This window comes from Deinococcus psychrotolerans (genome assembly GCF_003860465.1).
GTDB lineage: Bacteria > Deinococcota > Deinococci > Deinococcales > Deinococcaceae > Deinococcus > Deinococcus psychrotolerans.
This window is the reverse complement of sequence record NZ_CP034183.1, coordinates 2,577,950-2,784,072: the sequence shown is the minus strand read 5'-3', so window position 1 is coordinate 2,784,072 and position 206,123 is coordinate 2,577,950. Positions and strand designations below refer to the sequence as shown.

General features: G+C 61.5%; 189 protein-coding genes and 4 tRNA genes (1 of these 193 cut by a window edge). 85 read left to right on the top strand and 108 right to left on the bottom strand.

Features of this window, described 5'->3' with window-relative positions; genetic code table 11:
* Window positions 1-266 precede the first annotated feature (266 nt).
* The 3 genes from hisF (at window position 267) to EHF33_RS13705 (ending at window position 2,902) form a co-directional block, all read left to right on the top strand.
* Entirely contained in the window at window positions 267-1,082 is an 816-nt protein-coding gene (gene hisF, locus EHF33_RS13715; RefSeq protein WP_124872622.1) for an imidazole glycerol phosphate synthase subunit HisF, read from the top strand.
* Window positions 1,079-1,789, top strand: a complete 711-nt coding sequence (hisIE, locus tag EHF33_RS13710; RefSeq protein ID WP_124872620.1) for a bifunctional phosphoribosyl-AMP cyclohydrolase/phosphoribosyl-ATP diphosphatase HisIE — start codon at window positions 1,079-1,081, stop codon at window positions 1,787-1,789. The genes hisF and hisIE overlap by 4 nt, the downstream gene beginning before the upstream one ends.
* Window positions 1,790-1,939: 150 nt before the next feature.
* On the top strand, window positions 1,940-2,902 hold the full coding sequence (locus EHF33_RS13705) for a ribose-phosphate diphosphokinase (protein ID WP_124872618.1): 963 nt from the start codon (window positions 1,940-1,942) through the stop codon (window positions 2,900-2,902).
* Window positions 2,903-3,042: 140 nt separating this feature from the next.
* Here the strand turns inward: EHF33_RS13705 and EHF33_RS13700 are convergent, their stop codons facing one another.
* The 4 genes from EHF33_RS13700 to EHF33_RS13685 form a co-directional block, all read right to left on the bottom strand.
* A complete protein-coding gene (locus EHF33_RS13700) occupies window positions 3,043-3,570 on the bottom strand; it encodes a DUF4388 domain-containing protein (RefSeq protein ID WP_124872616.1) in 528 nt (175 codons plus the stop codon).
* Window positions 3,571-3,628: 58 nt separating this feature from the next.
* On the bottom strand, window positions 3,629-4,015 hold the full coding sequence (locus EHF33_RS13695) for a barstar family protein (protein ID WP_124872614.1): 387 nt from the start codon (window positions 4,013-4,015) through the stop codon (window positions 3,629-3,631).
* Complete coding sequence (locus tag EHF33_RS13690; protein ID WP_241191184.1) at window positions 4,012-4,509, bottom strand: ribonuclease; 498 nt, start codon at window positions 4,507-4,509, stop codon at window positions 4,012-4,014. The genes EHF33_RS13695 and EHF33_RS13690 overlap by 4 nt, the downstream gene beginning before the upstream one ends.
* A gap of 398 nt (window positions 4,510-4,907) precedes the next feature.
* A complete protein-coding gene (locus EHF33_RS13685; protein WP_124872612.1) occupies window positions 4,908-5,735 on the bottom strand; it encodes an undecaprenyl-diphosphate phosphatase in 828 nt (275 codons plus the stop codon).
* A 67-nt stretch (window positions 5,736-5,802) separates the two neighbouring features.
* On the opposite strand from EHF33_RS13685, the gene nth reads away from it, so the two are divergent.
* Together nth and EHF33_RS13675 are read left to right on the top strand one after the other, a co-directional pair.
* Window positions 5,803-6,495: an endonuclease III gene (nth, locus tag EHF33_RS13680; protein ID WP_124872610.1), complete on the top strand. Its 693-nt coding sequence runs from the start codon at window positions 5,803-5,805 to the stop codon at window positions 6,493-6,495.
* A gap of 56 nt (window positions 6,496-6,551) precedes the next feature.
* Window positions 6,552-7,265: a zinc ribbon domain-containing protein gene (locus EHF33_RS13675; RefSeq protein WP_124872608.1), complete on the top strand. Its 714-nt coding sequence runs from the start codon at window positions 6,552-6,554 to the stop codon at window positions 7,263-7,265.
* A 111-nt stretch (window positions 7,266-7,376) separates the two neighbouring features.
* Here EHF33_RS13675 and EHF33_RS13670 read toward each other — a convergent pair whose 3' ends face one another.
* From EHF33_RS13670 to EHF33_RS13650, 5 genes are all read right to left on the bottom strand, one after another.
* Window positions 7,377-7,727: a DUF1304 domain-containing protein gene (locus tag EHF33_RS13670; protein ID WP_124872606.1), complete on the bottom strand. Its 351-nt coding sequence runs from the start codon at window positions 7,725-7,727 to the stop codon at window positions 7,377-7,379.
* 50 nt (window positions 7,728-7,777) lie between these two features.
* Window positions 7,778-10,450 carry a DNA polymerase I gene (gene polA, locus EHF33_RS13665; RefSeq protein ID WP_124872604.1) on the bottom strand — a complete coding sequence of 891 codons (2,673 nt, stop codon included), beginning with the start codon at window positions 10,448-10,450 and terminating at the stop codon, window positions 7,778-7,780.
* A 122-nt stretch (window positions 10,451-10,572) separates the two neighbouring features.
* Window positions 10,573-12,309: a HAMP domain-containing protein gene (locus tag EHF33_RS13660; protein WP_124872602.1), complete on the bottom strand. Its 1,737-nt coding sequence runs from the start codon at window positions 12,307-12,309 to the stop codon at window positions 10,573-10,575.
* A gap of 157 nt (window positions 12,310-12,466) precedes the next feature.
* A complete protein-coding gene (locus EHF33_RS13655; RefSeq protein ID WP_124872600.1) occupies window positions 12,467-12,859 on the bottom strand; it encodes a DUF8082 domain-containing protein in 393 nt (130 codons plus the stop codon).
* Window positions 12,856-13,704 (bottom strand): hypothetical protein, encoded by an 849-nt coding sequence (locus EHF33_RS13650; RefSeq protein ID WP_124872598.1) that lies wholly within the window; start codon window positions 13,702-13,704, stop codon window positions 12,856-12,858. Before EHF33_RS13650 ends, EHF33_RS13655 begins: the two co-directional genes overlap by 4 nt.
* Window positions 13,705-13,876: 172 nt before the next feature.
* Here EHF33_RS13650 and EHF33_RS13645 point away from each other — a divergent pair, with 172 nt between their 5' ends.
* On the top strand, window positions 13,877-14,260 hold the full coding sequence (locus tag EHF33_RS13645; protein WP_124872596.1) for a hypothetical protein: 384 nt from the start codon (window positions 13,877-13,879) through the stop codon (window positions 14,258-14,260).
* 306 nt (window positions 14,261-14,566) lie between these two features.
* Here EHF33_RS13645 and EHF33_RS13640 read toward each other — a convergent pair whose 3' ends face one another.
* The 9 genes from EHF33_RS13640 to EHF33_RS13600 all read right to left on the bottom strand — a co-directional run bounded on the left by EHF33_RS13640 (window position 14,567) and on the right by EHF33_RS13600 (window position 25,450).
* Window positions 14,567-15,103 carry a GAD-like domain-containing protein gene (locus tag EHF33_RS13640; RefSeq protein WP_124872594.1) on the bottom strand — a complete coding sequence of 179 codons (537 nt, stop codon included), beginning with the start codon at window positions 15,101-15,103 and terminating at the stop codon, window positions 14,567-14,569.
* The gene (locus EHF33_RS13635; protein WP_124872592.1) at window positions 15,100-16,281 is read right to left on the bottom strand and encodes a polymorphic toxin type 15 domain-containing protein; all 1,182 of its coding nucleotides are present in this window, start codon (window positions 16,279-16,281) and stop codon (window positions 15,100-15,102) included. The genes EHF33_RS13640 and EHF33_RS13635 overlap by 4 nt, the downstream gene beginning before the upstream one ends.
* 704 nt (window positions 16,282-16,985) lie before the next feature.
* The gene (locus EHF33_RS13630) at window positions 16,986-17,309 is read right to left on the bottom strand and encodes a hypothetical protein (RefSeq protein ID WP_124872590.1); all 324 of its coding nucleotides are present in this window, start codon (window positions 17,307-17,309) and stop codon (window positions 16,986-16,988) included.
* A gap of 8 nt (window positions 17,310-17,317) precedes the next feature.
* Window positions 17,318-17,704, bottom strand: coding sequence for a hypothetical protein (locus tag EHF33_RS13625; RefSeq protein WP_164473484.1), 387 nt, complete (start codon window positions 17,702-17,704; stop codon window positions 17,318-17,320).
* A gap of 66 nt (window positions 17,705-17,770) precedes the next feature.
* Entirely contained in the window at window positions 17,771-18,385 is a 615-nt protein-coding gene (locus EHF33_RS13620) for a hypothetical protein (protein WP_124872586.1), read from the bottom strand.
* Between the two features lie 169 nt (window positions 18,386-18,554).
* A complete protein-coding gene (locus EHF33_RS13615; RefSeq protein WP_124872584.1) occupies window positions 18,555-19,172 on the bottom strand; it encodes a hypothetical protein in 618 nt (205 codons plus the stop codon).
* Window positions 19,162-22,998 (bottom strand): eCIS core domain-containing protein, encoded by a 3,837-nt coding sequence (locus tag EHF33_RS13610; protein ID WP_124872582.1) that lies wholly within the window; start codon window positions 22,996-22,998, stop codon window positions 19,162-19,164. The genes EHF33_RS13615 and EHF33_RS13610 overlap by 11 nt, the downstream gene beginning before the upstream one ends.
* Window positions 22,999-23,153: 155 nt before the next feature.
* The gene (locus EHF33_RS13605; RefSeq protein ID WP_241191183.1) at window positions 23,154-23,714 is read right to left on the bottom strand and encodes a phosphoribosyltransferase family protein; all 561 of its coding nucleotides are present in this window, start codon (window positions 23,712-23,714) and stop codon (window positions 23,154-23,156) included.
* 62 nt (window positions 23,715-23,776) lie between these two features.
* Entirely contained in the window at window positions 23,777-25,450 is a 1,674-nt protein-coding gene (locus EHF33_RS13600; RefSeq protein ID WP_124872580.1) for a glycerol-3-phosphate acyltransferase, read from the bottom strand.
* A gap of 87 nt (window positions 25,451-25,537) precedes the next feature.
* On the opposite strand from EHF33_RS13600, the gene EHF33_RS13595 reads away from it, so the two are divergent.
* Window positions 25,538-26,161 carry a hypothetical protein gene (locus tag EHF33_RS13595; RefSeq protein ID WP_124872578.1) on the top strand — a complete coding sequence of 208 codons (624 nt, stop codon included), beginning with the start codon at window positions 25,538-25,540 and terminating at the stop codon, window positions 26,159-26,161.
* 26 nt (window positions 26,162-26,187) lie between these two features.
* Here the strand turns inward: EHF33_RS13595 and EHF33_RS13590 are convergent, their stop codons facing one another.
* On the bottom strand, window positions 26,188-28,167 hold the full coding sequence (locus EHF33_RS13590) for a S9 family peptidase (protein ID WP_124872576.1): 1,980 nt from the start codon (window positions 28,165-28,167) through the stop codon (window positions 26,188-26,190).
* A gap of 274 nt (window positions 28,168-28,441) precedes the next feature.
* On the opposite strand from EHF33_RS13590, the gene typA reads away from it, so the two are divergent.
* Window positions 28,442-30,223, top strand: a complete 1,782-nt coding sequence (gene typA / locus EHF33_RS13585; protein WP_124872574.1) for a translational GTPase TypA — start codon at window positions 28,442-28,444, stop codon at window positions 30,221-30,223.
* A 184-nt stretch (window positions 30,224-30,407) separates the two neighbouring features.
* On the opposite strand, the gene EHF33_RS13580 is transcribed toward typA, so the two are convergent.
* Window positions 30,408-31,172 carry a hypothetical protein gene (locus EHF33_RS13580; protein ID WP_124872572.1) on the bottom strand — a complete coding sequence of 255 codons (765 nt, stop codon included), beginning with the start codon at window positions 31,170-31,172 and terminating at the stop codon, window positions 30,408-30,410.
* Window positions 31,173-31,405: 233 nt separating this feature from the next.
* Between EHF33_RS13580 and EHF33_RS13575 the strand changes: the two genes are divergently transcribed.
* From EHF33_RS13575 to EHF33_RS13565, 3 genes are all read left to right on the top strand, one after another.
* The gene (locus EHF33_RS13575) at window positions 31,406-32,878 is read left to right on the top strand and encodes an alpha/beta fold hydrolase (protein ID WP_164473483.1); all 1,473 of its coding nucleotides are present in this window, start codon (window positions 31,406-31,408) and stop codon (window positions 32,876-32,878) included.
* Between the two features lie 9 nt (window positions 32,879-32,887).
* A complete protein-coding gene (locus EHF33_RS13570; RefSeq protein ID WP_124872568.1) occupies window positions 32,888-33,193 on the top strand; it encodes a hypothetical protein in 306 nt (101 codons plus the stop codon).
* Between the two features lie 82 nt (window positions 33,194-33,275).
* Entirely contained in the window at window positions 33,276-34,082 is an 807-nt protein-coding gene (locus tag EHF33_RS13565; RefSeq protein ID WP_124872566.1) for a polyphosphate kinase 2 family protein, read from the top strand.
* Window positions 34,083-34,115: 33 nt separating this feature from the next.
* Here the strand turns inward: EHF33_RS13565 and EHF33_RS13560 are convergent, their stop codons facing one another.
* The gene (locus EHF33_RS13560) at window positions 34,116-35,204 is read right to left on the bottom strand and encodes a phosphatidylglycerol lysyltransferase domain-containing protein (protein ID WP_124872564.1); all 1,089 of its coding nucleotides are present in this window, start codon (window positions 35,202-35,204) and stop codon (window positions 34,116-34,118) included.
* A gap of 156 nt (window positions 35,205-35,360) precedes the next feature.
* On the opposite strand from EHF33_RS13560, the gene nagA reads away from it, so the two are divergent.
* Complete coding sequence (gene nagA / locus EHF33_RS13555; protein WP_420889947.1) at window positions 35,361-36,563, top strand: N-acetylglucosamine-6-phosphate deacetylase; 1,203 nt, start codon at window positions 35,361-35,363, stop codon at window positions 36,561-36,563.
* Window positions 36,564-36,620: 57 nt separating this feature from the next.
* Window positions 36,621-37,661: an SIS domain-containing protein gene (locus tag EHF33_RS13550; RefSeq protein WP_124872562.1), complete on the top strand. Its 1,041-nt coding sequence runs from the start codon at window positions 36,621-36,623 to the stop codon at window positions 37,659-37,661.
* Between the two features lie 145 nt (window positions 37,662-37,806).
* On the opposite strand, the gene EHF33_RS13545 is transcribed toward EHF33_RS13550, so the two are convergent.
* Window positions 37,807-37,882: transfer RNA gene (locus EHF33_RS13545), tRNA-Ala, on the bottom strand.
* A 416-nt stretch (window positions 37,883-38,298) separates the two neighbouring features.
* Here EHF33_RS13545 and EHF33_RS13540 point away from each other — a divergent pair.
* The 3 genes from EHF33_RS13540 to guaB all read left to right on the top strand — a co-directional run bounded on the left by EHF33_RS13540 (window position 38,299) and on the right by guaB (window position 41,104).
* Window positions 38,299-39,042 (top strand): TetR/AcrR family transcriptional regulator, encoded by a 744-nt coding sequence (locus EHF33_RS13540; RefSeq protein WP_164473482.1) that lies wholly within the window; start codon window positions 38,299-38,301, stop codon window positions 39,040-39,042.
* A 37-nt stretch (window positions 39,043-39,079) separates the two neighbouring features.
* On the top strand, window positions 39,080-39,505 hold the full coding sequence (locus tag EHF33_RS13535; protein WP_206431586.1) for a hypothetical protein: 426 nt from the start codon (window positions 39,080-39,082) through the stop codon (window positions 39,503-39,505).
* A 135-nt stretch (window positions 39,506-39,640) separates the two neighbouring features.
* Window positions 39,641-41,104, top strand: coding sequence for an IMP dehydrogenase (gene guaB / locus EHF33_RS13530; RefSeq protein WP_124872558.1), 1,464 nt, complete (start codon window positions 39,641-39,643; stop codon window positions 41,102-41,104).
* A 60-nt stretch (window positions 41,105-41,164) separates the two neighbouring features.
* Here the strand turns inward: guaB and EHF33_RS13525 are convergent, their stop codons facing one another.
* Window positions 41,165-42,085: a LysM peptidoglycan-binding domain-containing protein gene (locus EHF33_RS13525; RefSeq protein WP_124872556.1), complete on the bottom strand. Its 921-nt coding sequence runs from the start codon at window positions 42,083-42,085 to the stop codon at window positions 41,165-41,167.
* 160 nt (window positions 42,086-42,245) lie between these two features.
* On the opposite strand from EHF33_RS13525, the gene trhA reads away from it, so the two are divergent.
* A complete protein-coding gene (gene trhA / locus EHF33_RS13520; protein WP_124872554.1) occupies window positions 42,246-42,902 on the top strand; it encodes a PAQR family membrane homeostasis protein TrhA in 657 nt (218 codons plus the stop codon).
* Window positions 42,903-42,962: 60 nt separating this feature from the next.
* On the opposite strand, the gene EHF33_RS13515 is transcribed toward trhA, so the two are convergent.
* Window positions 42,963-43,577 carry a site-2 protease family protein gene (locus tag EHF33_RS13515; protein ID WP_124872552.1) on the bottom strand — a complete coding sequence of 205 codons (615 nt, stop codon included), beginning with the start codon at window positions 43,575-43,577 and terminating at the stop codon, window positions 42,963-42,965.
* A gap of 265 nt (window positions 43,578-43,842) precedes the next feature.
* Between EHF33_RS13515 and EHF33_RS13510 the strand changes: the two genes are divergently transcribed.
* The 3 genes from EHF33_RS13510 to gnd all read left to right on the top strand — a co-directional run bounded on the left by EHF33_RS13510 (window position 43,843) and on the right by gnd (window position 48,003).
* On the top strand, window positions 43,843-44,364 hold the full coding sequence (locus EHF33_RS13510) for a MarR family winged helix-turn-helix transcriptional regulator (RefSeq protein WP_124872550.1): 522 nt from the start codon (window positions 43,843-43,845) through the stop codon (window positions 44,362-44,364).
* Window positions 44,361-46,283, top strand: a complete 1,923-nt coding sequence (locus EHF33_RS13505; protein ID WP_124872548.1) for an MDR family MFS transporter — start codon at window positions 44,361-44,363, stop codon at window positions 46,281-46,283. The genes EHF33_RS13510 and EHF33_RS13505 overlap by 4 nt, the downstream gene beginning before the upstream one ends.
* 166 nt (window positions 46,284-46,449) lie before the next feature.
* Window positions 46,450-48,003: a decarboxylating NADP(+)-dependent phosphogluconate dehydrogenase gene (gene gnd, locus EHF33_RS13500; RefSeq protein ID WP_124872546.1), complete on the top strand. Its 1,554-nt coding sequence runs from the start codon at window positions 46,450-46,452 to the stop codon at window positions 48,001-48,003.
* A 559-nt stretch (window positions 48,004-48,562) separates the two neighbouring features.
* On the opposite strand, the gene EHF33_RS13495 is transcribed toward gnd, so the two are convergent.
* From EHF33_RS13495 to EHF33_RS13475, 5 genes are all read right to left on the bottom strand, one after another.
* Window positions 48,563-49,756, bottom strand: a complete 1,194-nt coding sequence (locus EHF33_RS13495) for an acyl-CoA dehydrogenase family protein (RefSeq protein ID WP_124872544.1) — start codon at window positions 49,754-49,756, stop codon at window positions 48,563-48,565.
* A gap of 68 nt (window positions 49,757-49,824) precedes the next feature.
* Window positions 49,825-51,756, bottom strand: coding sequence for an acetate--CoA ligase (locus EHF33_RS13490; RefSeq protein WP_124872542.1), 1,932 nt, complete (start codon window positions 51,754-51,756; stop codon window positions 49,825-49,827).
* A gap of 61 nt (window positions 51,757-51,817) precedes the next feature.
* Window positions 51,818-53,476 carry an acyl-CoA carboxylase subunit beta gene (locus tag EHF33_RS13485; RefSeq protein ID WP_124872540.1) on the bottom strand — a complete coding sequence of 553 codons (1,659 nt, stop codon included), beginning with the start codon at window positions 53,474-53,476 and terminating at the stop codon, window positions 51,818-51,820.
* Window positions 53,473-53,982: a MaoC family dehydratase gene (locus EHF33_RS13480; protein ID WP_124872538.1), complete on the bottom strand. Its 510-nt coding sequence runs from the start codon at window positions 53,980-53,982 to the stop codon at window positions 53,473-53,475. The genes EHF33_RS13485 and EHF33_RS13480 overlap by 4 nt, the downstream gene beginning before the upstream one ends.
* On the bottom strand, window positions 53,979-54,899 hold the full coding sequence (locus EHF33_RS13475; protein WP_124872536.1) for an HpcH/HpaI aldolase/citrate lyase family protein: 921 nt from the start codon (window positions 54,897-54,899) through the stop codon (window positions 53,979-53,981). Before EHF33_RS13475 ends, EHF33_RS13480 begins: the two co-directional genes overlap by 4 nt.
* Before the next feature lie 115 nt (window positions 54,900-55,014).
* Here EHF33_RS13475 and EHF33_RS13470 point away from each other — a divergent pair, with 115 nt between their 5' ends.
* A complete protein-coding gene (locus tag EHF33_RS13470; protein ID WP_124872534.1) occupies window positions 55,015-55,665 on the top strand; it encodes a TetR/AcrR family transcriptional regulator in 651 nt (216 codons plus the stop codon).
* An 86-nt stretch (window positions 55,666-55,751) separates the two neighbouring features.
* Here the strand turns inward: EHF33_RS13470 and EHF33_RS13465 are convergent, their stop codons facing one another.
* The 4 genes from EHF33_RS13465 to EHF33_RS13450 all read right to left on the bottom strand — a co-directional run bounded on the left by EHF33_RS13465 (window position 55,752) and on the right by EHF33_RS13450 (window position 58,083).
* Window positions 55,752-56,210 carry a divergent PAP2 family protein gene (locus EHF33_RS13465; protein WP_124872532.1) on the bottom strand — a complete coding sequence of 153 codons (459 nt, stop codon included), beginning with the start codon at window positions 56,208-56,210 and terminating at the stop codon, window positions 55,752-55,754.
* 87 nt (window positions 56,211-56,297) lie between these two features.
* Window positions 56,298-57,185 carry a bifunctional 5,10-methylenetetrahydrofolate dehydrogenase/5,10-methenyltetrahydrofolate cyclohydrolase gene (locus EHF33_RS13460; protein WP_124872530.1) on the bottom strand — a complete coding sequence of 296 codons (888 nt, stop codon included), beginning with the start codon at window positions 57,183-57,185 and terminating at the stop codon, window positions 56,298-56,300.
* A gap of 5 nt (window positions 57,186-57,190) precedes the next feature.
* Complete coding sequence (gene nusB, locus EHF33_RS13455) at window positions 57,191-57,676, bottom strand: transcription antitermination factor NusB (protein ID WP_124872528.1); 486 nt, start codon at window positions 57,674-57,676, stop codon at window positions 57,191-57,193.
* Window positions 57,673-58,083: an Asp23/Gls24 family envelope stress response protein gene (locus EHF33_RS13450; protein ID WP_124872526.1), complete on the bottom strand. Its 411-nt coding sequence runs from the start codon at window positions 58,081-58,083 to the stop codon at window positions 57,673-57,675. The genes nusB and EHF33_RS13450 overlap by 4 nt, the downstream gene beginning before the upstream one ends.
* Before the next feature lie 30 nt (window positions 58,084-58,113).
* Here EHF33_RS13450 and EHF33_RS13445 point away from each other — a divergent pair, with 30 nt between their 5' ends.
* The gene (locus EHF33_RS13445) at window positions 58,114-58,446 is read left to right on the top strand and encodes a type II toxin-antitoxin system PemK/MazF family toxin (RefSeq protein ID WP_124872524.1); all 333 of its coding nucleotides are present in this window, start codon (window positions 58,114-58,116) and stop codon (window positions 58,444-58,446) included.
* Between the two features lie 9 nt (window positions 58,447-58,455).
* On the opposite strand, the gene ligA is transcribed toward EHF33_RS13445, so the two are convergent.
* A complete protein-coding gene (gene ligA / locus EHF33_RS13440) occupies window positions 58,456-60,447 on the bottom strand; it encodes an NAD-dependent DNA ligase LigA (RefSeq protein WP_241191330.1) in 1,992 nt (663 codons plus the stop codon).
* A gap of 293 nt (window positions 60,448-60,740) precedes the next feature.
* Here ligA and EHF33_RS13435 point away from each other — a divergent pair, with 293 nt between their 5' ends.
* From EHF33_RS13435 to EHF33_RS13425, 3 genes are all read left to right on the top strand, one after another.
* A complete protein-coding gene (locus EHF33_RS13435; protein WP_124872520.1) occupies window positions 60,741-61,865 on the top strand; it encodes a BMP family lipoprotein in 1,125 nt (374 codons plus the stop codon).
* Window positions 61,866-62,125: 260 nt separating this feature from the next.
* A complete protein-coding gene (locus EHF33_RS13430; protein WP_124872518.1) occupies window positions 62,126-63,727 on the top strand; it encodes a S49 family peptidase in 1,602 nt (533 codons plus the stop codon).
* 98 nt (window positions 63,728-63,825) lie between these two features.
* Window positions 63,826-64,380 carry a MarR family winged helix-turn-helix transcriptional regulator gene (locus EHF33_RS13425; protein ID WP_124872516.1) on the top strand — a complete coding sequence of 185 codons (555 nt, stop codon included), beginning with the start codon at window positions 63,826-63,828 and terminating at the stop codon, window positions 64,378-64,380.
* A 183-nt stretch (window positions 64,381-64,563) separates the two neighbouring features.
* On the opposite strand, the gene EHF33_RS13420 is transcribed toward EHF33_RS13425, so the two are convergent.
* Together EHF33_RS13420 and EHF33_RS13415 are read right to left on the bottom strand one after the other, a co-directional pair.
* Window positions 64,564-66,000: a CCA tRNA nucleotidyltransferase gene (locus EHF33_RS13420; protein WP_241191182.1), complete on the bottom strand. Its 1,437-nt coding sequence runs from the start codon at window positions 65,998-66,000 to the stop codon at window positions 64,564-64,566.
* A 47-nt stretch (window positions 66,001-66,047) separates the two neighbouring features.
* Window positions 66,048-67,430 (bottom strand): S1C family serine protease, encoded by a 1,383-nt coding sequence (locus EHF33_RS13415; RefSeq protein WP_124872514.1) that lies wholly within the window; start codon window positions 67,428-67,430, stop codon window positions 66,048-66,050.
* Window positions 67,431-67,637: 207 nt separating this feature from the next.
* Here EHF33_RS13415 and EHF33_RS13410 point away from each other — a divergent pair, with 207 nt between their 5' ends.
* Window positions 67,638-68,735: a butyrate kinase gene (locus EHF33_RS13410; protein ID WP_124872512.1), complete on the top strand. Its 1,098-nt coding sequence runs from the start codon at window positions 67,638-67,640 to the stop codon at window positions 68,733-68,735.
* Window positions 68,735-69,124 carry a hypothetical protein gene (locus EHF33_RS13405; RefSeq protein ID WP_124872510.1) on the top strand — a complete coding sequence of 130 codons (390 nt, stop codon included), beginning with the start codon at window positions 68,735-68,737 and terminating at the stop codon, window positions 69,122-69,124. Before EHF33_RS13410 ends, EHF33_RS13405 begins: the two co-directional genes overlap by 1 nt.
* A gap of 36 nt (window positions 69,125-69,160) precedes the next feature.
* On the opposite strand, the gene EHF33_RS13400 is transcribed toward EHF33_RS13405, so the two are convergent.
* Complete coding sequence (locus tag EHF33_RS13400; RefSeq protein WP_124872508.1) at window positions 69,161-69,997, bottom strand: hypothetical protein; 837 nt, start codon at window positions 69,995-69,997, stop codon at window positions 69,161-69,163.
* Window positions 69,998-70,107: 110 nt separating this feature from the next.
* Between EHF33_RS13400 and EHF33_RS13395 the strand changes: the two genes are divergently transcribed.
* The gene (locus EHF33_RS13395; protein ID WP_124872506.1) at window positions 70,108-71,082 is read left to right on the top strand and encodes a pseudouridine synthase; all 975 of its coding nucleotides are present in this window, start codon (window positions 70,108-70,110) and stop codon (window positions 71,080-71,082) included.
* Here the strand turns inward: EHF33_RS13395 and EHF33_RS13390 are convergent.
* Window positions 71,040-71,879, bottom strand: coding sequence for a menaquinone biosynthetic enzyme MqnA/MqnD family protein (locus tag EHF33_RS13390; RefSeq protein ID WP_124872504.1), 840 nt, complete (start codon window positions 71,877-71,879; stop codon window positions 71,040-71,042). The two genes, EHF33_RS13395 and EHF33_RS13390, sit on opposite strands and share 43 nt — an antisense overlap.
* Before the next feature lie 2 nt (window positions 71,880-71,881).
* On the bottom strand, window positions 71,882-73,060 hold the full coding sequence (locus tag EHF33_RS13385; RefSeq protein ID WP_124872502.1) for a CofH family radical SAM protein: 1,179 nt from the start codon (window positions 73,058-73,060) through the stop codon (window positions 71,882-71,884).
* 188 nt (window positions 73,061-73,248) lie between these two features.
* On the opposite strand from EHF33_RS13385, the gene EHF33_RS13380 reads away from it, so the two are divergent.
* Complete coding sequence (locus EHF33_RS13380) at window positions 73,249-73,839, top strand: hypothetical protein (protein ID WP_124872500.1); 591 nt, start codon at window positions 73,249-73,251, stop codon at window positions 73,837-73,839.
* 102 nt (window positions 73,840-73,941) lie between these two features.
* On the opposite strand, the gene EHF33_RS13375 is transcribed toward EHF33_RS13380, so the two are convergent.
* Window positions 73,942-74,502 (bottom strand): hypothetical protein, encoded by a 561-nt coding sequence (locus EHF33_RS13375; RefSeq protein ID WP_124872498.1) that lies wholly within the window; start codon window positions 74,500-74,502, stop codon window positions 73,942-73,944.
* Between the two features lie 242 nt (window positions 74,503-74,744).
* Here EHF33_RS13375 and EHF33_RS13370 point away from each other — a divergent pair, with 242 nt between their 5' ends.
* Complete coding sequence (locus EHF33_RS13370) at window positions 74,745-76,163, top strand: sensor histidine kinase (RefSeq protein ID WP_124872495.1); 1,419 nt, start codon at window positions 74,745-74,747, stop codon at window positions 76,161-76,163.
* 31 nt (window positions 76,164-76,194) lie between these two features.
* On the opposite strand, the gene EHF33_RS13365 is transcribed toward EHF33_RS13370, so the two are convergent.
* Together EHF33_RS13365 and EHF33_RS13360 are read right to left on the bottom strand one after the other, a co-directional pair.
* The gene (locus tag EHF33_RS13365; protein WP_124872492.1) at window positions 76,195-79,179 is read right to left on the bottom strand and encodes a CheR family methyltransferase; all 2,985 of its coding nucleotides are present in this window, start codon (window positions 79,177-79,179) and stop codon (window positions 76,195-76,197) included.
* Window positions 79,180-79,353: 174 nt separating this feature from the next.
* Complete coding sequence (locus tag EHF33_RS13360) at window positions 79,354-79,983, bottom strand: hypothetical protein (RefSeq protein WP_124872489.1); 630 nt, start codon at window positions 79,981-79,983, stop codon at window positions 79,354-79,356.
* Between the two features lie 73 nt (window positions 79,984-80,056).
* Between EHF33_RS13360 and fumC the strand changes: the two genes are divergently transcribed.
* Window positions 80,057-81,460, top strand: a complete 1,404-nt coding sequence (gene fumC / locus EHF33_RS13355; RefSeq protein WP_124872486.1) for a class II fumarate hydratase — start codon at window positions 80,057-80,059, stop codon at window positions 81,458-81,460.
* Between the two features lie 144 nt (window positions 81,461-81,604).
* Entirely contained in the window at window positions 81,605-81,934 is a 330-nt protein-coding gene (locus tag EHF33_RS13350; RefSeq protein ID WP_124872482.1) for a hypothetical protein, read from the top strand.
* Between the two features lie 4 nt (window positions 81,935-81,938).
* Here EHF33_RS13350 and trmD read toward each other — a convergent pair whose 3' ends face one another.
* The 4 genes from trmD to rpsP form a co-directional block, all read right to left on the bottom strand.
* Window positions 81,939-82,763, bottom strand: a complete 825-nt coding sequence (gene trmD / locus EHF33_RS13345; RefSeq protein WP_241191181.1) for a tRNA (guanosine(37)-N1)-methyltransferase TrmD — start codon at window positions 82,761-82,763, stop codon at window positions 81,939-81,941.
* Window positions 82,756-83,322, bottom strand: a complete 567-nt coding sequence (rimM, locus tag EHF33_RS13340; protein WP_124872476.1) for a ribosome maturation factor RimM — start codon at window positions 83,320-83,322, stop codon at window positions 82,756-82,758. The genes trmD and rimM overlap by 8 nt, the downstream gene beginning before the upstream one ends.
* Window positions 83,319-83,564, bottom strand: coding sequence for a KH domain-containing protein (locus EHF33_RS13335; protein WP_164473481.1), 246 nt, complete (start codon window positions 83,562-83,564; stop codon window positions 83,319-83,321). Before EHF33_RS13335 ends, rimM begins: the two co-directional genes overlap by 4 nt.
* 104 nt (window positions 83,565-83,668) lie before the next feature.
* The gene (rpsP, locus tag EHF33_RS13330) at window positions 83,669-83,914 is read right to left on the bottom strand and encodes a 30S ribosomal protein S16 (protein ID WP_124872470.1); all 246 of its coding nucleotides are present in this window, start codon (window positions 83,912-83,914) and stop codon (window positions 83,669-83,671) included.
* A gap of 182 nt (window positions 83,915-84,096) precedes the next feature.
* On the opposite strand from rpsP, the gene EHF33_RS13325 reads away from it, so the two are divergent.
* Window positions 84,097-84,945: a sulfurtransferase gene (locus EHF33_RS13325; RefSeq protein WP_124872467.1), complete on the top strand. Its 849-nt coding sequence runs from the start codon at window positions 84,097-84,099 to the stop codon at window positions 84,943-84,945.
* On the opposite strand, the gene EHF33_RS13320 is transcribed toward EHF33_RS13325, so the two are convergent.
* Window positions 84,942-85,379 (bottom strand): acyl-CoA thioesterase, encoded by a 438-nt coding sequence (locus tag EHF33_RS13320; RefSeq protein ID WP_124872464.1) that lies wholly within the window; start codon window positions 85,377-85,379, stop codon window positions 84,942-84,944. The two genes, EHF33_RS13325 and EHF33_RS13320, sit on opposite strands and share 4 nt — an antisense overlap.
* A gap of 121 nt (window positions 85,380-85,500) precedes the next feature.
* On the opposite strand from EHF33_RS13320, the gene EHF33_RS13315 reads away from it, so the two are divergent.
* The 7 genes from EHF33_RS13315 to EHF33_RS13285 all read left to right on the top strand — a co-directional run bounded on the left by EHF33_RS13315 (window position 85,501) and on the right by EHF33_RS13285 (window position 93,063).
* Window positions 85,501-86,445: a peptidoglycan-binding domain-containing protein gene (locus tag EHF33_RS13315; protein ID WP_241191180.1), complete on the top strand. Its 945-nt coding sequence runs from the start codon at window positions 85,501-85,503 to the stop codon at window positions 86,443-86,445.
* A gap of 38 nt (window positions 86,446-86,483) precedes the next feature.
* The gene (locus EHF33_RS13310; protein ID WP_124872460.1) at window positions 86,484-87,224 is read left to right on the top strand and encodes an FAD-dependent oxidoreductase; all 741 of its coding nucleotides are present in this window, start codon (window positions 86,484-86,486) and stop codon (window positions 87,222-87,224) included.
* Window positions 87,221-88,231: a tRNA (guanine(46)-N(7))-methyltransferase TrmB gene (trmB, locus tag EHF33_RS13305; RefSeq protein ID WP_124872457.1), complete on the top strand. Its 1,011-nt coding sequence runs from the start codon at window positions 87,221-87,223 to the stop codon at window positions 88,229-88,231. The genes EHF33_RS13310 and trmB overlap by 4 nt, the downstream gene beginning before the upstream one ends.
* A gap of 103 nt (window positions 88,232-88,334) precedes the next feature.
* Window positions 88,335-88,745, top strand: coding sequence for a hypothetical protein (locus tag EHF33_RS13300; protein WP_124872455.1), 411 nt, complete (start codon window positions 88,335-88,337; stop codon window positions 88,743-88,745).
* Between the two features lie 58 nt (window positions 88,746-88,803).
* Window positions 88,804-91,155, top strand: a complete 2,352-nt coding sequence (gene dnaX / locus EHF33_RS13295; RefSeq protein ID WP_124872452.1) for a DNA polymerase III subunit gamma/tau — start codon at window positions 88,804-88,806, stop codon at window positions 91,153-91,155.
* Window positions 91,156-91,275: 120 nt separating this feature from the next.
* Window positions 91,276-92,610 (top strand): glutamate-1-semialdehyde 2,1-aminomutase, encoded by a 1,335-nt coding sequence (gene hemL, locus EHF33_RS13290; protein ID WP_124872449.1) that lies wholly within the window; start codon window positions 91,276-91,278, stop codon window positions 92,608-92,610.
* Between the two features lie 24 nt (window positions 92,611-92,634).
* Window positions 92,635-93,063 carry a CoA-binding protein gene (locus EHF33_RS13285; RefSeq protein ID WP_124872446.1) on the top strand — a complete coding sequence of 143 codons (429 nt, stop codon included), beginning with the start codon at window positions 92,635-92,637 and terminating at the stop codon, window positions 93,061-93,063.
* Between the two features lie 27 nt (window positions 93,064-93,090).
* Here EHF33_RS13285 and EHF33_RS13280 read toward each other — a convergent pair whose 3' ends face one another.
* On the bottom strand, window positions 93,091-93,765 hold the full coding sequence (locus tag EHF33_RS13280; RefSeq protein ID WP_124872443.1) for an NUDIX hydrolase: 675 nt from the start codon (window positions 93,763-93,765) through the stop codon (window positions 93,091-93,093).
* 83 nt (window positions 93,766-93,848) lie between these two features.
* On the bottom strand, window positions 93,849-96,524 hold the full coding sequence (locus tag EHF33_RS13275; protein ID WP_124872441.1) for an amylo-alpha-1,6-glucosidase: 2,676 nt from the start codon (window positions 96,522-96,524) through the stop codon (window positions 93,849-93,851).
* A gap of 360 nt (window positions 96,525-96,884) precedes the next feature.
* On the opposite strand from EHF33_RS13275, the gene infC reads away from it, so the two are divergent.
* Together infC and EHF33_RS13265 are read left to right on the top strand one after the other, a co-directional pair.
* A complete protein-coding gene (gene infC / locus EHF33_RS13270; RefSeq protein ID WP_124872439.1) occupies window positions 96,885-97,556 on the top strand; it encodes a translation initiation factor IF-3 in 672 nt (223 codons plus the stop codon).
* Between the two features lie 167 nt (window positions 97,557-97,723).
* Window positions 97,724-97,984 (top strand): glutaredoxin family protein, encoded by a 261-nt coding sequence (locus tag EHF33_RS13265; protein WP_124872436.1) that lies wholly within the window; start codon window positions 97,724-97,726, stop codon window positions 97,982-97,984.
* A 125-nt stretch (window positions 97,985-98,109) separates the two neighbouring features.
* On the opposite strand, the gene EHF33_RS13260 is transcribed toward EHF33_RS13265, so the two are convergent.
* Window positions 98,110-98,616: a pyridoxamine 5'-phosphate oxidase family protein gene (locus EHF33_RS13260; protein ID WP_124872433.1), complete on the bottom strand. Its 507-nt coding sequence runs from the start codon at window positions 98,614-98,616 to the stop codon at window positions 98,110-98,112.
* Window positions 98,617-98,723: 107 nt separating this feature from the next.
* Window positions 98,724-100,019 (bottom strand): MFS transporter, encoded by a 1,296-nt coding sequence (locus tag EHF33_RS13255; RefSeq protein ID WP_124872429.1) that lies wholly within the window; start codon window positions 100,017-100,019, stop codon window positions 98,724-98,726.
* 95 nt (window positions 100,020-100,114) lie between these two features.
* Between EHF33_RS13255 and EHF33_RS13250 the strand changes: the two genes are divergently transcribed.
* A complete protein-coding gene (locus EHF33_RS13250) occupies window positions 100,115-100,669 on the top strand; it encodes a P-loop NTPase family protein (protein WP_124872426.1) in 555 nt (184 codons plus the stop codon).
* A gap of 21 nt (window positions 100,670-100,690) precedes the next feature.
* Entirely contained in the window at window positions 100,691-101,281 is a 591-nt protein-coding gene (locus EHF33_RS13245; protein WP_124872424.1) for a GNAT family N-acetyltransferase, read from the top strand.
* Between the two features lie 67 nt (window positions 101,282-101,348).
* On the opposite strand, the gene secA is transcribed toward EHF33_RS13245, so the two are convergent.
* From secA to EHF33_RS13190, 11 genes are all read right to left on the bottom strand, one after another.
* Window positions 101,349-103,952, bottom strand: coding sequence for a preprotein translocase subunit SecA (secA, locus tag EHF33_RS13240; RefSeq protein WP_124872421.1), 2,604 nt, complete (start codon window positions 103,950-103,952; stop codon window positions 101,349-101,351).
* A 121-nt stretch (window positions 103,953-104,073) separates the two neighbouring features.
* Window positions 104,074-105,102 carry a tRNA (adenosine(37)-N6)-threonylcarbamoyltransferase complex transferase subunit TsaD gene (tsaD, locus tag EHF33_RS13235; protein ID WP_241191179.1) on the bottom strand — a complete coding sequence of 343 codons (1,029 nt, stop codon included), beginning with the start codon at window positions 105,100-105,102 and terminating at the stop codon, window positions 104,074-104,076.
* A 112-nt stretch (window positions 105,103-105,214) separates the two neighbouring features.
* The gene (locus EHF33_RS13230) at window positions 105,215-106,354 is read right to left on the bottom strand and encodes an NAD(P)/FAD-dependent oxidoreductase (protein WP_124872418.1); all 1,140 of its coding nucleotides are present in this window, start codon (window positions 106,352-106,354) and stop codon (window positions 105,215-105,217) included.
* A gap of 258 nt (window positions 106,355-106,612) precedes the next feature.
* Window positions 106,613-107,059, bottom strand: a complete 447-nt coding sequence (locus EHF33_RS13225) for an organic hydroperoxide resistance protein (RefSeq protein ID WP_241191178.1) — start codon at window positions 107,057-107,059, stop codon at window positions 106,613-106,615.
* Between the two features lie 103 nt (window positions 107,060-107,162).
* Window positions 107,163-108,455 (bottom strand): flotillin family protein, encoded by a 1,293-nt coding sequence (locus EHF33_RS13220; protein ID WP_124872415.1) that lies wholly within the window; start codon window positions 108,453-108,455, stop codon window positions 107,163-107,165.
* Window positions 108,456-108,565: 110 nt separating this feature from the next.
* Entirely contained in the window at window positions 108,566-109,114 is a 549-nt protein-coding gene (locus EHF33_RS13215) for an NfeD family protein (RefSeq protein WP_124872411.1), read from the bottom strand.
* 104 nt (window positions 109,115-109,218) lie between these two features.
* A complete protein-coding gene (gene pdxH / locus EHF33_RS13210; protein WP_124872408.1) occupies window positions 109,219-109,881 on the bottom strand; it encodes a pyridoxamine 5'-phosphate oxidase in 663 nt (220 codons plus the stop codon).
* Between the two features lie 9 nt (window positions 109,882-109,890).
* Window positions 109,891-110,736 carry a DNA-formamidopyrimidine glycosylase gene (locus EHF33_RS13205; RefSeq protein ID WP_124872405.1) on the bottom strand — a complete coding sequence of 282 codons (846 nt, stop codon included), beginning with the start codon at window positions 110,734-110,736 and terminating at the stop codon, window positions 109,891-109,893.
* A gap of 37 nt (window positions 110,737-110,773) precedes the next feature.
* The gene (locus EHF33_RS13200; protein ID WP_241191177.1) at window positions 110,774-111,880 is read right to left on the bottom strand and encodes an aldo/keto reductase; all 1,107 of its coding nucleotides are present in this window, start codon (window positions 111,878-111,880) and stop codon (window positions 110,774-110,776) included.
* A gap of 106 nt (window positions 111,881-111,986) precedes the next feature.
* Window positions 111,987-112,880 carry an aldo/keto reductase family oxidoreductase gene (locus tag EHF33_RS13195; RefSeq protein ID WP_124872401.1) on the bottom strand — a complete coding sequence of 298 codons (894 nt, stop codon included), beginning with the start codon at window positions 112,878-112,880 and terminating at the stop codon, window positions 111,987-111,989.
* A 72-nt stretch (window positions 112,881-112,952) separates the two neighbouring features.
* Window positions 112,953-113,753 (bottom strand): SDR family NAD(P)-dependent oxidoreductase, encoded by an 801-nt coding sequence (locus EHF33_RS13190; protein ID WP_124872398.1) that lies wholly within the window; start codon window positions 113,751-113,753, stop codon window positions 112,953-112,955.
* A gap of 122 nt (window positions 113,754-113,875) precedes the next feature.
* Here EHF33_RS13190 and EHF33_RS13185 point away from each other — a divergent pair, with 122 nt between their 5' ends.
* Window positions 113,876-114,313: a winged helix-turn-helix transcriptional regulator gene (locus tag EHF33_RS13185; protein ID WP_124872395.1), complete on the top strand. Its 438-nt coding sequence runs from the start codon at window positions 113,876-113,878 to the stop codon at window positions 114,311-114,313.
* A gap of 12 nt (window positions 114,314-114,325) precedes the next feature.
* Here the strand turns inward: EHF33_RS13185 and EHF33_RS13180 are convergent, their stop codons facing one another.
* The 4 genes from EHF33_RS13180 to EHF33_RS13165 form a co-directional block, all read right to left on the bottom strand.
* On the bottom strand, window positions 114,326-115,495 hold the full coding sequence (locus tag EHF33_RS13180) for a MalY/PatB family protein (protein ID WP_124872392.1): 1,170 nt from the start codon (window positions 115,493-115,495) through the stop codon (window positions 114,326-114,328).
* 61 nt (window positions 115,496-115,556) lie between these two features.
* Window positions 115,557-116,306, bottom strand: a complete 750-nt coding sequence (locus EHF33_RS13175) for an RluA family pseudouridine synthase (protein WP_124872389.1) — start codon at window positions 116,304-116,306, stop codon at window positions 115,557-115,559.
* A gap of 4 nt (window positions 116,307-116,310) precedes the next feature.
* Entirely contained in the window at window positions 116,311-117,285 is a 975-nt protein-coding gene (trxB, locus tag EHF33_RS13170; RefSeq protein WP_124872386.1) for a thioredoxin-disulfide reductase, read from the bottom strand.
* 225 nt (window positions 117,286-117,510) lie between these two features.
* Window positions 117,511-117,584, bottom strand: a tRNA-Gln gene (locus tag EHF33_RS13165).
* 331 nt (window positions 117,585-117,915) lie between these two features.
* Between EHF33_RS13165 and EHF33_RS13160 the strand changes: the two genes are divergently transcribed.
* The 5 genes from EHF33_RS13160 to EHF33_RS13135 all read left to right on the top strand — a co-directional run bounded on the left by EHF33_RS13160 (window position 117,916) and on the right by EHF33_RS13135 (window position 121,862).
* A complete protein-coding gene (locus tag EHF33_RS13160) occupies window positions 117,916-119,733 on the top strand; it encodes a 30S ribosomal protein S1 (protein WP_124873186.1) in 1,818 nt (605 codons plus the stop codon).
* Between the two features lie 86 nt (window positions 119,734-119,819).
* Window positions 119,820-120,197: a DoxX family protein gene (locus tag EHF33_RS13155; RefSeq protein WP_124872383.1), complete on the top strand. Its 378-nt coding sequence runs from the start codon at window positions 119,820-119,822 to the stop codon at window positions 120,195-120,197.
* 344 nt (window positions 120,198-120,541) lie between these two features.
* Window positions 120,542-120,826, top strand: coding sequence for a 30S ribosome-binding factor RbfA (rbfA, locus tag EHF33_RS13145; RefSeq protein ID WP_124872380.1), 285 nt, complete (start codon window positions 120,542-120,544; stop codon window positions 120,824-120,826).
* 54 nt (window positions 120,827-120,880) lie between these two features.
* Window positions 120,881-121,279 (top strand): acyl-CoA thioesterase, encoded by a 399-nt coding sequence (locus tag EHF33_RS13140; protein WP_124872377.1) that lies wholly within the window; start codon window positions 120,881-120,883, stop codon window positions 121,277-121,279.
* 19 nt (window positions 121,280-121,298) lie between these two features.
* Window positions 121,299-121,862 (top strand): endonuclease dU, encoded by a 564-nt coding sequence (locus EHF33_RS13135; protein WP_124872374.1) that lies wholly within the window; start codon window positions 121,299-121,301, stop codon window positions 121,860-121,862.
* Window positions 121,863-122,030: 168 nt separating this feature from the next.
* Here EHF33_RS13135 and EHF33_RS13130 read toward each other — a convergent pair whose 3' ends face one another.
* The 8 genes from EHF33_RS13130 to EHF33_RS13095 form a co-directional block, all read right to left on the bottom strand.
* Window positions 122,031-122,402, bottom strand: coding sequence for a GNAT family N-acetyltransferase (locus EHF33_RS13130; RefSeq protein ID WP_241191175.1), 372 nt, complete (start codon window positions 122,400-122,402; stop codon window positions 122,031-122,033).
* Between the two features lie 50 nt (window positions 122,403-122,452).
* Window positions 122,453-123,154: a S4 domain-containing protein gene (locus tag EHF33_RS13125; protein ID WP_124872368.1), complete on the bottom strand. Its 702-nt coding sequence runs from the start codon at window positions 123,152-123,154 to the stop codon at window positions 122,453-122,455.
* A 132-nt stretch (window positions 123,155-123,286) separates the two neighbouring features.
* Entirely contained in the window at window positions 123,287-125,092 is a 1,806-nt protein-coding gene (locus EHF33_RS13120; RefSeq protein ID WP_241191174.1) for a YidC/Oxa1 family membrane protein insertase, read from the bottom strand.
* Between the two features lie 12 nt (window positions 125,093-125,104).
* Window positions 125,105-125,440, bottom strand: coding sequence for a membrane protein insertion efficiency factor YidD (gene yidD / locus EHF33_RS13115; RefSeq protein ID WP_164473480.1), 336 nt, complete (start codon window positions 125,438-125,440; stop codon window positions 125,105-125,107).
* Window positions 125,437-125,892, bottom strand: a complete 456-nt coding sequence (gene rnpA / locus EHF33_RS13110; protein WP_164473479.1) for a ribonuclease P protein component — start codon at window positions 125,890-125,892, stop codon at window positions 125,437-125,439. Before rnpA ends, yidD begins: the two co-directional genes overlap by 4 nt.
* Before the next feature lie 28 nt (window positions 125,893-125,920).
* Window positions 125,921-126,067: a 50S ribosomal protein L34 gene (gene rpmH / locus EHF33_RS13105; protein WP_124872364.1), complete on the bottom strand. Its 147-nt coding sequence runs from the start codon at window positions 126,065-126,067 to the stop codon at window positions 125,921-125,923.
* Between the two features lie 182 nt (window positions 126,068-126,249).
* A complete protein-coding gene (gene yedA / locus EHF33_RS13100; RefSeq protein ID WP_124872362.1) occupies window positions 126,250-127,158 on the bottom strand; it encodes a drug/metabolite exporter YedA in 909 nt (302 codons plus the stop codon).
* A 28-nt stretch (window positions 127,159-127,186) separates the two neighbouring features.
* Entirely contained in the window at window positions 127,187-128,395 is a 1,209-nt protein-coding gene (locus EHF33_RS13095; RefSeq protein WP_124872359.1) for an MFS transporter, read from the bottom strand.
* A 181-nt stretch (window positions 128,396-128,576) separates the two neighbouring features.
* Here EHF33_RS13095 and lpdA point away from each other — a divergent pair, with 181 nt between their 5' ends.
* On the top strand, window positions 128,577-129,980 hold the full coding sequence (lpdA, locus tag EHF33_RS13090) for a dihydrolipoyl dehydrogenase (protein ID WP_124872356.1): 1,404 nt from the start codon (window positions 128,577-128,579) through the stop codon (window positions 129,978-129,980).
* A 63-nt stretch (window positions 129,981-130,043) separates the two neighbouring features.
* On the opposite strand, the gene EHF33_RS13085 is transcribed toward lpdA, so the two are convergent.
* The 3 genes from EHF33_RS13085 to ftsH all read right to left on the bottom strand — a co-directional run bounded on the left by EHF33_RS13085 (window position 130,044) and on the right by ftsH (window position 133,756).
* Window positions 130,044-131,240 (bottom strand): MFS transporter, encoded by a 1,197-nt coding sequence (locus EHF33_RS13085; RefSeq protein WP_241191173.1) that lies wholly within the window; start codon window positions 131,238-131,240, stop codon window positions 130,044-130,046.
* Complete coding sequence (locus EHF33_RS13080) at window positions 131,204-131,800, bottom strand: hypothetical protein (protein WP_124872353.1); 597 nt, start codon at window positions 131,798-131,800, stop codon at window positions 131,204-131,206. The genes EHF33_RS13085 and EHF33_RS13080 overlap by 37 nt, the downstream gene beginning before the upstream one ends.
* Before the next feature lie 93 nt (window positions 131,801-131,893).
* On the bottom strand, window positions 131,894-133,756 hold the full coding sequence (gene ftsH, locus EHF33_RS13075) for an ATP-dependent zinc metalloprotease FtsH (RefSeq protein ID WP_124872351.1): 1,863 nt from the start codon (window positions 133,754-133,756) through the stop codon (window positions 131,894-131,896).
* Window positions 133,757-134,003: 247 nt separating this feature from the next.
* Between ftsH and dnaK the strand changes: the two genes are divergently transcribed.
* From dnaK to EHF33_RS13060, 3 genes are all read left to right on the top strand, one after another.
* A complete protein-coding gene (gene dnaK, locus EHF33_RS13070) occupies window positions 134,004-135,914 on the top strand; it encodes a molecular chaperone DnaK (RefSeq protein ID WP_124872348.1) in 1,911 nt (636 codons plus the stop codon).
* A gap of 104 nt (window positions 135,915-136,018) precedes the next feature.
* On the top strand, window positions 136,019-136,669 hold the full coding sequence (locus tag EHF33_RS13065; RefSeq protein ID WP_124872345.1) for a nucleotide exchange factor GrpE: 651 nt from the start codon (window positions 136,019-136,021) through the stop codon (window positions 136,667-136,669).
* A 79-nt stretch (window positions 136,670-136,748) separates the two neighbouring features.
* Entirely contained in the window at window positions 136,749-137,681 is a 933-nt protein-coding gene (locus EHF33_RS13060) for a DnaJ C-terminal domain-containing protein (protein ID WP_124872343.1), read from the top strand.
* Window positions 137,682-137,705: 24 nt separating this feature from the next.
* Here EHF33_RS13060 and EHF33_RS13055 read toward each other — a convergent pair whose 3' ends face one another.
* The 3 genes from EHF33_RS13055 to EHF33_RS13045 form a co-directional block, all read right to left on the bottom strand.
* On the bottom strand, window positions 137,706-138,134 hold the full coding sequence (locus EHF33_RS13055; RefSeq protein ID WP_124872340.1) for a hypothetical protein: 429 nt from the start codon (window positions 138,132-138,134) through the stop codon (window positions 137,706-137,708).
* A 303-nt stretch (window positions 138,135-138,437) separates the two neighbouring features.
* Entirely contained in the window at window positions 138,438-139,703 is a 1,266-nt protein-coding gene (locus EHF33_RS13050; RefSeq protein WP_124872338.1) for a M24 family metallopeptidase, read from the bottom strand.
* A 66-nt stretch (window positions 139,704-139,769) separates the two neighbouring features.
* A complete protein-coding gene (locus EHF33_RS13045) occupies window positions 139,770-140,267 on the bottom strand; it encodes a hypothetical protein (protein WP_124872335.1) in 498 nt (165 codons plus the stop codon).
* Window positions 140,268-140,410: 143 nt separating this feature from the next.
* On the opposite strand from EHF33_RS13045, the gene EHF33_RS13040 reads away from it, so the two are divergent.
* The 3 genes from EHF33_RS13040 (at window position 140,411) to tig (ending at window position 142,252) form a co-directional block, all read left to right on the top strand.
* Window positions 140,411-140,487 (top strand) — tRNA-His (locus EHF33_RS13040).
* A gap of 128 nt (window positions 140,488-140,615) precedes the next feature.
* A tRNA-Leu gene (locus EHF33_RS13035) sits at window positions 140,616-140,700 on the top strand.
* 136 nt (window positions 140,701-140,836) lie between these two features.
* Window positions 140,837-142,252 (top strand): trigger factor, encoded by a 1,416-nt coding sequence (gene tig, locus EHF33_RS13030; protein ID WP_124872333.1) that lies wholly within the window; start codon window positions 140,837-140,839, stop codon window positions 142,250-142,252.
* 78 nt (window positions 142,253-142,330) lie between these two features.
* Here tig and purK read toward each other — a convergent pair whose 3' ends face one another.
* Window positions 142,331-143,398: a 5-(carboxyamino)imidazole ribonucleotide synthase gene (gene purK, locus EHF33_RS13025; RefSeq protein WP_241191329.1), complete on the bottom strand. Its 1,068-nt coding sequence runs from the start codon at window positions 143,396-143,398 to the stop codon at window positions 142,331-142,333.
* Window positions 143,399-143,466: 68 nt separating this feature from the next.
* The gene (gene purE / locus EHF33_RS13020) at window positions 143,467-144,015 is read right to left on the bottom strand and encodes a 5-(carboxyamino)imidazole ribonucleotide mutase (protein WP_124872327.1); all 549 of its coding nucleotides are present in this window, start codon (window positions 144,013-144,015) and stop codon (window positions 143,467-143,469) included.
* A 39-nt stretch (window positions 144,016-144,054) separates the two neighbouring features.
* Between purE and EHF33_RS13015 the strand changes: the two genes are divergently transcribed.
* The 3 genes from EHF33_RS13015 to EHF33_RS13005 all read left to right on the top strand — a co-directional run bounded on the left by EHF33_RS13015 (window position 144,055) and on the right by EHF33_RS13005 (window position 147,825).
* Window positions 144,055-145,233, top strand: a complete 1,179-nt coding sequence (locus EHF33_RS13015; protein WP_124872325.1) for a glutamate ligase domain-containing protein — start codon at window positions 144,055-144,057, stop codon at window positions 145,231-145,233.
* Between the two features lie 204 nt (window positions 145,234-145,437).
* Window positions 145,438-146,115: a response regulator transcription factor gene (locus tag EHF33_RS13010; protein WP_109827840.1), complete on the top strand. Its 678-nt coding sequence runs from the start codon at window positions 145,438-145,440 to the stop codon at window positions 146,113-146,115.
* A gap of 99 nt (window positions 146,116-146,214) precedes the next feature.
* On the top strand, window positions 146,215-147,825 hold the full coding sequence (locus EHF33_RS13005) for a sensor histidine kinase (protein ID WP_124872322.1): 1,611 nt from the start codon (window positions 146,215-146,217) through the stop codon (window positions 147,823-147,825).
* Window positions 147,826-147,897: 72 nt separating this feature from the next.
* On the opposite strand, the gene EHF33_RS13000 is transcribed toward EHF33_RS13005, so the two are convergent.
* From EHF33_RS13000 to EHF33_RS12990, 3 genes are all read right to left on the bottom strand, one after another.
* The gene (locus EHF33_RS13000) at window positions 147,898-150,384 is read right to left on the bottom strand and encodes a S8 family serine peptidase (RefSeq protein ID WP_241191328.1); all 2,487 of its coding nucleotides are present in this window, start codon (window positions 150,382-150,384) and stop codon (window positions 147,898-147,900) included.
* 180 nt (window positions 150,385-150,564) lie between these two features.
* Window positions 150,565-150,762 (bottom strand): hypothetical protein, encoded by a 198-nt coding sequence (locus tag EHF33_RS12995; protein WP_124872316.1) that lies wholly within the window; start codon window positions 150,760-150,762, stop codon window positions 150,565-150,567.
* Window positions 150,763-151,137: 375 nt separating this feature from the next.
* A complete protein-coding gene (locus EHF33_RS12990; protein ID WP_124872314.1) occupies window positions 151,138-151,959 on the bottom strand; it encodes an APH(3') family aminoglycoside O-phosphotransferase in 822 nt (273 codons plus the stop codon).
* Window positions 151,960-152,050: 91 nt separating this feature from the next.
* Between EHF33_RS12990 and EHF33_RS12985 the strand changes: the two genes are divergently transcribed.
* From EHF33_RS12985 to EHF33_RS12960, 6 genes are all read left to right on the top strand, one after another.
* A complete protein-coding gene (locus EHF33_RS12985; protein ID WP_124872311.1) occupies window positions 152,051-152,629 on the top strand; it encodes an RNA polymerase sigma factor in 579 nt (192 codons plus the stop codon).
* Window positions 152,626-152,994 carry a hypothetical protein gene (locus tag EHF33_RS12980; RefSeq protein ID WP_124872308.1) on the top strand — a complete coding sequence of 123 codons (369 nt, stop codon included), beginning with the start codon at window positions 152,626-152,628 and terminating at the stop codon, window positions 152,992-152,994. Before EHF33_RS12985 ends, EHF33_RS12980 begins: the two co-directional genes overlap by 4 nt.
* On the top strand, window positions 152,991-153,776 hold the full coding sequence (locus tag EHF33_RS12975; RefSeq protein WP_124872306.1) for a transcriptional regulator: 786 nt from the start codon (window positions 152,991-152,993) through the stop codon (window positions 153,774-153,776). Before EHF33_RS12980 ends, EHF33_RS12975 begins: the two co-directional genes overlap by 4 nt.
* 88 nt (window positions 153,777-153,864) lie before the next feature.
* Window positions 153,865-155,139, top strand: coding sequence for a DUF1800 domain-containing protein (locus tag EHF33_RS12970; RefSeq protein WP_124872304.1), 1,275 nt, complete (start codon window positions 153,865-153,867; stop codon window positions 155,137-155,139).
* 106 nt (window positions 155,140-155,245) lie between these two features.
* Entirely contained in the window at window positions 155,246-156,415 is a 1,170-nt protein-coding gene (locus EHF33_RS12965; RefSeq protein ID WP_124872301.1) for a DUF1501 domain-containing protein, read from the top strand.
* 25 nt (window positions 156,416-156,440) lie between these two features.
* Window positions 156,441-156,893, top strand: a complete 453-nt coding sequence (locus EHF33_RS12960; RefSeq protein WP_241191172.1) for a thrombospondin type 3 repeat-containing protein — start codon at window positions 156,441-156,443, stop codon at window positions 156,891-156,893.
* A gap of 5 nt (window positions 156,894-156,898) precedes the next feature.
* Here the strand turns inward: EHF33_RS12960 and EHF33_RS12955 are convergent, their stop codons facing one another.
* The 4 genes from EHF33_RS12955 to EHF33_RS12940 all read right to left on the bottom strand — a co-directional run bounded on the left by EHF33_RS12955 (window position 156,899) and on the right by EHF33_RS12940 (window position 160,144).
* Window positions 156,899-157,798: a GNAT family N-acetyltransferase gene (locus EHF33_RS12955; RefSeq protein WP_124872298.1), complete on the bottom strand. Its 900-nt coding sequence runs from the start codon at window positions 157,796-157,798 to the stop codon at window positions 156,899-156,901.
* Window positions 157,799-158,131: 333 nt separating this feature from the next.
* On the bottom strand, window positions 158,132-159,103 hold the full coding sequence (locus tag EHF33_RS12950) for an oxidoreductase (RefSeq protein ID WP_124872295.1): 972 nt from the start codon (window positions 159,101-159,103) through the stop codon (window positions 158,132-158,134).
* Between the two features lie 54 nt (window positions 159,104-159,157).
* Entirely contained in the window at window positions 159,158-159,502 is a 345-nt protein-coding gene (locus EHF33_RS12945; protein ID WP_124872293.1) for a cupin domain-containing protein, read from the bottom strand.
* Between the two features lie 69 nt (window positions 159,503-159,571).
* Window positions 159,572-160,144 (bottom strand): type 1 glutamine amidotransferase domain-containing protein, encoded by a 573-nt coding sequence (locus EHF33_RS12940; RefSeq protein WP_124872290.1) that lies wholly within the window; start codon window positions 160,142-160,144, stop codon window positions 159,572-159,574.
* A 135-nt stretch (window positions 160,145-160,279) separates the two neighbouring features.
* Here EHF33_RS12940 and EHF33_RS12935 point away from each other — a divergent pair, with 135 nt between their 5' ends.
* The 3 genes from EHF33_RS12935 to EHF33_RS12925 all read left to right on the top strand — a co-directional run bounded on the left by EHF33_RS12935 (window position 160,280) and on the right by EHF33_RS12925 (window position 162,074).
* Window positions 160,280-160,501 carry a hypothetical protein gene (locus EHF33_RS12935; protein ID WP_124872287.1) on the top strand — a complete coding sequence of 74 codons (222 nt, stop codon included), beginning with the start codon at window positions 160,280-160,282 and terminating at the stop codon, window positions 160,499-160,501.
* 97 nt (window positions 160,502-160,598) lie between these two features.
* Window positions 160,599-161,714 (top strand): Gfo/Idh/MocA family protein, encoded by a 1,116-nt coding sequence (locus EHF33_RS12930; protein ID WP_124872284.1) that lies wholly within the window; start codon window positions 160,599-160,601, stop codon window positions 161,712-161,714.
* 144 nt (window positions 161,715-161,858) lie between these two features.
* Window positions 161,859-162,074, top strand: coding sequence for a hypothetical protein (locus EHF33_RS12925; RefSeq protein WP_124872281.1), 216 nt, complete (start codon window positions 161,859-161,861; stop codon window positions 162,072-162,074).
* Window positions 162,075-162,112: 38 nt separating this feature from the next.
* Here EHF33_RS12925 and EHF33_RS12920 read toward each other — a convergent pair whose 3' ends face one another.
* The 3 genes from EHF33_RS12920 to EHF33_RS12910 form a co-directional block, all read right to left on the bottom strand.
* The gene (locus tag EHF33_RS12920) at window positions 162,113-162,472 is read right to left on the bottom strand and encodes a DUF2089 domain-containing protein (protein WP_124872278.1); all 360 of its coding nucleotides are present in this window, start codon (window positions 162,470-162,472) and stop codon (window positions 162,113-162,115) included.
* A gap of 74 nt (window positions 162,473-162,546) precedes the next feature.
* Complete coding sequence (locus EHF33_RS12915; RefSeq protein WP_124872276.1) at window positions 162,547-163,170, bottom strand: hypothetical protein; 624 nt, start codon at window positions 163,168-163,170, stop codon at window positions 162,547-162,549.
* Window positions 163,163-164,269 carry a DUF4097 family beta strand repeat-containing protein gene (locus EHF33_RS12910; RefSeq protein WP_124872273.1) on the bottom strand — a complete coding sequence of 369 codons (1,107 nt, stop codon included), beginning with the start codon at window positions 164,267-164,269 and terminating at the stop codon, window positions 163,163-163,165. Before EHF33_RS12910 ends, EHF33_RS12915 begins: the two co-directional genes overlap by 8 nt.
* Before the next feature lie 216 nt (window positions 164,270-164,485).
* On the opposite strand from EHF33_RS12910, the gene EHF33_RS12905 reads away from it, so the two are divergent.
* A complete protein-coding gene (locus EHF33_RS12905) occupies window positions 164,486-165,883 on the top strand; it encodes an RNB domain-containing ribonuclease (RefSeq protein ID WP_124872270.1) in 1,398 nt (465 codons plus the stop codon).
* Between the two features lie 3 nt (window positions 165,884-165,886).
* On the opposite strand, the gene EHF33_RS12900 is transcribed toward EHF33_RS12905, so the two are convergent.
* From EHF33_RS12900 to EHF33_RS12875, 6 genes are all read right to left on the bottom strand, one after another.
* Complete coding sequence (locus EHF33_RS12900; protein ID WP_241191327.1) at window positions 165,887-166,633, bottom strand: chlorite dismutase family protein; 747 nt, start codon at window positions 166,631-166,633, stop codon at window positions 165,887-165,889.
* An 83-nt stretch (window positions 166,634-166,716) separates the two neighbouring features.
* Window positions 166,717-167,757, bottom strand: a complete 1,041-nt coding sequence (locus EHF33_RS12895) for an aldo/keto reductase (protein WP_124872265.1) — start codon at window positions 167,755-167,757, stop codon at window positions 166,717-166,719.
* 310 nt (window positions 167,758-168,067) lie between these two features.
* Window positions 168,068-169,348 (bottom strand): MFS transporter, encoded by a 1,281-nt coding sequence (locus EHF33_RS12890; protein ID WP_124873175.1) that lies wholly within the window; start codon window positions 169,346-169,348, stop codon window positions 168,068-168,070.
* A 119-nt stretch (window positions 169,349-169,467) separates the two neighbouring features.
* Window positions 169,468-170,367, bottom strand: coding sequence for an AEC family transporter (locus tag EHF33_RS12885; RefSeq protein ID WP_124872262.1), 900 nt, complete (start codon window positions 170,365-170,367; stop codon window positions 169,468-169,470).
* An 84-nt stretch (window positions 170,368-170,451) separates the two neighbouring features.
* Complete coding sequence (locus EHF33_RS12880; RefSeq protein ID WP_124872259.1) at window positions 170,452-172,089, bottom strand: long-chain-fatty-acid--CoA ligase; 1,638 nt, start codon at window positions 172,087-172,089, stop codon at window positions 170,452-170,454.
* Entirely contained in the window at window positions 172,086-172,550 is a 465-nt protein-coding gene (locus tag EHF33_RS12875; protein ID WP_124872256.1) for a hypothetical protein, read from the bottom strand. The genes EHF33_RS12880 and EHF33_RS12875 overlap by 4 nt, the downstream gene beginning before the upstream one ends.
* A gap of 324 nt (window positions 172,551-172,874) precedes the next feature.
* On the opposite strand from EHF33_RS12875, the gene EHF33_RS12870 reads away from it, so the two are divergent.
* The 3 genes from EHF33_RS12870 (at window position 172,875) to EHF33_RS12860 (ending at window position 176,649) form a co-directional block, all read left to right on the top strand.
* On the top strand, window positions 172,875-174,020 hold the full coding sequence (locus tag EHF33_RS12870) for an acyl-CoA dehydrogenase family protein (protein WP_124872253.1): 1,146 nt from the start codon (window positions 172,875-172,877) through the stop codon (window positions 174,018-174,020).
* 27 nt (window positions 174,021-174,047) lie between these two features.
* Window positions 174,048-174,575 (top strand): DUF2721 domain-containing protein, encoded by a 528-nt coding sequence (locus tag EHF33_RS12865; RefSeq protein WP_124872251.1) that lies wholly within the window; start codon window positions 174,048-174,050, stop codon window positions 174,573-174,575.
* 163 nt (window positions 174,576-174,738) lie between these two features.
* Window positions 174,739-176,649 (top strand): S8 family peptidase, encoded by a 1,911-nt coding sequence (locus EHF33_RS12860; protein WP_124872248.1) that lies wholly within the window; start codon window positions 174,739-174,741, stop codon window positions 176,647-176,649.
* Window positions 176,650-176,802: 153 nt separating this feature from the next.
* Here EHF33_RS12860 and rpoC read toward each other — a convergent pair whose 3' ends face one another.
* The 4 genes from rpoC to glmS form a co-directional block, all read right to left on the bottom strand.
* Window positions 176,803-181,437, bottom strand: coding sequence for a DNA-directed RNA polymerase subunit beta' (gene rpoC, locus EHF33_RS12855; protein WP_124872246.1), 4,635 nt, complete (start codon window positions 181,435-181,437; stop codon window positions 176,803-176,805).
* 138 nt (window positions 181,438-181,575) lie between these two features.
* On the bottom strand, window positions 181,576-185,019 hold the full coding sequence (gene rpoB / locus EHF33_RS12850) for a DNA-directed RNA polymerase subunit beta (RefSeq protein ID WP_124872243.1): 3,444 nt from the start codon (window positions 185,017-185,019) through the stop codon (window positions 181,576-181,578).
* Between the two features lie 302 nt (window positions 185,020-185,321).
* Window positions 185,322-186,326, bottom strand: coding sequence for a transaldolase (gene tal / locus EHF33_RS12845; protein ID WP_124872241.1), 1,005 nt, complete (start codon window positions 186,324-186,326; stop codon window positions 185,322-185,324).
* 124 nt (window positions 186,327-186,450) lie between these two features.
* On the bottom strand, window positions 186,451-188,292 hold the full coding sequence (gene glmS, locus EHF33_RS12840; RefSeq protein ID WP_124872238.1) for a glutamine--fructose-6-phosphate transaminase (isomerizing): 1,842 nt from the start codon (window positions 188,290-188,292) through the stop codon (window positions 186,451-186,453).
* 512 nt (window positions 188,293-188,804) lie between these two features.
* Here glmS and EHF33_RS21820 point away from each other — a divergent pair.
* Window positions 188,805-189,203: an FmdB family zinc ribbon protein gene (locus EHF33_RS21820; protein ID WP_124872236.1), complete on the top strand. Its 399-nt coding sequence runs from the start codon at window positions 188,805-188,807 to the stop codon at window positions 189,201-189,203.
* The gene (locus EHF33_RS12830) at window positions 189,200-190,297 is read left to right on the top strand and encodes a S1C family serine protease (protein ID WP_124872234.1); all 1,098 of its coding nucleotides are present in this window, start codon (window positions 189,200-189,202) and stop codon (window positions 190,295-190,297) included. The genes EHF33_RS21820 and EHF33_RS12830 overlap by 4 nt, the downstream gene beginning before the upstream one ends.
* Window positions 190,298-190,318: 21 nt before the next feature.
* Here the strand turns inward: EHF33_RS12830 and EHF33_RS12825 are convergent, their stop codons facing one another.
* Both EHF33_RS12825 and EHF33_RS12820 read right to left on the bottom strand, forming a co-directional pair.
* The gene (locus EHF33_RS12825; RefSeq protein WP_124872231.1) at window positions 190,319-191,911 is read right to left on the bottom strand and encodes a GMC family oxidoreductase; all 1,593 of its coding nucleotides are present in this window, start codon (window positions 191,909-191,911) and stop codon (window positions 190,319-190,321) included.
* An 11-nt stretch (window positions 191,912-191,922) separates the two neighbouring features.
* Complete coding sequence (locus EHF33_RS12820) at window positions 191,923-192,258, bottom strand: DUF6176 family protein (RefSeq protein ID WP_124872229.1); 336 nt, start codon at window positions 192,256-192,258, stop codon at window positions 191,923-191,925.
* Window positions 192,259-192,341: 83 nt separating this feature from the next.
* On the opposite strand from EHF33_RS12820, the gene EHF33_RS12815 reads away from it, so the two are divergent.
* Genes EHF33_RS12815 through EHF33_RS12800 form a run of 4 tightly spaced genes read left to right on the top strand, consistent with a single transcriptional unit; the run spans window position 192,342 to window position 195,534 of the window.
* Window positions 192,342-193,361 carry a Gfo/Idh/MocA family protein gene (locus EHF33_RS12815; RefSeq protein ID WP_124872226.1) on the top strand — a complete coding sequence of 340 codons (1,020 nt, stop codon included), beginning with the start codon at window positions 192,342-192,344 and terminating at the stop codon, window positions 193,359-193,361.
* On the top strand, window positions 193,358-194,203 hold the full coding sequence (locus tag EHF33_RS12810) for a hypothetical protein (RefSeq protein ID WP_124872224.1): 846 nt from the start codon (window positions 193,358-193,360) through the stop codon (window positions 194,201-194,203). Before EHF33_RS12815 ends, EHF33_RS12810 begins: the two co-directional genes overlap by 4 nt.
* Window positions 194,200-195,195 carry a TIGR01777 family oxidoreductase gene (locus EHF33_RS12805; protein ID WP_124872222.1) on the top strand — a complete coding sequence of 332 codons (996 nt, stop codon included), beginning with the start codon at window positions 194,200-194,202 and terminating at the stop codon, window positions 195,193-195,195. Before EHF33_RS12810 ends, EHF33_RS12805 begins: the two co-directional genes overlap by 4 nt.
* A 9-nt stretch (window positions 195,196-195,204) precedes the next feature.
* Window positions 195,205-195,534 (top strand): non-heme iron oxygenase ferredoxin subunit, encoded by a 330-nt coding sequence (locus EHF33_RS12800; RefSeq protein WP_124872219.1) that lies wholly within the window; start codon window positions 195,205-195,207, stop codon window positions 195,532-195,534.
* A gap of 80 nt (window positions 195,535-195,614) precedes the next feature.
* Here EHF33_RS12800 and EHF33_RS12795 read toward each other — a convergent pair whose 3' ends face one another.
* From EHF33_RS12795 to EHF33_RS12785, 3 genes are all read right to left on the bottom strand, one after another.
* Complete coding sequence (locus tag EHF33_RS12795) at window positions 195,615-195,890, bottom strand: hypothetical protein (protein WP_124872217.1); 276 nt, start codon at window positions 195,888-195,890, stop codon at window positions 195,615-195,617.
* A 19-nt stretch (window positions 195,891-195,909) separates the two neighbouring features.
* A complete protein-coding gene (locus tag EHF33_RS12790; protein ID WP_124872214.1) occupies window positions 195,910-196,461 on the bottom strand; it encodes a hypothetical protein in 552 nt (183 codons plus the stop codon).
* A gap of 105 nt (window positions 196,462-196,566) precedes the next feature.
* Window positions 196,567-198,612 carry a thioredoxin domain-containing protein gene (locus tag EHF33_RS12785; protein ID WP_124872212.1) on the bottom strand — a complete coding sequence of 682 codons (2,046 nt, stop codon included), beginning with the start codon at window positions 198,610-198,612 and terminating at the stop codon, window positions 196,567-196,569.
* 167 nt (window positions 198,613-198,779) lie between these two features.
* Between EHF33_RS12785 and EHF33_RS12780 the strand changes: the two genes are divergently transcribed.
* The 3 genes from EHF33_RS12780 (at window position 198,780) to EHF33_RS12770 (ending at window position 201,804) form a co-directional block, all read left to right on the top strand.
* Window positions 198,780-199,676 carry a transglutaminase-like domain-containing protein gene (locus EHF33_RS12780; protein WP_124872209.1) on the top strand — a complete coding sequence of 299 codons (897 nt, stop codon included), beginning with the start codon at window positions 198,780-198,782 and terminating at the stop codon, window positions 199,674-199,676.
* A gap of 108 nt (window positions 199,677-199,784) precedes the next feature.
* Window positions 199,785-200,891 (top strand): acyltransferase, encoded by a 1,107-nt coding sequence (locus EHF33_RS12775; RefSeq protein WP_124872206.1) that lies wholly within the window; start codon window positions 199,785-199,787, stop codon window positions 200,889-200,891.
* Window positions 200,892-200,961: 70 nt separating this feature from the next.
* On the top strand, window positions 200,962-201,804 hold the full coding sequence (locus EHF33_RS12770; protein ID WP_124872203.1) for an alpha/beta hydrolase: 843 nt from the start codon (window positions 200,962-200,964) through the stop codon (window positions 201,802-201,804).
* 28 nt (window positions 201,805-201,832) lie between these two features.
* On the opposite strand, the gene EHF33_RS12765 is transcribed toward EHF33_RS12770, so the two are convergent.
* Window positions 201,833-203,677, bottom strand: coding sequence for an arginine--tRNA ligase (locus EHF33_RS12765; protein WP_124872200.1), 1,845 nt, complete (start codon window positions 203,675-203,677; stop codon window positions 201,833-201,835).
* 170 nt (window positions 203,678-203,847) lie between these two features.
* Here EHF33_RS12765 and EHF33_RS12760 point away from each other — a divergent pair, with 170 nt between their 5' ends.
* The 3 genes in view from EHF33_RS12760 to EHF33_RS12750 are tightly spaced (at most 57 nt apart) and all read left to right on the top strand, a layout consistent with a single transcriptional unit that may run on beyond the window.
* Window positions 203,848-204,768 carry a DUF4032 domain-containing protein gene (locus EHF33_RS12760; protein WP_124872197.1) on the top strand — a complete coding sequence of 307 codons (921 nt, stop codon included), beginning with the start codon at window positions 203,848-203,850 and terminating at the stop codon, window positions 204,766-204,768.
* A 57-nt stretch (window positions 204,769-204,825) separates the two neighbouring features.
* A complete protein-coding gene (locus EHF33_RS12755; protein ID WP_124872194.1) occupies window positions 204,826-205,494 on the top strand; it encodes a response regulator transcription factor in 669 nt (222 codons plus the stop codon).
* Between the two features lie 46 nt (window positions 205,495-205,540).
* Window positions 205,541-206,123: the beginning of a sensor histidine kinase gene (locus EHF33_RS12750; RefSeq protein ID WP_124872191.1), read on the top strand. Its footprint extends 815 nt past the window's final position; 583 of the gene's 1,398 nt are visible here — the first part of the coding sequence; it begins with the start codon at window positions 205,541-205,543; its stop codon lies beyond the right edge, outside the window.

The window sequence follows — 206,123 nt, the reverse complement described above, 5'->3', positions numbered from 1 at the left end:
CTTGCCCCCTCAGATGGTGCTCAGCGAATACCCCAAACTGCCCCGGTCTTTATCTCCCCTTAAGTTTAGCTGGTCTTTAACTTTGAAAAGGGACATTTGTTTGGGTGTGGAGGGTCGAGGGGCTTCCACGACCGGTAGAAATGGTTAGAAGGAGCGCTGCAACGCTGCTGACCACTTGTATAGATTGCTCGGCCCCAGCAAGGCGGCCGACCCAAAAATGGACAGCCGCCACCCTGCTCGGCCGCGCCGCGCTCTAGACTCGGTTCATGCTTGCCAAACGCATCATTCCCTGCTTGGACGTTCAAAATGGCCGGGTGGTTAAGAACGTCCGCTTTTTTGAAGATCACCGCGACGCGGGCGACCCGCTAGTGCTGGCCCAACGCTACGAAGCCCAGCAAGCCGACGAACTGGTGTTTTACGACATCACCGCTTCTCACGAAGGCCGCAAACTGATGCTGGACGTGGCGGCCCGCGTCGCCGAGCAAGTCATGATGCCGCTGACGGTGGGCGGCGGCGTCAGCGACCTCGCCGATTTCCGGGCGCTACTGCTGGCCGGGGCCGACAAGATCAGCGTCAACAGTTCCGCCGTGCGTACACCGCAGCTGATACGGGCGGCCAGCGACCACCACGGCTCGCAGTGCGTGATGCTCAGCATCGACGCCAAACGCCGACCCGGCGGGCATCCCAGCGGCGAGGGCTGGAATGTCTACGTGGGCGGCGGGCGGGTGGACACTGGCCTGGATTTGCTGCGCTGGGCCGAAGAAGGCCAGCACCTCGGCGCGGGCGAAATTTGCCTGAACATTATGGACGCCGACGGCACGCGTGCCGGCTTTGATCTGGCGGCAACCCGCGCCGTGGCGCAGGCACTGGATATTCCAGTAATCGCTTCCGGCGGCGCGGGCAAGCTCGAAGACTTTGCCGAGGTACTCAGCGGCAGCGCAACCGGCGGACAAGCCGACGCTGCGCTGGCCGCCAGCGTCTTTCACTTCGGTGACCTCAGCGTGCCGCAGGTCAAGGCTTACTTGCACGCTCAGGGCGTCGCGGTGCGCCCCGAATGGCACGACAATGGGGTCTTGGAATGAGCGGTTCAATTAAGGTGAACTTAGACGACATCCACTTCGGCCCAGACGGTCTGGTGCCGGTGGTGGTGCAAGACACCCAAACCGGCGCGGTGCTGATGCAGGCTTACGCCGACCGGGCCGCCATCGAACACGCCCTGACGACCCGTCGAGGCACTTACTTTTCGCGCTCACGGAGCCAGCAGTGGATCAAGGGCTTGACCAGCGGGCATGTCCAGCACATCGAGAGCATTCACCTCGACTGCGACGGCGACAGCGTGCTGTACCGCGTGCAGCAAAGCGGCCCGGCTTGTCATACCGGCGAGTACAGCTGCTTTTACCGCCCGCTGTTGCCGCAAACAGATCAGACACTCGATTCAGAGGTGGTCAATCCAGAGGCGCTCACTCAGCAGTCGCTGGGCGACACTCTGGAGCGGGTCTACACCACCATCACCGAGCGGCTGCGAACCCTGCCCGAACAAAGTTATGTGGCGCGGCTGCACGCTGGGGGGCTTGACCGGGTGCTCAAAAAAATCAGCGAGGAAGCCGGAGAAGTGCTGCTGGCCGCCAAAAACGGCGACAAAGCCGAGCTGGCCACCGAAACCGCCGATCTGCTGTTTCACACTTTCTTTGCGCTGGCCGAAGTCGGCGTGACGCCCGGCGATGTGGCCCGCGTACTGGAGGAACGTGAAGGCAAAAGCGGTCTAAAGGGGCCAAAAGAAATCGGCTGAGCCGGGTGGCCGAGTAGGGCACGGGTGTTCCTGAGGGGGTAACGCGTCACGCCACTGCCAGCATTTCGCTATGCTGGCTACGTTTCCCTGCACTACGCGGCGTGCTCTTTTGGCGGCCGCTCATTCCCGCTTTCCCGGAGGTCTTTTCCTATGCCTGTTAATCGCGGCCCCCTGATGGTGTTTTCTGGACAAAGCAACCGCCCCCTCGCGCAGTCCATCTGCGACAATCTGGGCATTCCGCTCGGGCACAGCAAAACCGAGCAATTTACCAACGAAAACATCATCGTGCATTTTGAAGACTCCCTGCGCGAAGGTGACGTGTTCATCGTTCAGAGTTTTAGTCATCCGGTCAGCGACTCTATTTTGGAACTTTTTTTGATGATCGACGCCGCAAAGAGTGCCTCGGCGGGGCGCGTGACCGCTGTGATTCCTTATTACAGCTACGCCCGCAGCGACAAAAAAGACGCGCCGCGCATCAGTATTGCCGGGCGCTTGATGGCCGACCTTATTCAGGAAGCGGGCGCTGACCGGGTACTGACCATGTCGCTGCACTCGGCGCAGGTTCACGGCTTTTTCAAAGTGCCGGTCGATCACCTGTCTGCCGACGTGGTGATCAGCCAGTACCTCAAATCCCGCGTGCCCAACGCCAACGAGGGCGTGGTGCTGGCACCCGACGCGGGCAGCATCAAACGGGCCTCGGCAATTGCCCGCCGCCTCGACTCGGGTCTGGCCTTCATCGACAAGCAGCGCGTCTCAGACACCAACGTCGACCCCCGCGCCCTGATCGGTGACGTGACCGGCAAAACAGTCTTTATCGTCGACGACGAAATTAGCACTGCCGGTTCGCTGGTCGAAGCCGTCAACTTTTCTAAAAACATGGGCGCGAAAGAAGTCTATGTAGCCGTCTCGCACGGCGTCTACACCGGCCCCGCCATTGAGCGGATCGCGGCCCTCGACGCGGTGGAAGTGGCCAGCACCAACACCGTGCTGGTGTCCGAAGAGAAAATGCGAAACGCGGGCGGCAAGTTGGCCATTTTGGACGTGGCTCCGCTGTTTGCCAACGCCATCAGCAACATTCACACCGGAGAGAGCGTCAGCACCTTATTTGAGTAACACCTGAAAAAGGCGCGTGGGAGCGGTTGAAGGCGAACCGCTCCGCGTGCTAAGCACAAAAGACAAAGAACAAGGTTCACGTCTCCCCTGTTCTCTCAGTGCTTTGCCCACGTCCGGCGATCTCGTTCCCACAACCCAACCTAAAGCTGCGCTCCCGAATCCACCAAGCCCGACTGGATAAAGGGGCGCAGCACTTCTAAAGTGGCGCGGGGAGAGAGGTCGCTTTGGGCCACCAAGTCGCCCAGCGGCACCCGGCCCACCAAGTTGAGGGTGCGGAATTGGGCGCGGGTCACCGGTTGCTGATCCGTCCAGCGCGAGGTAAAGGTCAGCGGCCTGTCCCAGTGCGGAAAGAGGCGCAGCAACTCTTGCCAAGCGTCGCTGCTGACACTGAGCTGGCGCAGCAAAGCGGTGCGGCGGGTTTCGACGGTCTGCTTGGGCGCGGTTTGGCCCGGTTCAAAGGTGAAATCGCCGCCGCCCACCGAGGACAGCAGATCAAGGGCGTCGTCGCCCTCACGCAGCAGCGCCGAGGCGTGCACCACTTCGCCGCCTTGCAACCACAAATCGCCGCCGCGCAGATGAGAGACGTGAAGTTTGCCGCTCGCTCCACTGTTGGTCAACATCTGTAACACGTTCAGAAGAGGAAATTCAGAAAGACTGCCCCGCAACATGCCGGCAGTCTAGCGTGTCTGGACACACCGTGTGCTGGGGCCGCACGCCCTGAGCGCTTTACCCTTCGCTTTCCGGCACGTCCGAGAGCAGCCACAGCGCTCTTCCCTGCGCCGCCAGCGCCGTTTGGGCGTCCAGCAGCACGGTTGTGAGCTGCGCGGCAAGTTTGGGGTGTTGACGCTCAAAATCGGGATAACTACACAGCACCAGCGCCAAGCGATCGGGGACTTGTTCAGGGTCGCTCAGCACGTCGTAGAGGGCGTCCCAGTTGCGGCCAAAATTGGGAGTCAGGGTCAAGTCGTTGGTAAAAGCCAGCATCAAGTCGTCTTTGTCCGAGACTTTGCCGAGGTTCACTTCGCGCAGCCGGACTTGTGCGCCCGCCGCCACCATACGCGGCTCGGCGGGCGCGGGCTGGATTCCTTCGGGCGGCAACTCGAAAATACTCATGGGGCAATCCTCTTGAAACTGGCGTAGTGATCGGCAGTGTAATAGCATTCGGCAGCCAAGCTTCGCAGTGGGCCGCAGACGATCCGCCGCGCTCCCCGGTCAGCCGACTGGGGCGTGGGCACAGTGTATTCGTGGTAATAGCCGCTGGACTGCTTGGGCAAAATGCGCTCACGGTTAGAAAAAACCACGCCGTCTTTTTGGTACGGCCAGTGTTGCGGAGGCACAGGCCCACCCTGCCCGATCAAGCTGAGGGTGCGCTGACCTTCCGGCGGCAGTGCCGAGCGGGCCATCAAGAGAAGTCCGCTTTGGGGATCGCGCCCTGAGCGGGTCGGCTGGACTTGAGTTGCGCCAGACTGAGATGGAGTCCTTGTCGTGGTTTGGGTCGTGTCAGACGTTGTAGTGACCTTACCAGCCGGTGAACAGGCCCCCAACATCAGCGTCAGGGCCACAGCGCCCGAAGCGGCCCACGACACAAACCGAAATCTGCCAAACATGCCGACTAGAATAGCGCCCCCGCCCCCCGCCTGCTGTGTGGCCGTCCGATTCGGCCAGCAAACGCAATCCAGCCGTGCTCAAACTCTGCTGAGCGCATAGACGTAAGGCTGTTCTGGGTTAAGGTGCAGCGGCGAGTTCAGCGCGGCAGTGACTAACGTTTAGCCGTCCCAAGTCATGAAGCCGCCGAAATCTCGTATCAGCTGGGGCGGCCAAGTGGTGCAGCGCCGCCCGCACGGCAAATGGCCTACTCCCCCAAACGCTGTTCTATACAGCAATGGCCCGCGCTGTCACTCGACTTTTCGAGTAGCAGGGGGCCATCTTGGTTGTTGGTAAGGGTCAGAGGCGGTGGGGCCGGCAAGAAAAAGCCTCTGGCTTAAGCTGGCGCGTTACGCCCCGCTCAAGCTCTGTTCAAATTGTTGATGACGCCCGAGTAGATCAGCACCAAAATAATGACGCCGATGATGATGCGGTAAACGGCAAACCCTTTGAAATCGTGGGTGCTGACAAAGCGCAGCAGCCAGCCGATCACGAAATACGCCACGATAAAGCTGACCACAAAACCGATGCCCACGTTGGTCAGGCCCGCCGCGCCGAGGTCGTCCTTGTGCTTGACGAAATCCAGCAAGGTCGCGCCGCCCAGCACTGGAATACCGAGGTAGAAGCTGAACTTGGTGGCGGTGGGGCGGTCTAAACCGGTCAGCATCCCGCCGAGAATGCTGCTGGCCGAGCGCGAAAAGCCCGGCCACAGCAGCGCCAAGCACTGCACCACGCCCACGGTGATGGCCTGCGGCAAGCTGATGCTCTCCAGCTTGTGGGTGGTGGCGGGGCGCGGGCGCATTTCGATGAAATACATCAGCACGCCGCCAACGATCAGCGCCCACGCCACGACGGTCGGGGTAAACAGCAGCGCCTTGATTTTGCTACCGAAGAGTGCGCCCAAAATCACGGCGGGAATGCAGGCCACCACGATCCCCAGCCACAAGCGCTGTACGCCCGCGTCTTTGTTGATGGTGCTGGCCTGCCGCACCAGGTCGCGCCAGTAATACACCACCACCGCCAAAATCGCTCCGCCCTGAATCACCACTTCAAAGGTGTCGAGCACATTTTTTTGCCAGGGCACGCGCAGGAGGTCGCCCGCCACGATCAGGTGGCCGGTGGAAGAAACGGGAAGGAATTCGGTGAGACCTTCGACGATGCCGAGAATGACGCTATAAAGCCAGTCCATATCGCCGGTCAGCTTAGTGCATTTAAGTAATGGGTAAGTAAAGCGTGAAGTTGGCTAAGCTAAGGGCGTGTCTCCCGCTGCCAAAACGCCCGCCAAAGCTTCTCGTCCGCGCCCGCCCACCGCCCTCAAACGCCGCGCCGAGGGTGTCCTCAGTGGCCTGCAGGCTGCCTACCCCGACGCCCGCACCGAACTTGAGTACCAAAGCCCGTTTGAACTCCTCATCGCCACCGTGCTCTCAGCGCAGGCCACCGACAAAAGCGTGAACGCCGCCACGCCCGCCCTCTTTGCCGCTTACCCCGACGCGCAGGCCATGAGCGCCGCATCCGTGGAAGCGGTGGAAGCCCTGATTAAAAGCATTGGCCTCTACCGCAACAAAGCCAAAAATCTGGTGGCCCTCTCTGGCCTCCTTTTGGAGCGGCACGGCGGAGAGGTACCCAACGATTTCGCGGCGGTGGTGGCTTTGCCAGGCGCGGGACGCAAAACTGCCAATGTGGTGCTGAGCAACGCCTACGGGATGGCGGCCATCGCGGTAGATACCCACGTGGGGCGGCTCGCGCGGCGACTGGGCCTGAGCGAACAGATGAACCCCGACAAAGTGGAGCTCGACCTTCAGGCACTCTTCCCGCAAGATTCGTGGATCTTTTTACATCACGCCCTGATTTTGCACGGGCGGCGCGTCTGCCTGGCCCGCAGACCCCTTTGCTCGTCCTGCACGCTGCTGAGCTTGTGTCCACGGCTGGGCGTGGAGAGCAGCGGCTGAGCACTGCGCCGCTGACCAAGCCCCCAAGCGGCTCACATGGGGTTAGACTGAAGGCGATGAGCGAAAGCGGACAACTGGAACAGCTTTACCGTGTGCAGGGCCTTGACCTCGAACTCGACCGCCTGCGCCTTGAGGAAGGCAGTATTTCAGACGACTTGCGGGCCGCACGCCTGGAGCAAGCCAAGATCAACAACCAACTCGAAGACACTGAAATCGAGCTGGAAAAAGTAGACCGTCAGGCCAGACAACTTGAGCTTGATCTGGCCAGCAGCCGCGAACAGGTGGCCCGCAACAGAGCCGAGCAAGACCGCAACGCCACCAACGCCAAATTGCAGTCACAGTTTGAAAGCGTCATTTTGCAGCTTTCGGAGCGGGTCTCGGACTACGAGGAAGCCTTAGAGCCTGTGCAGATTCAGCAAACCAGTTTGCGCGAAAAAGCCAGCGGCCTGCGCGGCGAACTCAGGGCCATGCGCCCCAACCTGAGCAGCTTGGAAGAAACCGACGACGCCCGCGTCGAAGACTTACGCGCTCAGGGCGAGGGCATGCGGGCCGAGCGGGCCGAGATCGTGGGCCGCACCGAGCCGCGCCTCGTCAAGGAATACGAGCTGATTCGCAAAGGTAAAAAAGGCATCGGCATCGTGTCGTACACGGCAGGCCGCTGCCAAGGCTGCAACGTGCAACTGCCGGTCAACATCCAGCAGCGGGCCGCTGGCGGCAAACTGCCTCCGGTGAAATGCCCCTCGTGTGGGCGGATTTTGTACAAGGGCTGAGGGGAGAATTGGGCTGACCCATTCGCCAGCACACTTTGATGGTGCTGGCTCTGTCCCGCTTGGGGTTGCCAGCACCGCCCCCCGCTTCGGCGGGTCTTTTTTGGTATGACTTTACGTCAGCCAGACGGCCAGCAACGCCAAGCCTGCCGGAAGCGCCTGCATTAAAGCAATGCGCGGGCTGACCGTAGCGGCTCCGTACAGCCCCGCCACGATGACGCAGATCAGGAAAAACGTCATCACGTCTTGACGTTGACCGATCAAACCCCAGATCAAACCCACAGCCAGAAAGCCGTTGTAGAGACCTTGATTGCCCGCCATCGTCACGGTCTGTTCGGCCAGCTCGGCACTGACTCCAAAGGTTCGCCGGGTGCGCTCGGTGCGCCACAAAAACATTTCCAGTACCAAGATGTAGAGGTGTTCCACAGCCACCAGTGCGACCAAAATCAGGGCAATGAGATGCATCTGCTGATCTTGACATATCCTGCCCAGTCAGCGGCCTAGCTCACGCTCAGTTACTTGGTATCGAACCAATCCGGCCCGCGCCCGACTTCCACATTCAGCGGCACGCTCAGCTTGGCGGCATTCATCATGGTGCTTCTGATCAGTTCGGCGATCTCGTCGGCCTTGTCAATCGGCGCTTCGACCAGCAATTCGTCATGAACTTGCAGCAGCATTCGCGCCCCCAAGTCCATCAGCAGCGGGTCGAGTTCGATCATGGCGATTTTGATGATGTCGGCGGCGGTGCCCTGAATCGGCATGTTGTAGGCCAGCCGCTCACCCGCCTCACGCACGTTGCGGTTGCCGCTCAGCAGTTCCGGCACGTAGCGACGCCGCCCGTACAGGGTTTCCACATAGCCCTTCTCGCGGCCATCGGCCAGGGTGCGGTCAATGTAGCCACGAATACCCGGATACGTTTCAAAATAGCGCTCGATAAAGCCGCTGGCATCGGCATACGGAATATTCATATCTCGGCTGAGGCGGTGAGCGCTCATGCCGTAGAGCACCCCGAAGTTCACCGTTTTGGCGGCGCGGCGCTGATCGGCACTGACATTGTTTTCGTCCACGCCCAGCACCTGCGAGGCGGTGCGGCGGTGAATGTCGGCCCCGGTGTTGAAGGCTTCTTGCATCAGCAAATCGCCGGACATGTGCGCCAGGAGGCGCAGCTCGATCTGCGAGTAATCGGCGCTGAGCAAGGTAAAGCCCTGATCGGCAATGAAGCCCTTGCGGATTTCGCGCCCCACCGCCGAGCGAATCGGGATGTTTTGGAGGTTGGGATTGAGGCTGCTGAGCCTGCCGGTGGCCGCGATGGTCTGGGCGAAGGTGGTGTGGAGCCGCTCGGTGCGCGGATTGACCAGGTTCGGCAGCGGGTCGAGGTAAGTGCCGCGCAGCTTGGAGAGTTCGCGGTATTCGAGGAGCGCCGGAATAATCGGGTGTTCGTCGATCAGCGGCTCAAGGGCAGCCACAGCGGTGGAGCGCTTGCCGGTCAGCTTGGTTTTGCGGCCCGTGCTGAGCTGAAGCTCGTCGTACAGCACCGCTTCGAGCTGGTCGCGGCTGCTGACCGAAAAGACCCGTCCCGCGTGCTGGTGAATCTCGGCCTCAAGGGTCTGAATGCGTGCGCCCATCGACTCGCTGAGCCCGCGCAGGTACGCGCTATCGAGCTTGACGCCGCGCACTTCCATCCGGGCCAGCACCCGTGCCAGCGGCTTTTCGATGTCGTGATACAGCTTGAGGCGGGCCTCGTCGAGCTGCGGCAACAGCAAGTCCCAGAGTTGGCTGCTCAGAGCCGCCCGGCTGGCCGCGTCGCTGGGCCACGGCGCATGCAGGTAGCGCTGGGCTACGGCAGGCATGGCGGTGTTGTTGGGGTCGAGCAGGTAAGCCAGCAGCAGCGGATCGTCGCCGGGTTCGACTTTAAGGCCGCGCACTTGCAGGTGGGTGGCCAGCGCCTTGGCCCCCGCCGCATTGACCTCGCGCTGGCCTACGAACTGCGATTCGTCCACATGGCCGAGCGGTTCGGGTTTGGGTTTGACTTTGGCTTTCGATTTGGTCTTCTTCCCGCTGGCCGCTTCCTCAAAAAGCGCTTCTTCGGGCGGCGAAGTGGCTTCAGGTGCTTCCTCTTCGACCGGCTCGAACTCCAGCGGCGCGGTGCGGGTGATTTCGCCGTCGGCGGTGGCGGCTCCCAGCAACTCCGCTGTCAGGTCATCTTCGCGTGAGAGCACGTAGCCCCACATCACGCCCGCCACCGGGGTGCGCCACTCGCCGTTCGGCACCTCGCGGGCCAGACTTTCGGGTTCGGGTTCTGGCTCGGCGGCGACTCCGCTGGGCCCGCGCAGCGCTCCGAGGTCTTTGCGGACACTGCCCAGATCGAGTTCGCTCAGCAGCGCGTCCAGGGCCGCCGGATCACCTGCGCCTACGTGAGTCGCCATTTCGATCTCAAGCGGCAAATCCGTGACCATACACGACAGATCGCGGCTTTTGTAGACGTTCTCTAGGCTCGATAAAATCTTTTCGCGGGTGCCTTTGGGCTCTAAGCTGCCGTCCTGGGCACGGGCGATCACCTCATCGAGGCTGCCGTGTTCTTGCAGCAGCTTGGCCGCTGTCTTGGGGCCGATGCCTTTTGCGCCGGGAATATTGTCGCTGGCGTCGCCGGTCAGCGAGCGGTAGTCCACCCACTGCTCGACGCTGACGCCGTATTTTTCCAGCACATCCTTGGGGCCAAACAACTTGAAATCACTGGTCAGCACTTTGACACGCTCGGTCAGCAACTGGTAGCTGTCGCGGTCAGAGGTGACGATCACCGCGTTCATGCCGTGGGCCTCGGCTTTTTTGGCCAATGTGCCGATTACGTCGTCGGCCTCGTAGCCGCCAACCTCCAAGCGCGGCAAGCCGATGGCGTCCACGATGGCCCGAATCCGGTTGATCTGGGCGGGCAAATCGGCAGGAATTTCGGCGCGGCCCGCTTTGTAATCTTCGTATTGCTCGTGGCGAAACGTCTTGACCGGCGGATCGAAGACCACGATGACCTGGTTGCTCTTTTGCCGCATCAAGCGGGTGATCTGGCGCATAAAGCCCAAAATGGCGTGGGTCGGCTCGCCGCTTTTACTGGTCAGCGGCGGCAATGCAAAGTAAGAGCGAAAGGCGAGGGCGTGCCCGTCGATCAGCACGGCGGTGTCGGGCGGGGGCGTCATGAAGTCATTCTAGCGCACCCAGGTAAGGTATTTGCGTACTTGCTGGGCTTATTTTGCTGCAAATACAGACAAAACGGGAAGCAAGCCGAGTTGAGGCCTGCTTCCCGTTTTTGAGTATTGGTTTACACCTTACGGCGCTTGCGGAGACGCTCCATCGCCGCGTCAAGACTCAGGCGCATCCGTTCGAGGGCCTGCGCGAGGTCGCCCACCTCATCGTTGGCCTCGGCCTTCACCGACTGGCTAAGGTCGCCGAGGCTGATGGCGTCTGCCGCTTTCACGAGGCGCTCAATCGGCTCGACGATGCGGCGTGCGGCGCGGGCAGCCAGAGCCGCGCCGATCAGCATAGCAGCTAAGCCCGCCAGCAGCAGCGCCAGCAAGGTGTTGCGGAGTTGAGCGTTGGCCGAGTCGATCGGCACGCCGACGGCGATGCGGTAAAGCAAGGTGTTGGTGCCGGTGATCTTGGCAGTGGCTGATTTGGTTTCACGGGTGCCGTCTGGGCGGGCATACACCCCGATGCGCTCGACTTGAAAGTTGCGGTTGACGATGCTTTGGTTCTCGGAACTGGCAATGGCCCGCTTGAGGGCGGCGGCGGGTTCGGAGTCCTGAGCGCCCACGCTGACGAGCTGCTGAAGCTGGTCGTTGTACAGCTGAGCGGGAGTTTGACTTTGCACAAACACGCCGCTGCTGGGATTGGACTTGACCCAGGTGCCGACCCGTTCGCCCAACACTGCGTCTAAGCCCGGCGCTTGGCTGCGAAAAAAGGTAGTGCCGTCGGGCAGTTCCACTTGTACGAAGCCCACCGATTCACGGTTGAGCAAGGTGCCGAGCTGCTGGTTGACGGTGTTTTGATCGGTGGTGTTGAGCACCGAACCCACGGCGGCGGCGATGGTCGCGGCGCTGTTGGAGATCAGTGAGCGCTGGGAAGCGTTGAGCACCAAGCCCAGCGTGGTCAGCGTCAGCAGGGTATAGACCGCCAGCGGCGTCACCGAAGCGATCGTCAAGCGGCGCGAGAGCGGCTGGCGGCGGCCCACCTGACGCTCCGGCTCCGGCGTCAAAATCAGTTCAGGCACGGTTTGGGCCGTTTTGGGGGCCGTCACCACGTCGGTCATGGTCAGCGATCCGGCAAAATCCGACCAACTGTCGGCGTCGCTGGACACGCCGCCCTGCGCTCCTGCGGCAGCCGCTGGGCGGCCCGGTCGTTGTAAACCTTCCGGTGCGAACAGGTCGTCGTCTGATGGAGCGGACGTTTTGGTCAGTTGGGGAGCGCTGGGGGTGGGCGGCAAGCTGCCGACATCCGGCAAAAACAAGCCATCATCTGTGCTGCCGCCCATCAGACCACTGGAGGTTGGGGCGGCCATAGGCACGCCACCTTGCCCGTCAGCCTTAAGCACGGGGGCTGAGAGTTCATTCCAAAAATCGTCGCCTGCGGGTGCAGGGGGAGAAACAGCCGGCGGGCTGACCGGGCTGCTCGGCGCACTGGCCATTATCACCGGCGCGGCTAAAGTGGCCACGCTTTGCTCACGCGCCACCACCTGTCCGAACTCTGTGGCGTGAAGATCGCCCCTGCGGTTTTCCAGCGGCATCACCACGGGAGCGCTGCGGGTTGGAGCAGTCGGCAGCGCCGCTTCATCGGTGTCGGACACTTGTTCGAGGCGCACTTTGGCCCCGACTTCCTGAAAAATACCCAGCAGCACGCTGGCCCGCTCTTTGCCGGTCGGCTTCATCAGGCGTCCGCCCCGGCGTGAAGCGAGCTTGCGGGCTTGGTCGGCAGAAAGGTGAAAACGCTCGGAAAGGAGCTGTTGGAGCTGCGGCAAGGCGTCTTCCGGCACAGCCTGCTCGATAACGACGGTGTACTTCATAAGGCTTCTCCTGAAACGGGTGAAACAGTGAAAAATAAAACGCGGGCAACTGAACGGTTGGCAAGCGAAACGCTGCGGCCCTGCGGCGCTGGCAGCTGCTGATGCAGGGTCAAATGCGGGAGAAAAGCCAAATCACCCGAAACGGACGGCTGGCAGCTCATACGATGCCCCGCGTCCGCAGTTGACTGCCAAACATCTGGCGCTGCGTATCTTCCAATTCTGCGCCGATGGCCCTGAGCAGCGCCGAAAGTCGCGCTGGTTCAGGCAATTCATCGAGGGCGTCTTCGATGATGATCTGGCCGATTGGCCCCACACAGGCCATCAGTGCGGCGCTGACCTGCTCGATCAGCTCCTCACTGAGCGCCTGCTCTTGGCGCTGGGCGCGGCCCGCGTACTGCTCGGCGAGAGCCAATGCTTCTTGCACTTTGCTGTCGCTGGGAAGGCCGCCCTGACCCGAGGTCAGCCCCAACGCCAAAGCGTCGAGAACGCGCCATAAGCTGTAAGGCAGTGGCGTTTGATCGGTCACGCCGCTGGGCCAATTCAAAGTCATATCAAGTCTCCAGCGCCGGACACGCTCCACATCGGCGAGGCCTGCAACTCGGCTACGGCCAGATTCCGCAGCCGCAGCCGCAGCCGCCGCAGGGTGGCGTCAAATACAGCCAAGAGAGCGTCACGCAGTTCAGTGGCGCTGAGATCCGGCACCGCCTGCACCGACAATTTTTCAAGCCAGACTTCGCGGGCAAACGGATCGAGGCAGGGGTGGTCGTCGGCGAGGTCGGCAGCCGAGCTGCGCCAAATCTCGGCGATATTCCCGGCCTGCGCCGAGGCCAGCAGCAAGACCTTCGACCAGAATTCCATCAACGCTTGGCCGCCAAGTGGCTGCGGAGCGCTGAGCTGCTGCACTTGGCCGCTGACCGGCAAGCTGCCCGCCACCGGCCTGCCCGATTGCCAAAAGCTGATGACCTCGCCGCCTTCACCGCCCAGAAGGGCTCCCGAAAAGTTGCTGCTCACCAATTGGCCTTGGGCCTGCGGCCAAGCCGCGCTGAGGGCTTCAGGCTGGGCGCTGCGGCATTGCCAAGCCAGACCTGCTACCGCCGGATCCACCAAAGTCACTTGCACGGTGGCGCGTGGGAAAGCCGACATCAACTCATTGACGCCGAGGTCTCGGGTGTCGTCAAAACCGCCGAGTGCCGCGCCAGCGTTCCACAGCAGCCGTCCGCGCCGACCCTGCTGCTCAGCTTCCAGCACTGCACTGAGCATGGGCCGGGCCTCAAGGTCACTGCGCACTTCACTCCAAGGGTAGTGGTCAGTTGACAGGCGGTAGAGGGCGGGACGACTGGGCAGGGGCAACCAAAAGCGGTCGCTTCGGATAGGAGTCAGTTCAGCCGTAATCATCTTGCCTTCATCAAACAAGTTGACATCTTACACGTCACTTACTTCTGTATAATCTTTGGCTTTTTTCGTTCACAAAGTCGAAAATTTCACACTTTAATTGTTGACTCTTGTAGCCGTCTGCCGAGCTCCGCCGGCCTGAGTCCTCACGCGCAGCCGCTATGCTGAGCACGACATGGCCCGATTTTTTTTGGTTGTTGCTTGCCTCCTCAGCGCTGGGCTCCTTGGCAGTTGCCGGTACAACTTTATTCCGGTGATTCCAGCGCCGCTGCCGGTGGTGCTGCCGCTGCGCATCACCAAAGCCACCCTCGAACGCCGGGGCGAGAATCTGGTGGTCAGAGCCAGGGTAGACGGCCCCGTCCAAGGCGATTATCTCAGCGTGGTGTGGTTTGCCGGAGACAAGGAACTGGGCCGCGATAGCCGCTATCTTGACGCGGCGGGCCACAGCGCTGAGTTTGCGCTCAAGGCACCAGCCCAAGCCGATTACAAAGCGCTGCTGCTCTACGGCGGTACGCTCCTGCGGCAACTGGATCTGCGCGAAGTGGACAGTTTGAAGTGATGAGAGGTCAAGCCAGCATAACGCTGTATGGCAATTGAACTTGACCAGTGCTGCCGCACCATTGATGTTTCCCGCCGCGATTGTCCCCACGCTGTTAAAGGCGTCCGTAATCACACTGGCAATCTGCGCTCCGCGTTCAATCACAAATTGCACGCTTTGAAATGCCCCGATAATGGCGTTCAAAAAACCGCCGGGGTTCAGGCCAAAAATGTAAATCAACACACAAAGCCCAATACCTGCTTCGCAGTCAACGCCCAAAAAAACTACTCTGTTTAGCGGGTGTTGCGGTTCTTTTGGGCGCAAACGCTACATCTGGCTCAACAGTTCAAAATAAACTCTGATGTCTCCCACGTAAATGTCAGAAGTCTCTTCATCCCCTCCCAGTGGGATAGCGGGTGAAAAGCAATAGCATTGGTCTTTTTCAATTCTTTTACCAGAATCCCACATTTCCTTATGTCTTTTATAGAACAATTCATCATCAGTCGAAGATGCTCTAGAAATTGTTAACAGGGTCGTCTCAAAATCAACAGTGATTTTACAAGCCTCAGCATCAGATGCTGAGAATCTATAACATGAACCAGTCTGATCTAAAACATATATTTCATCGAAGGAGTTGCGTGCAAAAGGAATATATTCTGGAAGGTCAAATATTTCCAAAACCCATTGAAATTCCTGCGGATTGACCAACCAAATAAAACCATCAGACCTTCTACCAAATCCAACCTCTTGCCAGAAATTGAATATTTCATGCGGGAAAATATTCGCAAACTCTACTGGACATTCCTCGGTGTCTCGCAAAGAACCGAATCTGTCTTTAAATACTTCTATTGCCTCTTGGCTCATAGACTTAATCTCACATTCATTTTCACCCTAGTTTGGTCAACAGTTGGATTTGTGCTTATAAAATTCGCAACACCACTATCGATACTTCCAATTCTTGACGGCCAACTTCCACCTATAGAGCCATTAATTTCCTTTTTACCTAAAGCTACAATTTCATTTGCCATACTTCCAGCAACTTGGTCAGGAGCATGAAGTGCCCTCTGGTTGGTTAACCATTGCCGTGCCAATGTTGATGCTTCTGATTCAGCTTGTAAAATAGGTTTTGAAGGCTCGGCTTTTCTAATTCTCTGAGTAAAAGTGGCGATTAGGAGGTCTAATCTAGCTTGACGCGCACGGCACTGTGCTGTCGCTCCACCACGCCCACCCGCAATGAACGCTGATCTAGCGGAGAGCCATTGAGCTATTGTTTTTCTGTTGATACCCATTTGCTGTTCAAATAATTGCAATCTATATTCTTGTACGTCTTTTGGATAGCTAGCAGCACTAAATAACACTGTTATCAAGGGCATCTGAGTCGGCTTATCTCTAGCTTCTTGAATATTTTTTCTAATAACACCAACATATCTTGCAATCTGATTACTGGATTCTGTTGCTTCACTAGTAATCATTAATCTGACATTTCGGTCTGAAGAATTGATAGATTTTCTCATGACTAATATTCCAACGGCAACGGCTTTCCCGGCGTCCGAGAAATGAGGTCTCAGATCATTGAAGACATTAAGCGCAACTGCTTCCTTTTTGAATCTTGAAAGTTGAGAAATGGCCTTATCTGGCGTTGAGGCAATATAAATTTCTGGAATAGAGTTTTTGACAACCGTCCAAACACTGTGACTTTCCTTTCCAGCTTGGAAGCCAACTCTCCCATATGTACCATCTACATTTTGTTTTTTATCGTCGGGATTCTTATCATCTTTAGTCGTCTTCCCATCCTTCCCGCCGCCCAACTTCGCCAGCAGTCCCTTGACTTTGCCCACCATCTTGTCAACCAGTCCGTCCAAGCGGCTGCGAACTTTGGTGATGATGCTCTTGATCTTACCGCCCAGATTGCCAATGCCCACCAATTTCGCCACGAAACTCAGCGCCAGCGGAATAGCGCCCGCTAGACTCCGCTCGACCAAGCCCGCCGCGCCGCTAATATTCCCCGCCGCAATTGCGCCCACACTGTTAAAAGCGTTCATAATCAGCGAGTTTTGCACTTCGCCTTTGATATCCAGTTGTCATACAACACGCCTTAAATGTAAGGCACAACACAAATCTATTGCCTGCTTCGCAGTCAGCCCCAAAAGAACCACTCTGATTGGCGGGTGTCGTGGTTCTTTTAGGCGCAAACGCTAGCTTGCCAAGTTTACGAACTCCTTAATAGAGTTTGGGCTTAATTCTTCAAAATCTTCTTCCAAACCCAATTTCACTGAACACTTCGCATCATTAAATTTGCCTAATAATTCCTTTATGTCTGCCACATTCGCCAATTCTGGTAGTTTATTTATCAACCTGACTAAACTAGATAAATCGTTTGAGGAGAATGACAACCTTAGAACAAAATCTGCGAATAAGCTTTCAGATAGAATTTCAGCATATTGCTGAATCAAGCTTAGCGTGGTTATATTGCTGCCAATTTTCTCCACTTGGGCGTCTGTGTAATAGTTCTCATCGTTTCTTTATGCAATTCTATGATACTCCAACCCATTTTCTCAAGGATAAAAATAAATCCATTCCTCATCTCCAGCTTTTCAGACAATATTGAAGATGTATTCATATTTTTTTTCTCCCATTGCACTATCTATAACGAAATCGGCTGTCTCGGATTCATCTTTAAAAGGTTTCCAAATATTTTCACCTGTTAGTTGATTCAAATTGAATAATAGTACAAACAATGTTATTTCTATTCGTAGTTTTCGGCGCTTTCCAGAATATTAAATAAAGTATCAGAGCTTATTCTATGCTGTCTCACATATTGCAAATTTGTATCTTCTTCCATATCTTCGACTTCGAAGAATCCGATCTTATCTCCAAATTTTTGGTTCATTAGTTTTATTTTTTCTGCTATCTCTTTATAGTCATCCATAAAAAGGATATATTCAGCCATAGGATTATCATCAGAGATAGACTTTTTAATCGTAGATATTGACTTTCCCGTGAATTTCTGGATATATAAATAGTCATCAGCCGTTAAATCTCTTTCTGCGAAAATAAGTATTTTAGACATAATGGCTCCTAAAAATCATCGGGGTAAGCAGGGTTGTTGGGTTGGCCAAAAGTATCATTTTGAAAATTGCCGCCATGCCATTTATTGAAGTGCTCGTCCCAAGTTGCTGGATGAATATTTTCGCTAACATCCGCAATATGTGGATGATCTATGGCGTTATAGCGATGGTGCCCTTCAATAGGTTTACCTTCGTGTTTTGGAGTCTTACCACTCAAAATATCAGACTTCTGTTCTTCAGTCCAATTTCTGGAAGGCGCACCTTTACGTAAAGCAATGCGTTCAGAAGCCCAAAATCGATCTACTCCTCTTTTTCTCCTATTGCTAAAACGCCTATCCCATTCAAGATGCTGCCACTCCTCTTTAGTGAGTGTTTTATTGTTCAATTTTTCTTTCAATATCTTTTTCTTTGCTGGTGATAATTGAGAATATGGAGTTCCGTACGCATTTATATCTGCCGAACCTTACTTAATCTCTTCTCTCTGATTATCGCTCAATTTTCTTGATGGCCCTATATTCTCTGGATTTATTTTACCAAAAATATGATATTCTCCATCAGACTCTTTGACGAGATTCAAAATATTGAGTTTATATTTAATTTTTATGCCAACCAAACTGCTTTTCACAGATTTTGGAGATGCGTTAGGTCTTTTCATCAACAAATCGGCTTCAGCAATAGCAGAATCTACATCCTTACTTTTCTGGCTCAAACTTCTGACATCGTTTTCTGAATTATTTGCTTCGGCTTTGCCATCCTTCCCAACACCCAACTTCGCCAGCAGTCCCTTGACTTTGCCCACCATCTTGTCCACCAAACCGTCCAAGCGGCCACGCACTTTGGTGATGATGTTCTTGATCTTCCCGCCCAGATTCCCGATCCCCACCAATTTCGCCACGAAACTCAACGCCAGCGGAATAGCGCCCGCCAAACTCCGCTCGACCAATCCCGCCGCGCCGCTGATATTCCCTGCCGCGATGGCCCCCACGCTGTTAAAGGCGTCCATAATCACACTGGCAATCTGCGCTCCGCGTTCAATTACGAATTGCACGCTTTGAAAGGCTCCGATAATGGCGTTCAAGAACGTGTCGCACAGTCGTCACGAACGTTGTAACACAATCCATTCAATTGTAAATTAAAACGCGAAAGCATCCCCCTTCGGGTGGCCCTTGCTCAACGACTCTCTGGCAGCGGGGTCGCCGTTGAGCAGCGGGCAAAACGAGGTAGAGATCAATTGACAGCAGTGACGTTTATTGATGAAGAACTGCTTGACCCGCCTCTAACATGGACTGAGCCAATTCAATAACCTCTGATGAAGCGTCTTGGGTGAAGACTTCAAGTACTGAATTAAAGTGTTGTGGCTCAGAGATATAACCAATCGAAATAATGGCCGCTTGTTTTTGAGCGCTGGTGGCCTTGGAATACCTAGCAAGCTTAAGGAGGAAAGCATGAATCTCAGTGCGAAGTGCAGGATCGTAACCTTTCCCCAAAGCATGTAGCTGTTCCTCTGAGAGCGAAGAGAGATCATCAGATTTTTTGATAATTTCGGAGAGGTGGTAAACCGGAAGTTCGGCCATTATTTCGTCATAAATGGCTTGCGCGGCTGCAGCGGTCTCATTGTCAGCATCAGCAAGTAAACGAATTAATACAAATGGCTCGGGCGTTATCTGATCGAGAATGAAATCAATCAATATTTCTCTGTTTGCCGGCTTATACACAATTTCCTTTCTAACAGCAGCTATCTCCTCACATGTGAAGGCTCCAGCAATCGACCAATAATCTTTCCAAGCAAAAGCAAAGAAATCGTCCACACTTATACCCTCGAATGATACCCTCTTGTAAATAACGCTGTATTCTTCAAAGGCCATAAAACTTCCTCATTTCGCGTTCGACAAGCCGCTGAACCTGACTAAGCGTGGAGACGACGAAGCCTTGCTTCGTTGAGATGGTTTTCACGTACTCTTGAGTCACTTGAGCCTCTAAAGCAGCAATTTTTGCAGCGACTGAACCGGGATCAGGAAGCTGAAGTTTCTTATCTTGGCGTTCAAGTTCACGTTTTGCTGCTTCTGCTCCTTTAGGATGCATTGGCAAGCTCTCCAAGGCTTGTTGCCACGTTTTTTCACCACTTGCAACTTGGCTAATAAGCATAGGAGCATTGACAATATTTTCACCACTTCTCTTCGACTCACTAGAAAAGAGCATTTGTTTTAGACTTTTGAGAGTTGTAACCTCTGTCGACTTTAAGCCAATAGGGGCTTCACCACGGATCATATTCAATATAAAACCAGCTATCACTCTATCAGAAAACCCCGTCCTAGATACAATACCTTGAATCCGGGTAACAAGGGCATTTTTGCCATTCAGATAGTCCCCACCGCCTTTCACGTGTTCATTATTAGGATTGAATTGTGGCTGAGCGGCAGAAACGATCTCCGGGTTGTCAGAATGGACGTAATAGTTATTTTTGCCACGTCCCGGTTTGCCTTGTGCATTGAGCGGTGGCATTCTACCCGGCACTGGATATTGCTCTGTTGATTTGCCGAACGAACGCCAGTAACTGATTTGAGACAGCAGTGCTAAACCACTTTTCAGTTGAACCGGTGACTGTTTGGAACCCAGATAATCCCCTTTCTTCCGCAGCAAAAAGTCTTGGCGACGCATGGCTTGAGCTTGCTGCTGAACTTTGGGTTCTGCCAATAGATTTTGTGCCACCAACTTCGTAAGTCTCCGTAACGTTGACGCATCATTGGCATCAAAGAGATACGCTGAACCGACTTTGGCCTGTGGATTGACTTTGGCGAACAGAGCTGCTTGACCGGCAGAATGATCAAACGCCAAATCCGAGAGGTCAAATTCTTTTTTCCATTGTGCCAAATTCTGTTTGACCTCTACTCGGGTGGGTGAACGCTTCACCAACGCTTGAAAGCGTCCCTGTAAGGCTTTAGCAGCCACATTGAGCTTTTGGGTCTTCTCTTGATCAGAGAGTGTTTGATTACGCTTGGTCACATCTTGGGGTGACGTTTTTGTTGATTTCGCGTCTGTTTTCCCCTTTCCGCCACCCAACTTCGCCAGCAATCCCTTGACTTTACCAACCATCTTGTCGACCAGTCCGTCCAAGCGGCTGCGAACTTTGGTGATGATGTTCTTGATCTTCCCACCCAGATTGCCAATGCCCACCAATTTCGCCACGAAGCTCAAGGCCAGCGGGATAGCGCCCGACAAGCTTCGTTCCACCAGTCCCGCTGCGCCACTGATATTCCCTGCCGCGATTGCGCCCACACTGTTAAAAGCGTCCATAATCACGCTGGCAATCTGCGCTCCGCGTTCAATCACAAATTGCACGCTTTGAAATGCCCCGATGATGGCGTTCAAAAACCCGCCGCCCGGCACCAGCATCGTCACCACTTTGCGGATTCCGGCCAGAATCAGCGAGTTCTGCACTTCGCTCTTGATCCCTGCCAAGACCTCGCTGCCCACACTGCCCTGCGAGGCTTTCATGCTGGGGTCTTTTTGCAAACCGCCCTTCAAGGTTTGCAACATCTGCACGCTGCCTTCGCCGAGCTTGACTTTCTGTTCGCCCACCGCTTTGACCAGGCGGCCACGGAAATTTTGGTAAGTCAGGCCCGCGATAGTCAGGGCCGTCATGAAGATGCCCGGCAAATCGAATTTGGGCGGCAAGGTCACGCCGGTGGCTCCAGTCAGCCAACCGGCCACACCGTTTTGGAAATGCTGCGGCGCGTGTTGACCAAAGTTCCCGAAGCCCTGCTTGAGAGCGCTCAGGAGGTTGCCCGCAAACTTGCCGGGGTTTTTCAGGACTTGCACCACCACGTCACCGCTGCGCCGCAGGCCCGCCATGATCTTGGCTCCGACAGGACCAAGTCCAGCGCTGATGGCCGTCAGCACAATGTCGGCGATGCGCGTGCCGCAGCCGGAGATGATGCTTTTGAGGGTACTGACCCGGCTCATCACCGCCGATTTGGCTTTGCCCAGATCAGCAGACTTGATGGCGCCGCCGATGTCGCCCAGCAGCGAACCGATCTGCAACTTGCCGAGTTCACCTTGAAACCAGGCCCACGCTTTGCCGATGGCTCCACTTTCCTTGACGGCCCGAATCATGTCTTTGAGCGGCCCCGGCACGAATCCCGCCAGCGCGTCCAGAATGGCGTTGGGATTCTGGGCCATGGCCTGACCCGTCACCAAATCCTTGCCAAAAGTCATGCACAGTTCGCGGTAGCCGGGGATAATCGTCAGCCCTTTGGCCAGCAGTTCCTTACCTTTGGCCGCGAGCGCTGCCGCGCCGTCTTCGACCGCATTGACGACCTTGCCACCAGTGGCGTCCCAGGCACCCTTGGCTTTGTCGGTCAGCCAATTGCGCTGCAAAGTGAGATCACCCTGGCGCTGCAAGCTGGTAAACGGATTGTGGAGCGCCGCTTGAACCGTACCCGCTTGTACCCGCTGCACAGCCGCCGCCTGGCTGTAGACACCCGGCGCGTGCGGACTTGGCATCAGGGCTTTATGCTGCGGCAGCGCCTTGTTCTGAGGTAAGGCTTTGTGTTCCAGCCCAGCCGCGAACTGACTGCCAAATTGGCGGGCCTCGCTCTCCAATCCCGCGTCGGGGTCAATGCCTTTGCCGACTTGCCCACTAACCTGCTGCTTGACGTGCGTAACTTCGTGGGCGATGAGTTCCAGGCCGCTCTGAGTATTGGGACTGAATTTCCCACTTTGAAAGTAGATGTCGCGGCCCGTGGTAAAAGCGGTGGCCTGCACACTCTTTGCTAACGTATCCGCTTCGCTGTCGTCGTGAATCCGCACACCGGAAAAGTCGTGGTTGAGGCCAGCTTCGAGCTGCCGCTGCACCGTTTCCGGCAAGGGCGTTCCGCCGCCTCTGCGGGCCTGGATCCGCTGCATCACCGGTTGCTCGGCTTGGGCACCAAGGTCGGCGAGTTGGCGCTGCAAAGCGTGGAGCTGCAAGGCACTTTGATCTTGCTCGTCCTGAGTGGCGAGGCGCTGCAAGGCTTCATCCACCGCCCGCTGCACCGTGGGCCGCTCCGAGACGGGAAGCTGACTCATCACCATGCGGGAAATGCCGCTGGTCTGCGTTTGGCGCTGCAACGTCGCCAGTTGCAGGCCGTACTCGGCGTAACGCTGCACAGCGGGGCCACGGTCATTTTTAAAGCCCACCGCCAATTGTTGCCCGACGGTTCTTAGTGTCCCAACATGCTGATCCCGTTCGGACAAGCTCATCCAGCGGGTTTGGGCCGGCTTAGCTGGGTCGGCCATCCGCTGCACTTCGAGTTGCGCGGCCTGCACCCACTGCGCCGGAGTGCTGGGCTTTTGCGTCAGGGGCTGCGGGCCAGCTCGCTGCTCGGCCCGGCGCTGCACAGCGGCACTGAAAGCCGCATCCTGAGCGTCCGGTGCTGGCGCTCCCCCCAGCGCAGCGAGTTGCCCTGTCAGGGCTCGGCGCTGCACGCTGAGCTGCTCATCGGCCTGTCGCTGCACACTCAGGGCGCTGAAAACAGTCTGGCTGTGCTGGCGCTGCACACGGACGGGCCGCAGGGTCTGCTCGGCCAACTGACGGCCCCACTGTGCTTGCCGCTGTAAAGCCGGCGAAAAAACCGCTGGCGGCAGCGCAGGCAACGGCGTAGACCTTTGAAGTGAGGCGCTGGACAGCGGTTTTCTCTGAGCTTCAAACATGCCATTCCTCCGGGGAAAGCGGCTCTGTGCGTAAACTCAGTGCCAGCGGCGAAGTCAGCGACTCGGCAGCGCCCGCACTGAGCGAAGTTCTGCTCAGTCTACAAGAAAACCCTGCGCCAAGGCCCGCTTTTAAATGCGGCGCGAGTCCCGAGTACTTAAGTAAACAGCGGTAAATGCCCCAGCGCCGTGACTTCTTCTCGTTCTTGGCCTTCGGTAAACACCGCCACCACCGCCGCCACTTCGCCGCCGACTTCCTCAATGATCTGACGCAGGCTGGTTAGAGTGCCGCCGCTGGACACCACATCATCCACGATGGCGACTTTTTGACCTTTGATTTTAGCGACATCGAAGCCGTCGAGGACGAGCAGTTGCGGCTTGCCGGTGGTAATGCTGATCACGTCGCGGGCGACCGGCTCGACCATATAAGGCTTGACGGTTTTGCGGATCACCACGTAAGGCAAGCCCGATTCGCGGCTGATAACGTGCGCCAAGCTCAGCGCCTTGACCTCCGGCGTAACCAGCACGTCAATGTTGGCCGGGAGCAGGGCCGCGAGCGCCTTGCCTGCCGCCTCAGTGACTTCGGTATCGCCCAGCATGTTAAAGAGCGCCACGCTGACGCCGGGAGCCACCTCCACGATGGGAAGGTCACGCTTGACGCCGCCGACATCAACCGAATAGATGGGGTGCTGCTCCGCTTGCTGCGTTGAGTTGTTCACGTTTGGAGATTGTAGCAGGCCAGTTGCCGCTTAAGTTTGAAACAGGTTTTCATTCACGGCGCTCAGTCCACCACTTCAAAGCCCAACTTGGCGGCCTGCTCTACGAAAAAATTGATGTTCTCGCTCAGCGTCTGCGGCCCTAGGCTCTTGCGGTGATGCTCGCCCGTGGCGGTGAGAATCAACGTCTCGGCGAGGCAGGCCGGCACTGCGCCTTCGCCGAAATGCAAATCCACGCTGCTGGTCATCCCGCCGGGGGGCCGCACCACGCCGCCGGGAATAACCCGCACGCCCGGCAAAGCTGCCACCGAGTCGTCCACGTCGGCGGGGCGGCCCTCGTCAAAAATCCAGGTGCCGGGCTTGACGTGCTGCGCGAAGATCACTGGATTGGGATCGCTAGTGGCGGTGAAGATCAGATCAGCTTCCAGCAGGGCGCTGTACTCGGTGGTAATCACGATTTCGGTGCTCTTGTTGGCCCGCCTGAGGGTGACGGCGCTGCGCTCCAAGCGCCCGAGGTCGCGGCCCACCATAATGACTTTGCGAACTTGCGGTGCAATGGTGCGGGCGATGCCGAACGCCACCACGCCGTTTGCGCCCACCACCGCCGCCACCGCCTGCGAGAGGTCGCGGCCCTCACTCGCGAAGTGCGTCAAGATGCCGGGAATCGCCGCTTTGATGGTGCCGGAGGTGTAGGCCCCGCCGTTGGTCACAGTGATCTCCGGCACCGCCGCCTGCACGTCAAGACCTTTGTTGCCGACCACGCTCCAGAATGCGCCGAGGCCAAACACCTCCGCGCCGAGTTCGCGGGCCAATTTCGCGCCCTCGATGGCCCGCCGGGTGGCCAGCTCAGGATCGTCGCGGAACACGTCGGGCAAGAGAGGGCTGCTGAGCAAGTACGCCCGAATCCGCTTACCGTCGGTGGTTTTGATGCCGTGCAATTCTCCCACTTTCATAGGGCGCAGGCTGTTGGCCACGCTCCGCACGCTGGCTTCACTCAGCACGCCGCGCTCCATCAGCGGGCGCATCCAAGCAAAGCGGCGGGTTTGCCAGAAATCTTCGAGGGTCAGCGGGTGAATCATAAAAGCGGCCACCACTTCGTCGTCGCGTTTGCCCGCCATCGGCACGTCGTCGCCGAGATGCGGCTCAGTGCCGTCGAGAACGCGGCCTAGATTTTCCTTGAAGCGCCACGCCGAGGCGAGCAGCAACGCCGCCGCGCCGAGCTTGGCCGGAACGTCCAGCGGTGAGAAGGCCACCAAAGCAGCGAACACCACCAAGCCCAAAATCGTCGCCAAGCTGACGTAGCCGCTCAGACCCAGCACGGCGGCGTAAACAACCAGCGGTGTGACGGTCAGCCACAAGCTGAGGTGGCCCGCTACGCTGAGCGCAGCAAACACGCCCAGCAGCACCAAGTTGCCCCGTCCACGCGGCGGCGTCGGGCCGTAGAGCACCTTCAGCGGGTTGAGATGGCCCAAATACGCCGCGAGGCCCGCCAGCACACACAGTTCCGGCTGCCCCAGCGCCGAGGCGGCCAGCACCGCCACGAAGCCCTTGAGGGCGTCCAGCGCCGCGCTGCCGATGGCCGGGCCGAGGCCGACGCGCCGCACCACATTCTCCACACCCAAGTTGTAGGCACTGTACAAGCGGCTGTCATGGCCCCTGCGGCCCAGCAGCCAGTGGCCCAGCGGCAAGCTGCCGATCAAAAAAGCCAGTGCCAGCAGCAGGAACGATAAAAACATCATGCGGGCATTCTAGGGGAGGAGGCGAGCCGCAGCGCTTGATGACGCTCACCTCATTTGGCCTGAGCAGCAGCGTGGCAAGATGCGGCCATGCTTAACTCTCACGCCCCTTCCCTTGCTCAGCAGCTGAATGAACAACTCCGGGAAGCCGCCGTGCAGCGCGGAATCTTGCCCACAGACGCGCCCACCCCGACGCCCGAAGTCGCCTTCGCTTTGGTGCGCGACATGCCTTATGCCCGCGCCAGCACCCACGAACCTGCGGGCATCATCGGGGAGTGGCGCGGCACCTGCAGCACCAAGCACGAGTTGCTGGCGGCGCTGCTGGCCGAACACGGTTTAGAGAGCGCCATCATCGCCTGCACCCAGGAAATCAAACTGCCGGACGACGCCGATCCCGACCTGCGTGCTCTATCGGGCGGCCAGAGCGTGGTGGACATTCACAATTATTTGGTGGTGAATACCCCGCAGGGCCAGATGAAGGTGGACGCCACCTGGCCGCTGCGGGCCGCTGAAGTGGGCTTGCCGGTCAATGCCGCTTGGCAGTGGGGCGAGGACATGACGTTGGCCTGCATCCCGCTGGAAAGCTGGACCGTGCCGGACAGCGAAACGGTGAGCGGCTTCAAAGACCGTTTGCTGGCCGAGCGCTACAGCCCCGAAGAGTTGGAGCGCCGCGACCACTTTATTCGCAAAGTCGGAGAGCTGTTTTTGCGCTGAGCGGCGAGTGCAAAAGGCAGCCCGCTTTACATGCCCAGATGCCGATCCAGCCAAGCCAAATACTCTTCCAAACGCACAGCCCTTCGGTCTGGGCGGCCGGAACGGCTCAGTTCGTGGTTTTCTTCGGGAAAGCGCACGAAGCGGGTTTCGACGCCCTGAAGCCGCAGAGCCGTGAACCACTGCTCGGCCTGCTCAATGGGGCAGCGGTGATCGAGAACACTGTGAATGATCAGGGTGGGGGTTTTGACCTCCTCCACGTATTTCAGCGGACTCATGGCCCACAGCTTGTCGGTATCGGCGCTGCGGTGAAAATTGCCGCCCAGCTCGTCGTCCCAGAAGCGCATGCCGATGTCGGAGGTGCCGCCGAACGAAATCAAATTGCAAATGCAGCGGTCGGTGACGGCGGCCTGAAAACGCGGGGTGTGCGAGGTCAGCCAGTTGGTCATGAAGCCGCCGTAGCTGCCGCCCATCACGGCGGTGCGGCTGCTGTCGAGCGGCAACTCGGCGAGGCAGCGATCAAAGAAGTTCAGCACGTCCTCGGCGTCTATGCTGCCCCAGCGCCCGAAAATGTCGGAAGTCCACGCCTGACCGTAGCCCACCGAGCCGCGCGGGTTGCTGTAGCACACGGCGTATCCACGGGCAGCCATCAATTGAAACTCGTGCATGAAGCCGTGACCGTAAGCGGTGTGCGGCCCGCCGTGAATGTTGAGCAGCGCCGGGGCGCTCTGCGTTCCAGCAGGCATCAGCACCCAGCCTTCACCCTCACCCAATTCGTTTGTGAAGGCAATGCGCTTCGGGATGCTGAGGGCAAAGTCCGGCGCGGGGCAGTGGCTGACCTGCACACCGTTGAGCATCACCTGAGTCACTTCGGTGGCACTTTCCGAAATCCAGACTGCGCCGCCCGCGTTGGCCGTAAAACCGACCACCACCCGCTCAGGGTCAAAGGTGTGCGGCTGAGGAGCCGAGTCACTCAGTGACACTTCGAACAGCCCGGACGCGCCGCCCTGAGTCGCCAAAAACAGCAGCCGCTCGCCGCTCAACCAGCGCGGCTTGTCAGGAAAAGCCCCCACATGCAAATCGCCCGCCACGATATTGCCCGCTGGAAAGTCGTGGTGATCCAGGCGCTGGGCGCTATAAGGCTCTGACCCGCTCTCCCCTGCCGGCTCAAACACATACACATGCGAGTCGCTGTCGTTGCGCTCGGTGTGCAGGCGGGCGTGGGCCGCGAAGCGCAGGCCGTCGGGGTGGGGCGACAGGTTCGAGATCAGCGAGGCCCAGTCGGTCAGGCGGCGCGGCTGTCCCTCCAGCGGCAGGTCGTAGGCTTCTTGCTGCCACATCGCGCCCGACACCTCGTCCTCGCTGCTGACAAACAGCACGCCCCGCGAGTCGGGCCACCAAGCGAACTCGCTGATGGCCTGCTGAGGCGCGAGCCAGCGCGTGATATTGCCGCTCTCTACGTCAAGTTGCCACAGCGCCGCCGCAACGTCCGGCAAAAAGTCGGATCCATTGGCGCGGTACTTGAGCCGGGTAATCACGCGGGCCTCGCCGCGCTCGTCACGCTTGTCAGCTTCACCTTCTGGGGCCAAAAAGGCCAGCTTGCGCCCGTCTGGACTCCACTGGGCCGCCGAAACGCCCTGCGGAAACTGGGCCTTGCCGGTCAGCGCCCGCGCCTCGCCGCCGCCGAGCGGCAATAAATAGAGCTGATTTTTGCCGTCCCGGTCAGACAAAAAGGCCAAACTCTGACCTTCTGGCGACCAACGCGGGGCCGTATCGCGCCCTTTGCCAGTGGTCAGGGTGCGGCTGCTCTCCGCGCTCGCCAGCACGATCTGGCTAAAGTAACGGGGTTTGGGATCATCCAATTTGGCTGGGGCACCGCTCGCCTGTTCTAATTGATTTTCGTCTTCCACCCGGCTCAGCACGTAAGCGGCCATCTGGCCGTCCGGCGAAAGCTGCGGGTCAGAGGGAAACTGCAAGCCGAACAAACTCTGCGGAGTTGGAAGCGTCATAGGGTCTAGGGTATACCGCCGCTGCGTTCTGGCCACGTCCAGCAAACAGAAATGAAGTGAAGCTCAAGAGTTGAGCAACCCGCTCACGGTGCGGTGTCCCCCGAACCGTGACTTTGCCCTGACTCAGCCGCGCCAAAATCTGTTAGTATTCACGGTTGGGTGCCCGCCCCGGCGAGTAAGTGGCCGGAGCGCGGGCGTTTTTGTGGCCTTCTTCCTTACACCGGCTTTTCTGAGACCGGCGAGCGAAGGAGGGCCGCCGTTAAGGAGAAGGAACATGGAATACCGCAATATCGCGATTATCGCGCACGTCGATCACGGCAAGACCACCCTTGTGGACGGCCTGCTCAAGCAAACACTCAAGCTCAAGCACGGCGAAGAAATTGCCGAGCGGGCGATGGACAGCAACGACCTTGAAAAAGAGCGCGGCATCACCATTCTGGCCAAGAACACCGCCGTCGAGTACAAAGGCGTCAAGATCAACATCGTGGACACCCCCGGCCACGCCGATTTCGGCGGTGAGGTCGAGCGCGTCCTCGGCATGGTCGACGGCGCACTGGTGCTGGTCGACGCCGCCGAAGGCCCGATGCCCCAGACCCGCTTCGTGCTCCGCAAGGCCATTGAGCTGGGCCTGAAGATCGTGGTGGTCATCAACAAGATCGACCGCCAGGACGCCCGCATCGAAGAAGTCGTCAACCTGACGTTTGACTTGATGGCCGAACTCGGCGCGAGCGACGATCAGCTCGACTTCCCGATTTTGTACGCCGTGGCCCGTGACGGCAAAGCCTATAAAGACCTCGACGCTCCCCAGGAAGACATGCACGAGCTGTTCGAGATGGTGCTGGAGTACATTCCACCACCACCCGTCGAGCTCAACGAGCCGTTTCAGATGCTGGTCACCAACCTCGATTACTCCGAGTACCTGGGCCGCATCGTGCTGGGCCGGGTACAGCGCGGACAGGTCAGGAAGGGTGAGTACGTGCAGTTGATGCACAAAGACGGCACCATGACCAAGTGCAAAATCATCCAGCCGTTTACCCACTTCGGCCTCAACCGCATCGAGGCTGATGTGGTGGGCGCAGGCGACATCGTGGCGCTCTCCGGCCTGGAGGACGCCCAGATCGGTGAAACGGTGGCCGATCTGGCCGATCCCGTGGCCCTGCCGATCATCACCGTGGACGAACCCACCGTCAGCATGACCTTCCAGCCCAACAACGGCCCGTTTGCTGGGCGCGAGGGCAAGTACGTCACCTCTCGCCACCTGAATGACCGCCTGAAAAAGGAAGTCATGACCAACGTGTCGCTCAAGGTCGAGGAACTGCGCCCCGACGAGTTCGTGGTCAGCGGACGCGGCGAGCTGCACCTCTCGATTTTGCTGGAAACCATGCGCCGCGAGGGCTATGAGCTTCAGGTCGGTGCGCCGCAGGTGATTACCCGGATGGTCGACGGTGAGAAGTCCGAGCCGATTGAGCATCTGGTCGTGGACGTGCCTGAGCATCACTCCAGCACCGTCATCGGCGCGATCACCAGCCGCAAGGGTCAGCTGGTCAATATGGAGCCGCAAGGAACGCGCACCCGCGTGGAATTCAAGATTCCCAGCCGCGCTCTGTTCGGCTTCCGTACCCAATTCCTGAGCATGACGCAGGGCGAGGGCATCATGAGCCACATCTTCGATGGCTACGCGCCGTGGGCCGGTGAACTCAAGACCCGCCAGAACGGTTCACTGGTGGCCATGGAAGCGGGCAACGCCTTTGCCTACTCGATCTGGAAACTGCAAGACCGTGGCAACTTCTTTATCGTGCCGGCCACCGAGGTCTATATCGGCATGATCGTCGGTGAAAACGCCCGTGAGAAAGACATGGACGTCAACGTCACCAAGAACAAGAAGCTGACCAACGTGCGCTCCAGCGGCGCGGACGACGCGCTCAGCCTGACGCCCATCAAGAAGCTGACGCTCGAAGACGCCCTCGAGTACATCGGCGACGACGAACTGGTGGAAATCACGCCCAAGAGCATCCGACTGCGCAAGAAGATTCTCGAACCCAATATGCGGAAGTAAACGAAACAATCAGAAGTGCCCCCAGCCGAATATGGCTGGGGGCACTTCTTGTTAGACCAACCGTCTTTCATTCATCAAGAACCGTGCCACCGATCAGTTCAACTTCCAAAAAAACCGCTTTACGTGCGGTGTCATCGAAACAGGTCAGGTGCGATCTCTCTACCGCTCACCCCGTTTTAAGTGCTCATTTCTTGCACGTCAGATCCACTCGGAAGCTGGGGTCAGGCACAGTAAAGCCGACATTCTTCAAATCCGAGTCTATCTTTTTCAGGTTTTCCAACAAGAACTTTTGCGGCGGTTTGGCCAGCACGTCGGCGTCCGCCATTTTGGCTTCCGGGTACATGCGGAAGGTATAGAGAAAGCCTGCACCTTGAGGCAACTTGGCGTAGGTTTTATCTTGCCAGCCCTCGCGTGTATCTTTGGCCCAGCTGTCGCCATCCGAGAAGGCCAGATTCATGGCTCCGTTATAAACAATGCCAGTATCAGCCAGCCTAATCGTCTGAGCAGTACCGTTTCTGATCTCCACCGCAATACCCCAGCCGCTTCCATAGTTGTACCCAGCCTCGTCCTTAATAGGCATGACTTTGGTGACGCGCATCCGCCACACACCATTGAAGAGCCATTCATTGATGCAGCCCGACACACTGGCTTTCTGGTTGACGCCCCCCGAACCGTTGTTGGCGGCTGGCGTGCTGGTGCTGGGCGCAGTGGCCACCGCTTTGCCACCCGTCAAACTGGTGACGCCGCTGCCACTGCTGACCTGAACGCCGAGGCTGGGCAGAGCGCTCAGCGGCACGTAAACCTTGCCGCCTACCACCACAGTCTTTTCGTTCGACACCTTGCCGTTGAGAATCAGCGTCTGGGCCGAGGCCGCCGGCAAGGTGAGCAAAGCACTCAGGAGCAGGCGGCGGACAACACGACTCCGACTGGGCAGCGCAAGATTCGTCATGTTGGTGAGTGTAGAACTTTGGATGTCAAAAGTTTGTTAAATATTTTTTATCCGCTGCCAGAACTGCCCCTTACTCTGCCAACTGCCCGCCGAGCGGTAATGACTTGGCAGCTTCTTGAGACGGGGCCACTCAGCGTAGACGCATGGTCAACAAACTCTCCTTGGAATGGCTATAAATGAGCACTCCAGAATCCATGACACCTGCCCAACTTCCCGCTTGCTACAGTCCGAGCATGATTGTTCGCCTGATCACGACGAATTTGGCGCTGGCCCTGATCTCTTCAGCCTTGGCAGGCGGTGCGGGTGCGCCTCCCGGTAAGCCCACCTTCCGGGAAGTGCCGTGCAGCGCGGCGTTGCCTGCCGACCGCTGCGGGTATGTCAAGGTGCCGCTCGACCACGCTCAGCCACGCGGAAAACAGATCGAGCTGTTCGTGGCGGTGAGCCGGGCCAACGTGAGTGGGACAACGCTCAAAGCTGTTCCCGATCCACTGTTTTATCTGGAAGGTGGCCCGGGTGGTTCGAGCAGCGATTCGGTACCTGCCCTCGGTGCCGCTTTCAAAAACCGTGATGTGGTGGGCATCGACCAGCGCGGCGTGGGCCGCAGCCGCCCCACGCTGAATTGCCCGCAGCTCGACGCCCTGAGTAAGCGAGATGACCTCAAATCGGCTCAGGTTTCGCCGCTGTCTCTGGCCGGAGCGGTGAGCTGCGGCCAGAAACTCCGCGCTGATGGGGTAGCCCTTGAAAACTTCAACACCGCTCAAGCGGCTTTAGATATTGACTGGGTGCGGCGGGCACTGGGTTACGATCAGATCAATGTCTACGGCTTGTCCTACGGAACCCGGCTGGCCCAGGAACTGCTGCGCCGCGCCCCGGGCCATCTGCGGGCCGTCATCTTAGATAGCGTGATTCCGCCGACCCTTGACCTGATCGCCCAGACGCCGCTGGCGGTTCAAACCGCCTTCGAACGGGTGCTGAATGCGTGTGCGCTGGACGCGGACTGCAACACCAAATATCCCAACCTTGAAGCCACCTACCGCGCCGCTCTCAAGCAGCTTGACGCCAAGCCGCTGATGATCAAGATGAAAGGCGGCGGCGAGTTGGAAAGCTTTGCTCTGCAAGGTCTGATACTGAGTTCGATGTATTTTCCGCAGGGCCTCAGCGAAATCCCCAGTCTGATCGTGGCAGCCAAGAACGGCGACGCCGGAACCATCAAGGCATCGTTGGCCGTCAAACTTGCAGAGGACAGGGCCAAAAACGGCAGCTTAACGCGGGGAGCCTTTTACAGTAATGTATGCCGCGACGAGGTGGCTTACAGCTCGCCCGCCCAGTTGCGTGCAGGCCTCAATGCCGCGCCGGAATTTGCCAAAGCGCTGAGCCTGGCACCTGGACTCGCCAGCCCAGACCTCTTCACCATCTGCCAGAAGTGGAAGCTGACCGTGCCCGCCGCGTTGGAAAACGAAGCGGTCACTTCCAATGTGCCGATTTTGCTGCTGGCCGGCGAGTTCGACCCGGTGACGCCGCCCGAGTGGTTGCCCGCCGCTTCAGCCAAGTTCACGCGGTCATATTCGGTAGTGATCAGCGGCGCGGCGCACGGTTCCGGCCTGACCACAGCGTGCGGCTACGGCATCGTCACCCAGTTTCTGCAAAACCCTCAGCAAGCGCCCAACACTGCCTGCGCGGAGCTGAATAAAATTATCTTCCGCTAAACTTTTCCCATGACCAAAACGGGGGCCAAAGTCACCTTGCTCGTTCAGGGGGTGCTGATCGAAGGCGAACTGCTGGGCGGCGAGGAAGCGTTGCGGGTGGTGGAAGCTCTGCCGCAGCTCGGCGAAGTGATCGTGCTGAAAAATGTCAAGCTCATCAGCGGCGGCCTCAGCCGGAGCCTGGAGGTGATGTGCATTCCGCGTGCCAACATCGGCGGCTGCGGCATTCATGGGCGCGGCGGCGACACGCTGAGCACCCTGCGCGAGCTGGAAGAACTCGACGCCATGCGCCAACTCGGTTGGTCGGTCAGGGAGTAGCGTCAGTCAGAAGGCAGGGGAGCGCCTTCGCTTTTTCTTGCGGCTTGGTGCCATGCACCGCGTTCTTGGCCTAGCATCTGGCATGGATATTTCACGCTACCGGGTAGACGGCAAAAAACTCAAGCTCAGCGACTTGCCGACCGACGAAACCAAGAAACTGGACCGGGGCAAAATCGAGCAGGAAACAGCCGACATCGGCGCACAGCTCACCGGCCTGCAAGACCGCTTGTATGCCGAGAGCCAGCAAAGCCTCTTGGTGGTGCTGCAAGCGCGGGACGCAGGCGGCAAAGACGGCACCGTCAAGCATGTGTTTGAGCCGGTCAATCCGCAGGGCATCATCGTCACCAGTTTCAAGGTACCCAACGAAGAAGACCTCAAGCACGACTTTTTGTGGCGCATTCACCCGCACACGCCTTCCGCCGGCATGATCGCCGTGTTCAACCGCTCGCACTACGAAGACGTGTTGGTGACGCGGGTTCACAAGCTCATCGACGATAAAACCGCCCAGCAGCGCTTCGAGCATATCCGGCATTTTGAAGAACTGCTCATCAGCCGGGGCACCCGCATCCTCAAGCTGTACCTGCACATCAGCCCCGAAGAGCAGCGTCAGCGGCTACAGGCCCGTTTGGACGATCCCAGCAAGAACTGGAAATTTAACCCCGGCGACCTCAAAGAGCGGGCGCTGTGGGACGACTACACCGCCGCCTACGAGGACGCCCTGAGCGCCACGAGTACGGACGACGCGCCGTGGTACGTCATTCCCGCCGACCAGAAATGGTACCGCAACCGGGTCATCTCGCAACTGCTGCTCGAAACGCTCGAAGATATGAATCCGCAGTACCCGAAGTCGGAATTTGACTTGACGAATGTGGCGGTGGGCAAGCTCTAGAGCAGTCATTTATGAACGCGGGGCTAGGGCCGCTTATCCCAGAGTTCTCAGCCCGCCCGGCAAAGTGGCCCGCAGCAAGCCGAGCGCCGCGCTGGGCAGGGCTGATTTGCTGGGCAACAGCAGATATTCATTTTCCCAGAAGCTGGGCCGGAACTGGTTTTTGAATTGGCGCAGGCCGTCGAAGTTATACCAGCGCGACAGCAGCGGGCGGGCGGCGTAGAGCAGCGCTTCCAAGGTGGCGGAGGAAGCGGCCTGCGGTTCCGGGCGGCGCGGTAAGCACAGCGGCACAGCTCCCAGCGTGGCGAGGGACGCGCCACTTTCTGTGAGGTGAGCCAGCGCGTAAGCCGCCAGGGCCGCCGCCGCGCCGCTGGGCGTATTGGGGTGACGAATGAAGTCTTCCAGATACCAGCCGCCCCGCGCCGGCAGCGGACTGGCCGACAAGAAGACCACCGCTTGACCGCCAGCGTCCCGCGCCAGAAAGTAACGCTTGCCCGCCGACCACCCGAACGGATCGAGTTCAAACACCCAGCTCAGCAGTGTTCCGGCACGCCGGCTGGTTTGCCAACTGCCCATCAGAGCGGCGCACTCAGCGCGGAAAGCCGGCGTCGGTTCAGTTCCTTCTAAGGGAGCGATCTCCAACTGAATGCCCAGCCGCCGCGCCGCGTTGAGGTTGTCGCGCAGCATTTTGCCGCTGTTGCCCGCCGGCGACCAGCTTTGCAACTCCAGGTAAGGCGTGGCCCCAAGGCAGACCGCCGTGAACCCCAGCGGCGCAGCCACCGCCGCCAGCCGCGCCGTGACCGGCAGCAAAATCGCCACCTTGCCCAATCGCCGCGCCTGCCCCACGAATGCCCTCAGCAACTCCGCTTGCTCTGTGGGCGCACACAGCGGATCACCTGTACCGATCCAAACCCGCCCTGCGGCGTGATACGGCAAGCCGCCCGCAATTCCTGACTGCTCAAAGATTTCGGCGCTCAGCGCTCCCAGCGAGGAGGGGTTGTACCCAAACTGCTGATGCCATTGCCAGCGCACTTCGGCGTTGGGCGCGGTGTAGGCAGGACGCTTCTGAAGCGTCGGAGCGGGCGGAAGCACTTGAGACTGGGGTTGACGAAAGCGGGTCAGCATCAGCGAGCAGGTTAAGGTCGGCAGATAGGAGGAACTTCAAAGCGCCAACCCTCCAGCTCTTGCAGGATCTAAAATTTCTCTTCACTTCTGCCGATTTGACAAAAATAATTTTCAAGTCGTAGGCTAAGGCTCGCTCACTGTCTCTCTCCTCTCTCTTTGCCTTGCCTGCTGGAGGTCACCCATGAACCGCCCAACTCTCCCCTTCCCTCACCGTCCGGCCCCCAACGCATGACTCGGCTCAGCGGCTTGTTGGTGCAGCCCGGCGGCGTCCAGGCAGGGCGCGTCACCTTTGGCCGGCAGATTGAAACGCTTGAATTGAAAGGGAGCGAGCAGGTTCAGCCGCGCTACATCTTGGCGGGCTTTATCGACACCCACGTTCACGGCGGCGGCGGCGGCGACACCATGGACGGCACGGAAGGGATCAGCACGCTGGCCCGCTTTCACGCTCAGCACGGCACTACTTCGCTGCTGGCGACCACCATGACCAACCCGCTGCCCAAGGTGCTGGCCGCGCTCGAAGCAGTGCGCCAGACGATGGAACTCGGCATCCCCGGTGGCGCTGATCTCCTGGGGGCTCACCTCGAAGGCCCGTTCATCAGCCCCAATAAGCTGGGAGCGCAGCCACCGCAAACCCTACTGCCCACCCCCGATCTGGTGGCGCAGGTGCTGGCGAGCGGCGTCATCCGGGCTGTGACCCTTGCGCCAGAGTTGCCGGGCGCGGCAGAGGCGGCACTGGCTTTCGCGGCGGCGGGCGTGCGGGTAGGTGTGGGTCACACCACCGCCGACGCCGAAACGGTCATGGCTTTTCTGAGCGCGGTGCAGGCAGCAGGTGGGCGAACCGCCGCCACCCATTTATTTAACGCGATGGGCGGCATCGAAGGGCGCGTGCCGGGGCCAGCCGGAGCTTTAATCACCGATTCGCAGACTTGGCTGGAAATCATTCTGGACGGGGTTCACGTGCATCCCACCAGTTTTTTGCTGGCCCATGCTGCCGCCACCGAGCGGGTCATGCTGATCACCGACGCCATGCGGGCCGCCGGACTCGGTGACGGAGAAAGTGAACTCGGCGGGCAAACAGTCATCGTCAAAGATGGCAAAGCGGTGCTCAAAGACGGGCGCAGCATCGCGGGCAGCGTCTTGACCCTGGATGTGGCCCTCAAAAACGCGCTGGCAACGGGCCTGAGCTTGCCGCAGGTCAGCCGGATGCTCAGCGCCGCCCCCGCCGATTCACTCGGCCTGACCGACCGTGGCCGCTTGGCAGTGGGTCTGCGGGCCGATCTGGTGGTCATGAATGAGCGGTTTGAAGTAGAAGCAGTGTATGTAGGCGGCGAGCAGATAGCGTTGGCCCCCGCAAGCTAAACCCCTCCTTCCACACACGTCACAACCTGCACGCCAAGCGCCCTCAAAGGAGCCGTCATGTCACTCCAAACTGCACCCGACCCCCTGATGCTGCAAGAAGCCCGCCAAGCGCCGCAAGTCATTGAGCGCCAGCAACGCCAAAATGCTGAGGCGGTTCAGCACCTCGCCGCCGCCCTGCGCGAGCGCCGCCCGCCCTACGCCGTGACAGTGGCGCGGGGCAGTTCAGACCACGCCTGCACCGTGCTGAAATACGCCTTAGAAACGCAGCTCTCCTTGCCGGTGGCCTCGCTGGGGCCGAGCGTTCACACCTTATACGGCACCAAGCTGGACTTGCGCGGGGCGCTCCTGATTGCCGTTTCGCAGTCGGGGGCCAGCCCAGACGTGGTGGAGAATGTCAAAATGGCCCGCGCAGGCGGCGCGATGACGGTGGCGCTGGTCAATGTAGAGAGCAGCGAACTGGCCCACGAAGCGGAGTTTGTGTTGCCACTTTGCTGCGGCGAAGAAAAAGCAGTGGCCGCCACCAAGAGTTACCTCGCCAGCCTGACCGCTTTTTTGCCAGTCATCGCCGAATTGCACCCCGACCAGAGCCTCAAGAATACCCTGTCCCGCTTGCCCGAAGCGCTGACCCAAACCCTGAACCTCGAAGCAGAAGCCAGCGACCTCGCCGAGCGCTACCGTTTTGCCGACAATTTGCTGGTGCTGGCACGCGGCCTGCATTTTGGGGTGGCGCAAGAAGCGGCGCTCAAGCTCAAAGAAACCTGCGGCATTCACGCCGAGGCCTACAGCGCCGCCGAATTCAGCCACGGCCCCAAGAGACTCTTGGCCGAGGGGCTGCCGCTGCTCGGCTTTTCCTCCGCCGACGCGGCTCAGAGCGCCACTTTGGAGGCCTACGCCAGCTTGGTGGCCAGCGGAGCCGATCTGCGAACCATTGGGCCGTCTGCGGGCAGCGATCTCAGCACGCCGCAAACCGGCCACGCCCTGACCGATCCGGTGGCGAGTGCGCTGGCTTTTTACCTCTTCGCCGGACATCTGGCGCTGCACAAAGGCCTCAATCCCGACGCACCGCCGCTGCTGAGCAAGGTGACGAAGACGCGGTAAGCAGACAACAGCAACAGACCCTCTCTAAATTCAAAACAAGCGCCGACTGTCTGAGAGAGAGTCGGCGCTTATTTTGGTGAGCACCCAGCATGGGCTTATGCTTGGTTTGCTCCCCCTTCGGGGCGTGAGCTTAAGTTACTCTTGGTGGTGGAGCCAAGCAGGATCGAACTGCTGACCTCGTCATTGCGAACGACGCGCTCTCCCAGCTGAGCTATGGCCCCACGGCTGCCCAGTGTTGCTCAAGGCGAAAAAGAGCCTAGCACGGCCCTGGCAAGGGCGCAAGAGCGGGATGTCCGCTCAGGCTCTAGACCGTATGAGCCGTCAGTGGATATTGAGGGGTTGCCGCGCCGCTTAGAATCATGAAAAGCGAGATTTTCCGATAGCACCCAGCAAGTTTCAGCCAATAGGAGTTGACAATAGTGCAGTATCAGATTACTATTTGAACATGTTCAAAAGCAGTGATTCCACTCTAGATTCCGCCGCGCGAAGGTGGGACAGGGCTGGTTGCACGCCTGCACTGGGAGGATATATTGCAAATAGCCCGTCCATCCGCTCCTCAGTTTTCTTCCATTCACTCAGCCTGTGTGGCCTCTTGGCCCCGAATCCCTCCGGGAATTTTCATGACTATAATTTGAACATGTTCAAAGATCAAGCCCAGCTCCTTCCTCTATCCGAAGAAACCAAGGCCGAGCGCACACGGCGCAAGGTTTTTGAGACCGCGATGACCCTGTTTCGGGAGCGCGGCTTTGATGAAACCACCATGCGCGACATCAGCCGGGAAGCGGGCATGGCCCTGGGAACGGCCTACTACCACTTTCCCAGCAAGGAAGCGATCATCTCGGCGTACTACGAGTCCACTCAGAGCCGTCACCACGCCCACGTCACCGAGCATCTGCCGGGGCTCAGCACTTTGCAAGAGCGGCTGAAAATGGTCTTTTACAGCAAGCTCACAGACGTGCAGGGCGACCGCCGGATGCTGGGAGCCATCTTCCGCTACAACGGCGACCCCAAGCACCCGCTGAGCGTGCTGGGCGACGAGACGCGCGAGTTGCAGCGGCAATCGGTCGCCACCATCGCGCTGGCGCTGCGGGGCGAACGCCTGCCGCGTGAGGTCGCCGGACTGCTGCCGCTGGCGCTGTGGGCCTTGCAGATGGGCCTGCTCCTGTACCTTCTCTACGACAGCAGCGAGGGACAGCGCCGCACCTTCCGCTTGGTTGACCAGAGCCTGGCCCTGACCACGCAGCTGCTGGGCGTCGTTCGTAATCCACTTCTTCAGCCGCTGATCACGCCCATCCTCCGCCAGGTCAATCAGATGCTGGACGAAGCGCAGATCAGTTTGAAAGACCGTCCCTCCACTTCCCAACCGCTTTCCGAATCCTAGACACCCACTCGAAAACCAAAGCCCTAAGGAGTTCACCATGTTAGAAATCAGCAGCTATATCGCGTACCTGAGCATCAGTCTGGCCGTCACCGTCTGGGTGGGGCGCACGCTCTTCGGCAATGGGCGCATCTTCTTGCTGGACGCTTTTTCAGGCAACACTCAGATGGCCGATAGCGTCAACCAGCTTCTGCGGGTGGGGTTTTACCTGCTCAACTTCGGCTTTATCGCGCTGTTCCTGAACACCGGAAGTGTCCCCGCAACGGTGGGCGAGTTGGTCAAGCAGCTCAGCTGGCAGCTCGGGGTGGTGCTCTTAGTGCTCGGCGCGATTCACCTGTTCAATATGAAAAACATCGCGGGGATGCGGAGCCGCACCCTCCAGAAGCAGGCCCCGAAGTCCGAAGCTGGCGCAGTCGCCGCCGTTCCCTCCAACTGGCCCGGAGCACCCATTCAGTCTCAGCGCTGAACTAACGCTGAACTCTGGCGGAGGCGGCCTTCTTCCAGCGGTGGAGCAGGCCACTTTTGCTGCTTACCGCTCCAAGCTTCAGGGCGGCCCCTTCCATACAGGCTGAGATTTACCCCGAGGGTGTAAGCTTTTTCGATGGAAGACCGCTTCAATTACAAGTTTGGCCGCGAGGGCATCACCTTCGACGACGTTCTGCTGCTGCCCCGGCATTCGCTGGTGCTGCCCCGCGACGTGAGTGTGCAGACCCAGCTCACCCGCCGCATTCGCCTCAACATTCCCTTTTTGTCGGCGGCGATGGATACCGTCACCGAAACGGCAATGGCCATAGCGATGGCGCGCGAGGGCGGGATCGGCGTGATTCACAAAAATATGCCGATTGACGCGCAGGCCGAGATGGTTCGTAAAGTCAAGCGCAGCGAAAGCGGCATGATCGTCGACCCGATCACTTTACCGCCCACTGCGAGTGTCCGCGAGGCCGACCGGATGATGGGCGAATACAAGATCAGCGGCGTGCCGATCACCGACGCCGAAGGCAAGCTGCTGGGCATCATCACCAACCGCGACATGCGCTTTATCGACAATCTCGATCAGGAAATCGGCAACGTCATGACCCGCGAGAATCTGGTGACGGTGGCGGTGGGCACCGACCTCGAGGAAGCCCGCGAGCTGTTCAAGCGCAACCGCATCGAGAAGTTGCTGGTCACTGAGGGCGAGTATCTGCGCGGCCTGATTACCATCAAGGACATTGAGAAGACCGTCAAGTATCCTGTGGCAGCCAAAGATGATTTGGGCCGCCTGCGGGTCGCCGCCGCCATCGGGGTCAGCGCCGACCTGATGGACCGGGCCGCTGCGCTGGTGCAGGCCGGAGCCGACGTGCTGGTGCTCGACAGCGCCCACGGCCACTCACAAGGCATTCTCAGCGCCTTAGAGCAAATCAAAACCCGCTTTGACGTGGACGTAATCGCGGGCAATATTGCCACCAAAGAAGGCACCAAAGCCTTGATCAACGCCGGAGCGGACGCGGTGAAGGCTGGAATCGGGCCAGGGTCAATCTGCACCACCCGCATCGTCACGGGCGTGGGCGTACCGCAGATCACCGCCATTTTTGAAGCTGCCGAGGCGGCCCGCGAAGCAGGCATTCCGGTGATAGCCGACGGCGGCATCAAGCAGACCGGCGACGCGGCCAAAGCCATTGCCGCCGGGGCCAGCGCGGTGATGATGGGCAGTATGCTCGCCGGAACCGACGAAGCACCCGGCGAGGTGGTTCTGCGCGACGGCAGGCGCTACAAGAGCTACCGGGGCATGGGATCGCTGGGCGCGATGGATCAGGGCAGTTCGGATCGGTACTTTCAAGAAAAAGGCAGCAAGAAGTTCGTCCCCGAAGGCATCGAGGGGATCGTGGCCTACCGGGGCACGGCGGGCGAGGTGGTTTACCAGTTTGTCGGGGGCCTGAGAAGCAGCATGGGCTACTGCGGCGCGCCCGATCTGGAGAGTCTACGCCGGGACGCCCAGTTCGTGCGGATCAGCTCGGCTAGCTTGATCGAGAGCCACCCGCACGGCGTCACCATCACGCAAGAAGCGCCTAATTACAGCCAGTAATTACATCTGAAAGAAGGCGGGGCCGAGCGTGATTGATACTCGGCCCCGCCTTCTTTAGCTTCACAAAAAGGTCTTGACCTGCGCTTCGTAGCCCGCCGGATACACCGGGAACATCTGGCGGCCCTGGGTGTTCCAGAGGGCGTCGAAGTCGCGGTAGCTGAGATACGATACCGGCCCCACCATGCTGTCACTGACCCACATCACTCCGGCTTGATCGTCGTAGCCGCGCACCACCCGGAAGTGATTGATGTGACCGGGGCGGTCATACCACTGCAACACGATCACCGGAATGCCCAGCGCCAGCAGTTTCTTGACTTGCCGGAGGCTGCCGCCGCGAATGGTGCGGGTTCTCAGGCCGAATTTGGCGAGTTCCGGGGCAATCGCGCTGACCTGCATGTATTCGCCGCCCTGCCGAGTGGTCTGCTGAACGACGGCTTGACTGAGCCGCACTTTATAAAAGCCCAGCACCGCTGAGAGAGCGCTGGGGCCGCAGTTGTTGTAGGTCTGGAAGTCAAAGGCCAGCCCTCTCAGGTAAGTTCTGAGCGGCAAGGCGTCCCCAAACGAAGCAACATTGATGACCGGCGACCAGCCGACGAAACTGGCAACGGTGGCCGCCGGTTCATTTTTCCAGATGAGGGGGCCGCCGACAGGGCCAGAGACCTGCACTTTGGGCAAACCCGGCGGCAGGGCAGGCCGGGCCGGAATAGCGCTGGGTTTGATGGCTCCTTGGAGCGGCTGCGCTTTTTTCTGCGCCGCGCCGCCAGCAGGGAGCCGCAACTGCTGACCGACTTTGAGCGTGGAGCTGCTCAGGCCGTTGAGCTTGAGCAGAGTCGCTGCATCGACGCCTGCACGGCGGGAAAGTTGATAGAGGGTGTCGCCCGGCTGAACGGTATAACTGGCCGCTGAAGAACTGAGCGCCGAAGCAAAATCTCCCGCCAAGCACACGGCCAGAAGGGTGGTTGACAGAAGAGTGAGTTTCATCGCTATGGCATCATAAAAGCTTAATCTGCTTTTCGGATGAGGACGCAAAGCGCCCGAGCCGCTCAGGGACGGTATTTGAGAACTTTGTCACTTGAGTCGGGCCACTGAACCCACTACTGACAATTTGTCAATTGATGCCAAAAAAGAGTAGACTCACGGTATGAAAACAGCTTTCGCCGCCCTCTACTCCTCGCTGCGCGAACCGTGGAACAGCTTGACGCACTGGGCAGGCGCGGCCTTGGCCCTCGTGGCGCTGGCGGGCATGCTGGGATACGCCGCCGCCCACCAGCTCAGCCTCTGGCCGTTTGTGGTGTACGGCCTGAGCATGGTGTTTTTGTACACGGCCTCGGCGTCTTATCACTCATTCCGGGTCGGTGAACGCGCCCTGCTGCGCCTCAGAAAACTCGATCACAGCGCCATTTTTTTGCTGATCGCCGGAAGTTATACCCCGGTGGCTTACTTTGGCCTGAGCGGCATCTGGCAGAGCTTGGTGCTGTGGATCATCTGGGGCATAGCGCTGGCAGGCATTTTGCTCAAACTGCTGACCATGCGCCTGCCGAGGTGGATCAGCACCCTGCTGTACATTGTCATGGGCTGGACGGCCTTGGTTTTTTTGCCGCAGCTCGCCCGCAACCTCAGCGGCGCGGCTCTATTTTGGTTGGCGGCGGGCGGAGTGCTCTACAGCGTCGGCGCGGTCATCTACGGCACCAAGCGCTGGAACCCGCGCCCCGGTGTCTTCGGCTTTCATGAAATCTGGCACCTGTTCGTGCTGGGCGGCACCGGAGCGCATGTGGCGATGATGTTTACACTGCGCTGAACAAAGAGAAAGAGGGCAGACCCATTGTGCGGTCTGCCCTCTTCACTGCAACTTGAAACGCTAGACCCCTGCCAACCCAAACAGCCAGCCCTGCACCGTGCCGATGATGTTGCTCAGCGGCCCACGCGCCAGCAAAATAAAGCCCATCACGATCAGGAAAGCGTAGGGCAGCCTCTCGAACTCCATCAAGCTGCGGCCCAACGTATTGGGAAAAATGCCCGCCAAAATGCGCGAGCCGTCGAGCAGCGGAATGGGAATCAAGTTAAAGACCGCCAGCACGACGTTGATGCTGGCCACGATGCCCAAAATGGTGTCGCCCAGATTGGTTTCAGGCAAGACCTTGAGCAGCACAACGCACAACAGAGCGATCAGGATGTTGCTGATCGGCCCCGCCGCCGCTACCGCCACCATGCCCCAGCGTCCCAGGTTGTTGAAATTCACCGGCACCGGACGGGCAAAGCCGAAGCCCGCCACCAGCAGCAAAATGACGCCGAACGGATCGAGGTGCGCCAGCGGATTGAGCGTGACGCGGCCCATCCGCCGGGGTGTCGGGTCACCCAAGCGATCAGCCGTGTAAGCGTGGGCAAATTCGTGAGCCGTGAGCGATAACGTCAGCGCCAAAGCGATAATGACAAAAGCAGTAGGATTGGTGGTCAGAAACGAAAGAAGGCCCATACCGGCATTCTAGCGGCCCGCTGGGTGAGCATTGACCCGGTGGTGAGCCTTGAACAAATCAGCGCCGACGCCTCAAACTGCTGGCGGCTCAGCCCACTCGATGTAAGTGCTGGCTTTGGTTCAGATAATGCCGGAACACATAAGCCAAAATGCTTATAGGCTTATACCTTTCGGCTAGCCGCATCATGTAAGATAGGTGACTTTTTCTCTCGCCTAATAGTTTCATGATCTTAAGCGTGAATGTTTTTAGTGTGACGGCTACACCATGACCACCAATCTCGACCCGCCACGCTGCGCCGCCGACGCCGACTCGGACGACCCGACCGAACGGCTGCTGCGCTGTATGCAGAGGCTTCACCGCCTCGTCGCCGACCGCTTGATGGGACATTTGCAAGGCGAGCTGCAAGAAGAAGATGTCAGCCTCACCCAGATGACGGCCCTTTACAAAGTTCGGGCGTTCATGCCGCTGAGCGTTACCGCACTGGCCGAACACCTCCGTGTGAGCTTGCCCGCCACCAGCCAACTGATTCAGGAATTGGTGCGGCGCGGCTTGATGGAACGCAGTGAGAATCCCGACAACCGGCGTGAAAAGTTGCTGGCGCTGAGCAGCAAAGGCCAGCAATTTCTGAGCATGAAAGAACGCAGCTTAATGGGCACTTACAGCGAAGTTTTCGGACAAGTCGATTCGGTTGTTTTGATTCGCGCCGAGCAGGCCATCACCGCCCTCATTCAAGAAGCCCAAACCCTCCAAGCCCTCTCGCGCCCCGCCCTTCAGGAGAACCGATGACCCAGCCCGCTCCACCTACCCAAACGACCCGCTTAGAAGATCGCATCAATTACGCCGAAGTGCTGCCGCAGAGCACCAAAATCCTGATTTTGATCGGCACTTTGCTGGGGCTGTTTTTGGCAGCGCTCGACCAGACCATCGTCTCGACTTCACTGCCGCGCATCATCGCCGATCTCAACGGCCTCAACCTCTACTCGTGGGTCACGACGGCTTATCTGCTGGCCAGCACCGCAATGGTGCCGATCTACGGCAAACTCTCGGACATCTACGGACGCAAACCGGTTCTCTTGTTCGGTATCGTGGTCTTTTTGATCGGCTCGGCGCTGTGCGGCATGGCCGGTGAGCCCTGGTTCGGCAACCTCTTTGGCGGCGGCATGATGCAGCTGATCGTCTTCCGGGGGCTGCAAGGCTTCGGAGCGGCGGCACTGACCTCAGTGGCCTTTTCCATTATCGCCGACATTTTCGCGCCCGCCGAGCGTGCCAAGTATCAGGGCCTGTTTGGAGCCGTATTCGGTATCTCCAGCGTGATTGGCCCCCTCCTCGGCGGCTTCCTGACCGACAACATCTCCTGGCGCTGGGTCTTTTACGTCAACTTGCCCGTCGGTCTGATTGCCATTGCCTTTATTACCAGCAAAATGCCGATTCTGGCCAGTGGTCTTAAACCCAAAATCGATTACGTGGGCGCACTCTTGGTGCTAACTTTCTCAGTGCCGCTGCTGCTGGCGCTGACCTTCGGCGCGGAAGCCAATTACGGCTGGACCAATTCCACCGTGTTGGCGCTGTTCGCTGCTTCGGTCGTTTCACTGATCTTGTTCTTGTTCGTCGAGTCGCGCCATGAAAGCCCAATTCTACCGCTCTCGCTGTTCAAGAACCCGACGTTTGCTTGGGGCGTCACCGCCCGCTTCTTTCTGGGCGCGGCTTTCCTCGGCGCGATCTTGTTTCTGAGTCTCTACCTCGTCAACGTGCAGGGCGTGAGCGCGACCAAAGCCGGCACCGCCACCATTCCGCTGACCATGGGCCTGATCTTCGGCTCCATCGTCAGCGGCCAGATCGCCGCCCGGCTCGGCATCTACAAGCCGCTGATCTTGGTGGGCCTGGCCCTGATGGTCGGCGGCTTTTACCTGCTCTCCACCCTCACCGCCGACACGCCTTACTGGACCGTCATCGTGTTCATGGTGGTGCTGGGACTGGGCATCGGGCCGGCTTTGCCGCTGTACAACTTGGCGATTCAGAGTTCGGTGCAGCGCTGGGAAATCGGCGTGGCGACCTCCAGCGGCCAGTTCTTTCAGCAGATGGGCAGCACCATCGGCACTGCCGTTTTCGGCGCGGTACTGACCAGCACCTTAGCAACCCAGCTCCCGGCTCAACTCCGCGTCGCAGCGACGAACCAGAAACCGGCGATTGCCGCGCAACTCGAAACCGCCGCCGCGAGCGCCTCCAAAGCCAGCGCGTCTCAGGGAGGCGGCAGCGCCCCGACGCTGGACTCTATCAACGCCAAGATCAACGACGGCTTTGCCAAGACCTTCGGCAGCGTGCAGACCGCCGTGCAGAGCGGCAACCTGAGCGCCATTACCCAGAATCAACTGCTGCCCGAGGGCCTCAGAACCGGCTTGGCCCAGATTCCCCCGGCGGCCCTCCAAACTGAGCAAGGTAAGGCGCAGGCGCTGGCGCGAATCAAGGCGCAGCTCGATACCATTCAGGCCAGCACCCTGGCCGACGCCAAGACGACCTACAACCTGTCCAGCCGGGCTTTCAAGGTGGGCTTTGCCAACACCGTCAGCCGCATCTACCTGATCGCGATTTTCGTGGCGCTGCTGGCCTTCTTGACCACCCTGCCGATGCCCAACCTGCGGCTGCCCCGCAAAGGCGAGGGCCCGGGCGGAGAACAGCGTGGCGGACTGGCCTCGATGGAAGGCTAACCGACTTCACTTTCACGCTTGAGCAAAGGAGGCGGGCCGCTGGGCTGCGCCTCCTTTGTTGTAACCGGCTTCCCGCTTGAGCGCCTCATCCGCGCTGAGCCTATATTAAAAACAGCAAATCTGACCCGCCGCTCACCTTCCTTCCACCCTCAAAGGAGCTGCACCCATGACCAAACCAGATGACAACACCCCTACGCCTGTAGCCAGCGCCCACGCCGTTCGCTCCGAAGCAGTGAGCGGTAACCAACTTATTTATGCGCCCGTCGCGGAGGCCACAGCCGATATCGGCGTGATTGGGCTGGCAGTCATGGGCGAGAATCTCATTCTCAACATGGCCTCCAAAGGCTTTACGGTGGCGGCTTTTAACCGCACCACCAGCAAGGTGGACGACTTCGTGGTGGGCCGCGCCAAGGGCCTGAGCATTCTGGGCGCAGACGACCTCCCGACCTTCATCAGCTTGCTCAAAAAGCCGCGCAAAGTGATGCTGATGATCAAAGCTGGCCCCGCCGTGGACACTTTTATTGACATGATCACGCCCCTACTCGACGAAGGCGACATCATCATCGACGGCGGCAACACCCATTTTCCCGACACGGTGCGGCGCGAGAAAGCGCTGGCCGAAAAGAACATTTTGTTTGTTGGCGCGGGCGTGTCGGGCGGCGAGGAAGGGGCGCTGACCGGCCCCAGCATCATGCCGGGTGGCAACGCCAAGGCTTGGCCGGAGGTGGGGCCGATCTTCCAAAAAATTGCCGCGCAGGTCGGCGGCCAGCCCTGCTGCGATTGGGTGGGCGAAGGCGGCGCGGGGCACTTTGTCAAGATGGTACACAACGGCATCGAATACGCCGACATGCAGATGATTTCTGAAGCGTACAGCTTGCTCAGCGGCGCACTGGGCTTGTCGGCCCCCGAAATCGGCCAGATTTTTGACGAGTGGAACAAGGGTGAACTCGACAGTTACCTGATTGAAATTACCGCCGAAATTTTGCGGAAAGTGGATGACGAAACTGGTAAGCCGATGGTGGACGTGATTCTGGACACCGCCGGACAAAAAGGGACGGGCAAATGGACTTCGGTCACCGCGCTCGACGTGGGCGCACCGGCCAACACCATCGCCGAGGCAGTGTTCGCCCGCATCCTGAGTGCGCTTAAAGACCAGCGGGTGGCCGCCAGCAAAGTGCTGCGCGGCCCCGACGCGGTGGACGCCCCCGACAAAGACATCTTCGTGGAGCAAGTCCGGCAAGCCCTCTACGCTTCCAAAATCTGCTCGTATGCACAGGGCTTTCAGATGATGGAGTTGGCGGCTGCCGAGTACGGCTGGAAGCTGAACTTCGGCAGCGTCGCGCAGATGTGGCGCGGCGGCTGCATCATCCGCGCCGCCTTTTTGGACAAGATCAAAGCCGCCTTCGACCAAAACGGCGAACTGCCCAACTTGCTGCTCGACAGCTATTTCACCGACGCGGTGGGAAGTGCTCAGGGAGCGTGGCGGCAAGTGGTGGCGGCCGCCGCCCTGCGCGGAGTATGGGCCCCGGCCTTTTCCAGCGCTCTGGCTTACTATGACGGCTACCGCAGCGAGCGCCTCAGCGCCAACATTTTGCAGGCCCAGCGCGATTACTTTGGGGCGCACACCTATGAGCGGGTGGACAAGCCGCGCGGCGAGTTCTTCCACACCAATTGGACGGGGCGTGGCGGGAGTACGTCGAGCAGTACATATAACGCTTGAGTTGGAAGGCGTTTTGGGCTTTGGCTTTTGGGCTAATGCGTCGTCTTCCCCACCCCCCAGCCCCCGCCCCAGTGGGGCGAGGGAGCTAGTCGCTGCGCTCGGCACTGTGTCTGCGCAGCGTTTCTATTGCCTCCTTCCTCCGGCGTTCTCCACGGCTGAGCCTTCGGTAGCGTTCTGGCCGCTGCGTTTAAGACTGGGCCAGTTTGAGAAATGGGAAGGCGAAGGTTGGCTTCAAAAGAGGAGTGAGTTGGGTCTTTAGCCTTTGGCCCAGGAGGGGTAGGTGAGCAAAGCGAATGCTTTTGACCGCCCACCTCCATCTCCGCAACACCACCACAATCCACAAACAAGGCCCGCCGTCCGAAAGGAAAGCGGGCCTTATCTGCTTGTAGAGCCAACCGAGTGCCTACTAAGTCGCCAACTACCCGTGATGACGCATCAGAGAAACACGGCCAAAGCCGCCTCCAACAGCTCCCCCTGGCCCCTCCAAGGGGCTAGGGGGTTGGGGGGTGTGGGTGGGCCGTCTGCCAAGACAAAAAGCCCTTGCCCCCACCCAACCCACTTAAGCCGTGACCATCTCCGCCGCGAACTTGGCCGTCACTGCCCGGCTGATAATCATGCGCTGCACCTCGCTGGTGCCCTCGCCGATGGTGGTCAGGCGGTTGTCGCGCCAGAAACGCTCGACCGGGTACTCCTTGATGTATCCGTAGCCGCCCAGCATCTGAATGGCGCTGTCACAGGCGGCCAGTCCCTTTTCGGTGGCAAACAGCTTGGCCCGCGACGCCGCGACCGTAAAATCGCGTCCGGCGTCTTTGAGATCGGCGGCTTTGCGAATCAGGAGTCTCGCCGCTTCCAGCTCGGTGTCCATGTCGGCCAGGCGGAAGCTCAGCGCTTGATTGAGCGCAATCGGCTTGCCGAACTGCTCGCGCTCCATGCCGTACTTGGTGGCAAACTCAAGCGCGGCGCGGCCCAGTCCCAGCCCCATCGAGCCGATGCCGATGCGTCCGCCGTCCAGCACCTTCATCACGTCTTTGAACGCTTGACCGCGTGCGCCCAGCAGGGCGTCGGCGGACAGGTGAATATTCTCGAAAACCAGTTGGGCGGTGTCGCTGCTGCGCAGGCCCAGCTTGTCTTCCTTGCGGCCCACACTAAAGCCCTCCACTTCATCCCGGTTAAAGACAAATGCGCTGATGCCGTCGTTTTTGCCTTTGCCGGCTCTGGGCGCGTCGGTGCGGGCCAAGACCACGTAGGTTCCGGCCACGCTGCCCTGCGTGATGAAGTTTTTGGAGCCGTTGAGAATCCAGCTTCCGTCCGGCTGCTCCACGGCGCGGGTGGCGAGGCCGCCGCTGTCCGAGCCGCTGCCAGGTTCGGTCAGGCCCCACGCGCCCAGCTTGTTGGCGGCGGCGAGGTCAGGCAAAAACTTCTGCTTTTGCGCTTCGGTGCCGCCGATCAGGATGTGGCCCTGGCACAGCGAGTTGTGCGAGGCGACGGTCAAGCACAGCGAGCCGTCGTAAACCGCGATTTCTTCGATGATCATCGCGAAGGTGGGGGTGTCCAGCTCTGAGCCGCCGTACTCTGCGGGCGTCTGAGCGCCCATGATGCCCATTTCGCCCAGACTTTTGACGATCTGCATCGGAAATTCGCCGGTCTGGTCGCGCTCTGCCGAGCCGGGAGCCACTTCTTTTTTGAGGAAGGCGGTGAGGGCGCTGAGAATGGTGCGCTGGTCGTCGGTCAAATCGTAGGGAAGGGTCGTCATTTTGGTTCTCCTTGTGGGGATGAGGTCATGGGGTGTGGGCGGAGCGGGGGCGAGGGCCAGCCAACTGTTCACATTCGGATATGCCCAAGCACCACCTCCAGCGCGTCGGGGTTTTCCAAGCTGCTCAGGTCACCGCGCACTTCGCCGTGTTCCAAGAGGTCACGCAGCAAGCGGCGCATGATCTTGCCGCTGCGGGTGCGGGGCAGGGTCGGCACCACGTAGACGGCGGCGGGGCGGGCGTATTTGCCCACGCCGACCACAATGGCTTCGGCCAGTTCTTCGCTGAGCTGTCTGCTCTCTCCCGCTCCCGCACGCGGCACCACGAAGGCCACTGGCACCGCGCCGCGCAGTTCGTCGGACTGCGCCACCACTGCCGCCTCGCTGACCGCTGGGTGGGTGATCAGGGCAGCCTCCAATTCCATAGTGCCGATGCGGTGGCCCGACACGTTCATCACGTCGTCTACCCGGCCCGTCACCCAGAGTTGGCCGTCTTCATCGAGCATGGCGGCGTCGGCGCTGGCGTAGCGGCCCGGAAACTCGCTGAAGTAGGTCTCATGGTAGCGCTCCGGGCTGCCCCAGACCGTACGGGCGAGGCAGGGAAACGGCTCGGTCAGCGTCAGGACACCGAGTTGACCGGCGGCCACCGGCTGGCCGTCTTCACCCACGACCTCGGCGCGGTAGCCGGGCAGCGCTTCGCCGCACGACCCGGCTTTGGTATCGGTCGCGCCGACGATGGCCGAGGCCCAGGCGGTGCCAGTTTCGGTTTGGCCGTAGGTGTTGTTGACAAAAGCCCCGAAGGTGTCCACTGTCCAGTGCCAAGTTTCAGGGTCGAGCGGCTCGCCCACCAACGAGATGAGTTCCACTTTGCTCAGGTCACGGCCCGCCAAAGCACTTTGTCCGGCGCGGCGCAGCATCCTCAGAGCGGTGGGGGCGGTAAAAATCTTGTTGACGCCGTACTTCTCCACCAACTCATACGGGCGACTGGGGCTGGGCGTGTCGATGCTGCCCTCGTAGAGCACCTGCGTGACGCCGTGGGCCATGCCGCCGACCAGCGCGAAGATCGGTACTACCAGCCAGCCCACGTCCGCCGTACACCAGTAGCTGTCCTCGGGGCGCAGGTTGAGCGACCATTTGACGTTGGCGTAGGTGCCGACCAGGAAGCCCAGGCCCGAATGCACCAGCCCCTTGGGTTTGCTGGTCGTGCCGGAGGTATAGATGATGAAGCCGGGGTCATTGGCCTCCAGCATCACAGGCGCGGCCAGGCGGCGGGTGCGGGTCATCAGGGTGGCCCAGTCATGTTCAGCACAGCCGTGTTCATCGGATTGCCTATCGGTGTCTAAGTTCAGCCGGTTGATGACGACCACGTGCTTGATACTGTCAATCCCGCGCCTCGCTTCGTCCAGCACAGGCTTGAGAGCGACCACTTTGCCGCGCCGCAGCGTGCCGTCGGCCACGACAACGACTTTGGGACGGGCGTCTTCCAATCGGTCACGCACCGCTGCCGCCGAGAAGCCCGCGAAAATCACCGAGTAGATCGCGCCGATGCGGTAGCAGGCGTGAATGGCGATGAAGGCCTCGGGGATGTTGGAGAGCAGCAGCGACACCCTATCGCCTTTTTGCACACCCATGTCTTCCAGCACGGCGGCAAAGCGGGCGGTTTCGGTGGTGAGTTGCTGATACGTCCAGGTTTCAGTCAGGCCGTCCTCGCGCTCGTAGTGCAGGGCCACTTTGTCGGGCGTTTTCTCGGCGTGGCGGTCCAAGCAGTTGACGCTGACATTGCCCTTCGCGCCCACGAAGTAGCGGAAGTCGCCCAGCTCACCGTCTAGGATTTTCGTCCAGCCCTCGTCCCATTCCAGTTCGCCCGCCATTTCAGCCCAGTATTCGGTGGGCGGCAAGGCTTTCAGGCGCTCGGCTTCCTGCACTGACACGGGAGCCTGACGCCGCAGAGCGTCGCTGGGAGGAATCAGAGGCTGGTCGAGCAGGGGGGGCTGGGTGCTCATAAGGCTCCTTGACAACCGTACTTGTGCTGAGTGGCCCGTGGGAAAAACAAGTCCGCCATGCTCACACCTGAAACACCCCCACCTTGAATTCCTCCGACTTGGCCTGCCCCGCGCAGACTTCCAGGGCGCGGATCAGGCGCTCGCGGGTGTCGCCGGGTTTGATGATCTCGTCGACCCACAACCGCGAGGCGGCGTAGCGCGGGTCGAGTTCGGTGTCGTACTTGCCCTTAACCTCGTTGTAGAGCCGCAAAAGCTCCTCGTCGTCGGGTTCGTGGCCGCCGCGTTTGAGGGCGGCCAGTTGAATATCCAGCAGAGTTTTGGCCGCCGCGTTGCCGCTCATGACCGCGTATTTGGCGCTGGGCCAGGCGAACAGGAAACGCGGGCCGAAGGCTTTGCCGTTCATGGCGTAGTTGCCTGCTCCGAAGCTGCCGCCGGTGATCAGCGTGAGCTTGGGCACCACCGAGTTGGACACGGCGTTGACCAGCTTGGCTCCGCGCCGGATGATGCCTTCTTGCTCCGAGTCGCGGCCCACCATGAAGCCGGTCACGTCCGACACGAAGATGAGGGGCGTTCCAGCTTGGTTGGCATCCAGAATAAAGCGGGCAGCCTTGTCGGCGCTGTCGCCGTAGATGACGCCGCCGACTTCGATGCGGGTTCGCAGACCCGGTTCACCGCCCGCCTTGAGCTTTTTCTTGATGACAGTGCGCTGGTTGGCCACATACGCCACCGGAAAGCCGCCCAGCCGCGCAAAGCCGCACACCAGCGTCTCGCCGTACTCAGCCTTGAATTCCTGAAAACTGCTCTCGCCTTCCGGCGTCATATCGCTGATGGCCGCGATGAGGTCGCGCACGTCGTAGGGCTTGGCGGAGTCGAAAGCCACCAAGTCGGTCAGATCCGAGTTGGACGGCGGCAAGACTTCCCTTCTGCGCTTGGCCCAGCCCGCCACGTCGCCCTCAGCGTAGAGGTCAGCCAGCGAACGCAGACGCTTGATGGCCGCGTCGTCGTCGGGCTCACGGTAGTCCACCGTTCCGGCAATCTGGGCATGCATGGCCGCGCCGCCGAGGTCTTCCGAGTCCACGGTTTGCCCAATCGCCGCTTTGACCAGCGCCGGGCCAGCCAGATACAGGCCGCTGCCCTCGGTCATGATCAGCGTGTCGCACATCACCGGCAAGTAAGCTCCGCCCGCCACGCAGTTGCCCATGATGGCGGCGAGCTGCGGGATTCCGGCGGCGCTCATCCGGGCATTCAGGTAAAAGACCCGCCCGAAGTCGTCTTGGTCGGGAAAAATCTCGTCCTGCATCGGCAAGTACACGCCCGCCGAGTCGACGAGGTACATCACCGGCAAGTGGTTTTCAAAGGCGATGGTCTGCGCCCGAATGACTTTCTTGGCGGTGATCGGAAAGAACGCACCCGCCTTGACGGTGGCGTCGTTGGCGATCATCATCCAGGGCCGCCCGTGAACCGTGCCGATGCCCGTCACCGTGCCGCCGCTGGGGCAGCCCCCCACGTCGGTGTACATTTCCCAACCGGCGAAGGTCATCAGCTCGTCAAACGGCGTCCCTTCGTCTACCAGGCGGCTGATGCGCTCACGGGCGGTCAAGCGGTTTTTATCGTGCTGGCGCTGCTGGGCCTTGGGGCCGCCGCCGAGTCGGACTTGGGCGGCGTCGGTGTCGAGGCGGGTCAGGGCGTCGGCCCATAAGCTGGTGGTGGTCTGGGTCATGAGGGTTCCTTGTGTACGGGTTGTTTTTGCGCTGGTTGTTTTTGCATCAGGGCGCTGCGCTTACACTGCGCCACCAGTTCGCCGCGCTGATTAAAGGCGCGGTGCTCGAAGGTGACGATTCCGGCTTCCGGGCGTGAGCCAGATTCCCGGCGGGCCACCACTTCACTCTCGGCACGCAGGGTGTCGCCGTGCTTGACCGGCTTGGGAAAGCTGATCTCCGAAAAGCCCAGATTGGCAACCAGCGTACCCAGCGTCAGTTCGTAGACGCTCAGGCCGACGAGCAAACTCAGCGTCAGCATGGAATTGACCAATCTCTCCCCGAACTCAGTCTGGGCCGCGTACTCGGCATCGAGGTGCAGCGGCTGGGGGTTCATGGTCATGGTCGTGAACAGCACGTTATCGGCCTCGGTGAGGGTGCGGGTCACGTAGTGCCGAATCACCGCGCCGACCGGCAGTTCTTCAAAGTATTTACCGGGCGGGCGGGCAGTGCCGGATGACTGGCTCACGCTTCCACCTCCGCGCTCGCCAGAACCGCCCGCGCCCGCACCAGCATCGGCGCGTCAACCATCTGGCCCTCGAAGGCGATCACACCGCGCCCCTGCTGCTGGCCCTGCTCGTAAGCGGCCAGCAGCGCCCAAGCCCGCTTGATTTCTTCCGGTGAAGGGCTAAACACCTGATGCGAGAGTGCGACCTGAGCCGGGTGGATGCACAGCTTGCCGCCGTAGCCGAGCGAGCGCCCCACCCTGGCATCTTCCAGAAAAGCGGCGTCGTCGCGCAGTTTGGTCACCACGATGTCGTAAGCCGCCACGCCAAAGAGCCGCGCCAGCATCGCCACCCGTGAGCGTGGGTACAGCACTTCCAAACCCGCTGCGGTTCGCACGCCGCCCAAATCGGCCACGTAATCTTCAGCGCCGAAATAAGCCGAGGTGACTGCCCCTTTGACTGCGCCTTTGCTTGGGCCTTTGCTTGGGCCTTTACCTGGGCCTTGCAGCAGCTCGCCCGCGTTTTCCACTCCGGCCACTGTTTCCAGTCCGGCCATGATCTGAAGGTGGGCCAGGCCACGCGCCCCGAACTGCTCGACCGCTTCTGCCAGGTCGGCGGCGCGTTCGAGTTTGGGAAGCACCACACCCGCCAGCGTGGGCGTCAAGGCGTCCAAGTCGTCGGCGAAATAAGGCGACTGGACGGCATTCAGGCGCAGGTATACCGCCTGTTCAGGGTGGTGGGCGGCCAACCAGACTTGGGCTTCCCTGGCCACCTGTCTGGCCTGTTGCTTGGCCTCTGCGCTGTCCGGCACGGCGTCTTCCAAGTCCAAGATGGCCAAATCAGGACGTGAGCGCGGCAGTTTTTTAAGGACTTCGAGCTGGTTGGCGGGAGCAAACAGAGCGCTTCGGTAACGCGGTAAACGGACAGTGGGCGAACTCATGAATGCTCCTCAAACACGCGGCCAACCTTTAAATCCTGTAAAGTTCAACCGCTCGGTTGGATTTTTAATAGCCCGAGCTTAACACGGCGCGGTGCGCGGGCGCTAGGGTCAGGTGATGAGTGTGCGGCAAAGGCGATCAGAGAGTCTGAAAGTGCAGCAAAAGGTGCAGGCCCGCCGGCGGGAAATCTACGCCGCCGCCGCCGAACTGTTCAGCACGCATGGCTACCGCGCCGCCTCGATGCGTGAACTCGCCGCCGCGCTGGGCATGAGCAAGGCCAGTTTGTATCACTATGTCCAGAGTAAAGAAGAACTCCTGACGCTGCTTTATACCGAGGTTATCGCCGAAAACACCGCCATCATGCAGGCGGTGATCGACCTCGGCCTCAGCGCCGCCGAAACATTGCGCGAAGTCTTGGTGCAGCGCGTGCTCTACACCATTACCCGTCAACGTTTGCTGCGGGTCTTTTACGAGGAAGAACTGGAATTGCCGCCCACCGTCAGCGGCCCGATGCGCCAGGAGAGACAGCACTACGAGCACACTCTACTCAGCGTGGTGCAGCGCGGGCTGGACGAGGGCGTGCTGACCTCGCCGGTTTCGGCGCAGATGACCGCCAATATTTTGCTGGGGGCCGTCAACTGGACTTACCGCTGGTACAAAGCGGGAGGGCCGCTGCGTGCGCGTGAATTTGCGGAGGGCGTGGCGGATACGGCCATGGGCGGAATAGTGTCCCCATCCGCGCTCACAGCCGATCTCGTCAGGGGTTAGAGGGGATGTTCACGGTGGAGCTGATTCGAGGGCTCCACTTGCTCGTGCGGTTCATACATCAAGTAGGCCTACTCAGTAGCCGCAACTCATAGCCAACGAAACGCCAGAAACGCCGCCACCACGCCGATGATGCCGCCCACCAGCACTTCCAGATAGGTGTGGCCCAGCAGCACCTTCAGCGGCTTGGGCGCAAAGCCTTCGCGCACCACTGCCCGCAGCTCGGCCACCAGCTCGTTGATCAGGCGGGCTTGCTGGCCGCTGCTGTGGCGCACCCCGGTGGCGTCGTACATCACGATCAGGGCAAAGGTGGTCACCACCGCGAAGAGCGGGCTGCCCAGTCCTTCTGTAAGGGCCACACCGGTGGTCAAGGCCGACACCATGGCGCTGTGGCTGCTGGGCATTCCGCCAGTTTCCAAAGCTTTTTCGGGCCGCCAGCGCCGCTCGAAAAGCAAAATCAGCAATACCTTGACGATTTGCGCTCCGGTGCTCGAAAACACGGCCGTCCACAGCCAGCGGTTGCTCAGCAGCTCAGCAATCGAATTCATGGGGCAGCTCTACAAGAAGGCGTCACAGTTGGCACTGAGTTTAGCGGTGAAAACTGAGAAAGCCTACTCGCCTACTTGGCCCGCGCTTCATGCTAAAAGCTCGACCTCAACCAACTCGCTCGGCTGCTCCCCGGCTTGCAGGCGCTCGGCGGCCAAAACAGTATTCATGATCAGGTGGGCCACCGTCATCGGGCCGACGCCGCCGGGTACAGGCGTCAGCGCGGCGGCGATCTCAGCGACCTCGGGGTGAACGTCTCCGGCGAGTTTGGCTTTGCCGCTCTTGGTCTGCCCCACCCGGTTGACCCCCACATCAATGACGACTGCGCCGGGGCGGATCATCTCGGCGGTGATCAGGTGTGGTCTACCGGCGGCCGCCACCACCATGTCGGCTTCGCGGGTCAGGGCCGCCAGATCGGGGGTGCGCGAGTGGGCGATGGTCACGGTGGCGTCGCGGGCCAGCAGCAGGGCCGCCAGCGGTTTACCCACGATGTTGCTGCGCCCCACGATCACCACCCGCTGCCCGGCTACCGGCAGGCCGTAGTAATCGAGCAAGCGCACCACCCCGGCGGGGGTGCAGGGCGGCAAGGCGGCTGCGCCTGTCCAGAGCCGCCCCACATTGACCGGGTGAAAGCCGTCCACGTCTTTTTCGGGGCTGATGGCGTTCAGGACACGCTCACTGTCAATAAAAGCGGGCAGCGGCAACTGAACGAGTAAGCCGCTGACGGCGGGATCGGCATTCAGCCGCTCGATCAGCGAGAGGAGCTCGGCTTGGCTGGTGGCACTCGGCAGGGCGTGAACGGTGCTGCCCAGCCCGACTTCCAGCGCCTTTTTTTCCTTGAGGCTGACATAACTCACGCTGGCAGGGTCTTCGCCCAGCCGGATGACGTGCAGTTCCGGGCGGCGCGGCAAAGCGGCGGCCCGCGTCCGGGCTTCGTCCAGCAGCGCTTGGGCGGCAGGCGGGCCAGCCAAAATCATGGCGCTCAATGTTGTGCTTCGCCGCTTGGCTGGGCTTCCATGCTGCGCGACATGCCGCCCAGAACGCCGTTGACAAAGCGGCCCGAATCGTCACCGCCGAACTTGCGGGCAATCCGCACGGCGCTTTCGATGATCGGCGGGTGGGCTTCAGCCGTATGCTGCATTTCAAACACCGCCAGCCGCAGCACGTTGAGGTCGGTCTGGGCCATCTGCTCGAAACTCCAACCGCGAATGGTGCGCTGGAGCAAGTCGTTGATCTCGGCGGCGCTGGCTTGGTAGCCGAAGGTCAGCTCGTGGGCAAAGGAAAGCGCTTCGGGGTTGAGATGCACGTAGGTGTCGTCGCCCGAAAGCATCGCACCTTCGCTGCGGGTAAAGACTTGTTGAAGGTCTAGGCCACCCTGTCCGGCTTCGAACAGCACCCGGAAGGCAAATTCACGGGCGGCGCGGCGGGTGCCCACCGGCTGAGCAGCGGCGCGTTCGCGGCGGGTCACGCGTTGCCCGCTGAAGGAGCAGCCGCGCTCGGCACCGGCAAACTCAGATTTTGCACGGTGACATTGACCGCTTTGACTTTGAGGCCCGTCATCAGTTCGATATTTTCTTGCAGAGCATTTTGGGCTTGCTGCGCCAGTTTGTGCAAGTTCTTGCCGTACTCGATATTGACGCCGACCTCTAGGCTCACGCTCTGGCCGTCGCGGGTGATTTTAAGCGCTCTGGGACGGCGCGAAGACGGCATTTCCCCTGCGCCGAGGCTGCCCAGCGAACCACTGAGTGACTCGCTCAACGCCTCGCCCAATTTGCCGGGGCGCGGCGTGGCGACGGCGATGCTCAGGCCCTCGATGCGCTCCAGGGTCGAGGTGGCGATGTCGGTCAGGACGTTTTTGCTGATTTCAAGTTCCATACTTCTCCCAGTCGTACGCGGGGCGGCGAATTGTTATGCGGCGCGGAAGCGCTCACGGCTTCCAAGTTGCTGATTAGTTTAGCTCAAGGAAATAAACCTGACAGAGACTTCAGCACGCTGAGGAACCGCTCATGGCTGGCAACGCTGCTGGCCGTGTCGGTCACGACCAATCTGGCGCTGGCCGACCTGCCAGGCAACGTGGCCATCCCCGCGCTCGCGGCGGGGCTGTCCCAAGACAGCGTGATCAATATCACCCAAGTGATTCCGGTAGACCGGAGCTTTCTGGATTCGCAGATTGGGCAACTGCCCGCCGAGTTGCTGCGGCGCGTCGCAGACGGTCTGCGGCTGATTCAAGGCCTTTGAGCAAACGGCTCACTCCAGCCCTGCCGCTCCCTTTTCCTCCAGCAGCGCCGCGAGGCCCGCTTCGTCCAGCACCGGAATCTCAAGTTCCTGAGCGCGGCTGAGTTTGCTTCCGGCGTCCTCGCCCGCCACCAGATAACTGGTTTTGCCGGTCACGCTGCCGGTCACGCGAGCGCCCCGCGCTTCGAGAGCGGCTTTCAGCACGTCGCGCGGGCGGCTGAGGCTGCCAGTCAGCACGAAGTTCAGGCCGGCGAGTTCCGCCGTGCGGCTTTCGGTTTCGCTGACTTGCTGGCCCAGTCCGGCGGCGCGGAGCTTGGCGATCAAGCGTTGCAACCGCTCGGAAGCCAGTTCGCTACTGACCCGTTGGGCCAGCACGCCGCCGAGTCCGGGCACCGCTTCGATCTGCTCGGGCGCGGCGGCTTCCAGCGCGGCCAGCGAACCGAAGGCGCGGGCCAGCGCTTTGGCGTTGCGGTCTCCGACACCCGCCATGCCCAGCGCGTTGATTAAGCGCCACAGGGGTTTGGCTTTGCTTTCCGCGAGCTGCGCCAGTACGTTGGCGGCTTTTTTGTCGCCGCCGCGCTCCAGGCCGGAAAGTTGCTCGGCGGTGAGCGCGTAAAAGTCGGCGGCGTCTTTGACCAGTCCAGTGTCTAGGAGCTGGCGGGTCAGCTTTTCACCGATGCCGCGAATGTCCAGCGCACCGCGTGAGACGAAGTAGCGCAGACCCTCGTAGAGTTTGGCCGGGCACTCGGGATTGGTGCAGTAGCGGTTGGCGTCGCCTTCCTCACGCACGGCGGGAAAGGTGCAGATGGGGCAGACATCCGGAAACACGAACGGCACAGCTCCCTCGGGGCGCAGTTCTGGCAGCACCCGCACGATCTCGGGGATGACGCCGCCCGCTTTGCGAACCAGCACCGTGTCGCCAATGTGCAAATCGAGGTCGCGGATAAAGTCTTCGTTGTGCAGCGTGGCTTTGCTGACGGTGCTCCCTTCCAAGAGGCGCGGCGAAAGGTGGGCCAGCGGAGCCAGTTTGCCGGTGCGCCCCACGTTGATGCTGACACTTTCCAAAATGGTCTGGGCTTCTTCCACTGGAAACTTATAGGCAATCGCCCATTTGGGTGCCCGACTGGTGAAGCCGGATTCAGATTGGAGGTGCAGGTCATTGAGCTTGATGACGGTGCCGTCCACGTCGAACGGCAAGTCGCCGCGCACCGCCAGCAAATCGGCGTGGTACTGCACCGCTTCTTCGATGCCGCGAACCTGCTTTGAATACTCGCTGACCGGAAAGCCACGCGCCCTGAGCCATTCCAGCACCTCCCACTGGGTCTTGGCTGGCACACCGTCACGCTTGCCCAGCGCGTACAAAATAGCGCTGAGATTGCGCGAACGGGTCACGCTCGGGTCTTTTTGACGCAGCGCTCCGGCGGCTCCGTTGCGGGGATTTTTGAGCGGCTGCGTGCCCAATTCCTCGGCCCGCTCGTTGAAGGCGGCGAACTCCTCGCGGCTGAGGTACACTTCGCCGCGCACTTCCAGTTCGCCGGTCAGGCCTTCTACTTTCTGCGGCAAACCCGCGATGGTCAAGACCTGCGCGGTGACGATTTCGCCGGTCACGCCGTTGCCGCGTGTGGCGGCCCACTGAAGTTCGCCGTCCAGGTAATACAAGTTGACGCTCAGACCATCGATTTTGAGCTCGCAGGTATAGGCGAAGTCGGCGGCTTCCGGCGTGATGTTGAGCGAGCGGGAGAGCTTGTCTTGAAAGCCGCGCAACTCCGCGTCATCGAAGACATTGTCCAGACTGGTCATCGGGGTGGGGTGGTTGACCGGCAAGAAAGCGCTGCTGGGCAGTCCACCAACGGCTTGGGCAGGCGAGGGCGCTTCCGTCAACCAATCGGGATGCTCGGCTTCCAGGGCGCGGGCCTCACGGGTCAGGGCGTCATAGTCATGGTCGGCAATTTCGGGCGCGTCCTGCTCATGATAAAGGCGGTTGTGGCGGGCCAGTTCGTCCATCAGCCACAGGTAACGTTCAGACGGTAAGGTCGGGCCATCCTCCAAGTTCTTGTGCGGCGATTTTCTGTCCTGTGACAAATCTTGCGGGGGTGTTTGCCTTTCAGCGCTCATGGCCCAACCTTAGCATTCCGCGCTTTGCCCTGCTTCACGCTCCGCTTCCCGGTGCTCCCCCCACTGCGTGATTAAGGCTTCCTTTAGCTCTACCGACTTTCGCGTATACTTTCTGTTCAAGAACACGCTCCGCTTGACGGCCACTCAAAACCGGACAAGCGTACCCATCAGGAGGACTACCGATGAATTTATCCAGAACAGCCTTGACCCTTTCCCTGCTCGCCCTCAGCAGCCTCTCGATTGGCAGCATGGCCGCCGCCCAAAGCGGTATCCGTGTCGGTCTGGCTTACGACGCGGGCGGCAAATTCGACAAGAGCTTTAACCAATCGGCCTACGAAGGCTCGCAGCGTGCCGTGAAAGGAGGCGGCGTCTCGGTCAAGGATTTCGAGCCGTCCGATCCCAGCCAGACTGTGCAGGGCATTCGCGGCTTTGCCAAAGACGGCTTTGACCTGACCATCGCGGTGGGCTTTGCCAACAACGCCAGCATCACCCAGGTCGCCAAAGAAAATCCCGACCTCGCTTTCGGCTTGGTGGACGATGTCTCCGATGCCAAAAACGTTCAGAGCATGACCTTCAAAGAGCAGGAAGGCAGCTTCTTGGTGGGCTACCTCGCCGCCCTGAACAGCTCAACTGGCGTGCTGGGCTTCCTCGGCGGAATGGACGTGCCTCTCATTCATAAATTTGAAGCGGGCTACATCGCTGGAGCCAAAGCCGCCAACCCCAAAGTCAAGATCGTCAGCCAGTATGTCGGCACCACGCCTGACGCTTGGAACAACCCCGGCAAAGCCAAAGAAATCTCGGCCAGCATGAAAGCCAAGGGTGCGGACATTATTTTTGCCGCTGCGGGCGCGTCGGGCAAAGGCCTGCAAGATTACATCAAGCAGCAGCAGTGCCTCAAGGCCACCCAACTGCCCAAAGGCGTGACCTTTACTTCTGACAACTACAAAGCGGTGCCCAAGTCGGCGTCTTACCTCTCGGCCTGCGCGGGCAACACCCGTCCGATGTTCTTTATCGGCGTGGACAGCAACCAAAACTACCTCGGCGATTTTGACAACAACCCCAAAACGCTCAACCATGGCCTGACCAGCATGACCAAACGGGTCGACAACGCCGTCTACGCCCTGATTATGGATGTCAAGGCCGACAAGTTCAAAGGCGGCTCGCGCGTCTTCGGCCTCTCAGACGGCGGCGTGGGCTACTCGGTCGACGAATTCAACAGAGCGCTGATCTCCAGCGCCCAAGTTGCCAAAGTCGAAGCCGTCAAAGCCAAAATCATCAGCGGCGCGATCAAGGTTCCCTCGCAGTAAGCAAGTGCCCAGTGGCCGTTTTCTTATCTGAGTGCCCAAAGTAAATTGCTCAGCGAAGAAAAAAGAGCCGTACTGAACTGGGCCGTATAAAAATCGTAAGTGGAGTGGGCGACAAGGCTCGCCGCGTCGTTTAAACTCCGTCTTAAGGTCCCGCACGTTTCCCGTGAACGTGCGGGCCTCTTTGTTGGGCGGGCCAGGCTTGGGCCAGCCTTTAGCCGGGGCGGGGACGCTTTTCACTCAGGCCGCGTACCTTAGAGACTATGAACATTCCCTTTGGCCCCAAACAAAGCAGCGCAGCCTTGCCCGACGGCGTGACCAAACCGACGTGGGTGGTGGTGGACATCAGCGGGCCGCTGCCTGCCCGCCAGCCGAGCAACCCGATTGCCGCGCTGCTCAACCGCAGCGAAACGCTGGAATCTTTGGCCGTCAAGTTTGAAAAGCTCAGCAAAGCCGATTGGCTCCACGGCGTTCTCCTGCGCTTCGGCTCTTTTGAAGCCGACCTTGCCAGTGCCCACGCCTTGCGGGCCATGCTGCGGCGCTTGTCCGATCACAAACGCACCGTCAGCTACTTGCCCACCGTCACCAAAGCCAGTTTGCTGGCCGCCTCGGGCGCAGGCGAAGTGGTGGCCCCGGAATCGGCAGAATTCATGCTGCAGGGGTTCGGGGCTGAAATTACTTACCTCGGCGCGTTCCTGAAGAAGCACGGCATCGATTTTGAAAATTTGCGAATTGGCGAATTCAAAAGCGCCCTGACCCGTTTTTCGCAAGATTACATGGACGACGCCCAGCGCCACCAAACGGCCGAGTTGCTGCGGGGCATGGAAGATGCCTGGGCCGCCGACTTGGCCGAGGCACGGGGAGTCAGCGAAGGTGCGGTGCGCCAGTGGCTCAGCGAGGGTGTTTCGAGCGCGGCGCGGGCGCATGAACTCGGCATTCTCAGCAGCGTGGCCTACGAGGACGAACTGATCGGCCCGGCGGCACGGCCCCTTTCGGCGGTGCTCGATTTGCTGGTGCCGGAGCGCAGTAAGCGCGGAGAGGGGCGCATCGCTTTGGTGCCGGTGGTGGGCAACATCGTCACCGGCAAGTCGCGCAACAACCCGCTGCCGCTGCCGCTGCTCGGCGGCGCGATGGCCGGTTCGGATTCGGTGGTGGCCGCTCTTAAGCGGGCCAAGGAAGACAAGCAGACCAAAGCCATCGTGCTGTACGTGGATTCCGGCGGCGGCTCGGCGCTGGCCTCCGATTTGATTTGGCGCGAAGTGGCGACCAGCGAAAAGCCGGTGGTGGCGGTAATGGGCGCGGTGGCGGCGTCGGGCGGCTATTACGTGCTGGCCGCTGCCAAACACGTGATCGCTTCGCCCTACACCATCACCGGCAGTATCGGCGTGGTGACAGGCAAGCCGGTGCTGCGCGAGTTTAACCAGCGGCAGGGTTTTACGCCCGAGCGGGTGGAGCGCCAAGACAACGCCCTGATCTACTCGTCTGCCCAGCCTTTTTCTGACGCTGAGCGCACCGAACTTGAGCGCAGCATCGGTGAGGTGTACCAGCGTTTCATTGGCCGCGTGGCCCAGGGACGCAAGCTCAGCGTGGAGCAGGTGGACAAGCTGGGGCGCGGGCGGGTCTGGAGCGGCGCAGACGCCCTCGGCGCGGGCCTCGTCGACGAACTCGGCGACCTCGCCACCGGCTTTCAGCGGGCAGCAGAATTGGCTGGCCTGAGTTACGGCGCTCCCGTCTGGACAGCCACCCCGCCCAACCGGGGGCCGCTGCCAGAATTTGCTCAGCAAGCGGCTGCGGTCAGCTTCAAGCCGCCGTTTTTGGGTGACGCCGCGCTGCTGTGGCTGGATTTGGGACTACACATCAAGTAGTGTCCTAACCCGATTTCAACTCGGCCCAAATTTCGGCTCGGTTCAGTGTTGAGCGCTGCCGCTTGCACTTTGCCGCCCGCTGACCCAGCATGGAACTTATGCCCACAAAATACGCCGGAGGCGACCAAGAACGGGCTGCCCTCGACGCCTACATCAAGCTCTGGCGAGCGTCGCATTTGGTGGAGATGCAGGCCAACCGCCACCTCGCCCGCTTTGACTTGACCACCAGCCAATTTGGAGTGCTGGAAGCGGTTTATCATCTCGGCCCACTGAGTCAGCAGGCGCTGGCCAAGAAGATTTTGCGCTCCAGTGGCAACCTGACGATGGTGATCGACAACCTCGAAAAAACCCAATTGGTGCGCCGTGAACGCAACCAGCAAGACCGGCGGGTGATGATCGTGTCGCTCACTCCAGCCGGGCGCGAACTGATCGCGCAGGTGCTGCCGCCGCACGTCAGAGGCGTTGTGGGCGTGTTTGACTCCCTGAGTAAAGACGAGTTGGCCCAACTGTCCAGCCTGACCCGCAAGCTGGGCCTAGCCCTCAGCGCTGGCAAAGCGCAAACCGGCGCGGCGGGGAAATCCCCCAAAGCGAAGCAGGAAAAGCAGGCCAGCAAAATGGAGGTCAAAGCGCTTGAGGTACTGACCGCACTTTAAGCCGCGCGTTTGACTAAGTACGCCAACGTTTATCTTTAGATAAGCCGAGCGGAGCGGGCAGGCCCGGTAGGTGCCGCTTTGCCCAAGACGCGAGAGATGGAAAAAGTATGGCTAGATGGGAGTGGAGGGATGGAGCGCTCTTTGCGGAATCTCGAAACGGTAATCTTGCTGTACTTAGGCCCGTCATTTCGGCAAGGTGGCGAGGTGGCTAAGCAGCTCGGCTTCCTCCGCTTCTCGGCTGCTTACCCGCCCCGCTTGGCGCAACCCGCTGAGGCGGGCCAGCGCCTTTCCCACTTGCGGCCCGGCAGGAACGCCAAGGTTCAGCACATCTTTGCCGGTCAGTGGAATGTACGCGTCAGGCCGCAGCACGCCGCGCAACGTCGCCTCGGCGCTGTCTGGAGAAACATATTCGTGATCCATTGCCCGCCTCAGCAGCGCTGCCGGACGTGGCCCCAAAGCCAAGCGGTCTTGCCAAGCGTGTTGATCAGCCATGTGTTGATCGGCCACGCTGGACAAAAAGCCCGCCGCGTAGACCGCGTCACTGGGACGCTGCGGCAAGGCGTCCAGCGCGGCGAGAACTCTGGGCGCTCCAGCGGGCAGCAGGACAGCCGCGCCCCAGCTTTCCAGCCGCTCCATGACCTGACTCGGGCGCGGCTCCGAGAGCATCAAGCGCAGCTCAGCGTCTAAGCGGGGTGTCTGGGCAGCCACCGCGAGGGCCGAGGGCACTTGGGCAAGCAACTGCGGCGAGGCGCTGAGCTCGAGCCGGGCTGCGAGGCGTGCGCCGCGAATCAGCCGCGAGGCGTCATCGGTCAGCGAGTCGGAGTGCAGCGGGCGCAGTTCCCGGTTAAGCAGATCTGCCAGGCCGCCCACCGGATCGTGCAGTTCGGGCTTGGTTTGCCCTCCCGTCGCCTCGCCTATCACCAACGCCAAAGCGTTCAGCGAAAAATCGCGGCGCAGCACATCTTGGCTGAGGGTGCCGGAATGCGGCAGCGGCGAAGCGCCCGCCTGCGGATAGCGCTCGATGCGGGCGCTGACCAGATCGGCGGCGCGGCCATCCGGCAACGTCAGGGTGGCGTTTTGATACGCCGGATGAAACAAAAACGGCAAGCCGGATTGACGGGCCAAGCTTTCCACATCACCGCCGACCAGCACGATGTCGAGGTCAATTGGCGCAAGGCCCAGCAGAGCGTCCCTGACCGCCCCGCCGACGAGGGCCAGTCTGCCACCGGAAACTTGAAGACTCAGCGCCGTGAGCAGCTCCCGGTCAGCGGCGCTCAGAGCCGACCAAACCCGCTCAGCCAACTCCGGCGCAGCGGGCGGAGCGAGGTCGGCGGGCAGCAGCACAGCGGCGAACCGTTGGGCTTGAGTAACAACAAGCGCGGGAAAGGACTGCAACGCGGCGCGGGCTTCGTCCAAGATGGCCGAACTGTCCAATAGGGGCGCGGCCTGAATCCGGTTTGGTTCACCGGGCGTCACCACACCCAAAACCTGCTCGCCGTCCAGCACCGCCAGCGCTTCCAGATGCCAAGCCCGCAGCAGCGCTGCCGCCTCACCCAGAGTCTCCGGCGTCAAGCTAGGCGGCGGGGTTTTGGGCAAAAGCGGGCGGAGGTGATCTGGCACGGCTTTAAAGTTTCACAAACACAGTAGAAGGGTCAATGAGTTGGTGTTCAGTTGGGCGGTAAGGTCGTAAACGAGCTTTGATCCAGCGTAACCTCGACGCTGCGGGTCTTGCCGCCGCTCTCCACTTCCAACTTCACGCTGTCGCCCACTTTTTTGCCAATATATGCGGCTTGTAAATCCCCGATGCTGCCGACTGGGTTGCCGTCGGCGCTCACGATCACGTCGCCGCCCACCGCGATTTGGCCGCCGCCCACCGAGCGCAGTTGCCCGCCGCGCAGGCCCGCTTTGGCCGCAGGTGTGCCGGCGCTCACTTCCCCGATCAAAAATCCGCTCGGCGGCAAGTTGTATTGCTGGCGCAGTTGGCTGGGCACCGCGCTGAGATCAACCGGAATGCCTACCCTGCCGTTGGCGGTCGTTTGAAACGCCAGCAGGCCCGGCCTCACGCCGATAGTAGGAGCCAGCACCAAGCCGCCGCCCGCCGCTTTGAGGCGCTCCAGCAGGTTTTTGGCGGTGTTGATGGGAATGGCAAAACCGATGCCCGCGCTTTGGCCCACGCCACTTTGCGCCCCGGCGGGGCTGATGATCTGGGTATTGATCCCGATGACCCGCCCAGTGCTGTCGAGGAGCGGCCCGCCGCTGTTGCCGGGGTTGATGGCCGCGTCGGTTTGAATGGCGTTTTGGGTGATGCCCTCACCGCCCGAATTGAAACCAATCGGAATCTGGCGGTCGACGCTGCTGACAATTCCTTCCGAGACGCTGAAATCAAAGCCGAAGGGAGCGCCCATCGCCACCGTTTTTTGGCCGACTTCGAGGGCGCTGCTGTCACCCAAAGGAATCGGTTTGATCAGGGCTTTGGGCATGTTCTTGGGACGAATCAGCGCCAGGTCGTACTGCGGCGCGAGGCCGATGATCTCGGCTTCCACCGGAACTTTTTGGTTTTGCACCCGCACTTTGATGGTGGCTCCCTGCACCTGTCCGCCCTCGGTGACGACGTGGTAGTTGGTCAGAATATCGCCGCTGTCGTCCACAAAAAAGCCCGAGCCGACGCCGGACTGCCCGCCGCCCATCTGCCCAAAGGCGTCGGGATTGGCCGGAGACTCGGTGGTGATGTACACCAGCCCCGGCTCGTACTGCTTGATAATCGAGATGGTGTTGGCCTCGCTCACCAGCTTGGTGCCCTCGGCCCGCAGCGGCTGGGTGGCGTCTCCAGTAGAAGCGGTGGCAGAACTTGGCAAAGACGCAGTGCTGGCGCTGGCAGAAGGTGTGGTGGACGTCGCCGCCGTGTTCTGGGCGGTGTTCGTTTGGGCATTGGAATTGAGAACCGCTTGAGCACTCGGCACTACGCCGCGCCCGACGGTGGCTCCGATGCCAATCCCGAGGGCAGCGGCCACGACGGCAGTAATGAGGACAGTGTTGGTGCGGTTGGCCATAATGACCTTATTAGAACCAGACCCCGTGAAAATGCGGCGCGTAACGCATGAGGAAACCGCTAAGCTGGCCCGCCCTCACTCCCTTCGGAGAGTTTGAAGGTCAAAGTACGCTGCGGTGTGTGGTTTTTTACAAAAAAGGTGAATCTCCCTAATAAAATGCTCAGGCCGTATAGCTTCACGGATGTTCATCTGCTACCTTAACGGCTAATGCTGGCCTACGTCATCAACCCTGGCTCCACCAGCACCAAATTGGCCCTGGCCGAAATCGAGCGCGGCGACAATCCCGCTTTGCCTTCGCTGCTGCGCCTTAAGCTCGACAAAACCGAGGTGATGCACTCGGCGCTGCTGTCTGGGCCGCTGGAACTCGGCGATTTGCAGGCCGATCTGATGACCGCCGCCACCGACTGGCCCAAGCCCGACGCGGTGGTGGCTGCCTGCGGCCTCATCGGCAATTTGCAGGCCGGAGCTTACCGGGTGACGCCTGAGCTGGCCGAGTGGCTGCTGACCCACCCGCACGGTGAATACACCAGCAATGTCGGCGCGGCGTTGGCGCTGCACCTGGCCGAGTCGCGCGGCGTGCCGGCCTACGTCGTCGATCCGCCAGATGTGGACGAGCTGCGCCCCGAGGCCCGCGTGTCGGGGCTGGCGGGGGTGGAGCGCCTCAGCCGCCTGCACACCCTCAATGCCCGCTTGGTGGCCCGCCGCGCCGCCCACGAACAGGGATTGCGCTTCCAAGACGCCCGCGTGGTGGTGGCCCACCTCGGCGGCAGCATCAGCGTCAGCGCTTTTGAAGGCGCGAAGATTATCGACACGACAGGTGCGCGGCTCGACGAAGGCCCGTTCACTCCCAGCCGCGCCGGAACGCTGCCGATCCGCGCCCTGCTCGACGTCGCTTACAGCCGCCCGCGCAGCGACGCCGAAAAGCTGCTGCTCAGCGGAGCGGGCTTTTTGGGCCTCACTGGAACGGCGGATTTGCGCGAACTCGAGCGCCGCGAGAAAACCGAGAGCCGCGTCAAGCTGGCCGCCGACGCTTTCGCTTATCAGGTCGCCAAGAACATCGGAGCCTACAGCGCCGCTCTCAGCGCCCGCCCTCACGCAGTGGCGATCACCGGCGGCATTGCCCGCTGGGAAAGCGTGGTGAACCGCATCGAGCGCCAGATCGGTTGGATCGCGCCGCTAACCGTACTGCCCGGCGACCTCGAACTCGAAGCGTTGGCCGAGGGAATGGGCCGGGTGCTGCTGGGCTTGGAAACCGCCCAAGACTGGACACCTCCCGGCGCGGCCAGCGCAGCCGACTCCGTCTGATGGCCCGCTCGTCGCGCAAACCGGGCAAACTCGGCAAAGAGCGCCCCCACCCGATTCGCGCCACCAGCATGTGGCGGGTCGATCAAGTGTTTCTCAGCCGCAAGGGGCAGCGCGTAGAAGTGATTGCCAGCTTGGTCAACGATCAAGGTGGGCTAAGAAACCTCAGCACCATCGCTCCCACCGACGATCCGGCCGAAGCGGTGCGGCACGCGGCCCGCCACATCGCCGGAATGGGCAACGTCTATGAAGCCCGTAACGCCCGCGTGCGCTGGACACGGGCGCAGTCGGTAACGGCCCAAGACGAACTGATCCGCGACCTCGATTTGGAAGACGAATTTTTGGATTCATTTTTGGAAACGCTAGATGTGATTAGAGATCAGATGAGTTGAGGGGCAGAGTGAGCCATCCCCCCAACTCGCCTCACCTCAAAAAACAATCGGCTTGATGCCCACGCTGTTTGCGCCACACGAGACCGTCAGCACTTTGCCGTTGGGCGCGGAGGTGCAGCCAAGAGCGCCCAGCGCCGAGAAAGGCAACACCAGATTCTTGCCGTCGGTGGCGGGCGCGAGCGGCAACGTCACCGCGCCGCTGCCGAGGAGGGCCGCCGTTTTGCCTGCCGTAACCACCATAGCGCTCTGGCCGCTGCGCTCCAGCTTGAATTGGCCTGCACCCAGCGAGGTAACGTTCACCAAGCCCTTCAGATCGCTGCCGAGCAAGTACGGCTCGCCCTTAACGGCTCCGGCAGGCATGGCCGGACGGCCCGTACTGGGCGCGGTTGCAGCGGCGGCGGCGGGGGTATCTACGACCACCAGCGTTTCCTTGGCTGAGATCTCGGCCAGCAGCACCAGCGCTAAGGTTTTGCCAGTGTTTACGGCCAAACTGCTGGCCTTGCCCGACAGTTTCCACTCGCCTGCCCGGGTGCCCAGCTTGGCTTTGATGCTGGGACGCAGCGTGGCGGCGGGGCTGGCGGCGTACAAGCACAGCGCTCCGGCACTGAGTTTGAGGGCTTTGGGGCAACCCAACAAGCGGCCCGACACCACGGCGCTGACTTCAATGCCCAGCGCCGAGGCCGCGTTGCTCGGCACGCTCAGGCGCACGGGGCCTGTTGTTGCAGGCGCAGGTGCGGGCGTCGCGGGAGCAGCAGGCGCGGGAACGGGGGCGGGGGCAGGCGCAGCAGTTTGCGCGGCGGCCAGCGAAGTGAGGGGAAGCGACAGCACCAAAGAGGCGGCCAACAAGGCCGAGGGGCGAAAAGCCTTCAACATGAAACGTATCCTAGCGGGAACACATGAGCGTGCTCTTTAGGCTTGCGTCAGCTTGGATCAGATGACGGAGCGGTAATGAAGCGGCGACTAGTCAACGCTACACTCGGCAGATGGCACTCAACGGCGGTTACGCTTACCACGAGCAAATCGGCGGGCGGGCGCAGGGCCAAAGCCTGCTCAGTTATTTGGCAGGGCGCTACCCGCATTCCACGCCCGCAGAATGGCAAGCCCGCTTGGAGCAAGGCGAAGTGCTGCTCAGCGGAGTACCCGCTGCCGGAGCTGAAACGCTTCAGATTGGACAAGACTTAGTCTGGCGGCGCCCACCGTGGAAGGAAGAAGCCGCGCCGCTGCATTTCGGGGTGCTGCACCAAGATAGCGCTGTGCTGGCCGTCGCCAAACCCAGCGGCCTGCCCACTTTGCCAGGTGGCGGATTCTTGGAACACACCTTGCTGCATCTGGTTCGCGCCGAATTTCCGCAGGCTAGCCCGCTGCACCGCTTGGGGCGTGGCACCTCGGGCTTGGTGCTGTTTGCCCGCACCACCGCCGCCGCCGCAAATTTGAGCAGAGCGTGGCGAGAGCAGCAGATCGGGAAACGCTACCTGGCTCTCGCGGCGGGCCGGGCCGAGCAGGACGCCTACGACATCCGCACTCCGATTGGGCCGGTGCCTCACCCCTTGTTGGGTGAGGTGTACGCGGCCAGTCCGGTGGGCAAAGTTTCCCGCAGCTTGGCACGGGTTTTGGAACGGCGCGGAACGGCTAATCCGCAAACCCCCAGTTCCCACACTCTGTTTGAAGTGGACATCCTGACCGGACGCCCCCACCAGATTCGGATTCATCTGGCCAGCATCGGACTGCCACTTCTCGGCGATCCGCTCTACGGTGCGGGCGGCCTACCTTTGACCCACCTGCCGGGCCTGCCCGGAGACGGCGGCTACTGGCTGCACGCCCACCAACTCCGTTTCGTTCATCCGGTAAGCGGCAAAGTGCTGGAGCTGACTGCGCCCCCGCCGCCCGTTTTGCAGGTGGGGGGCCAGCTTCCGGCTCAGTCGCCTGGCAGTGCAGGCCCGAACACCAGCGGCGGGTGATTCGGTGCGACTTTAGCAGCAAATTCGTTCAGGCCGAGTCGGTCCGGCGCTTCGAGGTGATAGCGGAAATTCCAGAGGTAGTGCTGCACCACCCGCTCAGGCAAACCGAGACGCTGGGCGTGGCGCTGGGCGACTTCCTCCAAGTGTCCGATGCCGTGACGCCTCGCTACCCGCATGGCCTGAAGCAATTCGGCGGGCGGCGGCGCACTCTGGCGGTAAGCCCACACTGCGAACACGAACGGATGGCCGGTCAGCTCAAACCATTTCTGGGCCAGATCGGTGACGGTCACGCCGCCCTTGTGGTGCGGCAGGGCGGTCATGCTGGTGGTCTCGGTCAGCGGGCCGACCACGCCGTACCACTCGCGCAGGGCGCTGTCACCGATTCTGAGCACGCCGTCGTAGCCCGCCGCCAGCAGTTCCTGAGCCGTACCCTCTGCACGTTCTAAACTGGGCGAGAGGCCGCTTTCCCGCAGCAGCACTTCCAGCAAGGCCACACTAGTGGCGCTCTGGGCGGTCAGCGCCACGCGCTTTAAGTCTTCCCAGGGCACGCTGTGAAACAGATTGACGCTGTAGACCGACCCCAGCACCGCCACACTGAAATCCGGCAGGGCGGCCAGCTGATCCGCGTTGCGAATGAACTCCACCGCGCTGATGTTGGCGATGTCCACTTCACCCGATAACAGCGCCGCGTTCATCTGGGTGGGCACGCCCGTCACAGCGTTGACCCCAGCGGGCAACACCAGATCGTCCAGAATCGGAGCGACGTTGGTGTAATGAATCCAGCCTGCACGGTACATGCTCAGGCTCCGGCCCCCACCGCCCGCTCCTCTTCGGCCTCGGCTCCCTGATTGATGTCCAGCGCCGCTTGCACGTCGGGGTAGCGCAAAATCTGAAAGTAGCTGTTGCGAATGGCGGGTTTAAATCCAGCGTCGTGGGCAATCCGGACGAGTTCGCGCACGGTGGCTTTGTGCCGCCCATGTCCGCCCGCCGCCGACACCACGTTTTCCTCGAGCATGGTGCTGCCCAGATCCGACGCGCCGTAATAGAGGGCCGCCTGAGCGACCTTGAAGCCCTGCGCGGGCCAGGACGCCTGAATGTTGGGCTGGTTGTCGAGGGCGATGCGGGCAATGGCAAGCTGCTGCAAGTATTCGTGCGCCGAGGCTCCAGGCGCTTTGCCGTGCAGGCGGGTGTGCTCGGTCTGGAGGCTCCACATGGCGAACCCCGCAAAGCCGATGCCGTAGTCGTGCAGCGCTTTGTCCTGCTGATCGCGGATTTTGAGCAGATGGTTGGCCCGCTGAGCGTAGCTCTCGCCGAAGCCGATGACCATCGTGGAGATGGTGTACAGGCCCTTGCGCTGAGCGGCGTCGAGGATACGGAACCAATCGTTGCTGCGAATACGGGCGGGCGCGGCTTTGGCCCGGATGTCGTCTTCCAGAATTTCGCCGCCCGCACCGGGGAGGCCGTCCAGACCCGCTTCGATAAGCGTATCGAGCAAGGTGTCGAGGTCGAGGCCGAACGTCTTTTCCATGAACAGCACTTCTTCGGGGCTGAACGCTTCGATGCGGATACTGGGGTGGTGCTTTTTGATGTGGCGCAGCAGATCGGTGTAATACTCAAGCGGCAACTCGGGATTGACTCCGCCCTGCATCAGGATGCGCGAACCGCCCACCGCTTCGAGTTCCACGATCTTGTCGGAAATCTGCTGAAAATCGAGCGTGTAGCTGTCTTTCTGGCGCTTGGTGCGGTAGAAGGCGCAGAAGTTGCAGCCCACGTTGCAGATGTTGGTGTAGTTGATGTTGCGGTCAATCAAAAAGGTCACGGTATCGGCGTCGGTGCGCTGGAGCCGCAAGCTGTGGGCCACCGCTGCCACATCGGGGAGGGGCAGCGAGTAGAGGGCGGTGATTTCGGAGTGGTCAAGCCGCTCTCCGCGCTCAGCCTTGGCGAGCAGGGCGGCGTCTTCTGGAGTCAGGCGCTTCATGAGGGCAGTTTATCACCGGAGCAGTGGGGAAAAGTCCCTGAAGGGTTACCGTTCATGGCTGTTCACGAACCGTTCAGGGGGGCAAGTTCACAGTAGGCGCAGAGCAGGAGGAGAGCAAACGAATGCCTCCCCCCGCTTCCACCCACCGCCCGCCGAGCCGCCCCCTTTGATGACAAGGAGAAAACGCCATGACCAAGTTGATGACCGTCCAGACTCAGACCGCTCAGCCCCAAGTCACCCAACTCCAAATTCTTCAGCCGCTCACTGTCCGCGCGTTCCGGGGTGTTCAGGTGATGCTGCTGGCCGCCCTCGCCGCCAGCTCGCTCGGCAGCGCCTCCGCCCAACCCCGCGCCGCAACCCTGGCCCAGCCGGTTCAGCAGATGCAGAGCATCAAGATCCCGGTCACGGGCGCTCCCGTCAGGCACGTCACACCGCCGATTCAGGCGCTGCCGACGTACCCAAACCAGACGCCGCCTGACGGTTGTAGCTGGATCTACAGAAACGGCTGGCAGTTGGCCTGTAGAGAAATGATGAGTGCGTCCGGCGCAGTCATTTCCAGCGCTCTGGTCGTGGATGAGCAGCCGGGTACTTCCTCGGGAACGGCAAGCGTGCCGACTGGCCCGCAGGCTCTGCCGACGCTGCCCAGTTATACACCTGCCGGTTGTACTTGGGTCAGCAGAGGCTCGTATGTGGGTGGCGGGGTGGTGATGGGCTGGATACTGATATGTGGCCCAATCCAACCTCACTCGGGGCCTTTCGATTCCGATCCTAGAATCTGAGCGGCCACGCCGGACTTTGGAAACGGGCTGAGCGGGCCGTAGCCGACCAACTCCTCCCCTCTCCAACCGCTTTTCAGAAATGAACCCTCCGGTGCGGCCGAATCAGGCCCCTATACCCGGCTGACCGGTGCGCGACATCAGCACGTCCACTTCGGCCAAGTCCTGCGCGGCCTCAGCGCCCCCGCCCCCGTGATGGGTCAGCAGCTGCACCCGCAGCGGCCCGAACGAGCGCTCGGTGTTGAGGTCAGCCCGCGCTCCGCTCCTCACGCTGTTTTCCACCCAACTTTTGAGGGCGGGTAGGCGCTCGGAGCCGACACGAAAGCAGCTGCTGGCCGCCGCCGAACTCAGGCGGGCCATCAACTTGCCGATGGTGGCTCCGCTTTCCGTGAGAGCCACCGTGTTGCCGACAAAAGTCAGATGCACTTTGTCGGCGAGTTCTTTTTGCTGAGCGCTGGCTCCCAGCGTCAGGCTCCACTCGCCGCCGTAGGCACTGGGCGTCAGGGCGTAGCCGCGCTCACCGCGCATCAGCTGCTCAGCCGAGATGGGCCTGACGCCCTGAAACACCCCATCGGCATAAATGAGCTTGAGGTAATCTGCGCCGAGCGCTTCGGCTTGTGCCGAGAGCATCAGGGCAAGGTGGGGAGCGGGCGTCCACGGTTTCATATCTACAGTCTACGGGGCCAGCGCTCCAAAAGTTGCCGCACTTCCCTGCTGTATCTCCGCTTCACATCTGCGCTGCGTGGGGAACCGGGCGCGTGTTCTGCGACCCCCTTTTCAGTATCGATGGGCGTGAGAAAGGTAGAACAAAATTTACAGTGTTCGCCGTGGCGCGGTATCTCAAGGCCGCAGCCGCTATCTTAAAAGCACTTCAGCAGTTGAGGTGGTCGGTGAGGGAGAAGACAGCCATGAGCGATCAGCAAAGTACGCCCGCTCCAGTTTGGTCTTCTGACGACCTGCGGCGGCAAGCCGAGGAGCAGTTACAAGCTCAACCCTCGCAGCACAGTGAAGCGAATTTTCAGCACCTTCGGCATGACTTTGAAGCGCAGCAGCACGAGCTTCAGGTGCATCAGGTGGAACTGCTGTTGCAAAACGAAGAATTGCAGCGCAGCAACCAGGCCTTAGAGCTTGCCCGCGACAAGTACCAAGAGCTCTACGACATGGCCCCCGTCGGCTACTTTTCGCTCGACAAGGGCGGGCATATCGTGGAAGTCAACGCGGCGGGCAGCGCTCAGCTCGGCCTCAGCCGCCCGCACCTGCTGGGCCGGCGCTTCTTGCTGTTTGTGGACGAATCCTCGCGCACCTCGCTGGCGACCCTCCTCAAGCGGCTGGGCAGCGGCGCGGCCAGCGGGCGCGGGCGGCTAGAACTCAGGCTGCTGCCGCAAAGCGCTGGGGGAGCAGGCGCTGGGGGGCCAACGGTGCCGCTCGAAGGCCAGCTCGACGCCGTACTGAGCAGCGGCGGCGATATCCGGCTGGCCATTACCGACATCACGGCCCTCAAAGCCGCGCAGAGCACCATCTTGGCGCTCAATGACACCCTAGAAACGCGGATCGTGGCCCGCACCGTGCAAGTTCAGGAACTCAACGAAGAGCTGGAACTGTTCGTGCAGTCCACCATGCAGGCGCTTGACACGCCGCTGCGGCACATCAGCAGTTTCGCGGGCCTGCTCAAACATGCTCAGCCCGCCGCCACGCCCGCGCCCACAGCCGCCGCTTCCCCAGCGCCTCAAGACACTCAAACGGTGTATCCAGAAGCGCTGCGTGAGCACTACCTGCGGGAAATGGTTTCGGCTGCCGAACACGTGCAGGTGCTGGCCGCAGCGCTGACCGAATACTTCCGGCTGGGGCGGCAGCGGGCGCGGTTTATTCCGGTGAGCTTGGAAAAGGTGCTGGCCGAAGTCAAAAAGTCGCTTGCGGGCGAGTTGGAAGGCCGCCAGATCGTCTGGGAGCAGCACCGCTTGCCCACCGTCACCGGCGACAGCCGCACCTTGCAGCTCCTGTTTTTTCACCTGCTCGACAACGCCCTCAAATTCAGCGAAACCCGCTCCGAAGTCCGCATCTGCATCGGCGTTTCCGAAAACAACACCGAATACATCATTTCGGTTCAGGACAACGGCGTCGGCTTTAATATGCGGCAAAAGTCGCGCTTGTTCGCGCTGTTTCAGCAGCTTCACAGCCCGCGTCAGTTCAGGGGGCTGGGGCTGGGGCTGGCGGTTGTCAAGCGGGTGGTGCTGCGGCACGGTGGGCGGGTTTGGGGCGAGGGCAAGGAAGGCGAGGGAGCCAGCTTTTGGGTGGCCCTGCCCAAAGAAGCGGGCGTCAGGAGATAAGTGCTGGGGGAGCGGTGCGCTCTTTTCTCGCTCAGATTTGTGGTGGCGACTGCTCAGCCGACAAAGCTCGCGGCAGCGCTTCGAGCAGCAGCAAATAAAGCGGAGGCTGCGCCACCTCGGCGCTGATCGGCCACGCACTGAACTTGAAGCGCTGGGCCTGTAACTCATCCGACAGCGCCAACTCCAGCGCTTCCGGATTGCGGCCAGCAATCACCTTGTCGAGCATCGCCTGAACGTCTTGGCGGCCAAACACGCCGCTCACATCGGCCAACAGCGTTTGCGGTTCGGCGTCGGGCAGCAAGCGGATCAGCGCCGGGTTGGCCGTCACGAGGCGGCTGTGCTGATCAAAAACGAGCACCGGATCGGGTAGGCCCTCGAGCAGCGCCTGAGCGTAGCGGGCCGAGAGCCGCACTTCGGCTTCGAGATTTTTGACCACGTCGAGGTCGGTCAGGGCCACCACCACGCCGTCGATGAAGTTGTTGGCGGTGCGGTAAGGCGTAATTCTGAGCAGATGCCAGTGGCCGTCTTGGGTCTGGACTTGGGTTTCAAACGGCAGCAGGGTTTCCAAGACTTGCCCGATATCGCGCAGCACGTAAGGGTAGTTCAGCTTGAGGTGAAAGTCGCTGATGGGCCGCCCGATATCACTGGGCAGCAGCCGAATAACACTGGCAAACTTGGGGGTAAAGCGCTTGATGCGGAAATCGTTGCCCAAAAAGAGGGTGGCGATTCCGGCACTTTCCAGCAAGTTGTTCATGTCGTCATTGATTTGGCCCAGCTCGGTGATCACCATTCGGTGTTCGCTGTTGGACGTGATGAGTTCTTCATTGAGGGACTGCAATTCTTCTTTGGATGTCATCAGCTCTTCGTTGGTGCTTTTGAGTTCTTCGATGGTGGTTTGGTATTCCTCGTTGGTGCTTTTGAGTTCTTCTACCGAAATCAGCATTTCTTCGATATTGGCCTGCAGGGTTTCGCGGGTGTGTTGGAGTTCGCGGGTCAGGCTCTGAACTTGGTCAAGCTGGCCTGTTTGCACGCTGAGCAGCTGGGCGGGGCCGGACTGCTCGCGGAAAATGATAATGACCAACCCTTGCTCGGGGCCGTGCAGTGGGCGCAGCGTAATGTCGAGCCCCACTGCCCTGCTGCCCACTGCGCCGCCCCCCTCTGAGCCGCCATCAGTGAAAAATTGGTGATGCACCACCACCTCACGCTGATCGCGCTGCACTTCGCGGATGCCGCTGGCCAGGTCGTAGCGCAGGCCGTCTTTGACCATTTCGAGGACGTTGTTGGTGCTGCCGGTGCCGCTGGGAAGTTGCAGGTAGCGCCCGGTTTGGCCGTTGACAAACAAAATATCGCCCGAAGCGTTGATGACCACCGCCGGCGGCGCGTACTGCGAGAGCAAAACGCGCTGAACCTGCTGCGACAAAGTGCGGTGCGGCAAGGCCAAGACGCCTTGAAACGGCGCGGCTCCCCGGCTCAGGCCGCCCGCGCCCCTCGGGGTCATTTGCCCTGAGGGCAAGGGTCTGGCCGCTTCCGGCCCGCGCCGGTAAATCCGCCAGTGCGAGTCCAGCGCCGCGAAATGGTCACGCTGAGCGCCGAGCGTTTCGCTGGTGCCCAAAAACAGCAGGCCGCCGGGGTTGAGGGCGTAGTGAAACACCCCCAAGACCCGCTGCTGCAACTCGGCCCTGAAGTAGATCAGCATGTTGCGGCAGCACAGCAAATCGAGCCGGGTAAACGGCGGGTCGCTGAAGGTGTTGTGGAGAGCAAACACCACCGACTCGCGGATAAAACCCTGAATTTGGTAGCCTTCTTCGCTGCGCCGGAAATACTTTTGCAGGCGCTGGGCCGACACCACGTGGGCGATGCTGAGCGGATACACGCTCAAACGGGCCGCGTCGATGGCCTGCTGATCAATGTCGGTGGCAAAAATCTGGATATTGAGCGGTCTGCCCAACTCTTCTACCAATTCGTGCAAAATGATCGCCACCGAGTAGGCTTCTTCACCGCTGGCGCAGCCGGGTACCCATACCCGCAGGCTGCTCTGCGGCGGGTCGCGCAGCAACAACATGCTCCGCAAATGTTCTTTGAGTTGCCCAAAGGCGTCGGGGTCGCGGAAAAAGCGGGTCACGTTGATGGTCAAATCTTGAAAGAGCGCTTCGGTTTCGCTGGGGCTGCTTTCGAGCATCCGCGAATACTCTGCAAAGGTTTGAATGCGCTGGCTTTTCATGCGGCGGTCGATTCGGCGCACCAGGGTAGACGGCTTGTAGCCGCTGAAGTCGTGCCCGGTGCGGGAGCGCACCAGCAGCAGCATGTTGTGGAGTTCGGTGGGTTCTACTTCCAGATTGCTGCCGATCACGGGCGTCAGCGACTTGGCGTTGACCCAGGTGTATAAGCGGGTGGCCAGTTCTTCGGCGGGAAGCACCGCGTCGGCCACCCCGGCAGTGACGGCGCTGAGGGGCATTGAGCCGAACTCCGCCGTGCTGGGGTCTTGCACCAGCACCCGCCCGCCCGCCTCTTTGATGGCCTGCGCTCCCGCCGTGCCGTCTTTGCCCATGCCCGACAACACGACGCACGCCGCCCGCTCACCCTGATCGGCGGCCAGGCTGACAAAAAAAGCGTCGATGGTGTGGCCTTTGGCCTGAGACAGCGCTTGAAGCTGCAAAGTCCCGCCCCGCACCGCCACACTGAACCCCGGCGGAGCCACGTAGACCGAGTCGGCCTTTATCACGGTGCCGTCACGAACCGCTTCCACGTGCAGCACGGTGCAGCGCTGCAAAATTTCGGGCATCAGGCTTTCTTGGTGCGGGTCGAGGTGTGAGATCACCACGAAGGCCATTTGACTGCCCAGCGGCAAACCGACAAAAAAGCGCTCGTAGGCGTCAAGCGCTCCTGCCGAGCCGCCAATGCCCACGATGAGCGCCGGAGGAAGCGCAGGGGACAAAGAAGAAGCCGCGTCGACGGCGGGCAGGTCGGTGGTTGTTTGTTCGGATGCGGGGGGCGGCGTTGGGGGCTGCTCTGACATGGGTACTCTCCAAGGTGAGGCCTTGAGCGGCGCGGCGGTTCCTGCGCTTTGCAAGTCGGCACATTGAAATCAACCCAAACTTGAGCACCAAAGCAGGAAAAGACCAGCGTGCCAAACACCTTGGCGGCAGACCAAAGTCGGTGTGGAGGCAGTATACGGTTTGAGCACCGTTGTTCAGGGCACTTGCTTATGGGCGCTGCTGGCTGAATCGGGTGGGTATGTTCCAATCCGACAAGGCAAAGGAAGCCAAACCTGACTTCCCCGCCACCACCGACGCGGCCAGCACTCATGCCGGATTTGAGAATGGCCCGTCGGCTTCAGCGCTGCCACAGCCAGCGCCGCCGCCGCGCCGTAGGTCGCGCCGGGGCCGAGGCGCGAGTAGAGCTGCCCGCCGCCGAGCGGCCCAGCGATTTGCGCCAGCGAACTGAACGCTCCCGTGCCGCCCTGCACCTGTCCCTGCGATTCGGCGGGAGTGGCGATGGAAATCAAAACGCCCTGAGAGGCGGCCCGCAAGGGGATCAGAGTCAGGCCCGACAGCAGGGCACTGGGCCTCGGCTCCAATGCTCCACCCATCAGTAAACCCTGCCAAATCTGACCCACCGAAAAGGTCAGGCGCACCAAGCGTTCAGGCATAAAGCGGTGTTCTTCTGGGCCGCTGTGAAATTTCCCAGATCCCTGAAAATAATTCCGCACCAAATGGCTCAGGCGGGTGTCAGGCGAGAACTCTAGGTAAGCCACCCTTCCACTCTGGCAGAAGGCGGGCGCGGGCGCATCCGCCACCGGGACAGGGCGGAGATGTCGCATTTGTTCAAGACAAAGGGGATGTTTTTACGCACCAAACCGCTCCCACCTCCCGACGACCCCTTAAACTGTGGAAATGACTTCCAATCCCAAAACCCGCACCGAATCCGACACGATGGGCACCCAAGAGGTGCAGGCCGACCGCTACTGGGGAGCACAAACCGAGCGCAGCATTCACAATTTCCCGATTGGCCGCGACACCTTCGTGATGGGCCGCCCGATTGTGCGGGCATTGGGCATTTTGAAGAAGGGTGCGGCGCAGGCCAACGCTGACCTAGGCGAGTTGCCGCAGGACGTGGCCGACTTGATCGTCAGGGCCGCCGACGAAGTGATTTCAGGACAGCTCGACAGTCACTTTCCGCTGGTGGTCTTTCAAACCGGAAGCGGCACCCAGAGCAACATGAACGCCAATGAAGTGATCAGCAACCGCGCCATTGAACTGGCAGGCGGCGAGATGGGCAGCAAAAAGCCCGTTCACCCGAACGATCACGTCAACCGGGGCCAAAGCAGCAACGATACCTTCCCAACTGCCATGCATATCGCCGTGGTGCTGGAACTCAACGAGCGGCTTTACGGCAGCGTCGGCAAGTTGCGCGATACCTTGCACGCCAAGTCTGAGGAATTTGCCGGGATCGTCAAGGTGGGCCGCACCCACCTGCAAGACGCCACGCCCATCACGCTGGGCCAAGAAATCGGCGGCTGGGTGGCGCAGCTCGACTACGCGCTGGGTGAAGTCAAGCACGCCGAAACGGGGCTGTATGACCTGGCGATTGGCGGCACGGCGGTGGGTACGGGGCTGAACGCCCACCCCAAATTCGGCGACCTGGCAGCCCAGAAGTACGCCGAGGAAACTGGCTTTCCCTTCAAGTCGGCTGAAAATAAATTCGCGGCTCTCAGCGCCCACGACGCGCTGGTGCAAGTCTCGGCGGCGATCCGCACGCTGTCAGGCGCACTGATGAAAATGGCCAACGATGTGCGCTGGCTGGCCTCGGGGCCGCGCAACGGCATCGGCGAAATTACCATTCCCGAAAATGAGCCGGGCAGCTCCATCATGCCCGGCAAGGTCAACCCCACCCAGAGTGAGGCGCTGACGATGGTCGCCACCCGCGTCTTCGGCAACGACGCCACCGTCGCTTTCGCCGGGTCGCAGGGCAACTTTCAGCTCAACGTCTTCAAGCCGGTGATGGTTCACGCTGTGCTGGAAAGCATTCGCCTCATTTCCGACGCCTCACTGGCCTTCAATGACAACTGCGCGGCAGGCATCGAACCCAACCGCGAGAAGATTCAGCACAACCTCGACATCAACCTGATGCAGGTCACGGCGCTCAATAAGCACATCGGCTACGACAAAGCCGCCGCCATTGCCAAGAAGGCACACAAGGAAGGCAGCAGCCTTAAAGACGCGGCGCTGTCGCTGGGCTACGTGACCGAGGAAGAATTTGGGAAGTGGGTCGTGCCGCTGGAGATGACGCGGAGCTGAAACAATGCTCGACTTTGGACAGATGCCAGATGTGCAGTGCCGTCGTTAGCATTGACAAAACCCAGCGCCTGACTCTTCCAAGCCCTTGCCAAACGGCGACCGCGAAACGACGCCCAAGTAGAGCAGCTTGCTAAACTCCGGGTCATGAATACCATCAACCTGAGCGGAGCAGGCCTCAGCTTCGGCGTTCTGGCGGCGGCCCTGGTGCTCGTCCTGGGAATCTGGCGCGGGCGGCGCGATCTGGGAACACGCGGCATGTGGGGCACACTCGGCGCACTGGCCCTGACCACTGTGGGAAGTACGCTGCTCTTTTCTGGCGGTTTGCTCACGCCTCTGTTGAGCGGTAAGGGCTTCGGCGGCGGCCTGGATTTGGCGCTACTCGGTCTGCTCAGCCTCGCTCTCTCATTCGGGCCGCTCTACATTGCGGCCAACTGGATCGAAGTCATCTTGCGCCAGACCCAGCCCACGCGCTAAGGCGTCACTCTCCCCTTTTGCGCTTCCTCTTTACTTTCGGCGGCGGAGGCGCTCCCCAAACTTCTAACTGCTCGGCGCTGACGCCCAGTGTCAGCAGCGCGGCGCTGTCGAGCGGAGTTAAGTTGGCGTGCGGCAACAAATCGGGGCGGCGTTCTAGCGTGCGCCCAAGCGCCTGATCTCGCCGCCAGCGCTCAATGGCCGCGTGGTTGCCGCTCAGGAGTTCGGGCGGTACGTCCTCGCCCTGCCAACTGACCGGGCGGGTGTACTCCGGATAGTCCAGCAGACCGCTGCTAAAGCTGTCTTGCAAGTGGCTGGCCTCGTCACCGATCACGCCTGACACCAGACGGCCCACCGCTTCCATCACGCAGGCAGCGGCGGCTTCCCCACCCATCATTACAAAGTCGCCGAGGCTCAGTTCGCGGGTGACCAGCGACTCGGTGCGGGCGTCAAAGCCCTCGTAGCGGCCACACAACAGAGCGATATGGCGCTTGCCGGCCAGTTCTTCGGCGGTGCGCTGGTCGAAGCGTGGCCCCGCCGGAGTCAACAAAATCACCTCGTCCGGCGCATCTGTACCGCTTCCTTCAGCGCTCAGAGCCTCAAGCGCCCGCGCCACCACGTCTACCCGAATGACCATGCCCGCGCCGCCGCCGTAAGGGGAGTCATCTACTTTGTTGTGTTTGTTGCCCGCGTAGCTCCGCAGATCAATCAGGCGGTAGGCCAGCAAGCCTTTGTCCCGCGCTTTGCCCAGCAGCGCTTCCTCGGTGAAGGGCCGCAGCAACTCGGGAAAAAGCGTCAGAACGCTGAAGGTGAGCTGAGGCGCGTTATTCACCGGCTCCGTCGAGCGGCTCGCCCTCTGCTTCGCTGGCTCCATCGCCCAGCAAGCCCAGCGGAGCGTCCTCGGTCAGCAGGATGCCCACGCCGGGGTTAATTTTCACGTACGGGGCTTGCAGCGGAATCAGGCCGCCGCCCCGCTGAGACTTGACCACCAGCAAATCCTGATGTCCGGCGTCCAGCACGTCCGTCACCTCGCCCAGCACCGTTCCGGCGGCGTCTTTGACCTCCAGGCCGCGCAACTGGTGGTAGTAATACTCACCTTCGGGCAGCGCAGGCAACTCGTCGTCGTGGGCATACACGGGCCGCCCACGCAACTCTGCGGCGGCGGTGCGGTCTAAAATGCCGCCCAGCGTGATGGCCGGGCCAGCCCCGTGCAGCTCGAATTTCAGCACCCGCGTCCAGCCCAGCTCCCCGATATACAGGCGCTTGAGCTTGCTGAGCTGCTGCGGCGAGCCGATCACCTGCAACTTGATGGCCCCTGCTACACCGTGCGGCCCCAGCAAAGTGCCGACCAAAGTGGTCTGCTCGGGGGCCGATTTATTCGGAGCGCTCACCGCTCGCGGCGCGGCGCGTCGAGGTCGACGCCCAGCTTGCCCTGCGAATCGGCGGCCCGCACCAGCGTGCGTATAGCGCTGATGACGCGGCCCTGCCGCCCGATCACCCGGCCTTCTTCGCCGCCCGCAACCCGCAGCATAATGGTGGGGCCGCGCACGGTGGCACGCACGGCGGCAGGTTGGTCAACGACACTTTGCGCCAAAAACAGCGCCATCTTCACGGGATCACTCATGCGCGGCATTCTAGCGCGGCGGGTCTTGCGAGGAAATGACGAAGGGGCAGGGGGAGGGGGACAATAAAAAAACCGCCCCCCAAACGGAGACGGCTTTCTCATCTGCTTAAAGTTTAGAACTTCACGCCCTGCGTCTTGAGGATGCGGCGGGCGGTGTCGGTGGCCTGTGCGCCGTTGGCCAGCCAGACTTGGGTGCGCTCCACATTGACCTTGACGTAGTTTTCGCTGGTCTTGCGGGGGTCATAGTGACCGAGGTTTTCGATGTAACCGCCGTCACGGGGGCGGCGGGCATCGGTGACCACGATGCGGTAGTGAGGGTTATGGGCCGAACCAAAGCGGGAAAGGCGAATCTTGACCATGTTATTTTTATTCCTTGTAAGCGTTGAGGGTTCAACTTCCGCTTTTCTCAGCGGGCCACGCTCGTGACGTCGTTTACGCCCGTCAGCAGCCAGCCGGAGCGCACCGCAGAAGTGTATCAGAGAAGGAGGCCGATGAGCAAATAAAGTGGGCCTTTCCGGTGGGGTGACTTAAACTTAAACTTATGCCCTCACCTCTCATCAGCGCCGCCGATTTCGTCAAGCAGCTTGATCACCCCATGTTGCGCGTTCTGGACACCCGCTACGCGCTGGCCGATCCGCTGTCTGGGCGGCTGGCCTATGGGGAGAGCCACGTTCCCAGCGCCGTCTTTGCTGACTTGGAGACCGATCTCAGCGGCGAAGTGCAGCCGAGCGGCGCGGGGGGCCGTCACCCTCTGCCCGACCCCCAAACGCTGGCCGATTGGCTGGGCAAGCAGGGCATCGGTGACGAGCATCAGGTGGTGATCTACGACGATCCCAGCACCGGGCAAGGCTTTTACGCCGCCCACGCCTGGTGGCTGCTGCGCTGGCTGGGCCACATCAAAGTGCAGGTGCTGGACGGTGGCTGGCCCGCTTATCTGGCGGCGGGCGGAGAGGTCAGTACCGAAGAACCCGCCCACGTTCAGGCCACCTTCACCCCCGACGTGCAGCAAGGCTGGCTGGCCAGTGCGGACGAGGTAGCCTCGCTACCCCAATCCGTGACCTTGATCGATTCCCGCGCCGCTGCCCGCTACCGGGGCGACACCGAGCCGATGGATAAAAAAGCCGGGCACATTCCGGGGGCCACCAACCGGGACTGGGCCAGCAGCCTGAGCGCTGACGGCACTTTCAAAGCGCTGGACGAACAGGCGGAGCGCTTTCCGGCGGGCGAGGTGGTGCTGTACTGCGGCAGCGGGGTGTCGGCGGCAGGCAACTTGCTGGCTCTGGCCGTAGCAGGACGCGAACCGGGGCCGGGCGTGCGCCTCTACGCCGGATCGTGGAGCGACTGGGTCAGCGACGACACGCGGGCAGTGGCGACAGGAGAAGAAAGCTAGACGACCAATAAGCCCTCCAGCACCCGCCGCAGCTCTCCCGAAACTTCAAGTGGGCGGCGGGTTTGGCGGTCTACGTAGACGTGAACGAAATGCGCTGCCGCCGCTGCCATGTCCTCGCCTTCCCTGAACACGGCCAGCTCGTAGCGAACGCTGCTGCGGCCCAGTTTGGCGACCTTCAGGCCCACGCTGAGCGGTTCGGGAAAGGCCAGCGGCGCAAAGTAGACGCAGCCAGTTTCCACGACCAAGCCGATCACATCTCCGGCATGAATGTCCAGTACGCCCGCTTGGATGAGATAGGTGTTGACCGCCGTATCGAAGTAGGTGTAATAAGCGGCGTTGTTGACGTGGCCGTAGAGGTCGTTGTCGGCCCAGCGGGTTTGCAGCGGTACAGAGACTGGGTATTCGGCGCGGGTCGGCGGCGGGCGGGGAGGCATGCCTCAAGTGTAGAGCGCCGCCGAGCACCAAGACGCCTGACAGCCACGTGAGAAAACTGCCGAGACGCCGAGCGCTTTCCTTTGCACTGTAAACATACCGGCGCGTGATAAAGATTGAGCTATGAAACACTTTGCCGCCCCCGTGATGCTTGTTCTCAGCTTGCTGCTGGCCGGGGCTAGGCCGGCGGCTTTGGCCAGCAACGTCACCCCTACCGCCACCACGTCCGCGCCCACGGCTTCCGATCCTCTTGCAGTGGGGACAGTGCCGACGCCTTCTGACATCAACGCGGCGGCGCTGCGGGTGGCTCAGGCTTTTGACGGCGTGCTGCGAAACTGCCCGGCGGCTTACGGAACCATCGGCACGCCCGACAAGCGCTGTGTGGGCGTGCAGGGCGACGTGGAAACGGTGCGCTCCTCTATCAGCTCGGCGCTGGGCAGCGACCTCTACGGCGTGTGGCGCAGCCGCGACGATCAGCGCACGGTGTTCAACTGGGTCAAGATGCCCAGCGGCACCGTGTATTTGCGGGTGGCCAGCGACGAGAGCAACAAAGACCGCAGCCTCATTTATCTGGACGCTCCCACTGTGGCCGCTTCCGCCGTGACCACGCCGACACCTGCGGCCAAGCCCGCCACCACCATCACCAAGCCTGCGCCCACTACTACGCCAGCATCAACGCCTGCCACTCCACCGGCCACCGCAACGCCAGCGCCCAAGACTGGCACTTTTCAGGCCGCCTCGCCCAACGCCGCTGGTACGACAGCGAAGAAAACGCCGCCCCAAACTGCGTCAAAGAGCCCCGTGACAGTGCCGTTCAGCCGCAGCCTCCAACTTAAAACGCCGCGTCTTTCCGGCCCCGACGTGCTGGCTGCTCAAAACCGCCTCATCGCCCTGACTTTAGGCGGCAAAGGCGGCGTGGGCGACGGTTGGTACGGGCCCAACACCAGCAAAGCCGTCAGCGACTTTCAAACGGCCAATGCTCTCAAAGCCAGCGGCGTCCTCGATAAAGCCACCTGGGACGCGCTCTTTTCGCCGGACGCCAAAAAGTTTAAGGCGGCAGGGAAGTAGGGCCAAAGCGCTCAGCGATGCGCTAAACTCCCTGTTTGATGTTCAAGTCTTCCTCTCCTCCCCGCAGTCAGCCGCAGCCGGGGCACCTCTACGACGTGGCCGTCATCGGCGCGGGGCTGGCCGGCTGCGAGCTGGCCTGGCGACTCGCCCGCGCCGGTCAGGACGTGCTGCTCGTTTCGCAGGCGCTCGACCATCTGGGCAACCTGTATCAGCCGGACGTATCAGGCGCTGAATTTCCCGCTGACAGCGTATTCACCCAAGTCAAAAGTGCCATTGCCCCCCAGACCGACGGCTGGATCTTCCACCGCCACCTCAAAGCCGAACTGGAAGGCACGGCAGGCATCCACCTGTTGCAGTCGTGCGTCACAGCACTGAACGAAGAGGACGCCGAAATCAATCTTTCAACGTGGGAAGGCCCGCCACTCCGCGCCAAAATGGTGGTGCTGGCGGTGGGCGCGTTCCTGAAAGGCCGCTTGCTGATCGGTGACACGATGGAAGATGCGGGGCGGCTGAGCGAGGTAGCTTACGACTTTTTGTCCGAAGACTTGGCGGCGCACGGCCTATATTTGACTTACGGTTCGGGCGAAGTGCTGCCGCAAGCCGGCGCAGTGGAATACGAAGTCCGCTTTCAGGTGCTGGCCCCCGGCGAACTGGACGGCTTCAAGGTGAGCCGGCTGGACAATGTCTATGCGCTGGGCCGCTGCACGCCGGGTCAGCACACCTACGCCTCGGTGCTGGAGGACGCGGCAGCTTTGGCCCGTCAGTTGGGATCAGCATGATTTACCGCCTCGGCGAGTTCCATTTTCCAGACGCTGTTGCCCGCCTCTATCCCGACACTGCCGAGCGGCCCTGGGCACTGGAAATCGGCTTCGGCGACGGCCGGTTCTGGCCGCAGTACGCTCAAACTTTCGGTGCGGCTCCCAATTACCTCGGCGTAGAACTCAGCGGCGTGAGTTTGCTCAAAGCGGCGCGGCGGCTGACTCAGGCGGGGCTGAGCAATGCCCACCTGACCAAGCTGCCCGCCACTCCGCTGCTGCGCGAGGTGGTGCCAGCCGGAGCGCTGAGTCAGATCATCGTCAACTTTCCCGATCCCTGGCCCAAAGCCGAACACGAGGATCACCGCTTGCTGAGGGCCGACTTTTTCCGGCTCGCGGCAAGCCGCTTGCAAGTCGGCGGCGCAGTGCTGCTGACCACCGATCACGACGAGTATTTTGACTTTGCTTGCCACGAAGCCGAGAAAAGCGGTGTGATGCGCGTTGAGCGGGCCGAGGCTCCCGCCGCCGCCGCGCACACCAAATACGCCCTCAAGTGGCAGGGGCTCGGCCTCAGCGCCCAGCACGCCCGCTTCGTGGCCACCAGTCAGCCGGATTATCCTCACACTGACATTCAACCCTTCCCGCAAGATATAGCCGACCATTTGGAGGACACCCGCGTGCCACACGCCATTTTAGAGCGCTTGCCCGCAACACTGACCTTCGACGACCTGTTTGCCCACTTTCAGCGCCAAACGCAGCGCGGGACTGGAACTGAGCCGTATACGGTGGTGCTGCTGGACGCTTACCGCAGTCTGCGACGCGACGAATTTACCGTGCTGGCGCATGTGGTGGAAGGCGAACTGACCCAGGAAGTCTTGGTCAACGTAACCCAGCGTGAGGGCGGCACGGTCTTGGTGCGGCTCGGCAAATTCGGCGGCCCGATCATCACCCCAGCGGTCAAGGCGGCGGTGGGCACCCTGACCGATTGGCTGGTCTCGCAGGGCGCGAAGGTGCAGCACTTGGGATACTGAATCGCCACGCGCCTTTCAGTTGAAGGCAGATTCGGTTATGCTGATTCTGTGATGAGCTTAGAACTGGTTTTTCCCCTTTTGCCTGACGCTCCGGTGGGGCCGCATGACTGACTTGGAAGCGGGCGGTGCGGCCAAGCCCAAGCGGGCCAGCAAACCGCGTCAAAAAAAGGCCGTGTCGGTGACCGTGATGACGCCGACCACAGGCGGCTTGACCGCCACCAACACCGCCTCAGCAGTGTCCCCCACCGCCGCCAAGCCCAGTCCGCTCCAAGGCGCTTCCAAATCGCCCGCTTCCAAAAGGAGCGCTCCCCGCGCCGCCGCTCGGCCCACCAAGTTCCGCGCCGCTGGCCCTCACCTCAATGACTGGCTCAGCTTCATTTTGCTGGCGCTGCTGATTGTGGGCGCAGTCAGCGTTTATCAGTGGCGCGGCGAGGCGGCCAAGCTGCCCGCCGCCGGTCAGACGCCGCCGCCTCAAATGACAACGCCCCAAACAGCGGGCCAACCACGCCTGTGAGGCCACACCCTGCCCTCCCTCACTGCGCCGCTGCTGAGCTGAGCCGTAAACTGAAGCCGTGAGCGCCATTTATCAGCGGGCAAGGCCCATCAACTGGGAACAGGTGGTAGGCCAAGAACATGTCAAAGATGTGCTGCGCTCGGCGCTGGAAGCGGGCCGGGTCGGTCACGCCTACCTATTCTCGGGGCCGCGCGGCGTGGGCAAAACCACCACCGCCCGCTTGATTGCCATGACCGCCAATTGCCAGGCCCCCGGCAAAAAGCCCTGCGGCGAGTGCGAAAGCTGCCTGAGCGTGCGGGCGGGCAGCCATCCGGACGTGCTGGAAATTGACGCCGCCAGCAACAATAGCGTGGACGACGTGCGCGACCTGCGCGAGAAAGTGGGACTGTCGGCCATGCGCGGCGGCAAAAAAATCTACATCCTCGACGAAGCGCACATGATGTCGCGGGCCGCCTTCAATGCGCTGCTTAAAACGTTGGAGGAGCCGCCCGAGCACGTCATTTTCATTCTGGCGACCACCGAGCCGGAAAAGATCATCCCCACCATCTTGTCGCGCTGCCAGCATTACCGTTTTCGGCGGCTGACGGCGGCTGAGATCGCTGGAAAGCTGGCCGGACTCGTCACCGAGGAAGGAGCGCAGGCCGAACCGGAAGCGCTCAACCTGATGGGCCGCCTCGCCGACGGAGCCATGCGCGACGGCGAGAGCCTGCTGGAGCGGATGCTGGCGGCCGGTCAGATGATCACCCGCAGCGGCGTGGAAGCCGCGCTGGGTTTGCCACCGTCCGAACGGGTACGCCAAATGGCCGCCGCGCTGGTCAACTTGGACGCTGGGACGCTGCTGGAGGGCGCGGCACAGCTCTACCGCGACGGCTACGCTGCCCGCACGGTGGTGGAAGGCCTGGTGTCGGCGCTGAGCGAAGCGCTTCACGCCGAGCTGGGCCTGGAGGGCGAGAAGCTAGAGGGGGCCGAGGTGCCACGCCTACTGAGGCTGCAAGCCGCGCTGGACGCCCAGGAAGCCCGTTTCAGTCGCGGAGCCGATCAGCTCAGCTTAGAGTTGGCGCTGACCCACGCGCTGATCGCTGGAGAGGGGAGCGGCAGTAACAGTCCAGCGCCTCGGCAAACCCAAAACGGAGTGGCAAGTTCTGCGGCTGGCCTGAGTGCCGCCGACGCCGCCCGCCTGTCCAAGCTGGAGCAGGAAGTCAGGGCGCTCAAAGCGCAGAAGATAGATAGCTCTATTAGAGAAACAATCCCACCTCCGACGAACAATGAAATCATCCATGATAAAGAGCGGAAGAGTACTAACCTTCAAGAAACTCCAGCGAGAAATGTCTCAAAGAGTCGCCCAACTTGGGCTGAAATTTTAGAAGTTATTGTCAAGAAGGGGGGCCAGCAGTACAGAGCTTTTCTACGCGAGGGCCGTTTCGAGGATCAAGGAAATAAAATCCTCCTGATATTTGATAGAGCAGACGCAAAAGGCAAACCTCTAAACAAATTTCACGGAGACGGTGTAATTAGAAATTTTGATGAAATATCAAAAATCATTCAGGAAATGATGGGCGGAGTAAGTGTCGAAGTAGTGTCATTTGGCGAAAGGAAAGTCAAATTCCTGACCAATAATCTCGCCTCACCTCCTACCGTGGACAAAGTAGTCACTGAAGAGAAATTCGCAAATATAGTAAACAACCTTTCGGTAGACGACATCCCCGACTTCGCGCCGACTGGACGCCGCAACGCTCCGGCCAGCGCCCGCAGCGCCACCGCCACGCTGCCGCCGCCTGAGCAGGCCGTTGAACAGCCAGCCGTGGAACAGGCCGCTCCCGATGGAATGGATCTGCCTGACTTCGAACCGAGCGCCCGCCCGCCTCGCCCGACACCTGCGAGGCCCGACCCGGTTCGGCCTGCTCCTTTACCAATCACACCCCTGCCTGCCTCGCCCGACGACGCCGCGCCCGCCCCGCTGCCGGAGCGCCGCCCACAGGCCCAGCGCCACGCCGCCGACCCGGTGGCCGCTCCTGGTCAGCGCCCAATACCGCCGCCAACCAATCATGAGCGCGAGCTGTATATTCCACTTGAGGTGAGTCAAGAACCCGACTGGGACGACCTCGGCGGGCCGGTGGAACTGAGCGCCACGCCGCCGGGAACACCTCAGCAAAGGGCCACGCCCCCGCCCGCCGCCCAAACGCCAGCCGTTCAAGCGCCGGCTCCCCCGAACCGTGCCGCGCCTGCCAAAGCCGCCAATGGCCCCGCCGGAGACGTGCGGGCACATCCCAATTATCTAGAAGTCACGCGCCTGTTTTCGGGACGGGTCAAGGAGATCGGCAAAGTCAAAAAGCGGGCGGTGGCCGAAGCGGAAGACGGTGCGCCCGAAGAAGAAGTGGCAGACGATGTGGACGGCGCGGCGCAGGCCTAAATTGCGGCTCTCTTCATCTAAGCTTATCTGCGCCGAGTCTGTGGGCTTCTCGCTCTTCACCGCTCGCTCGGCGGCGTAACGTGAAGCCATGAATTTGCTTCTCACCCGCCGGAGCGCCCTTTGACCGCCGCGCCCACTCTGCCCAGCGTTCCCGTCTCTGAAGCTCTCTTTGAGCGTGCCCAAAAAGTCATTCCCGGCGGCGTCAATTCGCCGGTGCGGGCCTTCAAATCGGTGGGCGGAACCCCACGCTTTATTGCCCGCGCCGATGGCCCCCGCCTGACCGACGCCGACGGAAAGCAGTATTTGGATTACATCGGCTCGTGGGGGCCGATGATTTTGGGCCACAACCATCCTGCCGTGCGGGAAGCGGTGGCCGCAGCGCTCCAAGACGGCACCAGTTTCGGTGCGCCCAACGAGCGCGAGGTGCTCCTGGCCGAACTCGTCACCCGCATCACCGGAGTGGACAAGGTGAGATTCGTCAGCAGCGGCACCGAGGCGACCATGAGCGCCCTGCGGCTGGCACGCGGTTTTACCGGCAGGAGTGACGCCGCCAGGAAGTACACCCTCAAATTCAGGGGAAATTATCACGGCCACGCCGACGCCCTCCTCGTGGAAGCAGGCAGTGGGCTGATGACCAACGCCGATCAGCTCGGTCAGGCCGCGCCCAGCAGCGCCGGAGTGCCGCCGGAATACGCCTCGCTGACCTTGGTGGCCGATTACAACGACCCAGCAGGCTTGGACACCATCATGCGTGAGCGCGGTCATGAAATCGCCGCCGTCATCTTTGAGCCGGTGGTGGGTAACGCGGGCGTGCTGATTCCCAGCGCCGACTTTGTGGCCGCGCTCAACCGCGTCCGCGAATCTGGGGCGCTGCTGGTGGCCGACGAAGTGATGACCGGCTTTCGGCTCTCGCTCAGGGGCGCGTCGGGGCTATTGGGCCTGAAACCCGATTTGTACTGCTGGGGAAAAATCATCGGCGGCGGCTTACCGGTAGGCGCTTACGGCGGACGCACCGAGATCATGGATTTCGTGTCTCCGGTGGGGCCGGTTTACCAAGCCGGAACCCTTAGCGGCAACCCGCTGGCCATGGCGGCGGGGCTGGCGACGCTCGGCGAACTTGAGCGCGACCCCGAAATCTATCAGCGGCTTGAGCGCTACACCGCCGCGCTGGGCTCAGGGCTGCGCGACCTCGCCGGGCAGGCGGGCCTGCCGCTGACGGTCAATCAAATCGGGAGCATGCTCACGGCTTTCTTTTTGGAAGGCGAAGTGCGAGATTACGGCCAAGCGGCGCGGGCCGACACCGCCGCCTTCGGCAAATGGTTTCAGGCGCTGCTCTCAGGCGGCGTCTACTGGGCACCCTCACAGTTTGAAAGCATCTTCGTTTCGGCGGCCCACACCCCTACCGATTTAGACTTCACGCTCAGCGCCGCGCAGCACGCCTTTGCACAGCTCTAATTCTCTCAGCACCAAGGAGCCAAGATGACCATCCTGACTGATCCCAAAGCCATTGTGCGCGTGCTAGAAGACAGCAAATCGGTGGCCGTCATCGGCTACCACGCCGACAGCGCCAAGCCGGCCCACTACGTGCCGGAATACTTGGAGCGCCAAGGCTACAAAGTCTACGGCGTCAATCCGGCGCTGGCCTCGCGCCAGGCCAAGGCCTTCGGGCATCCGGTGGTCAGCAGCTTGACGGAGCTGAGCGTGCCCGTCGACGTGGTGGAAATCTTTCGCCGCAGCGACAAGGTGCGCGACCACCTGCCGGAAATTCTGGCCATGAATCCGCTGCCCAAGGTGGTTTGGCTGCAACTCGGCATCAAAGACGACGCGGTGGCCGCCGAACTGAGTGCCAACGGCATCGAGGTCATTCAAGACCGCTGTATGCTCTCGGATCACCGGCAGTATTTGTAAAGACATTTGTAGGGGAGCCGACTCTCCCTACAGCAGCCCGGTGCGCGTTCCCTTGGCCCGCTTGTACAGTTGAGCGGGCCGCCCCACGCCGCTGCGGCGCTCACCGCTGGGCGTCAAAATGCCCTGCGCCAGCAAGCGCTTGCGGAAGTTGCGCTTGTCGAGTGCCCGATCCAAAATCGCTTCGTAGACGCCTTGCAATTCGGGCAGGGTAAAGGTTTCGGCCAAAAATTCCAGCGCCAAATTGGCGTACTCCAGCCGCAATTGCAGGCGCTTGATGGCCCGCCCCAAGATCACCGCGTGGTCAAAAGCCAGCGGCGGCGGCGCGTGGGCGGGAAACCAATCGGCGTGAAGGGTGGTGGCTCCGCCCATCACATGCACCGTGCCGTACGGCAACACCGCCAAGTGCGCCACGCTGACGATACGCCCGCGTGGATCGCGGCCGATCGCGCCGAACGTATAAAACTGCTCGAGGTGGCGCGGCTCCAGTTCGATGCTGGTTTCGTCGCGCAGCTCTCTGAGGGCGGCTTCGTGCAGTTCTTCGCCGACATGCACGAAGCCGCCGGGCAGCGCCCAAGTTTGCAGGTGCGGCAGCGTGGCCCGCTCGATCAGCAGAGCGTGAAGCTTGCCCTCGTGAATAGCGAACGCAGCGACGTCCACCGCTAAGCCCACTTGGGTGGCCTGCGGCGGCAAACTCAGCGTCATCGTGCAACCGGAATAAGTGTAGCCATGACACCTTCACTTTAGACGCCTCAGTGCGGCGCGTCAAACGGGCAAGGCACAAACGCTCAAGTCAGTGGCTCGATCACGTCGGGGTCTTCCACGCTCATCGCAGGGTTAGGCTGGATGGGCTTGCCTGTAGAGCGCTCTTTCGGCGGCTCGACTGGCGGCAGATGAAAGCTGGTCAAGTCGGGCATCTCTAGGAAGTCGGTCAGGCTTTTGAGCTCGCTCAGTTGCGCTTCGTCCAGCGTCGGCGAGGTGACGGAGCTGACGGCGTCTCTTTTGGTTTGCTTTTTACCCGGCTGGACTTTACTGGGTTGAACTTTGCTGGTTTGGACTTTACTGGGCTGCTTCTCTCCGTCAGCTTCGGTGCTGCCACGTTTGCGTTTACTCGGAGCAACTTCACCTTGAGCCGCCTGTGCTGGACTGTCTAGGCTAGGCATAGGGAAATCTTCTCCGGCAAGAGAGAGGGGGCCGGAGACGTCAGATGCCCGAAGTTCCGGCAACGGCCCCGCCACCGACGCCATATTGATCAGGCCGCCGCTGAGGCTCACCGATCCGAAAGTGGAACCGCCAATCAAATCGCTCGGCGGCGGCGCAACCGGTTGGCTTTTGGCACCGCCGCGCACGGGACGGGCCACGCGGGGCGTCGGTTGGGGTGTTCCGGGGAGCTCAGCTTGTTCAGGACTCGGCACGGCATCTTCGGCCGGCTGGATGCTCAGCCCCCTTGGAAGGCTCAGGGCCTGCTCGGCCAAGCTCACAGCGATGTGGGCCCGCAGCACCTCGGCCACGCTCCAAGCCTGGAAAGGGCAGCCCGCCGGAGCCAGATCGTCAGGACTGATCACCTCGCTGACCGAACCCAGCCCGGCTTCCCAAAGGTGGCCGAGCAAGCCTGAGAGCGCGGCGCGGGCCTCGGCGACCTGGCCCTGGCGCAGCAGGAGGTCGGTGTACGCACCCATTAGCCAAGGCCAGACGGTGCCCTGATGGTAAGCAGCGTCGCGCACCAAGCGGTCGCCGCCGTAGTGGCTGACGTATTCGGGGTCAAGCGGGCTGAGCGTCCGCAGGCCCAGCGGGGTGAGGAGCTCACGGCTGCAAGCGTCCAACACCGTGCAAATCTGCGACGAGGTGGCCGGTGTATCCGGCAAAGCCAGCGCGATCAGGGCATTGGGCCGGAGTTGGGCGTTGGCTCCGGCCCGGCCCAAAAAGTCGTAGAGGCAGCCGGTCTTGGGATTCCAGAACGCCGAGAATGAGGACTGAGCCGCCCCCAGCACCTCGCCGAAGTGGGGCAGCTCTCCCAGTATCCGGCTCAGGCGCGTCTCGGCACTGAGCGCCGAAATCCACAGCGCCTGAATTTCCACCGGCTTGCCGTGACGCGGCGTGACCACCCAGTCGTGAATTTTGACGTCCATCCAGGTCAGCTGCGCTCCGGGTTCGCCCGCGTTCAGCAGGCCGTCGTCGGCGTCCATGCCGATGCCGTAAGCGGTGCCACCCGCGTACTCGCGCAAAATGCCGCGAATGGTACTCAGGGCGATGCGGGCCAAGTTGGGATTCTGGGTGTAGTGAACCACTTTTTCCAGCGAGGTGGCCAGCCACAGCGAGCCGTCCACCGTGTTGTAGCCCGCGCCCTGCCCGTCGTCAAAGAAGTTGTTGGGAGTCAGCCCGCCGCGCAGCGACGACGAAAAGGTGTCGAGGACGCCCAGACTTTCCTCGATGCGCCCGGTGCTCAGGCTCAGCCCCGGCAAAGCGATCAAGCTGTCGCGTCCCCAATCGGCAAACCAAGGGTAGCCCGCGATCACGCTGAGATTCTGGGTGCTGCCCCGCTGCACGAAAAAGGCGTCGGCGGCCACCGCCAAAGTTGCCACCACATCGTCCGGCACGCCGCTGGCTTGCCAAGCGCTGTCCACCAGCAAGGCCCGCCGCTGGGCTTCGGTGTCGTAGGCGGCCCAGGGATCATCAATGTGAACCGGCGACCCTTCAATCACCAGCGCCAAACGGTTGAGACCGGGCCGCAGCTTGATCTCCCAGAAGTCGGCCCGCACCGCCCGGTCGGTGGCAGGTGCGCCGCGTGCCGCTTCCAAGCGGTAATACAGGCGCTGCGGCGTGGGCTGGACGGCCAACGCGCTCACTTCCGCGCCGCCGGAATACAGCCGCAGGCGGGTCTGGTGAGCCTCGCCGTGAACGCGCACCTCACTTGCCAGGCATTCGAAGCCGAGCTGCGGGGTGTCTCGGTGAACATGGTGCATGTCCCGGTCAACCAGCACGCCGCCGAGCGTGAGGCTGGCGTCCTCGCCTGCTCTGAGGTGCGGAGCCTCGATGTCATAGAGCAAAATCAGCGTGCCGGATTGCCGGGGCACCACGCTGCGCCGCCGAATCCGGACGCCCAGCGCCAGTTGTTCGCGCTCCGGCAGCAAGTCGCGCAGGGTCACGCCGCTCAATACACTGAGGCCCTGGCCCTCCAGCGTGTCAGGGGCCACCTCGAAAGCGTGCAACGCGCAGCGCTGCTCACCGACGCGCAGTTCTTCCAAAGCGGTCACGAACATCACCCGGCGATCACCCGGCGGGCGGTGAGCCACGCTCAGGCCCGAATAGCAGCGGGTCGGCACGCCAGCGGAGCTGCTGAGGGCAAAGCCGCCGAGACCATCGGGCAGCAGCACTTCACGGCTGAGATCGCGGGCGGCTTGGGGGCCGAGGCGGTAGAGATGCCTCGCGGCGGGCACAGCAGATTGAGCAGCAGAAGCGGACATGATGAAGGTCAGATTAGCGCGGATCACAAGCCGGGAAGGTTCAGAGGCGTGAATATTCTCACATCCGTTTCACATACACTGGGGGAAGCTGGGGCGAGTTGCGGTGCGCTCGGAGGCAGTCGGCAGCCATACAGGCTAGGCATATGGACGCTGACCCAAACTCGGCGGTCAAAACGCCAGCGAAAAGCAGCGTCTCCCTCTTAGCGGCTACGCCCCGCCGTGCTAAAATGACGAGTCCGCTGAATCTCACTGGCCCGAACTCGTTGGGCCGTTCCGCCAAGATTCAGCTCCAAGACAAGCCGCCCCGCTCTCCACGCAGACAGCGTAGAACGCAGCAGGGCGCGGCGGAGGTGATGCGTTATAGCGAAAGATCATAAAGTCAACGACCAGATTCGGGTTCGCCAGATTCGCCTGATTGGTGCCGAGGGTGAGCAGATCGGTATCATCGACACCAGAGAAGCTGCAACGATGGCCCGCGAGCAGAATTTAGACCTCGTGATGGTCAGTCCTCAGGCTGTGCCGCCCGTCTGCAAGTTACTCGACTATGGTCGTTTCCGCTTCGAGCAGCAGCAAAACGAGAAAGACACCCGCAAGCGGGCACGCTCGCAGGAAGTCAAGGCCATCAAGTTCCGCGTCAAAATTGACGCCAACGACTTCAAGACCAAGACCAACCATGTCAAGCGCTTTCTTGAGGAAGGCCACAAGGTCAAAGTCACGATTATGTTCCGTGGCCGCGAACGCACCCACCCCGAGTTGGGCGAGCGCATTTTGCACCGCGTCGCCGATACCCTCGCGGAGGTCGGTCAGCCAGAGAGTCCGCCCAACATGATGGGCATGGACATGAACATGATCATGATTCCCAAAGTCGGGCGCAAACCCGGTGGCGAACACGGTGACTTGGCTCCGCAGACGGACATCAGCCCCGATGTCGGCGCTGCCGAGGCCGCTGCTCAGCCCGCCGACGCGGCTGTTCAAGCTGCGCCGCAGGCCGCCGCTCCTGAGCCGGTCAGCACAGAAGCCGTCAACGTCTAAACAGCTCAAGCTGTCCTGCGTTGAAGATTGAAGTCCATCCTGCGGGGTGGGCTTTTTTGTGGCGGCGGCCGTTCATGCTCCGCTGAACAAGCGGCGGGCCGAGCCGCAGAGCCAAATTTGTAAGCCCTTACCTTACAGGTTGTGGCACGAGCCTTTACAGTGAGGGCATGATTACCGAACCCATCAAAATGTACACGACCACCTGGTGCCCCGATTGCAAGGCCGCTAAACGCGCTCTGGACAACAAAGGCCTGGCTTACACCGAAATCAATATCGAGGAAGTCGAGGACGCCGCCCAGATCGTGATGAGCGTCAACGGCGGCAAACGCAGCGTGCCCACTTTGGTTCACGGCGACACCGCCGCCAGCCTCAGCGGCTTTAGCATTGTCAAGATGAACGCCTTTCTGAGCGAAGCCGGACTGGCCTAAAGAGTCCGCCAAAAAGGCCCGTCTCCAGCGTGGAGCGGGCTTTTTTGTTGGCTCCGTCGAAACGCATCCAAAGCAAAAGCCCCCACCCCCACACAGTCGGCAGGGGCCAGAGCTTTTGCTGAGGTTTACAGCTCTACGCTGGCGCTGTCGCCGTGATTGGGCCGGCTGCCGGTCACAGCGGCTTTGGCCATTTGAAAGAGGCCCTGCAACTTGCCGTCGCTCTCCCAGTAGTGTGCGCCCTTGGCTTCCACTTTGATGAGCTGAATATCCGGATCGGTTTTGCCTTCCGGAAAGTAGGCTTTGTACATGTCGCTCCACAACTCGTCGAGCTTGGCGGCGTCCTCGATCAGCTCGGCGTCGCCGTAGAGGCTGACGTAGCCCTTGCCGGACTCGGAGTACGAGAGATTGACCTGCGGCTTTGCGGCTACGCTGCGTACCAAGTCGGATTTCTTGCTGCCGATAAACCACACGTCGCCGTCAAATTCCTGCTCTTGGGTGGTCATCGGCTGCGAGTGCATGTGTCCCGCCTCGGTGGTAAAAGCCATCATGGCAAACTTGATGCCCTTGACGAGTTTGGCAATCGTCTGGACGCCTTCTTCACGGGTCGGTTGGGCTTGGTCTGAATTGGTCATGCTTTAATTGTCACCCCAAGCCCAAAGTAAACTTTGCAAGCTGCCTCACCGGGTAAAGGCCAGCTTCAGATTTTTTAAGCTTAAAGCGGGGTGGTTTACAGCTCTGTTCAGGCTTTTGTGGCGGCCTCGGCGGAATGGGTCTTCACCGTTTCCGGCACGTTGCGAACCAGCAGCACGCCCAGCACGAAACAGGCGGCGGCGATGCCGAACACAATGGTGTAACCCAGATTGCCGCCCTGCGCGTTGCCCCAGTCGAGGAGTGCGCCCTGCGGCGTTTCGATGAGTTGTGGCCCCACGAAGGCCACATGCCAGATGCCCATATCGCGGGCGTAGCTTCTGCTGCTGGGCATGGCGTCGCTGCCCAGCGCCCAATCCACGCTGCTAAAGGCCCCGAAACCCAAGCCGAAGACCATAGCGATGGCGACCGCCACATAAAAATTCGGCGCGAACAGCAGCGCGATTGCCATCACCGCCATGACGCTGCCCGCGACATAAATCACCGGTTTGCGCCCGATCTGGTCAGAGACGCGCCCGCCGATCAGCGCGGTGACGATGGAGGCAGTAATAATCGACATCAGCAAGAGACTGGTGGCGGTGCCGGGATTTTTTTGGTGCAGAACGTCTCCGGCGTAAAACTGCAAAAACGGCTGGACGCTGTACTGTCCCAGCGCAAACAGAGCGCGGGTAATAAAGACCCACAAGAACGGCTGATAAGCGAACAGTTGGGCGATACTCATGCGCTGGCGGTGGGCCTCAGGATTGGGCTTGATCTGGGTTTCCGGTACCCCACGCAGAGTAATCATGGCGCTGATCAGCAGCACGACGCCGATAATGCCGTAGCTCAGCACGTCCGGCAATTTCAGCAGCCCGATGACGAGCGCCGCCACCCCGCCGAGCAGTTGCCCACCGGCTTGCAACATGCCCATCACGCCGCTGTAGCGCCCACGCTGCGCCACCGGCACCAGTTCCGGCACGAGGGCGCTGTAGGGCGCGGTGGCGTAGTTGTTGCCGAACTGCACCAGCAAGAAGCCGAAGACATAAATCCAAAAGCCGGTCAGCCCTTCCGTGGCGGCGGCGGCGTAGCCCATAACCGCCAGCCCCGCCAGATTGACGATCAACCCCAGCCGAATCAGCGGCAGCCGCTTGCCGATGCGGTCAGAATAACTGCCAATGATCGGCGGCAAAATGAGCGCCACCACTGCTCCAATGCCGCCCAGCAAACCCAAATACTTGCCTTTGTCGGCGTCGCCCACGAAGCGCACCACCTCGGCGGGCATGAGGATCAGCAGCAGCACCAACCACAAAAAAGCGGTGCCGAACCAAAAGGCCGAGAGTGTCCACGGGCTGGGCAGCTTGGGAGAGGAAAAGCCCGCTCCTGCCCCGGGGCCAGATGAAAGGGTCATAAAGGTAGTATGCCGCGCTGAAGTCCGGTTGAGGTCAGTCTGGGATAGGTCATTTGGCAGATGCCGCGCTGAAGTGTAAGCGGCAAGCTGACCGGATGCCTGCACTTCTCCCCTTACCCCTTCACCGCGTTCTCGTCATCGGCACGACCGGCAGCGGTAAAACCACTTTGGCCCGGCAGTTGGCAGCCCACTTGAACGTGCCGCACGCCGAGCAGGACGCTTGGAACCACCTGCCCGACTGGCAAGAAGCGCCGCTGGCTGAATTTCGGGCGCAGGTGGAGCGCTTCACGGCGCAGGAAGCCTGGGTGATGGACGGCAATTACAGCAAAGCCCAAGACATCGGCTGGGCGCGGGCCGACAATGTGGTTTGGCTGGATTACTCGGGCTGGGTAGTGTTCTGGCAACTCTTGCGGCGCACCCTGCGGCGAATGGCTAGCGACGAGGAACTCTGGAACGGCAACCGCGAAGATTGGCGCACCCTGCTCAAAAAAGACGGGATTCTGGCTTGGTTTTTTAGAACGCACTGGCGCAACCGCCGCCGGATGCCCCAAAAAATCGCCGCGTATCCACATTTGCAAGTCGTTCGGCTGAGCAGTCCAAGCGAGTGCGGGAGATGGCTGCGGGCGCTGCAAGTTGGGCCAGTCGGCTAAAGCATTCACTATCCTGAAACCATGCCCCTGTACCCTGCCCTGACCGGAACCACAGCCAATGGAGCCGCCTTCAGCTTGGCCCGCCTGCGCCGCGAAGACTTGCCGCAGATCATTGAGCCGTTTCAAAATCTGGAGCTGACCACCTACCTGCGCGGTTACGGCTTTACGGCCAGCGAGGCCGAGCAAGCCGAGTGGTTGGAATCGGCCCTCAAGAACTCGCCGTACCAAACCCTGTTCGGTATTTACGACGCCTCCGAAACCCTGATCGGCAGCGTCGCCCTGCGCGAGATTGATGACCGCAGCGGCACGGCGGAACTGGGCGTCGCCATCTACCAGCCGCGCGACTGGGGCGCGGGCTATGGCTCGGCGGCCACGCGCCTGATCTGCCAGTACGGAGCCTTTCACTTGGGCCTTTACAACATCATGCTCAAGGTGTTCGCCTTCAACGAGCGGGCCATTCGAACTTACCAAAAAATCGGCTTCCGCGAAATCGGGCGACGCACGGGCGCAGTGCGGCTGGGCAGGGAGCGCTTCGACGAGGTGTACATGGAACTGCTGACGGACGGGCTGGACACCAGCGAACTCAGGGGGCAGCTTCGGCAGATGCAGTAAACGACCAACCAAAACACGCGCCCCAGCCGAATGAAGGTCTGGGGCGCGTGTTGAACCGTCGTGCTTTTTAGCCGCCGACCTGCATTCTGAAAATAAACTTGCTGACTTCGGCCTTGAGGGTGTCCACCATTTCGTTGAACATGTTGGTGGCCTCGAATTTGTATTCGGTAAATGGGTCGCGCTGGCCGTAACCACGCAGGCCGATGCCCTGACGCAGCACGTCCATGCCGTGCAGGTGCTCTTTCCAGTGCTGATCGACCACTTGCAGCAGCACATAGCGCGAGAGCTGGTTGAGCGTGCCCGCGCCCATTTCGACCTTGCGGGCGTCAAAGGCGTCGGCGGTGGCTTCCAAGAGGGCGCGGTGGGCTTCCTCAGGCGGGCGGGTCTTGAGGCTGGCAAAATCAAAGCCCTCAAGCTGCGGAATGGCGTCGAGCATAGCGGCTTGCAGGCCTTCCACATCCCAGTCGTCGTGGTCGGATTCGATGGGCGCGAACTCGGCCAGTTTCATTTCCACGAAGTCGGCAATCATGCCTTCCACGCTTTCTTCCACGTCCTCGTCCGGCCCCAGCAGCACTTCGCGGCGCTGCGAGTAAACGGTTTCGCGCTGCTTGCTCATCACGTTGTCGAACTCGAGGAGTTGCTTGCGGGTCGAGAAGTTGCGGTCTTCCACGCGGGCCTGCGCTTTCTCGATGGCCCCGGTGACCATTTTGGCTTCAATCGGCTGGGTGTCGTCCATGCCGAGCCTGTCCATCATGCCCACGACGCGGTCATTGGCAAAAAGGCGCATCAGTTCGTCTTCAAACGACACGAAGAAGCGGCTTGAACCCGGATCGCCCTGCCGTCCGGCGCGTCCGCGCAACTGGTTGTCGATCCGGCGCGATTCGTGTCGCTCAGTGCCGATAATGTGCAAACCACCGAGTTGCTGAACTTTGATGTGGTCGGCTTCCATATCGTCGTTGAGTTGCTGGGCCTGCTTCACGAAGGCGTCGGTGACACCCGGAATTTCTTTGCCGAGCTCTAGCGCCTGCGGGTCTTTGCGAACCACTGCCGCCAGGAAGTTCTCGGCTTCGGGGGCAAAACGGCTGATCCCAAAGTTTTGCTCCAGCGCCTCGCCCAAAAGGAATTCGGCGTTGCCGCCCAACTTGATGTCGGTGCCGCGTCCGGCCATGTTGGTGGCAATCGTGACCTGGTTGCTGCGCCCCGCCTGCGCCACGATGCTGGCTTCCTGCGCTTCATATTTGGCGTTCAGCACATTGTGCGGCACACCCGCCTCCTTGAGCATCCGCGAGAGCAGTTCGGAAGTGTCGATGCTGACGGTGCCGATCAAAATCGGGCGTCCGGTTTTGTGCATCTCGACGACTTCGTTGACCACGTTGGTGTACTTGCCGTTGCGGGTGCGGTACACCAGATCCTCGCCGTCGGTACGGATGACGGGCCGGTTGGTCGGTACCACCAGCACGTCGGAGCCATAAATGTCAAGAAATTCCTTTTCCTCGGTCTTGGCGGTGCCGGTCATGCCCGCGAACTTGGTATACAGGCGGAAGAAGTTCTGATAGGTGATGGTCGCCAGCGTTTGGTTTTCGTTTTCGATCTTGACGTTCTCTTTGGCTTCGATGGCTTGGTGCAGCCCTTCACCGTAGCGGCGGCCCGCCATGCTGCGCCCGGTAAACTCGTCGATGATCACCACTTCGCCCTCTGCGTTGACAATGTAATCGGTGTCTTTTTGGTACATGTCTTTGGCCCGCAGCGCCTGGGTAATCATGTGGGCTTTTTCCATCTGCTCTGGGCTGTAAAGATCATCAATCGAGAGCAGCCGCTCCAGCTTGGTGATGCCGCCTTCGGTCAGGTGGACACCCTTGCTCTTTTCGTCCACGGTGTAATCGCCGGTCGGCTCGGTGCGCTTGCCGGGTTCGGCGGGTTCACCTTTAATCAGGCGTTTGACCAGTTTGGCCATCACGTAATACTGATCGGTGGCTTTCTCGGCGGCTCCCGAAATAATCAGCGGGGTGCGGGCTTCGTCCACCAGAATGCTGTCGACTTCGTCCACGATGGCGTAGTGCAGCGGCGTGTCGGCCCGCAAGACCAGTTGCTCACGGCTCTGCGACATGTTGTCGCGCAGGTAATCGAAGCCCAGTTCGGAGTTGGTGATGTAAGTGATGTCGCAGGCGTAGGCTGCCTGACGCTGCGTGGGGGTCATATCGCGCTGGATCACGCCCACCGTCAGGCCCAGAGCGCGGTAGAGCAGCGCCATTTCTTCCGCGCCGACCCGCACCAGATAGTCGTTGACGGTCACGAGGTGAGCGCCCTTTCCGCTGAGCGCGTTAAACGCCAGTGCCAGCGTCGCCACCAGGGTTTTGCCCTCACCAGTTCGCATTTCGGCAATCCGGCCCGCGTGCAGCGCCGCGCCGCCGATGAGCTGCACGTCGTAGTGGCGCTTGCCAATCGAGCGGCGGCTGGCTTCGCGGATCAAAGCAAAAGCCGGAACGATCAAGTCGTCTAAGCTTTCTCCGCCCTCTATGACCCGGGTTCTGAGCGCCGAGAAAGCCGCTGCCAGGTCTTCGATCTGCTTGGTTTCTTCTTCGAGGGCGTTGACCGGCTGCACCACCGTTTTGATGAGGCGCTGCACGTCGCGCTGGTTGTTGTCAAACATCTTGTTGAGGACACGAAACATATAAGGAGAGTATAGCTTGACCGGCAGCCGCAAATGAAGCGGATATTAGTGCAGAATGTCAAAGAGAGTTGAGCATGGCAGACTCAAGTGTGCTGCGCGGCAAAAAGGGAGATAAGCACAGCTAAACGTTCGCCAGGGGCGCATAAGCCGTAGCTCCGTCATCCAGACCGCTCGGCGCTCGGCCTGAACGGATCGCTGCCGCTGCCGCCAGAGCGATCATCGCGCCGTTGTCGGTGTTCAGCCCCTTGCCGGGAAACACCGCTCGCAATTCGGACGCGCCGAAGGCTCCCCGCAGGGCCGAGTTGGCCGCGACGCCGCCCGACACCACCACTGTTTCGCGGCCCAAATTCGCCGCCGCCCGCAAGGTAACTTTGAGCAGGTGCTTGACCGCCACCGCTTGAAAGCTGGCCGCCAGATCGGGGCCGCTCACGCCCGCTCGGTGAGCCAGCAGCGCCGCCGTTTTGAGGCCGCTGAACGAGAAATCATAGCCGCTCTGACCCAGCATCGGCTCTCTAAAGGCCACGCCTTTGGGATTGCCCAACTTGGCTGCCTCGGCAATGGCAGGGCCGCCCGGATAGCCTAGGCCCGCCAGCCGGGCGATTTTGTCGAAGGCCTCGCCCGCCGCGTCGTCGCGGGTCGCGCCGATGAGTTGGTACGTTCCCTCCGCCACCACGTCAAACAAATGGGTATGCCCGCCCGACACCACCAGCGCCAGATAGGGCGGCGTCAGCTGAAACTCAGCCGTTTGGGCCTCGCTGGCCGCCGCGAAAATGTGGCCCTCCAAATGGTGAGCGGCGTAAAACGGCACGTCCAGTCCTTGTGACAGCCCTTTGCCGTACATCAGACCGACCAGCAGCGCTCCCACCAGACCGGGGCCGGAAGTCGCGGCCACTGCGCCGAGGTCGGCCACCTCGATGCCCGCTTCACTGAGGGCGTCTTCCATCACCGCGTCGATGCGCTCCACGTGTTCGCGGCTGGCAAGCTCGGGCATCACGCCGCCGTAACGGGCATGCACCGTCTGGCTCCAAATCCGGTTGGCCCGCACTTCGGCGCGTCCGTCTGGGTGCAGCGCCACCACGCCCACGCCAGTATCGTCACACGAGGTATCGATGCCAAGAATAAGCTGGATGCTGGACTGCGGGGCGTTCACGCGGAGCAGTCTAGCAAAGGGATGGGCATGGGCACAGGGCCGAGTCCGTGCCTCCCACCAACCAAAAAAGAGCGGGCGACTTGGCCCACTCTCTTTTTCTTCTTCAGTTTACTTACTCGATGCTGGCACGCCAGCGCCATTCCGAAGCCCGCTTCATCACGTGGGCGAGGCCGCCGGTGATGGCCAGCTTTTGATTCCACGGCAGCTTCATCCAGCCGACGGCCATCAAGCCGCCGAGGCTGATGAACTCGCCCAGCGTATTGGGCACGTAGGGGTGCAGCGCTTCGCCGCGCACGAGGCGCATGATGTTGTCGCCGGTCAAGCGGCCCTGCTGCCCGGCGTGCTGAGCGGTGGTCGGCACCGGCTTGTCTTGCTCATTGAGCGCCAGACCCATGTCGCCCACCACGAACACTTCGGGGTATTCGGGAATGCGCAGTTCCTTGTCCACCACGATGCGCCCGCCGGGGCCTTTTTTGAGGTTCTGGGCCTTGACAATGTCGCGGGCCTGAATACCGCCGGTCCAGATGATTTTGCCGGCGGGAATGACGCGCTGGTTGCCGTCGGCGGTCTGCACCGTGACGCTGTCGGGAGTGGCCTGCATCAGACGGTGGCCGGTCAGGATTTCAATGCCGTAATCGCTGAGCACCTTGGCCGCTTTGGCCCTGAGCGCCGTGTCGATCACCGGCAAAATGGCTGGGCCAGCTTCCACCAGGTAAATTTTGAACGGCGCAATGCCCCGCGCTTTGCTCAGCGATTCGTTGCGCTGGGCCAACTCGGTGACGAGTTCCACACCGGTCAGACCCGCGCCGCCCACCACGATGTCGCGGTTGCCGACGAAGCCCGCGTCGAAGGTGCGGTTGACGTACCCAAAGATTTGATCGGCGTCTTTGAGTTCTTTGAGTTCAGCGGCGTTTTCAGCGAGGCCCGGAATCCGGTAGAAGTTGGTGACGGAGCCCAAACCCACGATCAAATTGTCGTACTTGTAAGTGGGGCCATCTTTGGTCTTGACTTCTTTGGTATCGAGGTTGACTTCGGAAATGATCGCCAAATCCAGCTTGACGCCCGTTCCGCGCAGCAGCGGAGCCAGCGGCACCGTGACTTTGGTGTTGTGGGCCGCCGCTTCGTGAAGACGGGTTTCAAAGGTGTGGTAAGGATTTTGCTCCACCAAAGTCACGTCAAGATCGGGGTGGGGCTTGAGTTTGGTCGCCACCGCGAGGCCCGCGTAACCAGCGCCGAGAATGATGGTTTTCATGTTCTTTTCTCCTGTGACTGAATTCACGAGCTTGGCTGGACGAATACTCAGCTCCGCTTCTTCTTTATGTCCTGCCTCCCTTTGGTGGAGTGCAGGCAACAGTGTTCATTGTACACCAAGTCGGCTCAGGGACTGTATCAACGCCAGAAATTCCGGGCCCATAGGGAGCCTTCAGACGTTTATTTCTGCTTTACGTTCGCGCCGGGGAAAGGCGAAGGGAAGAACTACCCCTCTCCCCTTGCGCCACCAAGCACTCGCTCAGTCCAAAACCACCAGACGGACGTCCACATTGCCCTGCGTCGCCACGCTGTAGGGGCAAACCGTGTGGGCGGCCTTGACGACTTCTTCGGCGGTGGCGCGGTCTAGGCCGGGGATTTTGACGCGGAGTTCCACGTCGAGCTTGAAGGCCAGACCCGCTTTTTGCAGGCCGACTTGGGCGGTGACTTCGCTTGCTTCGGTATCCACTTTCATGCGGCGGCCCACCACGCCCATCGCGCCCTGAAAGCAGGCGGCGTAACCAGCGGCGAAAAGCTGCTCGGGGTTGGTGCCGCTGCCGCCGTCGCCGCCCATTTCGGCGGGCACGCTGAGCGGGAGGTTGAGGCGCTCATCGCTGCTGATGATGTGTCCGGCGCGGCCTCCTTTGGCGGTGGCCTGAGCGGTGTAGATGTTTTTGGGCATATCCGACTTTTGATCTGAAGCGGTCATGCTGCTTATCATGCCCGAAAAAGGCGGGTCAAAAGGGAAACGGGACAGAGTGAAAAGCCGGAACGCCCTCAGCAGGCGTTCCGGCTTTTCACGGACGGTGATTCTAGTCGTTGGCGGAGCTGACCGGCAGATTCGGCGCGGCGCTGGGCGTGCTGCGGAGTTGCAGGGCAGTCAGCAGATTCACGCCCGTAGCATTTTCGACTTGCTCGATCAGCGAGACGATATTGCCGGGCAGAGTGCCGATGGCGCTGCGGGTGGCCTGACCCGAGCCCGAATCGAGCACGGTGATCTTGTCGATCTGCATTCCGCGCACCGCACCGGCAAACTCGGAAACGATGCCGGGAAGCATGTTGAGGATGTAGGCCCGCTCGCCTTCACTGCCCGCTTGCCGAAAGGCTTCGGTCATGAGGCGCACTGCTTCAGCTTTGGCGCGGCCCTCTTCGATGATCGGCGCGGCGGCGGCCTGGGCCTCGAGCATTTTGGCTTCGCGCTGGGCGCGGGCAGGGGCCACCACGTCGGCTTCGTAGCGCTTGGCATTCAGGATCACACGCTCCTGCTCGAGTTGCTGCTCGGCCACCACGCGGGCGCGTTCGGCGGTGACTTTGGCTTCGTTTTCCTTGGAAGCGGCCACTGCGCCCAGCTCAGCGGTGCGGATGCGGAGCATGTTTTGCTGCTCCAGCACGGCCTGAGAGCTGATCGCCTGCGCCACTTCGGCACGCTGCCGGGCTTTGGCTTCCGATTCGGTGGCTTCGGCGTTGCGCTCGGCCTCGGCCACGCGGGCTTCTTTGAGCACGTCGGCGGTCTGGCGGCGGCCAATGCTGTCGAGGTAGCCCGAAGCGTCCGACACATTTTGAATCTTGAGGGTGTCGAGCTTGATGCCCAGGTTGCCCAAGTCGTGTTCAGCCTCGCCGATCAGCCCCTCGGCAAAGCGCAGACGGTCTTCGTTGATTTCTTCGGGCGTCAGGGTCGCCACCACGCCGCGCAAGTTGCCTTCCAGGGTGTCGCGCACGATGCTGGTGAGCTGTTTGCGGTCGGTGTCGAGAAACCGCTCGATGGCGTTGGACAGCTGCGGCTCGTGGGCGTTGATCTTGACGTTGGCCACCGCGTGAACCGTCAGCGGAATGCCGCCTTTGGAATAGGCATTTTCGACGCGTAGATCCAGCGGAATGGTGGTGAGATCCATCCAAGCCACTTTTTCAAGGAGCGGTATGCGGAAGGCTCGCCCGCCGCGAATGACGCGGTAGCCCACCGAGTCGCCCTCGGCCGTGACGCGCGAGCGCCCAGAGATGACCACCACTTTGTTGGGCGGCACGATGATCAGCAGGGTGCGAATCATCAGCAGCACCAAGAGGATGCCGAACAGGACGATGGCCGCGAGAACGATGGTTCCAGTCATAAGTCATTCCTTCTTTGAGGGTTGGTGAGAAGCGTCGGCGCGTCGAGAATCAGCACCTTGAAATCAAGCGGGGCTTGCGGCAGCAAAGGCGGTATAGGGGACGCCGGGCATCACCCGCCTTCACTCACGGCGCTGTGCAGCTCCCAGGCCCGGACATCCAGCACGCCGCCGGCGATGCCGATGACAATCACCGACGCGCCGGGCAGCAGCGGGTCGTCACTGCGGGCCAGCATCTGCTCGGTTTGACCAGCCACCGTGACTTCGACTTTGCCGAGCCGGCCCAAAGCCGGAGCCACCAGCACTTTACCGACGCGGCCTTCCAATTTGGAGGCGTGAGTGTCGGTTTCGCCGCGAGTACGGGCCAGACGCAACGCCACCGCCGCGAACGCGCCGACCAGCAAGCCGCAAATTAGCGCGAAGCCGAGTTGGGTCAGCCCGCCGAGGCCCAGGCCCCGCGCCGCCAATCCGCCCAGTCCGAAAAACGCCACGAAGCTGATGATGGCCCGCAGCGAAAAATAGCTGGCGACTTCGCCGAGGCCGTGTTCAGCGCCCGCATCCGCGTCCGCACCCCCGCCACCGCTGAAGTCGTGATCATGGCCGCCGATTACCGAAAAAGCCAGCAGCCCGCCGCCCACAATGAAACAAAACAGGTACAGCATGAAGCCTCCTACCCAGTGTTACGGGGTTGGGAGGGGAGAAGTTGCGGCGAGTGGTGAGCGGTTGGTGGGAAAAGATCAGGCCCGCTGTTTCTACCCACTCCCCTTCACGGCATCAACCGCTCCACGCTCCAGCTCTCCCCTGCCCGCCGGTACACGAAGCGGTCGTGCATCCGGTTGGCTCGGCCCTGCCAGAACTCCCACTCGCTAGGCAAAAGGCGGTAGCCGCCCCAGAAGTCGGGCTTGGGCACGGTTTGGCCTTCGGGATACTGGGCTTCTAAAGCGCTGAGTTTGGCTTCTAGGGCGTCACGGTTCGCAATCGGAGCGCTCTGCGGGTCACTGGCGTGGGCGGCCAGTTGCGATTCGCGGGGGCGCTTGTGAAAGTAGGTGGCCGATTCCTCTTCACTGACCCGCTGAACGGAGCCGAATACCCGCACCTGCCGCTCCAGATCCGGCCAGAAAAACAGCAGCTCGGCCTGCGGATTCTCGTCGAGGTCATGTCCCTTGTGCGAGTCGTAATTGGTGTAAAAGCTCAGCCCGCGCTCTTCTGCGCCGCGCAGCAGCACTGTGCGGACGCTGGGCCGCCCCGCTGGATTGGCGGTGGCGAGGCTCAGGGCGTAAGGCTCAATGACTCGGCTCTGCTGGGCCTCGGCAAACCAGACTTGAAACTGCTCCAAAGGCGAGGCGGCGAGGTCGGCGCGGCGCAGTTCGCCCTTGGTGTACGAAACGCGCAGCTGAGTCAAATCTGAAGACGGCTTGGAATCGCTCATGCCCCCACGTTAGCGCTCTTTGCGCGTCTGACACTGCGGGCAATAATGCGTCCCGCGCTGAGCCAGCACGACCCTGACGATACCGCTGCCGCACCGGGGGCACGGCTGGCCCGCCTTGCCGTAGACGTGGTGCTCGTGCTGAAAGAGGCCCGAAACGCCGTCGTGCTGCCGGTAGTTACCCCCGCCGCTGCCCAAACTGCTGCCGCCCGCCTCCACCGCCGCCTTCATCACTTCCCGGATGGCCGCGTACAATCGCCCCGCCTCATCCGCATTGAGCTTGGTCTGGGCCGGATGAATGCGGCTGAGCCACAAGCTCTCGTCGGCGTAGATGTTGCCCACGCCCGAGACCGGTTTTTGCGAGAGCAGCCACGGCTTGACCGCTCCGGCGCTGGCCGCCAGCTTGACGAACTCGGCTTCTTTGAAATCGTCCGTGAGCGGTTCCGGCCCCATTTGATGCAGGGTGGGAAAAGCGGCGTAATCGCCCCGGCTCACCACCGCCACTTTGCCGAACCGGCGGGCGTCATTGAAATACACTGCGCCCTGATCGGTGTGCAGCGTCACACGGGTGTGCGGCCCAGCTTCCAGCCGAAAGCCGCCGGTCATGCCGAGGTGAACGAGCAGTTCCAAATCACCCCATTCATCTTCAGCAGCGTCTGTATTGGCAGCTTTTGCGGCGGCGAGTTGCAGCAGCAAATACTTGCCGCGCCGCCCGATGCCGGTCACGGTGCGGCCTTCTGCTTTGTGGGTGTCGGTGTATTTGTGCGGCGCGTCGTGCTCGATGCGCGTGAGGACGCGGCCCACCAAGAGCGGCTCAATTTTACGGCGAGTGGTTTCGACTTCCGGCAGTTCGGGCATGCCTTAAGTTAGCGCCGAGCGGGTAACTCAACCGTGCTTATTCCTGCCAGCCCCGCACCGTTGCACCACCAAAAATCATTTTTTTGATGCCGGGCGCGAGGAGAGACGACGGCGTGGAGGGTGTCAGAGCGCTGGCCTTGTCTAGGCGCTCAAGCTGCTGAGGCGTCAGCATGATCTCCAGCGAGGCCAGATTGTCTTCAAGTTGCGCGACTTTGCTGGCCCCAATAATCAGCGAAGTGATGGCTGGTTGCGCTGAAGCCCAAGCCAAAGCCACCTGCGCGGCTGGGCGCTGCACCTCGTCGGCCACGGCTCTCAGCACGTCCAGCACCGCCCAATTAGATTCGGTGAACTTGGAGTCGCCGAACGGATTGGGGCCGCTGAGCCTGCCCTCGCCGCTGGCTCCCTGGGTTTCGCGCAGGTACTTGCCTGCCAAAAAGCCCGCCGCCAGCGGACTCCAGGGCGTGATGCCCAGCCCAAACTGCTGGGCAGCTCCGGCGTGTTCACGCTCCAAGCCCCGTTCGGTCAGCGAGTATTCGAGTTGCAGAGCAATCGGGCCGGGCACGCCGTGAACTTGCGACAGCGTGGCCGCCTGCGCCGCGTACCAGGCCGGCACATTGGAAAAGCCGAAATAGCGAATCCGGCCCGCCCGCACCAGATCGCCCAGCGTTTGCAGCACTTCCTCCACTGGGGTCACCAAGTCCCAGTGGTGCAGCCAGTACAGATCGATGTAATCGGTGCCGAGGCGCTTTAACGATCCGTCCAGCGCCCGGTAAATGTTCTTGCGGCTGTTGCCGCTCATCACCGGCACGCCCGGCACGGCGTTCCAGGTGAACTTGGTGGCCAGCACCACCTGTTCGCGCAGACCGCGCTTATTGACGTACTGGCCCAGGAGTTCCTCGCTGCGGCCTTTGGCATAAGTGTCAGCGCTGTCAAAAAAGTTGCCGCCCGCGTCCACGTAAGCGTTGAAAATCGCCTCGGATACGTCGTCGGGTGAACCCCAGCGCTGAGCGCCGTAGGTCATGGTGCCGAGCGCCAGCGGGCTGACGATCAGGCCGGAGCGGCCCAGCGTGCGGTAATCGGCGAGGGTCATGCGTTCTCCTTTGGGGCAAGTCAGCAAGTCGGTTTCATTGCCGTTGTTTTGCATACAGCCGCAAGCCAAAATTGGAGTTGCTTCGCCAGTCGACCTCACGACTTTCCTGCTGACCGAAAGCAGGAGCAGAGGGCGTGGCGTTCAAGGGCGGGTTGTGACCTCAGTTTGACTGGACGCTGATGGTCTCTAGCTCGGCCAAGTCCTTCTCGGAGAGGGTCAACGAAGCCGCCGCGACGTTCTCGCGCAAGTGGACCACCGAAGAGGTGCCCGGAATCAGCAAAATATTGGGCGAACGCTGGAGCAGCCACGCCAGCGCCACCGCGTTGGGTGAGGTCTCAAGCCGAGCGGCCACCGCGTTCAGCGTGCCCGATTGAAGCGGCGAGAAACCACCCAGCGGGAAAAACGGCACATACGCAATGCCCTGCCGCGCCAGATCGTCAATTAAGGCGTCGTCATCGCGGTGCGCCACGTTGTACAGGTTCTGCACGCAAACAACTGGGGCGATGGTCTGCGCCTCAGCGAGCTGCGCGGCGGTGACGTTGCTCAGGCCGAGATGACGAATCAGCCCCTGCTGTTGCAGTTCGGCCAGCACAGTCAGCGGCTCCGCGACAGATTCCTCGACTGGCCCGTGATCTTCCCCGCCGCCCATCATGCGGAGATTGACGACGTCCAGCGCTTCTAGACCGAGATTTTTCAAATTACTGTGGACACCGTCTATAAGCTCTTGGCGCGACATGGCCCCCACCCATGAGCCGTCGGCGGGGCGGCGTGCGCCGATCTTGGTGACGATCAGCAGGTCATCTGGGTAAGGGTGCAGCGCGTCTTTGAGAATCTGATTGGTGACGTGCGGCCCGTAATAATCGCTGGTGTCTATATGATTGACGCCAAGTTGCAAAGCTTCGCGCAGTACAGCCAGCGCCACGTCCATGTCGCGTGGCGGGCCGAAGACGCCTTTTCCAGCCAGTTGCATAGCGCCGTAGCCCATCCGGTTGACAGTGCGGCCAGCGAGGGTAAATGTTCCAGCTTGGGCGGCGGGTAAGGTGGAATCGTTCATGGGTTCTCCTTTGAAGCGACTAAACAAATCAGTTTCGGAGGTTCTTAAGCGGTTCTGATTCAAGGTTCTGGCTTAGAACTTGAGCCGAGTATTCACCATCCCGCCGTCCACGTCCAAAATACTGCCGTGAAGAAAGGCGGCTTCATCCGAAACCAAAAAGCGCACGGCATAGGCAATGTCAATCGGGCGAACGGGCCGTCCCGCTACGGTGCCGCTCGTCATGGCGTCCAATACCGCACTGAAGGCAGCATTGCCGGGCGTCAGGGTCGCGCCGGGGGCCACCGTATTGACACGCACTCCACGCGGGCCGTATTCGGCTGCCCAGTTACGGGTCATCTGCTCGACAGCCGCTTTGGAGGCCGTATACATCGCGCCGTTGGCCGTTCCGACGCGGCCCATCCAAGAGCCGATGTTAACGATATGGCCCGAACCGCGCTTGACCATCTGCAGCGCAACCGCTCCCACCAGCACATGTGGAGCGCGGATATTGGTGTTCAAGATGGCGTCAAGGTCGGCGTCGGGCAGTGCCTCAGTGGGCATGACCGGATAAACGCCCGCATTGTTGACCAGAATGTCCACCTGACCGCCCAGCGCTGCCGTGGCTTCCTGCACGAAGCGGCGCAGATCGGCATACGAACCGGCCAGATCGGCGGCCACCGCCTGCGCCTTGCCTCCCGCTTGGATTATCGCGTCCACCACGCCCTGAGCGCGGGCAGCGTCACGTCCACTGACGACCACTTCGGCTCCTGATGCGGCCAGCACACGGGCGATCGCCTCACCGATACCGCTGGTCGAGCCGGTGACAACGGCCGTTTGGCCTGCTAAACGGGTATCGGTGGGCAGACTGGAGAGAAGTTCTGAATTGGTTTGCATGGTAAAGCCTCCTGATGCTGAGCGAAATAAGGATGGACACTGCTTCAAAAGCAGTTGCGTTTTACAACCAGTTGAACCTTAGCCGAACTGCTGCGATAATGCAAGCAGTAGGAGAATCAAGCATGGCCCAACCGTCTCAACAACCCAGATCAGGCTGCCCGGTCAGTCTGGGTCTGGATATTTTCGGCGATAAATGGACGCTGCTGATCGTGCGCGATTTGATGTTCAACGGCAAACGGCATTACCGCGAGCTTCTCCATTCTGCCGAGGGTATTTCGTCGAATATTCTGGCAGACCGCCTCAAAATGCTGCTCGCGGAGGGCGTCATCACCAAGGCGGATGATCCCAGCCACTTGCAAAAAGTGATTTACAGCTTGACCGAGAAAGGAATTGCCCTGCTGCCCATTGTGCTGGCCATCAGCGAGTGGAGTTTCGAGTACCGTCCGGTGGGCGAGGCGTACCGGCAGGAGTCCAGTTTGCCCCGCACTGAAAACAGCGTTGGCGAGGGAATGCAAAAACTGCGCCGTGAGCATTTGGCGCAGTTTGCAAACACCACTTGAGAGCGGCCTCGCTTACGCCTTGACGGCTTTTGCCAGCCGCTCCAGGCCGTCTTGCAGCAGCTCACGGCTGGTGGCAAAATTGAGGCGCACGAAGCCCTGATACCCCTCGCCAAAGGTCAGGCCATCGTTCAGCGCCAGCTTGGCTTCTTCCAGCAAAAATTGTTGGATGTCGGCGGCGCGGGGATGCGAGCGCAAGTCCAGCCACGCGAGGTAAGTCGCTTCCGGCGGCGTGTACGGCACCTGCGGCAGCTCGCGGGCCATAAATTCACTCAGGAAGTCGCGGTTGGCCTGGAGATACTTCAGCGTGTCGGCCAGCCACTCGGCCCCGCCGCTCAGCGCGGCTTGCCACATGGTGACGCTCAGGGCGCTGGGGTGGCCCATGGTGCCGTGGGTGGTTTTTTCCAGCTTGGCAACCAAGTCGGGGTTGTGGCTGATCATCGCGCCGATGCTGAGGCCCGCCGTGTTGTAGGCCTTGCACGGCCCCGTCAGCGTGATGGTGCGCTGAGCAACTTCGGGACTGATGGCCGCGAACGGAACGTAGTCCGGCGCGTCCGAAAAACGCAAATCGGCGTGCAACTCGTCGGTGACGACGTATAACTTGTGCTTGAGAACGAACTCAGCCAACTGCTCCAACTCGGAGCGCGTCCAGACCCGTCCGGTTGGATTGTGCGGGTGACACAGCATCAGCAACTTGGTTTTGGGAGTGATGGCGGCTTCCAACGCCGCAAAATCCATCGTCCAACCTGCTTTGCCCTCGATCAGTTTCACGGCGTTCAGCACCCGCCCCTGATCAGTGGTGGCACTCAGAAACGGCGGGTAAGTCGGCGTGACCGTCAGCACCTCGTCGCCGACCTCGGTCAGGGCCTGCACGGCGGCGTAGAGGCCGGGCACCACGCCAGGCAAAAAAGCCACGCCTTCGGATGTCAAATCACTCAGGCCGTCCTTGGCGAGTTTGGCAATCAATTGGGCCTTCAGCGTGGGGTCGCCGGGCATTTGGGGGTAGCCTACCGAGCGGCTCAGCCGGCCTTGCAGGGCGCTGAGAATAGCTGGGGCCACTGGAAAATCCATATCGGCCACCCACATCGGCAACACGTCATCGCCGAACTTCGTCCATTTGTAATTATCGGCGTGGCGCAGAGAATCCGGCAAAACGGTGTCGTAGGGATGAGCAGTGTTGGTCATAAGGGAGTTTACAGGGAGTGGTGGGCGGTAAGTGGCAACGCGAAACGGGAGCAGGCAGGGATCAAGCTTCTTGGCCCTCTCCGAGCCCATCCCAAAACGCTTGCAAATCCGCCGCCAATGGCACTTCCACCCGCACCTGCGCTCCGTCCCAGCCGAACGAGATGCTGTGGGCGTGCAGAGCTTGGCGGGGCAGCAGCAACCGCCGGGTCAGCTCGTCCGTTTGCCCGCTCTGGATAAAGTCCAAGAACACCTCGGGGTCGCGACCATAAATCTTGTCGCCGACCATCGGCAACCCCAGATGCGACAGGTGCGCCCGAATCTGGTGAAGCCGCCCGGAGCGGGGAAAAGCGTGAATCAGCGCAAACCCGTTTCGGCGACCCAGCACCTTGAATTCAGTGGTGGCCGGTTTGCCGTCCGGCACCACGCCCTGCCGAATCTGGATTTGGTTGCTGCCGGTCAGACCGACAAAGCCCAGCGGCGCGTCCAGCGTGTACGCGTCCCAATTGGGCGAGCCGTGAACGACAGCGAGGTAGCTCTTGCCGACCAGATGTTCTTTAAAGAGAGTGAAAAAGCGCCTAGCGCTGTCGGTGTCGCGGGAAAACACCTGCGCTCCGCTGGTTTCGCGGTCTAAGCGGTGAGGCGGGGCCACCTTCATTTCGCCAGTTTCGCGCTGCAAAAAAGTCAAGACATCCGGCACATCCACGCGGGCGCGTACCGGATGGGTCAGCCACAGCGCAGGCTTGCTGATGACATAAAAATCAGGATGCTCAAAGGCGACGCCGGGCTTGTCGGAAGGTTTCGGTGAACTCAGGGCTTCAGTCCGCCGCGCTTTCTTCCAGCTCCAGCGCGGCGAGCATCCGTTCCACGCTCATGGCCGCCCGCGTGCCCGCGCCGACACTGGTGGCGAGTTGACGGTAGACATAATCGCTGATGTCGCCCGCCGCGAACATACCCGGCACGCTGGTAAAGATGTCGTCGCGCACGTCCACGTAACCGTCTTCGCGCAGCTTCACGACGCCTTTCAGGAACTCGGTGTTGGGCACATGGCCGATAAAAATAAACACGCCATCGGTGTCAAAGCGGCTTTCCTCGCCGGTTTTGAGGTTCTTGAGCTGCACAGCGCTGACGCTGTCTTCACCGATAATAGCTTCGACGGCGGTGTCCCAGACGAACTTCATTTTGGGATTCGCCAGGGCGCGGGCCTGAGCGACTTTGTTGGCCCGCAAGGTGTCGCGGCGGTGAATCAGGGTGACTTCATCGGCGAACTTGGTCAGGAACAGGCCTTCTTCCACGGCAGCGTCTCCCCCACCGACGACCACCACTTTTTTGCCCCGGTAAAAAAAGCCGTCGCAGGTGGCGCAGGTGCTGACGCCCTTGCCCCAGAACTGCTCCTCGCCCGGCACATAGAGGCGCTTGGGATTTGCGCCGGTCGCCAAAATCACCGCTTTGGCGTGGTAGGTGCCGCTGTAGCCCCTGACCAAAAAGCCGCCGTGCGGGTGATGCTCCACACCCTGCACTTCTTCCATTTCAATTTTTGCGCCGAACCGCTCGGCTTGCTCGGTCATCCGCTGGGCGAGTTCGGGGCCGCTGATCGGCTCTGGGAAGCCCGGATAATTCTCGACTTCTTCGGTCTGGGCGATCTGGCCGCCCGGTAAACCTTTTTCCAAAATGATGGTGTTCAGGCTGGCGCGGCCCGTATAAATCGCCGCCGTCAGTCCAGCGGGGCCGCCGCCGATAATCACCACATCGTGCTCTGAAGGCTGGGGCTGTGAAGGTTGAGCGTTCGTCATGCCCTCAGCTTATCAGAGCGGGCCTGACGAAACGGTGTCCCAGTTTGTTTTTTAAACTGGATTTGATAAACTTTTGATGAAGTTCTGATGATGTCTGCCTCTTGAAGACTAGGCCACCCAAGTTCACCTTTTGGGGAAATCTGAGCGCCTTCACCCAGGGAATGCGCCCCGAAGCCACGAAAAAGCCCGCACGTGGCGGGCTGATCTGCTGCTGCTTTTGTGCTTTGGTTGGGGCACAAGGACTCGAACCTTGATCGACAGTGTCAGAGACTGTTGTCCTGCCATTAGACGATGCCCCAGCGAAATTTCGAGAAAACCGGTCAGGGCTTAGCTCAAACAGTAGCGCTAGAGAGTATAAGAGTAGGCGGCTACCCTGTCAAGCATGAAGCAGATTTTTGCGGCGAAATTGCTTGCTTGCAGCCCGCTAAAATGATAAACTAGGGCGTTAGCCGCACTCAGGTGTGAGCTGCCAGGAGGAGCATCAAAGTGGAAGACCAAGTTAGCCGCACCCCGGATCAGGCCGGGGACACTCAGCCCACCACCGATACGGCGCAGGGCAGCGCCACCACGCCCGCCGCCACCGACATGAGCGCCGCCGATACGAGCACCGCAGACGCCGGCCAAGCCAACATGGACAGCAACAGCACCGAAGCGCAGCCTCAAGGGGCCGCGCCGCAGGTTGAAGCAGCGCCAGAAGTAGCGAAGGCACCGGAAGCGCAAGCTCCGCAGGCCGCGCCCGCTCAGCCTGTTCAAGCTGCTCCTGCTCAGGCCAAGCCCGCCGCGACTGCTCGTCAAGAGCGCAGCGACGACGACTACCCGGCCATGACCATGGAAGACGTGCTGGCGACCCTCGATACCGAGAACCAAGATTCGTCCGCACCCTCACGGGGCGACGTGGTCACCGGCACCGTGGTCTTTATCGGCAGCGAAGGCATCGCCGTAGATGTGGGCGCGAAGATCGAGGGCGTCATTCCGTTCAACCAGCTCGGTGACGAGCCGGTGACATTGGAAGAAGCCCAGCAGATGTACAAGCCCGGCGACAGCATCGAAGCCTACGTGGTCAGAAGCGACCTCGCCAACGGCCAGATCGTGCTGAGCAAGAAGCGGGCCGAGCAGGATAAAGGCTGGCGCGTGCTGGCGGGCGTGCAGGAGCGCGACGAATCGTTCCAAGTGGACATCGTCGAGAAGGTGCGCGGCGGCTTGGTGGCCATGATTGACGGCATTCGGGCCTTCCTCCCGGCCAGCCAAGTGGATACCCGTAGAGTCAATGACCTTGACCCCTACGTCGGTAAGCCGCTTGAAGTCAAACTGATCGAGCTCAACCGCAAGCGCAACCGCGTGATCATCTCGCACCGCGCCATCATGGAAGCTCAGAAGGCTCAGGCCCGCGAGAGCACCATGGGTCAACTCGAATCCGGCGCACAGTTTGAAGGCGACGTGGTCGAGATCACCGATTTCGGCGTGTTCGTCAACCTCGGCGGCATCGACGGCCTCGTTCACCGCTCCGAGCTGACTTACGGGCGCTTCAATCACCCCCGTGACGTGGTCAAAGTCGGCGACAAGGTGCAGGTGCAGGTCATCGACGTCGATCCGGGCCGCGACCGCATCAACCTCTCGATGAAAGCGCTGACCACCGACCCTTGGGAAAGCGCCATCGACAAGTACACCATCGGCCAGAAAGTGGTGGGCAAAGTCACCAACCTCACCAACTTCGGCGCGTTCGTCGAGATCGAGCCGGGCTTGGAAGGCCTCGTTCACGTCAGCGAGCTGTCTTGGACCAAGCGGGTGCGCCACCCCAATGAAGTCCTCAAAGAGGGCGACGAAGTGGAAGCCATCATCCTGCGGATCGATCCCAAAGACCGCCGCATCAGCCTCGGTCTTCGTCAGGCCACCGACGATCCATGGAGCAGCTTGCCTGACCGCTTCCCCCCCGGCACGCCGGTCAAGGGTAAAGTCACTGGCCTCACCGATTTCGGTGTGTTTATGGAAATCGAAGAAGGCATCGAGGGCCTGATTCACATCAGCGAACTCGATTTGCAGCGCGTCAACAACCCAGCTGATTTGTTCAAGAAGGGCGACGACATCGAAGCCGTCATCTTGAACATCGACCCCGTTGAGCAGCGGGCCAGCTTGTCGCGTCGGCGTGCCCTCGGCGGCGCACCGGCACGCGGCGGCGACTTCGTCTCGCAGGGCGGCGGCAGCCGGACTCCCAGCTTCGGCAGCCCCCAGCAGGGCGGCGCTCGCGGTGGCGGCGGCGGACGCGGTGGACGGCGCGGCGGCGACTTCGAGTACAGCTTCAACGCCAAAGATGCCCAGCAGGGCGGCGGCAAGATCAGCACCAAGCTCGGTGACGTGTACGCCGACTTGTTTGCGCAGTTCGGCCTCGGCACCGACAAGAAAGACGACGTGCCCGCGACCAACACTGAAAGCGACAAGCCCAGCGAGTAAGCCCTAGCTTAAAGACCAATCAAAAAACCGGAAGGGTTAAATACCTTTCCGGTTTTTTTGTGGGCTTTGACGGGCATACTTTGAAGATGTACAAAACGAACCTTGGCAATACTCCTTCCAGCTTGCTGCTGGCGGCTGTCTTTATCTCGGCAGGTACGCTGCACTTTTTGCGCCCCCACATCTTCGATTCCATCGTGCCGCCGTTCGTGCCGATGCCGCCGCGCACCGCCACGCTCATCAGCGGCGCGGCAGAACTGGCGGGCGGTTTGGGACTCCTCCACCCCGCCACCCGCCCCGCCGCCCGCTGGGGGCTAATGGCGCTGCTGCTGGCGGTTTTTCCCGCCAACGCCTATATGGCCCAGAACGCTGAGGAGTTTAAGCCGCTGCCCGCTTGGGCGCTGTGGGCACGCTTGCCGCTTCAACCGCTGCTGGCGTACTGGGTGTGGAGAGCGGGGCGGCGGTAAGCAGAGCCTGCGCTACGCCAGCATGTCGGCGCTTAATGCTTCGGGGCTGAGAGCCCCCGTCATCACCGACACTGTATCGGCCATGCTGATATTTTTCGGATTGAGCACAGCGGCGCGTTTGCCCATCCGGTGAACGTGAAGGTCTTTTGGGAGCTGTGAGTGTCACGGCATCCAAGGCGGCTTTTTACTTTAGGGTATAACTCAACTTCAACTCGGCACTCCGCCTGACCAACAAAGGATATTTTTATGAGCCTACAAAATCAGCTTTCCACCGCGATTGCTACACAGTCCTCCTGTACTGCCCCTTTGACACGCCTGAGTCCGAGTCTCCGCAGGACCAACCCGTGAAGCCCCAACAACTCGAATCCCAGCTCCTCCGGGTGCTGAGCGACGCCATTGGCGAACTCAGCGACCCGCGCATCCCGATGATCGTCACGGTGGAAGCAGTCAGCCTCACGCCGGATTTCGTTCAGGCCCGCGTTTACATTTCGTCTATGGGCGATATGGAAGGTCTACTCGACGCCCTCCACAACGCACGCGGCCATTTGCAGCGCCAAGTCGCCCACGCCGTGAAGATGCGCCGCACTCCCCTGCTGGAATTCTTCGCGGCGGATGACCGGAAGTGGTGAGCAAGGTTACGGGTAAAGCTACAAACACAACTCCATAAGCAGAGGGTATACACGATGACCATCCAGCAACTCAGCGAAATTCGGGTGCGCTACGCCGAAACCGACGCGATGGCGGTGGCGCACCACGCCAATTACCCGATCTGGTTCGAGGTGGGACGCAGCGAACTGATGCGGACATTAGGCGTGCCTTACAGCGAAATCGAAGCGCGGGGGCTGTTCTTTATGCTCTCCAGCTTGGAGGTGCACTACCGCGCCGCCGCCCGCTACGACGACTTGCTGACGCTGAGCACCACCGTGGAGGCGGTGCAGTCGCGGGCCGTGACCTTTGCTTATACCCTCAAATGCGGGGAAACGCTGGTCGCCACCGGCAAGACCCACCACATCACCACCGATAAAAACTACAAGATCGCCCGCATCCCCGACGACATCTTGCCGCACCTGCGCGGGAGTTAGAGGAATTTGAGGAGGTACAGTGCCCGCTTTCACCCACGCCATCGGCTTTGACGACCTGCCCTTTGAGCGCGAGTGGCGCGGCGACGTGCGGGTTGTCGGCACCATCTACGCCCAGACCACGCTGCACGGCGTCGTATCAGGCAAGGTGCGGCGCGACGGGCGCAACAGTGCTGCCGAGTTGACCCGTTTGGTGGACACCTGCCTCTTCCGGCCCCACCTGCATCTGATCTTGCTTCAGGGCGTGGCACTGGCCGGATTCAACGTGGTGGACGCCCACAAGCTCAGCCGCGATACGGGCCTGCCGGTGATGGTGGTGGCCCGCCGCGAGCCGGATATGGAACGTATTCGCGCCGCGCTGCTGGACAAAGTGCCGGGCGGGAAACGCAAATGGCGACTCATTGAAAAGCTGGGGCCGATGGAAGAACTGCGCAGCGTGTATGTGCAGCGCGTGGGCCTCAGCATTAAGGACGCGGGGGTGGCGCTGCACCACCTGACACTGACCGGCAATATCCCCGAACCGCTGCGGGCCGCGCACCTGATCGCGGGCGGGATAGGTACGGGCCATAGTCGCGGGCGGGCGTGAGAACTCAGCTACTTACAAACCTGTAACCGTTGCTGATCAATTTCTGCTCATCCGTTGACGGCAAATATCCGGCGCACAGTACCGTTCCAAAGACTCGCCCTGCCAGATCTCGTAGCGAATCTGGCTTTGGCTGACATCACATCTCTACTTGTTCATTCCCGCGCCGCCTCATTCTTGGCCAGACTGCCGCGCGTAGTTGCGCTGAATGAGTCCACCAGCCCGCCGCAAGCCGAGGCGCTCATAAAACGGAGCCACCTCGTCGTCACACATCACGTCCACCATGTACAGGTGATCCAGCTCAGCCAGAAGCCGCCGCATCAGCTCGCTGCCAACGCCGCGCCCCTGATAGTCGGGCAAGACTTCAAGCAGCGGAATGTAAGCGCTCAGCACGCCGTCACTGATGGCGTTGGCGAACCCCACCACCTTTTGACCGTCACAAGCGAGGCTTACGCGGTAACTCGATTGCAGGAGCCGAAGCAATGTTTCAGGCGAAGGTGGATTGGGCCAGCCCACAAAAAAGCCCGTCAATTGTTCGGGCATGAGTGTTTGAGGATCAGCACTATAAGAAATCACTGCTTCATCTCTCTCGCTCATTTCTCTACATTCAACTCGACTTTGTAATTCCCGCGCCGCGTTTCGTTGACCACGCGCTTAAAGTCAATGCGGCCCAGTCCTTCAGCGGCGAGGCTATCCCCTTCCCGAATCTCGGCACTGGCGCGGGCGACTTGCCCGTTCAGGCGCACTTTTCCGGTTTCTACGCCCTGCTGAAAGTAAGCACGGCTGACCCCGAAGCCTTTGGCTCCCACCACGTCAATTCGCATGGACGGCACCACCACTTCGCGCACCTTCGCGCCGCGCCCCGCGCTCTCCCCCACTTCCTCTATGTCCACTTCACGCCCGCCTAAAGCACTCAGCTCAGCCAGCGCTTTGGCAGCTTTGCCAGTGGTGGCCACCAAAAAGCCGCCACGTTCCTCGCGCACGTCGCCTACCGCTTCTTCGGGCAGGCCCTCGCGCCGCAGAGCCACGCTGAAATCCTGCGCGTCCCAGCCGGGAGTCTGGGGAGTGACGCGGTAAACGGTGACGCCGCTGTCCACCGAAGGAATGTGCGCCGGATGCAGGGTCAGCACAATCCGCCGAGCGTCGGGAAAGCCGCCGGCCATCACCGACTTGATTTCGTCGTTATGCAGGAGGCGGCGGTCAATTTCGTCGGCTTCGATAAAGGCGGTGCGAACCACCCGCCCACCCGCCGCTTGGGCGATCAGGGTTTGAAGTTTGAAGGGTTTAGCAGTCATGCAAAAAGGATACGGGAAGTGGAGAGTGGTAAATGGTGAATGGCAGAGGGTGATGCGAACCTAAGATGAATCTTCCCAAACAAAAAAGCCCCGCCCAAACTTCTGAGCGGAGCCGTTGCAACACTGAATTTCTTAGCTCTTTTTCTTTTCCTGCTGTTGACGCTGCTGATCGGCGGCCTGTTTGGCGGCCTGTTCCAACACAGCACGGAAACCGCTGGGCTTGGTCGGAGCGCTGCTGCCCGAAGGCTTGCCGCTCGGCTCAACCGTGACGGTTTTGGCGGTGGTCACTTTAGCGGTGCTGACTTTGGCATTCTTGCCGAGATTGACTGTGGTCGTGCCAGAACCAATCGGCGCGGTTTTCTTCTCTACTTTTTGCAGGCCGCCGGACATATGCGACTCGACTTGCTTGTTGATCAGGAACTGCTGGCCGGTGCCAATCAAAGTACCGATGATCCAGTAGAGGGTTACGCCCGCCGGAAAGGTCAAAGCGAAGTAAGCGAAGAACAAGTACATCACCGATTGCTGCTTGAACATCTGCGGCGACTTACGGGTAGAGACGTAAAGTTGCAGCAAGTTGGCGCAAACGTACAAGATACCCAGAATCCAAAACGGATCGGGAATAGACAAGTCGGGCAGCCACCATAAGCCCTGATCGAACTCAAAGTTGCGAATGGTGCCGTACAAAACGAACAAAATCGGCAGCGGAATGAACATGCTCAGGCAGCCCACCGGATTGACATCGTATTCGCGGTAGAGGCGCATGGTTTCAGCCTGCACTTTGGCCGGGTCGTCCTTGTACTTTTCCTGCACTTCCTTCATCAGCGGCTGAACCATCTGCATCTTGGCGGTGGTGCGGCCCTGCGACTGCATCAGGGGCCAGATCAGCAGTCTCAGCGACACGGTCAGCACCAAGATGGTCAGGCCCCAGTTGCCGAAAAAGCTGTAGAGCCACAGCATGAACTTGGCAATGTAGAGGCTGATATAGCCAAACACGTTGGGGCTAAACACGCCCGGCAACTCGGTATAGCCGCCCTGATACAGGTGAACCAGCTCGTTCTTGCCACCGTACACGTCCAGCGACAGCGGGCCAGCGGCATTGACCTTGATGTTGGCATCCGTGCCACCAGTGGTGGTGACGTTCAGCGGCCCCGCCACTGGCGTGCCGCCCTGCCCACCCTGCTGCGGGCGAACGATCAGCGCGGCGGCGGTCTGCGAGTTGTGAAACAGCCCGCTGATGGGCGTTTGCAGCGCGGCGTAAGCGGCGCTCGCCACCGTGCCCGCCGTGGTGGTGGGCAGGGCCGTGCCGGTCGCCAGCGCCTTGACGTCAGGGTCGGTGGTGGTGGCCAGACCCGGAAAGTTGAGGGTGTAGGCCCCCGCGCCGCCCACGTTCACATCAGCCTGAATGCTGAACTGGCGCGGATGTAGCGTCACTTTTTTGGTGACGGTCACGCCGCCTTGCGTATAGACGAAGGTGGCGTCAAGGCGGTTTTGCTTGAGGTCACTGGTGGTCACTGGTGCTTGGGCGGTGGGCGCGGCGGTGTTGCCGGGCAGCGCGACTTGCAAGGCTTTACGTCCACTAATCAGCAGCGCTTTGTTGTCGGTTCCGTTGCGCCCGCCCACCAAGTTGATCGAGAGGCCGCCTTTAAGCTGGTCAAAATTGTACTTTCCGTCATTTTCCTTGATCAGCTGCGAGCCGGGATTGACTTTGATGTACCAGCCGATGATTTCACCTTTGTAGTTGAACACCACATCAGCGAGGTTAGTCTGGGCGATTACGCTCTTGTTGCCTTCAACGTCCGCCTGAATCCAGCCCGACTGGAGCACATGGCCGAACGATCCTGGCTGACCGACACCGCAGCCGGTCAGCACCAAGGCCAGCGCGGCTGCCATTGTCCCGTAAAGCCATTTGCGAGCGCCGGAGCGCGGAAGTTTCGTCATAGTGTCACTCTCTCATTTGCTAGAAGCGGGCGGGTCTGATTTGACTGAGGTCAGCGGTACGGGATGAGCAGTTGCGGCATCTGAGTGGGCGGGGTGGTCAACCGGAGAACGGGGCTTTGGAAACACCTCCGGCACGGGATCAAAGCCGCCCGCGTTGAAGGGTTGACAGCGGGCAATGCGCCAAGTCGCCAGCCAAGCGCCCCGCAGTGCGCCGTGCTTTTCAATGGCCTGCGCGGCGTACTGACTGCACGTCGGGGTAAAGCGGCAAGTCGGCGCACCTTTGAGCGGCGAGAGGTGGCGCTGATAGCCGCGCACCGCCCCGAGCATCAGCTTAGAGGCCCCACTCACGGTTTGGCTTCCGTTCGGGTTGGCTGGGTTGAAGCGGGCACTTTTGGCACTGGCTTCTTCTTTTTGGCCTTGAAGTCACCCGACAACGCCTTGTTCAGCGCCGTTTGCAACTCGGCAAAAGGGGCTTTGAGCGCCGCTTCGTTGGGGTAGATGGTGGCGCGGCAAGGCGGCAAACTCGGCAAGGTTCGCAGCGCCTCGCGCACGCGGCGGCGCACGCGGTTGCGCTTGACCGCCAGCTTGAGGGTCTTCTTGGGCACCACGATGCCAATCATGGCGCGGGGCAACCACTTTTCACCGTAGCGCGGGCGATAATCGGTGACGCGCAGGGTAAACAGCGCGTGCCGGACGACTTGCCCATGCTGGCGAACTTTGCGGAATTCTTTTTCGCCGCGCAATGAAGTCAGCGCCACTGCTGGGCGCGGGGCCGGGTCAGTGACGCTGGAAGGGGACATAAGTTACAGGGAAGCGCAGCCGTGCGGCTTACTTCTCGTCGGCAACGGTGAGCTGTTGGCGGCCCTTGGCGCGGCGGCGGGCCAGCACGGCGCGGCCTGCGGTGGTCTTCATGCGGGCGCGAAAGCCGTGGGTTTTGGCGCGTTTGCGGGTGTTGGGTTGGTAGGTACGCTTCATTAAACTTCTCCTTCTCACGGCGGGGCCAACGCCGAGGCGCGGCCAGCCAGACATGGCAACTCGCCCTTAAATGGGCAAACTCAAGGATTGTAGCACAGCAGCGGCGCGGAGTGAATCAGGGGTGGCGCGGGGTGACTGGGAACGGGCGAGAATGGGTAGGTGGGGAGGAAAGCGGGCCAGCTTCACGCGGGCGCTTCGGCCACCTTGACTATTTTGCGCGGCCAGGCCATCAGGCCCACGCCGCCCACGATGACGGCCAGCGCCACCCACCCCAGCGGGCGCAGGCTCTCGCCGCCGAATCCGACGCCGATCAGCACCGCCACCAGTGGGTTGACATAAGCGTAACTGGTTGCCAGCGCCGGGCGGGTGTGGATCACCAGATAGGTGTAAGCGCTGTAAGCCAGCAAGCTGCCGAACACGATCAAGTACACCAAGGCCCAAGCACTCGCCGCCGTCGGGGTATGCCAGCGCTCGCCCGACACGACGCTGAGCAGCAAAAGCACCAGCCCGCCGATCAGCATTTGGGCGGCGCTGTTCATCAGGCCACTGGGCAGCGGCAAGTGACGCGACCACTGGCTACCAAAAGTCCAGCAGATCGGAGCGAGCAGCAACAAGAAGGCGGCCAGCGGCGTGGCGTGGAGTTCCGAGAGGTTGAGCAGCCCGATGCCGAGTAAGCCCACCCCGATACCGGCCCACTCGCGCCCACCGGTCTTCTCGCCCCAGATGCGCCCAAAAAGAGCGGCGAACAGCGGGCTGACGGCGATCATCATGGCCGCCACCGAGCTGCTGGCGCTTCTCTCTGCCAGCGTCACCAGGCCCGTGCCGCCGAACAGCAGCAGCGTGCCGATGACAGCGCTCCACAGCCAACCTTGCCGGGTGGGAGCGGGCAGACCGCGCGAACGCAAAACCGGATAGAGCACTGCGCCCGCCACCAAAAAGCGCAGGCCCAGCATCCCCAGCGGCGGCAGCGAGCCGATGGCCACTTTGATAAAGAAGTAAGTGCTGCCCCACACCAGATAGACAGTCAGCAGCGAGATCCACAACAGGGTCGGCGTGGGCGTGGCAGGAGCGGAAGTCGGCGCGGCGGTCATGTCTGCCATGCTACGGGATCAGCCGCCCTCAATCTGCGGCCACATCTGTGGCTACTGCCGCTGCCGGACGGCTCAGGCCTCCGTACCAAGCGCTGATCAGCAGCAGCGCACTCAGCGCGGCGCACCCCCACGCCAGCGGCTCGAAGCCGAAGCGGTTGAGGATCAGCCCGCCGCTGAGGGTGCCGACTCCGGCGGTCAGGTAAGCCAGCGCGTCCACTTTGCCCTGCGCTCCCCGGAAGTTGGTCAGCGCTTTGCTGCCTGCCAAAAAGCCCAGATTCCAGCCCAGCCCCAAAAGAAACATGCTGGGAGCCAGCCACAGCCGCCCCGCCGGAGCGCTCAGGGCAGCCAGCAGCAAGAGGGCCGCGCCAGCGAGGTAGCCGAAGCGTACCCCGAAGCGGTCGATCAGCGGGCCAGTCAGCCAGCCGAGGCCATACATTCCGGCGATGTGAATGGTAACGAGTCCGGCGATGGCTGGATGCTCCATGCCCATGTTGTGCGCCCGCAGGGGCGTTAGGCTCATCAAGGTGACCATCAGGCCCTGCGACACCGCCACCGCCAGCGCGGCAGGCCAGACTTGCGGGTGGCTGATCGGGACATGGGCGGCTTTGCTGGCGGCCTGCGGACTGGCTTCCTGCACCGCCACCTGAGCGGGGGGCCGCCACAGCGAGGTTAGCCCCGCGCCCAGCAGCAAAAACAGCGCGGCCAGCAGCCAGCCCACCACTTCCGCCGAGGTGTGCAGGCCAGAGGCAAAATCGGCCAGCGGCGTGCTGAGCGCTGTGGAAAAGGCCGACCCCAGCACCGAGGCGAACATCATCGCGCCGATAATAAAGCCGCGCCTTGAAGGAGCCACGCTTTCGGCGGCGGCGTAGCGGGCCTGCTGAAAGCCGCCCTGCGACATGCCGACCAGCGCCGCGCCCAGCAAAAACACCAAGACCTGCTGCTGCCACGCGCCCCAAAAGCCCACCAGTGCGCCCACCACGCCCAGCAAGTAGGCCGCGACCAATCCTCCGCGCCTGCCGCGCAGCATGAGCGCCCCGAAAGCTCCTGCCGAAGCCGCCGCGCCCAGCGTCACCAGCGTGCTGGGCAGCCCCACCCAAGCCTCTCGGCCCATCGCGCTCATCACCAGCGAGGCCAGCACGGTGCTGGCAGTGGTGGCCCCCGTCGCCAGCGACTGCGACAAAAACAGCGCCGCAAGGTTGAAGCGGCCTGGAGCGCGGGTGGATGCAGGTTGGTTCATACTTGACTGTAGCAAGTCTGGCCGCGCCCAGCGGCCTAGCGGCAAACATCGCATCGCAGGAAACGGCTTGTTCGGCTAAGGCGCACAAATCAGTCACTTACGCCCCTAACTTGTCAATCTCTACGTACTGACTTCTCAAATGCGTCACTCTCTGAAGCGCCCCGCCGCGTTAAACTGAGCCATGACCAAAGCAATGGATTTTGATGTCCTCATTATCGGCGCTGGCCCCGGCGGGTATCACGCGGCGATTCGGGGAGCGCAGCTCGGCCTCAAAGTGGCCTGCGTCGAAAAAGAATACCTGGGCGGAGTGTGCCTCAACGTCGGCTGCATTCCCACCAAAGCGCTGCTGCACGCGGGCGACGAACTGGCCGCCAGCAAGCACGCCGCCGAGTTCGGGCTGACCTTTTCCGGCACCCAACTCGACATCGGCAAGCTCAACAAATGGAAAGACGGCATCGTCACCAAGCTGACCAGCGGGGTGGGCGGGCTGTTCAAGGCCAACAAAGTCACGCACCTTGTCGGCGAAGCGGTGTTCGTGGACGCCCACAGCATCAAGGTGGGCGACAAGACCTACACCGCCAGCAACTTTATCGTCGCCACCGGCTCGGAACCGGCCAAGCTGCCGGGGCTGGACGTCGATCAGGTCAGTATCGTGGACTCCACCGGGGCGCTCGTCATTCCCGACCCGGTTCCGGCCCGGATGCTGTGCGTCGGCGGCGGCGTGATCGGCTTTGAATTCTCCCACATCTACAACAACATGGGCAGCAAAGTCAAAATCATCGAGTTCTTGCCGGACGTGATTCCGGGGGCCGACCGGGGCGCGGTGGCGGCGTTCCGCAAAGCCATGGAAAAGCAGGGCATCGAAGTACAGACCCAGACCAAAGCCAACAAAGCCGAGAAGCAGCCTGACGGCACGCTGAAAGTGGAACTCGAAGACGTCAAGACCGGCGAGAAGCGCAGCGAGATTTATGACCGGGTGCTGGTGTCGGTGGGCCGCCGTCCGCGTAGCGCGGGGCTGAACTTGGAAGGGCTGGGCATCGCCGTTGAGCGCGGGTTTATTACCGTCAACAGCAAGATGCAGACCAACGTGCCGCACATCTACGCCATCGGCGACGTGGCCGGAAACCCGATGCTGGCCCACAAAGCCATGAAGGAGGGCTTGGTGGCGGCCGAAGTCATCGCGGGCGAGCCTGCCGAGATGGACCCGGTGGCCATTCCGGGCGTGGTCTACACCTCGCCGGAACTGGCTTGGGTGGGCCTGACCGAAGAAGAAGCCCTCGCAAAGGGCTACAAAATCAAGACCGGGCAGTTTCCGTTTGCCGCTTCGGGCCGCGCCATGACGCTGCAAAGCACCGACGGCTTCGTCAAGATGATCACTGAGGAAGGCACCGACTTGGTGTTGGGCGTGCATATCGTGGGGCCGCACGCCTCAGACATGCTGGGTGAAGCCAGCCTCGGCCTCGAGATGGCCGCCACCGCCAGCGATATCGCCCTGACCATCCACGCCCACCCGACCTTGGGTGAAAGTGTACTGGAAGCGGCGGAAGCGGTGCATAAGCAGGCCATTCACATCGTCAACCGCTGAACTCTATTCAACACAAGGGGCGCTCCTGCGGGGGCGCTTTTCGTTTGGCAACACGGTTAGCTTTCACGCCGCACTGTTGCGCCAGCCCCGCTGCCCCACCCATCCGGCTCCCAGCATGGCGACCATGCACAGAGCTGCTACCGCGTTCCAGCCGCGCCAGTCATAGGCCGCGCCCGCTAACACGCTGGCCACCGACGCGCCGCCGTAGTAAGCGAAGTTGTAGAGGCCGTTGGCCAGACTGCGCCCACCCTGAATGCTGCTCTGCACCGCGCTGAGCGCCGCCGCCTGCGCCAGAAAGACCCCGCAAGCCGCCACCGCCAAGCCGGCGATCAGCAGCGGCAGTGACGTGAGCAGGGTCAGGCACAACCCCGCCAGACTGGTCAGCACGGCGGCCTGGAGCGCCCACAACGGCCCACGCCGCGCCAGTGCCGGAGCGGTCACGGGCGTCACCACTGCGCCCAGCAGGTACACCGCGAAAATCAGCCCAATCGGGCCGCTGCCCAGCGAGTACGGCGGCGCAGCCAACCGCAAAGTCACGGTGTTGAAGACCGACACCAGCACAAACAAAATCAGGAATCCCACCGCGCAGGTCAGCAGGAGCGCCGGATTTCGCAGGTGATTGACCAGAATGCGCCCAGCTTCTCGTGGGCGTCGCTGCGGGATGAAGTGCTTCTCTCTGGGCATTCCCACGAGCGCCGCGCCCACGCCCAGCAGATTGGTCAGCAGCAGTAGCCAGAACGCCAGGTGCCAGTTGCCCGCGTGTTCGGCCACGCCACTGAGCAGCCGCCCCGCGAAGCCGCCCACGATGGTGCCAGTCACATAAGCGGTCAGCAGCTGAGCAAAGCGGGCAGGCGGAGCTTCCTCGGCCAGGTAAGCGCTGACGGCCACCATCACCAGTGGAATCAGCAACCCCTGCGCGAAGCGGGCCAGATTGAGCGCCGAAAGCGTTTGGGCCTGAGTGGCCAGCAGACTGGGCAACAGCAGCAGCGCGAAAGCTCCCAGCGTCACCCGCCGCCGTCCCAATGCGTCAGCGATCAAACCCGCAAACGGCGCGAACAGCGCCATTGCCAGCGTCGTGCTGCCGATAACGGTGCCGACCTGCGCCGAGCTGACCCCGAACTCACGCGCCAGCACCGGCAGCAAACTTTGCGGCGCATAAACATTCAGAAACAGCAGCGCTCCGATAACGCCGAACGGCAGAGCGTGCAGGCGCTGAGCCGCCCTCAAGCCAGGCCGACCAAGCCCGCCGCGCTGCGCCACGCCTCAAACATGCCGAGTTCCTCAGCCAGCGCGGGGTCAGGGCGTCCGGCGGGGCCAGCAAAGATCAGCACCGGACGCGCTTCTAAAGCTATGCTGCTTGATCCGTCCAGCCGGGCCAGCACCGCCTCGAACGTCCAATCGGTGGCCCACAGGCGCTTGAGGGCAAACAAAACTTCATTGCTGGGGGGCCGCGCTTCGCCGCCCTCGCTGCGGCGCTCAGTGGGGCGGCGCAGATGAAACTCGCCGCTGGCAAGGCCCGCGTTCTTGACGGCCCGCAGCAGCAACTGCACGCTGTCGTCCATCAGCGCCGAGGTGCGAACCAGTGGCGTGGCCCGCGCACACAAAGTTTCCAGCAGGTCTTCGTCGATGCGCCTCGGATTGATCGGCGCAAACAACTTGCCGAGCTGCTCAGGCAAGTTGGCGCGGCGGTAAAACGCTTCCTCGAACTCGGCCTCCAGCACAAAAGCGGCGGGCAGGCGGGCGGCGAAGCGGGCCAGCAAATGGGTTTCTTGGCCGACTCGCGCGGCGCTCAGGGTGGCGGCTTCGGCAAAGGTGAACATCAAGCCGCAGAGTACCCAAAAAAGAGGCGCAAAAAAAAGCCCCGCCAGACAAAGCGCGGAGCTCAATTCTTGAGGTTTGTTGCTCCGCTTCTGCTAAACGCCGCCCGGCTTCAGCGTGCCCACCGCTGGCAATTCGGTCGCCGTGACCGCGCCCACCTCAGGGTCTTCGAGGGTACCGCCGGCCAGCACCGTGTCGAACTGCTCGCCGCTGAGCGTTTCATGCACGATCAAGGCGTCGACTAAGCGGTGCATCTGGTGAACATGCTCACTGAGCAGGGCGTGAACACGGGTAAATTGCTCGCCAGTGATGCGGCGCAGTTCCTCGTCGATGCGCTCGGCGGTTTCTTCGCTGTAAAGGCCGCGTTCGCTGGGCAGCCCCAAGTAGCCGCCGTCTTGCTGGAGCGCGATATTGCCGAGCTTGCTCATGCCCCACTCGGTAATCATCTTGCGGGCGATGTTGGTGGCCTGCTGAAAGTCGCTCTGCGCTCCGGTGGTCACGGCTCCCAGCGCCACGTCCTCGGCAGCGTGTCCGGCCAGCGCCACCGCGATCCGGTCGAGGAGTGAGGCCTCGGTGTGGTGCATCCGGTCTTCGGGGGTGTACATGGCCGCGCCCAGCGCCCGTCCACGCGGCACGACGGTCAGTTTATGAACGCGGTCGGCGTGCGGGAGCAGTTGCGAAGCCAGCGCGTGCCCGACTTCGTGGTAGGCCGTGACGCGGCGGTCTTTTTCGCCGATGACCATGCTGCGCCGCTCCGGCCCCATCAGCACCCGGTCGCGTGCCTCGTCGATGTCTTTGTTGGTGATGCGGCCGCGCTGTCCTCTGGCCGCGCCCAGCGCCGCTTCGTTGAGCAAGTTCTCGAGGTCGGCTCCGACCATGCCGGGGGTGCGTCGGGCCACCGCGCCGAGATCCACGTTGGGTTCCAGCGGCTTTTTGCGGGCGTGAATCTTGAGGATGGTTTCGCGGCCTCTCACATCCGGCGCGTCGACGACCACTTGGCGGTCAAAGCGTCCGGGCCTGAGCAAGGCGGCGTCCAGCACGTCGGGGCGGTTGGTCGCCGCCAGGATAATGATCTCGTGGGTGCTGCCGAAGCCGTCCATTTCGACCAGCAGTTGGTTGAGCGTTTGTTCGCGCTCGTCGTTGCCGCCTTGCATTCCGCTGCCGCGCTTGCGGCCCACCGCGTCGATTTCATCGATGAAGACGATACAGGGCGCGGCTTTACGGGCCTGCTCAAAGAGGTCGCGCACGCGGGCCGCGCCGACGCCGACGAACATTTCCACGAAGTCAGAACCACTGATCGAGAAGTAAGGCACTTTGGCTTCTCCAGCCACCGCCCTTGCCAAAAGCGTCTTGCCGCTACCGGGGGGGCCGACCAGCAAAATGCCGTGTGGAATGCGTGCGCCCAGCGCGTGGTACTTCTCGGGGTGCTTGAGGAAGTCCACCACCTCGGTGAGGTCGGCTTTGGCTTCGTCGCAGCCCGCCACGTCGCCGAAACCGACTTTGATCTGGCCTTCTTGAATCACGTGGGCCTTAGACTTGCCGAACTGGTTGGCCGGGTCGCTGCCCTGCTGATTGCGGCTCCTGAGGAGGGTAAACAGCAGCACACCGATCAAAGCGACGGTCAGCAGGGTGCTCAGCGTGCCGATCCAGTTGAAGCCGCCGACTGGGGCGATGGTGACATTGACGCCGCCTTTTTGCAGCGTATCCAGATTCAGCAGCGGATCGTCGCTGAGCGAGCGGCTCTCGAATTGTCTGCCGTCTTTGAGGACGCCGCCGAGCGCAGCGGTGTTGCCCTGATACTGAATATTCAGTGACTGCACTTTGCCTTGGGTCAGGGCTTGTTCAAATTGGTCGAGGCTCAAAGGCGACTGGAGATCGCGCGGCATGGTCAGGCTGATGATTGCCAACAAGAGGAGCGCTGCGCCAAGCAGCCAGAGGGGCCACACCACACGTTTCATATGTCCAAAGTCTACGCTGCTCAAGTTGCAGGACTGTAAGAGAAAGCGGCCACTTTACGCCTGCGTTCCTGCCCCCGCTGGCAGGCGGCCACAACGGACTGCCTTTAGCCTTCCTTGAGGCTCAGCAAAAATGTGAGTGTAGCGCACTCAAGTCTCTTGACTGCTTTCAACTGTGGGCTTATGATAGGAAGCGTTTAGAACTGTTCGCACACCAATGAACAGAAATTCCCCCACAAAGAGGTCATTCATGCCAAAAGCAGTCGGAATCGATTTAGGAACCACCAACAGCGTCATCGCCGTGATGGAAGGCGGACGCCCCGAAGTAATCGTCAACGCCGAGGGCGGACGCACCACACCCTCCGTGGTCGCGTACAAAGGCGACGAGCGTTTGGTCGGCCAGATTGCCCGCCGCCAAGCCGCGCTCAACCCCACCGCCACCATCTTTGAAGCCAAGAGATTCATCGGACGCCGCTGGGACGAAATCGGCGCGGAAGCCGAGCGCAGCCCGTTCAAGGTCAAAGAAGGCCCCGGTGGCAGTGTACGCGTGGAGGTCGGCAATCAAGACCTCGCGCCCGAGCAGGTCAGCGCCGAAGTGCTGCGCAAACTGGTCAACGACGCCTCAGCCAAACTCGGCGAGAAGATCAAAGATGTGGTCATCACCGTGCCGGCTTATTTCGACAACTCGCAGCGCGAAGCCACCCGTCAGGCCGGTGAAATCGCGGGCCTCAACGTGCTGCGCGTCATCAACGAGCCGACTGCTGCCGCGCTGGCCTACGGCTTGGAGCGCAAAGGCAACGAAACGGTCTTGGTCTTCGACCTCGGCGGCGGCACCTTCGACGTGACCATTCTCGAGCTCGGCGACGGGGTCTTTGAAGTCAAGTCGACTTCCGGCGACACCCACCTCGGCGGCGCGGACTTCGATCAGCGCATCGTCAACTGGCTGGCCGACGAGTTCAAAAAAGAGCACAACTTCGATCTCCGCAAAGACCCACAGGCCCTCCAGCGCTTGATCGAAACCGCTGAAAAAGCCAAGATCGAACTCAGCAACGCTTCGGAAACCAGCATCAGCTTGCCATTCATCACGTTTGATCCTGAAACCCGCACTCCGCTGCACCTCGAGCGCACCCTTTCCCGGGCCAAGTTCGAGGAACTAACCGGCGACTTGCTCAAGCGTGTACGTAAGCCCGTCGAGCAGGCGCTGAACGACGCCAAGCTCGATGCTTCCAAGATTGACGAAGTCATTCTGGTGGGCGGCTCGACCCGTATTCCCGCCGTCAAGCGCATCGTCAAAGAACTGACTGGCAAGGAACCCAACGAATCGGTCAACCCCGATGAAGCCGTCGCGCTCGGCGCTGCCGTGCAGGCCGGTATCATTTTGGGCGATTCCAGTTTGGGCGACATCGTGCTGGTCGACGTGACCCCGCTGACGATGGGCGTGGAAGTCAAGGGCGGCATGATCGCGCCGATGATTACCCGCAATACCCCGGTTCCGGCCAAGCGCACCGAGATCTACACCACCGCTGACAACAACCAGCCCGGCGTGGAAATCAACGTGCTTCAGGGTGAGCGCCCGATGGCCAATGACAACAAATCGCTGGGCCGCTTCAAGCTTGAAGGCATTCCCCCGATGCGGGCCGGACAGCCGCAGGTAGAAGTGACCTTCGACATTGACGCCAACGGCATCTTGAACGTGACCGCCAAGGAAAAGACCAGCGGCAAAGAATCGAGCATCCGCATCGAGAACACCACCACGCTCGACAAGGGTGACGTAGACCGGATGGTGCGCGAGGCCGAGCAAAACGCCGCAACCGACAAAGAGCGCCGCGAGAAAGTCGAGAAGCGCAACAGCCTCGATTCGCTGCGGGTGCAGGCTCTCCAGCAGCTCGAAGAAAACGAGAGCGCCGATCAGGGAGCCAAGGACAAGCTCAAGGCCGCTGCCGACGCTGCCGAGGAAGCCGTGCGCCTCGACGACGACAGCAAGATCGCCGACGCCCAGAAGGTGCTGGAAGAAGAACTGCGCACCTTCATGACCGCCAACCAGAATCAGCCCAAGAATGACGGCCAGGACGGGCCGCAGGGTGGAGCCGGAGCGCAGGGCGGCGTCAATATGAACAAAGACGACGACGTGATCGACGCGGACTTCAAGCCCGCCGAGTAAAGTTCCAGCTCAGGCGGGATGGGTGAAGCGGGGTTAGACGCCCCTCAGCGCTCATCCCGCTTTTGCTACGTTCACAAACCCGACATCTTTAGTGAGGACAAGCCATGACCAACAAACCAGACCACACCGAAAATTTGAAATTTGAACCCGAAACCAAAACCGGCGAGCAGACTTTGGAAGCCGTCGATGCTCAACCCGTCGACGCCGAACTGCTGGACGAAGACGCCGATATGGAAGGCCTAGAGGGCATGGACGGAATGCCCGACCTCGACGAAAACATGTTCGCCCAAGTGCAGGAAATGATGGCGAAGATGGAAAAGGTAGACGAACTGGAAAAAGAGAATGCCGATCTGAGGGGCCGTTTGGGCCGCCTCGCTGCCGACTTTGAAAGCCACCGCCGCCGCACTCAAGACGATGTGAGCGGCGCTCAGGATCAGGGCAAAGCCAAGGCCGCCGAGGCCATGATGCCCATTTACGACGCCTTGGAGCGTGCCTTGACGATGGGCACAGAAGACCCCGTTAAACTGATTCCCGGCGTGCAAGCGGTGCAGGCCAGCGTGTTGCGCGTCTTTTCGGGTCTGGGACTGGAAGCCACCGGCAGCGTCGGCGAGCACTTCGACCCACAGTGGCACGAAGCACTGCAAGTGGTGCCCGGCGACGAGAACGACATCATCACCCAAGTCTACGAACTCGGCTTTAAGATGGGCGACAAATTGGTGCGGCCCGCACGGGTTGTTGTTTCTAAAAAGCAGTAAACCGTGAGCGGCAGGCGATGAGCGAACAGATCAAGCTGGCTCATGGCCCGCCGCTTTTGGCTTTTCAGAAGGAGACACCATGGCCTACAAAGACTATTACGATGTTCTGGGCGTGCAGCGCAGCTCCTCCGAGGGCGAGATCAAAAGCGCTTACCGCAAGCTGGCCAAGCAGTACCACCCCGACAAAAACGCGGGCGACCACAAGGCCTCCGAGCGCTTCAAAGAAATTGGTGAGGCCTACGCGGTGCTCTCCGACGCCGAAAAACGCAAACTGTATGACCAGTACGGCCACTCCGGACAGGTGCCGCCGGGAGCTTGGGGCGGAGCGGGCGCAGGCGGCGGCAGCGGATTTTCCAGCGCCGATTACGGTGGGGTGGATGCTTCGCAGTTCAGCGACTTTTTTCAGGGCCTGTTCGGTCAACAAGGTCAAGCCGGACGCGGCGGCTTTCGCGGCGGCGGAGCGCAGGTCAACCTCGATGACTTGATGTCGGGCATGGGCGGCGGACGCAGGTTCGTTCAGAACGTGGAGGGCGAACTGCAAGTCACTTTGCCAGAAGCCTACAGCGGCTCAGACGAAACCATTCAGGTGGAGGGCAAACGCCTCACTGTCCGGATTCCGGCCGGCACCCGCGACGGCGCTCGGCTCAGGCTGGCGGGTCAGGGGCCGGGGGGCGGCGACGTGCTGCTGACCATCCGCGTGCTGGAAGACGTCAAATTTGATTTAGAAGGCACTGACCTGAGCACCAGCGTGGACGTGCCAGTAGACACGGCGGCGCTCGGCGGCAGCGTGCGGGTGCCGACCATGAAAGGCGACGTGAGCCTGAACATTCCGGCAGGCACCAGCGGCGGGCGGCGGATGCGGCTGAAGGGTCAGGGTTGGCCCAGCAAAACGGGCGCGGGCGACCTATACGTCAAGCTCAATTTGGTCTTGCCCGCCAAGCTGAGCGACGCCGAAAAACAACTTTATGAGCAGTTGAAAGCGCTGCGGAGCGGCCAAACCACACAAAGCTGAGCTGTGGGCTGCGCTCCTACGCCTTCAGCTCTTTTCTCCAAAGCTCCAGATTTCGAGATCGTCAACCGAGTCACCCACGCCGCGCAGTTGGGCGAGGTCCTCGGCTTTGAGGGGAGCCTGCTGCACGTTGTCTTTGCTCTTGCCAACGGCGGCGGCAATAATTTCTTGGGGAACGGCAGCGAAGAGATGCTGAATCTGCTCGGGCGTGGCGTCGAGAAGCGCGTCGGCCAGCACGCCGTCGGGCACTTCGCTGCTGACCGATTTGCGGGCCGAGGCCATCGATGAAGCGTCAATGTCGGGACGAATGGCATCTACATCGTCAAGGTCAGCCGTACCGGGCGGACGCGCAGAGGGGACAACGGCGCGGCGGTCGAGCTGCCTGCGTTTGAAGGTAGGGTAGCGCAGCAGCGCCACAACGATCAGCACCACAACGACGATGGAGAGATACACCATAAAAATCAGCTTACTCTGCAACTGTCACGCCGCTCTTACCACCTTGAAACCGAGATTTGGGTGAGGGTAAATGCCCACACGACCGCTGTTTTTTCAGCTTCTGTTTGCACCCTTAACTCAGCTCGGCGGGTCAATCTCGAAACCCGCGCCAAGCCTGAACGGCAAAGCCCTGCGCCAAGGATGGCCTGTACCTAGATATAGAAAAACGACCTCGGCGCAGAGGGCTTTGAGGCCGTGCGCGAGGCCTTGCTTTTCCCTGAGGGTGCTGCCCGTTTGAACGTGCGAGCAGTCAGCAAACCTGAGTTAGCTTTCCTCGCCCAAACCCCGCGCCCGCACCTGCGCCCACGTCTCCCCCGCCCTACCGAGTACAAAGGGAGCAATCTGTACCGGCGTGGTCACCAGCGGCCCCGAATCGGTCAGCAACACGTCCACCTCGCTGCGGATGCCGTACCCGCGCTCGGCGGGGTAGACGCCCGGCTCCACCGTGACCGACAGGCCCGGCAGCAGCTTGCGGGTGTCGTGCGTCTCTAGGTCGTCCAAGTTGGCTCCCGAGCCGTGAATCTGCACCCCGAGGCTGTGGCCGAGCCGGTGGCTGAAGAACTCGCCCAAGCCCGCCGCCTCAATCACGTCGCGGGCGGCGCGGTCGACTTCCCAGCCTTCGAGGGTGCCGGACGCCGAGCGCTCCTGCAACACGTCCAGCGCTTTGTCGCGGGCGGCGGCCACCGCTTGCCAGGCCTGACTGTATTCGGCGCTTGGCTCACCCGCGTAGCCCACCCACGTCACGTCACCAAACGGGCGGCCCGCTTCCTGCGCCCACAAATCGATCAGCACGCACTGGCCCACCTGCAAAGTGGCGTTGAGATCGCCGCCGGGTTCGTAGTGCGAGTCGGCGGCGTTGGCTGCGAAGCTGACATTCACCGGATGACCGCTGAGCATGCCCGCTTCCTCGATCTGGCCAGCAATGACCGCTTGAACGTCCAGCTCAGTAACCGGCTGGCCCGCTTGCAGGCGCTGGTGGATCAGTTCAAACGCCATATCCTTGGCCCGCATCAACACGGCCACTGCCCGCTGGTGCGCGGCCAAGTCTTCTGCGCTCCATGCCAAGAAGCCCTGAAGCAAGTCGGCGCTGCTCACCACCTCTGCGCCCACACCGCGTATCCGCTCCAGAGTACCGGCGTCCACGTAGCTGACGTAAGGCACGGCGGCCTGCGGACTGTACTCGGCCGCCACCGTTTTGCCGCCCACCAACCGGCGCAGATGCTCGTCTAACTCGGTGTGGGCGCTGTACGGAATGAAGTCCACTTCGGCCCCGGCCAACAGGCGCTTCCAAGTGCCGCCCTCAATGCGGTGGTGAAGCAGAGCAGGTCGGCCCTGAGTCGGCACCCACACAAAATACCGCCGCGTCAGAAATGAACCGCCCAAGTTGAGCAGCGCTCCCGCGTGAGGGTTGAGGCCGCGAAAATCATAGATCAACCACCCATCCACTGGTTCAGGCGCTTCTTGAAGGGCTTGTTGAATGCGGCGCAGCGGATCATTGACGGGCAAGGTGTCGTGCTGAGCAGTAGCCATGCACTGAGCATACCCGCCCGCACTGCCCAGCGCTATCTGACTAAAACCATCTGGAAAGTGTGATTCCTAGAAGCTGTAGGTCACGCCGGTGCGCCCAAACGGGCCAGTAAATCCGCCGAAAAAGGTGCCCACTCCCGCCTCGATGAAAAATCCCAGCCCCGGCCCACTTCGTACACCCACCAAGCCGCCCAGACCAAAATAATTGGTTGCGTTGTTGACAGAAGTGCTGGTGAAAGCGGCCGCCACGCCTCCGTAGACTTTCCAGTGGACTGAGAGCGGATAACTGGCCAGCAGATCGGCCTCGGCCCCGAGAGCGGTAATAAACGTCGGAATGCCCAAAGTGCTGATCAGCGCCCGCCCTTCGAGCTGCCCCGCGCCCAGATCCGTCAGGACTTTGTATCCGCCAGCCGACAAGAAAAACGGTGGAATACCGCCCAACTGCACGCCGTAGCGTTCGGCAGGCGGCAGCGTCGGCGCAGTGGGCACTCCGGGCGCAGCGCTTTGAGCCGCCGCACAGGAAGCGAGAAGTAAAAAAGTGAGAAGCAAAGGGGCCGCAGCGTTCATGGCCTTACTTTTACACAAAAGTGTTGGAACATAAAGCCAACTTTGCCTCGGGCGCTTGACACTGGAGAAGCGATTCTTTAGCATGGTTAGGCTCACGGCGCAGGCCAAAAGCGAAGCAGCTGATTTACAAGCAGTTGGGTATGGTGGGTTTAGCTCAGTCGGTTAGAGCGCCGCTCTGTGGAAGCGGAGGCCGGGGGTTCAAGTCCCCTAATCCACCCCAAAGTTTTAAGCCCCCAGGTTTTCAATCTGTCAGGGCTACGGACTTGAACGACAGGTGTCTAGCAGCTCGACAAGCTCCAAGTGCCGCCACTCGGCTCAGGCTTTCTCAGTTGGGGCTGCGGACGAAGCGCGGGGATGGCGAAACTGGTAGACGCGCCAGATTTAGGATCTGGTATCGAAAGATGTGAGGGTTCAAGTCCCTTTCCTCGCACCAGAGAAAGGCGGCCCTGTGATGGGGCCGACTTTTTTTTGAAGTTTTGATTACACGCCCTCTCGCTTTATACGGAGAAGTTTCAAACACCAAATCAGCAAGGCCGTCCACTTAAAGGACGCAGCACAACGGGAGACTTATGGCAGAACTGATGAGCAAAGAAGGCAACAAAGTAGAATTTAAGGCGTCGGTGCCCGCAGCCGAAGTAAGCCGTGCTTATCAGCAAGTCTGGGCGGGGCTGTCCCGTGACGTGCGGGTACCGGGCTTTCGTCCGGGCAAAGCGCCCAAGAAGGTGCTTGAGCAGCGCGTCGGAGCCGGCTACGTCGAAAATGAAGTGCGTGAGCGCTTGCTGCAGGTGCACTACCCGCAGGCTGCCCGCGAACTCAAGCTGAGCCTGGTGGACGCCGAGATCAACCCGTCCGACCTCAAAGACGGTCAGGCGTTTGATTTCAGCGTCAAAGGCGAAACCTATCCCGAGGTCAAACTGGGCGACTGGAAGCAGGCCCAACTCAGCGCCGCCGCGCCGGAAATCACCAGCGACGTGCTGGAGCGCACCCTCACTGACCTGCAAGACCGCAACGCCACCTTTGAAAGCGTCGAGCGCCCCGCCGGCGGCAACGACATGGTGATGATCGAGGAAACCGGCGAGGAAGGCGGCAGCTACCCGATTTACCTCGACGTGGCCGAGCCGCATGTCCAAGAAGCCCTGACCGGCAAGAGCAAGGGCGACGACGTGAGCATCAACGTTCCGGCCCACCAGCACGGCGACCACGAGCACCCCGAGCACACCGTGCAGGTCAAGATCATGGACGTGCGCCACAAGCAGCGTCAGGAACTGGGCGACGAATTTGCCAAGAGCCTGAACTTCGAGAGCTTGGAGCGCCTGCGAAGCGACCTCAAAGAAGAACTGACCCGCCGCGCTCAGCAAGAAGGCGAAGCCGCCCGCCGCGAGGAGTTTATCGAGCACTTGGTTTCGGGCATGGAAACCAACATCCCGGGAGCGCTGCTGACCCGCCGCCGCGACGCCATGATGGAAGAAATTCAGAGCGATCTGTCGCGTCAGGGTGTCAAGTGGGCCGAGTACGAGAGCTTCATGACCGAGCAGGGCAAACTGGACGATTTCATGGCCGACCTCGACAAGAATGCCGAGAGCCGCGTGCGCCGCGACCTCGCCCTCGAGCAGCTCGCCGAGGACATGAAGGTCAGCGTCAGCGATCAGGAATTTAACCAGACCATGTTATCGCTGGCGCAGGCCAACAACCTGACTGCCCAGCAACTCCGCACCCAACTGGGGCCGGACGGCCTCAACAGCTACTACGCCAACATCTTGCGCGAAAAAGCGCTGACGCTGGCACTAGCGCAACTGGCCCCCAAGCCGGAAGCCAAGGCGGCAGAAGCGGACGCTGCGCCGGAAGCGGAGGCTGCTGCTCCTGCTGAAACTGCGCCTGCTGAAGTGGAGAGCGACGCCGCGCCGTCAGAAGAAGCCCAAACCGAAGCGCCACAAGCCGAAGCCGCCACAGAAGGCGAGCAGGGCGAGGACACCAAGAGCGAGTAATTGATCGCTGAACTCAAAAAGTGGGAGGAGCCGCGCTTGGCTCCTCCCCTTTTTTGGTTGTATTCCTTCCGACTGGCCCTACTGCGGAATCAGCGTCTCCAACACCGCCAACTTCTCCAGCAACTCCGCCGACTCCCACGCCACCAGATTGACGTGGCCGAGCTTGCGGCCGGGCTTGTGGGCCTTGCCGTAAAGGTGCAACCTCGCGCCTTCCAGTTTCAGGATCGCCTGCCAATCGGGTTCCCGACCTTCAGCCCAGCCCAGAAGGTTGACCATCGCGCAGGGCAGCTTGGGAACGAAGTCTTGCAGCGGCCAGTTGAGGGCCGCCCGCACCTGCGCTTCAAATTGGCTGAGGCCGCCGCCGTCTTGGGTCAGGTGGCCGCTGTTGTGAACGCGGGGAGCGACCTCGTTGACGATCAGTTCTCCGCTGGGCAGTTCAAAGAATTCGAGGGTCAGCAGGCCTTCGAGTTCCCAGCTCTCCGCAACGGAGCGGGCCAAGCGGCGGGCTTGCTGCTCAGCGCTTGCTCTGGCAGTATCACCGGGCAAATACAAACTGCGGCGCAGAACACCGCCCACGTGGATATTTTCAATCAGGCCGCCGTAAGCCAGCTGACCCTGCGCGTTGCGGGCCACCCCCAGACTGACCTCGCGGGCAAACTCCACCCAACCTTCCAGCACGCAGGCGTGGCGGCCCAGCGCGTTCCAAGCCGGAAGCAGCTCGGCGGCACTTGATACCCGAACTTGCCCTTTGCCGTCGTAGCCGAGTTCGGAGGTCTTGAGAATGCCGCGCCCGCCAACGCTTTCCAGTGCGCCTTTCAGATCACTCTCGGCTTCGATGCTGACAAACGGCGCAGTTGCGGCTCCAGCGCGGCGCAGCGCTTCTTTTTCGCGGATGCGGTGCTTGCTCAGGTGCAGCAGTTCGCCTGCCGGACGCAGCGGCACCCGGCCAGCCAGCCAACTCAGCGCTTCTACCGGCACGTTTTCAAATTCCAGCGTCACGGCGTCGCACTCGGCGAGGCGGGCCAGTCCTGCCGGATCGGTGTAAGGAGCCAGCAGGTGTTCAGCGCAGACTTGAGCGGGCGCGAGCGGGTCGGGTTCCAGCACCACCACCCGCACGCCCAGCGGCGCGGCGGCGAGCGCCAGCATCTGCGCCAACTGCCCACCGCCCAAGATACCCAGAGTGGGGATGCCCAGCGTGGCTGATGGTGGCGGATTCACGCTTCACCCGCTTGGGGGTGGCCTTCAAAAAACGGCTCGTCCAATACAGCCTGGGTCTGAGCGGCCCGGTAAGCCGTGAGGCGCTCGCGCACGGTGAGGTTCGTGGTGGCGATGAGCGCGGCGGCGAACAAAGCGGCGTTCTTGGCTCCGGCCAGGCCGATGGCAAAAGTCGCTACCGGAATTCCGGCAGGCATCTGCACGATGCTCAGCAGGGAATCTTGGCCGCTGAGCGCTTTACTCTGCACCGGCACACCCAGCACCGGCACGCGGGTAAAGGCCGCCAGCATCCCCGGCAAGTGGGCCGCGCCGCCCGCTCCGGCAATGATGGCCGAGAAGTTCAGGCGCTCGGCCCGCGCCGCGTAGCTCTCCAGCAACTGCGGCGTGCGGTGGGCCGAGAGAACGCGCACTTCGTACGCAATCCCGAGTTGCTCAAGCAGTGTCAGCGCTCCGCTCATCGTCTCGAAATCGCTGCGGCTGCCCATTACCACGCCGACGTTCGGGCCAGAGTCCACACAACCAGAATCTCCAAAAGAAAAATCACTCATTGACGTTCAGCATACGGGAGACGGCACAATAAACCAGCTATGTCTGCCCTCCCTGATTTTCCCACACCCCAACCCGATTACGACTGGCTCTTCTCGCGCACCCGCAGCGGCCAAGCACGCGGGCCGGAGCGCTCCCGCGCCCTCCTTACGCAACTCGGCCAACCCGACCAGACTTTTCGCAGCATTCGCGTGATCGGCACCAACGGCAAAGGCAGCACCTGCGCCATGCTGGAAGCCGGGCTGCTGGGCAGCGGAGTGAACGTGGGCCGCTTTACCAGCCCGCACCTGGTACGCTTTGAAGAACGCATCCGCAGCGGTGGGCAGGAGTTGGACGCGAACCAGACCGCCGAGTTTATCGTCTGGGCCAAGCAGCACGCTCCCGACGCGGCTTTTTTTGATTTGACTCTGGGCCTGGCCTGCCTCGCTTTTGCCCGCGCAAAAGTGGACTGGGCGGTGATGGAAGCGGGCGTAGGCGGTATTTCAGACGGCACGCAGGCGCTGAGCAGGGTGGCGGCGGTGGTGCTGACCAATGTGGCGCTCGACCACACGGGGGCGCTGGGGCCGGACATCCCCAGCATCGCCCGCGACAAGGCCGGAGCGGCCCTGAGCGGCGTGCCGCTGCTGACCACTGCAAGCGGCGAGGCGCTGGCCGTCACCGAGCAAGTGGCGGCCGAACGGGGCGCTCCCCTTTTTACGCCGCACAGCCACCCCGAACTGTTTGCTTTGCCGCGCCCACCACACCTCGCGGGGCCGCATCAGCTTGAAAATGCCAGCCTTGCCGCCGCGACCCTGCGCCTACTCGGGTACGGCGGGGGAGTGAGCGCCGCGCTGGAGGCCAAGCATCCGGCCCGCCTAGAGCGCTTTGTGGTAGGCGGCAAAACCGTGCTGGTCGATGGCGCTCACAACCCGCACGCCGCCGCCGCGCTGGCCGCCGCCGTGCCGGGGGCCAACGTGCTGCTGTTCGGCAACTTGGCCCGCCGCGACACTGCCGCCACCCTCGCGCCGCTGCTGAGTAAAGCCGAGCGGTATGTCTTCACCGCGCCCGGCGATTTGGCCAGCGATCCGGCGGCGCTGGCGCATCAATACGGCGGCGAAGCGTGGCCTGATCCGCTCACCGCCTTCGAGCGGGCGCTGGAACTGACCCCCAGCGGCGGCACCTTGTTGGTGGCGGGCAGTTTGTATTTGGCCGCAGCAGTGCGGCAGGCGGCGGACACCTGAGCTCGTTTGTCTCGGCAGTTTACCGAGCCGTTTCTTCGTCTCTGCACGGCCTAATAACTCGGTGAGACTGGAATGTACACGGCGCTCTCTCATACTGAAACATTGCGGCAGCCCTGTGAATGGCGGCGACCATCCCAGATGAAAATGAAAAGTGGTTAAGCCCCACTCAGGCCTTCTCATGAGAATGCGCCGTACTGTGGAGTTATGGAACGCAAGCCCTTGGTACTCGTCATCGAAGACGAAAAAGATATCGCCCGCTTTATTGAGCTGGAGTTGGCCGCCGAAGGCTACGCCACCGAGGTGGCCTTTGACGGCGTCACCGGCCTGTCCAAATTCCGCGAAGTCAACCCCGATCTGGTGATCCTCGATTTGATGCTGCCCGTCCTTGACGGCCTCGAAGTGGCCCGCCGCGTCCGTAAGACCAGCAACACCCCGATCATCATTCTGACGGCCAAAGACGGCATTCAGGACAAGGTTGAAGGACTGGACTCCGGCGCGGACGACTACTTGATCAAGCCGTTTTCGATTGAGGAGTTGCTGGCCCGTGTCCGCGCTCACCTGCGCCGCGTCAACCCCGCTGTAACCGGCGAAGTGCGGGTGGCCGATTTGGTGATGAACCTCGACGGGCGCGAGATTTTCAGGGGCGGGCGGCGCGTGGAGTTGTCGGCCAAGGAGTTTGAATTGCTCGAACTTCTGGCCCGCAACCCCGGCAAGGTGTTTAGCCGCTTTGAAATTGAAGAAAAGGTCTGGCCCGAATACACCGGAGGCAGCAACGTGGTGGACGTGTATATCGGCTACCTGCGCCGCAAACTCGAAGAAGGTAGCGAGCGCCGCCTGATTCACACAGTGCGCGGCGTCGGTTACGTGCTGCGCGAGGAATAAAGCGCTTAGCCGCCGCTGAGAAACACTCATCCAACCTTCTATACTGGCGGATATGCTTGTCCGATTCCCGGTTCACTTTCATTTTGTTAGGCCGCCCGCATGACCCTGCGCGGGCGGCTGACGCTTTTTTATACGGTGCTGCTCACGGCGCTGCTGTTTTTGCTGGCGGTGTTGGTGCTCAGCTTTATGCAAACTCGCCTCATCGGCAGCATCAAAGACGACTTGGAGAAAAATGTCTTCGGCCAGATCAACCGCCTCGTCTTGCCCACCACGCCCTTTAGTCCGGCCAATCCGCTCGGGCGACTCGGCAGCTCGGGGTTCGGCAGCGATTCCGGCGACACCAACGGCCCCACGCTCTCGGCGCTGCGTCAGAATTTTCCCAATTACCGCATTCAAATCGAGGGGCTGACCACCAGCATCGACGACATCCAGAGCATGATGCAGGGCAGCCCCGCCGAACGCGCCGCCGAACTGGGGTTTATGCAGGCCACCGCCGCGCAAAGTCGGCTGACTGTCGGCATTGACCCCAACGCCCCGGTTCAGCTCAGTGACGCCGAGTTTGCCCAACTCCTTGATGATCCTTCACGCGGCCTTGAACTCACCACGCCGACCCAGGCCGCCTTTGACGAACCGGTGCCCACCCAAGTGTATGTGCGGCTGGCCGAGGTGCAAACCGGCTACGCGACTGGCGACAATTCTCCGTTGACTCAGGCGGCGCTGATTTACGTGGGGCGCAACCTTCAGCCGACCTACGACACGCTCGACCGCCTGCGCTCGCTGATGCTGGTGCTGTTTGTGGGCGGACTGATCGTCAGCAGCGTGGGCGCGTATCTGCTCTCAGGGCAAGCGCTGGGGCCGCTGATTCAGGTGCAGAAGGCAGCCGAGCAGATCGGCGGCCAAAACCTCAGCGCCCGCGTGCCGGAGCCCAAAACCCGCGACGAGGTGCAGGCGCTGGCGCTGGCGCTCAACCGGATGCTGGGCCGATTGGAAGGCTCGTTTGAAGCGCAGCGCCGCTTTACCTCCGACGCCAGCCACGAACTGCGCACACCGGTCACGGCCATCAGCGGCCACGCCAGTTACCTGCTGAGGCGCACCAACCCCAGCGAGGGCCAGCGCGAGAGCCTGACCATCATCCGCAGCGAGGCCGAGCGCCTCACCAATTTGATCAGCAGTCTGCTCGAACTGGCCCGCTCGGACGGCGGAGTGATGACCCTGCGCCGCCAGCCGGTGCTGCCCAAGCTTCTGCTGGGCGACATTGCCCGCGAGCTCCAGCCGCTGGCCCAGGCCCAGCGTGCCGAACTCAGGGTCAGCGGCAGCGACGACGCGCTCGAGGGCGATCCCGACCGGCTCAAGCAGGTGATTATCAACTTGGTCAGCAACGCGCTGAAAGCCGGAGCCAGCTGGGTAGAGCTGAGCAGCCGCTTGGCTCCCAGTGAAGGCGGTGAGAGCGGCGTGCAGATGAGTGTCAGTGACGACGGCCCCGGCATTGCCCCAGAACACTTGGAGCGGCTGTTTGACCGCTTTTACCGGGTGGAAGAATCGCGCAGCCGCGATCAGGGCGGCGCGGGGCTGGGTCTGGCGATTGCCCGCAGCATCGTGGACGCACACGGCGGGCGAATCTGGTTTGAAAGTCAGGTCGGGCGCGGCACCACCGTCAATGTCTGGCTGCCCAAAGGCCGCATGGCGCTGGTGGACGACGACGTGGCATGAAGACAGGCATCTAAATAACAAGAGAAAAGGCCCGCCCTCCAATTGGAAAGCGGGCCTTTCTCAGAACTTCACTCAGCGCATCAACCACTCGAACGTCGCTTTGAGGAGGCTGGAACGGGCAGCAGGCGACAGGCCTTCCAATCCGAACCCCATGGTGGCGGTGCGGTAGCGCCCTGCATCGTTGAGCACGATGGCTCCGGCATCTTGGGCCGATTGTGCGCGTACCGGCTGCCGACCGGCCTTGGCCTGAACGCGGCTGCGGTTGCTGTCACCCTGAATGCTTTGGGCCTGAAGTGTGCCGGCGGTGGCTCCTGCGCTGCCGTAAGAGCCGGCCACCACGCCGCTGCCGATGTCGGCGATCACGTCGGGATACACTTGATTTTTGGCGCTGCCATCAGCGTTGAGGGTGTAGGCCACGTTGCCCAGCACACCGCTGGTAACAAATTTGGGCGTGCCGGACGAATCGGAGATGAACTGGGTCTTGAGCACGTCGCGGTAAAAGCTGGTCGCGCCGATGTCGTAGCCGATGTCTTGGCCGCTGAGGATCAGGCGACCGCCGCCCGTCAGATACTGCTGCAAGTTTTGTTGATCGGCAGCCGTGACGGTGTTGCTGTACTGTTCACCGCTGAGCCACAGCACCACGTCGTACTTTTTCATTTCGCTCAGCGGCACTGCGCCCTGAGTCTGCACGTCCCAGCGAAACGCGCCTGAGGCGTTGGCTTTCACCGCGTCGCGCAGGGCCGCCGTCACGTCGGGGCCTTGGCCAAGATCATCGTCGACCAGCAGCACACTGGGCTTTTTGCCGGAAGTCGGCGGCTTGGGCGCGGGCGTCGGTGCGGGCGCTGGGGCCGGAGCGGTATTGGCAGCGGGTTTCAGGAAGCAGGCTTTGGCCGCGCCGGGCACCGGGTCAGATCCCCACTCGGCCACCGTGCATTTGAAGCCGTCAGTGGCGGTGCCAGAGAGGTAGCGCCCATTTGCGCCGAAAGCGGCCAGACGCTCGCCGCTGAAGTTGCAGGCTCCGCCCTCAGGAGCGCAGAAGGTGTAGCCGACCGGCGGCACCACGTTGTTGGTGTTGGCCGGAGGCGGCGTGGGGGTTGGAGCGGGTGCAGGCGTCGGCGTGGGAGCGGGCGTCGGTGTGGGGGTTGGCGCTGGGACCGGCGCAGGAGTGGGCGTGGGTGCTGGAGTCGGCGTGGGGGCCGGCGTAGGCGCAGGAGTTGGGGCCGGCGCAGGAGCCGGGGCCGAGACATTCACGCCCAGCTTGCCCAGCGCTTTGGGCAAGCTGATTTCGCCGTAGCCGGTGTTGTTGTTTTTCTGGCCGTTGTTGGAAGCGCTCGAATACAGCGCCTGCTTGATGGCGTCTACGCTGGTGCCGGGCTTGGCCCCCAGCATCACGGCCACCGCGCCCGCCGCGATGGGAGCGGCCTGCGACGAGCCGGAGAGCGAGCCGTAGCCGCCGCCGGGAAAGCTGCTGGTAATCGCCACACCCGGCGCGGCGATGTCGGGCTTGGTAAACACGCCGCTGTACGCGCCTGTCCAGGCCACCGGGCCACGGCTGCTGAACGAAGCCACGTTGCCGTCTTTGTCCACCGCGCCCACGCCGATCACGTCGGGAATGTTGCCGGGGCTGCCGGTGCTGCTAGCGGTGGGGCCGAAGTTACCGATGGCAAACACCGGAACCACACCGGCCTTGAGCATGTTCTGGACTGGCAAGACAAATTCCTGGTAGGTGCCGGGCAGACCGAGGCTCATGCTGACCACGTTCGCGCCGTCGTTGGTGTCGGCGTTGTTGTCGGGGTCAAGCACCCACTGCATTCCGGCAATGACCTGTGCAAAAGTGCCGGAGCCGTCCGGCAACACCAGAGCGCTGATCAGCTTGGCATCGGGAGCCACGCCCACCGTGTTGCCCACCAGCAGACCCGCCGTGTGGGTGCCGTGCTGGGCGCTGTCGTGCGGCTGACTGCTCTGAACCCTGTCACCGTCTTCATTGAACTCGGCGTAGTTGAGAATCTTGCCTTTGTATTCGGGCGAGTTGGGATCGATGCCAGTGTCGAGGTGCCCGATGCGCACGCCCTGTCCCTTGAAGCCCGCCGCCTGAGCTTCTTTTGCGCCGATGGCCTGAAGATGATACGGCACACCTGTCGGCGCACTGGCCGCACTGAGCGCCTGCGCTTTGGGAATCTGCACTTTAAAGTTCTCAAAAATCTCGTCCACGATGGGCAAGCTGGAGAGCACGCGGGCCTGCACCGGCGAGAGCTTGAGGTAAATCGACTGATCGAGCCACAACTCCGCGCCGTTTTTCTTCAGGGCGTCGGTGACAAAGCCCGCCGCTGGCCCCAGCTTGGCGAGGCTGCTTTGAAGCTGAACACGCAAGTTCTTGAAGACTTGGCGGCCCTGAGCATTGTTGGACACGCTGAAGCGCACGATCACGCCGGTAGGGGTGTTGTCACCCGCACGGGCTTTGGCAAGGAGCGAAGCTGAGAGCCGGCCCGCCGAGGCGTCGGTCACGCTCGCCACCGAGAGCGCCGCACCGAGAAGAAGCATTCCGCGTTTAAGATTCATCATGAAGAGCAGTATGCCGCTCAGGAGATGATCTCCCCTTAGCCGAGCGTGAGGAATGCTTAAGAGGGCATCAGAGAATCGTCAGACCCCACAGACTGGACGGCGAAGCGGGGCAACAAAAAAGTGGAAGCCGCATTGCTTGGCTCCCACTTCGTTTGAGGATTGGAACAAGTTTCAGTCTTAAGCCTTCATCAACTGATCGAGTTCAGCTTGGGTAATGCTCTTAGAAAAGCGTCCCCGCAAATACAAGTCTTTGATGGCTTGTTCGCCCCACAAGGTTTTTATTTGGCGCAGCGGCAATTTAAGGGTTTTTTGAATGGTACTGAGACGAACGGTGTCTGTGGTTCCCGGAACCCATGTGCAAGTGATTTGAGACATTGTGAATCTCCTCATTTAACTTTAGAATTGAATGCTGTGCTGGCCTTCTGATTGAAGCCCGACGCTTAGGTAGAACACTGCCCCTGCGACTTGCCTTGAGCAAGCCTGCGGTTTTCTCACACGAGCGAATAAACACGTAACTCATATGACCGACTACTTTTGGTTTCTTTAGTTTACCTGACTGGGCGGCTGTTCAATAAGGACATTTGCCACCCTTAGCCACTTCTAAAGGTGAGCTAAATTAAAATTAAGACTCATCCTTACCGGAATCTTCCGGGCAATAAAAAAACGGCTTCTCAATTATTGTGCAGCCGTGAACTGTTTTTATTTTGCCGTCCTGTTTTAAGGGAGAAATCTTTAGAACACCGCTTCACATCAAAACAATTCGTCTAGAATTTGGTAATACGCCAGCTTACCTGTGTCCACCCACTGCCGCCCGTAAACGTCCAAAAAGTGTTCGGCGGCCTCATCGCCCGCGTTGCGGCTCAGGCTGCGCTGGGCCAGCGCCAAATCCTGATGGCGATCCGCAATGCCGAGGCGGCCCACGTCGATCAGGCCTTCGACCACTTCGCCCGACACTAAGAAGTTGGGCAAGCAAGCATCGCCGTGTGTGACGACCAAATCTTCGGTGGCGGGCCGCGATTTGACCAAATACTTGAGGACTTGTTCTGCCGATTGGCCCACCCTCAATTGACCCAGCCCTAACTGACTCATTCCCAACTGCCCCAGCCGCTCAGCATCAAAGTCTTTTTCGTCCACCAAGCCCAGCTCCACCCGTTCGCGGGCTTGGCGCAGCTTGAGCGCTAAACTTTGGTTAAAAGGGCATTCGCGGATAGGTAAGCGGTGAAGCTCCCGGAGAGCGCGGGCCAGCAAGTCAGCGTTACGAAGCGCGTGCAGCAGGGCATCAGGGTGGTGCATCGGCAAACCGGGCAACCGGGCGGTGGCGAGGTACTCACTTTGCTCGTCGGTGGCGTACCCAACGATCTGCGGCACCGGCAAGCGGCCCGAGAGCCAACGCAGTTTGGTTTGCTCGGTTCGCAGGCTTTCGAGCCGTCCGAGCGGCTGCACCTTGACCACGTACTTTTGACTTTGCCACACCCGCGCTCCCGAATCGCCCGATACGTCTTGCCAGCGGGCGGCGGGCAACACCCTTTTCAGTTCGGTGGGCAAGCTCAGTTCAGGCGGGGAGTTCAGCACGGGGTTTAGAGTAGCAGGGAACTTTTGGCGGCTGGCCCGACTCTAAAACATAAGGCGCTCACCGTAGGCCGCCGCATGGATAACAAGCCCGATGGACGACTACACCGATGAACAACTCATTCGCCTGGCCCATTCCGACACGGCTGCCTTTGAGACGTTGCTGCGCCGCCACGCTGCCGCCGTTCACCGCTTGGCCGCCAGCGTGGTGGGCAGCAGCAGCGCCGACGACGTGGTGCAGGAGGTGTTTGTCAGCGTGCACAAAAACCTGGGCAGCTTCCGGGGAGACGCCAAATTCAGCACCTGGCTGCACCGCATCACCCTGAATGCCTGCTCGGCAGCGCTCAGAAAAAAGCAGCCGGACGCCCTGGACGACTGGCCCGAACCCGCCGCCCACCACGACCCCGCCCGCAGCACCGAGCAGGCCCAACTGCGCGAGCTGCTGGCGTGGGCCATGCAGCAACTCCCAGAAAGCGTGCGGGAAGCGGTGACTTTGCGCGAGCTGGCCGGGCTGGACTACTCGGAGATCGCCGAGGTGCTGGGCGTTGAACTCGGCACCGTCAAGTCCAGAATCAGTCGGGGACGGGCGGCCCTGCGCGAACTCATCAAAGGGCGCTGGGACGTGCCGCAAAGCGCCAAACACCCCACGCCGAAACAAGGAGTCAAGCCATGAAACCGCCCTCTGCCCTCTCCGAAGACTTTGACGATTCAGATGACTTCACGCTAGACGCGCTGTTTGCTGAAGTGCGGCAGCCCAGCCCAGCCGACGCGGGCGCAGCAGAGCGATTCTTGAGTCGCCAAGCCTTGCTGCTCCCCCAAGCTCCGCCTCTCGTCAGCTTGCCCAGACACCGGGCCACTTGGTGGCCGACCTTGCTGGCCGCCGCCGCTCTCTTCGGCGGGCTGCTGGTGCTGCGGCCCGCGCCTCACCTGAACTCATCCAGTATGGATTCGTCCAGCACGGATTTGGCGGCCTCTCAACCCTTAGCGAGCAGCGCGGCTTACGACGCCTACAGCTCGGCACTGGGCGGTGAGTGGTGAAACCTGGGCTCGCTCTGCTGACTCTCTTTCTGAGTGGGTTGGCCGCCGCCCAAACCGCGACCCCGCCCAGCGATATGGACACCCTACTGAGCGCCCTCAACAAAAGTCTCAGGTTTGCCGTGCGCGGCGAGACCAGCGTCACGGTCATTTTTCCGCCGCGTGATCCCCCAGTTCGTCAGGCCCAGAGTCTGCCGCCGATCAAGGTGTATCCCAAGCTGCTGCGGCAAAACTTCGTGGTGAAGCGGGAAGCGGCTGAAACGGTAGCGGGCCGCCCGACCCAGGTCTTTAGCCTCACGCCCAAACTCGGCGCGGCGGCAAGCTGGCGCGTCTGGGTAGACGTGAGCTGGAATGTGCCGCTGGCTTACGAGGAACGCAGCGCGGGCGGCAGCTTGGCTCGCCGCGCCGAGCTGCTGAGCGCCGTCAAGTTGCAAAAACGCGCCGCCCCCATCGAAGCAGAACTGATGGCCGGTTTGCCGCAGGCGCTGAGCATAGCCTTGCCCGGATTGAACTTACCAGCGGGCTTTGTGGCGGCGGGCGTGGGCCAGCGCAAAACCGGCACGCAGCTCAACCTCAGCGACGGCATCAATGTGGTGGCTTTGGTGATGGCCCCCAAAGGCGTCAAGGCGGCGGCGGGCGTGGCCTCGCGCAAAGTTGGAGACAGCTTCGTGTGGCTGGTCGGCAACCTCGACACGGGCGTTCTCAAGACTTCGCTGAGCAGCATCAAGCGCAGTGACCCTGGCCCGCTGGGAACTTTTTTGCCGCCGAGCGACTCCAATCCGTAGACGTACAAAAATCAGTCGGCTTTGGGCTCTGTACCAGAACCTCTGAACCGATTGCTGTTTACAGTCCTGCCCTCTCAAAGGAGACGCTGTGCCACTTACTCCCCGCACCACCCCCCTGACCGCCACCGACGCGGCCCATTTGCTGCGGCGCACCAGTTTTGGAGCCACCGAGGCGCAGATCAGAGCGCTGGTGGGCCAAACCCCGCAAGCTGCCGCCGCCGCACTGCTGGTTTTTCCCACCACCACGCTGGACACGCCTTTCAAACCTGCGGAAGCGGTCGCTCCTTACGCCGCCATCAAACTCTTTCAGGCCGCTTGGCTGCGCGAGATGGTGCTGACGCCTTATCCGCTGCGCGAACGGCTGGCGCTGATGTGGAGCAATCATTTCGTCATCGGCACCGACAAAGTCAAGAACCTCAGCGCCTTAGACAACTATTTGAGCGTGTTGCGCGGCCACGCCCTGAGCAACTTCACCGACCTCGCGCTGGCCGCCGTCAAAACGCCCGCCGTGATGCGCTACCTCGACAACGACCAAAACAAAAAAGGCAAGCCCAACGAGAATCTGGGCCGCGAACTGCTGGAACTGTATACCGCTGGCATCGGCAACTACAGCGAAGCTGATGTCAAAGAAGGCGCGAGGGCACTGACCGGCTGGACGTTTGAGGGGAAGCGCGGCCCCAAGGACTTTGCCGACCCGCAAACCTTCACCTTCAATGCCAAGCAGCACGATGGCGGCTCCAAGACTTATCTGGGCAAAACCGGAAATTTCGGCGGCGACGACATCGTGCGGCTGGCGGCTGGACACCCTTCCACCGCTGAGCGGGTGGCCTTCAAGCTGTGGCGCTCGTTTGTCAGCGACGCGCCAGACGCCGCCGGACAGGCCAAGCTCACCGAAACCTACCGGCAATCCGGCGGCGACCTGCGGCAAACTTTGCAGGCCCTGCTGAGCAGTCAGGAATTTTACGCCTCCAGAAGCAGCATCATCCGCAGCCCCACCGAATTTGTGGTGGGAGCGCTGAGATCAGCCGGGCGCACCGACATAGACGAAAAAACCTACCTCAATTTGTCGGGCACGCTGGCCCGCCTCGGCCAAGACTTGCTGCACCCGCCTACCGTCAAGGGCTGGGACGGTGGCCGCGAATGGATCAACGACTCCACCTTGCTGCTCAGGATGCAGGTCGCCGCCGCCATGACGCTGGGCAACCAGAAAGGCAAAGCCCAGACCAAGATGGCCGACACTGTGCCTGAGCCGAGCGCCCTGGCCCTGCTGGGCAGCGAAAAGATGCCGAGTGCGCTGGCGAAACTGGGCAGTGCCCAGCGCACCTATTTGATGCTGGTCAGTCCTGAATATCAGTTGATTTGAGGAGGAAGAGGAGGAAGGCAACCGCTGCGCTCACTCTCCCCTTCCTTGAAGAAAAAGAGAGCCAAGAGCCGAGCCCCCATCTTCCCTCTCCCAAAAGGAGCCACCCATGAACAGACGCGATTTTCTCAAACTCTCGGCGCTGGCGGTCAGCGTCACCAGCGGAATGCCTGGCTTTCTGGCACGGGCCGCTGCAACGGCGGGCGGCGACAAAACTTTGGTGGTCATTCAGCTGACCGGCGGCAATGACGGCCTCAACACCCTGATTCCCTACAGCAACGGAGCTTACTACGCGGCGCGGCCCAACATCGCCATCGGCAAAAAAGACGTGCTGAACCTGACCGCCGACCTCGGGATGCACCCCAGCTTGCGGGCGCTCAGCAAGTTCTGGGACGCCGGGCAACTCGGCTGGCTGGAGAATATCGGCTATCCCAACCCCAACCGCAGCCACTTTGCCAGCATGGCGATCTGGCACACCGCCGACCCCACACAGGCCGCCAGCGACGGCTGGATAGGAAGAATCGCCGAGACGATTGGCGACCCGTTTTGCGCCAGCAACATCGGCAACGCCACGCCGCTGGCCCTGCAAGCCAAGCAGTTCTCGCTGCCGAGCATCAGCAGTGTGGACAGCTACCAGCTCAAATTGCCCGCCGGACTCCACGACCCTTTTACCACCCTGCTGAACGCGCCGAGGCAAGGCGAGGCCGAGTACCTGCAAGCCGCCACCAAGCAGATGCTGCTCAACACCGCCAAAGTCCAGAAAAATCTCAGCAAGTACCGCTCCGGGGCTGTCTATCCCGACAGCAAATTCGCCGCCAGCCTCCAAGATATTGCCCGCCTGATCGCGGGCGGTAACGGCCAGCGGGTGCTGTATACCAGCTTGGGCAGCTTCGACACCCACGCGGGCCAGCGGGCCGAGCAGGATGATTTGCTGCGCGAACTGGCCGAGGGACTGGCCGCTTTTCAAGCTGACCTCGACGTGCAGGGCCTGGCCGACAAAGTGGTCGTGATGGGCTTTTCCGAGTTTGGGCGGCGGGTGGCCGAAAATGCCAGCGCCGGAACCGATCACGGACAGGGCAGCGTGATGTTTGTGCTGGGCAAGAGCGTCAAGGGCGGCATTCACGGCGACAGCCCCGACTTGGAGAACCTGGCCGACGGCGACATCCGCTACAAGCAGGATTTCAGAGGCGTCTACGCCAACGCGCTGGACACTTGGCTGAACCTAGATTCCAAGGAAATTCTGGGCGGCAAGTTCGACGGCCCGAAGTGGTTGAGTTGATGCCAGTTAAGTTGAGGGGGCTGGGTTGAAACGCTGGGCCGCTTTGGCGCTCCTCTTGCTGACTCCAACGCTCGCTATGCCCGCCTTCCGCCTCACCGCCATTCAGCAGTTTCACTACGACAAGGACGATCCGCTCTGGCAGTACAGCGGCAAAGTCATGGCCTGCACCTTTTGTCACGTCAATGCCAAAGGCGGCGCACCCTGGAACGTGTTCGGGCAAGCGCTCCAGAAAGGCTTTCAAACGAATCCCAAAGCCAAATTTGCCGACGTGCTGTACAGCGTACTGGCCGCCAACGGGGATACGGATGGGGACGGCTATCCCGATGTTATAGAAGTGTTCGCCCACACCTTACCGGGCGATGCCAGCAGCAAGCCCGACAAACCGCTGGCCGAACTGGAAACCGAGTTTGCGGCGGCGGGCGGCGTGAGTCAGTACGCCCCGAAGGCAACCGAAGCACCTACAAGAAAGAGAAAATAAGGCGCTCAACGCTCCAGCCACCACGTCACCCACATCGGCTCCGGCAAATAGCCCAAACAATGGTTGACTTTCAGCATCGGCAGGTTCATGACCGTGCCGCCCGTGCTTGCTTGGATGCAGCCTTGTTCCTGTGCTGAAGCCAGCGCCCGCGCTTTGAGGATGGTCGCTAGACCTTTGTTGCGGTGGGGGCGGCTCACGGCGGTGTGTTCGGTGTCCAAGTGCTCGCCGCGCACCGTTGAACGGGTAAAACCGATGATCTGGCCCCGGAAACGCGCTGCGAACACCGTTTCTTCGCGCACGATCATCGCCCACCATTCTTCCAAGCTGAGGTTGTCTGGCGTAGTGGTGGGATTGCGTGGGGCGTCTTCCACCGCTTCCAGACTCAGCGCATACAGGACGTTCCAATCAGCTTCAGGAGCGGTGTTGGCGAGCTGCTCCACTTCGTAGCCGTCCACGAACAAGCGTTCTTCCAGTGCCTGATACGGCGCGAAGTCAAAGCGCGTCAGATCAAGGTGAGCGCCCCACGACTGCCAAGCATTACGGAAGCCTGCCGCCGCAAAAAATTGCATCTGCTCGCTGAAATCCTCGCGGGCCACGCCAATCAGCGGCGCGTGCTGGGGCAAGCGGGTCAGGGCGAGCGTGTAGAGCGCGTTAAAGAACTGGGCGTCTCCAGCAAAGTCCAGCCGGAAGGCGCTGGGCGCGGCGTCACCGAACGGCGAGACCGCCAAAGTCGCCCGCACTTCCGAATCTGCCGCCACCAACCGGAAGCGCTGCGGCACGCTAGAAGGCTTGAACTGTTCGGGCGTGTATATCCAGTGCCCGCGCACGCTCTCGGTGATGAGCTGGGCCACTTGTGCGGCGTCTGCGGGTTGAAACTCTCGGAGAATTGGGCGGTGCTCGTTCATGGACTGAGCTTAAGAGAAGGCGGCTCAGCGGGCAAAAATTGGCGGTAAGTGCAATGGCCTAGCCAGCGGCTCTCGGCTCTCCAAAATTTTAGACTCCTCTCCCAGATGCTGCCAAACAGCAAACTCACGCCTTATGCAGCTATTCAGACTTTAATTACATTTATTTAGTACGCATGGGGCGTATTATGTCCACACCGGAATAGAAGCGCCAACGGTGTGCTTGTTCTCAATTTTCGGAGATGGGCCGTGAGTGGCCCCGTTCTACCCCAATTTGTCCAATAAGCAAACCGCCCCAAGAAATTCGGGGCGGTTTTGCTTGTAACGAGCTAAAGATTACTTCAGACCCACCATCTTTTCGCTGGCTTCCCACAGCTTATCGGCGCTTGCATGGTCGCGCAGATACGGCTGATACCCGCTGTACGGCGCGGCAGGCTCAAACGGCACAGCTTCCTGCACGTCTTCCAGGTACAAACCGCCCACCCCTTCCAGTTCCTTGCCGACGGCGGCCCAAACGCTGGTGGCCGCGCCCTGCTCGGTGCTCTTGAAGACCGGATTGAGGTTGCCTTCTTCGTCCATCCAACCCATTGCCCGCTGTTCCTCCATCGGCATATGCTTTTGCAGGCCAGTCATGATCCCGCCGGGATGCACCGAGTTGGCGGTAACGCCCCGCTTGGCGTAACGGTCATTCAGCCCCAGAGCGAACAGCGCGTTGGCGGTTTTGGCGTTGCCATACGCCTCCCACTTGTCGTAGGGGCGGCGCTCCAAGTTGAGGTCGTCCAGCAAAATATTACTGCGGCGGTGGCCGATGCTGCTGAGTGCCACCACCCGCGAGGGAGCCGCCGCCAAAAGAGCCGGCATCAGGAGTTCGGTCAGCAAAAAGTGGCCAAGATGGTTGGTACCAAACTGCATTTCAAAGCCGTCGGCGGTCTGGCTTTGTGGCGTGGCCATCACGCCCGCGTTGTTGATCAGGATGTCAATTTTGGGGGCAACATTGAGAATCTCTGCCGCGCCCTGCCGGACTGATTCCAGCGAACTGAGATCAAGCGCGATCACTTCGGCATTGGCATTGCCCATGCTTTGGCGCAGGTCAGCGACCACCTGCTCGCCTTTGGCGGTATCGCGCACAGCAAGCAAGACCCGCGCTCCAGCAGTCAGCAGGGCGCGGGCGGTTTCGGTGCCGATGCCGGAAGCGGCTCCGGTCACAACGGCGGTTTTGCCGCTCAGATCGTACCCGGCAATCACTTCTAGGGCGGTGCTTTTGGCGTTGAAGGGAGAGGTGATGCGGGCGGGTTTCGCGTCAGTCATGCTCGTACTCTAGACCTTACGGAGCCGGCCGAGTCAAGCAGTGGGGAAGCGAAATCAGAAGGCGCTGGGCGTGGTCGTTTCTACAGCGGTCAGGGTTTCCAGAATATGGAATCGGTGCTCGGCTCCGCTCGGGACGCAGTAGCTGTCTCCGGCTTCTAGAGCAATAGTTTGGCCACTGAGCACCAGTTCCATCCGCCCCGAAACGACGTAGCCGAGCGTTTCATAGGCGTGGCTGTGCAGGGCGGTGTCGCTATTGGCCGAAGGCTCTTCGTTGTGCCACAGCCGCACGCTGCCCTTTTCGCCTTTGATGAGGTGGTGCTGGCCGTCTTTGCCGTGCTGGGTTTCGCTGCGGCTGAGTTTGTACTGGCTCTGCTGATTTTGCGCTTGGTCGTGTGTCATGCCTTCAGCCTGCCGCTCAAACCTCAAGCGTGGGTGAGGAGCAGGCCTAGGCAAACTTAGAAACGGCTCTCAGGGCCGCTTGCTGCTCTGGTCGCCCTCGGCAAACAGCTCGGTGATCTGGCGGTTGAAGGCGGGCAGATCATCCGGATTGCGGCTGGTCACGATGCCCTTATCGCTCACCACTTCCTGATCGACCCACTCCGCGCCGCCGAGTTCGAGTTCGTGCCTAAGACTGGGCCAACTGGTCAGCTTCAGCCCTTTCACGACGCCCACCTGACTCAGGCTCCAAGGGCCGTGGCAGATCGCCGCTATCGGCTTGCCGCTGCTGTAAAAGGAGCGCACCAAGTCCATGGCCTCCTCGCTCAGGCGCAGTTTGTCGGGGTTGACGGTGCCGCCGGGCAGCAGCAGGCCGTCGTAATCGCTGGCGCTGGCCTCACTGACGGTCTTGTCAACCGGGTACTTGTCCTGCGGCTCGATGTCCCCCTTCATGCTCTGAATCTGGCCTGGCTTGAGACTGATCAGTTCGGTGGTGGCCCCAGCCTTCTGTAACGCCTCACGCGGACTGACCAGCTCGATCTGCTCCACGCCGTCGGCGGCCAGGATGGCGATTTTCTTGCCTTTTAAAGATGCTGAATTTGTCATGGCCTCAGCTTGACGCGCCCGCCTCACAAGGCCGTGAACTTTCTCGGAAGGCGCGTTCACGGCGCGGTGGGTTCGCCTTTACCTTCCAGTTTTGGGCCCGGCAACTTTCTGGCTGCCCAAACAGTATCTACAGGTATGAATACCATTTCTATTCTCTTCGGCATTTTGGCTGTTTTGGGCCTCGGCCTCGGCTTTTTGCCGCTTCTCGGTTGGACCAACTGGTTCGTGACCTTGCCGCTGGGCATCGTCGGCTTGGTAGTGGGGGCCATCAGCAAGGAGCGCGGGGGCCTGATCTTGTGCGCGGTGGTGCTGGTGCTGGCGGCGGTGCGGTTGCTTCTCGGCGGCGGGATTATTTAGGGTCGCGCCGCGCACCTCACCCTGTAGCGCTGTCCAGCTAAAGGCCCGCTGATCCAGCTCCCATCCGGCGCGGGCAAGCGGTATGGAAGGGTAAACCATGCCCAATCAACCGAACATTCCCAAACCCGAAGCCCAAAGCCGCCGCGTCGGGTTTGCCGTCGTCGGCCTCGGTGAACTCAGCGCCGAAGAACTCATCCCCGCCCTCAGAACCAGCCAGCACGCTTACTTGGCGGCCGTCGTGACCGGCGAGCTCGATAAGGGCCGGGCCTTTGCCAAAGCGGCGGGCCTGAGCGACGCCGACGCCTACACCTACGAGCAGTTTGAAGAACTCGGTCAGCGGGACGACGTGCAGGCGGTGTACATTGTGCTGCCCAACAACCTCCACCGCGACTACGCCGAGCGGGCCGCCAAACTCGGTAAGCATGTGCTGTGCGAAAAACCGCTGGCCGACACCACCAAGGACGCCGAGGCGATCGTCAAAGCCTGCAAGGGCGCGGGCGTGCTGCTGATGGCGGCCTACCGCATCCAGTACACCCCGCACCACTGGGCCGCCAAAAAAGCTGTCGCGGGCGGCAAGCTCGGCTCCATTAAGTTGCTCGACAGCATTCACGCCCAAGTCGAAGACGACGCCAGTGCTTGGCGGCTCAGTTTCAAGCAGGCCGGCGGCGGGCCACTGGTGGACGTGGGAATTTATTGCCTCAACACCATGCGCTTCGTGACGGGCTTGGAACCGGAGTGGGTCTACGCCGCCGTGCACCAGCCCAAGGGCGACACCAGATTTAAGGAAGTGGAGGAATCCATGAGCGTGATGCTGGGCTTTCCCGGCGGCCTGATCGCCAACATGCTGACCAGTTACGGAGCCGTCAAAACCGATACCTTGCGGGTGCTGGGCGAAGCAGGCAGCGTTACCCTCGATCCGGCTTTCTTGTATGTCGGCCTAGACCTGGAACTGAGCGACAAGGCCGCCAAAACCACGCCGCAATTTGCCGCCTACAACCAGTTCACACTGGAAGTCGATCACTTTGCCGAATGCATCCAATCGGGCAAAACGCCTTACACCCCCGGCGAAGAAGGGTTGCAAGACCACCGAATCATGGACGCGATTTACCAAAGCGCCCGCAGCGGCAAACGGGTAGAGCTGGAGAAATTCAGTGGGCAAGACGTGTTCAGGAACACCGACAACGTGCCCAAGCACATCAAAGCGCAGCCCTGAGCAATTTCATTAAGAAAAAACTCAGTCCGATCACTTGGTCAGAAAAGTTGCATAGTATTGTTAAAGTGTCGGCCAGACTGCGCTCAGCAGGCCGATAGTGTATTGGCCGTTGTATTGAGCACCGCACTCAGGGAGGCATTTAAGATGGACAACCGCACCACTTCCAACGTACTGACCGTGGCTGGATTCGTTTCTATCGTGGCTTCCATCATCATCTGGTTTACCAATGGCGGCAAGGAAGGCAACCCCGAAGAACGCGCACACGGCGAGCGCTTCGGCATCTTCGTGGGCCTGTGGGCACCCACCTTTTTTGTGCTGGCCAATAAGTACAACGAACTGGCCGCCAAAGACGGCGAATAACACTCCGCACAAAATTAGCGGCGCTAGGATTAAATCTCCTAGCGCCGCAGTTTTTTGGCGGCTTCTTCCGGTGTGATGTCGCCGCGCTCCAACTGGCTCAGCACTTCGTCACGCGGGTCGGCGGCTTCGGGTTCGTAACCGATAGAGCGCAGCAAGTTGTCAAAGCGGGAACGCACCGTGGGATAACTCAGGCCCAAGATGCGCTCCACTTCTTTGAGATTGCCGCGCACCTTGATGTAGAGCCGCAAAAAATCCAGCGTATCGGGCGCGAGGGTGGCGAACTCATTGAGTTCAAACTCGCCTTTGACGGTCACGCCCGCTTCGGGAAAGTGCAGTTCGGTGACCAGCGGGGCTTCGGTCACGTCGGGAAAGGGCAGAGGGAGCGGGCGGCGGGACATGGCGTTCAATGTAGCGCTCCTCAGGGGCGATAAGCGAAAGCAAGTTCGCCGGGAGAGCGAACCTGCCTTCCTGCCTACTTCACCGTCAGCCGCACCTCATTGCCGTTTTCGTCTTCAGATTCCAGCAGCGGGCCAATCGGCGGGTTGCTCTCCAGAAGAAGTTGCAAGGCTTCCACGCTCAGGCCCATGTTTTCGAGCGACTTGAGGGCCTGCGGCGGAATCAGCTTGCCCACGTGCGGCGCGAGGCTCATCGGCAAGTTGGCGCTGTATGTGCCACCGTTTTCGTCTTCCACTTCGATGCGCAGAATGGTTCCGGTGCGCGGCGCATTGGGCGCGGCCTGCTTACCCACCATCGGCGCGGCGTCAAAAGCGCGTTCCACCGTGTCGGTGATGCGCTCGGCCAGGCCGTCAAATCCGCCGAGCCAACTGGGTTTGGGCGCTTGCGGGGCGCTGGGCGGCGCTTGAGGCGGGCGCGGAGCGCTGGTGGGCGCTTTGGGCGGGTCGGTGCGGTTGTACAAAATATCGCTGACTTTATCGGGGCCGAAGCCGTCTGCGACCAGCAGCGCGAACAGAGGCGCGAGGGCGTCTTCAGTGAGGTTCAGCTTGGGGTGGAGGGCTGCCAGAAGCGGCGCAGCGTCCTCACTGCTGAGGCGGCCCGCATGAACGAGGCCCAGAATCCGGCGAATTTGCTCACGCATGGGTCACACCTCCTTCGATTTCTTGGACGTTCAGTTGCACTTGGCCTGCCGAAACCTGGCAAGACAGGCCCGCCGCGCCGCTGCCGAGCGTGCCCGTGTAGGTGGCGTTCAGCATCCCGCCACGCTTTTGGATGGGAAAGACTTGATCAGAAAAGCTGCTCACCAGTTGCCCCACCGTCACCTCGGCGCTGAGCTGCACGCTGCTGCCCACCTCCAAGTTGAGGTTGGCTCCGCCGCCGTTGACTTCTAAGCGGTGCTGGCCCTCTTTGAGGAGGCCCGACCAGTTGAGCATGCCGCCGTTGACCTCGGCAATCAAGGTCTGGCTGCGCCCGATTTTGCCGTTGCCGCCGTTGATCTCGAGGTGCAAGTTGCCGCCGACTTCGCCCGCCGTCAGGTTGCCGCCGTTGACCTCGGCTTTGAGGTGGCCCACGTTCCCGACCCGCACATTGCCGCCCGCGACTTCGACTTGAAGTTCGCCCAGCACGTCCGGCAGCACCAGTTGCCCGCCTGCCAGTTCGGCCCGCACGTGGCGCGGCGCAAACGGCACGCTCAGCGTCACGCGCCTGTTCCCAAAACGCAGGCCGTGTTGCTGATTGAGTTTCCAGCCTTTATGCGAACTGCTCAGCGTCAGGCCGTCGGTATCGCCGCTGAGCGTTGGAGCACTCAGCGTTTCGTCTCGGGACACGATCAGCGAATAACCGGCGATCTCTAAGCGCAAATCGTCGGGCGTGTCGCCCTCGGCGTGCGGCGCGACTTCCTTGACCAGCTTGCTCACCAATTTGCCGATCATCGGCGCAGCGGCGGACAGGCCCGGAATGTTGGGAATGCTGCCGCCAAAGCCGCTCCTCTGTGTTGGTTCGGTGGCCGGTGCTGATTCGCTGGCCGGTTGTGCCTCGGCAGCGGGCTTGTTCAGCTCCACAGTGGTCGGCGCTTCCGGCTGCGGGGTGCTGAGAAAAGTCTCTACCCCTTCACCCAGCAAATCGGCCGCTTCTTCGGGGGTGAGTTTGCCTTGCACCACCAGCGCCTGCACTTGCAGCTTAAAGGCGTCTGAGTTGCCCGCGCTCGCCGCATTCTGCCCTCCTTGATTCTGGTCGTTCATATACGCTCCTTTGACCTATGGGACGAACCCAGCGGTTCTTCATCTGGACTCTTTATAAACCCATACCTAGCAGAATGTCAAGTTTCATTTTCTATTTAGCGTGTGAAGTGCCCAGATATGGAGAGGCAAGAGTGGCTTGACCAAGCGATTGTCAAACCTAGATTTACAAATACAGGAATCCCGCCTGGTCGGCTTTGCTCCCGCTATGCTAAGCGGATGACCGCTCCACAAAACCCCGCTGAACTCACCGCCGCCCAACGCACCGAAGTGGAACTGCTGGCACGCGGCAAAGCTGAGCGCTCCAAAGTGATCCGCGAAGCCAAGCTCAATGAGACGCCCGAAGTGGCCCACGAGTTTTTGCTGCGGCGCGGCATTTGGGACATGCTGCGGGTGCCGTATGCCGAGCGGGCAGATATAGATTTGACCGACCTCGATCTGCCGATTCCCGAACTCCCCGATGAAAAACGGCTGGATTTGACGCACCTGAGCGCATACGCCATCGACGATGAAGGCAGCCAAGACCCCGACGACGCCATCAGCTTGGAGAAGATCGAAGGTGGCTGGCGGCTGTGGGTGCATGTGGCAGACGTGGCCGCACTGATCGAGCCGAACAGCCCGCTGGACATGGCCGCCCGCGCACGCGGCGCGACGCTGTATTTGCCCGACCGCATTTACAGCATGGTGCCCAACGCTGTGGTCGAACTGCTCGGCCTCGGCCTGCACCCCACCTCGCCCGCGCTGAGCATCAGCATCGACTTTGACGCCGAGTGGAACGCCGACACGGTGGACGTGCAACTGACCACCATCAAAGCTGAGCGGCTGAGTTACAGCGCCGCGCAGGAGCGGCTGGACGCGGGCAATGAACCGTTCGTGACGCTTCAAAAGCTCTATTTCGCCAGCAAAAAGCAGCGCGAGGCCGAGGGAGCACTCACCATCGATTTGCCGGAAGTGCGGGTCAAGTTGCACGGTGACGAGATCGAGATCAAGTCTCTGGCGCGCCCCGAAACTCGCTTGATCGTGCAGGAGTGCATGACGCTGGGAGGCTGGGCCGCCGCCATTTACGCCGATGATCTGGAAATTGCCCTGCCCTACGCCACCCAGGACGCCCCTACCCGCGAGGTGCGTGGCGACGATTTGCCCGCGCACTGGGCACGCCGAAAGACGCTGGCCCGCACCCGCTTCCGGCCTTCACCGGGGCCGCATCACGGCATGGGCCTGGACGCCTACGCGCAGGCCACCTCTCCGATGCGGCGCTACCTCGATCTGGTGGTGCATCAGCAGCTCAGGGCCGCCCTCAAGGAGCAACCCGGACTGACCGGCGGCGAAATTGCCGGACGGGTCGCCCAGGCTGAGATGAACGCCGGAGGCACCCGCACCGCCGAGCGACTGACCCGCCGCCACTACACCCTGGCGATGCTAACCCGCCAGCCCGAGCGCATCTGGGACGCGCAAGTGGTGGAAAGGAGAGGCCCGCAGGCCACCGTGCTGATTCCTGAGCTGGCGCTCGACACCCTCATGAGTACGGCAGCGCCCACCGGGGCCATGCTGAGAGTGCAGATGGCGGAAGTGGATTTGCCGAACCTGGGGGTGCGGCTGCGGGAGATACGGGGGTGAGAGCTAGCTCAACTCCCCCAGAATCTCGCCCAACTCTTTCTTGATGCAGGTAAACATGGGCACGTCGCGCAGGGTGTAGCTGCTGGCCTCGGTGTAGCGCAGGCGGTGAACGAGATCCACAAATTCCTGCGGGGTGTCGGAATCGAAGCTGACCACGAATTCCTGATCGTCGATGCCGTAGGAGTAACTGGTGTTGATCCGCACGCCCTTGAACGGCGCGGAGGCGTAGATGTGCTCATCCATCATGCCCTGGCGGGAATGCGGCGTGAGCTTGTACCAGGGCCGGGTCTTGATGAACGGGTAGATGAACAGAAACTGCCCCTGCCCCGGCAGCACTTCCAGGCCGTGCCCGCTGCCCTCCACGCGGTTGACGTACTGGCTGCGCTTTTGCATCGAAACATAGTTGTAAGGCTGCGTCAGGTAGCCCATCAGGCGGGTGCGGTTAAGGCGGGCCTGGGCGTCCGCAAACTCGCGCACATCGAAGGCAATGCGCCACAGCATGAAGTCCACGTCGGCCCGCACGCCCATCAGCGAGTAGGTGCGCTGAATGATGCCCTTCTCCTGGGGTGCGTCCGTGACCCAGCCCGCAGCCGCCGCCAGAAACTCTGCCTTGATTTCGGCTTGCTCGTCACGGGGCAATCGGCGAAAGGCCGGATCGAGTTTGTAGAAAGCGTAATTGAGAAACTGGCGGTTGGCTCGGTCAGGTTCGCGCTGGGTGACTTGGCCGCTGGGATCGAGGTCGACCATCATTTTGGGGCGGCCTGCTGGCTTGCCGCCTGATTGACTGGGCGCGGCGGGCGGCGTTTCGGGAGCCTGGTTGGGACGTTCCTCGCTCATTTCACGACCTCGCCGATCAGGTTGGTCTGAAGGCCGAAATTGTCGGCGTAGAGGGCCTGAATACCGCCGTACTCGCTGGCGGTCAGCGGAACAGCGTCAAAGGCGGCCACGTACTCGTCCAGCCCCTTCTGGTTGTAGATATTGGGCAAAACGCTGGCCATCATGGGCGAGTGCAGCGCGAATTGCAGGGCGAGTTGACCGATGGTGCGGCCCTTGCCCGCCACAAACTGCGCGTCGATCTGCTCGGCTTTCTGAAGGCCGTCTTCCATCCAGGCTTTTTTCTTTGCATTGGTGGTCATGCGCCAGTTGCGGTGATCGCCCGGCTCGAATTCGGTTTCCAGCGTCATGTAGCCTTCCAACAGGCCCGAAGCATGCGGCACGCGGGCAATCACGCTGACTTGCTCGGCTTCGGCCACCTTCAGCAGCGGCTCACCGATGACCTGCTCCAGCAAGTTGTAGATAATTTGGGTGGGAGCACGCCGCTGCTCGATGGTGGCAATGCTCTCTTCAATTTGCCGCTCGTTGAGGGCTGGCCCCAGCGCGGTGCCGTAAGCGCGAATCAGCCCTTCATCCTTGAGCTTGGCCAGTTCGGCCCACAAATCGTCGGCCAGCGCCGAGCCCTGCTCGATAGCGTTCATGCGCGGGTTGTGGAGCTGGTAATAATCCAAGTAATCGGTGCCGAGGCGCTTGAGGCTGCCTTCCAGCGCCTTGCGGAGGTACACGGGCGTCCAGTCGTGGGGGCGCTCCTGCTGGCCGGGGCGTTCGGGGTTGGAGTAGATGTCGTAGCCGAATTTGCTGGCGATCACGATGTTCTCGCGCACGTCGCCCAGCGCTCGGCGCTGGAGTTCCTCGGCCTTGCCGGAAGCATAGGTATCGCCGTTGTCAAAAAAGGTAACGCCCAGATCGTAAGCGCGGCGCAGGAGCTGCTCGCCCATCTGCTCGTCTTTGACGCCCCACCAAGTCGTGCCGACTGTCCAAACGCCGAAGCCGAGGGCGCTGACGTTGAGATCTGTGCCGTGTATGTTGCGGTATTCCATGTGGGCAGTCTAGGCTCCGCGCTCAGGACAATGAACCCCGAACGAGCGGTCAGGCATTGGTGAGGGGAAGGTTTAAAAACAAAAACTGTGTGTCGACCTTCGTCTTCCCTCGTCACAAGCTGACCCAGTCTTAAACGCAGCGGCCAGAACGCTACCGAAGGCCCAGCCGTGGAGAACGCTGGAAAAAGCAGCCACGAGCAAAGTCACGAAGACACAGTGCCGAGCGCAGCGACAAACTTCTCTCCCCACCGGGGAGGGGGAGCCGACGCGCAGGCAACAAGCCCAAGCCTAGCTCCACCTTCCACTCAACCTAAGCGTCCCGCCGCAACTTCCCGCACTGCCACCAAGCCGCCGCAAACAAGGCTGCCGACAACCAAAACACCACGGAGTAGCTCGTCTGATCCGCAATCACGCCCCCCAACACCGGAGCGAACAGCGCCAACCCCACCAAGGTATTGAGCGTGCCGATGTAGCGGCTGCGGCTGTGAGGCGGCGAAATGTTGAGCAGGTGATTGGTGTGGCCCAAATTAAAACCCTGAGCCGCCACACTGGACATCACGAACACCGCCAGATACAGCCAGCCGACTTGACTCTGCCGCGCCGCGCTGCTGACTTCGCTGCCCGCGTGCGATGGCCCAAACCACCAGCCCAGCCCCAAAGCGATCAGCGGAGCCAGAAACGCCGCCGCCGCCGAATACCGGATGATCCGGCGTGAGCCTTTGCGCTCGGCCACGGAACGCCACAGCAAGTTCGACAGCGGCGCGACGCCCGTGATGGTCATCAAAAACACGCCGAGCATACTGCTGGGCACCCGCAATTCACGCAGGGCATACACGGTGTAAAACGGGTCGGCCATGCTGGCAAATGCCAAAATCAGCCGGACGCTCAGAAAAGCCCGGAAGTGAGCGTCGAGGCGCAGAAGTTGCGGAATGGCGCGGAGTTCTTGGCGAATGTCGGAGACGGGCTGCACTTCGTCAGGCGGCTCCTGCACTTTGCCAAAGGCGGTGTAAGCGATGGTGTAGGCCACGGTGGCCAGCGAAAAAATCAGCACATAGGTGTAGGGGAAGGCCAGCCCCGACCCCAAAATCCAGCGCACGATCAGGCCCGCCGCGAAGGCCAGCAGCCCGCCTCCCAAGTTGCGCAGGCCAAAGTAAGCCGCCCGGCGCTGCGGCGGTACGGTTTTGCTGACCACTTCCAAAAACGGCAAACCCGACACGCCCGACGCCAGCGCATTGACGCTCATGGCGGCAATAAAAAGGCTCAGGCACAGCGCCGGAGACTCCCACAAAAAAGCCGTGATGAGCACCATCGCCAGGTAAGAGCCGATGCGGACACTGGCCGAGGAGCGGTAGACCGGCAGCTTGTAAGGCAGCGCCCGCACCTTGGCCGCCACCAAAATCTGCGGCAGCATCCAGCCGCCCTGCGCGATGGCGGGCAGGAGGCCAATCACGGCATTGGACGCTCCCAGCCGCGCAGCGAAGCCCGCCAGCACCACCGAGGCATTAAAAAAGCCGTCGCCAGTGGAAGCCAAAAAGCCGTTGACGATGCCCCAGCGGTAATTTTGGGCTTCTGCTGGGTCTATTTCGGGCAAGTCAGTTTTGGGCAAACTGGAGACAGTCGGCTCAGACACACTTTAGATTATGCACCTGCCACCGCCGTCACCGCCTCGCTCGGCTGCACTGAGCTACTGAGAAGCGCAGGAGCCGCGCCTCAAGGCAGCCGTCCCAGCAGCGGCACCACCAGCGCCACACCGAGGATGCTCAGCACCGTGGTGACCACCACCACCGAGGCCACCGTGCCGCTATCAGCGCGGTATTCCTTGGACAGCACGAAAGCGTTGACGGCAGTCGGCATGGCCGAAGACAGCACCAAGCCCTGAAGGTGCAGCCCGCGCAGGCCGATGAAGTAGCCGATCAGCAGTCCCAAGACCGGCATCACCAGCACCCGCAGCCCGCTGGCCAGCCAGACTGGAAAGCTCAGTTTGGGGCGGCCCCCGGTGCCGAGCTGCACCCCCAACGACAGCAGCACCATCGGCAAGGTCGCGCCGGAAAGCAGGCCCAGCCCCCTGTCTAGGCCGGTGGGCAACTGAAGGTGCAGGCCGCGCATGGTCAGTGCCAGCGCGATGCACCACACCACCGGCAATTTGAAGACGCCCCGCAAGGTCGGCCCGATGCCGCCGCCCCCGCCGAAAATCAGCGGCCCCGCCGTAAAGGTCAGCAGCACGCTGGAAAGGTAGATGACAAGGGCCTGATCAAATCCGGCTTGCCCCAGCGCGAAAAGGGCCACCGGCAAACCGTAATTGCCGTTGTTGCCAATTGCCACGCTGGCCATCACCGCCCGCCGGGTGGTGCTGGGTTGCCGGAAGGCGGCCAGATACCCCAGCAGCACCCCCACCGCCGACAGCACAAAATAGGCCAGCACCAGCAGCGTCAGGCTGCCCGCCTTGACTTCGAGGTGCAGCAGCGAGTTGAGCGCCAGCGCGGGCGTCAGCAAGTACAAATTGAGGCGGTTGATGGTGAGGTTGTCGAGCGCCAGCCGGTTGCCGACCAAAGCGCCGAAGCCCAAAATCAGCAGCACCGGCAACACCACGGTGAGCAGGGCAGTCAGCATGGCTTAGAGCATAGCGGCCTGAACGGTGGCTGACGCCCGCTGACCAGAACGGCGGCGGGCGCTCAGCGGCTCTCCCCTGCTGCTCTACTTCCCCGTCGCTGCGGCCAGCTCGGCCCGCGCCGCTTCCTGAAGGGGCCGCCAAGCGACTTTTCCAGTGGGGCCACGCGGCAGCGCTTCTACGAATTGGTAGTCGTGCGGCACTTTGTAAGCGGCCATCTGCGTTCTGGCCCAGCTCTCGATATCTTTGGGATCGGCCATTTGCCCAGCCCGCAAGACCACCAGAGCGCGGGCGCGTTCGCCGCTGCGCTCATCGGGCAAGGCAATCACGCAGGCTTCCTGGATGGCGGGGTGGCCGTGCAGTACGTTTTCCACCTCGGCGGGCCAGACTTTCATGCCCGAGACATTGACCATGCGCTTGAGCCGGTCGGTGAAGAAAAAGTAGCCCTCTTCGTCCCTATAGCCCAAGTCGCCACTGTGAAAAAAGCGCACGCCATCAATCTCGCTAAACGCTTTGGCATTTTCGTCGGGGCGGTTCCAGTACCCCTGCATCACCTGCGGCCCGCTGATGACGATTTCACCGATTTCGCCGGTGTTCATCAGTTCGCCGCTGTCCAAGTCCACGATGCGGGCGTCCACATTGAAAAGCGGAATGCCGAGACACTGGAATTTGGGGCGGCTGACCGGGTTGGAGTGGCTCTGGGCCATCGTTTCGGTCAGGCCGTAGCCTTCGGTGAAGGTGATGCCGGTCTGGTCGAGCAGGCGCTGACCCACCGCTGCGGGCAGCGACGCCCCGCCGCCGGTCATGGTACGGATGGTCCTCAGGTTGGCCGGATCAAACGCCGGATTGGCCATCAAATCGATGACCATGGTGGCGGTGTTCGTCCAAACGGTGACGCCCTGATCGCGAATCAGTTCCTGAGCCAGTTGGCGATCCCAGCGGGCCATGATCGCCACTTTACCGCCGCCCGACAACACCGAGAGGAGGCTGTTGATAAAGCCGGTGACGTGGAAAAAAGGCAGGGCTGCCAGCACCACGTCTTCTACGTTGGTGCTGGCCCACACCACCGAGCCGACCACGTTGGCCTGCACGGTGGAATGGGTGTGCATACAGCCTTTGGGCAGGCCGGTGGTGCCGCTGGTGTAGGGCATCACGCACAGGTCGTCGGCATCGAGCGGGGTCAGGTCGGCCAGTTCGGCCTTCAGGGCGTCTTCGTAGAGCACGTCGCCTGCCCGCAGCGTCACCGCAACGTCGAGTCCGGCGGGCAGAGGCACCGCGCTGCCTTCCATCCCGCTGCCCAAATTGGCGACGACGGCGTGGCTCAGGCCCGCTTCCTGCGCCTTGGCGTACAGCTCCGCGCCCAGCACGCCGACTTTGATGCCGGCGTCTTGTAAAAAGAACGCCAACTCGCGGGCTTGCAGCATCGGCGAGAGCGGCACCACCACGCCGCCCAGCACCCAGACGGCGTGCGCGGCCACCGCCCACTGCGGCGAGTTCTGCATCCAGATCAGCACCCGGTCGCCTTTTTGAATGCCCTGAGCTTTGAGATGCGACGCGAGGCGGCGCGAGCGCTCAAAAAGCTGGGCGTAGCTGGTGGTCTGGCCGTAAAAATACAGCGCGGGTTTATCAGGGTATTTCAGGGCGCTGAACTGCAAATTCTGAGCGAGCGAGGTGCGCGGTACGTGAAGACGCTTGGTCATGTGGGCGGGCCAGTAGTGGGTCATACAACCTCCGGAGGGGTGGGGCGGCTCAGCAAGCTCAGCAGTTCGCGGGCCGAGCGCCGCAAAGGAGCTGGGCAAGCGGGCACACTGAGCGCAGACGGCTGGGTAGACGGTGACTGGGTGGACTGTAGCTGGGTGGGCGGCGACACGGGCGGTAAAACGGCGGCCAAGCGCCGAGCGTCACGGCTGAGGGTGCTTTCGGTAAAGCCGGTGATGCGCGAGAGCAGTTTTTGGGTGGGGCGGGCATGCCGCAAGACGAGCTGCACCGCCAGGCGCTCGGCGAGGGGATGCTCGAACTTGCGCCCCGCGCCCAGCGAGCGCTGCCGCAGCCGCCCGCCCAGCCGCAGCGCCTCGCTCTGGCGGTAGAGCGGCGCGGCCTTTCGCACCAGCGCTTCAAACGCAGCTGGCGTGAGACCGGTCAGCGCCTCGAACTGCTCCGGCGCAGCTTGTGGACGGCGGAGCACCGCCGGGATAAGCGCCGGATGATGCACAACAGGTGGAGCGGTGTCAGAAAACGAAATGGGCAGGAGACAACTCCTTATCAGCAGAGCGTGAGAGTGAGAGGCAGGCCAGGAGCGGTAAAAGTGGATTTGAACTGAGTCTAATCGCCGCGCTCCCCAAGGTCAAACTGTGAGCGCTCAAAGCCGTGCTGCAAAGCCGAGACCGGCACAAATGGGAGCTTATTGTGCAATTCACTAAGGGAAGGGCGCGGAAGTGATACAACGCAGTTCACGCCCCGTTCCAAGTCAAACCAACTTTGTCAAAACAAACTCCCCGGAGGTTTACCCATGGATTTCACCCTGCCCGCCGATTTGCGAGAAATGCAGACGCACATTCGCGCTTTTGCCCTCAACGACGTCGAAGCCCGCGCCCACGAAATCGAAACCACCAATCAGGTGCCGCCCGAACTCATCCGGCAGGCCGCCGAGCTGGGGTTGTTCGGGCTGTCTATCCCCGAAGAATATGGCGGCGTCGGGCTGGGGATGCTGGGCCGCTGCGCCGTCTACGAAGCGCTGGGGCAAGGCCACATGGGCTTTGGCGGGATGGTTTCGGCCCACGCCAGCATCGGCACTTCGGGGCTGGTCAAGCTGGGCACGCCCGAGCAAAAAGCCAAATATTTGCCGCGCATGGCGGCGGGCGAGTGCATTGCAGGCTTTGCCATCACCGAACCGAGCAGCGGTTCCGACGCGGCCAACATCCGCACCCGAGCCGAGAAAAAGGCCGACACCTATATTCTCAACGGCACCAAGCACTACATCTCCAACGCGCCGATTGCCGGGATTCTGACGGTCATTGCCATTACTGACCCCGCCAAGGGTAGCAAGGGCATGAGCGCTTTTTTGGTGGAGCCGAGTATGCCGGGCGTCAGCGTCGGCAAAATTGACGAGAAGATGGGCCAGAAAGGAGCGCTGTCGGCGGAAGTGGTGTTCGACAACGCCGAGATTCCGGCGGAGAACCTGCTGGGGCCGCTGGATTTGGGCTACCGCGAAGCGCTGGGGATTTTGACCAATGGTCGCGTCGGAATCGCCGCCCGCAGCACCGGAGCCATGCAGCGCCTGCTGGATTTGAGTATTGCCCACGCCAAGGGCCGCGAGCAGTTCGGCGCACCGATCAGCAGCTTTCAGGCGGTGCAGTTCATGCTGGCAGAGATGGAAGTGGACATTCAGACCTCGCGCCTGCTGTGGCAAAAAGTCGCCTGGATGGTGGACGCGGGCCAAGACGTGCGCCGGATGGCGAGTGTGGCCAAGTACCACGCCACCGAAGCGCTCTCGCGGGTGGCCGACAAAGCCGTGCAGGTCGCGGGCGGCGTCGGCTACATGAAAGACGCCCCCTTCGAGCGCTTTTACCGCGATCAGAGATTGCTCAGAATTTACGAGGGCACTTCCGAGATTCAGAAACTGATTATCGCGGGGGATTTGCTGCGCGAGAAATAGGAGGCGGGGGCCGCTAGACTGCCCAGCATGGACGCCGCCACCACTGTTTTGAGCGCCATGATTACGCCCGCCGTGCTGATCTCCGGCGCGGGCACGCTGCTGATGAGCACCAGTTCCCGGCTGGGCCGCGCCACCGACCGGGTGCGGGCGCTGACGGCCCGCTTTAAGGTGCTGGTGACGCCCGAAGGGCAGCAAGAACCGCTGGCCAAAGACGAAAAACGGATGATCTTGGGGCAACTCCCGCGCCTGAGCCGCCGCACCCGATTCTTGCAGCGGGCCATGCGGAGTTTATATTTGGCCGTTTCGCTTCTGGTGATGGCCAGCATCTGGATCGGCGCGTCGGGGCTGCTCGGGCAAGAACTGCTGAGCCAGGTGTCAGCGCTGGGGCCGGTGCTGCTGGCTGTCGCGGGCGCAGCGGCTTTAGCTTACGGCGCGGTGCTTCTGAGCATCGAGTCGAGTCTGTCGGCCCTGACCACCCGCGAGGAAATGCGGTTTTTGGAAGCGCTGGGGATTTACTACGCGGGACTGCTGGTGGATGAAGTCGCAACTCCCTAAAACGCTCGCTAGGACAAATGTGGAGAGGTGCGCTCAGTCCGTACCCCTCGATGCATTTCCTCACCTACTGCTTGGCCGTCATCTGATAAAGTTCTGACGAGTTCATGGCAAACGTGAGGGCACGCTTTATGCGGAGGCCTAAGCGGGCGTGTGGGGGAAAGTTATGAAAAAGTATCTCGGATTAGGATTGACCCTTAGTTTACTGGTGGCCTGCGGAAACACCGCTCAGCAAGCCGAACTCAACGATGTGCCCAGCGCCGTGACCGGCAAGCAAGACCTCTCAGTGATGGGCCTGAGCAGCGTGCAGAGCGTCTTCGACAAGAGCAGCAAACTGGACTCTATCCTCAAACTGCTGTCTGAGCGTCCTCTTCAGGCGCAGGCGCTGAGTAGTTCTCTCATGTCCAAGATTGTGCCCATTTCGCGCGGCTACGTCACTGTTGATTCGGTGGCGAGCGGAAATCCGGCAGCGCTGCTGAGCAGGTTGCAAGCGCTTGGCCTCAAGAACGGTTCAGCATACGAAAGAATGGTGTCTGGCCGCTTACCGTTGAGCGCCTTAAGCCAAGCAGGTCAGTTGAGCGAACTCAGCTTTATGCGGATATCGGGAGCCACCACCAACGCCGCTTTCCCCTTGACCGGAGCCACTGGCGTACTCTCGCAAGGCGACTTTGCACAGCGCTCAGATGTGGCCCGCGCCACCTACGGCGTAGACGGACGGGGCGTCAAGATCGGGGTTATCTCGGATTCGTTTGACGCTTGGGACGCCAGCGCAGAAGGCAGCCCGCCGCTAACCACTGTGGCGCAAGACATTCGCAACGGAGATTTGCCCGCCAACGGCGTACAAGTCCTCGAAGACCAAGCTCAAAATGACGGCGGCACCGATGAAGGGCGGGGCATGGCCCAGATCGTTCACGACGTGGCTCCCGGCTCCGACATCGCCTTTGCCACCGGCTTTAGCGGCGGTGAAGCGGGATTCGCCAACAACATTCGGCGCTTGGCCGATGTAGGTTCGCGGGTCATCGTAGACGATTTGAGCTACTTTGCCGAACCCGCTTATAGCGACGGCCTGATTACGCAGGCCGTGGACAAAGTCACCTCTCAAGGCGTGGCCTACTTCACCTCGGCGGGCAACGCCGCCAGCAACGCCTACGAAACGCGCTGGAAGAGTGGCGGGCCGCTCATTTACCGCGACGCTTCAGGCAAAGTGCTGTACCAAGGCGAGATGCTCAACTTCGCTTCCAGCGGCGTGGACACCATGCGGAAAATGGTCGTTCCGCCGGGCGGTTATACCAACACCTACGTGGAGTGGGATCAGCCGTTTGCTTCAGCGACCCAAAATGGGCGCGGCTCGCGCAGCGACCTCGACGTGTTCGTGATGGACGCCAACGGCAATTTGCTGCCGCCAGATTCAAATTTGCTGATTCTCACCGCTGGAACTAGCAACAATATTGGCCGCGATCCGCTTGAAACGGTCATCGTCCTCAACTTGGGTGAGACGCCCCAGGTTCTCAACTTGGTGGTGACTCGCTCGGCTGGCCCCACGCCTACCCGTGTGCGAATCCAAGATTACGGCACTGCCACCGCACTGGAATACAACACAGGCGCTCCCACCGCCAAGGGCCACGCCAACTCGCGCAGCGGAGCGGGCGTTGGCGCGTCACGCTTTGGCCGCACGCCTGTTTTCGGCGTCAATCCAGCTTTGCCCGAATCCTTTACTTCGCTGGGGGGCGTGCCAATTTTGTTTGACCTCAACGGCAACTCTGTTTCCCAGCGGCGCGACCAACCCCGTTTCAGCGCCCCCGACGGAGCCAACACCAGTTTCTTCGGACAAGTCTCTTTCTCCGATGGCGGACTGGTTGACGGTGATCAATACCCCAACTTCTTCGGCACCAGCGCGGCTGCTCCGCACGCCGCCGCTGCCGCCGCGCTGATTCGTCAGGCTCGCCCCGACCTCGGCCCCGCTGAAGTTATCGCCGCGCTCTCCAAAACGGCGGCCGATATGAACACCTTCGGCTACGACTTCAAAACCGGCACTGGCCTGATTCAGGTGGACAAGGCCATTCAGTCGGTCAAGTAAACCCACTCGTTAAGCAAGCCGCCCTACCTCTTGTTTGAGGTGGAGCGGCTTTTTTGAATTGACTTTCTGTTCTGCCAAAATCCAAAAAAGCCCCCACCCATTTTCAGGGCGGGGGCTTTAGCTAGAAGTTAAATTGCTCAGCCGTTCAGTTGCTCAGTCGTTCGCACCAGGCTGCACCGGATAGTTGAACGACTCGGGGCGCGGAGCGCTGACCGGCTCCACGTTCTCGCCGTACTTCTCCAGGGTGCGGTCATCGGCGACTTGCATGTTCCGCACGATGTCCAGACCCGTGCCTGCTGGAATCAGCTTGCCGAGAATGACGTTTTCCTTGAGGCCGATCAACTCGTCGACCTGGCCGCGCATGCTGGCTTCGGTCAGCACGTGCGTGGTGTGCTGGAAGCTGGCTGCCGAGAGCCACGACTTGGTGGTCAGGCTGCTCTTGGTGATGCCCAAGAGAACCGGCTTCCAGGAGCTCTGAGTCTTGTCCTCCGCGAGCGCGGCGTTGGCCTGCTCGACTTCCCAGCGCTCGACGGTCTGGCCTTCGAGGAGGGTGGTGTCGCCGCCGTCCACGATCTCGACGTAGCGCAGCATCTGGCGCACGATCACTTCGATATGCTTGTCGTGAACCTTCACGCCCTGTGAGCGGTAAACGCGCTGCACTTCTTCCACCAGGTAGCGCTGAGCGGCGTCGGTGTCTTTGTAGAGCAGCAGATCGTGCGGGTTGATGGCTCCGCGCGTAATCGGCTGCCCGGCTTCGACCCGGTCGCCATCTTTGACGATCATGCGCAGCGCCTTGCCGATCTTGGTGGCGGTCTTGGAGCTGTACTGCTCGTCGTCGGCGTCGATACGGATCAGGTAACGCTCGTCCTCTTCCTCGATCCGGATGACGCCGTCGCGGTCAGCGACCACCGCCTGAGATTTGGGCTTGCGGCCCTCGAACAGCTCGATCACGCGGGGCAGACCCATCGTAATGTCGCCGCCGCCTGCCACGCCGCCGGTGTGGAAGGTACGCATGGTGAGCTGGGTACCGGGTTCGCCGATACTTTCCGCCGCGACCACGCCCACCGCTTCGCCCATGCTGACCGGCTTGGCCTGCGAGAGATCGTAGCCGTAGCACTTCTGGCAGACGCCCGCCTTGACCTTACAGTTGAGCGGGGTGCGGGCATACACTTCGCCGACCGCTTTGGCATGCTTGGTGATCAGTTTGACGTCTTCGAGGCTGAGCATGTGGCCTTCGGCGATGACTTGGCCGTCAATTTCTACATCGGCGGTCAAGGTGCGGCCATAAATGCTGGTTTCGATCTCGCTGGCTTTGCGGGCACGCCACTCGCCGCTGCGCTCGTCCACGTGACCGAGCGGAATGATGGTGTAATCGGTGCTTCCGCAGTCCACGTCGCGGACGACGACTTCGTGGGCCACGTCGACCAGTTTGCGGGTCAGGTAGCCGGAATCGGCGGTGCGGAGCGCGGTGTCAGCGCCGCCCTTACGAGCGCCGTGGGTGCTGATGAAGTATTCCAGCACGGTCAGGCCCTCGCGGAACGACGCCTTGATCGGCACTTCGATGGTGCTGCCGTCGGGTCGGGCCATCAAACCGCGCATCCCGGCCAATTGGCGGATCTGCTGCGGGTTACCACGAGCGCCCGACTGCGACATGATCCACAGCGGATTGAACGGGTAATTGGCCTCGAAGTTCTTGAAGACTTCGTTTTTCACGTCGTCGGTGGTGTCGTTCCAGAGCGTCACGACCTGCTTGTAGCGCTCTTCTTCAGTCATGAAGCCGAACTCGTAGTTCTGCTCGATTTCCCTGAGCTTGATGTCGGCGTCGGCCAGGATGGCGTCTTTGGTCGGCGGAATCACGATGTCGTCGATGCCGATGGTGATGCCCGAGGTGGTCGACAGCTTGAAGCCGCTGTCCTTGAGGGCGTCGAGCAGTTTGGCGGTGGCTTCCACGCCGAGCTGCTTGAAGCAGGTCATGATCATGTCGCGCAGCGAGTCTTTTTCGTAAGCGGTATGGAGATTCACCAGCTCGTCGATCAAGTGGCCCTGAGCACCCAGCGCTTCTTGCACGATGCGCCGGAACATCACGCGGCCCGCCGAGGTGTCGTAGATTTCGCCGTTGAGGCGGATGCGGACGTGGTCTTGGTAATCGATGCCGCCGCCCTCAACCGCCAGAATTGCTTCGTCAGGGCTGGAGAAGTGGTATTTGATCAGACCGGGCGTGATGTCCGCGCCGCGCAGGGTCACGTGGCTGTTGAGCGCCACTTTACCGTTCTCGAGGGCGTTCAGTACGGCTTGCTCGTTGTCAAAGGCGCTGCCCTTGCCGAGGTTGTCCTTGCGGAGCTGCGTCAGGGTGAAAATACCGAGGATGATGTCGCGGCTGGGCTTGACGTTCGGCTCGCCGTTGGCGGGCGAGAGCAGGTTGTGAGACGAGAGCATCTGAATGCGGGCTTCGGCCTGGGCCTGCGCCGACAGCGGGACGTGAATCGCCATCTGATCGCCGTCGAAATCGGCGTTGAAGGCCTCACAGACCAGCGGGTGAAGCTGGATGGACTGACCTTCGACCAAGATCGGCTCGAACGCCTGAATGCCGAGGCGGTGAAGCGTCGGGGCGCGGTTGAGCAGCACCACTTTGTCCTCGATCACTTCTTCGAGGGCGTCCCAGACGCTGTCGCGGGTATCGCGGTAGCGCTCCAGCATCTTGCGGGCCTGCTTGATGTTGGTGACCTCGCCCTTCTCTTCCAGCACCTTGAACAAAAAGGGTTTGAAGAGTTCGAGCGCCATGCGCTTGGGCACCCCGCACTGGTGCAGTTTGAGCTGCGGGCCGACCACGATGACCGAGCGGCCGGAGTAGTCCACGCGCTTGCCCAGCAAGTTCTGGCGGAAACGGCCTTGCTTGCCGCCGAGCAAATCGGTCAGCGAGCGCAGAGCACGGTCAGAACCGGGGTTGGTCACGGGGCTGCCGCGCCTTCCGTTGTCGATCAAAGCGTCCACGGCTTCCTGAAGCATCCGCTTCTCGTTGCGGATGATCATGTCTGGAGCGCCCTGGCCCATCAATTTCTTGAGGCGGTTGTTGCGGTTGATCAGGCGGCGGTACAAATCGTTCAAATCGGAAGTGGCAAAGCGTCCACCGTCCACCTGCACCATCGGGCGCAAATCAGGCGGCATGACCGGCACAGTGGCCAGGATCATCCAGGAAGGGTGGTTGCCGCTGGAAATGAAGCTGCGGGTGACTTCGAGGCGCTTACGGGCCTTGGCACGCTTGTGGCGGCTGTTGTCCTTCATCACCTCGCCGAGTTCGGCTTCCAGTGTGGGCAAGTCGAGATCGTCGAGCAGTTCCTTGACCGCTTCCGCGCCCATTTTGGCGTCGAAGTCGTAGGACTCGATTACGCGAACCTGCTTGCGGACGAGGTCGATTTCGATGCGACCAGAAATCTCGCTCTTGAGGTTGCCGGAATCGGCCAACTCGTCGCCGGGTTCGACGCGGTCGCCGTTGACCACCAGCGGCTCGTCGGTGTAGCTGTACACCTTGGCCTTGCTGACGATGATGCTGGCCGGGGCGTGCAGGGTGATAACGCCGCCCGCTTCGGCGATGATTTCTTCGGCCTTGTCAATCGCGCCGATGACTTTCTGGTTTTTCTTGACGGTGCTGCCGTCAGCCACCAACACGTGCATGGTGGGATTGATCGGATATTCACCGGTACGCATCCAGTGAACAGTCACGTTGCTGTCGGCTTTTTTGCCGAGCTTGACGTCGCTGAGCTTGCTGTCACGGCTGACCCGCAGGCGAGCGCCCGAGACGGCAGTGGCCAGCACCGCTCCGGCTTCGACGATTTCGCCCTGCGCCACCTGCACGTCCATGCCGTGCGGAATGTACACGCGGGCCAAGATCGCGCCGAGTTCGGGAGCGACCTGCGTTTTCTCTGCTCCTTCCTCTTCGTTTTCTACGGCAGGAGGGGCTTCCACGCCTTCGCGCAGTTCCACCATCACCGAGTCTTCGCCGAGGTCGTGTAGGAAAGCGGTGGCGGCGATAGGCGCGACAATCTGAACGTCGCTTTCCAGTTCGGCCAGAATCTCACCGGCACGGAAAGCCTCTTGATCGACCAGCACGTCGGCCGGCAGCGGCAAAGACGCTTCAGCGACTTCGTTGTAAGCGATCTCGGCGCGGCGCGGGAAGCGGTACTGCGCCAGACCGTCCATCTTGGCGACCACATTGCCGCCGAGGCTCTGGCCCTTGGTGACGTATTCGCCGTCGCGGATAAGCGCGTCAATGCCGCCCTGTAAGGTGTAGGTTTCCTGACGGCCATTGCGGAGTTCGCGGTACTCGTCGTCGCTCAGCAGTTCGCCGCGCTTGAGGGGGCGGCCATCTTTCTGGGCGTTGCGGGCATTGGTCACGAGGTAGCTGGAAAAGTACAGCACTTTTTCAAGCTGGGCCGCGCTCAAATCGAGCAGCGTGCCGATTTTGCTGGGGCTGTCCTTGACATACCAGATGTGCGCGGCGGGGGTCGCCAAATCGATGTGGCCCATCCGGTAGCGGCGCACCTTGCTGCTGGTGACTTCCACGCCGCAGCGCTCGCAGACTTTGCCCTCGTAGCGCTGGCGCTTGTACTTGCCGCAGGCGCACTCGTAGTCCTTGATAGGCCCAAAGATGCGCTCGTCAAAGAGGCCTTCGCGCTCGGGCTTGAGCGTGCGGTAGTTGATGGTTTCGGGTTTCTCGACTTCGCCGAAGCTCCACTCGCGCATCTTGGCGGGGCTGGCAATGGCAATTTTGACTTTACTGAAATCTTTCAAGATGGTTGCTCCTTGAGAGAAGGGGTGGGGGCAAAGGAAACTCCTCTGCCCTTAAAAGGAAAACTTGACCCAAGTGGGCTGTTCCGCCGCACCTTCTCCCCTACTGGTACTCGTAGAGAGGGGCGCAGCGGAGGGGGTTTACCGCTTGGGCAACATCCCTTCGAAAATGTCCACGTTCTTGTCGTGACGGTCGAGTACTTCCACATCCAGACCGAGCGAGTGGAGTTCCTTGACCAGCACTTTGAACGATTCGGGAATGGTGCTGCCCGAGACTTCTTCACCCTTGACGATGCTCTGGTAAGCCGCGTCGCGTCCGTCAATATCGTCGGACTTGATGGTCAGCATTTCCTGGAGGGTGTGGGCCGCGCCGTAGGCTTCGAGCGCCCAGACTTCCATCTCGCCGAAGCGCTGGCCGCCGAACTGCGCCTTGCCGCCCAGCGGCTGCTGGGTGATCAAGCTGTAGGGGCCGGTGCTGCGGGCGTGCAACTTGTCTTCCACCATGTGGTAGAGCTTCATCACGTACATGGTGCCGACCACCACGGGGCCGCTGATCGGCTCGCCGCTGCGTCCGTCATACAGGATGCTCTTGCCGGTGCGTGAAAGCTGGCGCTGGGCTTTTTCGTACTCGCCCGCAGGCTGGTCGATCACGCCGAGCTTCCCGGCGCGGTCGAGCACTTCCTGCTCACGCTTGTCGAGGTCAAAGCCCTCGTCTTTGCGGGCCTGAAGGCGCTCTGCGGCGGCGACTTCCAGCATTTCCTTGATGGCGATCTCGGTGGCCGAATCGAAGACCGGGGTCACGAATTTCTGGCCGGTCAAGCGAGCGACCTCGCCCAGGTGGGTCTCCAAAATCTGACCCAGGTTCATGCGCGAGGGCACGCCCAGCGGGTTGAACACCAGATCGACGGGCGTGCCGTCTTCGAGGTAAGGCATATCTTCGGGGGCCAGAATCTTAGAAACGACGCCCTTGTTGCCGTGGCGGTTGGCGACCTTATCGCCCACCTGCATCTGACGCTTCTGGGCCACGTAAACGCGCACCACTTCTCTGACGCCGGGCTTGAGATCCACGCCCTCGTCGGCACGGCGGAAACGCACGGTCTTGACGACCACGCCGCCCTGACCCGACTGCACCCGCAGCGAGGTGTCTTTGACTTCTCTCGCCTTCTCGCCGAAGATCGAGCGCAGCAGACGCTCTTCAGGAGTGGGCTCGGATTCGCCCTTGAAGCTGGTCTTGCCGACCAGAATATCGCCGGGTTTGACGTCGGCTCCGACGCGCACGATGCCGTCTTCGTCGAGGTCACGCAGGGCGGCTTCCGAGAGTCCAGGGATGTCGCGGGTGATCTTCTCCGGCCCCAGTTTGGTGTCGCGGGCTTCCACTTCGTCTTTCTCAATGTGAACCGAGGTGTAGAAGTCCTTGCGGGTCAGCCCTTCGGAGATGCAGATGGCGTCTTCGAAGTTGAAACCGTCAAACGGCATGATGGCGATGGTGATGTTCTGGCCCAGCGCCAGGCGGCCCATGTCGGAAGCGGGGCCGTCGGCGATGACCTGACCCGCCGTGACTTCGTCCCCGAACGAGACGGTGGGGTGCTGATCGAGGTTGGTGCCTTGGTTGGAGCGGGTAAAGCGCACCAGCTCAAAGGTGCGGACATTGCCCTTGACGTAATCGATGTTGGGCGCGTCTTCGCTCAGCGTGACCTGAATGTTGCGGGCGTCCACGTAGGTGACGGTGCCGGTCACGTCGCTGACCACACTCGTTCCCGAGTCGGTGATAACGCGCTCCTCCACACCAGTACCCACAGCGGGGCTTTGGGCGCGGATCAGCGGCACGGCCTGCGACTGCATGTTCGAACCCATCAGGGCGCGGTTGGCATCATCGTGCTCAAGGAAAGGGATCAATGAGGTGTTGATCGAAACGATCTGCTTGGGCGACACATCCATGTACTGCACGTCGGCGTGCTCGTAGAAGCTGGGATCGCCGCTTTTACGGCAAAGGACGCGCTCTTCAGCAAAGGTGCCGTCGGCATTCAGACGCGTGTTGGCCTGCGCTACGGCGTAGCGGTCCTCAATGTCGGCGGTCATGTACTGCACGTCGTCGGTGACACGGCCATTTTCCACGCGGCGGTAAGGCGCTTCGATAAAGCCCAGCGGATTGACCTTGGCGTAGCTGGCCAGCGAGCTGATCAAACCGATGTTGGCACCTTCCGGCGTTTCAATCGGGCAGATGCGCCCGTAGTGGGTACGGTGAACGTCACGCACGTCGAATCCGGCACGTTCGCGGGTCAGCCCGCCCGGCCCCAGCGCCGAGATGCGGCGCTTGTGGCGCAAATCGGAGAGCGGGTTGGTTTGGTCTTTAAACTGGCTGAGCTGCGAGCGTCCAAAGAACTCGCGCATGGCCGCCACGATGGGACGGTTGTTGACCAGCTTGGTGGGAGTGGCAGCGTCGGGATTGCCGAGCAGCATGCGCTCGCGCACGCCACGCGCCATCCGGCCCAGGCCGACACGAAGCTGGTCGGCCAGCAGTTCGCCCACGGTGCGGACGCGGCGGTTGCCGAGGTGGTCGATGTCGTCGGGGCGAACCGGTACGGTGATGGCCACGCCGTCGGCGTCCGCGCCCACGGTGGACTCGGTTTGGCCGTTGGTCAGCGCCATCAGGTAGCGGATGGTGTCGATCAGGCCCGCGTCGGTGAACTTGCCGTCCACGAAGTTGAGCAGGGTGCTGTCGTCGCGCTTGATGCCCAGCTTGGTGTTCATCTTGAAGCGGCCCGGAGCGCCGAGGTCGTAGCGCTTGGGATCGGCCAAGAGGCCGTAGAGGTACTGGGTGGCCTTGTCGCGCTTGGGTGGGTCGCCGGGGCGCAGCACCGTGAACAAGCGCAGCAGGGCTTCGTCTGCGCCCATGCCTGCCGTTTTGTCTTCGGGAAGTTCAATATCCGGCTCAAACTCGCTGAACAGCGCTTTGAGGCTGGCGTCGTCGTAACCAAGCACGCGCAGCAACATCGCCACCGGAAATTTGCGCTTGTTAACCTTCATCTCTAAGATGCCGCCCGCGTATTCCAGCTCGATCCAGGGACCGCGCTTGGGCATCGGGATAATGGCCGCCGTGTAGTACTTCTTGAGGCCCTTGTAATTGGTCGTGAAGTACACACCGGGGCTGCGGTGAATCTGCGAAATGACCACGCGGTCTGCGCCGTTGATGACGAACGAGCCGTCGCCAGTCATCAGCGGGAGGTCGCCGAGGAACACCTGATCTTCTTTGATCAGGCCGCTGTCTTTGTGGATGAGTTGCAGCTTGGCGTAAAGAGGCGCTTGGTACGTCAAATCTTTTTCACGGCACTCTTCGGGGGTATACACCGGATCGCCGAGGCGGTACTCTAAGTAATCTAAAACAAGGCCAGTGGAGCGCCCTTTCTCAGTTTCGTCAATCGGAAAAACTTCGCGGAACGCGCCCTGCAAACCCGCATTCAAGCGGTCATTGATTGGACGGCCTTCTTGCAAAAAGGTGCTGAATGAATTGACCTGAATTTCGGTCAGGGTGGGCAGTTTAATGACTTCTTGAATCTCGCCGAATCGCTCGATGCGTGGCTTCATGCCAACCTCACGGGTGGCCCTCTGGGTAACAGCAGGGCAAGGAGAAGCGGAAAGGAAAAGGGATTAAATCGGCGCTGTGTGGGCCTTCAGGCGGCCCTAAACACGGCGCAGGGAGACAAGGCGCGTGCCTTCTCTCCAGTAAACTAAACCCTTAATTGTGGAGTGCCTTACTCAAAACAGCTCCCCTAAACCAGCCCATCATGACTAGCAGCCAGTCATTCTAACAGGCAGGCGGGCAACCTGTCAAGGGGCCAGCCGCATACTTGACCGATAAGTACGCGGCTGGCTGAGCAAGTGGGAATTTACGCTCCGGTCTTGGCCACCGGCTGCTTGCCTGCCGACTCAGCTTGGCCGCCGGTCAGCAGGTCTTTGAGCTTCTGAGTGTCGAGGTGGAACATCCGAATGCCTTCATTGAGCTTCTCGCCGGCCATCGCGTCTTCGGCGAGGCTCCAGCGGTAGTCGGCTTCGGTGACGGGGGTGTCGCTGCTTTTGCCGCCGCTGGGCGTGAGTTGGCGCTCGAGCTTGCCGTGATCCTCGGCCAGTTCGCCGAGAAGCTGCGGGCTAACGGTCAGACGGTCACAGCCAGCCAGCGCTTCGACCTGCGCCGCACTTCTGAACGACGCGCCCATGATGATGGTCTCGTAACCGTGCTCTTTGAAATGCTTGTAGATGGCTTTGACCGACTGGATGCCGGGGTCTTCGTCAATCGGGTAATCCTTGGTGCCCGTCGACTTTTTGTACCAGTCGGTGATGCGGCCCACGAACGGCGAGATCAGGTAAGCTCCGGCCTGAGCGCAGGCGATGGCCTGCTCCAAACCGAAGATCAGCGTCATGTTGCAGCGGATGTCCTCTTTCTTAAGGATTTCGGCAGCCTGAATGCCTTCCCAAGTCGACGCCAGCTTGATCAGGATGCGCTCGCGGCCTACGCCGTTGTCCTCGTAGAGCTTGATCAGGTGGCGGGCGCGGGCCAGGGCGGCGTCCTTGTCGAACGACAGGCGGGCGTCCACTTCGGTGGAGACGTAACCGGGCACGATCTTGGTCAGCTCGGTACCGATGCTCACGGTCAGTTTGTCGATGACATCATCGGCACTTTCGCCCGACTTGATCCAGCCGCCAGCTTCCTGCATCAGCGCTTTGTAGCCTTCAAGCTGCGAGGCTTTGAGAATCAGCGAGGGGTTGGTGGTGCAGTCTTGCGGCTGGTACTTTTTGATGGCCTCGATATCGCCGGTGTCGGCAACGATGACGGTCATGGCTTTGAGTTGCTCAAGCTTGCTGGGCTGATTTTGTGTGGTCTGGTTTTGCGTCATATTGCTCCTGAGTCGCTGGCGCGGGAAGAAGGAAAGGGGCACCGAGCTAGACGCCTTTACCATAGCGCCGAGACCTTGGCGGCACTTCAAAAAAAGAGCCCCCCTGACTTCACACGCCCTTTAATCACTCCACCGTGACACTTTTTGCCAGATTGCGCGGTTTGTCCACGTCCTTGCCCAGCGCCGTGGCGGTGAAATAGCTCAGCAATTGCAGCGCCACTACGTTGACCACCGGGCTGACCATCTCGTGGCTGCGCGGCACATAGATCACGTCGTCGGCGTGCTGGGCATTTTCGATGTCGCCGTCGCTGAGCAGGGCGATGACTTTGCCTGCACGGGCGCGAACTTCCTGCACGTTGCTGATGGTCTTTTCGAGCAGGCGGCTTTCGGTGGCCACCACCACCACCGGCAAGTCACTGTCGATCAGGGCAATCGGGCCGTGCTTCATCTCGCCCGCCGCGTAGCCCTCGGCATGGATGTAACTGATTTCCTTGAGCTTCAGGGCACCTTCAAGGGCGGTAGGCGCGTTGACGCCGCGCCCGAGGAACAGATAATCACGTGAGTGGGCGTACTTCTCGGCCACTCGTTTGATGTTTTCCACCCGCTCGGGCGAGAGGGCTTCTTCGACCAGACGCGGCAGTTCACGGGCGGCGTGGAGCAGCTCTTTGGCTTTGACCTCGTCCAGCGTGCCACGGGCGCGGGCCAGCCAGAGGGCCAGCAGCAGCATGGCGCTGACCATCGCTGTGTAAGCTTTGGTACTCGCCACCCCGATTTCCGGCCCGGCGTGAATGTAGAGGGTGTCGTCGAGTTCGCGTGTCATGCTGCTGCCCTTGGCATTGATAACGCCCAGCGTTTTCGCGCCATATTTTTTGGCTTCACGCAGCGCTTCGAGCGTATCGATCGTCTCGCCCGACTGCGAAATCACGATGGCCAAAGTGTCTTCGCTCACAAGCGGGTTGCGGTAGCGGTACTCGGAGGCCACGTCCACTTCCACCGGAATGCGGGCGAGCTGCTCAATCAGGTATTCACCGACCAGTCCGGCGTAGTAAGCGGTGCCGCAGGCAATGATGCTGATGCGCTTAAAGCTGCTGGGGTCGAGATTGATGTCCAGATTGACCTCGCCGCTGTCGTCGTGCAGGCGGCCAATCAGGGTGTTGGTCAGGGCGGTGGGCTGCTCGTAGATTTCTTTGAGCATGTAGGTATCGTACCCGCCCTTCTCGGCGGCCTCGGCGTCCCAGTCGATGTGCTCGATGGTGCGCTGAACCTCGTTTCCGGCCAGATCGGTGACCCTGAAGCCGTCATCGTGCAGCACCACCATGTCGCCGTCGTGGAGGAAGACCATTTGGCGGGTGTAGGCCAGCAGAGCGGGCACGTCCGAGGCCAGAAACATCTCGCCTTCACCGACGCCCATCACCAGCGGGCTGACGGTGCGGGCCGCCACGATCTCGCGGTGGTTGGCGTGCGTGACTACGATGCCGTAAGCGCCGCGCACCTCGCCCAGCGCTTGCCTCACGGCTTCGTAGAGGTTGCCGCCGACCTGTCCGTACTTCTCCTCGATCAGGTGGGCCAGCACTTCACTGTCAGTTTCCGATTTGAAGGTGTGACCACGCTGCATCAAAGCAGCTTTGAGCGTCAGGTAATTCTCGATGATGCCGTTGTGAATAATCACGATCTGGCCGTCTTCGGTAGCGTGCGGGTGGGCGTTGGTGTCGTTGGGCAGGCCGTGGGTGGCCCAGCGGGTGTGCCCGATGCCGAGCGTGCCCAAGAGCGGAGCCGTCTGCAATTCGCCCGCCAAATTCGCCAGCTTGCCCGCTTTTTTGCGAACCTCGATGCCCCCGCCGTCTTGCTCACTTTGCAAAATAGCCACGCCCGCCGAGTCGTAGCCCCGGTATTCCAACTTGGCGAGACCCGAAACCAACACGTCTTGCGCTTGCCTTGCTCCAATGTATCCAACGATTCCGCACATAAAGACTCCGGCCCGTCCTGAGCACCGTGATTAAGTCACCGTGTCAGCGGGCACCAATTTGATCTGCCGTACGCCACCTTGTCTCCGCTTCGCAGCGGGCTTTTCGGTGAACGCTTGCCCCGCGTGAGCAGGGCCGGGAGGGTTCGGCGATCAACCCTGAGAGCATCCGCAGAATCGGGCCTCGATCATTTTGATCTCGGGCCTTTTCGATGACTCCCGCCTCGTTCCCCCGCCGCAGCCCGTGTTCGTGGTTCTGCCGAGCGGGATCTTGCGCTTCCCTGAAAGACGGATAAGAGATAAAGAACCGCCAAACCACTTGGCAGCAGGGTCAGCTTAGCATCCCGCCGAGGAGTGTTATGAGTGACGTACTCACCTCGGCCCAGCAACTCAGCTCAGACGTTCAACGGTTGAGCAGGCCACCTGCTCCTTTTTGCTGCGCCGCACTCTGCTAGGCTCACGACTGCGCTAGGCTGAGTATTGCTAAGATGTGGCGCTGGAGGCGCGAAAAAGTTATGCCAACGTATGTTTACCGCAATCTGATCACCAACCAGACCTTTGAAGTCAAACAGAGCATGAAAGACGAAGCGCTCACGCTTCACCCCGAAACCGGCGAGCCGGTCAAGCGGCTGGTGTCAGCCCCGGCGATTGCCTTCAAGGGCAGCGGCTTTTATGCCAATGATTCGCGCTCATCGGGCAAAACCAGCACCCAGAGTAGCGCCCCAGACAGCGGCAAAGCGGAGAGCAGCACCGCCGAGGGCAGCAAAAGCGCAGACTCGGCCAGCTCGTCTGACAGCGCAGCGGCAAGTTCGCCCAAAACCGAAGCGCCCAAAGCCGCCGACAAGAGCAGCGCGGCCAGCTCAGCCAAAAGTGCGGCGGCCCCTTCAAGCAGTTCGGGCGGCTCGGGCCAGTGAACTGGCAGCGGGGGCTGGGCATCGGCGTCTTGCTGGGCGCGGCGCTGGCCTGCGCTTATGTCACCGGCAGCGTCACGGCGCAGCGCCCGCTGGTGACGTCCGACGAGATCAACACCGTAGAAGTGACGCGCAGCGCCCTGCCGGCCACCGTGCAGGTCAATGTGCGGATTCGCGCCGACGCCCTTCAGCAGGGCGACAACCCCAACGAAACCGGCAGCGGGTTTTTTTATAAAGCCAACTTGATCGTCACGAATTACCACGTCATCAAAGATCAGGAGAGCTTGAGCGTGACCTTGAGCGACGGGCGCAGCGTTCCGGCCAAAGTGGTGGGCAGCGATCCGGGGATTGACATCGCCGTGCTGCGGGTATCGGGGGTCAGTGCGCCGAAACTCCTGAGCTTCGGGGATAGCAGCCGCCTCGTCTTGGGGCAAAAGTTCATCGCCATCGGCTCACCACTCAAGTATCAAAACTTCATTTCAACCGGAGCGTATTCAAAGTCCAGCTCGGATGTGCCGCGTGACGATCAGCTCGGCGGCGAGGTCGGGGAATACATGCTGACCACCGCCATGATTCAGGGCGGCAATTCCGGCGGCCCTGTGCTGGATTCGCGCGGCGCAGTGGTGGGCGTGGCCGACGCCAACGCCGCGCCCAGTCAGTTGGTGCCGGGCATCATCGGCGTGGTGATTCCGGCCAATATCGTCAAGCAGTCGCTGACTGACTTAGAGACGGTTGGCGTGTCGCAGCGCGGCACGCTGGGCGTGAGTTTGCAAAACCTCGGCGACCTCGACCCGGCCCTGCGGCAACTGGCGGGCCTGAGCAGCAGCAACGGCGCACTGGTCAACGAAGTTCCGGCGGGTTCGGCGGGCGCGAGATCGGGTCTGCGCGGCAGCCTCAAGAACAACGAAGGCCAACTGCTCGCGCCGCTGGGCGACGTGGTCGTGGCAGTGGACGGCGTGCGAATCAAGAATTCTTACGATGTGGTGCGGCGGGTGGCCACCAAGCGCCCCGGCCAGATCGTGACCCTGACCGTCTGGCGCAACAAAAAAGAAGTGCAGGTGCCCGTGACGCTGCTCAAGCGGACGTTGTCGCAGTAAAATTAACCCAACAGCCCTTATCTATCCCTCCACCAAAAACGCCGCCGCCCGCGCTCCGATCATCATGGCGGTGGCGTTGGTGTTGGCGTGGGTGATGCGCGGCATGACGCTGGCGTCGGCCACCCACAACCCCTGTGTGCCGCGCACGGCCAAGCGGCGGTCAACCACCGCACTCTCAGTGTCGCCCATCGCCGCCGTGCCGACCGGGTGATAGAGGGTTTCGGCTTCGCGCTGAATGTGAGTGAGCAGCTCAGCGTCGGTTTGGGCCTGTGCGCCGGGCAGGCTTTCGCCTACATTGAAGTCGGCCAGCGGCGACTCGGCAGCGATCTGGCGGGCCAGCCGCACGCCTGCCAGCAAGCTCTGAGCGTCGCGCTCGTCGCTGAGGTAACAGGGGTCAATGATCGGCGCGGCGGCAGGATCGGCGCTGTGCAGGGTGACGCGGCCCCGGCTGTGAACATCCACCAGCACCGGGCCAAGCGAAAAGTGATTGCCCTCCATTTTCTGGAAGCCGTGCTCGCGGAAGTAAGCCGGGCCGAAGTGGTACTGCAAATCCGGCGGGCTGCTGCGCGGCAACCCGGCGCGGGCGTGGGCGAACGCGCCTGCCTCGGCCACGTTGCTGCTCAGCGGGCCGCTGCGCTTCAGGGCCCACTCGGCCAGCGCGGGCAAGTCTTTGGCAGCGTCCAAGCTCGGCGCGTTTGACCTGAAGATGACTGGCACGGCGAGGTGGTCTTGTAAGTTCTGACCCACTCCAGGCGACTCAATCCGCACTTCAATGCCGTGCTTCTTCAATTCAGCTCCCGGCCCGATGCCCGACAGCATCAGCAGTTGCGGGGTTTGCACCGTACCCGCCGCCAAGATGACGCCGCCGCCGCGCACGTCTTTGACTTGCCCCTCATACCCGAAACGGACGCCGACGACCCGCTTGCCCTCCCACAGCAGCGAGAGCATTCTCGCTCCGGTCAGCACGGTCAGGCGCGGATTGGCCCGCTGGGAAGCAAGAAACGCTTGATAGGCCGATTGCCGCACGCCCCTCAGGTGGTTGGATTCGTAGAGGCCCGCGCCGAGGTGCTGGCCGTCGTTGAAACTCTGGCTTACCGGAATGTCCAGCACCCGCGCCGCCGAGCGGACAAACGCGTGCGATAAGGCGTGCGAGGCGGCCCGCTCGCCCACATGCAGGACACCGCCCTGACTGCGCGTCTCGCTTTCGTCACCCCGAAACTTCTCCAGCGATTTGTAAAACGGCAACACATCGGCCCAGCGCCAGCCCGCGCCCCAGCCGGACGTATGTTGTCCTTCGGGGCCGCTCCAGCCGTCAAAATCTTGCTGCGAGCCGCGAATATAAATGGTGGCGTTGATGGCGCTGCTGCCGCCCAGCACCTTGCCGCGCGGCCAATACAAGCGGCGGCCCTGCAAGTGAGTTTGCGGAGCGGTGTGAAAGTTCCAATCAAACCGGGTCTTGAACAAGCGCGGGAAGGCAGCGGGAGCTCGGATAAACGGGTGGTTGTCGTGGCCGCCCGCTTCCAGAAGCAGCACGCTTGCGCCAGCGTCTAAGAGCCGCCGTGCCAGCACACAGCCGCCGGAACCCGCGCCCACGATCACGAAATCAGGTTGCATTTGGGGAAAGTTTAGCGGAATTCACCCAGTAGATTGAGTTCTACGAGCAGTTCCAGGCGTTTTCCAGACTCCCAAGTGTCTTTTTTGAACTGCTGATGGTAGGCGTCAATGCTGTGGAGCGACTGTTCTACGGCGGCCCGCGACTGCTCAAAATTCTCGGCGCACATCACGCCGATCAGGTAGTCGCCGTCCTCGGCCTGCTCCAGAAAAAAGCATTCCAGAATCACCGTTTCGTCTCGGAGGGTGGCCAGCGCTTCAGTTTGGCGGCGGCTGAGTTCTTCGGCCCACTGCCGCACCCTTTCCAGGCTGCCTGCTTTGAGTTTGATCCGGTGAGCACAGGTTTCCATGCGTCCCAGTTTAGAAGCCGTAAGCGCCTTCGCCAAGCCTTTACCAGCGGGCAGCAAGCCGGGCAGAATGCTTAGACTCAGACATGACCCACTTCACCCAAGCCCCCGGCCTACGCTGGGGCCTGTTCGGAGCGGCCCGCATCGCCCGCGCCCTGATTCCGGCGATTCGTGAAAGCGGCGGCACGGTGGAAATCGTCGGCGTGCGCGACCCCGCTTCCGAGCACGCCCGCGACTTTGCCGCCGAGTGGAACACTCCCCGCATCGGGACGTATCAGGAGGTGGTGGAAGCCGAGTTGGACGCGGTTTATAATCCGCTGCCCAACGATCTGCACTGGCCCTGGAGCGCCGCCGCCATGCGGGCAGGCAAGCACGTCCTGACTGAAAAGCCGCTGAGTTTAAACGCCAAAGAAGCCCAGCAGTTCGCGCAAGTTGCCCTCGAAACAGGGCGCGTCTCGCTGGAGGCCTTCGCTTACCGCTTTCAGCCGCATGTGACACGCATCCGCGAGATCGTCAGGAGCGGCGAACTCGGTGAACTCAGATCGCTTCAGGGCAGTTACGGCTTTTTCATGAGCAACCCCAGCGACTTTCGCTGGCTGCCCGACAGGGGCGGCGGAGCGCTCTACGACGTGGGCTGCTATCCGGTCAATTTTATGCGCCTGCTGCTGGGCGAACCGGGAAGCGTGGCGGCGCAGGCCCGCTGGACGGATCAGGGCGTGGATCTGGGCATTTCGGGCGTCATGAACTACCCAGATCTGAATGGAGGTGGAGCGCTGGCAAGTATCAGTTGCGCTTTTGATTGGCAGGGCACGCCGCGTCTGGCGCTCTACGGCACGGCGGGCAGCTTGGAGATGGAGCAGCCGTTTGAATCCAGCAACCACCAGCCGCTGACCCTGCGCGTAACGGTGGGAGAACAAACGCGGGAAGAGACCTTTGCGCCCAGCAACGGCTACACCTTGATGGTGAGTCATTTTCAGCGGGCCGCGCGGGGCGAGGAAGCTCTGCTTTATCCGCCCGAAGACGCCGTGAAGCAGGCCCGCGTGCTGGACGCCCTCTTCGCCTCGGCGCGGGGAGGCCAGCGGGTGACACTGGCCGCCGAGCTGTGACCGTCCGCTGCGTGGTGTGGCTGGCCGCGCTCAGCTTGCTGCCGGTGGCCCACGCTGCCGCCGAAGGCACCGCCCCGGTGCTGGTGACCTTCGCGGGTGATGACGCGGCTTCGCTGCTGGGCGTCTGGGACACTCAGCGCTGGCTCTCACCGCCGCAGGCGGTGCCCAAGGTCAAGGCCGATACGGGCTACCGGGTGCAGGGCCTGACGGGGCCGAGCGTGGACGCGGTGGGCGGCTCCCCTGTTTCGTATGACGGGCCGTGCGCTGACTTTTTTAGCGTGAACCTCACACCCAAAAGAGTGGCCAAGCAGACGCTGATCGCCACCCGCGCCGACCTCAAAGCACGCCCGCGCTCCGTCACGGCGCTGCCCACGAGCGGCAGTGTATATCTGAGCGTCATCAAAGCCGAGTTGCAAAAGCGCGGCCTGAGCACTCCGCAACTCAAGCTGCAACAGGTCATCCGCGCCGATCTGGATGGGGACGGCAAGGACGAAGTCCTCCTGGAAGCCAGTTTTTTCAAAGATTCCGACGCGGCCAACCCCGTGCCCTCCCCCAACGCGGCGGCGGGAGATTACTCACTGCTGCTGCTCAGAAGCGTGGTAAACGGCAAGACGAAAACCACCGTGCTGGGAGAAGACGCCGTGCTGAAGGCATCGAACGATATCGACGCGCCGCGCATGAATCTCCGCTACAGCTTGGAAGGCGTGGCCGACCTCAACGGCGACGGCACAATGGAGATCATCACTTCCGAGTCGTATTACGAGGGCTTTACCCTCTACGCTTGGACGTGGACGCCCGCGCAGGGCCTCCGGAAAGTGCTGCAAACGGGGTGCGGCGTATGAGCCAGCCCAACAGAATCCGGCCAGATCAGGCAGCACCGAGGCTGGTCATCGCCGGTGGGTCAGGCTTTCTGGGCCGGGCGCTGGCCCGTTTCTTCGCGGCGCGGGGGTGGGAGGTGGTCATTTTGTCGCGCTCCCAGCCGCCGACCGACTTACCAGCACGCTGGGTGCGCTGGGACGGCGTGCGGCAGGGCAAGTGGACTGCCGAAATCAGCGGCGCGGCGGCCCTGGTCAATCTGGCCGGACGCACGGTGAATTGCCGCTACACCGCCCAGAACATGCTCGATATTTATGCCTCCCGAATAGACAGCACACGGGCGCTGGGCCGGGCGGTCAAGCAAGCCGCCGCTCCGCCGCCGGTGTGGCTCAATTCCAGCACTGGCACTCTTTACCGGGACGCCCGCGACACACCGCAGACCGAGGCGAGCGGCGAGTTGGGCGAGGGCTTCAGCGTGGACGTGGGAAAGCGCTGGGAAGCGGCGCTGCAAGAAGAAGACTTGCCAACTACCCGGCGGGTGGCCCTGCGAACAGCGATGGTGTACGGCGTGGGCGAGGGCGGCGTGATGCAGACGACCGACTTGGTGGTGCGGCTGGGCGGCGCGGGCGCGATGGCCGGCGGCGGGCAGTATGTTTCGTGGATTCACGAACTGGATTTTTGCCGGGCGGTCGAGTTTCTGATTGGGCGCGACTCGCCTGCGGCGGCTGAGTTGGCCGGGCCGTTCAACATCACTGCGCCGCAGCCGCTGACCAACCGCGAGTTTCTGGCCGCCTACCGACGGGCTTGGCGAATGCCGCTGGGCGTTCCGTCTACGGCGGGGCTGATCAAACTCGGCGCACGGGTGATGAACTCTGAAGCCGAGTTGCTGCTCAAGAGCCGCTGGACTGTGCCGGAGAGACTCGTGAACGCTGGATTCACTTTCGATTTTCCGAGCTGGCCTGCTGCCATCAGCGACTTAGTGGCGCTTGCCCGGGCGCAGGGACACGCCGCCCGCTAAACTCCCCTCATGAGTGAGACACAAACGCAAACCAGCCGCATCGAAGTCGGTGCGGTGGACGCCCTGCCCGAAGGCAGCCAGACCGAAGTGATGCTGGGCGGCCACTCCGTCGTGGTCATCAACTTTGAAAACCAGTACTACGCGCTGCGCAACAACTGCAGCCACCAAAATTACCCGCTGCTCGGCGGCGACGTCGACAATGGCCGGATCACCTGCGAGAAGCACGGCGGAAAATTCGAGTTGGCGACTGGCAAAGCCAAAACCTTGCCCGCCCTCAAACCGGTGCAGATTTACAAAACTGAAGTGGAAGACGGCGTGGTGTACGTTTTGCCGTTGTAATTTTGCAAGCAAAACCGCCGCCCAGACCGAGTGTTCTCGTCAAGGGCGGCGGTTTTGCTTACTTATATTTTATGAACGCTTTACGGCACTTCGTCCGTTTTCTTGCCCGAGACCTGATGCACGGGAGAGCCCGCCGCATCATCAGGATTGCGGCTCAAGCTCGCTTCACCCGTGCCGCCGATCTCGTCGATGATGGAATCGTCCACCCGGGGCGCTTTACTCATGCCGCCCACACCGCTGCTGAGGCCGCCCATCTCTTCGTTGGTGGGCAACTCGCTGCCGCTGGAGTTCGGCACGCCCGCCGGGTTGTCCAGTTGCGGAACATCACTGCCGTTCATGTCGTTGGGATCGGTCATGATCTGTCCTTCTGTGCGCTCAGCGCCGGTCTTTGTCGGTACTCACGGTGTCGTTGAGGTTGGCTTCGAGGTAGCCCTCGCCGGGTGCGCCAGCTGGCACGCCGGCGGCTCCCTCGTTGGGATGGGGCGTGACTTCCTCGCTGGGCGGGGTATAAGCCGGATTCGGGTCGATGTCGCGGGCCAGAAAGGGGTCGGACTGCATGACCCCGCCGATGCCGCCGCCCGGCATCACCGAGAGGCCAGCGCTGAGGTCGCCGGGAATCGCGGCAACGGGCGGCACGCCGCCGAGCGTACTCACTGGCGCGTCTGCACCCGCGTAGGCTGCTTCTTGCGGCGCGTGTTCGAAGGCGTCGGGGTCGCGGGTCACCAGAGGATTGACACCCTTGAAGGTCTGCGCTCCCTGACCGGATTCGTGGTCGTCCTGATTTTGCAGGCCGCCGATGCCTTTGTCCTGTGTTCCCACGCGGTCATCTGAGGGCGCGGTGGTGTAGTGAGACTCGTGGTCGTCTTTGGGATCGCCCCGGGTGCTGAGGTCGTTACGCGGATTGGCGGCGTCATGTGGATCGCTCATTAAAACCCTCCTGCTGAACTTGAGATGCAAGCAGTTTGAACCTCCGGCGTGTTCAGCGGCTGAGGAGCGCTTTCAGCTTCCTTGAGGCAGGAGCGCGGCGCACCCTCACCGCTCCCCGCTGATCTTGCCCAATTGCTGGGCCAGCACGTCCACCTGCGAGGTCGGCAAATCGCAGGCGCGGTTAACACAGACATACGCCACCCCCGCGCCGCTGCGGTGTTCCAGCACCTCCAAGCCGCCGCCGATGGCCGCTGGAGCGATCACGCTGAACGGCAAAAAGTGACGGGCCAATTCAACTTCCAGCGGGCGGCGCTGCTCCGGCGTGCCGAGTAGGGCCACTTCGGTGTGCGGCGAATCCAAAAAGGCCGCGACTTGCCACAGGCCCCCGAAGCCCCCCGCCGCGCTGAGCATCTGATCGCCAAAGGTCTGCACAGTTCGCCTAGCCAGCCGTTCGCCCTCGGTTTCCCCCGCAAAATAGCGTGACATCCACATTCCCAGCAGCGCGGCGGCGGCGTTGTCGCTCATCACCGCCGAGTCGAAGGCCTGCGCCTGCCGGGTCAGCAACTTCTCGGCGGGGCCGCCCGTGGAGTAAAACAAGCCCGCGTCCTCGTCCCAGAAGTGAGCAGCGCAAAACTGCCAGAGTTCCCGCGCCCAGTGCAGATGTTTAAGGTCGCCGCCCGCTTGATAAAGAGAAACCAAGCCCAGCCCGTAAAGCGCTTGATCTTCCAAGAGGCCGCGCACTTTGGCCACTCCGGATTTGTAAGTGTGCAGCAGGCCGCCGTCCGGATCGCGCAAATGCTTCCAGACAAACTCGGCATTTTGCTTGGCAATCTCCAGAAAGTGAGGCTCAGCGGTGATGCGGGCCGCTTCGGCAAAAGCCCCCAGCGCCAGTCCGTTCCAGGAAGTCAGGATTTTGTCGTCGGTGCCGGGGGGCGTGCGCTTTTGGCGCTCCTCAAAGAGGAGTTGTCTGGCGCGGGCCAGCTTCTCGCTCAGCTCCGTTTCGTCTCGGCCCAGTTCGGCGGCCAGCACGCCGAGGTCTTTCGGCACGCTCAGCACGCTGCGCCGCCCAAACTCGGGACGGTGGGGGTCTTGGAAATTGCCTTCCGGCGTCACGCCGAAGTAAGCCTGAACCCACTCAGCGTCCTCGCCCAGAAGCTTGAGTTCCTGCGGCGTCCAGACAAAGAATTGGCCCTCGATGCCGTTTTGGTCGGCGTCTTGGGCACTGTAAAACCCACCCTCCGGCCCCAGCATCTCGCGCTCCAGGTAGCTCAGGGTTTCGCGGGCAAGGCGCAAGAAATCAGGGTTTTGGCTGACCTGATAAGCGCTGAGCAGCGTGCGGGTCAGTTGGGCGTTGTCGTAGAGCATCTTCTCGAAGTGCGGCACCAACCAGTACTGATCCACGCTGTAGCGGTGCCAGCCGCCGCCGAGCTGGTCGTAGATCCCGCCGCGTCCCATCATGGTCAGGGTGGCCAGCGCCATGTCCCGCCCCTGCGGCTGAGTCAGCAAGAAGCTCAGCGTGGTGGGTGCGGGAAACTTGGGAGCGCGGCCAAATCCGCCGTAGCGGGCGTCATACACGCGGCTGAGGTTCTCCACACCCTGCGTCAGAAAGTCTTCCGGCAGCGGCGACTCGGTTTGCGGCGGCGTCTGCTCTCTCAGGTGGGCGGTGACGGCCTCGGCGTTGCCCAGAATCTTTTCCCGCTGCTCTTGCCAAGTCGTCGCCATGCTGCTCAGCAAGCGGGCAAAACTGGGCAGGCCCTGGCGGTCTTGCGGCGGAAAATACGTTCCGGCATAAAACGGCTCGCCGCTGGGCAGGGCGAACACCGTCATCGGCCAGCCGCCGGAGCCGGTCAGCGCCTGCACCGCGCTCATATAAATTCCGTCCACGTCGGGGCGCTCCTCGCGGTCTATTTTGATATTCACGAAATGCGCGTTCATAAACTCGGCGATCTGCGCGTTTTCAAAGCTCTCGTGCGCCATCACGTGGCACCAGTGGCAAGTCGAGTAGCCCACGCTCAGCAGCAGCGGCACGTCGCGCTCACGGGCGGCGGCGAAAGCTTCCTCGCCCCACGGATACCAGTCCACCGGATTGTCTTGGTGCTGGCGCAGATAAGGGCTGGATTCTTGGGCCAGACGGTTGGGTGGGCGGTTCATGGATTTAGGGTAACTGCAAGGGGGCTGCGGGGTGTGGGAAGGAAAGCTAGGCAGGTTCAGGTGGGCCGACAGCACAGAAGCCGCCCCACCTGAACCTGCCTAGCTTTCTCAAGAGTTCGGCAGGCCTCACCCCATCTTTTCTCGGTTTTCTTGTGAGAAGATAGAGCATGTCTGCGCCCGCGCCAGCTCTACCCCTGACCGAGATCATCCGCGTTCGCGTGGGCTTTTCACTCACGTTCGACGTGCCGTTTCCCACCCCGATGCTGTTTGTGGTCGAACCGCAAGAGCGCCCCGGCCAGCGGCTGTTGCAGTCGCGCCGCCTGATTGAGCCGGGAGAGGGCGTAACCCATCTGCACCGCTATTTTGACGCCCACGGCAACGTGATCTGGCGCATGCTGGCCCAGCCCGGCACCTTGACCATCAGCCATGACGTGATGGCCGAAGTCTCAGGGCGGCCCGATCCTCAGTTTCCCGATTTGCCCAAGACGCTGGTGGAAGACTTGCCCGACGACACCTTGCGCTTTTTGCTGCCGAGCCGGTATGCAGATTCGGATTTGCTGGCCGCCGAAGCCTGGGAGCGCTTTGGGCATATTCAAGGCGGCTGGGCGCAGGTGCAGGCCATTTCCGATCACCTCTACGGAAGCTGCATGTACGGCGTGGGCAGCAATTCCACCACCACGGCCCAGCAGGCTTACGCTTCGGGCAAAGCGGTGTGCCGCGACTTCGCGCACATGGGCGTGGCCTTTTGCCGGGCGCTCAATATTCCTGCCCGCTACGCCTGCGGCTACCTCGGCGACATCGGCATTCCGCCTGACGGCGTGCCGATGGATTTTCACGCTTGGTTTGAAGCCTTCATTGACGGCCAGTGGCGCACCTTTGATGCCCGTCACAACAAGCCCCGGATTGGCCGCATCCTGATCGCCACTGGGCGCGACGCGGCGGACGTGGCCTTTACCACCACCTTTGGCGCGGCAAGGCTGACCCAGATGACGGTGTGGGCCGATCAAGTGCAGCTGGACGCCGAACTGCCTGAAGACGGGCAACCCCACGACTACTGGGAATAACCCGCCGGGTGGAGTGGGCCAGAAGGCCTCGGCTGCGCCGGTTCTCACCAGAAGGTGGCCCAAGCCTCGCCCGCGCCCGCTCATTCGTGACACAATGCTGCGCTAACCATGTCTGCGCCCGACCTCACTCCCCTTGCCAGCACCGAGCAGCCACTGGAGCAAGCCCCAACCGCCCTGACTCCGGTGGATTATTTTCGGGGCTTGGCAATTTTGGAAGTGGTCTTGCACCATTCTTCCGGCGCGGCCCGCGACTACGCAGCAGACGGCTCGGCGGCGCTGCTGTTTTTGACTGTACTCAACCGGGTGCTGCATTTCGCCGTTCCCGGCTTCCTCTTTTTGTCGGCGGCGGTGCTGACCCGTAGCCTGCTGAAGTCGCCCAACTTCGGGCGCTACTTCTGGCGGCGGGTCGTGCGCGGCGCGTGGCCGTATTTGCTGTGGACGGTGCTGTACTTGCTGTGGAGCGCTTGGCTGGGCGACCGGCCCTGGGACGATTTGCTGAAGCCTGAAAAGTGGCAACTCTGGCTGGGCTACGGCAAAGGCAATTACCATCTGTACTTTTTGCTGGTGGCACTCGAATCCTATGTGGTACTGCCCTTTTTGCTGCCGCTGGCCCGAGGTCGCCTGAGAATCTCGGCGGCGCTGGGGCTGGGGTTGGCGGTGCAAATCGGCATCTACTGGCTCAACAAATACGCCCTGCACCTGCTGTATCCGGCGTCTACGGTGCTGTGGTACTTGGCTCCGGTGATTTTGGGCACGGCGGTGGGCGCACGCTGGAATGAATTTCAGGACTGGTGGACACTGCGCCGCAGCCGCGTGTTGCTCTTTACCGCCGCCGCGCTGGCCCTGCACTTGCCGCTGGCACTGGCCTTTTTGGACGGAGCACGGATCAACCCCTGGCTCTACAGCGCCTCGGGCTGGGCTTATACCACGCCGATGGCGCTGGTGGTGCTGGGCGCAGGCTACAGCTTGTGGCAGCGCGGGCGGCTCAAATGGGTGGGGGTGCTGGGCGGCTTTTCGCTCCAGATTTACCTGATTCACCCGGCGATTCTGGAAGGTCTGGAAAGTCTCTTGCCCACCGAAGGTGTCGCCGGACTGGGCGCTGCACCTGCGCTGCCGATGTTCGCGCTGATGGTGCTGGTGTCGCTGGCGCTGCCATTCGGGATGGCCAAGCTGCTGGCCCGCTTAAAGCTGAGTGGACTGTTCTTTGGGCGCTGATTTTCTCACCACTGGGTTTTTAACCGGTAAGTCCCCAACCGCTCAGGTTTTGCCCGCTAAGATAGGGCCGATGCGTTCACGGCTTTTCACTCTTCTCTTGGGCCTTACGCTCAGCGGCGCGGCGGCCATGAACGGACTGCCGTCTTCGGCGCTGTCTGCTCCGGCACTGACCCCCACGACCCTCAGCGCCTTTGCCGGGCAGAGCGTTTACCTGCTGCCGGAAGACGGCGTGCTGCTGGTGCCGCCGGGGTGCCGCACGCAGGCCTGCCCGCTGCTGACCTTGTCGCACACGCGCGGGCGCACCCCGCTGGAACTGCTGAACAGCCCCAGTTTTCAGCCGTTCGTGCGCCGGTTGCTGGCTGCCAAGTTACCGGTGCTGCTCTCCGCCGAGGGCGGCCCCGACGGCTGGGGCGGGCCGGAAGCGCTGTGGCAACTCACCCGCGACCACACGCTGTCGCGCTCGGTTTTCAAGTTCTCGGGCCGCACCTACGCGCTGGGCGTTTCGATGGGCGGGATGTCGGCGCTGCGGGCAGCCGTGGACGCGGTGTTTGAAGTTCAGGGGCTGATCCTGATCGACGGGCGGGTCAACCTTAAAGACGCCTGGCTCAGCGGCAAGTCGCGCAAGCCGGAACTCAGCGCCGCTTACGGACTGGGAGGCCGCCCGCCCGCCGCGCACGAAGACCCGCTCGGCTCGCTGCCCAAAAGTTTCCGGCTGCCGCTGCTGGTGTTCGGCAGCCCGCAAGACGAAACCGTCAACTTTGCCCGCAACGGCGCGGCGCTGTATGCCAAAGCGGCGGGCAGCGGCAGTTCACTGATCCGCACGGCTGGCCCGCACCTCGGCGGCTCGCACCTCAGCCCACAGGTGGCCGATCAGGTGGTGGCCTTCGTTCAGGAGTTGCAGGCGCGGAAGTAATACAGGCTCTGAGAGAGTCTCTCAAATCTCACATCGCGCTCGGCACCTCGATCCCGATCAGGCCCAGCGTCTGCACGAAGGCGCGTTGCAACCTGCCCACCAAGGCGAGCCGCGCTTCACGCAATCCCGGTTCGCTTGCGAGCACGTTGGTGGCGGGGCGGCCTTCCTTAGTTTTGGCGTTGTACCAGCCGTTGAACGCCGCCGCCAGATCGAGGGCGTACTGCGCCACTACATGCGGACTGTGAACGCGCACCGAGTTGGCGATGACTTCGGGATACTTGGCCACGATCTTGGCGAGGTTCAAGTCCAGTTCCGTCACCATCGACCAATCGGCCCCGCTGCCGTCCACGGCGTAGCCTTCCGCCGCCGCTTTCTTGAGAATGTTTCCGGCCCGCACCGCCGCGTACTGCACATACGGCGCGGTGTCGCCTTGCAGGGCCAGCGCCTGATCCCAGCGGAAATCGATCTGGCGGGTCGGCTCGGCCTTGAGCATGGCAAAGCGGATAGCCCCCACCGCGATGCGGCGCACGATCTCCGAGCCCTCGGAAGTGCCGATCACGTCCGGCTTGAGACTCTGCATCAGCTCGGTGACGAGTTGCTCGGCTTCGTCCAGTACCGCGTCGGCGCTGACGCCTATGCCCTTGCGGCCCGAGATGGTCTGGCCCTCGTAGGTCACGAAAGCGTACGACAGATGGATGCTGCGCTCTTCCTGCTCGGGATGCTGCGCCACGCCCAAGCTGGCTTTGACGACTTTCTGGGGATGTTCCTGACGCGAGTCGATCACGTTGATGACTTCAGCGGCGTGGCCGAAGCGGTGCTGGGTATCGGGCTCACCATCGGGGGCGGACGTCCAGATGGTGTGGCCTTCGGGATCGAGCATGAACGGCTTGAATTTCATGCCTTCAAAGAGCCCGAATTTCCAGAATTGATAGCCGATGTCTTTGGCAGCGTACATGGCGCTGCCGTCCGAGCGCATCAGCACCACTTTGGACTCTTCTAGGCCCGGCATGAAGTGCGAGACGTCCATCACGAAAGCTCCAGCAAATTTGCCTTCAGCGGGGCGCGAGCTATACGGGCTTTCCTGCAAGATGTTCATGGCCTGGCTCAAAAAGCCGCTGCCCACCACGTCCGATTCCCAGTTGAGCAAGTCGTAGCGTGCGCCCAGCCGGAAGCAGGTGTTGAGGTGGGCGGCCACGATCTGCTCGATCTCTCCGCGCAGTTCGCCGGTTTCCAGGCGGTGAATAATCGCCCGGATGCCCTCTTCGAGTTCGGGTTTGTCGGCATCGGCGTTGAGGCGCACATAGCCCTCGCCCATAAAGTGATCGTATTTCTGCTTGCCGTCCCACTTGCGGCGGTAATGCGCCTGGGCGTAGAGGCTCTCGGCAGCCTGGCGTCCGGTGTCGTCGATGTAGTTCTGAATCTCGACTTCGTGTCCGGCGGCCCGGAAGATGCGCCCCATGCTGTCGCCCAGCACCACGTTGCGGACGTGTCCGACGTGAAGCTCTTTGTTGGGATTGACCGAGGTGTGCTCGATCACCACTTTGCCGCTGCCCTGCTGCGGGGTGGCCGGGTCGGTGACTACCGACTGCACGAACACCCCGGCGTCCACGAAAAAGTTAAGGAAGGGACCAGCCGTCTCGGCGCGGGCGATGCCAGCGGGCAGCTTCACACTTTCGGCAAGCTGCTGCGCCACCTGCGCCGGGTTGGCCTTCAGCAACTTGGCGAGCTGGAAGGCGGCGGGCGTGCCGTAGTCGCCGGCTTTGCCCGGCGGGGTTTCCTGAATCGCCACTTCCAGGGGAGCAAGACCCTGTGCGTCGGTCAGGACTTGGGCGGCCTGCTCTACAGCGGCTTTGAGTTGGGCTTTGAGGTTCATCCGGGGATGCTATCAGGTTGGTCGGTTGGCAGCTTGGGCAGGGCGCTCACCGCGTTGACCTCACCGTGACCATGGACTGTCAGTCTTTCAGCAGAGCCGGCGCAGTATACTCACTTTCAACAGCGGCGGCCTTCTCACTCGCCCTCGTCATTGGTCGCCATAGGAGTTTCATGAGCGCCTTCAGCACCAACCAAGCCAAAACCGACGTCGAACGTGCCCGCCTGCTGGCCGATGTCCGCGACTTTCTCAGCGTTCTTCGCGGAATGCACAACGAACTGACTCCCTTTGACTGGGTGCGCCACCTCGCCCCCGACGCCGAATATCAGCTCGGCGTCCAAGCCATTCCGGTGGATCACATCATCGGCTCGGTTGACCGCTACCGCGAATTTGACCGCTATTACCTGCCCAAAGAAAAGCACCTCGACGAGCGCTGGGTGGGGATTCGCCGCGCTCAACTCGAAGGCAAGGAGTTGCCGCCGATTCAGGTCTACAAAGTCGGCGAACTCTACTTCGTCAAAGACGGCAATCACCGTGTCAGCGTGGCCCGCCGCCAGGGACAGGCGTACATCGACGCCAACATCATCGAGCTGCATGTCACCGTTCCGCCCAGCGAAGGCGACACGCTCAAAGACATGATCATCAAAGGCGAGTACGCTCATTTTCTGCGTGCCACCAAACTGGATGAAGTCTCGCCCAACCACAAAGACATCTTCTTTACCAAGCCGGGGCGCTACGCCAAGCTGCTCGAACACATCGAAGCCAGGCGCTATTACCTCGACCTCAAGCCTGGACGTGAGCGCCCCGTGACCTGGGAAGAAGCGGTGGAGAGCTGGTACCGCCGACTGTACAGCCGCATCGTGGAAAATATAGAAGCGCACGGGGTGATGCGCCGTTTTCCGGGCCGCACCGAAGCCGACCTTTACCTGTGGGTTATGGATCACCGCTATTTCCTGAGCGAGAAGTACGGCCATGACGTCGGCAGCGAAATGGCCACCCTCGACTTCAGCAAGAACTTTGCTCCCAAGCTGCACAAGCGCATCGGCCAGCGGATGAAGCTGGCGTGGCGCGGCAAGTCGGAACCCAGACTCTAGGCGGCCGCTCCCCCCTCCTTTCATCTCCCTCCTCACCTTGAGCGCTTACCATGCCCTATGCGCTTTCTGGTTATTGAAGATGAACCCGATATCCGCCGCCCCTTATCGGCAAGTCTGCGCGAGGCGGGCTACGCGGTCGACGAAGCCGGCAGCGCTGAGGAAGCCGAAGCGCTGGCCCGCAGCTTTCCTTATGACGCCCTAATGGTGGACGTGGGCCTCCCGGAAGGGCCGGTCAGCGGCTTTGATCTGGTGCGGCGGCTGCGGGCGGGGGGAATTATTGCGCCCGTGCTGTACCTGACTGCCCGCGACGCGGTGGAAGACCGGATCGAAGGACTGGACGCGGGCGGCGACGATTATCTGGTCAAGCCGTTTCATCTGGGCGAGGTGCAGGCACGCCTGCGGGCGCTGGCCCGCCGCAGCCGCGCCGAGGTGCAAAGCAGCCTTGTTTGGCGCGACCTCAAGTTCGATTGGACGGCCCGCGCCGTGTACCGCAAGGGCGAGCGGATGGCGCTGACCGCCAAAGAGTTTTCGCTGATCGAGGTGCTGTCCTCGCACCCCGGGCGGGTCTACACCCGTGAAGAACTGATTGACCGGGTCTGGGACGGAAGATTTGACGCCGAGTCCAACGTGGTGGAAACCTATGTCCGCAACCTCAGGCGCAAGCTGGGCGACGACGTGGTCAAGACCATGCGCGGTCTGGGCTACAGCTTTCCTGAAGGTGACTGAAGCCGCGCGGCACGCTCGTTGGGGTCGCCGCCGTCTAGACTCAGGCGTGACTCTGCGCCTGCGCCTGACTTTACTCACCGCAGGCGTGATTTTTTTGTCGCTGGCGGCGTTTGGCGGGCTGGCCGGCGTGCTGCTGTGGCGCATCGAACTCAGCAGCATCACCCGCCAGATCACCGCGCAGGCCGACGCGCTGATGGCGGTGGCCAGCCGCTCACCCGGCGCGTTGCCCGACACCGCCGCCGACCTCCTCGAGCGCGACAGCATCACGGCGGTGGGGCGGGTCTACGAAGACGGAGTGCTGATCTGGGCCGGCGGGGCGGTGGCCTCCGGCACGCTGGATTCAGCTTTTCTGAGTGCCCAACTGCCGGAGCGCGTCAGCCGCAGCCAAGACTATCTGGTGGCCAGTCGGCGCTTTTCAGCGTCTTCGGACGGCAACGCCGGCGACGGCCCAGAGCGCGGCGTGGTGCAGGTCGGGCGCAGCTTGCGGCCCTTAGAGCAGCTGCTGACCCGCTACGTCTTGATCGCGGCGCTGAGCTTGCTGCTGCTCTCGGCGCTGGGAGGCGTTTCGGCGGCGCTGGCGGTGCGCCGGGCGCTGACGCCGCTTGACCGCTTGGTGCGGCGGGTGCAGC

Coding starts and splice junctions, on each gene's coding strand:
- EHF33_RS12790 (WP_124872214.1), bottom strand. CDS start 196,461: ATGAGCGATCCACATGACGCCGCCAATCCGCGTAACGACCTCAGCACC.
- EHF33_RS12940 (WP_124872290.1), bottom strand. CDS start 160,144: ATGACAAATTCAGCATCTTTAAAAGGCAAGAAAATCGCCATCCTGGCC.
- dnaK (WP_124872348.1), top strand. CDS start 134,004: ATGCCAAAAGCAGTCGGAATCGATTTAGGAACCACCAACAGCGTCATC.
- EHF33_RS12800 (WP_124872219.1), top strand. CDS start 195,205: ATGAGTGAGACACAAACGCAAACCAGCCGCATCGAAGTCGGTGCGGTG.
- EHF33_RS12820 (WP_124872229.1), bottom strand. CDS start 192,258: ATGGAAACCTGTGCTCACCGGATCAAACTCAAAGCAGGCAGCCTGGAA.
- EHF33_RS13315 (WP_241191180.1), top strand. CDS start 85,501: ATGAAACACTTTGCCGCCCCCGTGATGCTTGTTCTCAGCTTGCTGCTG.
- EHF33_RS13400 (WP_124872508.1), bottom strand. CDS start 69,997: ATGTTGAAGGCTTTTCGCCCCTCGGCCTTGTTGGCCGCCTCTTTGGTG.
- trxB (WP_124872386.1), bottom strand. CDS start 117,285: ATGACGAACGCTCAACCTTCACAGCCCCAGCCTTCAGAGCACGATGTG.
- EHF33_RS13650 (WP_124872598.1), bottom strand. CDS start 13,704: ATGATTACGGCTGAACTGACTCCTATCCGAAGCGACCGCTTTTGGTTG.
- EHF33_RS12775 (WP_124872206.1), top strand. CDS start 199,785: ATGTCTGCGCCCGACCTCACTCCCCTTGCCAGCACCGAGCAGCCACTG.
- EHF33_RS13325 (WP_124872467.1), top strand. CDS start 84,097: ATGCCCTCACCTCTCATCAGCGCCGCCGATTTCGTCAAGCAGCTTGAT.
- EHF33_RS12895 (WP_124872265.1), bottom strand. CDS start 167,757: ATGGAATACCGCAACATACACGGCACAGATCTCAACGTCAGCGCCCTC.
- EHF33_RS12980 (WP_124872308.1), top strand. CDS start 152,626: ATGAAACCGCCCTCTGCCCTCTCCGAAGACTTTGACGATTCAGATGAC.
- EHF33_RS13260 (WP_124872433.1), bottom strand. CDS start 98,616: ATGACCAATTCAGACCAAGCCCAACCGACCCGTGAAGAAGGCGTCCAG.
- typA (WP_124872574.1), top strand. CDS start 28,442: ATGGAATACCGCAATATCGCGATTATCGCGCACGTCGATCACGGCAAG.
- EHF33_RS13335 (WP_164473481.1), bottom strand. CDS start 83,564: ATGCCGCGCATGAGTGATCCCGTGAAGATGGCGCTGTTTTTGGCGCAA.
- EHF33_RS12755 (WP_124872194.1), top strand. CDS start 204,826: ATGCGCTTTCTGGTTATTGAAGATGAACCCGATATCCGCCGCCCCTTA.
- EHF33_RS13000 (WP_241191328.1), bottom strand. CDS start 150,384: ATGAATCTTAAACGCGGAATGCTTCTTCTCGGTGCGGCGCTCTCGGTG.
- yedA (WP_124872362.1), bottom strand. CDS start 127,158: ATGACCGCCGCGCCGACTTCCGCTCCTGCCACGCCCACGCCGACCCTG.
- EHF33_RS13570 (WP_124872568.1), top strand. CDS start 32,888: ATGACCAAAACGGGGGCCAAAGTCACCTTGCTCGTTCAGGGGGTGCTG.
- EHF33_RS12765 (WP_124872200.1), bottom strand. CDS start 203,677: ATGAACCTCAAAGCCCAACTCAAAGCCGCTGTAGAGCAGGCCGCCCAA.
- rpoB (WP_124872243.1), bottom strand. CDS start 185,019: ATGAAGCCACGCATCGAGCGATTCGGCGAGATTCAAGAAGTCATTAAA.
- rnpA (WP_164473479.1), bottom strand. CDS start 125,892: ATGTCCCCTTCCAGCGTCACTGACCCGGCCCCGCGCCCAGCAGTGGCG.
- EHF33_RS13285 (WP_124872446.1), top strand. CDS start 92,635: ATGACCATCCTGACTGATCCCAAAGCCATTGTGCGCGTGCTAGAAGAC.
- purE (WP_124872327.1), bottom strand. CDS start 144,015: ATGAGTGATTTTTCTTTTGGAGATTCTGGTTGTGTGGACTCTGGCCCG.
- hisIE (WP_124872620.1), top strand. CDS start 1,079: ATGAGCGGTTCAATTAAGGTGAACTTAGACGACATCCACTTCGGCCCA.
- EHF33_RS13015 (WP_124872325.1), top strand. CDS start 144,055: ATGTCTGCCCTCCCTGATTTTCCCACACCCCAACCCGATTACGACTGG.
- EHF33_RS13390 (WP_124872504.1), bottom strand. CDS start 71,879: ATGTACCGTGCAGGCTGGATTCATTACACCAACGTCGCTCCGATTCTG.
- EHF33_RS12930 (WP_124872284.1), top strand. CDS start 160,599: ATGCCCAATCAACCGAACATTCCCAAACCCGAAGCCCAAAGCCGCCGC.
- EHF33_RS12920 (WP_124872278.1), bottom strand. CDS start 162,472: ATGTCCCGCCGCCCGCTCCCTCTGCCCTTTCCCGACGTGACCGAAGCC.
- glmS (WP_124872238.1), bottom strand. CDS start 188,292: ATGTGCGGAATCGTTGGATACATTGGAGCAAGGCAAGCGCAAGACGTG.
- EHF33_RS12885 (WP_124872262.1), bottom strand. CDS start 170,367: ATGCTGACTGCCCTGCTCACCGTGGTGTTGCCGGTGCTGCTGATTTTG.
- EHF33_RS13060 (WP_124872343.1), top strand. CDS start 136,749: ATGGCCTACAAAGACTATTACGATGTTCTGGGCGTGCAGCGCAGCTCC.
- polA (WP_124872604.1), bottom strand. CDS start 10,450: ATGACGCCCCCGCCCGACACCGCCGTGCTGATCGACGGGCACGCCCTC.
- EHF33_RS13215 (WP_124872411.1), bottom strand. CDS start 109,114: ATGCTGTACCTGTTTTGTTTCATTGTGGGCGGCGGGCTGCTGGCTTTT.
- EHF33_RS12825 (WP_124872231.1), bottom strand. CDS start 191,911: ATGCAACCTGATTTCGTGATCGTGGGCGCGGGTTCCGGCGGCTGTGTG.
- EHF33_RS21820 (WP_124872236.1), top strand. CDS start 188,805: ATGCCAACGTATGTTTACCGCAATCTGATCACCAACCAGACCTTTGAA.
- EHF33_RS13365 (WP_124872492.1), bottom strand. CDS start 79,179: ATGTCAGAGCAGCCCCCAACGCCGCCCCCCGCATCCGAACAAACAACC.
- EHF33_RS13590 (WP_124872576.1), bottom strand. CDS start 28,167: ATGACGCTTCCAACTCCGCAGAGTTTGTTCGGCTTGCAGTTTCCCTCT.
- EHF33_RS12925 (WP_124872281.1), top strand. CDS start 161,859: ATGGACAACCGCACCACTTCCAACGTACTGACCGTGGCTGGATTCGTT.
- EHF33_RS12760 (WP_124872197.1), top strand. CDS start 203,848: ATGAGCGCCTTCAGCACCAACCAAGCCAAAACCGACGTCGAACGTGCC.
- EHF33_RS12780 (WP_124872209.1), top strand. CDS start 198,780: ATGTCTGCGCCCGCGCCAGCTCTACCCCTGACCGAGATCATCCGCGTT.
- EHF33_RS13350 (WP_124872482.1), top strand. CDS start 81,605: ATGAATACCATCAACCTGAGCGGAGCAGGCCTCAGCTTCGGCGTTCTG.
- EHF33_RS13640 (WP_124872594.1), bottom strand. CDS start 15,103: ATGAGCCAAGAGGCAATAGAAGTATTTAAAGACAGATTCGGTTCTTTG.
- EHF33_RS13300 (WP_124872455.1), top strand. CDS start 88,335: ATGACTGACTTGGAAGCGGGCGGTGCGGCCAAGCCCAAGCGGGCCAGC.
- EHF33_RS13245 (WP_124872424.1), top strand. CDS start 100,691: ATGCCCCTGTACCCTGCCCTGACCGGAACCACAGCCAATGGAGCCGCC.
- EHF33_RS13265 (WP_124872436.1), top strand. CDS start 97,724: ATGATTACCGAACCCATCAAAATGTACACGACCACCTGGTGCCCCGAT.
- EHF33_RS13310 (WP_124872460.1), top strand. CDS start 86,484: ATGTTCAAGTCTTCCTCTCCTCCCCGCAGTCAGCCGCAGCCGGGGCAC.
- EHF33_RS13320 (WP_124872464.1), bottom strand. CDS start 85,379: ATGCCTCCCCGCCCGCCGCCGACCCGCGCCGAATACCCAGTCTCTGTA.
- EHF33_RS13655 (WP_124872600.1), bottom strand. CDS start 12,859: ATGACTTTGAATTGGCCCAGCGGCGTGACCGATCAAACGCCACTGCCT.
- EHF33_RS13410 (WP_124872512.1), top strand. CDS start 67,638: ATGCTGGCCTACGTCATCAACCCTGGCTCCACCAGCACCAAATTGGCC.
- EHF33_RS13140 (WP_124872377.1), top strand. CDS start 120,881: ATGACCATCCAGCAACTCAGCGAAATTCGGGTGCGCTACGCCGAAACC.
- EHF33_RS13540 (WP_164473482.1), top strand. CDS start 38,299: ATGTTCAAAGATCAAGCCCAGCTCCTTCCTCTATCCGAAGAAACCAAG.
- EHF33_RS13675 (WP_124872608.1), top strand. CDS start 6,552: ATGAGCGAAAGCGGACAACTGGAACAGCTTTACCGTGTGCAGGGCCTT.
- EHF33_RS13205 (WP_124872405.1), bottom strand. CDS start 110,736: ATGCCCGAACTGCCGGAAGTCGAAACCACTCGCCGTAAAATTGAGCCG.
- EHF33_RS12905 (WP_124872270.1), top strand. CDS start 164,486: ATGACCGCTCCACAAAACCCCGCTGAACTCACCGCCGCCCAACGCACC.
- EHF33_RS13495 (WP_124872544.1), bottom strand. CDS start 49,756: ATGACGACCCTTCCCTACGATTTGACCGACGACCAGCGCACCATTCTC.
- EHF33_RS12935 (WP_124872287.1), top strand. CDS start 160,280: ATGAATACCATTTCTATTCTCTTCGGCATTTTGGCTGTTTTGGGCCTC.
- EHF33_RS13525 (WP_124872556.1), bottom strand. CDS start 42,085: ATGAAACTCACTCTTCTGTCAACCACCCTTCTGGCCGTGTGCTTGGCG.
- EHF33_RS13155 (WP_124872383.1), top strand. CDS start 119,820: ATGTACAAAACGAACCTTGGCAATACTCCTTCCAGCTTGCTGCTGGCG.
- EHF33_RS13465 (WP_124872532.1), bottom strand. CDS start 56,210: ATGAATTCGATTGCTGAGCTGCTGAGCAACCGCTGGCTGTGGACGGCC.
- EHF33_RS12950 (WP_124872295.1), bottom strand. CDS start 159,103: ATGACTGACGCGAAACCCGCCCGCATCACCTCTCCCTTCAACGCCAAA.
- lpdA (WP_124872356.1), top strand. CDS start 128,577: ATGACCAAAGCAATGGATTTTGATGTCCTCATTATCGGCGCTGGCCCC.
- EHF33_RS13660 (WP_124872602.1), bottom strand. CDS start 12,309: ATGAAGTACACCGTCGTTATCGAGCAGGCTGTGCCGGAAGACGCCTTG.
- EHF33_RS13050 (WP_124872338.1), bottom strand. CDS start 139,703: ATGGCTACTGCTCAGCACGACACCTTGCCCGTCAATGATCCGCTGCGC.
- EHF33_RS13190 (WP_124872398.1), bottom strand. CDS start 113,753: ATGCAAACCAATTCAGAACTTCTCTCCAGTCTGCCCACCGATACCCGT.
- EHF33_RS13515 (WP_124872552.1), bottom strand. CDS start 43,577: ATGGGCCTTCTTTCGTTTCTGACCACCAATCCTACTGCTTTTGTCATT.
- EHF33_RS13225 (WP_241191178.1), bottom strand. CDS start 107,059: ATGACCGCTTCAGATCAAAAGTCGGATATGCCCAAAAACATCTACACC.
- EHF33_RS12945 (WP_124872293.1), bottom strand. CDS start 159,502: ATGACACACGACCAAGCGCAAAATCAGCAGAGCCAGTACAAACTCAGC.
- EHF33_RS13615 (WP_124872584.1), bottom strand. CDS start 19,172: ATGGCCTTTGAAGAATACAGCGTTATTTACAAGAGGGTATCATTCGAG.
- trhA (WP_124872554.1), top strand. CDS start 42,246: ATGAAAACAGCTTTCGCCGCCCTCTACTCCTCGCTGCGCGAACCGTGG.
- tig (WP_124872333.1), top strand. CDS start 140,837: ATGGCAGAACTGATGAGCAAAGAAGGCAACAAAGTAGAATTTAAGGCG.
- rpmH (WP_124872364.1), bottom strand. CDS start 126,067: ATGAAGCGTACCTACCAACCCAACACCCGCAAACGCGCCAAAACCCAC.
- tal (WP_124872241.1), bottom strand. CDS start 186,326: ATGACGCAAAACCAGACCACACAAAATCAGCCCAGCAAGCTTGAGCAA.
- EHF33_RS13180 (WP_124872392.1), bottom strand. CDS start 115,495: ATGACCAACACTGCTCATCCCTACGACACCGTTTTGCCGGATTCTCTG.
- EHF33_RS13575 (WP_164473483.1), top strand. CDS start 31,406: ATGATTGTTCGCCTGATCACGACGAATTTGGCGCTGGCCCTGATCTCT.
- EHF33_RS13005 (WP_124872322.1), top strand. CDS start 146,215: ATGACCCTGCGCGGGCGGCTGACGCTTTTTTATACGGTGCTGCTCACG.
- EHF33_RS13380 (WP_124872500.1), top strand. CDS start 73,249: ATGACCAAGTTGATGACCGTCCAGACTCAGACCGCTCAGCCCCAAGTC.
- EHF33_RS12865 (WP_124872251.1), top strand. CDS start 174,048: ATGGACGCCGCCACCACTGTTTTGAGCGCCATGATTACGCCCGCCGTG.
- EHF33_RS12915 (WP_124872276.1), bottom strand. CDS start 163,170: ATGCGTGAGCAAATTCGCCGGATTCTGGGCCTCGTTCATGCGGGCCGC.
- EHF33_RS13375 (WP_124872498.1), bottom strand. CDS start 74,502: ATGAAACCGTGGACGCCCGCTCCCCACCTTGCCCTGATGCTCTCGGCA.
- EHF33_RS13160 (WP_124873186.1), top strand. CDS start 117,916: ATGGACAGCAACAGCACCGAAGCGCAGCCTCAAGGGGCCGCGCCGCAG.
- EHF33_RS13230 (WP_124872418.1), bottom strand. CDS start 106,354: ATGAAAACCATCATTCTCGGCGCTGGTTACGCGGGCCTCGCGGTGGCG.
- EHF33_RS13450 (WP_124872526.1), bottom strand. CDS start 58,083: ATGGAACTTGAAATCAGCAAAAACGTCCTGACCGACATCGCCACCTCG.
- EHF33_RS13120 (WP_241191174.1), bottom strand. CDS start 125,092: ATGACGAAACTTCCGCGCTCCGGCGCTCGCAAATGGCTTTACGGGACA.
- pdxH (WP_124872408.1), bottom strand. CDS start 109,881: ATGAGCGATTCCAAGCCGTCTTCAGATTTGACTCAGCTGCGCGTTTCG.
- EHF33_RS13690 (WP_241191184.1), bottom strand. CDS start 4,509: ATGTTTGGCAGATTTCGGTTTGTGTCGTGGGCCGCTTCGGGCGCTGTG.
- EHF33_RS13130 (WP_241191175.1), bottom strand. CDS start 122,402: ATGCCCGAACAATTGACGGGCTTTTTTGTGGGCTGGCCCAATCCACCT.
- EHF33_RS13220 (WP_124872415.1), bottom strand. CDS start 108,455: ATGACTGGAACCATCGTTCTCGCGGCCATCGTCCTGTTCGGCATCCTC.
- EHF33_RS13505 (WP_124872548.1), top strand. CDS start 44,361: ATGACCCAGCCCGCTCCACCTACCCAAACGACCCGCTTAGAAGATCGC.
- EHF33_RS12965 (WP_124872301.1), top strand. CDS start 155,246: ATGAACAGACGCGATTTTCTCAAACTCTCGGCGCTGGCGGTCAGCGTC.
- ftsH (WP_124872351.1), bottom strand. CDS start 133,756: ATGAAACGTGTGGTGTGGCCCCTCTGGCTGCTTGGCGCAGCGCTCCTC.
- EHF33_RS12860 (WP_124872248.1), top strand. CDS start 174,739: ATGAAAAAGTATCTCGGATTAGGATTGACCCTTAGTTTACTGGTGGCC.
- EHF33_RS12785 (WP_124872212.1), bottom strand. CDS start 198,612: ATGAACCGCCCACCCAACCGTCTGGCCCAAGAATCCAGCCCTTATCTG.
- EHF33_RS13275 (WP_124872441.1), bottom strand. CDS start 96,524: ATGTCCGCTTCTGCTGCTCAATCTGCTGTGCCCGCCGCGAGGCATCTC.
- EHF33_RS13685 (WP_124872612.1), bottom strand. CDS start 5,735: ATGGACTGGCTTTATAGCGTCATTCTCGGCATCGTCGAAGGTCTCACC.
- EHF33_RS12955 (WP_124872298.1), bottom strand. CDS start 157,798: ATGAACGAGCACCGCCCAATTCTCCGAGAGTTTCAACCCGCAGACGCC.
- EHF33_RS12815 (WP_124872226.1), top strand. CDS start 192,342: ATGACCCACTTCACCCAAGCCCCCGGCCTACGCTGGGGCCTGTTCGGA.
- gnd (WP_124872546.1), top strand. CDS start 46,450: ATGACCAAACCAGATGACAACACCCCTACGCCTGTAGCCAGCGCCCAC.
- EHF33_RS13535 (WP_206431586.1), top strand. CDS start 39,080: ATGTTAGAAATCAGCAGCTATATCGCGTACCTGAGCATCAGTCTGGCC.
- EHF33_RS13510 (WP_124872550.1), top strand. CDS start 43,843: ATGACCACCAATCTCGACCCGCCACGCTGCGCCGCCGACGCCGACTCG.
- EHF33_RS12995 (WP_124872316.1), bottom strand. CDS start 150,762: ATGTCTCAAATCACTTGCACATGGGTTCCGGGAACCACAGACACCGTT.
- EHF33_RS13610 (WP_124872582.1), bottom strand. CDS start 22,998: ATGTTTGAAGCTCAGAGAAAACCGCTGTCCAGCGCCTCACTTCAAAGG.
- EHF33_RS13045 (WP_124872335.1), bottom strand. CDS start 140,267: ATGAACGCTGCGGCCCCTTTGCTTCTCACTTTTTTACTTCTCGCTTCC.
- EHF33_RS13580 (WP_124872572.1), bottom strand. CDS start 31,172: ATGACGAATCTTGCGCTGCCCAGTCGGAGTCGTGTTGTCCGCCGCCTG.
- EHF33_RS13370 (WP_124872495.1), top strand. CDS start 74,745: ATGAGCGATCAGCAAAGTACGCCCGCTCCAGTTTGGTCTTCTGACGAC.
- EHF33_RS13425 (WP_124872516.1), top strand. CDS start 63,826: ATGCCCACAAAATACGCCGGAGGCGACCAAGAACGGGCTGCCCTCGAC.
- EHF33_RS13055 (WP_124872340.1), bottom strand. CDS start 138,134: ATGGTGTATCTCTCCATCGTCGTTGTGGTGCTGATCGTTGTGGCGCTG.
- EHF33_RS13490 (WP_124872542.1), bottom strand. CDS start 51,756: ATGAGCACCCAGCCCCCCCTGCTCGACCAGCCTCTGATTCCTCCCAGC.
- purK (WP_241191329.1), bottom strand. CDS start 143,398: ATGCTGGCGCTCGCCGCCGCGCCGCTGGGCGTGCGGGTGGTGGTGCTG.
- EHF33_RS13195 (WP_124872401.1), bottom strand. CDS start 112,880: ATGAACGATTCCACCTTACCCGCCGCCCAAGCTGGAACATTTACCCTC.
- EHF33_RS13635 (WP_124872592.1), bottom strand. CDS start 16,281: ATGAACGCTTTTAACAGTGTGGGCGCAATTGCGGCGGGGAATATTAGC.
- ligA (WP_241191330.1), bottom strand. CDS start 60,447: ATGGACGAACTGGCCCGCCACAACCGCCTTTATCATGAGCAGGACGCG.
- EHF33_RS13250 (WP_124872426.1), top strand. CDS start 100,115: ATGCCTGCACTTCTCCCCTTACCCCTTCACCGCGTTCTCGTCATCGGC.
- EHF33_RS13010 (WP_109827840.1), top strand. CDS start 145,438: ATGGAACGCAAGCCCTTGGTACTCGTCATCGAAGACGAAAAAGATATC.
- trmB (WP_124872457.1), top strand. CDS start 87,221: ATGATTTACCGCCTCGGCGAGTTCCATTTTCCAGACGCTGTTGCCCGC.
- EHF33_RS13255 (WP_124872429.1), bottom strand. CDS start 100,019: ATGACCCTTTCATCTGGCCCCGGGGCAGGAGCGGGCTTTTCCTCTCCC.
- EHF33_RS13435 (WP_124872520.1), top strand. CDS start 60,741: ATGAATTTATCCAGAACAGCCTTGACCCTTTCCCTGCTCGCCCTCAGC.
- EHF33_RS13405 (WP_124872510.1), top strand. CDS start 68,735: ATGGCCCGCTCGTCGCGCAAACCGGGCAAACTCGGCAAAGAGCGCCCC.
- guaB (WP_124872558.1), top strand. CDS start 39,641: ATGGAAGACCGCTTCAATTACAAGTTTGGCCGCGAGGGCATCACCTTC.
- EHF33_RS13200 (WP_241191177.1), bottom strand. CDS start 111,880: ATGCAAAACAACGGCAATGAAACCGACTTGCTGACTTGCCCCAAAGGA.
- EHF33_RS13125 (WP_124872368.1), bottom strand. CDS start 123,154: ATGACTGCTAAACCCTTCAAACTTCAAACCCTGATCGCCCAAGCGGCG.
- EHF33_RS13385 (WP_124872502.1), bottom strand. CDS start 73,060: ATGAAGCGCCTGACTCCAGAAGACGCCGCCCTGCTCGCCAAGGCTGAG.
- EHF33_RS13185 (WP_124872395.1), top strand. CDS start 113,876: ATGGCCCAACCGTCTCAACAACCCAGATCAGGCTGCCCGGTCAGTCTG.
- EHF33_RS12770 (WP_124872203.1), top strand. CDS start 200,962: ATGCGTTCACGGCTTTTCACTCTTCTCTTGGGCCTTACGCTCAGCGGC.
- rpsP (WP_124872470.1), bottom strand. CDS start 83,914: ATGGTCAAGATTCGCCTTTCCCGCTTTGGTTCGGCCCATAACCCTCAC.
- EHF33_RS13595 (WP_124872578.1), top strand. CDS start 25,538: ATGCTTAACTCTCACGCCCCTTCCCTTGCTCAGCAGCTGAATGAACAA.
- EHF33_RS13600 (WP_124872580.1), bottom strand. CDS start 25,450: ATGATGTTTTTATCGTTCCTGCTGCTGGCACTGGCTTTTTTGATCGGC.
- hisF (WP_124872622.1), top strand. CDS start 267: ATGCTTGCCAAACGCATCATTCCCTGCTTGGACGTTCAAAATGGCCGG.
- EHF33_RS13415 (WP_124872514.1), bottom strand. CDS start 67,430: ATGGCCAACCGCACCAACACTGTCCTCATTACTGCCGTCGTGGCCGCT.
- EHF33_RS12880 (WP_124872259.1), bottom strand. CDS start 172,089: ATGACCCACTACTGGCCCGCCCACATGACCAAGCGTCTTCACGTACCG.
- EHF33_RS13065 (WP_124872345.1), top strand. CDS start 136,019: ATGACCAACAAACCAGACCACACCGAAAATTTGAAATTTGAACCCGAA.
- EHF33_RS13470 (WP_124872534.1), top strand. CDS start 55,015: ATGAGTGTGCGGCAAAGGCGATCAGAGAGTCTGAAAGTGCAGCAAAAG.
- EHF33_RS13550 (WP_124872562.1), top strand. CDS start 36,621: ATGTCACTCCAAACTGCACCCGACCCCCTGATGCTGCAAGAAGCCCGC.
- EHF33_RS13695 (WP_124872614.1), bottom strand. CDS start 4,015: ATGAGTATTTTCGAGTTGCCGCCCGAAGGAATCCAGCCCGCGCCCGCC.
- EHF33_RS13485 (WP_124872540.1), bottom strand. CDS start 53,476: ATGACCCAGACCACCACCAGCTTATGGGCCGACGCCCTGACCCGCCTC.
- EHF33_RS13095 (WP_124872359.1), bottom strand. CDS start 128,395: ATGAACCAACCTGCATCCACCCGCGCTCCAGGCCGCTTCAACCTTGCG.
- EHF33_RS13700 (WP_124872616.1), bottom strand. CDS start 3,570: ATGTTGCGGGGCAGTCTTTCTGAATTTCCTCTTCTGAACGTGTTACAG.
- EHF33_RS13560 (WP_124872564.1), bottom strand. CDS start 35,204: ATGCTGACCCGCTTTCGTCAACCCCAGTCTCAAGTGCTTCCGCCCGCT.
- EHF33_RS12805 (WP_124872222.1), top strand. CDS start 194,200: ATGAGCCAGCCCAACAGAATCCGGCCAGATCAGGCAGCACCGAGGCTG.
- EHF33_RS13645 (WP_124872596.1), top strand. CDS start 13,877: ATGGCCCGATTTTTTTTGGTTGTTGCTTGCCTCCTCAGCGCTGGGCTC.
- EHF33_RS13475 (WP_124872536.1), bottom strand. CDS start 54,899: ATGAGTTCGCCCACTGTCCGTTTACCGCGTTACCGAAGCGCTCTGTTT.
- EHF33_RS13430 (WP_124872518.1), top strand. CDS start 62,126: ATGAACATTCCCTTTGGCCCCAAACAAAGCAGCGCAGCCTTGCCCGAC.
- EHF33_RS13460 (WP_124872530.1), bottom strand. CDS start 57,185: ATGATTTTGGCTGGCCCGCCTGCCGCCCAAGCGCTGCTGGACGAAGCC.
- EHF33_RS12795 (WP_124872217.1), bottom strand. CDS start 195,890: ATGACCGATCCCAACGACATGAACGGCAGTGATGTTCCGCAACTGGAC.
- EHF33_RS13705 (WP_124872618.1), top strand. CDS start 1,940: ATGCCTGTTAATCGCGGCCCCCTGATGGTGTTTTCTGGACAAAGCAAC.
- EHF33_RS12900 (WP_241191327.1), bottom strand. CDS start 166,633: ATGATGGTCGACCTCGATCCCAGCGGCCAAGTCACCCAGCGCGAACCT.
- EHF33_RS13360 (WP_124872489.1), bottom strand. CDS start 79,983: ATGCGACATCTCCGCCCTGTCCCGGTGGCGGATGCGCCCGCGCCCGCC.
- secA (WP_124872421.1), bottom strand. CDS start 103,952: ATGTTTCGTGTCCTCAACAAGATGTTTGACAACAACCAGCGCGACGTG.
- EHF33_RS12870 (WP_124872253.1), top strand. CDS start 172,875: ATGGATTTCACCCTGCCCGCCGATTTGCGAGAAATGCAGACGCACATT.
- fumC (WP_124872486.1), top strand. CDS start 80,057: ATGACTTCCAATCCCAAAACCCGCACCGAATCCGACACGATGGGCACC.
- EHF33_RS13280 (WP_124872443.1), bottom strand. CDS start 93,765: ATGACGCTGAGTTTGCCGCCGCAGGCCACCCAAGTGGGCTTAGCGGTG.
- EHF33_RS12910 (WP_124872273.1), bottom strand. CDS start 164,269: ATGAACGACCAGAATCAAGGAGGGCAGAATGCGGCGAGCGCGGGCAAC.
- EHF33_RS13565 (WP_124872566.1), top strand. CDS start 33,276: ATGGATATTTCACGCTACCGGGTAGACGGCAAAAAACTCAAGCTCAGC.
- EHF33_RS13670 (WP_124872606.1), bottom strand. CDS start 7,727: ATGCATCTCATTGCCCTGATTTTGGTCGCACTGGTGGCTGTGGAACAC.
- EHF33_RS12985 (WP_124872311.1), top strand. CDS start 152,051: ATGGACGACTACACCGATGAACAACTCATTCGCCTGGCCCATTCCGAC.
- EHF33_RS13395 (WP_124872506.1), top strand. CDS start 70,108: ATGGCACTCAACGGCGGTTACGCTTACCACGAGCAAATCGGCGGGCGG.
- EHF33_RS13080 (WP_124872353.1), bottom strand. CDS start 131,800: ATGTTCACCTTTGCCGAAGCCGCCACCCTGAGCGCCGCGCGAGTCGGC.
- EHF33_RS13630 (WP_124872590.1), bottom strand. CDS start 17,309: ATGTCTAAAATACTTATTTTCGCAGAAAGAGATTTAACGGCTGATGAC.